Annotated in this window: 232 protein-coding genes, 1 other RNA gene and 2 riboswitches (2 of these 235 only partly in view); of the genes, 134 read left to right on the top strand and 99 right to left on the bottom strand. The window is 59.1% G+C overall.

Annotation, left to right across the window (positions count from 1 at the left end; translation table 11 throughout):
• Together FE702_RS07825 and FE702_RS07820 are read right to left on the bottom strand one after the other, a co-directional pair.
• A protein-coding gene (locus FE702_RS07825) for a lysylphosphatidylglycerol synthase transmembrane domain-containing protein (RefSeq protein ID WP_255449626.1) crosses the window boundary here: on the bottom strand, window positions 1-485 show its beginning. Its footprint begins 490 nt before the window's first position; only the first 485 of its 975 coding nucleotides appear in the window; it begins with the start codon at window positions 483-485; the stop codon falls past the left edge of the window.
• Between the two features lie 87 nt (window positions 486-572).
• The gene (locus FE702_RS07820; RefSeq protein ID WP_147125684.1) at window positions 573-851 is read right to left on the bottom strand and encodes a GNAT family N-acetyltransferase; all 279 of its coding nucleotides are present in this window, start codon (window positions 849-851) and stop codon (window positions 573-575) included.
• Window positions 852-964: 113 nt separating this feature from the next.
• Between FE702_RS07820 and FE702_RS18590 the strand changes: the two genes are divergently transcribed.
• Window positions 965-1138, top strand: a complete 174-nt coding sequence (locus FE702_RS18590) for a hypothetical protein (protein ID WP_186827023.1) — start codon at window positions 965-967, stop codon at window positions 1136-1138.
• Here the strand turns inward: FE702_RS18590 and FE702_RS07815 are convergent.
• The 6 genes from FE702_RS07815 to tldD all read right to left on the bottom strand — a co-directional run bounded on the left by FE702_RS07815 (window position 1135) and on the right by tldD (window position 9172).
• A complete protein-coding gene (locus FE702_RS07815) occupies window positions 1135-1761 on the bottom strand; it encodes a 3-oxoacid CoA-transferase subunit B (RefSeq protein WP_147125683.1) in 627 nt (208 codons plus the stop codon). The two genes, FE702_RS18590 and FE702_RS07815, sit on opposite strands and share 4 nt — an antisense overlap.
• Entirely contained in the window at window positions 1761-2807 is a 1047-nt protein-coding gene (locus FE702_RS07810) for a PAS domain-containing protein (protein WP_186827022.1), read from the bottom strand. Before FE702_RS07810 ends, FE702_RS07815 begins: the two co-directional genes overlap by 1 nt.
• An 18-nt stretch (window positions 2808-2825) precedes the next feature.
• Window positions 2826-3539: a CoA transferase subunit A gene (locus FE702_RS07805; RefSeq protein WP_147125681.1), complete on the bottom strand. Its 714-nt coding sequence runs from the start codon at window positions 3537-3539 to the stop codon at window positions 2826-2828.
• Between the two features lie 98 nt (window positions 3540-3637).
• Window positions 3638-6334: a type I DNA topoisomerase gene (gene topA / locus FE702_RS07800; RefSeq protein WP_147125680.1), complete on the bottom strand. Its 2697-nt coding sequence runs from the start codon at window positions 6332-6334 to the stop codon at window positions 3638-3640.
• A gap of 101 nt (window positions 6335-6435) precedes the next feature.
• Window positions 6436-7623: a DNA-processing protein DprA gene (gene dprA / locus FE702_RS07795; RefSeq protein WP_147125679.1), complete on the bottom strand. Its 1188-nt coding sequence runs from the start codon at window positions 7621-7623 to the stop codon at window positions 6436-6438.
• 127 nt (window positions 7624-7750) lie between these two features.
• On the bottom strand, window positions 7751-9172 hold the full coding sequence (gene tldD / locus FE702_RS07790; RefSeq protein WP_147125678.1) for a metalloprotease TldD: 1422 nt from the start codon (window positions 9170-9172) through the stop codon (window positions 7751-7753).
• Window positions 9173-9370: 198 nt separating this feature from the next.
• Between tldD and coxB the strand changes: the two genes are divergently transcribed.
• The 11 genes from coxB to FE702_RS07735 all read left to right on the top strand — a co-directional run bounded on the left by coxB (window position 9371) and on the right by FE702_RS07735 (window position 19268).
• Window positions 9371-10234: a cytochrome c oxidase subunit II gene (coxB, locus tag FE702_RS07785; protein ID WP_147125677.1), complete on the top strand. Its 864-nt coding sequence runs from the start codon at window positions 9371-9373 to the stop codon at window positions 10232-10234.
• Window positions 10235-11185 (top strand): heme o synthase, encoded by a 951-nt coding sequence (gene cyoE, locus FE702_RS07780; RefSeq protein ID WP_147125676.1) that lies wholly within the window; start codon window positions 10235-10237, stop codon window positions 11183-11185.
• Between the two features lie 11 nt (window positions 11186-11196).
• On the top strand, window positions 11197-11403 hold the full coding sequence (locus tag FE702_RS07775) for a hypothetical protein (RefSeq protein ID WP_147125675.1): 207 nt from the start codon (window positions 11197-11199) through the stop codon (window positions 11401-11403).
• A 4-nt stretch (window positions 11404-11407) separates the two neighbouring features.
• Window positions 11408-11983: a cytochrome c oxidase assembly protein gene (locus FE702_RS07770; RefSeq protein ID WP_147125674.1), complete on the top strand. Its 576-nt coding sequence runs from the start codon at window positions 11408-11410 to the stop codon at window positions 11981-11983.
• 28 nt (window positions 11984-12011) lie between these two features.
• A complete protein-coding gene (locus FE702_RS07765; protein WP_147125673.1) occupies window positions 12012-12833 on the top strand; it encodes a cytochrome c oxidase subunit 3 in 822 nt (273 codons plus the stop codon).
• Window positions 12834-13017: 184 nt separating this feature from the next.
• The gene (locus FE702_RS07760) at window positions 13018-13683 is read left to right on the top strand and encodes an SURF1 family protein (RefSeq protein WP_147125672.1); all 666 of its coding nucleotides are present in this window, start codon (window positions 13018-13020) and stop codon (window positions 13681-13683) included.
• Window positions 13684-13703: 20 nt separating this feature from the next.
• Complete coding sequence (thrC, locus tag FE702_RS07755) at window positions 13704-15089, top strand: threonine synthase (protein ID WP_147125671.1); 1386 nt, start codon at window positions 13704-13706, stop codon at window positions 15087-15089.
• Window positions 15086-16348 (top strand): M16 family metallopeptidase, encoded by a 1263-nt coding sequence (locus FE702_RS07750; protein WP_147125670.1) that lies wholly within the window; start codon window positions 15086-15088, stop codon window positions 16346-16348. The genes thrC and FE702_RS07750 overlap by 4 nt, the downstream gene beginning before the upstream one ends.
• Window positions 16348-16932, top strand: a complete 585-nt coding sequence (locus FE702_RS07745) for a GNAT family N-acetyltransferase (RefSeq protein ID WP_147125669.1) — start codon at window positions 16348-16350, stop codon at window positions 16930-16932. Before FE702_RS07750 ends, FE702_RS07745 begins: the two co-directional genes overlap by 1 nt.
• A gap of 54 nt (window positions 16933-16986) precedes the next feature.
• Complete coding sequence (locus FE702_RS07740; protein ID WP_147125668.1) at window positions 16987-17814, top strand: MBL fold metallo-hydrolase; 828 nt, start codon at window positions 16987-16989, stop codon at window positions 17812-17814.
• A gap of 32 nt (window positions 17815-17846) precedes the next feature.
• Window positions 17847-19268, top strand: coding sequence for an FAD-binding oxidoreductase (locus tag FE702_RS07735; protein WP_147125667.1), 1422 nt, complete (start codon window positions 17847-17849; stop codon window positions 19266-19268).
• 73 nt (window positions 19269-19341) lie between these two features.
• Here FE702_RS07735 and FE702_RS07730 read toward each other — a convergent pair whose 3' ends face one another.
• The 3 genes from FE702_RS07730 to FE702_RS07720 are packed head-to-tail and all read right to left on the bottom strand — an operon-like array spanning window position 19342 to window position 21446.
• Window positions 19342-19881, bottom strand: a complete 540-nt coding sequence (locus FE702_RS07730) for an adenine phosphoribosyltransferase (protein WP_147125666.1) — start codon at window positions 19879-19881, stop codon at window positions 19342-19344.
• Window positions 19882-19903: 22 nt separating this feature from the next.
• Window positions 19904-20536 (bottom strand): LysE family translocator, encoded by a 633-nt coding sequence (locus FE702_RS07725; RefSeq protein ID WP_147125665.1) that lies wholly within the window; start codon window positions 20534-20536, stop codon window positions 19904-19906.
• 37 nt (window positions 20537-20573) lie between these two features.
• Window positions 20574-21446, bottom strand: a complete 873-nt coding sequence (locus FE702_RS07720; RefSeq protein ID WP_147125664.1) for an S-methyl-5'-thioadenosine phosphorylase — start codon at window positions 21444-21446, stop codon at window positions 20574-20576.
• A gap of 365 nt (window positions 21447-21811) precedes the next feature.
• Between FE702_RS07720 and FE702_RS07715 the strand changes: the two genes are divergently transcribed.
• Entirely contained in the window at window positions 21812-23368 is a 1557-nt protein-coding gene (locus FE702_RS07715) for a SulP family inorganic anion transporter (protein ID WP_430303174.1), read from the top strand.
• Between the two features lie 32 nt (window positions 23369-23400).
• On the opposite strand, the gene FE702_RS07710 is transcribed toward FE702_RS07715, so the two are convergent.
• Window positions 23401-24006: a flavin reductase family protein gene (locus FE702_RS07710; protein ID WP_186827021.1), complete on the bottom strand. Its 606-nt coding sequence runs from the start codon at window positions 24004-24006 to the stop codon at window positions 23401-23403.
• A 94-nt stretch (window positions 24007-24100) separates the two neighbouring features.
• Here FE702_RS07710 and FE702_RS07705 point away from each other — a divergent pair, with 94 nt between their 5' ends.
• Window positions 24101-24595 (top strand): GNAT family N-acetyltransferase, encoded by a 495-nt coding sequence (locus FE702_RS07705; protein WP_147125661.1) that lies wholly within the window; start codon window positions 24101-24103, stop codon window positions 24593-24595.
• An 82-nt stretch (window positions 24596-24677) separates the two neighbouring features.
• Window positions 24678-25304 carry a YdeI/OmpD-associated family protein gene (locus FE702_RS07700; protein ID WP_222611793.1) on the top strand — a complete coding sequence of 209 codons (627 nt, stop codon included), beginning with the start codon at window positions 24678-24680 and terminating at the stop codon, window positions 25302-25304.
• Here FE702_RS07700 and ptsP read toward each other — a convergent pair.
• From ptsP to FE702_RS07680, 4 genes are all read right to left on the bottom strand, one after another.
• Window positions 25301-27541 (bottom strand): phosphoenolpyruvate--protein phosphotransferase, encoded by a 2241-nt coding sequence (gene ptsP / locus FE702_RS07695; protein WP_147125660.1) that lies wholly within the window; start codon window positions 27539-27541, stop codon window positions 25301-25303. The two genes, FE702_RS07700 and ptsP, sit on opposite strands and share 4 nt — an antisense overlap.
• 121 nt (window positions 27542-27662) lie before the next feature.
• Window positions 27663-28901, bottom strand: coding sequence for an aspartate kinase (locus FE702_RS07690; protein WP_147125659.1), 1239 nt, complete (start codon window positions 28899-28901; stop codon window positions 27663-27665).
• A 152-nt stretch (window positions 28902-29053) separates the two neighbouring features.
• Window positions 29054-29485, bottom strand: a complete 432-nt coding sequence (locus FE702_RS07685) for a DUF1178 family protein (RefSeq protein ID WP_147125658.1) — start codon at window positions 29483-29485, stop codon at window positions 29054-29056.
• Window positions 29486-29533: 48 nt separating this feature from the next.
• Window positions 29534-30019, bottom strand: coding sequence for an NUDIX hydrolase (locus tag FE702_RS07680; RefSeq protein WP_147125657.1), 486 nt, complete (start codon window positions 30017-30019; stop codon window positions 29534-29536).
• A 131-nt stretch (window positions 30020-30150) separates the two neighbouring features.
• Here FE702_RS07680 and FE702_RS07675 point away from each other — a divergent pair, with 131 nt between their 5' ends.
• From FE702_RS07675 to modC, 5 genes are read left to right on the top strand one after another with little or no spacing between them, the layout of a single operon-like run.
• Window positions 30151-30675, top strand: a complete 525-nt coding sequence (locus tag FE702_RS07675) for a glutathione peroxidase (protein WP_255449624.1) — start codon at window positions 30151-30153, stop codon at window positions 30673-30675.
• Entirely contained in the window at window positions 30672-31796 is a 1125-nt protein-coding gene (locus FE702_RS07670) for an acetoin utilization protein AcuC (protein ID WP_147125656.1), read from the top strand. The genes FE702_RS07675 and FE702_RS07670 overlap by 4 nt, the downstream gene beginning before the upstream one ends.
• 39 nt (window positions 31797-31835) lie before the next feature.
• Complete coding sequence (modA, locus tag FE702_RS07665) at window positions 31836-32540, top strand: molybdate ABC transporter substrate-binding protein (RefSeq protein WP_147125655.1); 705 nt, start codon at window positions 31836-31838, stop codon at window positions 32538-32540.
• The gene (gene modB / locus FE702_RS07660) at window positions 32530-33222 is read left to right on the top strand and encodes a molybdate ABC transporter permease subunit (RefSeq protein WP_147125654.1); all 693 of its coding nucleotides are present in this window, start codon (window positions 32530-32532) and stop codon (window positions 33220-33222) included. Before modA ends, modB begins: the two co-directional genes overlap by 11 nt.
• Window positions 33215-34273, top strand: a complete 1059-nt coding sequence (gene modC, locus FE702_RS07655) for a molybdenum ABC transporter ATP-binding protein (RefSeq protein ID WP_147125653.1) — start codon at window positions 33215-33217, stop codon at window positions 34271-34273. Before modB ends, modC begins: the two co-directional genes overlap by 8 nt.
• Here the strand turns inward: modC and FE702_RS07650 are convergent.
• From FE702_RS07650 to FE702_RS07610, 9 genes are all read right to left on the bottom strand, one after another.
• Window positions 34270-35376 (bottom strand): TFIIB-type zinc ribbon-containing protein, encoded by a 1107-nt coding sequence (locus tag FE702_RS07650; RefSeq protein ID WP_147125652.1) that lies wholly within the window; start codon window positions 35374-35376, stop codon window positions 34270-34272. The genes modC and FE702_RS07650 overlap by 4 nt on opposite strands.
• Complete coding sequence (locus tag FE702_RS07645; protein ID WP_255449621.1) at window positions 35373-35951, bottom strand: cytochrome b; 579 nt, start codon at window positions 35949-35951, stop codon at window positions 35373-35375. The genes FE702_RS07650 and FE702_RS07645 overlap by 4 nt, the downstream gene beginning before the upstream one ends.
• A gap of 138 nt (window positions 35952-36089) precedes the next feature.
• Window positions 36090-36578, bottom strand: a complete 489-nt coding sequence (locus FE702_RS07640; RefSeq protein WP_147125651.1) for a protein tyrosine phosphatase family protein — start codon at window positions 36576-36578, stop codon at window positions 36090-36092.
• A 1-nt stretch (window position 36579) separates the two neighbouring features.
• On the bottom strand, window positions 36580-37701 hold the full coding sequence (locus tag FE702_RS07635; protein ID WP_147125650.1) for an SPFH domain-containing protein: 1122 nt from the start codon (window positions 37699-37701) through the stop codon (window positions 36580-36582).
• 32 nt (window positions 37702-37733) lie between these two features.
• A complete protein-coding gene (locus FE702_RS07630; RefSeq protein ID WP_186827020.1) occupies window positions 37734-38678 on the bottom strand; it encodes a DUF2927 domain-containing protein in 945 nt (314 codons plus the stop codon).
• 42 nt (window positions 38679-38720) lie between these two features.
• Window positions 38721-39914: a toxic anion resistance protein gene (locus tag FE702_RS07625; protein WP_147125648.1), complete on the bottom strand. Its 1194-nt coding sequence runs from the start codon at window positions 39912-39914 to the stop codon at window positions 38721-38723.
• A gap of 18 nt (window positions 39915-39932) precedes the next feature.
• Complete coding sequence (locus tag FE702_RS07620) at window positions 39933-40829, bottom strand: 5-bromo-4-chloroindolyl phosphate hydrolysis family protein (RefSeq protein ID WP_147125647.1); 897 nt, start codon at window positions 40827-40829, stop codon at window positions 39933-39935.
• Between the two features lie 146 nt (window positions 40830-40975).
• Window positions 40976-41836, bottom strand: a complete 861-nt coding sequence (locus FE702_RS07615) for a TerC family protein (RefSeq protein WP_147125646.1) — start codon at window positions 41834-41836, stop codon at window positions 40976-40978.
• A gap of 170 nt (window positions 41837-42006) precedes the next feature.
• A complete protein-coding gene (locus FE702_RS07610) occupies window positions 42007-42885 on the bottom strand; it encodes a pseudouridine synthase (RefSeq protein WP_147125645.1) in 879 nt (292 codons plus the stop codon).
• A 41-nt stretch (window positions 42886-42926) separates the two neighbouring features.
• Here FE702_RS07610 and FE702_RS07605 point away from each other — a divergent pair, with 41 nt between their 5' ends.
• Window positions 42927-43376, top strand: coding sequence for a nucleoside deaminase (locus tag FE702_RS07605; protein WP_147125644.1), 450 nt, complete (start codon window positions 42927-42929; stop codon window positions 43374-43376).
• Window positions 43377-43403: 27 nt separating this feature from the next.
• Here the strand turns inward: FE702_RS07605 and FE702_RS07600 are convergent, their stop codons facing one another.
• A complete protein-coding gene (locus FE702_RS07600; protein WP_147125643.1) occupies window positions 43404-44096 on the bottom strand; it encodes a metal-dependent hydrolase in 693 nt (230 codons plus the stop codon).
• A 47-nt stretch (window positions 44097-44143) separates the two neighbouring features.
• Between FE702_RS07600 and FE702_RS07595 the strand changes: the two genes are divergently transcribed.
• From FE702_RS07595 to FE702_RS07550, 10 genes are all read left to right on the top strand, one after another.
• Complete coding sequence (locus tag FE702_RS07595) at window positions 44144-44800, top strand: ceramidase domain-containing protein (protein ID WP_147125642.1); 657 nt, start codon at window positions 44144-44146, stop codon at window positions 44798-44800.
• A 32-nt stretch (window positions 44801-44832) separates the two neighbouring features.
• The gene (gene gatC, locus FE702_RS07590) at window positions 44833-45120 is read left to right on the top strand and encodes an Asp-tRNA(Asn)/Glu-tRNA(Gln) amidotransferase subunit GatC (RefSeq protein WP_147125641.1); all 288 of its coding nucleotides are present in this window, start codon (window positions 44833-44835) and stop codon (window positions 45118-45120) included.
• A gap of 2 nt (window positions 45121-45122) precedes the next feature.
• Complete coding sequence (gene gatA, locus FE702_RS07585; protein WP_147125640.1) at window positions 45123-46604, top strand: Asp-tRNA(Asn)/Glu-tRNA(Gln) amidotransferase subunit GatA; 1482 nt, start codon at window positions 45123-45125, stop codon at window positions 46602-46604.
• Window positions 46605-46730: 126 nt separating this feature from the next.
• Entirely contained in the window at window positions 46731-47450 is a 720-nt protein-coding gene (locus FE702_RS07580; RefSeq protein ID WP_147125639.1) for a hypothetical protein, read from the top strand.
• An 82-nt stretch (window positions 47451-47532) separates the two neighbouring features.
• Complete coding sequence (locus FE702_RS07575; protein ID WP_430303156.1) at window positions 47533-48123, top strand: N-acetylmuramoyl-L-alanine amidase; 591 nt, start codon at window positions 47533-47535, stop codon at window positions 48121-48123.
• Between the two features lie 11 nt (window positions 48124-48134).
• An RNA gene (gene rnpB, locus FE702_RS07570) (RNase P RNA component class A) lies at window positions 48135-48503 on the top strand.
• 140 nt (window positions 48504-48643) lie between these two features.
• Window positions 48644-48811, top strand: a complete 168-nt coding sequence (rpmG, locus tag FE702_RS07565; protein WP_011454349.1) for a 50S ribosomal protein L33 — start codon at window positions 48644-48646, stop codon at window positions 48809-48811.
• Between the two features lie 73 nt (window positions 48812-48884).
• Window positions 48885-49310 (top strand): HIT family protein, encoded by a 426-nt coding sequence (locus FE702_RS07560; RefSeq protein ID WP_186827019.1) that lies wholly within the window; start codon window positions 48885-48887, stop codon window positions 49308-49310.
• Window positions 49303-49788 carry a GNAT family N-acetyltransferase gene (locus tag FE702_RS07555; protein ID WP_147125636.1) on the top strand — a complete coding sequence of 162 codons (486 nt, stop codon included), beginning with the start codon at window positions 49303-49305 and terminating at the stop codon, window positions 49786-49788. The genes FE702_RS07560 and FE702_RS07555 overlap by 8 nt, the downstream gene beginning before the upstream one ends.
• Window positions 49785-50330, top strand: a complete 546-nt coding sequence (locus tag FE702_RS07550; RefSeq protein WP_147125635.1) for a P-loop NTPase family protein — start codon at window positions 49785-49787, stop codon at window positions 50328-50330. Before FE702_RS07555 ends, FE702_RS07550 begins: the two co-directional genes overlap by 4 nt.
• Here FE702_RS07550 and FE702_RS07545 read toward each other — a convergent pair.
• The 3 genes from FE702_RS07545 to FE702_RS07535 form a co-directional block, all read right to left on the bottom strand.
• Complete coding sequence (locus tag FE702_RS07545) at window positions 50301-50684, bottom strand: MAPEG family protein (protein WP_147125634.1); 384 nt, start codon at window positions 50682-50684, stop codon at window positions 50301-50303. The genes FE702_RS07550 and FE702_RS07545 overlap by 30 nt on opposite strands.
• Before the next feature lie 69 nt (window positions 50685-50753).
• Window positions 50754-51572, bottom strand: coding sequence for a Bax inhibitor-1/YccA family protein (locus FE702_RS07540; protein WP_147125633.1), 819 nt, complete (start codon window positions 51570-51572; stop codon window positions 50754-50756).
• A 140-nt stretch (window positions 51573-51712) separates the two neighbouring features.
• The gene (locus tag FE702_RS07535) at window positions 51713-51925 is read right to left on the bottom strand and encodes a DUF1127 domain-containing protein (RefSeq protein ID WP_147125632.1); all 213 of its coding nucleotides are present in this window, start codon (window positions 51923-51925) and stop codon (window positions 51713-51715) included.
• A 121-nt stretch (window positions 51926-52046) separates the two neighbouring features.
• Between FE702_RS07535 and FE702_RS07530 the strand changes: the two genes are divergently transcribed.
• Window positions 52047-52901 (top strand): LysR family transcriptional regulator, encoded by an 855-nt coding sequence (locus tag FE702_RS07530; protein WP_147125631.1) that lies wholly within the window; start codon window positions 52047-52049, stop codon window positions 52899-52901.
• Here FE702_RS07530 and FE702_RS07525 read toward each other — a convergent pair.
• A complete protein-coding gene (locus tag FE702_RS07525) occupies window positions 52898-53872 on the bottom strand; it encodes an NADPH:quinone oxidoreductase family protein (RefSeq protein WP_147125630.1) in 975 nt (324 codons plus the stop codon). The two genes, FE702_RS07530 and FE702_RS07525, sit on opposite strands and share 4 nt — an antisense overlap.
• Window positions 53873-54124: 252 nt before the next feature.
• Between FE702_RS07525 and FE702_RS07520 the strand changes: the two genes are divergently transcribed.
• The 3 genes from FE702_RS07520 (at window position 54125) to FE702_RS07510 (ending at window position 56707) form a co-directional block, all read left to right on the top strand.
• The gene (locus FE702_RS07520) at window positions 54125-54499 is read left to right on the top strand and encodes a helix-turn-helix domain-containing protein (RefSeq protein ID WP_147125629.1); all 375 of its coding nucleotides are present in this window, start codon (window positions 54125-54127) and stop codon (window positions 54497-54499) included.
• A gap of 65 nt (window positions 54500-54564) precedes the next feature.
• Window positions 54565-55383 (top strand): inositol monophosphatase family protein, encoded by an 819-nt coding sequence (locus FE702_RS07515; RefSeq protein ID WP_147125628.1) that lies wholly within the window; start codon window positions 54565-54567, stop codon window positions 55381-55383.
• Window positions 55376-56707 carry an 8-oxoguanine deaminase gene (locus FE702_RS07510; protein WP_147125627.1) on the top strand — a complete coding sequence of 444 codons (1332 nt, stop codon included), beginning with the start codon at window positions 55376-55378 and terminating at the stop codon, window positions 56705-56707. Before FE702_RS07515 ends, FE702_RS07510 begins: the two co-directional genes overlap by 8 nt.
• Here the strand turns inward: FE702_RS07510 and guaD are convergent.
• A complete protein-coding gene (guaD, locus tag FE702_RS07505; protein WP_147125626.1) occupies window positions 56704-57993 on the bottom strand; it encodes a guanine deaminase in 1290 nt (429 codons plus the stop codon). The two genes, FE702_RS07510 and guaD, sit on opposite strands and share 4 nt — an antisense overlap.
• Before the next feature lie 93 nt (window positions 57994-58086).
• On the opposite strand from guaD, the gene mgtE reads away from it, so the two are divergent.
• From mgtE to FE702_RS07480, 5 genes are all read left to right on the top strand, one after another.
• Window positions 58087-59463: a magnesium transporter gene (gene mgtE, locus FE702_RS07500; RefSeq protein ID WP_147125625.1), complete on the top strand. Its 1377-nt coding sequence runs from the start codon at window positions 58087-58089 to the stop codon at window positions 59461-59463.
• Window positions 59460-60017, top strand: coding sequence for a 5-formyltetrahydrofolate cyclo-ligase (locus tag FE702_RS07495; RefSeq protein ID WP_147125624.1), 558 nt, complete (start codon window positions 59460-59462; stop codon window positions 60015-60017). Before mgtE ends, FE702_RS07495 begins: the two co-directional genes overlap by 4 nt.
• Window positions 60018-60108: 91 nt before the next feature.
• Window positions 60109-60924 (top strand): TIGR00282 family metallophosphoesterase, encoded by an 816-nt coding sequence (locus FE702_RS07490; RefSeq protein ID WP_147125623.1) that lies wholly within the window; start codon window positions 60109-60111, stop codon window positions 60922-60924.
• Window positions 60925-61029: 105 nt separating this feature from the next.
• Entirely contained in the window at window positions 61030-61968 is a 939-nt protein-coding gene (locus FE702_RS07485) for a DMT family transporter (RefSeq protein WP_147125622.1), read from the top strand.
• A gap of 35 nt (window positions 61969-62003) precedes the next feature.
• Window positions 62004-63794: an SLC13 family permease gene (locus FE702_RS07480; RefSeq protein WP_147125621.1), complete on the top strand. Its 1791-nt coding sequence runs from the start codon at window positions 62004-62006 to the stop codon at window positions 63792-63794.
• Here FE702_RS07480 and FE702_RS07475 read toward each other — a convergent pair.
• Window positions 63756-65678, bottom strand: coding sequence for a cation:proton antiporter domain-containing protein (locus FE702_RS07475; protein WP_147125620.1), 1923 nt, complete (start codon window positions 65676-65678; stop codon window positions 63756-63758). The two genes, FE702_RS07480 and FE702_RS07475, sit on opposite strands and share 39 nt — an antisense overlap.
• Before the next feature lie 181 nt (window positions 65679-65859).
• Here FE702_RS07475 and FE702_RS07470 point away from each other — a divergent pair, with 181 nt between their 5' ends.
• Both FE702_RS07470 and FE702_RS07465 read left to right on the top strand, forming a co-directional pair.
• Window positions 65860-66600 (top strand): YebC/PmpR family DNA-binding transcriptional regulator, encoded by a 741-nt coding sequence (locus FE702_RS07470; protein ID WP_147125619.1) that lies wholly within the window; start codon window positions 65860-65862, stop codon window positions 66598-66600.
• A gap of 273 nt (window positions 66601-66873) precedes the next feature.
• Window positions 66874-67767, top strand: coding sequence for a DMT family transporter (locus FE702_RS07465; protein WP_147125618.1), 894 nt, complete (start codon window positions 66874-66876; stop codon window positions 67765-67767).
• Window positions 67768-67876: 109 nt separating this feature from the next.
• Here FE702_RS07465 and FE702_RS07460 read toward each other — a convergent pair whose 3' ends face one another.
• Both FE702_RS07460 and FE702_RS07455 read right to left on the bottom strand, forming a co-directional pair.
• The gene (locus tag FE702_RS07460; protein ID WP_147125617.1) at window positions 67877-69268 is read right to left on the bottom strand and encodes a helix-turn-helix domain-containing protein; all 1392 of its coding nucleotides are present in this window, start codon (window positions 69266-69268) and stop codon (window positions 67877-67879) included.
• A 55-nt stretch (window positions 69269-69323) separates the two neighbouring features.
• Entirely contained in the window at window positions 69324-70538 is a 1215-nt protein-coding gene (locus tag FE702_RS07455; protein ID WP_147125616.1) for a multidrug effflux MFS transporter, read from the bottom strand.
• Between the two features lie 162 nt (window positions 70539-70700).
• On the opposite strand from FE702_RS07455, the gene FE702_RS07450 reads away from it, so the two are divergent.
• From FE702_RS07450 to FE702_RS07415, 8 genes are all read left to right on the top strand, one after another.
• Window positions 70701-72233: an acyl-CoA carboxylase subunit beta gene (locus FE702_RS07450; RefSeq protein ID WP_147125615.1), complete on the top strand. Its 1533-nt coding sequence runs from the start codon at window positions 70701-70703 to the stop codon at window positions 72231-72233.
• A 67-nt stretch (window positions 72234-72300) separates the two neighbouring features.
• Complete coding sequence (locus FE702_RS07445) at window positions 72301-72696, top strand: RidA family protein (protein ID WP_222611792.1); 396 nt, start codon at window positions 72301-72303, stop codon at window positions 72694-72696.
• 472 nt (window positions 72697-73168) lie between these two features.
• Window positions 73169-73516 carry a DUF6497 family protein gene (locus FE702_RS07435; protein ID WP_147126162.1) on the top strand — a complete coding sequence of 116 codons (348 nt, stop codon included), beginning with the start codon at window positions 73169-73171 and terminating at the stop codon, window positions 73514-73516.
• Between the two features lie 214 nt (window positions 73517-73730).
• Complete coding sequence (locus tag FE702_RS18585; RefSeq protein ID WP_186827018.1) at window positions 73731-73886, top strand: hypothetical protein; 156 nt, start codon at window positions 73731-73733, stop codon at window positions 73884-73886.
• Window positions 73887-73955: 69 nt separating this feature from the next.
• Window positions 73956-74312, top strand: coding sequence for a hypothetical protein (locus tag FE702_RS07430; RefSeq protein WP_147125613.1), 357 nt, complete (start codon window positions 73956-73958; stop codon window positions 74310-74312).
• Between the two features lie 124 nt (window positions 74313-74436).
• Complete coding sequence (locus tag FE702_RS07425) at window positions 74437-74637, top strand: hypothetical protein (RefSeq protein WP_147125612.1); 201 nt, start codon at window positions 74437-74439, stop codon at window positions 74635-74637.
• 110 nt (window positions 74638-74747) lie between these two features.
• On the top strand, window positions 74748-76793 hold the full coding sequence (locus tag FE702_RS07420) for an acetyl-CoA carboxylase biotin carboxylase subunit (RefSeq protein ID WP_147125611.1): 2046 nt from the start codon (window positions 74748-74750) through the stop codon (window positions 76791-76793).
• Window positions 76794-76802: 9 nt separating this feature from the next.
• Window positions 76803-77642, top strand: coding sequence for a hypothetical protein (locus tag FE702_RS07415; RefSeq protein WP_147125610.1), 840 nt, complete (start codon window positions 76803-76805; stop codon window positions 77640-77642).
• A 13-nt stretch (window positions 77643-77655) separates the two neighbouring features.
• Here FE702_RS07415 and FE702_RS07410 read toward each other — a convergent pair whose 3' ends face one another.
• On the bottom strand, window positions 77656-78174 hold the full coding sequence (locus FE702_RS07410) for a DUF4174 domain-containing protein (RefSeq protein WP_255449619.1): 519 nt from the start codon (window positions 78172-78174) through the stop codon (window positions 77656-77658).
• A 141-nt stretch (window positions 78175-78315) separates the two neighbouring features.
• Between FE702_RS07410 and scpA the strand changes: the two genes are divergently transcribed.
• From scpA to FE702_RS07380, 6 genes are all read left to right on the top strand, one after another.
• On the top strand, window positions 78316-80439 hold the full coding sequence (gene scpA, locus FE702_RS07405; RefSeq protein ID WP_147125609.1) for a methylmalonyl-CoA mutase: 2124 nt from the start codon (window positions 78316-78318) through the stop codon (window positions 80437-80439).
• Window positions 80440-80573: 134 nt separating this feature from the next.
• Complete coding sequence (locus tag FE702_RS07400; protein WP_147125608.1) at window positions 80574-81173, top strand: VOC family protein; 600 nt, start codon at window positions 80574-80576, stop codon at window positions 81171-81173.
• Window positions 81170-81637, top strand: coding sequence for a GNAT family N-acetyltransferase (locus tag FE702_RS07395; protein ID WP_147125607.1), 468 nt, complete (start codon window positions 81170-81172; stop codon window positions 81635-81637). Before FE702_RS07400 ends, FE702_RS07395 begins: the two co-directional genes overlap by 4 nt.
• 32 nt (window positions 81638-81669) lie before the next feature.
• On the top strand, window positions 81670-82350 hold the full coding sequence (locus tag FE702_RS07390; protein ID WP_147125606.1) for a molecular chaperone DjiA: 681 nt from the start codon (window positions 81670-81672) through the stop codon (window positions 82348-82350).
• Between the two features lie 7 nt (window positions 82351-82357).
• Window positions 82358-83374: an endonuclease/exonuclease/phosphatase family protein gene (locus tag FE702_RS07385; RefSeq protein WP_186827017.1), complete on the top strand. Its 1017-nt coding sequence runs from the start codon at window positions 82358-82360 to the stop codon at window positions 83372-83374.
• Window positions 83375-83388: 14 nt separating this feature from the next.
• Entirely contained in the window at window positions 83389-83727 is a 339-nt protein-coding gene (locus FE702_RS07380; RefSeq protein ID WP_147125605.1) for a hypothetical protein, read from the top strand.
• Here FE702_RS07380 and FE702_RS07375 read toward each other — a convergent pair.
• Genes FE702_RS07375 through FE702_RS07360 form a run of 4 tightly spaced genes read right to left on the bottom strand, consistent with a single transcriptional unit; the run spans window position 83724 to window position 89343 of the window.
• The gene (locus FE702_RS07375) at window positions 83724-85259 is read right to left on the bottom strand and encodes a Ppx/GppA family phosphatase (protein ID WP_147125604.1); all 1536 of its coding nucleotides are present in this window, start codon (window positions 85257-85259) and stop codon (window positions 83724-83726) included. The two genes, FE702_RS07380 and FE702_RS07375, sit on opposite strands and share 4 nt — an antisense overlap.
• 44 nt (window positions 85260-85303) lie before the next feature.
• Window positions 85304-87472, bottom strand: a complete 2169-nt coding sequence (locus FE702_RS07370) for an RNA degradosome polyphosphate kinase (protein WP_147125603.1) — start codon at window positions 87470-87472, stop codon at window positions 85304-85306.
• A 58-nt stretch (window positions 87473-87530) separates the two neighbouring features.
• Window positions 87531-88217, bottom strand: coding sequence for a P-loop NTPase family protein (locus FE702_RS07365; RefSeq protein ID WP_147125602.1), 687 nt, complete (start codon window positions 88215-88217; stop codon window positions 87531-87533).
• A gap of 7 nt (window positions 88218-88224) precedes the next feature.
• Complete coding sequence (locus FE702_RS07360) at window positions 88225-89343, bottom strand: AI-2E family transporter (protein WP_147125601.1); 1119 nt, start codon at window positions 89341-89343, stop codon at window positions 88225-88227.
• A gap of 229 nt (window positions 89344-89572) precedes the next feature.
• On the opposite strand from FE702_RS07360, the gene FE702_RS07355 reads away from it, so the two are divergent.
• Window positions 89573-90898 carry an MmgE/PrpD family protein gene (locus FE702_RS07355; protein WP_147125600.1) on the top strand — a complete coding sequence of 442 codons (1326 nt, stop codon included), beginning with the start codon at window positions 89573-89575 and terminating at the stop codon, window positions 90896-90898.
• Window positions 90899-90950: 52 nt separating this feature from the next.
• Here FE702_RS07355 and FE702_RS07350 read toward each other — a convergent pair whose 3' ends face one another.
• On the bottom strand, window positions 90951-91466 hold the full coding sequence (locus FE702_RS07350) for a fasciclin domain-containing protein (protein WP_147125599.1): 516 nt from the start codon (window positions 91464-91466) through the stop codon (window positions 90951-90953).
• A 266-nt stretch (window positions 91467-91732) separates the two neighbouring features.
• Between FE702_RS07350 and proS the strand changes: the two genes are divergently transcribed.
• The 7 genes from proS (at window position 91733) to FE702_RS07315 (ending at window position 99311) form a co-directional block, all read left to right on the top strand.
• Window positions 91733-93070 carry a proline--tRNA ligase gene (gene proS / locus FE702_RS07345; RefSeq protein WP_147125598.1) on the top strand — a complete coding sequence of 446 codons (1338 nt, stop codon included), beginning with the start codon at window positions 91733-91735 and terminating at the stop codon, window positions 93068-93070.
• An 82-nt stretch (window positions 93071-93152) separates the two neighbouring features.
• On the top strand, window positions 93153-94298 hold the full coding sequence (locus FE702_RS07340; RefSeq protein ID WP_147125597.1) for a DUF2937 family protein: 1146 nt from the start codon (window positions 93153-93155) through the stop codon (window positions 94296-94298).
• Window positions 94298-95593: a lipoprotein-releasing ABC transporter permease subunit gene (locus FE702_RS07335; RefSeq protein ID WP_147125596.1), complete on the top strand. Its 1296-nt coding sequence runs from the start codon at window positions 94298-94300 to the stop codon at window positions 95591-95593. The genes FE702_RS07340 and FE702_RS07335 overlap by 1 nt, the downstream gene beginning before the upstream one ends.
• A complete protein-coding gene (locus FE702_RS07330) occupies window positions 95586-96269 on the top strand; it encodes an ABC transporter ATP-binding protein (protein WP_147125595.1) in 684 nt (227 codons plus the stop codon). Before FE702_RS07335 ends, FE702_RS07330 begins: the two co-directional genes overlap by 8 nt.
• Before the next feature lie 78 nt (window positions 96270-96347).
• The gene (locus FE702_RS07325) at window positions 96348-97274 is read left to right on the top strand and encodes a calcium-binding protein (RefSeq protein ID WP_147125594.1); all 927 of its coding nucleotides are present in this window, start codon (window positions 96348-96350) and stop codon (window positions 97272-97274) included.
• A 69-nt stretch (window positions 97275-97343) separates the two neighbouring features.
• Window positions 97344-98342, top strand: a complete 999-nt coding sequence (locus FE702_RS07320; RefSeq protein ID WP_255449618.1) for an Ldh family oxidoreductase — start codon at window positions 97344-97346, stop codon at window positions 98340-98342.
• A gap of 27 nt (window positions 98343-98369) precedes the next feature.
• Complete coding sequence (locus FE702_RS07315; protein ID WP_147125593.1) at window positions 98370-99311, top strand: hypothetical protein; 942 nt, start codon at window positions 98370-98372, stop codon at window positions 99309-99311.
• On the opposite strand, the gene FE702_RS07310 is transcribed toward FE702_RS07315, so the two are convergent.
• A complete protein-coding gene (locus tag FE702_RS07310; protein WP_147125592.1) occupies window positions 99308-99742 on the bottom strand; it encodes a DMT family transporter in 435 nt (144 codons plus the stop codon). The genes FE702_RS07315 and FE702_RS07310 overlap by 4 nt on opposite strands.
• 172 nt (window positions 99743-99914) lie before the next feature.
• Here FE702_RS07310 and FE702_RS07305 point away from each other — a divergent pair, with 172 nt between their 5' ends.
• Window positions 99915-100307 carry a c-type cytochrome gene (locus tag FE702_RS07305; protein WP_255449617.1) on the top strand — a complete coding sequence of 131 codons (393 nt, stop codon included), beginning with the start codon at window positions 99915-99917 and terminating at the stop codon, window positions 100305-100307.
• A 10-nt stretch (window positions 100308-100317) separates the two neighbouring features.
• The gene (locus FE702_RS07300; RefSeq protein WP_147125591.1) at window positions 100318-100710 is read left to right on the top strand and encodes a c-type cytochrome; all 393 of its coding nucleotides are present in this window, start codon (window positions 100318-100320) and stop codon (window positions 100708-100710) included.
• Between the two features lie 117 nt (window positions 100711-100827).
• Here FE702_RS07300 and FE702_RS07295 read toward each other — a convergent pair whose 3' ends face one another.
• Complete coding sequence (locus FE702_RS07295; protein ID WP_147125590.1) at window positions 100828-101229, bottom strand: hypothetical protein; 402 nt, start codon at window positions 101227-101229, stop codon at window positions 100828-100830.
• 940 nt (window positions 101230-102169) lie between these two features.
• Here FE702_RS07295 and FE702_RS07290 point away from each other — a divergent pair.
• Window positions 102170-103057: an LAPAL motif-containing putative phage structural protein gene (locus FE702_RS07290; RefSeq protein WP_186827016.1), complete on the top strand. Its 888-nt coding sequence runs from the start codon at window positions 102170-102172 to the stop codon at window positions 103055-103057.
• Here the strand turns inward: FE702_RS07290 and parE are convergent.
• A complete protein-coding gene (gene parE / locus FE702_RS07285; RefSeq protein ID WP_147125588.1) occupies window positions 103054-105009 on the bottom strand; it encodes a DNA topoisomerase IV subunit B in 1956 nt (651 codons plus the stop codon). The two genes, FE702_RS07290 and parE, sit on opposite strands and share 4 nt — an antisense overlap.
• A 78-nt stretch (window positions 105010-105087) precedes the next feature.
• On the opposite strand from parE, the gene FE702_RS07280 reads away from it, so the two are divergent.
• Window positions 105088-106020, top strand: coding sequence for an isopenicillin N synthase family dioxygenase (locus FE702_RS07280; RefSeq protein ID WP_147125587.1), 933 nt, complete (start codon window positions 105088-105090; stop codon window positions 106018-106020).
• Between the two features lie 121 nt (window positions 106021-106141).
• Here the strand turns inward: FE702_RS07280 and FE702_RS07275 are convergent, their stop codons facing one another.
• A complete protein-coding gene (locus tag FE702_RS07275; protein ID WP_186827015.1) occupies window positions 106142-106774 on the bottom strand; it encodes a DUF2461 domain-containing protein in 633 nt (210 codons plus the stop codon).
• 137 nt (window positions 106775-106911) lie between these two features.
• Here FE702_RS07275 and FE702_RS07270 point away from each other — a divergent pair, with 137 nt between their 5' ends.
• Window positions 106912-108288, top strand: coding sequence for an MATE family efflux transporter (locus FE702_RS07270; RefSeq protein ID WP_147125585.1), 1377 nt, complete (start codon window positions 106912-106914; stop codon window positions 108286-108288).
• Between the two features lie 15 nt (window positions 108289-108303).
• Here FE702_RS07270 and FE702_RS07265 read toward each other — a convergent pair whose 3' ends face one another.
• Complete coding sequence (locus FE702_RS07265) at window positions 108304-108720, bottom strand: hypothetical protein (RefSeq protein ID WP_147125584.1); 417 nt, start codon at window positions 108718-108720, stop codon at window positions 108304-108306.
• Between the two features lie 25 nt (window positions 108721-108745).
• A complete protein-coding gene (locus tag FE702_RS07260) occupies window positions 108746-109948 on the bottom strand; it encodes a pyridoxal phosphate-dependent aminotransferase (protein ID WP_147125583.1) in 1203 nt (400 codons plus the stop codon).
• A gap of 84 nt (window positions 109949-110032) precedes the next feature.
• Between FE702_RS07260 and FE702_RS07255 the strand changes: the two genes are divergently transcribed.
• The 3 genes from FE702_RS07255 to FE702_RS07245 all read left to right on the top strand — a co-directional run bounded on the left by FE702_RS07255 (window position 110033) and on the right by FE702_RS07245 (window position 111239).
• A complete protein-coding gene (locus tag FE702_RS07255; RefSeq protein ID WP_147125582.1) occupies window positions 110033-110404 on the top strand; it encodes a helix-turn-helix domain-containing protein in 372 nt (123 codons plus the stop codon).
• A gap of 2 nt (window positions 110405-110406) precedes the next feature.
• Window positions 110407-110664 carry a succinate dehydrogenase assembly factor 2 gene (locus FE702_RS07250; RefSeq protein WP_147126157.1) on the top strand — a complete coding sequence of 86 codons (258 nt, stop codon included), beginning with the start codon at window positions 110407-110409 and terminating at the stop codon, window positions 110662-110664.
• Between the two features lie 77 nt (window positions 110665-110741).
• Window positions 110742-111239, top strand: a complete 498-nt coding sequence (locus FE702_RS07245) for a MarR family winged helix-turn-helix transcriptional regulator (protein WP_147125581.1) — start codon at window positions 110742-110744, stop codon at window positions 111237-111239.
• Window positions 111240-111279: 40 nt separating this feature from the next.
• Here FE702_RS07245 and FE702_RS07240 read toward each other — a convergent pair whose 3' ends face one another.
• Genes FE702_RS07240 through FE702_RS07225 form a run of 4 tightly spaced genes read right to left on the bottom strand, consistent with a single transcriptional unit; the run spans window position 111280 to window position 114973 of the window.
• Window positions 111280-112065, bottom strand: coding sequence for a DUF1194 domain-containing protein (locus tag FE702_RS07240; RefSeq protein ID WP_147125580.1), 786 nt, complete (start codon window positions 112063-112065; stop codon window positions 111280-111282).
• Window positions 112066-112121: 56 nt separating this feature from the next.
• Window positions 112122-112550, bottom strand: coding sequence for a VOC family protein (locus tag FE702_RS07235; protein WP_147125579.1), 429 nt, complete (start codon window positions 112548-112550; stop codon window positions 112122-112124).
• Window positions 112551-112572: 22 nt separating this feature from the next.
• Window positions 112573-113937 (bottom strand): hypothetical protein, encoded by a 1365-nt coding sequence (locus FE702_RS07230; protein ID WP_147125578.1) that lies wholly within the window; start codon window positions 113935-113937, stop codon window positions 112573-112575.
• 1 nt (window position 113938) lies between these two features.
• Window positions 113939-114973 (bottom strand): hypothetical protein, encoded by a 1035-nt coding sequence (locus FE702_RS07225; RefSeq protein WP_147125577.1) that lies wholly within the window; start codon window positions 114971-114973, stop codon window positions 113939-113941.
• 168 nt (window positions 114974-115141) lie between these two features.
• Here FE702_RS07225 and thyX point away from each other — a divergent pair, with 168 nt between their 5' ends.
• The gene (gene thyX, locus FE702_RS07220) at window positions 115142-116047 is read left to right on the top strand and encodes an FAD-dependent thymidylate synthase (protein WP_147125576.1); all 906 of its coding nucleotides are present in this window, start codon (window positions 115142-115144) and stop codon (window positions 116045-116047) included.
• Between the two features lie 143 nt (window positions 116048-116190).
• Here thyX and FE702_RS07215 read toward each other — a convergent pair whose 3' ends face one another.
• Complete coding sequence (locus FE702_RS07215; protein ID WP_147125575.1) at window positions 116191-116397, bottom strand: cold-shock protein; 207 nt, start codon at window positions 116395-116397, stop codon at window positions 116191-116193.
• Between the two features lie 115 nt (window positions 116398-116512).
• On the opposite strand from FE702_RS07215, the gene FE702_RS07210 reads away from it, so the two are divergent.
• On the top strand, window positions 116513-116824 hold the full coding sequence (locus FE702_RS07210; RefSeq protein WP_147125574.1) for an arsenate reductase family protein: 312 nt from the start codon (window positions 116513-116515) through the stop codon (window positions 116822-116824).
• The gene (locus tag FE702_RS07205; RefSeq protein WP_147125573.1) at window positions 116821-117189 is read left to right on the top strand and encodes a hypothetical protein; all 369 of its coding nucleotides are present in this window, start codon (window positions 116821-116823) and stop codon (window positions 117187-117189) included. The genes FE702_RS07210 and FE702_RS07205 overlap by 4 nt, the downstream gene beginning before the upstream one ends.
• On the opposite strand, the gene FE702_RS07200 is transcribed toward FE702_RS07205, so the two are convergent.
• The 6 genes from FE702_RS07200 to thrS form a co-directional block, all read right to left on the bottom strand.
• Window positions 117186-117743, bottom strand: coding sequence for a DoxX family membrane protein (locus tag FE702_RS07200; RefSeq protein ID WP_147125572.1), 558 nt, complete (start codon window positions 117741-117743; stop codon window positions 117186-117188). The genes FE702_RS07205 and FE702_RS07200 overlap by 4 nt on opposite strands.
• Window positions 117744-117792: 49 nt before the next feature.
• Entirely contained in the window at window positions 117793-118548 is a 756-nt protein-coding gene (locus FE702_RS07195; RefSeq protein WP_147125571.1) for an HvfC/BufC N-terminal domain-containing protein, read from the bottom strand.
• On the bottom strand, window positions 118545-119396 hold the full coding sequence (gene bufB, locus FE702_RS07190) for an MNIO family bufferin maturase (protein WP_147125570.1): 852 nt from the start codon (window positions 119394-119396) through the stop codon (window positions 118545-118547). The genes FE702_RS07195 and bufB overlap by 4 nt, the downstream gene beginning before the upstream one ends.
• A 133-nt stretch (window positions 119397-119529) precedes the next feature.
• Entirely contained in the window at window positions 119530-119835 is a 306-nt protein-coding gene (locus FE702_RS07185) for a BufA1 family periplasmic bufferin-type metallophore (protein ID WP_147125569.1), read from the bottom strand.
• 257 nt (window positions 119836-120092) lie between these two features.
• Entirely contained in the window at window positions 120093-120812 is a 720-nt protein-coding gene (locus tag FE702_RS07180; RefSeq protein WP_147125568.1) for a type 1 glutamine amidotransferase domain-containing protein, read from the bottom strand.
• Between the two features lie 115 nt (window positions 120813-120927).
• Window positions 120928-122877, bottom strand: coding sequence for a threonine--tRNA ligase (gene thrS, locus FE702_RS07175; RefSeq protein WP_147125567.1), 1950 nt, complete (start codon window positions 122875-122877; stop codon window positions 120928-120930).
• 108 nt (window positions 122878-122985) lie between these two features.
• Between thrS and FE702_RS07170 the strand changes: the two genes are divergently transcribed.
• Window positions 122986-123447, top strand: coding sequence for a PaaI family thioesterase (locus FE702_RS07170; RefSeq protein WP_147125566.1), 462 nt, complete (start codon window positions 122986-122988; stop codon window positions 123445-123447).
• Here the strand turns inward: FE702_RS07170 and FE702_RS07165 are convergent.
• The gene (locus FE702_RS07165; RefSeq protein WP_147125565.1) at window positions 123437-124621 is read right to left on the bottom strand and encodes an MFS transporter; all 1185 of its coding nucleotides are present in this window, start codon (window positions 124619-124621) and stop codon (window positions 123437-123439) included. The genes FE702_RS07170 and FE702_RS07165 overlap by 11 nt on opposite strands.
• Window positions 124622-124807: 186 nt before the next feature.
• Between FE702_RS07165 and FE702_RS07160 the strand changes: the two genes are divergently transcribed.
• Entirely contained in the window at window positions 124808-125047 is a 240-nt protein-coding gene (locus FE702_RS07160) for a hypothetical protein (protein WP_147125564.1), read from the top strand.
• 68 nt (window positions 125048-125115) lie between these two features.
• Here the strand turns inward: FE702_RS07160 and FE702_RS07155 are convergent, their stop codons facing one another.
• Window positions 125116-125520, bottom strand: coding sequence for an MAPEG family protein (locus FE702_RS07155; protein WP_147125563.1), 405 nt, complete (start codon window positions 125518-125520; stop codon window positions 125116-125118).
• Window positions 125521-125523: 3 nt separating this feature from the next.
• Entirely contained in the window at window positions 125524-126375 is an 852-nt protein-coding gene (locus tag FE702_RS07150; RefSeq protein WP_147125562.1) for an ArsR/SmtB family transcription factor, read from the bottom strand.
• Between the two features lie 103 nt (window positions 126376-126478).
• Between FE702_RS07150 and FE702_RS07145 the strand changes: the two genes are divergently transcribed.
• The 14 genes from FE702_RS07145 (at window position 126479) to FE702_RS07080 (ending at window position 140298) form a co-directional block, all read left to right on the top strand.
• On the top strand, window positions 126479-127231 hold the full coding sequence (locus tag FE702_RS07145; RefSeq protein WP_147125561.1) for an alpha/beta fold hydrolase: 753 nt from the start codon (window positions 126479-126481) through the stop codon (window positions 127229-127231).
• 223 nt (window positions 127232-127454) lie between these two features.
• Window positions 127455-128798: an MFS transporter gene (locus FE702_RS07140; protein ID WP_147125560.1), complete on the top strand. Its 1344-nt coding sequence runs from the start codon at window positions 127455-127457 to the stop codon at window positions 128796-128798.
• Window positions 128785-129672: an alpha/beta hydrolase gene (locus FE702_RS07135; protein WP_186827014.1), complete on the top strand. Its 888-nt coding sequence runs from the start codon at window positions 128785-128787 to the stop codon at window positions 129670-129672. Before FE702_RS07140 ends, FE702_RS07135 begins: the two co-directional genes overlap by 14 nt.
• Window positions 129673-129746: 74 nt before the next feature.
• Window positions 129747-131072 (top strand): histidinol dehydrogenase, encoded by a 1326-nt coding sequence (hisD, locus tag FE702_RS07130; protein ID WP_147125558.1) that lies wholly within the window; start codon window positions 129747-129749, stop codon window positions 131070-131072.
• 126 nt (window positions 131073-131198) lie between these two features.
• On the top strand, window positions 131199-132185 hold the full coding sequence (locus FE702_RS07125; protein ID WP_430303151.1) for an ester cyclase: 987 nt from the start codon (window positions 131199-131201) through the stop codon (window positions 132183-132185).
• Window positions 132185-132631 carry a VOC family protein gene (locus FE702_RS07120; RefSeq protein ID WP_147125556.1) on the top strand — a complete coding sequence of 149 codons (447 nt, stop codon included), beginning with the start codon at window positions 132185-132187 and terminating at the stop codon, window positions 132629-132631. The genes FE702_RS07125 and FE702_RS07120 overlap by 1 nt, the downstream gene beginning before the upstream one ends.
• Before the next feature lie 65 nt (window positions 132632-132696).
• On the top strand, window positions 132697-133281 hold the full coding sequence (locus FE702_RS07115) for a hypothetical protein (RefSeq protein ID WP_147125555.1): 585 nt from the start codon (window positions 132697-132699) through the stop codon (window positions 133279-133281).
• Window positions 133281-134036 (top strand): SDR family NAD(P)-dependent oxidoreductase, encoded by a 756-nt coding sequence (locus FE702_RS07110; RefSeq protein WP_147125554.1) that lies wholly within the window; start codon window positions 133281-133283, stop codon window positions 134034-134036. The genes FE702_RS07115 and FE702_RS07110 overlap by 1 nt, the downstream gene beginning before the upstream one ends.
• Complete coding sequence (locus FE702_RS07105; RefSeq protein WP_255449613.1) at window positions 134036-135031, top strand: LacI family DNA-binding transcriptional regulator; 996 nt, start codon at window positions 134036-134038, stop codon at window positions 135029-135031. The genes FE702_RS07110 and FE702_RS07105 overlap by 1 nt, the downstream gene beginning before the upstream one ends.
• Window positions 135028-135978 (top strand): ester cyclase, encoded by a 951-nt coding sequence (locus FE702_RS07100; protein WP_147125552.1) that lies wholly within the window; start codon window positions 135028-135030, stop codon window positions 135976-135978. Before FE702_RS07105 ends, FE702_RS07100 begins: the two co-directional genes overlap by 4 nt.
• Before the next feature lie 191 nt (window positions 135979-136169).
• A complete protein-coding gene (locus FE702_RS07095) occupies window positions 136170-137252 on the top strand; it encodes a transporter substrate-binding domain-containing protein (protein WP_147125551.1) in 1083 nt (360 codons plus the stop codon).
• Between the two features lie 21 nt (window positions 137253-137273).
• Entirely contained in the window at window positions 137274-138314 is a 1041-nt protein-coding gene (locus tag FE702_RS07090; protein WP_147125550.1) for a transporter substrate-binding domain-containing protein, read from the top strand.
• Window positions 138315-138460: 146 nt separating this feature from the next.
• The gene (locus FE702_RS07085) at window positions 138461-139588 is read left to right on the top strand and encodes a cobalamin-independent methionine synthase II family protein (RefSeq protein ID WP_147125549.1); all 1128 of its coding nucleotides are present in this window, start codon (window positions 138461-138463) and stop codon (window positions 139586-139588) included.
• A complete protein-coding gene (locus tag FE702_RS07080) occupies window positions 139585-140298 on the top strand; it encodes an alpha/beta fold hydrolase (protein WP_255449612.1) in 714 nt (237 codons plus the stop codon). Before FE702_RS07085 ends, FE702_RS07080 begins: the two co-directional genes overlap by 4 nt.
• Window positions 140299-140354: 56 nt before the next feature.
• Here FE702_RS07080 and phaZ read toward each other — a convergent pair whose 3' ends face one another.
• Window positions 140355-141629 carry a polyhydroxyalkanoate depolymerase gene (gene phaZ, locus FE702_RS07075; protein WP_147125548.1) on the bottom strand — a complete coding sequence of 425 codons (1275 nt, stop codon included), beginning with the start codon at window positions 141627-141629 and terminating at the stop codon, window positions 140355-140357.
• 135 nt (window positions 141630-141764) lie between these two features.
• Here phaZ and phaC point away from each other — a divergent pair, with 135 nt between their 5' ends.
• The 6 genes from phaC (at window position 141765) to FE702_RS07045 (ending at window position 147850) form a co-directional block, all read left to right on the top strand.
• The gene (phaC, locus tag FE702_RS07070; RefSeq protein WP_147125547.1) at window positions 141765-143579 is read left to right on the top strand and encodes a class I poly(R)-hydroxyalkanoic acid synthase; all 1815 of its coding nucleotides are present in this window, start codon (window positions 141765-141767) and stop codon (window positions 143577-143579) included.
• A gap of 133 nt (window positions 143580-143712) precedes the next feature.
• Complete coding sequence (locus tag FE702_RS07065; RefSeq protein ID WP_147126155.1) at window positions 143713-144159, top strand: phasin family protein; 447 nt, start codon at window positions 143713-143715, stop codon at window positions 144157-144159.
• Between the two features lie 157 nt (window positions 144160-144316).
• Window positions 144317-144535: riboswitch (cobalamin riboswitch) on the top strand.
• 135 nt (window positions 144536-144670) lie between these two features.
• Window positions 144671-145072, top strand: coding sequence for a DUF1636 family protein (locus FE702_RS07060; protein ID WP_147125546.1), 402 nt, complete (start codon window positions 144671-144673; stop codon window positions 145070-145072).
• On the top strand, window positions 145069-145848 hold the full coding sequence (locus FE702_RS07055; RefSeq protein WP_147125545.1) for an ABC transporter ATP-binding protein: 780 nt from the start codon (window positions 145069-145071) through the stop codon (window positions 145846-145848). Before FE702_RS07060 ends, FE702_RS07055 begins: the two co-directional genes overlap by 4 nt.
• 12 nt (window positions 145849-145860) lie before the next feature.
• Window positions 145861-146793: an ABC transporter substrate-binding protein gene (locus FE702_RS07050; RefSeq protein ID WP_147125544.1), complete on the top strand. Its 933-nt coding sequence runs from the start codon at window positions 145861-145863 to the stop codon at window positions 146791-146793.
• Window positions 146794-146809: 16 nt separating this feature from the next.
• Window positions 146810-147850 (top strand): FecCD family ABC transporter permease, encoded by a 1041-nt coding sequence (locus FE702_RS07045; RefSeq protein ID WP_147125543.1) that lies wholly within the window; start codon window positions 146810-146812, stop codon window positions 147848-147850.
• A 12-nt stretch (window positions 147851-147862) separates the two neighbouring features.
• Here FE702_RS07045 and FE702_RS07040 read toward each other — a convergent pair whose 3' ends face one another.
• Window positions 147863-148333, bottom strand: a complete 471-nt coding sequence (locus tag FE702_RS07040; protein ID WP_147125542.1) for a DUF1203 domain-containing protein — start codon at window positions 148331-148333, stop codon at window positions 147863-147865.
• Window positions 148334-148532: 199 nt separating this feature from the next.
• On the opposite strand from FE702_RS07040, the gene phaR reads away from it, so the two are divergent.
• Window positions 148533-149093 carry a polyhydroxyalkanoate synthesis repressor PhaR gene (phaR, locus tag FE702_RS07035; protein WP_147125541.1) on the top strand — a complete coding sequence of 187 codons (561 nt, stop codon included), beginning with the start codon at window positions 148533-148535 and terminating at the stop codon, window positions 149091-149093.
• Between the two features lie 40 nt (window positions 149094-149133).
• Here phaR and FE702_RS07030 read toward each other — a convergent pair whose 3' ends face one another.
• From FE702_RS07030 to FE702_RS06950, 17 genes are all read right to left on the bottom strand, one after another.
• Window positions 149134-150450, bottom strand: a complete 1317-nt coding sequence (locus tag FE702_RS07030) for a DEAD/DEAH box helicase (RefSeq protein ID WP_147125540.1) — start codon at window positions 150448-150450, stop codon at window positions 149134-149136.
• A 335-nt stretch (window positions 150451-150785) separates the two neighbouring features.
• The gene (locus FE702_RS07025; RefSeq protein ID WP_147125539.1) at window positions 150786-152156 is read right to left on the bottom strand and encodes an aminotransferase; all 1371 of its coding nucleotides are present in this window, start codon (window positions 152154-152156) and stop codon (window positions 150786-150788) included.
• Between the two features lie 159 nt (window positions 152157-152315).
• Window positions 152316-153611, bottom strand: coding sequence for an NAD(P)/FAD-dependent oxidoreductase (locus FE702_RS07020; protein ID WP_147125538.1), 1296 nt, complete (start codon window positions 153609-153611; stop codon window positions 152316-152318).
• A gap of 16 nt (window positions 153612-153627) precedes the next feature.
• Window positions 153628-154980: a glutamine synthetase family protein gene (locus FE702_RS07015; protein WP_147125537.1), complete on the bottom strand. Its 1353-nt coding sequence runs from the start codon at window positions 154978-154980 to the stop codon at window positions 153628-153630.
• Window positions 154977-155666, bottom strand: coding sequence for a type 1 glutamine amidotransferase (locus FE702_RS07010; protein ID WP_147125536.1), 690 nt, complete (start codon window positions 155664-155666; stop codon window positions 154977-154979). The genes FE702_RS07015 and FE702_RS07010 overlap by 4 nt, the downstream gene beginning before the upstream one ends.
• A gap of 62 nt (window positions 155667-155728) precedes the next feature.
• Window positions 155729-157027, bottom strand: a complete 1299-nt coding sequence (locus tag FE702_RS07005) for a glutamine synthetase family protein (RefSeq protein ID WP_147125535.1) — start codon at window positions 157025-157027, stop codon at window positions 155729-155731.
• A gap of 11 nt (window positions 157028-157038) precedes the next feature.
• Window positions 157039-157836 carry an ABC transporter permease gene (locus FE702_RS07000; RefSeq protein WP_147125534.1) on the bottom strand — a complete coding sequence of 266 codons (798 nt, stop codon included), beginning with the start codon at window positions 157834-157836 and terminating at the stop codon, window positions 157039-157041.
• Window positions 157833-158696: an ABC transporter permease gene (locus FE702_RS06995; protein WP_147126154.1), complete on the bottom strand. Its 864-nt coding sequence runs from the start codon at window positions 158694-158696 to the stop codon at window positions 157833-157835. The genes FE702_RS07000 and FE702_RS06995 overlap by 4 nt, the downstream gene beginning before the upstream one ends.
• Before the next feature lie 76 nt (window positions 158697-158772).
• The gene (locus tag FE702_RS06990) at window positions 158773-159498 is read right to left on the bottom strand and encodes a transporter substrate-binding domain-containing protein (RefSeq protein WP_147125533.1); all 726 of its coding nucleotides are present in this window, start codon (window positions 159496-159498) and stop codon (window positions 158773-158775) included.
• A gap of 26 nt (window positions 159499-159524) precedes the next feature.
• Entirely contained in the window at window positions 159525-160298 is a 774-nt protein-coding gene (locus tag FE702_RS06985) for an ABC transporter ATP-binding protein (protein WP_147125532.1), read from the bottom strand.
• A 93-nt stretch (window positions 160299-160391) separates the two neighbouring features.
• Window positions 160392-161102 carry a phosphate/phosphite/phosphonate ABC transporter substrate-binding protein gene (locus tag FE702_RS06980; RefSeq protein ID WP_147125531.1) on the bottom strand — a complete coding sequence of 237 codons (711 nt, stop codon included), beginning with the start codon at window positions 161100-161102 and terminating at the stop codon, window positions 160392-160394.
• A 6-nt stretch (window positions 161103-161108) separates the two neighbouring features.
• The gene (locus tag FE702_RS06975) at window positions 161109-161543 is read right to left on the bottom strand and encodes a tellurite resistance TerB family protein (protein WP_147125530.1); all 435 of its coding nucleotides are present in this window, start codon (window positions 161541-161543) and stop codon (window positions 161109-161111) included.
• 32 nt (window positions 161544-161575) lie between these two features.
• Complete coding sequence (locus tag FE702_RS06970; protein WP_147125529.1) at window positions 161576-161869, bottom strand: DUF1330 domain-containing protein; 294 nt, start codon at window positions 161867-161869, stop codon at window positions 161576-161578.
• Window positions 161870-161872: 3 nt separating this feature from the next.
• Window positions 161873-162334, bottom strand: coding sequence for a tellurite resistance TerB family protein (locus FE702_RS06965; RefSeq protein ID WP_147125528.1), 462 nt, complete (start codon window positions 162332-162334; stop codon window positions 161873-161875).
• A 3-nt stretch (window positions 162335-162337) separates the two neighbouring features.
• Window positions 162338-163981, bottom strand: a complete 1644-nt coding sequence (pyrG, locus tag FE702_RS06960; protein WP_147125527.1) for a CTP synthase — start codon at window positions 163979-163981, stop codon at window positions 162338-162340.
• Between the two features lie 154 nt (window positions 163982-164135).
• Window positions 164136-164480, bottom strand: coding sequence for a preprotein translocase subunit SecG (gene secG, locus FE702_RS06955; RefSeq protein ID WP_147125526.1), 345 nt, complete (start codon window positions 164478-164480; stop codon window positions 164136-164138).
• Window positions 164481-164582: 102 nt separating this feature from the next.
• Window positions 164583-164981 carry a DUF6524 family protein gene (locus tag FE702_RS06950; protein ID WP_147125525.1) on the bottom strand — a complete coding sequence of 133 codons (399 nt, stop codon included), beginning with the start codon at window positions 164979-164981 and terminating at the stop codon, window positions 164583-164585.
• Window positions 164982-165099: 118 nt separating this feature from the next.
• Between FE702_RS06950 and FE702_RS06945 the strand changes: the two genes are divergently transcribed.
• Together FE702_RS06945 and FE702_RS06940 are read left to right on the top strand one after the other, a co-directional pair.
• Window positions 165100-166392: an adenylosuccinate synthase gene (locus FE702_RS06945; protein ID WP_147125524.1), complete on the top strand. Its 1293-nt coding sequence runs from the start codon at window positions 165100-165102 to the stop codon at window positions 166390-166392.
• Window positions 166393-166423: 31 nt separating this feature from the next.
• A complete protein-coding gene (locus FE702_RS06940) occupies window positions 166424-166672 on the top strand; it encodes a DUF2842 domain-containing protein (protein WP_147125523.1) in 249 nt (82 codons plus the stop codon).
• A 71-nt stretch (window positions 166673-166743) separates the two neighbouring features.
• Here FE702_RS06940 and FE702_RS06935 read toward each other — a convergent pair whose 3' ends face one another.
• On the bottom strand, window positions 166744-168804 hold the full coding sequence (locus FE702_RS06935; RefSeq protein WP_147125522.1) for a hypothetical protein: 2061 nt from the start codon (window positions 168802-168804) through the stop codon (window positions 166744-166746).
• A gap of 157 nt (window positions 168805-168961) precedes the next feature.
• On the opposite strand from FE702_RS06935, the gene FE702_RS06930 reads away from it, so the two are divergent.
• Entirely contained in the window at window positions 168962-169636 is a 675-nt protein-coding gene (locus tag FE702_RS06930) for a thiamine diphosphokinase (RefSeq protein ID WP_147125521.1), read from the top strand.
• On the opposite strand, the gene FE702_RS06925 is transcribed toward FE702_RS06930, so the two are convergent.
• Window positions 169566-170492 (bottom strand): DMT family transporter, encoded by a 927-nt coding sequence (locus tag FE702_RS06925; protein ID WP_147125520.1) that lies wholly within the window; start codon window positions 170490-170492, stop codon window positions 169566-169568. The two genes, FE702_RS06930 and FE702_RS06925, sit on opposite strands and share 71 nt — an antisense overlap.
• 42 nt (window positions 170493-170534) lie before the next feature.
• Window positions 170535-171908, bottom strand: coding sequence for an L-serine ammonia-lyase (locus FE702_RS06920; RefSeq protein ID WP_147125519.1), 1374 nt, complete (start codon window positions 171906-171908; stop codon window positions 170535-170537).
• 193 nt (window positions 171909-172101) lie between these two features.
• Between FE702_RS06920 and rpiA the strand changes: the two genes are divergently transcribed.
• The 6 genes from rpiA (at window position 172102) to FE702_RS06890 (ending at window position 178552) form a co-directional block, all read left to right on the top strand.
• Window positions 172102-172890, top strand: a complete 789-nt coding sequence (gene rpiA / locus FE702_RS06915; RefSeq protein WP_147126153.1) for a ribose-5-phosphate isomerase RpiA — start codon at window positions 172102-172104, stop codon at window positions 172888-172890.
• Between the two features lie 29 nt (window positions 172891-172919).
• Window positions 172920-174380, top strand: coding sequence for an FAD-dependent oxidoreductase (locus FE702_RS06910; RefSeq protein ID WP_147125518.1), 1461 nt, complete (start codon window positions 172920-172922; stop codon window positions 174378-174380).
• Between the two features lie 62 nt (window positions 174381-174442).
• Window positions 174443-175591: an FtsH protease activity modulator HflK gene (gene hflK, locus FE702_RS06905; protein WP_147125517.1), complete on the top strand. Its 1149-nt coding sequence runs from the start codon at window positions 174443-174445 to the stop codon at window positions 175589-175591.
• Window positions 175591-176610: a protease modulator HflC gene (gene hflC, locus FE702_RS06900; RefSeq protein ID WP_147125516.1), complete on the top strand. Its 1020-nt coding sequence runs from the start codon at window positions 175591-175593 to the stop codon at window positions 176608-176610. Before hflK ends, hflC begins: the two co-directional genes overlap by 1 nt.
• Entirely contained in the window at window positions 176607-176801 is a 195-nt protein-coding gene (locus FE702_RS06895) for a DUF2065 family protein (RefSeq protein WP_147125515.1), read from the top strand. The genes hflC and FE702_RS06895 overlap by 4 nt, the downstream gene beginning before the upstream one ends.
• A gap of 263 nt (window positions 176802-177064) precedes the next feature.
• A complete protein-coding gene (locus FE702_RS06890) occupies window positions 177065-178552 on the top strand; it encodes a Do family serine endopeptidase (protein ID WP_255449611.1) in 1488 nt (495 codons plus the stop codon).
• A gap of 50 nt (window positions 178553-178602) precedes the next feature.
• Here the strand turns inward: FE702_RS06890 and FE702_RS06885 are convergent, their stop codons facing one another.
• Both FE702_RS06885 and FE702_RS06880 read right to left on the bottom strand, forming a co-directional pair.
• Window positions 178603-179034: a peptidoglycan-binding domain-containing protein gene (locus FE702_RS06885; RefSeq protein ID WP_255449610.1), complete on the bottom strand. Its 432-nt coding sequence runs from the start codon at window positions 179032-179034 to the stop codon at window positions 178603-178605.
• A gap of 187 nt (window positions 179035-179221) precedes the next feature.
• Window positions 179222-179596 (bottom strand): OB-fold nucleic acid binding domain-containing protein, encoded by a 375-nt coding sequence (locus FE702_RS06880; protein WP_147125513.1) that lies wholly within the window; start codon window positions 179594-179596, stop codon window positions 179222-179224.
• A gap of 125 nt (window positions 179597-179721) precedes the next feature.
• Here FE702_RS06880 and FE702_RS06875 point away from each other — a divergent pair, with 125 nt between their 5' ends.
• Entirely contained in the window at window positions 179722-180045 is a 324-nt protein-coding gene (locus FE702_RS06875) for a 2Fe-2S iron-sulfur cluster-binding protein (protein WP_147125512.1), read from the top strand.
• Window positions 180045-180812, top strand: a complete 768-nt coding sequence (locus tag FE702_RS06870; protein ID WP_255449608.1) for an FG-GAP repeat domain-containing protein — start codon at window positions 180045-180047, stop codon at window positions 180810-180812. Before FE702_RS06875 ends, FE702_RS06870 begins: the two co-directional genes overlap by 1 nt.
• Before the next feature lie 68 nt (window positions 180813-180880).
• Here the strand turns inward: FE702_RS06870 and purD are convergent, their stop codons facing one another.
• Window positions 180881-182143 carry a phosphoribosylamine--glycine ligase gene (gene purD, locus FE702_RS06865; protein ID WP_147125511.1) on the bottom strand — a complete coding sequence of 421 codons (1263 nt, stop codon included), beginning with the start codon at window positions 182141-182143 and terminating at the stop codon, window positions 180881-180883.
• A gap of 66 nt (window positions 182144-182209) precedes the next feature.
• On the opposite strand from purD, the gene xseA reads away from it, so the two are divergent.
• Entirely contained in the window at window positions 182210-183742 is a 1533-nt protein-coding gene (gene xseA / locus FE702_RS06860; protein WP_147125510.1) for an exodeoxyribonuclease VII large subunit, read from the top strand.
• 31 nt (window positions 183743-183773) lie between these two features.
• On the opposite strand, the gene FE702_RS06855 is transcribed toward xseA, so the two are convergent.
• Together FE702_RS06855 and FE702_RS06850 are read right to left on the bottom strand one after the other, a co-directional pair.
• Window positions 183774-184196 carry a hypothetical protein gene (locus FE702_RS06855; RefSeq protein ID WP_147125509.1) on the bottom strand — a complete coding sequence of 141 codons (423 nt, stop codon included), beginning with the start codon at window positions 184194-184196 and terminating at the stop codon, window positions 183774-183776.
• A 57-nt stretch (window positions 184197-184253) separates the two neighbouring features.
• Window positions 184254-185324: an alkane 1-monooxygenase gene (locus FE702_RS06850; RefSeq protein WP_147125508.1), complete on the bottom strand. Its 1071-nt coding sequence runs from the start codon at window positions 185322-185324 to the stop codon at window positions 184254-184256.
• A gap of 238 nt (window positions 185325-185562) precedes the next feature.
• Here FE702_RS06850 and FE702_RS06845 point away from each other — a divergent pair, with 238 nt between their 5' ends.
• The gene (locus FE702_RS06845) at window positions 185563-187248 is read left to right on the top strand and encodes an NAD(P)H-dependent oxidoreductase subunit E (protein ID WP_147125507.1); all 1686 of its coding nucleotides are present in this window, start codon (window positions 185563-185565) and stop codon (window positions 187246-187248) included.
• Between the two features lie 17 nt (window positions 187249-187265).
• The gene (locus FE702_RS06840; protein WP_186827012.1) at window positions 187266-187907 is read left to right on the top strand and encodes a lysoplasmalogenase family protein; all 642 of its coding nucleotides are present in this window, start codon (window positions 187266-187268) and stop codon (window positions 187905-187907) included.
• Here the strand turns inward: FE702_RS06840 and FE702_RS06835 are convergent.
• Both FE702_RS06835 and FE702_RS06830 read right to left on the bottom strand, forming a co-directional pair.
• Entirely contained in the window at window positions 187904-188401 is a 498-nt protein-coding gene (locus FE702_RS06835) for a ClbS/DfsB family four-helix bundle protein (protein ID WP_147125505.1), read from the bottom strand. The genes FE702_RS06840 and FE702_RS06835 overlap by 4 nt on opposite strands.
• Before the next feature lie 74 nt (window positions 188402-188475).
• Window positions 188476-189375 carry a lytic transglycosylase domain-containing protein gene (locus FE702_RS06830; RefSeq protein WP_147125504.1) on the bottom strand — a complete coding sequence of 300 codons (900 nt, stop codon included), beginning with the start codon at window positions 189373-189375 and terminating at the stop codon, window positions 188476-188478.
• A 95-nt stretch (window positions 189376-189470) separates the two neighbouring features.
• Here FE702_RS06830 and ftsY point away from each other — a divergent pair, with 95 nt between their 5' ends.
• The 9 genes from ftsY (at window position 189471) to FE702_RS06785 (ending at window position 198992) form a co-directional block, all read left to right on the top strand.
• Entirely contained in the window at window positions 189471-190709 is a 1239-nt protein-coding gene (gene ftsY, locus FE702_RS06825; protein WP_147125503.1) for a signal recognition particle-docking protein FtsY, read from the top strand.
• 48 nt (window positions 190710-190757) lie between these two features.
• Complete coding sequence (locus tag FE702_RS06820; RefSeq protein ID WP_147125502.1) at window positions 190758-191660, top strand: DMT family transporter; 903 nt, start codon at window positions 190758-190760, stop codon at window positions 191658-191660.
• Between the two features lie 18 nt (window positions 191661-191678).
• Window positions 191679-192287 (top strand): inner membrane-spanning protein YciB, encoded by a 609-nt coding sequence (locus FE702_RS06815; RefSeq protein WP_147125501.1) that lies wholly within the window; start codon window positions 191679-191681, stop codon window positions 192285-192287.
• A gap of 98 nt (window positions 192288-192385) precedes the next feature.
• Window positions 192386-192462, top strand: a riboswitch (SAM riboswitch).
• A gap of 55 nt (window positions 192463-192517) precedes the next feature.
• Window positions 192518-193687, top strand: coding sequence for an O-succinylhomoserine sulfhydrylase (gene metZ / locus FE702_RS06810; protein WP_186827011.1), 1170 nt, complete (start codon window positions 192518-192520; stop codon window positions 193685-193687).
• Window positions 193688-193689: 2 nt separating this feature from the next.
• Window positions 193690-194157 (top strand): GNAT family N-acetyltransferase, encoded by a 468-nt coding sequence (locus tag FE702_RS06805; protein ID WP_147125499.1) that lies wholly within the window; start codon window positions 193690-193692, stop codon window positions 194155-194157.
• A gap of 126 nt (window positions 194158-194283) precedes the next feature.
• Entirely contained in the window at window positions 194284-195387 is a 1104-nt protein-coding gene (gene folE2 / locus FE702_RS06800) for a GTP cyclohydrolase FolE2 (protein WP_147125498.1), read from the top strand.
• Between the two features lie 38 nt (window positions 195388-195425).
• The gene (locus tag FE702_RS06795) at window positions 195426-195926 is read left to right on the top strand and encodes a YdeI/OmpD-associated family protein (protein ID WP_147125497.1); all 501 of its coding nucleotides are present in this window, start codon (window positions 195426-195428) and stop codon (window positions 195924-195926) included.
• 42 nt (window positions 195927-195968) lie between these two features.
• Window positions 195969-197417, top strand: coding sequence for a TrkH family potassium uptake protein (locus FE702_RS06790; RefSeq protein WP_147125496.1), 1449 nt, complete (start codon window positions 195969-195971; stop codon window positions 197415-197417).
• Between the two features lie 3 nt (window positions 197418-197420).
• The gene (locus tag FE702_RS06785; RefSeq protein WP_147125495.1) at window positions 197421-198992 is read left to right on the top strand and encodes a thiamine pyrophosphate-binding protein; all 1572 of its coding nucleotides are present in this window, start codon (window positions 197421-197423) and stop codon (window positions 198990-198992) included.
• A 7-nt stretch (window positions 198993-198999) separates the two neighbouring features.
• On the opposite strand, the gene FE702_RS06780 is transcribed toward FE702_RS06785, so the two are convergent.
• Window positions 199000-200760, bottom strand: a complete 1761-nt coding sequence (locus FE702_RS06780) for a serine protease (RefSeq protein WP_147125494.1) — start codon at window positions 200758-200760, stop codon at window positions 199000-199002.
• Between the two features lie 215 nt (window positions 200761-200975).
• On the opposite strand from FE702_RS06780, the gene FE702_RS06775 reads away from it, so the two are divergent.
• From FE702_RS06775 to folP, 7 genes are all read left to right on the top strand, one after another.
• Complete coding sequence (locus FE702_RS06775) at window positions 200976-201911, top strand: glycine--tRNA ligase subunit alpha (protein ID WP_147125493.1); 936 nt, start codon at window positions 200976-200978, stop codon at window positions 201909-201911.
• Window positions 201908-202423: a DUF6446 family protein gene (locus FE702_RS06770; RefSeq protein WP_186827010.1), complete on the top strand. Its 516-nt coding sequence runs from the start codon at window positions 201908-201910 to the stop codon at window positions 202421-202423. Before FE702_RS06775 ends, FE702_RS06770 begins: the two co-directional genes overlap by 4 nt.
• 4 nt (window positions 202424-202427) lie before the next feature.
• On the top strand, window positions 202428-204692 hold the full coding sequence (gene glyS / locus FE702_RS06765) for a glycine--tRNA ligase subunit beta (protein WP_147125491.1): 2265 nt from the start codon (window positions 202428-202430) through the stop codon (window positions 204690-204692).
• Window positions 204693-204803: 111 nt separating this feature from the next.
• Window positions 204804-207341 carry a putative PEP-binding protein gene (locus FE702_RS06760; protein WP_147125490.1) on the top strand — a complete coding sequence of 846 codons (2538 nt, stop codon included), beginning with the start codon at window positions 204804-204806 and terminating at the stop codon, window positions 207339-207341.
• Between the two features lie 120 nt (window positions 207342-207461).
• Window positions 207462-208097, top strand: a complete 636-nt coding sequence (locus FE702_RS06755; RefSeq protein ID WP_147125489.1) for a cell wall hydrolase — start codon at window positions 207462-207464, stop codon at window positions 208095-208097.
• A gap of 128 nt (window positions 208098-208225) precedes the next feature.
• Window positions 208226-209143, top strand: a complete 918-nt coding sequence (locus tag FE702_RS06750) for a dihydroneopterin aldolase (protein WP_147126150.1) — start codon at window positions 208226-208228, stop codon at window positions 209141-209143.
• Window positions 209140-210123, top strand: coding sequence for a dihydropteroate synthase (folP, locus tag FE702_RS06745; protein WP_147125488.1), 984 nt, complete (start codon window positions 209140-209142; stop codon window positions 210121-210123). The genes FE702_RS06750 and folP overlap by 4 nt, the downstream gene beginning before the upstream one ends.
• Here folP and FE702_RS06740 read toward each other — a convergent pair.
• Window positions 210120-211061 carry a DMT family transporter gene (locus FE702_RS06740; protein WP_346722152.1) on the bottom strand — a complete coding sequence of 314 codons (942 nt, stop codon included), beginning with the start codon at window positions 211059-211061 and terminating at the stop codon, window positions 210120-210122. The genes folP and FE702_RS06740 overlap by 4 nt on opposite strands.
• Window positions 211062-211109: 48 nt before the next feature.
• On the opposite strand from FE702_RS06740, the gene FE702_RS18580 reads away from it, so the two are divergent.
• Window positions 211110-211274: a hypothetical protein gene (locus FE702_RS18580; protein ID WP_186827009.1), complete on the top strand. Its 165-nt coding sequence runs from the start codon at window positions 211110-211112 to the stop codon at window positions 211272-211274.
• 71 nt (window positions 211275-211345) lie between these two features.
• Here the strand turns inward: FE702_RS18580 and ilvC are convergent, their stop codons facing one another.
• A complete protein-coding gene (gene ilvC, locus FE702_RS06735) occupies window positions 211346-212368 on the bottom strand; it encodes a ketol-acid reductoisomerase (protein WP_147125487.1) in 1023 nt (340 codons plus the stop codon).
• Between the two features lie 130 nt (window positions 212369-212498).
• Here ilvC and FE702_RS06730 point away from each other — a divergent pair, with 130 nt between their 5' ends.
• The 3 genes from FE702_RS06730 (at window position 212499) to FE702_RS06720 (ending at window position 214661) form a co-directional block, all read left to right on the top strand.
• Window positions 212499-212954, top strand: coding sequence for an Lrp/AsnC family transcriptional regulator (locus FE702_RS06730; RefSeq protein WP_147125486.1), 456 nt, complete (start codon window positions 212499-212501; stop codon window positions 212952-212954).
• On the top strand, window positions 212951-213412 hold the full coding sequence (locus FE702_RS06725) for an Lrp/AsnC family transcriptional regulator (protein WP_255449606.1): 462 nt from the start codon (window positions 212951-212953) through the stop codon (window positions 213410-213412). Before FE702_RS06730 ends, FE702_RS06725 begins: the two co-directional genes overlap by 4 nt.
• 121 nt (window positions 213413-213533) lie before the next feature.
• Complete coding sequence (locus FE702_RS06720; RefSeq protein WP_186827008.1) at window positions 213534-214661, top strand: aminotransferase class V-fold PLP-dependent enzyme; 1128 nt, start codon at window positions 213534-213536, stop codon at window positions 214659-214661.
• A gap of 40 nt (window positions 214662-214701) precedes the next feature.
• Here FE702_RS06720 and FE702_RS06715 read toward each other — a convergent pair whose 3' ends face one another.
• Both FE702_RS06715 and FE702_RS06710 read right to left on the bottom strand, forming a co-directional pair.
• Window positions 214702-215886, bottom strand: a complete 1185-nt coding sequence (locus tag FE702_RS06715; protein ID WP_147125484.1) for a UbiH/UbiF family hydroxylase — start codon at window positions 215884-215886, stop codon at window positions 214702-214704.
• A 40-nt stretch (window positions 215887-215926) separates the two neighbouring features.
• Window positions 215927-216577, bottom strand: a complete 651-nt coding sequence (locus FE702_RS06710) for a pyrimidine 5'-nucleotidase (protein ID WP_147125483.1) — start codon at window positions 216575-216577, stop codon at window positions 215927-215929.
• 103 nt (window positions 216578-216680) lie between these two features.
• On the opposite strand from FE702_RS06710, the gene FE702_RS06705 reads away from it, so the two are divergent.
• Window positions 216681-217319, top strand: a complete 639-nt coding sequence (locus FE702_RS06705; protein ID WP_147125482.1) for a GntR family transcriptional regulator — start codon at window positions 216681-216683, stop codon at window positions 217317-217319.
• Here FE702_RS06705 and FE702_RS06700 read toward each other — a convergent pair.
• Both FE702_RS06700 and carA read right to left on the bottom strand, forming a co-directional pair.
• Window positions 217282-219213, bottom strand: a complete 1932-nt coding sequence (locus FE702_RS06700) for a glycosyltransferase (protein ID WP_147125481.1) — start codon at window positions 219211-219213, stop codon at window positions 217282-217284. The genes FE702_RS06705 and FE702_RS06700 overlap by 38 nt on opposite strands.
• Before the next feature lie 73 nt (window positions 219214-219286).
• Window positions 219287-220435: a glutamine-hydrolyzing carbamoyl-phosphate synthase small subunit gene (gene carA, locus FE702_RS06695; protein WP_186827007.1), complete on the bottom strand. Its 1149-nt coding sequence runs from the start codon at window positions 220433-220435 to the stop codon at window positions 219287-219289.
• 174 nt (window positions 220436-220609) lie between these two features.
• Between carA and FE702_RS06690 the strand changes: the two genes are divergently transcribed.
• A complete protein-coding gene (locus FE702_RS06690; RefSeq protein ID WP_147125479.1) occupies window positions 220610-221068 on the top strand; it encodes a GatB/YqeY domain-containing protein in 459 nt (152 codons plus the stop codon).
• A gap of 20 nt (window positions 221069-221088) precedes the next feature.
• Here the strand turns inward: FE702_RS06690 and FE702_RS06685 are convergent, their stop codons facing one another.
• The 3 genes from FE702_RS06685 to ctaD all read right to left on the bottom strand — a co-directional run.
• Window positions 221089-222009: a hypothetical protein gene (locus FE702_RS06685; RefSeq protein ID WP_147125478.1), complete on the bottom strand. Its 921-nt coding sequence runs from the start codon at window positions 222007-222009 to the stop codon at window positions 221089-221091.
• Window positions 222006-222500 carry a DUF2244 domain-containing protein gene (locus FE702_RS06680; RefSeq protein WP_147125477.1) on the bottom strand — a complete coding sequence of 165 codons (495 nt, stop codon included), beginning with the start codon at window positions 222498-222500 and terminating at the stop codon, window positions 222006-222008. Before FE702_RS06680 ends, FE702_RS06685 begins: the two co-directional genes overlap by 4 nt.
• 243 nt (window positions 222501-222743) lie before the next feature.
• Window positions 222744-224220 carry the 3' portion of a cytochrome c oxidase subunit I gene (ctaD, locus tag FE702_RS06675; RefSeq protein WP_147125476.1) on the bottom strand. 197 nt of this gene lie beyond the right edge of the window, so the window shows 1477 of its 1674 coding nt (coding positions 198-1674); the start codon falls outside the window, past its right edge; it ends in the stop codon at window positions 222744-222746.

The raw sequence follows: 224220 nt of genomic DNA, 5'->3' as shown, positions 1-224220 counted from the left end.
AATGGGAGTGCAAAGGCCATGCCACCGGCAGACAGCAGCAGAGCGAGCCCAAGGATCAGCGCCATCGCAGCCAGATCAGCGGCACGATCAACCAGCGCAAGCGGCGCGGTTCGCTCAACGCCCCAATCCGTTTCTCGCAAGAGCCAACGAATACGGATCAATTCGCCGACACGACCCGGCGTGACCGACATCGCAAACCCGCCCAGATAGTGACGCATGTTCGCGGCAAGGCTTGTGGGCAGACCCAGACGCCGCGTGAACAGATGCCAACGCACTGCCCGCATCCCGTAATTGGCAATCGATAGCAAAAGCAGGATCGCGACCGATGTTGACGACAGCTTTTGAATTTGCGCCCAGATTTCTGTCCAGCTCGTGGTATGGGCGAGCGCGACCAGCCCCACGATGACAACGGCCACAAGGCCGCCGACTAACGCGGTGTCCATCCACGCGCGATTTTCACGCCGTGACGGGTTTATGCTGCTCATCACCATTCCTTCGCCGGTTTGGCGACAAAATGGGGCATTTCTATGAAGTTGTCCCGTAACACGGAACAATTCTCGGTGAGGGCTACGCTAGACTTTGAAGACGTCGGCCCATTCGGGGTGCTTTGCCCGCTGAGCGTTCACAAAGGGGCATAGTGGCACAACTTTAAATCCCTCGTCCCGCGCGCGTTCGACAAGGTATTCGACCAGCTTTTTGCCAACCCCCGTTCCGCGCAAGCTGTCCGGCACGCCGGTATGATCCACGATGCGCGTCACTGGGGACAGGATGGAAAACGTCATCTCGGCCTCATGCCCATCCTGCGTCAGGACATATCGCCCTTTGGTGCCAGAGATTTCCTCTTTGATCATGCGGCTGTCCTTTGGGGTTTCAAAGACATTTGGAACTTAAAGGCCGGGCCAGCGTTGTACCGCAGCGTGCAACTCAGCACGTGGACCGACCCAAGACTACGAAGGAACACATTATGTCAGCCCCCGACACCAACACCGACCGCCAAATTCGCCGCCACCGTGGCCCGATCTACGGCATCGCTGTGGGTTTGGGCGCCGTGGCCATCATGTGGTACGTGTTCGCAGGCATGTCGGGCGACACCGTCGATGTCGCCCCCGATGTTACACAAGAAGTTGCAGACGGTTAAACAATTGTCGCTTCGGTGGCGTTGCGGAGATCATCCTCTGTGACGCCATCTGCGGTTTCAACGATCTGCAAGCCGCCCTCGACGACATCAAGAACACCCATGTTGGTGATGATGCGGTCAACCACACCTGTCCCTGTCAGGGGCAGGGTGCATTCCTTAAGAACTTTGGAATCGCCGTGCTTGTTGGTGTGATCCATCACGACCACGACGCGTCCGACACCGGCGACAAGGTCCATCGCGCCGCCCATACCTTTCACCAGCTTTCCTGGGATCATCCAATTCGCGAGATCGCCGTTTTCGGCCACTTCCATTGCGCCGAGGATCGCCATCGCGATCTTGCCGCCACGGATCATGCCGAACGACGTCGCGCTGTCGAAATAGGCTGTTTGGGGTAGCTCTGTGATCGTCTGCTTACCCGCGTTGATCAGGTCCGGGTCAATGTTGTCTTCGGTCGGAAACGGGCCCATGCCCAGCATTCCGTTTTCAGACTGAAGCGTCACCTCGACGCCGTCGGGGATGTAGTTGGACACCAGCGTTGGAATGCCGATTCCAAGGTTCACATAGGTGCCATCTTCGAGCTCTTGTGCCGCGCGCGCGGCCATCTGGTTGCGATCCCAAGCCATCAGTTTTCCTTCGCGTTTATTTCTTCGGTCAGGGGTATTTCGATTGTCAAAACTCCGCCTGCGATACCTGTTGCATGGTTGACGGTGCCTGCTACGCCATCAACCAAACGTTCGATCAATTTGCCGCGCGGCGATCCGGCGGGCCAAATCTTGGACGCACCGCCAGAGCCCCCGGTGCCCTGTTCTGCGTCGCCGTCGTCGCCAATTGTCATCCGGAACCCGCCCGCTGCCAGCCGGAGCAAACGCACATCTAAAAGGCCTTGTGCCAGTCCATTGAAGGATGTGGTCAGCTTGGCGTGCACCACCTCGGCAAAGATGATTGCAATCCGCGTGGCCAGATCAATCCCGACCTCAACGCTTTCGACTGATACTTGTGTTTTTACACCGGGTGGGCCCACGTCATGGGCAATCGCATGAAACAGACGCGTCAGAAGGGGACCCACATTCACGCCGCTTTGGGCCGGATCAGAATCTGACAACCGCAGTTCTTCATAAACAAGTTGCAAAGCATCCAGCCGCCGTTGGATCGCGCTGTAGGGTTCATCGTCTGACCCAAGGTCGGCGTCTTCGCTGATATCTAACAAAATGGATTGAACGTCAGCCGTGGCGCGTTCGCACAGCGTAGCCAGCGCCATGTCGATATTGCCGCGCGAGACCGAGCTTTCATCAGCGTCCAGATTTTTCTGTACGCCGAGGAAATACCGGGTATCTCCCACGCCATTCTTGATCGGAGCGACCAGTAGTCGGTTTTTGAAAGGCTGCCCGTCTGCGCGGTAGTTCAGGATATCTACCGACACGTCGCGCCGTGCCTCGATCCGGCTACGAAGAAGATCGACGGCGCTTTTCTTTGTGTCTGCGCCCTGAAGGAACCGACAGTTTCGTCCAATCACGGCTGATCGGGCATAGCCTGTGGTGCGAACGAAGGCTTCATTCACATAGACGATCGGATTGTCGTCGCGCGTGGCGTCCGTCAGGACAAACGCGATCTGAGCCTTGTCAAAGCTCGCTGCTGCATCCGCATCGTTCAGGACAGCAGAAAGTTTCACGGGAGAAACGGCCACAGATTAGGCGGCCTTGATTGTGCGTTGTTCGATGCGTTTTTCGTGCTCGCCTTGGATCAGGCGGTGTACGTAGATTCCCGGCAAATGGATCGCGTCGGGATCGAGGCTACCCACAGGCACAATTTCCTCGACCTCCATCACGCAGACCTTGCCACACATGGCGGCGGGCGGGTTAAAGTTGCGGGCGGTCTTGCGGAAGATCGCGTTCCCGGTCTCGTCCGCTTTCCAAGCCTTCACGATGGAAAGATCAGCGAACATGCCGTTTTCCATGATGTAGGTTTCATCAGCGCCATCTGGCCCGGTTGGGAAGGTTTTGTGTTCCTTGCCCTCGGCAATCACGGTGCCGACGCCGGTTTTGGTGTAGAAGCCCGGAATGCCGTGGCCGCCCGCGCGCATGCGTTCGGCCAGCGTGCCTTGTGGGTTGAATTCAAGTTCCAGCTCACCCGACAGGTACTGACGCATGAATTCTGCGTTTTCGCCCACGTAAGAACTGATCATCTTTTTCACCTGCCGCGTTTGCAACAGGATGCCGATCCCGAAATCGTCGACACCTGCATTGTTCGAGGCAAATGTCAGGTCCTTGGTCCCGGCCTCTTTGATCGCGTCGAGCAGCAGTTCAGGAATGCCGCACAGGCCAAAGCCGCCGGATGCGATGAACATGCCGTCAAACAAAAGACCATCCAGCGCTTCGGCGGCTGATCCGTAAATCTTCTTCATGGAATATCTCCCCATACGTCAACAAAGTTGTGACGCAGGGGGAGGGGGGTGTCAATTCGCTGCACCTGCAAATTGGCAGCGCAGCGCAAGGCCTAGCGCTAGGCCTTTTTCGCAGCTGTCTTTTTGGCGGTCGTCTTTTTCTTGGCCGGCGCTTTTTTCTTGGTCACTTTCTTGCCTTTGCGGGCGGCGGCTTCTGCGATCAGATCCACAGACTGGGCGAGCGTGAGGTTATCGACCTCTACGGTGTCCGGGATCGTCGCGTTGATCTTGTCCCATTTCACGTAAGGACCGTAGCGGCCTTTGAAGACCTGTACTGGCCCGCCTGCTTCTGGGTGTTCGCCCAATTCGCGCAGTGGTTCGACCTTGGTCCTTTGTCCACGTTTGGGTTTCGAGGCGATGACCTCGACCGCGCGGTTCATGCCGATTTCCCAGACATCCTCAATGCTTTCGAGGTTGGCGTTCACGCCGCCCCGGTCGCTGATCGACTCGGCGTATTTTAGATAGGGACCGTAGCGCCCGATGTTGGCCCAGATCGGCACGCCGTCATCGGGGTGCGGCCCAATCAGGCGTGGCAAGCTGAGCAGTTTGAGCGCCTCTTCCAGCGTCAGGCCCTCCGGGCTCCAACCCTTGGGTACGCCTTGGCGCGGTGGTTTTGGTTGCTCGTCCGTGACGGCCCCGCGCTGGACGTAGGGGCCAAAGCGCCCTTTGAACACGCGGATTTCGTCACCGCCGTCGGTGCCCAGCAGCTTGCCCTCTGGTGGGATGACCGATTTCGCTTCTTCTTCGCTCAGTGGTGGTCCGAACGGGCGAGTGTAGCGGCATTCAGGATAGTTCGAGCATCCAATGAAGGCCCCGCCAGAGCGCGCGGTGCGCATCGACAAGCGGCCCTTTTCGCAGTTTGGACACAGGCGGGGGTCACCACCACCGGGCAGCGGCGGGAACAGGTGAGGCTCCAACTCTTCGTTGATCTTCTCAAGGACCTCAGTGATGGATTTATCCATCGCGTCGTCGATGGCCTTGTGGAAATCGGCCCAGAACCGCCCCAGCACATCCTTGTATTCACGGTCGCCTGCGCTGACGTCATCAAGCTCTTCTTCAAGGTTCGCCGTGAATTCGTAGCCGACGTATTTGCGGAAGAAATTCGACAGGAAGGCCGTGACCAACCGCCCCTTATCTTCGGGGAAAAGCCGTCCCTTCTCTTTGCGGACGTATTCACGATCCTGAATCGTCGTGACGATAGACGCATAAGTGGAAGGACGCCCGATCCCGAGCTCTTCCATCCGTTTGACCAGCGTCGCTTCGGTGTAGCGCGGCGGCGGTTGGGTGAAAGATTGCAGGGCGAGAACGGCATCCTTGGCGTCCAACACCGCAGATTTGGCAAGCTTCATGTCGCCTCCGGTTTCCTCAACGAGGGCGTCGTCGTCTTTTTCAGCTTTTGCAAAGGCTTCGGCAAAGCCAGAGACCAATGGGGCTGCGTCACCTTGCGCAATTTGCGGCAGACGCTTGTCATCATCGCCCGCGTCGTCATCGCGGCCTTCTTCATAGATCTTAAGGAACCCGTCGAAGAGCACGACCTGACCGGTAGCACGCAGTTCGATCTGTGCGTCGCCGCTAGCAATGGTAACAGTCGTCCGTTCCAGACGCGCGCCTGCCATTTGGCTGGCGATGGTGCGTTTCCAGATCAGACCGTAAAGCTTGCGCTGATCCTCATCCGTGACTTTGATGTCATCGGGCGCGCGGTTCATCTCGGTCGGGCGAATACACTCGTGTGCTTCCTGCGCGTTCTTCGCCTTGTTCTTATAGATCCGCGGCTTCTCTGGGACGTAAGCGTCTCCAAAGCGGTCGGCGATGGTCGTCCGGGCATCGGTCACGGCCTCGGGTGCCATGTCGATGCCGTCTGTCCGCATGTAGGTGATGTAGCCCGCTTCATACAGGCGCTGGGCCAGTTGCATCGTCACCCGCGCGCCAAAGCCGAACTTGCGGCTCGCTTCCTGCTGAAGCGTTGATGTCATGAAGGGTGGTGACGGGTTGCGTGTTGATGGTTTGGCCTCGACCGTCTTCACACTCAGGTCGCGCGCGGCGATGGCCTGCACGGCCAGTTCAGCCGACGGGCGGTCCGGGATATCAAAGCGCTCAAGCTTCTTGCCGCCCAGCACCGTCAGGCGTGCCTCGTAGGATTGGCCGTTCGGCGTGCCCAGCATGGCGCGCACGGTCCAGTATTCTTGCGGCTTGAACGCTTCGATCTCCATCTCGCGTTCGACGATGATGCGCAGGCTGACCGATTGCACGCGGCCGGCAGATTTTGCGCCCGGCAGGCGACGCCACAGGACTGGCGACAGTTTGAAGCCCACGAGGTAATCCAGCGCGCGGCGTGCCAGATAGGCCTCGACCAGTTCCATATCGACCTGGCGGGGGTTCTTCATCGCCTCGGTTACTGCGGTTTTGGTGATGGCGTTGAACACCACGCGGCTGACAGGGGTGTCTTTCTTGATCGCACGGCGTTTGCGCAGTGCTTCTTCAAGGTGCCAGCTGATCGCTTCGCCTTCGCGGTCGGGGTCGGTGGCAAGGATCAGTTCGCCATCTTCGGCCAACGCATCGGCGATCGCTTTGATGTGCTTTTTGCTGTCGCTGGCAACTTCCCAGGTCATGGCGAAATCGCCATCTGGATCGACCGAACCATCCTTGGGCGGCAAATCACGCACGTGGCCGTAAGAGGCAAGGACCGTGAAGTCTTTGCCCAGATAACTGTTGATTGTCTTGGCTTTAGCCGGGGACTCGACCACTACAACGGCCATGTGTTCACTAATTCCTTGCCGGGATGAATGTCGGCTCAAAATGGGCAGAAGCCGGGGAATGTCAATTCAACGTCGGGCAAAAGCCTTGTATTTATGCAGCGTCACGCATTGGTTTGACGGCGCTTTGTGCCTTGCTCAACCTGTGGGGCAAGCGACAGAAGGCCCCCGGCCTGACGTTCGATCTGCCCGTCGAGTTCAAGTTCAATCAAGACCGGCGTGACGTCTGCCGCCTGAGCTTTCAAATCGCGGATCAGCTGATCCTCTGCCATCGGTGATGGGCCGAGCCGGTCAAGGATTTGGCGGTGCAGAACGGCGGTGTCGCGGAGCGATCGGGCAGGGGGCGAAGGTGGCTGGGACGTGCCCACGATTTTGGCGTTTTGCGATGCTCGTGCAGGCGGCGAAGCGATGGCTTCGATCACATCCTCAGCCGATCGGACCAAGACGGCGCCGTCACGGATCAACATATTGCAACCGCCCGCGCGTGCATCAAATGGGTGACCCGGCACAGCCAGGACATCCCGACCCTGATCAAGTGCGTTGCGCGCGGTGATCAGACTGCCCGATTTTGCGGCGGCCTCGACAACCACCACGGCCTGTGCCAGCCCCGAAATCAGGCGATTGCGCGTTGGGAAATGCCGCGCCTGTGGCTGCAGACCCATGGGTTGTTCGCTGATCATCAATCCGCGTGCGGCGATGGTATCGGCAAGCGCGCTGTTCTCTAACGGATAGATAACGTCGACGCCGCCAGCCATGACCGCCACGGTCCCGGTGTCGATGGCGTGATGATGGGCGGCAGTGTCCACGCCGCGCGCCAAACCGGACACCACGACATAACCGGCTTCGCCCAAATCAGCGGCCAGTTTTCGGGTCATGCGGGTGCCAAGGGATGAAGCGTTGCGCGCGCCAACAAGAGCAATCATCGGGCGTTTGAGAATGTCCAAGTCCCCGCGCGCCCAAAGAAAGGGCGGTGCATCGTGCAGATCATGCATTGCGGTCGGGTAAGCCGCGTCGTCCCGTGCCACAAGAGCTGCTCCTGCCTGCGCTCCACGTCGCATTTCGGCGGCGATGACGCCTTCTGGGCAGACCTCATAGTTGGTTTCACCCGCCGCAGCCGCGATTTCGGGCAGGGCGGCCAATGCAGCAGCCGGATTGCCATGTTCCGCAATAAGGCGGTCGTAGGTTGCGATGCCGACGCGACGGGATCGTAAGAGGCGGAGCGACTGAAAACGATATTCTTCCGCGGTGGGTGGTTTTGGGGGGTGAGAGGAAGAAATTTTGTGACCCGTCATCCAACGCTCCGCCGACTTACGGGAATCAACTTAGGCGAAACTCGGTTAACGATGCGTAAATCGGCATGAGCAGCGGTCCCCTAGAGGACCACCGCAGCGACGTCATTTCACTTTGCGATCAAACGCGTCAGGCTGCGGACCCGCCGACTGTCAAACCACCGATCATTAGCGTTGGTTGCCCGACACCAACCGGAACCCATTGCCCGGCCTTGCCGCAATTGCCGATGCCCGGATCAAGCGCCATGTCATTGCCAATTGCGCGGATGTGTTTGAGCGCCGTCGCGCCATCCCCTATCAGCGTCGCGCCTTTGACCGGTGCGCCGACCTTGCCGTCCTGCACGCGATACGCTTCTGTGCAGGAGAAGACGAATTTACCGTTTGTGATATCGACCTGCCCGCCGCCAAAGCCAACCGCGTAGATGCCGTCCTTGAGATCAGCGACGATGTCTTTGGGATCGGCATCACCAGACAACATATACGTGTTGGTCATGCGCGGCATCGGGATATGCGCATAGCTTTCGCGCCGTCCATTGCCTGTGGGTGCAACGCCCATCAGGCGCGCGTTCTGCCGGTCCTGCATGTACCCGACCAAAACGCCGTCTTCGATCAGAGTGTTCTTGGCGCTGGGCGTCCCTTCGTCGTCAAAGGTGATCGACCCGCGACGATCAGGAATCGTACCGTCGTCTAGGACCGTGACGCCTTTGGCTGCAACCTGCTGTCCCATCAGCCCGGCAAAAGCCGAGGTTCCCTTGCGATTGAAATCACCTTCCAGCCCATGACCCACGGCCTCGTGTAGAAGGATACCGGGCCAGCCCGCGCCCAATACAACATCCATCACACCCGCAGGCGCCGGAACCGCAGAGAGATTGACCACTGCAATCCGCAGGGCCTCTTGCACGGCACCTTTCCAATGATCCGAGGCCAGCAGGCCTGACAGGCCATAACGTCCACCTGCACCGGCAGTGCCGCCTTCGCGACGGCCGTTTTCTTCGACGATGACCGATACGTTCAGCCGCGCCATTGGCCGCATATCGGCAAAGCGCTGTCCATCGGGGCGCAAAATCTCGATCTCTTGCAATGATGCAGCAAGCGAAGCCGACACCTGAACCACCCGGGCATCCAGATCGCGCGCATACGCATCAATTTCGCGCAGCGTCTCGACTTTGACCGAAAACTCGGCCTCGGACATGGGGTCGATATCGGCGTAGAGTTTGGTGTTCGTGCGGGCAGGGGCGTCGGCCATGCTGCCACCGCCTGCGCCCACGGCGAGCCGGGCGGTTTCCGCGGCGCGTCGCATGGCCTGTTCACTGACTTCGGTGGAATGCGCGTAGCCGGCCGTTTGGCCGCGCACCGCGCGCAGACCGAAACCCTCAGCGGCGTCGTAATTCGAGGCTCTGAGGCGCCCATCGTCAAAGGACAGGACCTCTGACCGGCGGCGTTCAAGGAACAGTTCGCCATCATCCGCACCCTCGGTGGCCTGCCGCAACACGGCCAGCGCGGCGGATTCGTCCACGAGTGTTTCAAAGGGGCGAAAAGGATCGTGCGACATGGTGTCCTCGGTTGATTTGGGTCAATGTTAGCGCGCTTTTGACGCGCCCCTGTGACGTTTGGGTCCGTTGCCCGGAATTTCAACATATGGTTTGAAGCGCCCGATAGACAACGCAGTATACCCATGTCGACAGGACGCCGTTTTCCGCACGCTGCAAACGGACCATGGACAGGGTGACATGATACGGGGACGACTCACATGCGATTGAAAACGCTCCTGACCGCAGCAGGTGCCGTGCTCGCAGCACCTATGGCCTATGCGCAGGCCGCATTGGATGGGCTGGACAGCATCGGTAAACCAGTAGACGCCGGTATGGGCTTTCAGCCTGCGGCAACCGAACTGGCGCGCGACCTACAATGGCTTGACGGCCTGATTTTGGTGATCATCACCGCAATCTCGCTGTTTGTGACGGTTCTGCTGGCGCTGGTGATCGTGCGCTACAACAGCAAGGCAAACAAAACGCCTGCAACCTTCACGCACAACTCGCCGCTGGAAGTCGCTTGGACCGTGATCCCGATCCTGATCCTAGTCTTCATCGGTGCGTTCTCGCTGCCGGTGCTGTTCAAGCAGCAGGAAATCCCGGAAGCCGATGTGACCATCAAGGTGACGGGCAACCAGTGGTACTGGAGCTACGAATATGTCGATCACGACTTTGGCTTCGACAGCTTCATGCTCGCCAAAGAAGACCTGGCTGACTACGGCTACGCAGAAGACGAATATCTGTTGGCCACCGACACCGCCGTCGTTGTGCCCGTTGGCGCGACCGTCGTGATGCAGGTGACCGGCTCGGACGTGATCCATTCGTGGACCATTCCGTCCTTTGGCGTGAAGCAGGATGCCGTTCCTGGTCGTCTGGCCGAACTGTGGTTTGCCGTCGATGAGGGCATGGAAGGCGTCTATTTCGGTCAGTGCTCGGAGCTTTGCGGCAAGGATCACGCCTATATGCCGATCACCGTGAAAGCGGTGTCGCCTGAGGCCTACCAAGAGTGGCTCGCCGGTGCGATCGACGAATATGCCGGTGATCCAACCTCCCTTCCAGCTGTGAAAGTGGCATCGAAGTAAATGACCGACGCGTCCCTCAACACCGCAGCGCAACCTGCTGCCAACCAAGGCCCGTATGATGCGGGCTTTGGCGACTATTTCGCGCTGCTGAAGCCGCGCGTGATGTCGCTTGTGGTCTTTACGGCTGCGGTTGGCCTGCTGGCGGCTCCTGGATCTCTTCACTGGGTCGAAGCTGTCTGCGCAATTCTGTTCATCGCAATCGGGGCGGGTGCTTCGGGTGCGCTGAACATGTGGTGGGACGCGGATATCGACGCGGTGATGAAACGGACGGCCAAACGGCCGATCCCATCGGGCCGTGTTGAGCCACAAGATGCGCTTGTCGTGGGCTGTGCCCTGTCGGGCCTGTCCGTGATGTTCATGGCGCTGGCGACAAACTGGCTGGCGGCTGGGCTGCTGGCATTCACGATCTTCTTTTACGCCGTCGTGTATTCGATGTGGCTCAAGCGTTCGACACCGCAGAACATCGTGATCGGTGGCGCGGCGGGTGCGTTCCCTCCGATGATCGGATGGGTGGCTGTGACCGGTTCGATCTCGATCGAAGCCTGCCTGATGTTCGCTCTGATCTTCATGTGGACTCCTCCGCATTTCTGGGCGCTGGCCCTGTTCATGCGCTCTGATTACGATGATGCGGGTGTCCCGATGCTGACCGTCACGCATGGCCGCAAAGCCACACGCGCGCATATCCTTGCCTACACGGTTCTACTGGCCGTTTTGGCTGTCGCAGCCGGATTTACGCAAATCGGTGGCCCTCTTTATCTGGCCGTCGCAGTGATCTGTAACGTGATCTTCCTGCGGGATGCCGTTCGGATCTGGCGCCGCACCGAAGAAGACGCCGAAGCTGACAACTACAAGGTCGAGAAATCGTTCTTCAAGTTTTCGCTTCTGTACCTGTTCGTTCATTTTGGCGCGATCCTGTTTGAGGCCGTGCTGCCAGTTGCAAACTGGATGTAAAAGGAGTGGCAATGAGCTTTTCACCTGACAGCGATATGCACAAACGCCGGAAGGGCCGGAACATGGGCGTTGGCCTGTGTCTGGCGGCCTTTATCGGTTTGCTGTTTGTGCTGACGACGGTGAAAATCCGCCAGACAGGGCCTGTCGAAGGCTTTGACCACGTGCCGCGCGCAACAGCGCTGCCCGCTACCGAAACGCAATCTGCAACGGGGGAGTGACGACATGACCCTGGACGGAAAAACAAGAACCCTTGCCAAGACGCTGGCCGTTGTCGCAACGATGTTTGGCCTCGCCTACGCGTCGGTGCCATTCTACGATTGGTTTTGCCGCGTCACCGGATTTGGCGGCGCAACAGATGTAGCCGAAGCCGGCTCGGATACGGTGCTTGATGACACCATTACGATCCGCTTTGACGGGTCGCTTGAAAAAGACATGCCGTGGACCTTCAAACCAGAAGTCCGCACCATGGAGCTTAAGATCGGGGAGACGGGGCTTGCCTTCTACGAGGCGCACAACCCGACAGACAAACCTGTGGCCGGCAGCGCATCCTACAATGTGACGCCCTACCAAGCGGGCGGCTTCTTCAGCAAGATCGACTGCTTCTGCTTTGAAGAGCAGGTGTTAATGCCGGGTGAAACCGTCATGATGCCAGTGACCTTCTTTGTGGAGCCCGACATCGTCGATGATCGTGAGGGCAAATACATCCACACGATCACGCTGAGCTACACGTTTTATGAAATTGACCTTCCAGAGCAGCAGGCTGCTTTGGAGGCTGAAACCGAAACAAGTCTAAACTAAGAAACCCCAAAACGCGGGGGAGGGAACAATGGCCCACGAAAAGAACCACGACTATCACATTCTGAACCCCTCTATCTGGCCGTTCGCCGGATCGGTGGCAGCATTTGCTATGCTCTTCGGCGCGGTCCTTTGGATGCACGATAGCGGCCCATGGCTGTTCCTGATGGGCTTTGTCGGTGTCCTCTACGTGATGTATGCGTGGTGGGCCGAGACGGTCGCCGAGAACCAGGTGGGTGACCACACGCCCGTCGTTCTGATCGGCCTGCGCTATGGCTTCATCATGTTCATCATGTCGGAAGTCATGTTCTTTGCCGCATGGTTCTGGTCGTTCTTCAAACACGCGCTTTATCCGATGCAGGACTACGAAGGCTCGACCTACGTGGCGCCTGAATTCTACCACGTGAACGCGTTCGAACTGCCGCTGATCAACACGCTGATCCTGCTGTTGTCGGGCTGTGCCGTGACCTGGGCGCACCACGCGCTTGTCCATGGCGGTCAGCGCAAGGACGTTGAGCATGGTCTGCTGATCGCAGTTCTTCTGGGTGTGCTGTTCACGGCGTTCCAAGCCTACGAGTACAACTATCTTCTGACGGTCAAGGACTGGACCTTCGGTGGCGACAAGTTCTTCTCGAACTTCTTCATGGCGACCGGTTTCCACGGTCTGCACGTCATCATTGGGACGATCTTCCTCGCGATCTGCTACTTCCGGGTGCGCAAGGGTCACTTTACGGCTGAGAGCCACATGGGTTTTGAGGCGGCAGCATGGTACTGGCACTTTGTCGATGTGGTTTGGCTGTTCCTGTTCGCCGCGGTCTACATCTGGGGTGTCGGCGCGTCGCTGCCAGGCTGATCTGACAAATGACGGGAGCGCGCTTTCAAAGCGCTCCCCAACCGCCCCACCCTCGCGCTTTGAATGCGCGCGACGCCTCCCCTTACGGTGGCAAAGCCACCTAACGGGCAGTGGGCGGGAGCATTTGAAAAACATAGAAGGGCAGGGGCGGTCTCTGCCCTTTTGCTTTGGAGAGATCGGACACGTGCGCATCTTTGTCTTGTTGATCGGCGTTCTGGGAACCGGGGTTCTGCTGTGGCTTGGGATATGGCAGATGCAACGGCTGGAGTGGAAAGAAGGCGTCTTGGCCGAGATCGAGGCGCGGATCACAGCCGCACCTGTCGCGGTGCCGCAAACCCCCGATCCAGAAGCGGATCGATATTTGCCGGTTGCTGCCGATGGCACACTCGTTGGCCCTGAGGTGCATGTACTGGTGTCGACCAAGTTGCGCGGGGCGGGCTATCGGATCATTCAGGCATTCGAAACGGATGGTCGCCGGATGCTGGTGGATCGCGGCTATGTCGATGTTGAGGACAAAACCAAAGCGCGCACGGCTGGACCGGTGTCGGTGGTGGGCAACCTGCACTGGCCTGATGAGATCGACAGTTTCACGCCGGATAACGATATCGCGGCCAACACCTGGTTCGCCCGCGATGTGCCATCTCTGGCCGCCCACCTGAATACAGAGCCTGTCATGATCATTGCGCGCGATGTGTCGCCAAATGACCCGTCTCTGACGCCTTTGCCCGTGGACACCAGCGGCATTCCGAACGATCACTTGGGCTATGCGGTGACGTGGTTCGGGCTTGCGGCGGTCTGGGTTGGAATGACCCTGCTTTTCCTATACCGCGGGCGGCGCAAACCGGCCTGACAAGAAAGAAGAACGGTTCAATGGACTATATCTCAACCCGTGGCGCAGCCCCAGTGCTGAGTTTCGAAGAGGCCATGTTGACGGGGTTGGCCCGTGATGGCGGGCTTTATGTTCCGGCGACCGTGCCAAGCCTGTCCGAGGCTGACATCGCGGCGCTGGCCGGGTTGCCCTATGAAGAGGTTGCCTTTCGCGTGATGCGCCCCTTTGTGGGCGACACCTTCACTGACAGCGAGTTTGGCGAGATCATCGAAAAGGCCTATGCCAGCTTTGGCCACGATGCGCGTGCGCCGCTGGTTCAGCTTGGACCGAACCACCACCTTCTCGAACTGTTTCACGGTCCAACTTTGGCGTTCAAGGATTTTGCCATGCAGTTGATTGGTCAGCTGTTTCAGGTCGCTCTGGAGCGTCGCGGCGAAAAGGTCACGATTGTGGGCGCCACCTCTGGTGATACCGGATCAGCCGCGATCGAAGCCTTCCGCGGGCTGGACGCCGTCGATGTGTTTATCCTCTATCCGCACGGGCGCGTGTCCGAGGTCCAAAGGCGGCAAATGACGACGCCGGTGGAGAGCAACGTCCATGCGCTGGCGGTCGATGGCACCTTTGATGACTGCCAAGCCAAGCTGAAAGACATGTTCAACCACTTTGACTTTCGCGACGAAGTCCGCCTGGCCGGGGTCAATTCGATCAATTGGGCGCGGGTTCTGGCGCAGGTCGTCTATTACTTCTCGTCTGCCACCGCCCTTGGCGCGCCTTATCGCGAGGTGTCCTTTACGGTGCCGACCGGAAACTTCGGTGACATCTTTGCAGGCTATATCGCCAAAAAGATGGGACTGCCGATCAAGCGCTTGATCGTTGCGACGAACCGCAACGATATCCTGCACCGCGCGCTGTCGACCGGCGACTACACCACCGGAGAAGTGCATCCGACGATCACGCCGTCGATGGATATTCAGGTGTCGTCCAACTTTGAGCGCGCCTTGTTCGATGCCTATGACCGCGATGGCGGCGCTGTGGCCCAACTGATGACCGAGCTGAAAGAGGGCGGGTTCCACATCAGCCAAGGCGCGCTGCAAGGTCTGCGTGAGCATTTCGGATCTGGCCGCTCGGACGAGCATGAAACAAGCCAGACCATCACGGACATGTTCACCCGCACAGGCGAAATCCTGTGTCCGCATTCCGCTGTGGGTGTAAAGGTCGCCAATGACGTCTTGGGCCCGGAGCCCATGATCACGCTGGCCACGGCGCATCCCGCCAAGTTCCCCGACGCAGTCGAAGCCGCCATGGGCTCACGCCCCCCCTTGCCCCCGCGCATGGCAGACTTGTATGAGCGATCAGAACGGGTGACGCGGGTCGAAAACGATCTTGACGCGCTCGAGACCCTGATCCGCAGCCGGAGAACCGCGTGACCGTCAAGACCCATACCCTTCCGAACGGATTTCGCATTGTCACCGAACGGATGGAGGGGATGAAAAGCGCCTCGATCGGCGTCTGGATCAATGCGGGCGGACGGCACGAACGTGTCGAGCAAAACGGCATCGCGCATTTCCTTGAACATATGGCGTTCAAAGGCACCGAACGCCGCACTGCGCTGCAGATCGCCGAAGCGATTGAGGACGTCGGTGGCTATATCAACGCCTATACCAGCCGCGAGATGACCGCCTATTACGCCCGCGTGCTGGAAGACGACGTGCCGCTGGCGCTGGACGTGATCAGCGACATCGTCCTGAACCCCATCTTTGATCCGCGTGAGATTGAGGTCGAACGCGGCGTGATCTTGCAGGAAATCGGCCAGTCTCTCGATACACCTGACGACATCGTCTTTGACTGGTTGCAAGAGGTGGCCTATCCCGATCAACCCATCGGGCGCACAATCTTGGGGCCAACCGAACGGGTCAAGTCTTTCAGCCGCGATGATCTGTCGTCCTTTGTGCGTGAGCATTATGGACCCGGCCAGATGATCTTGGCAGCGGCCGGTGGTGTCGATCATGACGCCTTGGTCAAAGCTGCTGAGGCGATCTTTGGGGGACTTGAATCAAAGCCGATCCACATGGTCGAAGCGGCGAGTTTCGCGGGCGGAGAGCGCCGGGAGGACAAGGTCCTTGAGCAGGTTCACTTTACCTTGGCGTTCGAGGGACCGAATTACCGCGATCCTTTGATTTACACGTCGCAGATATTCTCGACGGCCTTTGGTGGCGGGATGTCATCGCGTCTCTTCCAGGAAGTCCGCGAAAAGCAGGGCCTCTGCTACACGATTTTCAGCCAAGCTGGCGCTTATGCCGATACGGGCATGACCACAATTTATGCAGGCACCAGTGCCGATCAGGTCGCGACGCTTGCCAACATCACCATGGACGAGCTGAAACGCGCGGCCGATGATATGAGCCCAGCCGAGGTCGCACGCGCCCGTGCGCAGATGAAAGCCGGGATGCTGATGGGGCTGGAAAGCCCGTCGCACCGTGCTGAACGTCTGGCGCGTATGACGGCGATCTGGGGGCGTGTCCCGTCTCTGGACGAGATCATCGAGTCGATCGACAGCGTCACGACCGGGGATATTCGCGACTTTGCAGGGCAAATGGTCGACAACCCGCGCATGGCCATGGCGCTTTATGGTCAGGTCGATGCCGCACCGACCATTCAGGATTTGCAGGAGAGGCTGGCCGCCTGATGCTGCGCCGTGCGCGGAACGTGAAGATCGAGACGGAACGCCTGACGCTCCGCCCGCCTGTCCATTCCGATTTTCGGCAATGGGCAGCCTTGCGTCTGACCAGCCGCGATTTTCTTCAGCCGTGGGAGCCGACCTGGGCTGTGGACCATCTCACCCGCAAGAGTTTCACGAACCGGGTCTATTGGGCGCAGCGGTCGATCCGCAGCGGTACGGCGGTACCTGTTTTTCTAATCCGCAAAGAAGATCAGAGCCTTGTCGGCGCAATCACGCTTGATCACATCCGTCGTGGTCCCGCGCAGGCCGGCACGACCGGGTATTGGATCGGCGAACCCTTTGCGCGCCACGGCTATATGCGCGAGGCCATCGAAGGTTTGGTCCACTATGCCTTTACCGAACTTGATCTGAGCCGGATCGAGGCGGCCTGCCTGCCCGAAAACAAAGCGTCTCGCGCGCTGTTGGAAAAGTCTGGCTATAAATACGAAGGTGTCGCGCAAAGCTATCTGCAAATCGCAGGCAGATGGCGCACACATGTGCTTTATGCCAATCTGCGCAGCGACCGACGCGGCAAAACCGAAGTCGGATAGCTCCGCTCGGTCAAACCGCTATTGATCACGTCTGGCGCGCGCTACCCTTAGGGCATGCGACATCTACTCTTTGCCCTGAGCCTGTCTTGCCTTGGAACCGCTGCTGCCGCGCAGGACCGCAACAGCCATTGCATTGCACTGGCTGACACGACGCCGGGCGTCACCTACCTGCACAAGGCCGCGTGGCACGAAGAGGTGCCCGAGTTCAGCGTCCGCATCAACTACATCGACCACGCCATGTTCTTCATTCAGGCGGCGACCGGTGAAACCGTGGCAACGGACTACACCGGCTTTTTGGGAATGGCCGATGTGGTTCCGGACGTGGTCACCATGAACAACAGCCACGAGACGCATTGGACCTCTTTGCCGGACCCGCGCATCCCACATGTGTTGCAAGGCTGGCCCGATAGCGATGGCAACAAGGCCGACTACAGTCTGCAAGTTGGCAATATGCTGGTGCGGAACGTGACAACCGATACGAGGTCGCGTTTCGGACCCGAGATCGTCGAGGATGGTAATTCGATTTTTGTGTTCGAGATTGAGGGTTTGTGCATTGGCCATATGGGCCATTTGCACCACGAACCTGACCCGGCTCAGTACGCCGCGCTTGGTCGGCTCGACGTGGTGATGGTTCCCGTCGATGGCGGTTTTACGATCGATAGGCCATCGCTGATTTCGATGCTTCAGCGTCTCCGGTCCTCTTTGGTGATCCCGATGCACTGGTTCGGGCCGTCCAATCTCGAGCGTTTCCTAGAAGACATGGCCGAAGATTTTGTCATCAAACGCACCCTTTCATCAGAGGTCGTGGTCAGCTTGCGCACCCTGCCTCCAGAGCCGACCATCCTTGTGCTGGGCACAAACTATCTGCGTGCGCCCCAGTGACCTTTGACGCGACTTTCCGCTAGACCCACCCTATGACAGACCTATCCCCCGTCACGCCCGATTTTGAGGCCAGCCTGCGTGCCGCGCTGCCGGACGCGGCCTTCAAGTCACCGGAGCCGAAATATTTCGAAGAGCCGCGCGGTCGCTTTCAAGGAGCCGCTGGTGTGGTGCTCGCGCCTGCCTCGACGACCGAAGTCGCAGCTGCCGTCCGTCTGGCCCATGAGGCTGGCGTGCCAGTGGTGCCGTATGGTGGCGGCACTGGCCTTGTCGGGGGGCAGATCGCGGGCGAAGGACCTGCCGCATTGGTGCTTAGCCTCGAACGGATGACCCGGATCCGCAACACGTGGCCGCGCGAAAATCTGATCGAGGTCGAGGCTGGCGCAATTCTTGCTGATGTACAGGCTAAGGCGAAAGAGGTGGATCGCCTATTCCCGCTGTCACTGGCGTCCGAAGGCTCGGCCCGGATCGGAGGGCTCTTGGCCACCAACGCGGGCGGCGTGAATGTCTTGCGCTACGGGAATATGCGCGACCTTTGCCTTGGGCTCGAGGTCGTCTTGCCGAACGGCGACATCTGGAATGGGCTGACGCGCCTGCGCAAAGACAACCTCGGTTATGACCTGCGCAATCTCATGATCGGCTCAGAGGGCACATTGGGTGTGATAACCGCCGCGACCCTCAAGCTCTCTCCGATCCCCGCAACGCGCGGCACGGCGATGATCGCGGTTCCGTCGCCTGATGCCGCGCTCGATCTTTTGGCATTGGCGCGGAATCATGTGGGCGACGGGGTGGTGGCCTTTGAGCTTATCCACGAACAAGGCTATCACTTTCTCTCCGAGACCTTGCCAGACGTGCGTCATCCGTTCGAGACACCGCCAGAATGGTCTGTCTTGATCGAACTTGGCCTGCCAAGCGGGCTCGATCCTGCTCAGGTCCTGATGGAGATATTCGAGGCGGCGGCAGAGGCCCACATCGCCACTGACGGCACGATCGCCCAATCCGAAACGCAGCGTGCCGAGTTTTGGGCCGTCAGAGAAAAGATTCCAGAGGCCAACCGACGGATTGGCTCGGTCTCATCGCATGACATCTCGGTTCCGATGGAAGCTATCCCCGAGTTCATTGAACGTGGTCCCGGTGTTCTGACCGAGATTGGCAACTTTAGGATCAACTGTTTCGGCCACGTCGGCGACGGAAACCTGCACTACAATGTCTTTCCGCAACCCGGACGCAGCCGTGCGGACCATGACAATGAACGCCCCGCGATCAAGCGCGCGATCCATGATCTGACGCACGAGCTTGGTGGGTCAGTCGCTGCCGAGCACGGGGTGGGGCGGCTCAAGGTCGAAGATGTTCAGGCCTATGCCGATCCCACTCATTTGGCCCTGATGCGCCAGATCAAGGATGCGCTGGACCCAAAGGGCATCATGAATCCGGGCGTCATTTTGCCTGCATCCTGACTATTCTTCTTGCTGCAATAACTTCGGGGAGTGTGAGGGGCTGGCCCCTCACTCCGGCGTTTGTCATCGCGGATTACAGTCCTTCGAAGTCACACAGCCAATGCACGTCCATCCCCATGTCGTGCAGGCGTTTGCGACCCCCGAGTTCAGGCAGATCAATCACGAAGGCACAGCCGACGATTTCACCGCCCAGCCGTTCAACAAGCTTGATCCCGGCCTCTGCCGTTCCGCCCGTGGCCAACAGGTCGTCGACCAGCAGGATTTTTTCACCGGCTTGGATGGCGTCGTCATGCACTTCGACAATGGCTTCGCCGTATTCCAATTTGTAGTCTTGGCTGATCGTGGTTCCGGGCAATTTGCCCTTTTTGCGAATTGGAACAAATCCGACCGACAGTTGATGCGCAATCGCCCCGCCCAGGATGAACCCGCGCGCTTCAAGCCCGACGACTTTGTCGATTTGTGTGCCCACATAAGGGTCCAGCAACTGATCCACCGCCAGACGCAAACCGCGCGGATCAGCAAAAAGCGTTGTCACATCGCGAAACATGATCCCTTCATGGGGGAAATCGACGATGGTGCGGATGTAGTCCTTGATGTCCTTCTTGGGGGGCATGATCTGGCTCCTTGGAATTGGGTCAGGCTGGCGTTCGGCGCAAGGTGGCGGTCAAAGCCCCCATGCAAATCAGTGTCAGGCCGCCCGCCTGTGTGAGGCGACGCATGACCCATGGCTTGCGGATTTGCTGACGCATCCGATCAGCCAAGAGCGCATAGGCCAGTGCATTGGCGGCGGCGAAGGCCACGAAAGTTGCGATCAGAATGCCCGCCTGTGGTGCATAGCTGGACGACGGGCTGATAAACTGCGGCACAAAAGCGATGAAGAAGCCGATGCTCTTGGGATTGAGGGCAGTCACGACTGTAGCGTGCCAGAAAACCGCCTGCGGGCTGGCATGTGCGTCCGTTTCGATGAGGTTGGCGCCTTCGCGCGGAGCAGAACGCAGCATCTTCACGCCCAGGAACACAAGATACGCCGCGCCCGCCCATTTTAGGATGGTGAAGGCTGCCGCTGACGCCGCAACAATCGCGCCCAGCCCGATCAATGACGCGGTCATCGCGATCAGATCACCGAGCGCCACCCCCGCCGCTGTGGCAACGGCCACCTTGCGCCCTTGCGTCAGCGCGTAGCTCAGCACAAGCAGAACCGTGGGACCGGGGATCATGAGAACGGCAAAGGTCGCGGCGACGAATGTCAGCCAAAGGTCAAACGGCATGTCCTATTCATCCCTTCCTTGGATGGAATTGTCGAAATCAAAGAACCCGCCCTGCGACGGCATCCAGTTTGGCCAGCAAGGCCGGGTCGCGTTTGTCAGGCGCAGTCAGGACCGCAAACTCCAAGGCCCGGTCGCAGCCGTGTTCACATGGCGCGCGCTCAGACCCGAGCAGGGCTGGCAAGCCTGCGACCAGTGTTTTTGCGTTCGCTGAGTTGCCCTGAAGGACTTTGATGATCTCGGTGACGTCAACCTCACCATGTTGCGGGTGCCAGCTGTCGTAATCGGTGATCATCGCGACCGAGGCGTAACAAAGCTCCGCTTCGCGGGCGAGTTTGGCCTCCGGCATATTGGTCATGCCGATGACGTCACAGCCCCAGCTTTCCCGGTACATCTTGGATTCGGCGAGCGATGAGAATTGCGGACCTTCCATGGCAAGGTAAGTGCCGCCGCGATGGACGGTGATCCCGGCATTGCGCGCAGCGGTTTCGCAAGCATCGCCGAGACGCGGACAGGTTGGGTGCGCAACAGACACGTGCGCCACGCAGCCCGTGCCAAAGAACGACTTTTCGCGGTTCACGGTCCGGTCGATGAATTGATCGACAATCACAAAGTGACCCGGTGCCATCTCTTCGCGAAATGACCCGCAAGCGCTGACGCTGATGACATCGGTCACGCCCAGTCGTTTCAGGGCGTCGATATTGGCGCGGTAAGGCACGGTCGTGGGTGAATGCACATGTCCGCGCCCATGGCGCGGCAGGAACGCCATGGCGACCCCGTTCAGCGTTCCGGTCAGGATCTGGTCAGACGGCGCGCCCCACGGGCTTTCGACATCTTGCCATTTGGCATCCTGCAAACCGTCGATGTCGTACACGCCTGATCCGCCGATCACGCCAATCATTGTTTGTGTCATGGAAAGTGGCCCCGTTTTCGTTCTGACCCAGTAAAACCAAGAATGTACCGGATGGAAACGCCGAACTCGCCTGCTCTGTAGTACTCACGCGCATTTGCACCAGGCGGGTAGCGGCCATGCGCCCCATGCATGGGACATTTCACCCGTTTCCTGTTACACGCCGCGCCGGAAGGCACTCTGACGTGGTCTGCGACCAATAGACGTGTGCCGAAGAATACCGTGCCTTAAGCCGCCGCGTGCTTTAGAGGCCGGGCAATCAAGCTGAAAGACAGACGAAAAGAGGCCGAGGGATCGATATGAGTAAAGTTATGGCAGCATTCGCCAATGGTCTTTCCCTAGACACGCTGAACTCCGGCGGCCCCAAGATGGACCTCTCACGCGTGCGGATCGAGTTGCTGTCCGGTTTGACCGTGGCGCTTGCACTGGTACCAGAAGCGGTGGCCTTTGCATTTGTGGCTGGGGTTCACCCCTTGGTGGGCCTCTATGCTGCTTTCATCGTTGGTCTGATCACGGCTGTGTTGGGTGGCCGCCCTGGTATGATTTCGGGTGCAACGGGCGCTTTGGCTGTCGTAATGGTGTCGCTCGTTGCTCAGCACGGTGTTGAATATCTCTTTGCAACCATCGTGCTGATGGGGGCGATCCAGATCGCGGTGGGCATCCTTCGATGGGGCAAGTTTATCCGTCTCGTGCCGCATCCCGTCATGTTGGGCTTTGTGAACGGTCTGGCCATCGTGATCTTCCTCGCACAGCTGACTCAGTTCAAAGTGCCCGGTTCGATGGTATCTGACGGCCACGGCATGACAGGCGGACAATGGCTGTCAGGAAATGAGCTTGCGCTTATGCTGGTGCTTGTGGTGCTGACCATGGGGATTATCTGGCTGATGCCAAAGGTGACCAAGGCCATCCCTGCGCCACTGGCCGGGATCGGCATCGTCGCAGCCATCGTGATCATCTTTGGGCTCGACGTGCCGCGCGTGGGCGACATGGCCTCCATCGAAGGTGGTCTGCCGTCGTTCCACATTCCGATGGTCCCCCTGAATTATGAGACCTTCGAGATCATTCTGCCTTACGCCATCATCCTGTCTGCAATCGGCCTGATTGAGAGCCTCCTGACGCTTAACCTCGTGGGTGAGATGACCAACCAGCGCGGCGGTGCGAGCCGCGAGTGCATCGCACAAGGGCTCGCCAACACTGTCACCGGTTTCTTCGGCGGCATGGGGGGCTGTGCAATGATCGGTCAGTCGATGATCAACGTGAAATCGGGCGGACGGACGCGTCTGGCCGGGATCGCGGCGGCTTTGTTTCTGCTCGCGTTCATCGTCATTGCTGCGCCCCTGATCGAACAGATCCCTCTGGCGGCGCTTGTCGGTGTGATGTTCATGGTCGTGATCGGCACCTTTGCGTGGAACTCGCTGCGCATCCTGATGAAAGTGCCGCGCACCGATGCCTTTGTGATTGTTCTTGTGACGGTCGTAACCGTGATGACCGACCTTGCCATCGCGGTTGTGGTGGGCGTGATCGTCTCTGCGCTTGCCTATGCATGGAATAACGCGACGCGCATCCGGGCCAAGTCCTACACCACGCCTGAAGGCGCGCGGGTCTATCAGGTCAACGGCCCGCTGTTCTTTGGCTCAAGCGATGGCTTCGTCGAACTGTTCAACCCGATGGACGACCCCAAGGAAGTCATCATTGACTTTGCCGATAGCCGGGTCGTGGATCAATCGGCACTTCAGGCGATCGAAGCTGTCGCGTCCAAATACGAAGCTGCCGGCAAGCGCGTGCAACTGCGCCACCTCAGCCCCGATTGCCACCAGCTTTTGACCAAGGCTGGGCATCTGATGGTCGATAGCGATGACGACCCTGATTACGCGCTTGCGGTGGATTACGGCGTGCGCACCGGCATCCTCGCAGGCGATCACTAGGAAATTGTGCGCCGCCCACTCTGAGCGGCGACTTATTCCCCCGGACGTGCCAGCGTGAATGTCTCGGTTACAGTGGCATAGTCGCGGTAGCCAAGCCGTGACAGCGGTTGAAAAAGTTCGACGTCAAAGCGTCCGTCCTTGAGGCAGTCGTCGCGCATATGCACGCCGACGACCTCACCAAAGACGCTGTAGTTCGCCTCGCCGGGAAGCCGCACGATTTGCGTCAACCGGCATTCCAGAGTGGCTGGAGCATCGCCGACACGCGGGCAATTGATGGTCTCGCATTCTGCTTTCATAGCCCCTGACAAGCCGAACTCGTCCTCATCGCGCCCATAGGCGCCAGAGCTTTTGTTCATGATGTCACGGTGCGCCTGCGACACGATGCTGATCGAAAAGACGCCGGTGTCGCGGATGTTGCCGACACTGTCCTTGGTGTCAACGCGATCCTCCTTGGCCGATGTGGAGGCAAACATCACCTGCGGCGGCACGTAGGCCACTGCGTTAAAGAATGAATACGGAGCAAGGTTATTGCGGCCGTCTTTTCCGCGCGTCGCGACCCAGGCAATCGGGCGTGGGGCCACGATGGCATTGAACGGATTATGCGGCAGCCCGTGGCCATCCTTTGGTTCGTAAAACATCGCCAGCTCCGATTTGGTGATTTACGCCTGAGCTAAGGGCATGATAGCCGGACGGCCAGCAAAAAATGGGACAGTGGGGCCAGCAAAGACGCCCATGTACAACCTGACCGAAGAAACCGCCGATGACTGGTGGGAAGTCGAGGCGCTCTATGACACCTGCTTTGCGCCGGGGCGCGAGGCATTGTCGTCTTATCGCCTGCGCGAAGGCGTCCCTCGGGTTGGACCACTCAGCCTTGTTGCGCGCGATGCAGACGGCATTGTCTCTGGGGCGGTGCGCTACTGGCCGGTGCGGGTCGGAGAGCATCACGCGCTTTTGCTTGGTCCGATTGCGGTTCACCCCACACGTCAAGGCGAGGGGCTTGGTGGTCAATTGATCCAGCAAAGCCTTGGCGCGGCGCGCGCGTTAGGCTGGACGCGCGTGCTTCTTGTCGGGGACGCCCCATACTATCAGCGCTTTGGCTTCCATCCGATCACGACGGTCCAGATGCCACCACCTACCAATCCTGACCGCATTCTGGCACAGGCATTGAAGCCCGGTGCATGGGACGGACTGGAAGGGCCCGTGACCCGCGCTGCGCCCAACCCATAGGTCAGTTTGAGGCCAAGTTCCGGCCAACCGTCAACTTTACCTGTGACTTGACCGGAGCGCGGCTTGCCGATTTGCTGCTGGCATGGCCATGATCTCGGACATTGAGACGTATTTCCGAAGCGGCTGCGGCCGCTGCAGCCGCTTTGATAGCCCGGACTGCTCGGCTCGCATCTGGAAGGATGGTTTGGCGGCTTTGCGGGGCCTGTGTCGTTCGACGGACATGGACGAGGTCGTGAAATGGGGGCACCCGTGTTATGTCCATGCTGGCCGCAATATCGCGGTCCTTGGGGCGTTCCGGGCGGATTTTCGGCTTAGCTTCTTTGAGGCAGGGCTGATGCAAGATCCAAAGGGTCTCTTGGTGCGCCAAGGCGCGAACACCGCGTACCCCGATGCGCTCAAGTTTTCCTCGCGCGCAGATGTGGACGCGGCTTCGGACACGATTGTCAGCTACCTCCGCGAGGCCATGGGATACGCCGAAGAAGGACGCCGTGCCGCCAAACCTGACATGGCAATGGAATGGCCAGCAGAATTGACTGAGGCGTTGGATTGCGATGTCGCATTGGCCGAGGCGTTCCATGCCCTCACGCCTGGTCGCCAACGCAGCTACGTGATCAATCTTAACGGCGCTAAGAGGGCGGAAACTCGGACGGCCCGGATCACAAAGTTCCGGGACAAGATACTGGCCGGGAAGGGTGCGCTTGAGCGCTAGTCCTTGTTGCGCAGAAAATCCATGACAGGTTGACGGACCGACTGCAGGCCATCTGCGCGGGCATTGTCGATCACCTCTTTCAGCTCGTCCAAATTGATCCGGCGCAGCAGATGCTTGACCGGACCGATTGAGGCAGGACGCATGGACAGGCTGCGCATGCCCATCGCCGCAAGACAGGCCGCCTCAATCGGGCGACCGGCATCCTCTCCGCAAAAACTCAACGGGGTTTCTGTAGACTGACAGCGCAGAACGATCTGCTCGATAAAGCTCAGAAAGCTGACATTGAGGGTGTCATAGCGTTTCCGCACCAGCTCGTTTTCGCGGTCAGCGGCAAAAAAGAACTGCTTCAGATCATTGCCGCCAATCGACAGAAATTCGACCTCTTCAAAGAACTTGCGCGGGGCGAACGCCAGCGAAGGCGTTTCCAGCATTGCACCGACCTTTATGCGCGACGGCAGGACATGGCCCAACTTGCGTTCGCGTTCGATCACCTTGTCCAGTTCGTTACATCCGCTGCGGTATTCCTCAAACTGGGCAACAAACGGGAACATGACATGCAGGGGCCGCCCCTCGCTTGCGCGGATCAACGCCTGCAACTGCATGCGCAGCACGCCGGGTTTGTCCAAACCCACGCGGATCGCCCGCCAGCCAAGGGCAGGGTTGGGCTCATCCTGCGGCTTCATGTAGGGCAGCACTTTGTCGGACCCGATATCGAGGGTTCGGAAGACGACCGGTTTTTCACCGGCCGCGTCAATGACGCGCTTATAAAGCGCGACCAATTCTGCCCGGCGCGGCATCTGGTTGCGCACCAAAAACTGAAGTTCTGTTCGGAACAGGCCGACACCTTCGGCTCCCGAGGTGGGCAACGACGGAAGGTCCGCCATCAGCCCCGCATTCATGTGTAGGCTGACCGTCGAGCCGCATTTTGCCGTCGCGGGCAAATCTCGAATGGTGGCGTAGCGGCTTTGCGCTTCGTTCTGCATCGCGATCTTGTCGCGGAAGGCCGTGGACACGCTGTCATCCGGGCGCAGGTGGACAATGCCCTGTTCCCCATCAACCATGATGTGATCGCCAGACAGGGCCTCGGTCGTGATGCCTTTGACATTGATGATCAGCGGAATAGCCCATGCGCGCGCGACAATCGCCGCATGCGATCCAACAGAGCCTTCCTCAAGAACGATGCCTTTCAGCTTTCGTCCGTATTCCAACAACTCGCCCGGTCCAACATTGCGCGCAACGAGAATAGCGTCCTTTGGCATTTCGGACGCAGTCGAGCTTTGGCCCGTCAGGATCCGCAACAAGCGGTTCGATACGTCATCCAGATCATGCAGGCGCTCTCGAAGGTAGGCATCTGCAACCTGTCCCATGCGTGTCCGAGCCGCGGATTGCTCTTTTTCAACGGCGGCTTCTGCTGACAGTCCGCGGTCGATGTCCTCTTCCATCCGCCTGCGCCACCCGCGTGAGTTTGCAAACATCCGGTAGGTCTCAAGCACCTCGACCTGATCGCGGTCCACGGACCGCGCGTCGGCGAGCAACTGATCAACGGACACGCGCAAGGTGTCGAGCGCAGCACCCAAACGATCCAATTCAGCCTGAGGATCGTCGGCAATCGGGTTGGTGACGACGACACGCGGCTCATGAAGGTGAACATGCCCTTCGCTCACGCCTTCCTGTGCAACGCCGCCGCGCATCAGAACCGGTTGCTGGTGACGCGCGCTGGAATAATCATCGCCTCCGGTCAAAACGCCCAATTCGGTCATTTCGGCCAGAACCATGGCAACGACTTCAAGCGCATACACTTCGTCGTCGGAATACCTGCGCGCCTCTTTCGCTTGCACGACGAGGACGCCCAGCGTTTCGCCCAGCCGCTGAATAGGCACACCGCAAAACGCCGGAAACACCTCTTCGCCGGTTTCGGGCATATAGCGGAAGCCGCGCGTTGTCGGGGCGTCCGCTGTATTCACGACCTTGCGCGTGCGCGCAACGCGGCCAACCAACCCTTCGCTCAGACGCATCAGCGTTTTGTGAACGGCCTCGGGATTGAGCCCCTCGGTCGCGCAAAGCTCAAGCGTATCGGCATCACGAAACAGGTAGATCGAGCAGACATGCGTGGCCATCGACGACGCGATCAGGTGAACGATCTTGTCCAGACGCTGCTGTCCGGGGCTGTCTTCGGCCAACGCATCGCGCAAGCGGCCCAGAAGCTTGCGGCTTTCGCTTTCGGTATTCGTCTTCATGTCGCGTTATGCCTGCACCTGTTCGCGGCATACATTAACCGCCCCTCTCCCAATTGAGAAAGAGGGCGTTTCGAAATCTGTCCAAAAAGATTTACAGGTCGCCGCTGGCTGCCGAAAAAACCTACGCTGCTTTCTCAAGCTCAAAGGCGTCGTGCAGGGCCTGCACAGCGAGTTCGAGGTACTTGCGGTCCACCAGAACACTGAGCTTGATCTCAGAGGTTGTGATCACCTTGATGTTGATGCCTTCGTCGCGGAGCGTTGCAAACATCTTGGACGCCACACCTGCGTGGCTGCGCATCCCGATACCGACGATAGACACTTTTGCGACGCTGTCATCGACATCAAGCGTGGCAAAGTTGACGTCGCCGCTGTCTTTCAGGGCTTCAATGGCCTTTTCGGCGCGGGCGACCTGATCGGTCGGGCACGAGAAGGTCATGTCTGTGCGCCCGTCTTCTGAGATGTTCTGGATGATCATGTCGACATTGACGCCAGCCTCCGCGAGCGGGCCAAAGATGGCCGCAGCAATTCCAGGGCGGTCGGCCACCGAGAACAGGGTCATCTTGGCTTCATCACGGCTGTAGGCCACGCCTGAGACTACATTGGATTCCATGATTTCCTCCTCATCGCAGACCAGCGTGCCGGCCTCGTCAGACTGTTCCTCGAATGAACTGAGAACGCGCAGTTTCACTTTATAGCGCATGGCCAATTCAACGGAACGGGTTTGTAGGACCTTTGCCCCGAGAGATGCGAGTTCCAGCATCTCTTCAAATGCGATTTTCTCCAGCTTGCGCGCCTTGGGCGCGATGCGGGGGTCTGTCGTGTAGATGCCGTCCACATCGGTGTAGATGTCACAGCGCTCGGCACCGAAGGCGGCGGCAAATGCCACGGCGGTGGTGTCCGACCCGCCGCGACCCAGCGTGGTGATACGGCCCTCTGGGCTGACCCCTTGGAAACCGGCGACCACAGCAACCTTCATGCCTTCGTCAAACTTGGCAAGGATGTTTGCGGGCGGGATATCTTCGATCCGGGCCGACGCATGGGCCGACGTTGTCTGAACCGGAACCTGCCAGCCCTGCCAACTGCGTGCTGGCACGTCCATTTCTTGCAGCGTCAACGCCATTAGCCCGGCGGTCACGTTCTCGCCCGAGCTGACGACCGCGTCGTATTCGCGGGCATCAAACAGTGGGGAGGTTTCGCTGACATAGCCGACCAGCTTGTTGGTTTCGCCAGCCATGGCAGAGACAATGACAATGACGTCGTATCCCTTGGCAACCTCGACACCCACACGCTTGGCCGCGCGCTTGATGCGGTCGAGCGTGGCGACGGAAGTTCCGCCGAATTTCATCACGAGAATAGGCATGGTGACCCCCGTACATGCGGTGGTTTTGATAAACTCGCGCGGATGTACGGGTTAAAATGCTGCTGCGCAACCTGACATATGGTAGGTCATGCGCGGCAGGTTGCGCGCGCGGCAAAAGGGCCGCGTATCAGCATTCCGACCGAGCAACTGTGTCAGTTTTGTTGCTGCTTGGGCGTAAAGGGCAGGGGCAGCACCGGAACGCCATCATCAACAAGGGATTTGGCATCTGCCAAAGACGCCTCGCCATGGATGGGCCGGTCGGGCACGTCGCCGTCGTGCATTGCGCGCGCCTCATGGGCAAAGTTCTTACCCACGTAGTCGGAGTTCTTTTCGATATGATCGCGCATCTTGGCGAAGGCCGCCTCTTGCGGTGTCTCCTCGCTGCGGAGCGTCGGCGCGGGCTGGCTTGTCGCCTTTCGGGCGGGTGTCACCTTGGGAGCCATCAACGCCTTTTTCACGTCTGTATCCCCGCATGTGGGACAGCCGACATGCCCGGCCGCCTGCAAGGTGTCGAACCCTTCAGCGGATTGAAACCAGCTCTCGAACGAGTGGTCGTTTGAGCATTTGAGCGCGTAGCGGATCATGCAGTGTAAATATTACCGCGGCGGTGGCTTGGCAATGGGACCAAGTGTTCAAGATTTCCGGCGCACCACCCAGTAGGGGTCAAAGGATTTGATGATTTTCTTCAGTTCCGGCTCATCTACAAGCGACGCAGCCTTCTTGGCCGAAAACCATTTCCGCTTGCGTTCTTCTTTCTCAGGATACTTTGTCAGAACCGTTTTGACCCGGATGGGAAAAACCATCCCAAGACAGGGGATGAGCAAGCCGTCATCAAGCAATTTTGCGTAGGAATAGACACCAAGGCACAGGTCGTAGGCCTTACCTTTGACGCCACCTTCTTCGAAAGCTTCCTTTTCGGCGCATTGCGCTGGTGTCAGGCCGGGTTCCGGCCAGCCCTTGGGCAAAATCCAACGCTTTCGCGTGCGGCTGGTGACAAGCATGACCTGAAACCCGTCGTCCGTCATACGAAAGGGTAACGCAGCAAATTGGCTCCGTACTTGTCTTTTCTTGGCAGCCTCCATCGCCAGCGGCAGCTGTGATGGACGAAACATTGACATGGGTCGCGCTCGCGTTTTTTTCATTGTCTTTTTCAAGAACATAGCGCGTACACTGCAATATGTGAAGGGTTAGGCTGGCGAGAGCATGTCCTAAGCCTATTTATTGGGCTGTAATCCAAGGGGGTAACACAGTGTTTCGCTTGTTTCGTGTGCAATTGCTTTCGGTGTTATTGGTCTGGATGGCGTCTGCCGTTTTGGCCGAGGAATTCACCTTTGATCTTATGACGGGCGAAAAGCTAACCACCCAAGGGCAGCCAACACTGATCGTCAATACGGCGTCGAAATGTGCATTCACCCGCCAGTACGACGAATTGCAGGTCCTCTATGACCGGTTCCGTGACCGCGGGTTTCAAGTTGTGGCTGTTCCCTCGGATTCCTTCCGTCAGGAATTGGCGACCGATGATCAGGTAGCCGATTTCTGTGCGATCAATTTCGACCTTGACGTTCCAATGACAAGCATCGCGTCGGTCACTGGCCCAGACGCGCATCCGTTTTACCGCTGGATGGAACAGACCGAAGGGTTCGTTCCACGTTGGAACTTCAACAAGGTTTTGCTGGATGCCAACGGAGATGTCGTGGGCACGTGGGATGCACCGGTGCGCCCAACGTCGCGCCGCATCGTCCGGGCCGTCGAGGGCACTCTAGCCACCGGATGACGCCGCTTTTCTTCGGGTCCGAAATCTATCGTGGATCGTCCTATGGGCACTGGCATCCCTTGCGGGTGCCGCGTGTGTCTACGACCATGGACCTGTGCCGGGCAATGGGCTGGTTGCCCAGGTCGCAGTTTCAGACCTCGCCTCGCGCGAAACCTTCTGCGCTTTCTGCATGGCATGATCCGGATTACCTGTCTGCCTTGGTAGAGGCCGAAGAGACCCAGTCGCTGTCCGAAGCCGCGCGCAAAAGGTTTCATATCGGCACGCCTTCTAACCCTATCTTTCCAGAGGTGTATCGACGCCCAGCCACTGGCGCAGGCGCATCCCTGGCGGCTGGGGAGTTGCTGCGAAATCCGGGCATCATCTACCATCCGGGCGGCGGCACCCACCACGGGATGCCCGCGCGCGCGAACGGGTTCTGCTATCTGAACGACTGCGTTCTGGCGATCCAGTCGCTGCGCCGCTCCGGCCTGACCCGCATCGCCTATATCGACATTGATGCCCACCATCCTGATGGCGTGGTCCATGCCTATGGAAATGATCCCGACACCTTGCTGATTTCCGTCCACGAAGCCGGGCGGTGGCCACGCACCGGCGCATTGACCGATCACGGGATGGGGACGCAGGTAAATCTTCCGGTCCCTGCCGGATTGAATGACACCGAATTCGAGGCGCTGCGGGATGCGGTCATCCTGCCCTGGGTTCAGGCGTTTCGCCCCGAAGCGATTGTTCTGCAATGTGGGGCAGATGCCGTGACCGAAGATCCCCAGTCGCGGCTTGCGCTGTCGAACAATGCGCATTGGTCGATGGTGCGCGCCGTGATGGCTTTGACGGATCGCCTTCTGGTTCTTGGCGGGGGCGGGTACAATCCGTGGTCCGTCGGGCGTCTTTGGTCCGGGGTTTGGGCGACACTGAACGGATATGAGATTCCAGAGACCCTCCCCGAGGCTGGTCAATGCGTTTTGCGTGATCTGACATGGGAGCGTGGACCCAGCTTGCGGCCCTTTGATCCCCCGCCGGATTGGACCAACACCCTGCGTGATCCCGCCAGACCGGGGCCGATGCGTGATGCCACGCGCGCCGTCATGGCTCATCATGCGGCGCGACGACTAGCCCTGACGTAAGCGCTTGCGCGGACGGGGCTAAGAGGCCACACATTTCCCATGCGCGCCTTGATCCTCATCTTGATCTGTCTGGTCTGTCCGCAGATGTCTGCGGCGGATGTGCTACGCGTCTCTGCGGCTGCGTCTTTGAAAGGTCCGCTGGATCAGGCAGTTACAGAGTTTGAGGCTCAGACCGGCCATTCTGTGCGGGTCTCGTACGCGGCTTCGTCCCTTTTGGCACGCCAGATCGTGCAAGGCGCGCAAGCAGATGTGTTTTGGTCGGCCAACCAGGTCTGGATAGAGTACCTGTCAGATCAGGGCGTCATCATCGAAACGGCGGCACCGCTTCGAAATGGTATCGCGCTGGCGAGCAACCAAACCCTTGGGTCGGATATAGCCGCGCTTTGCGAAACCGGGCGGATCGTGACAGCGCGCACCGATGCGGTACCTTTGGGGCAATACGTGAAATCTGCGCTGTCGGCCTCAGGTGATTGGCCGTTGCCATCGGGATGCCTTGTTGAAACAGATAATGCACGTGCCGCGCTGATCGCCGTTTTGCGCGGAGAGGTGGCGGCAGGATTTCTCTATTCTTCTGACATTGCACAGAACGGGCTGACGACCGTTTCCGTTTTGGATCCACCGGAGCCAGTGCTTTATCCGATCGCGAGCCTGTCGCCAGCAGGCGCTGAGATTTCAGCGTTTCTACAGTCTGATGCGGGTTTGCGCCCCTTCCTGACTGTCGGATTTCAGGCCAATGACCGCTGATGTTTTGACGCCAGAAGTCTGGGGCGCGATCCGGCTGTCTCTTTGGGTGGCATTCTGGTCGACCCTCATCGGTTTGCCGCTGGCGCTAGGCGTGGCGCATCTTTTGGTGCGCAAGCGGTTTTGGGGCCGACCTATTCTGGATGCCCTCGTGCATGTGCCTTTGGTCCTGCCGCCTGTGGTGACCGGATACCTTCTTTTGGTCCTGTTTGGGCGGCGCGGGGTGTTCGGGGACATGCTGGCTTGGCTCGACATCACGCTTGCGTTCCGGCCTGCAGGCGCGGTGCTGGCTGCGGGCATTATGGCATTCCCTCTCATGGTCCGCGCATTGCGCATCGCGCTTGAGGCCGTCGATACCGGCCTTGAGGAAGCCGCGCGCACGTTGGGTGCCGGGCGTTGGGCCATCTGGCGGACCATCACTCTGCCGATGATGGTTCCCGGCATCCTTGCTGCCGCGATGTTGGGATTTGCCAAGGCAATGGGCGAATTCGGCGCGACGATCACCTTTGTCGGCAACACGCCGCTGGAAACCCAAACCCTGCCATCAGCTATCTACGCCTTGTTGCAAGTGCCGGGGCAGGAGGGCGCTGTGGTCGTGCTTGTTGTGATCTCGATCATTCTATCCGTGGGGGCGCTGGCGGCGTCCGAACTGCTCGCCAGCTGGTGGAGACGCCGCAATGCTTGAGGTGTCCGTTGCACAACACCTTGGCAGTTTGGACCTGAACGTTTCGTTTCAGTCACTAGGCGGGGTGACGGTTTTGTTCGGTGCGTCGGGGGCCGGAAAGACAAGTGTCCTGCGCGCGGTTTCTGGCCTGTTGCCAAGCCCGGACATGACGTTGCGCGTGCGCGGGCAGGACCTGTCACGATTGCCACCAGAGCAACGGCGGATTGGATATGTCTTTCAGGATGCGCGGCTCTTTCCACATATGAGCGTCGCGCAAAACCTTGACTACGGAGCACGCTTTGGACGGGCCGGGGCGGCGGCGACGCGGACGCACATCATTGATTTGCTCAACATTGGGCCCTTGCTGGGCCGGGCTCCGCGCAATCTGTCTGGCGGTGAGAAACAGCGTGTCGCAATCGGGCGCGCGCTTTTGTCGGACCCGAATTTGCTGTGCATGGATGAGCCGCTTGCAAGCCTCGATGCCCCGCGGCGCGCTCAGATCCTGCCCTATCTTGAGCGATTGCGTGACGAGACCGACATCCCCATCCTTTATGTCAGCCATGACGCGACCGAGGTTGCACGGCTGGCGACCACACTTGTGGTGATCAAGGACGGGCGCGTCGTACAGTCGGGCGCTGTGGAAGAGGTCCTGAGCGACCCGGTGGCCTTGCCCGATCTGGGTGTCAGGGCGGCAGGTGCGGTTTTGAACGCGCGCGTGACGGCTCATGAAGGCGACCTGAGCGAACTGGCCTTTCCGGGCGGGCTGCTGCGGTTGCCGCGTGTCGCGGTCGCTGTGAACGAGTCAATCCGACTGCGGATCGCCGCGCAGGACGTGATCATCGCTACCGAAGAACCCAAAGGGATCAGCGCACTCAATGTGCTCAAAGGGCAGATAGAGGCATTGCATTTCGGGCAAGGCCCGGGCGTTGCCGTCCGGCTGCGCGTTGGTGAGACGCCGATCCTGGCGCGCATCACCAAATCCTCGGCGCAGGCGTTGGGGTTGGAGACCGGTATGACCGCTTATGCGATCCTCAAGGCCACGGCCTTTGATCCCGCAGGTGTCGGGACCTAGGCCTGAGACGACGCGTAGGCAAAGCCAATCGCGCCCGCGATAATTGCTGCGATGATGATTGCGATCGCGATTTTCCAGGCAGAGTAGGGGCGTTCGCCCTGCACAAGGCCCGTCCGGCCATTGACGACAAAACGGTATGTCTTGCCGCGATACTTATAGGCCGCCATCCAGACTGGCAGCAGGATATGCTTGAACGTCACATCATTGACCTGCGTGCGCAACGCATCAATCCGCTGGCGATCACCACCAATATCAAAGCGCACATCCCGTTCGATCACGCGGTTCATGATGATTTTGGCCTCTTCGAAGCCTTCTTCGAGTTGCACGGTATAGGCCTCGGCGCGGAATCCGGCGAGGTATTCCGGCAGGTAAGGGCGCAGTTCTGAAAGGTCCCAAGGCTCAAGCCGGTCGGTGTATTTCTTGGGCAACGAACGGGAGGCAAGCACAAGCACATCGTCAAAGAAGCGCGCCACGCGGCCAGATACCCTGCTCCAGCGCGTCTTGCGCACGCGCACCTGTTCGCGCTTGCCGTCCCGCGTTACGGTGCGGGTTTCATAGTAATCGGTGCCGCGCTGGCCCTGATATTCAGACTTCGTGTCGGCATCGAAGGTCCAGTAAGGGACGTAGATGCCGTTCATCTTGCGGCCCTTGCGGGCGTATTCACTGACCCCATTTGGCGCAAACCAGAGCGAACCCAACCAGTCCCCAAGTGCGTCGCGTGCGGCGTTTTCGTCCAAGGCAAAGGGCAAGAGGCCCTTGGGTTTAATATGCCGGTTGGTGCCTGTGTCGGTGACGACCGGTGTTGCGCAGAACGGGCATTCAGCGGCGTGGGTCGCCGCGTCAAATTCGACCTGCGCCCCGCAATTCGGGCAGCCAACGACGCGGGTCTCCTCGATCTCGGCTTCTGGCAGTTTATTGGCCAGCGCGGTTTGAAAGTCGATCTCGACCATCGCGTGCGCTTGCCCTGCATCTTCGACCCCCGATGTGTTGCCGCAATGGTCACACACCAATTGGTTCGCGTCCGGGTCAAATCGGAAATCCGCTCCGCAATTATCACAGGGAAAGCGGTGTTCTTCGATCGTTTGTGTCTGTGTGTCGGTCAAAGGAATCTGTGCAAGCGTTTAGGGGCCATGATGCGTAAAGCATTATCCCTAAGATGCAGGTGACGCCAGATATGGAAGACCGCATGGACCGCCACGAGTCCGATCATGGAGTAGAATTGATAGACATGGGCCACGCCAACAAGATCGTGGGTCCGCGGCATGTCTAGCGGTGGTGCAAATGGCAGGACGCCGCCCGCCTTCATCTGAAAAGATGCGGTGAGGCCAAGAAGAAACCCACCAAATGCCACGAGAAAAAGGCTCGCAACAAGCCCGAGATGCATCAGACGATGCACCCGCTTTGCCCAAGTTGGCAGCTTTGGCCCAGGCCGACTAAGAAGCCCATTGCGCAATGAAAATGCCGTCCAAGCCAGCGCGATCACCGAAAATCCAAGACCCATCGTGGAATGGAACTGAAACCAACCCGGACCCCACCGGCGGATGACTTCAGGGTCAGCGAAAATGAACCAGACAAAGAACGGGATGATCCCCCAGTGCAGCCACTTAAGGACCGTCCGCTTCTGCGGCAGCAAGCTTTTGAGGGCCGTGAACTGCATGGCGCTTTGAAGTGTTCTCATGCCGAAGTCACGTGCCAAGTGGTGAAAAAGTTTCACACCATGCGTGGCTCGGGATTCTGGACCGTCAGATAACGAGAGGCAGAATTGGCGAAAGAAGGTGACTTGCAGGGCATGCCCTGTCACGTTCCGGGCGCTTCGCTAGGAGGCGGCATATTCATAGCCCGCGTATTCATTATGTTTGTCGATCCGGCTGGTATCACCAATGAACTGTGCCCATGCGCCGCCGGGTCGCCAGATGCCATCCATGCGGCCAAGTGCGTCCTTCACATCTCCGCCCAGGCCGTCTTGTGCGTAGCGTAACATGAAGGCCGTGACGCGCGCGTTGTAGATGCAATGGATGTGCGTCCGAAGCCCCTGCGCTTCGTCCATCGCCGCGCAAAAAGCGGCATAGTCATCTTCGGTCGGGTTTTCGAAATCGACCGGGATGTAGCGGTAGCCGACGCCAAGTTCGGCGAAGACGTCCCCTTCATCCTTAAGCGCGCCCTTGTTTTCCTGCGGCGCGAGGTTGATGACAAACGCCACGCCCGACGCGGCCAAACCAGAGCATTGCGCCTTGGTCGGTTGTCCGGACAGGGACAACCGGTCATCAACCTGTCGCCAATTCAGGATGTCTTCAGGCGCATCCACGTCAGATGCCGGGGGGGGGGGGCGGAGGCATAACGGTAAAGAGTTGGGCGAGCTCCATCACGTCTTCGGCTTTCTTCCAACCGTCCTGACCTTGGGTCCAGACATAGGTTTCGCGCGTCAGCGTGCCGTTGCCTGCCATCTCTGCCAGCCGCGCCTTTGAGAATGGTCCTTTGGTCGCGCCGTTTTCGGCGATGTGCCAGACATGCTCGACCGGAGGAGGCGGTGGCGCCATTGGCGCGGCGGCAGCGGGTGCTGCGCCCCATGGGCCGGATTGCTGTGCCTGTGGCTGCATCATGTTGCCCATCTGCATGCCCATGGCCGCACCCAGACCCATGCCCATCGCGTCGCCTGCGGCGCCGCCCTTGGTCATGGCCTCGGCCGCTTTCCATTTCATGTGGTCGTCCAGATTACCCGCAATCCCGCGCGAGGTGCGCTCATCCAGCGCCTTTTCGACGGCTGGGGGCAGCGAGATGTTTTCGATGTAGAGTTCTGGGATCGACAGGCCGTATTGGCTGATCGTTGGGTCAATCGCCTGTGCGATCAGCTTGCCAACCTCTCCGGTGTTGGCTGCCATATCCAGCACCGGGATGCCGGACTTTGCGATGGCCTGCGAAAACTCCTGCACGATGATGTTGCGGACCTGGAAGCTGATCTCGTCCATCGTGAATTCGCCGTCTGTGCCGACGATCTCGGTCATGAAGCGAGCCGGGTCCGTGACGCGGACGCTATAAGTGCCAAAGGCACGCAAACGCACCGGGCCGAATTCGGGGTCCCGGCACATGATCGGGTTCTTGGTTCCCCATTTGAGGTCGTTGAACCGGGTCGTGTTGACGAAATAGATCTCGGACTTGAACGGCGATTTGAACCCGTGATCCCAATGCTGAAGCGTGGTCATGATCGGCATGTTGTTCGTTTCCAGCATGTAAAGGCCGGGGGTGAACACATCCGCCAATTGCCCTTCATGCACGAACACAGCCGCCTGACCTTCGCGGACCGTCAGCTTGGCACCATACTTGATCTCATGGCCTTCGCGCTCAAAGCGCCAGACCATCGTGTCACGGGTGTCATCCGTCCAGTGAATGACGTCGATGAATTGACCAGAGAGAAAATCGAAAATCCCCATGGGATCCTCCCTTTGTTTGGTTGGCCTGCCAGTCAGATAGACCCGGGCAAGGCAGAAATATCGGTCACGTTGTTCAGTTTTTCAGCCGCGATGCGCGCCACGATGGGCCGTGCTTCATCGGCCATGATGCCGGGACGCAAGCGCGGATCATAGAGAATTTGAAGAAGCACTTCGTCATGCGAGGTCAGCAAGGCGAATTCCTCATCCTCGTTAAAGATGGACGGTCTGGCGAAGTCGCTATCATTCGGCAGGCCAAGGCCTTGTGCCACCTCTTCGTGCAGGCAGGACCGCCAGCTTTCGCGCGGATGTTCCGAGCGCAGAACCGCAAAGGCGGCTGTGTAGTCATCAGCACCGGGCTCAAAGAAGGCCACAACCAGACACTGAACATTGCGCGGCATCGTTTCGATCCGCGTCACGGTCTCGGTGTCGATGCGGGGCAAAAGCTCTCGCATCAATGGGCCGGCTTGCCTGCGTTCGTCGTCATCCAGAACCAGCACGTGAAAATTGGCATTGCGGTCGGCATAGGTGATGGGATGGTTGGTAACCCTGCCTAGACGGGCCGCATACCGACGGGCCTGTGACTTTTGCCAAGCCGCGTCTTGCGGTGATACGCTGTCACCTTGGATCAGACCGATCCGCACAGGGCCGCCCCAGCGGCGCAACCCAATCGGCTCCGGACTGGCCTGGCTGAGGCTTGTACCAGCAGGATGTTCGTCAAAGAGCGCGATTTCCAGAAAGTTATCCGTGACCATCCGGTCGGTATAGGGCGTGTCGATCCCACCCCCATCGGTGCGCATCAGACCACGGATTTGAAGGTCATTTTCCATGCGCGTGTAAAAGCGGCGCAAAGTCTGACTTCTGTCAGAAGGGACATAGACCGCAGGCTGTGGCGCAGGAATGTCCGGGCGCACGACCGGGCGAGGGGATTGGGTCACCCCATCCACAGGCCCCAGACAGGCCGACGTAGCCAAAGCCACGCCCAACGCTGTCAAAGTACGAAGCGTGCGCCCGATCACAGGTTATTCGACCCCGGCAGCTGTACCGACAGAATGGCCAAGTCCGGTACCCGACGCCTTGGCCGCAGCCAGTTTGTCGCGGAGTTCGCGTTCCATGGTTTGCAACTCTGTCTCGGCTTCGGCGCGCTTGCGCTTGCCCTCATCGGCAATTTGCAGGCTTTCCTCGATCGTCGCGATCAGGTCGGCATTGGCGTTTTTGACCGCTTCGATGTCGAACACGCCACGCTCCATTTCCTCACGCACGACCTTGTTGGTTTCGCGCAGGTTCTTGGCGTTGGCCTGAAGCAACTCGTTGGTCAGATCATTGGCATCCCGCACCGCCTCGGCGGCTTCGCGCGAGCGCTGGATCGTGACGGCCTGAGCCAGTTGCGTTTCCCAAAGCGGCACGGTGTTCACGAGCGTCGAGTTGATCTTGGTGACCAGCGACTTGTCATTTTCCTGAACCAGCCGGATCGACGGCAGCGACTGCATGGTCACCTGACGTGTCAGTTTCAGGTCGTGCACACGACGTTCAAGATCGTCCCGTGCCGCGCGCAGATCGCGCAGTTCCTGCGCCTTCATAACCTGATCATCTTCGGGTGCCGCGGCAACTTCAGCTTCTTTGGCGGGAATGTCGTTTTCATCCACGCTTTTGATCTTTTCTTCGCCCGCCGCGATGTAAAGCGCGAGTTCATCGTAAAAGCCTAGCGTCTTTTCGTAGAGCACATCGAGGCTTTCGATGTCTTTCAGAAGCGTGTGCTCATGGGTCAGAAGGTTGTCGGTGATCTTGTCGATCTGCGTCTGCACGTTTTCAAACCGCGCCACGAACTGCGCCATGGGGGCGGCTTTGCCCGTCAGCTTTTCCCAGAAGCTGCGCTTGCGCCGCACGTCCAGTTCCGACACCGAAAACCCACGGATGGTCGACACGATTTCGCGCAGGCTGTCACCAGCCGGGCCGACGTCCTTGTTGCGCACACCCGCCAGCATCGACTGAGAGATTTCCTGCAATTCGGCCTGTGCAGAAGACCCGAAAGACACGATGGATTGCGTATCGCTCATGTCGATTTCGCGCATGCGCTTTTCGACCTCGGGCTTCGCGGCATCATCCATGTCGGCGACAGGCACCAAAGCGGTGGACGGTTCTGGCAGGATCACAGACGTGACCTTTTCAACATCGGCCAGAGTAGCCTCGGCTCGCTTGCGAATATCTTCTGACATAGTTGGTGGTTCCCCTTGTTATTCGGTACGCACGCCTTCGCGCTTCAAACGGTCCCGGAGGACCTTGATTTCAACATCCATGTCCGAGTGATTGTCGGTCAGGAGTTTCTCGGTCTTGGCGGCAAAATTTGCGTCCAGGTCATCCAGAAGAGCGACGAATTTGGCTTTGGCTTCCTGGTCTCTCGTTTTGGAATACAAATCGGCAAACTTGATCGCTGCGTCCTTGGCCCCCATCAGGTAGACACCCAGAAACTTGCGCGCCCCCGCCAGATCGCGTGGGTCTTCTTCGACCGTGCGAAACATTTGGCGTGCGGTGGCCTGAAAGCGTTCAACGCGGCCTTCAAGCTGTCGGTCGCCCACGCGGGCTACGGCTGACGACATCGCGGTCAGGTGCTTCTCGGCTTCATCCACGACCCGCGCCACGCGGTCCTGCTGAAACTGGTCAATGCCTTCGGCGCCTTTGGATTTCATCGGATCAAGGCCAAAAGCAAACCCGTGCAGCCCCGCACCGATCACGCCAATCAATACCGCGCTCACAATGCCCGAGGCCGCGTAAGAGGCCAGAGCCAGCCCAAGACCCATCAGCACAGAGGCGATCATCTTGCGGGGCAAGGCGGGCGGTTTTGCGATGGTCCGGGCGTTGTAGGCCTCTTCGGCTTTGAGCCCCTCGCGGGTCATCCACGCCGAAAGAAGCATCAGCGCCATTGCGCAAAGGTTCATGGCAAGCGCAACAGCCCCGCTGCCAAACAGACTAAAGACCAGCACCAGGGGCGCTACAAACAGGATATTCGTCCGCGCACCGGCCGACTGAGGACGCGCCCCGGCATAGGTCTGGGGGCTCGGCATCTTGGGGGCGTCCGGCGCATTGTTGGGTGACCCGTCAGGGCTGAATTTACCACCGTAGCGTTGCGCCATATTACACGCCTCCCGTCCAACCGACGTAAAGGATCAAGATGATCAGCAGCACATAGCTGAGCTTTTGCAGCGCTTGTCCCGACATGCACCCCCCTTTTGCAGATGCAGCACACATATGACGCCCGGATGCGTCCTACCAGTCAACCTTAATGGTTTTGCGATGCCATCCGTTCAGCTTCCAGTTTGCGCTTGTAGCCGGACTGGATGATTTCCACGGCAAACAGAACGATGACCGAGAAGTAGAACGTCGTCTTGGACATCGGCACCAAGGCATAGCCAAAGATCTTGAGCGCGAGGTCGTTGTCGTGTGCGGTGTGGCTGGCGACATCTTCGGCGGCCGTTGCCGTTTCCATGGCATGTGCCGCGGCAACGCCCGCTTCGCCGATCAGAACAACGCCGACGATCAAAAGGATGAACAGGCCAAGCACCTCGTACATCCGGTTCTTTTGCAGGAACGCAGTCACGCCATCCGCCAAGAGCAGCATGGCAGCACCGGACAGCAAGATCGCGATCGCAAGGACCGGGAAGACATCTGTGATGGCAATGGCCGACAAAACCGAATCAAACGAGAAGATCAGGTTCATGAACACGATCAGGAAGATGACCTGAGCCGCTGATTTCCCGGATTTCCCTTCAACATCAGTATGTAAGTGGTCGACGGAAAGCAGGTGACTGATTTCTTTCACGGCGGTGTAGATGATGAAAATCCCGCCAAAAAGGAACACAACCGTCGCAAAGTTCACCCCGCCGGTCAGAACACCTTCCCAGTCGAAGACATAAAACGGTTCGCTCAGCGCATCGATCAATTGCACCATCGCAAACAAGAGGACGACGCGAAGCGCCACGGCAATGATGATGCCCCAGTAGCGAACCGCGCGTTGCTGCGCCAAAGGCGCGCGCTGGCTCTCGATGGAAATATACAGAAGGTTGTCAAAGCCCAGCACCGCTTGCAGGAAGCAAAGCATCAGCAGATTGCCGAGGTTCTCCAAGGTAAATAGGTCAATCATGACGGTCCCCAATTGTCGTCTTTTTTGAACGATTAACCTGTCTCGAAGGGCTTGTAACGCGGACTCTTGCCGATCAGGGGATTTGTGCACTCAGATCGCGGGGGAAAATAACCAAATCATTCCCCAAGACGCTGTGCGCTCGGCGAATCGCAGGATCTAACGCCGCAAATTCAGGGCTTTTTCGGGCCGCGCTGTGGGCGCGTGACATGCCTTTTGGCTTTGCCTTTTGATCGTGACGCTGTCGGCGTCTGTCCCTTTGGTGCGGGTTTGCCACGCCGTCCCGGCTTTGTCTTGGGTTGCAGTTTTGGCTTTGTGGTCCAGCCCATTTGATCGGCCAGCACACGCGATTTGACCTCTTCTACTTCGCCCGCTTTGAGTTCCCGCAATTGAAACGGACCATAGGAAATCCGGATCAGACGGTTCACGGTCAATCCGAGTGCATCGGCAGCGCGGCGGATCTCTCGGTTCTTGCCTTCCCGCAAGCCAATCGTCAGCCACGCATTCGCGCCCTGTTGCCGGTCCAGCGACACGATCATCGGCTGGAATCGCTCCCCCTCGATGGTGATGCCATCGCGCAGGGGCTGCAGGTCTTCGTCCTTGGGTGTGCCTTTGACCCGCACGCGGTAGCGCCGCAGCCAGCCGGTTGAAGGCAATTCAAGCTGGCGTTTGACCCCGCCATCATTGGTCAGAAGCAATAAGCCCTCGGAATTCATGTCGAGCCGCCCGACGCTCATGACGCGGGGCAGGTCCTCGGGCAGGTTGTTAAAGACCGTGTCGCGCCCTTTTTCATCGCGTTCCGTCGTCACGAGGCCCGTGGGTTTGTGATAGAGCCACAGCCGCGCGCGTTCGGCTTCGCCCAGCGGATTGCCATCTACGGTGATGGCGTCGGTAGTCGTCACATTCAGGGCAGGGGACGCAATGACCTCGCCATTCACGGTCACCCGTCCTTCGGTGATCATGGTTTCGGCCACGCGTCGGCTTGCCACCCCTGCGCGGGCAAGGCGCTTGGCGATCCGTTCGGGTTTGTCGTCTGAGGGCAAATCGGTCATGCCTCTGGCCCTATCGCGCCTGCTGCTCTACGCCAAGGGGCATGGTGTTCAGATCACATATGTCCCGTGCCTTGGAATTGGCAGCGGATGCCGCCAGGCAGGGCGAAGTTCCTGTAGGGGCGGTTATTGTCGGCCCGGACGGTGATGTTATTGCCGAAGCGCGCAATGCGATGCGGGCAACGCACGATCCGACGGCCCATGCCGAGATCGCGGCCATCCGCGCCGCTTGCGCCGCATTGGGGACCGAACGGCTGATCGGATGCGACCTTTACGTGACGCTCGAACCCTGTCCCATGTGCGCCGCAGCCATCAGTGCCGCGCGGATCGCGCGGTTATACTATGCGGCAAGTGACCCGAAATCTGGCGGCGTCGCTCAGGGCCCGCGCATTTTTCAGCACGCGCAATGCCACCACAAACCAGAGGTCTATGACGGCATCCACGCGCAAGAGGCCGAAGCCCAGCTTAAAGCGTTCTTTGCCGAGCGCCGCTAAAAGCGGCACACGGCGATGCATTATCGTTCAAAGCTTAATCGGCTGCATGACCACCGGTTCGATCACGTTGACGTCAGGCAACCCGGCGATGAGCGGTTCGGCGTCCTGCGCCAAGGCCGGAAAGGTCTTGTAATGGCAGGGGATCACGGTCTCGAAATCAAAGTACCGTTTGGCTGCATAGGCCGCACCGGCCATGTCCATGGTGTAATGACCACCCGCTGACAGAATTCCGACCTGCGGCTTATAATAGTCAGCCATCCAATCCATGTCGGCCATGATATCTGTGTCGCCCGAGACATAGATTGTCTTGCCCTCGGCCTTGATCATGAACCCGCATTCGGCACCCATGTATCGACCGGTGCCGTCCACCTTCATGGACGAGGAGTGTGAGGCAGGCACAAGGCTAACTTTCACGTCGCCCACATCGACCGTGCCGCCCTTGTTAAAGGCATATCCCTCCACGGCGCCCTGATCGTGTAACGTACCGGCCAATTCAACGATGCCCGAGACCGGGGCTCCGGTCTTTTGGGACACTTCAACCACGTCTGTCGCGTGATCAAAGTGGCCATGGGTGACCAGAATATGGGTCGCACCGTCCAGCGCTTGTTCCACTTGATCTGCTGTGAGCATTGGGTTTCCGTTGATCCAGGGGTCGATCAGGATAATTTGTCCTGCGGCCTCCAGACGAAATGAGGCGTGCCCCATCCAGACGAGTTTCATAAATTCTCCATTCGTCAGAGTGTTTGCCCGAAAAAAAGGCTAAGACCATGTTTGAACAGATCGATATCTATTGTGAAAGAACTGATTTCACCTATTGGTCCGAGCCGCTTAATGCGGTGACAAATGCCGCTTTTTTGATCGCTGCTCTTGTGATGTGGCATCGGACGCGCGGGCATGGTTTGCCCATTGCGACAGCCTTGATCGTGATCCTCGCCTGTATCGGTGTCGGGTCCTTCCTGTTCCACACTCACGCGACAGGTTGGGCATCACTGGCAGACATCACACCCATCGGGTTGTTTATCCTGCTCTATCTCTACGCAGTTGGCCATGATTTCTTGGGCTGGACATGGTGGCAGGCCGGGCTTTTGGTTGTGGCCTTTGTGCCCTTTGCTGCGGTCGTCACGCCTTTGATGGATCGGTTGCCGTTCTTTCAAATCTCGAACTTCTATTGGAACGTGCCGATCCTGCTGATCCTTTTTGCCCCGCTGGTCGCACAGAAAAACCGTCAAACGGCGCTGGGCATGGTGATCGGCGCGTCGATCCTCACAATCTCGATCACGCTGCGGTCCTATGACATGCCCGTCTGTGACGATCTTCCGGCGGGGTCACACTTCTGGTGGCATATTCTGAATGGTGTGATGCTGGGTTGGATGATTGAGGTTTATCGCAGGCACATGGTTGGCAATGCCGCCAACCCGGTTTAGACCGCGCCAGATACCGTTTTCCGGAGGATTTCATGTCCATCGATACCGCAACGGCGGCCAAGGTCGCCAAGCTCGCCCGTATTCAGGTCGACGAAGACCAATTGCCTGCCTTGGCAGAGGAATTCAGCGCCATCCTCGGGTTCATCGAGCAGCTGAATGAGGTTGATGTCGACGGTGTCGAACCCATGGTGTCCGTCACCCCGATGCGTCTGAAACGCCGCGAAGATGTCGTGACCGATGGCAATCAGGCCGAGGCTGTTCTGGCCAACGCGCCCGACGCGCGCGAAGGCTTCTTTGCCGTACCGAAGGTGGTGGAATAACAATGTCTGAACTGAACAAACTGACAATCGCCGCCGCTCGCGACGCGCTGCGCGCCGGTGACACGACCTCTGCCGAACTGACCGAGGCATGCCTGAGCGAAATCGACGCCGCAGGCGCGCTGGGCGCGTTCGTTCACCACACACCCGATCTTGCCCGCGAACAGGCAGCGGCCGCAGATGCGCGCATCAAGGCAGGCGACGCGCCCGCGATGTGCGGTATTCCTCTGGGCATCAAGGATTTGTTCTGTACCAAGGGCGTACCATCGCAGGCGGCGTCCAAAATTCTTGAAGGGTTCAAGCCGGAATACGAATCCACCGTCAGCCAAAACCTGTTTGACGCCGGTGCTGTCATGCTGGGCAAATTGAACATGGACGAATTCGCCATGGGCTCGTCCAACGAGACCTCGGTCTACGGCAACGCCGTGAACCCTTGGAAAGCGGGCAATTCAGACGCTGATCTCACGCCGGGCGGCTCGTCCGGTGGTTCAGCAGCCGCTGTTGCCGCGGACCTGTGTCTTGCTGCCACCGGCACGGATACAGGCGGTTCGATCCGTCAACCTGCGGCCTTTACCGGGATTGTCGGGATCAAACCTACCTATGGCCGCTGCTCGCGCTGGGGTATCGTTGCGTTCGCGTCCTCGCTGGATCAAGCAGGGCCGATGACCAAAGACGTCCGCGACGCAGCCATCATGCTCGAGACGATGTGCGGCCATGATCCAAAAGACAGCACATCTGCCGAACTGGCAGTGCCAAATTTCGAGGCGGCGCTGACCGGTGACATCAAGGGCAAAACCATCGGTATTCCCAAAGAGTACCGGATGGAGGGCATGCCCGACGCGATCGAAAAGCTTTGGTCCGAAGGCACCGAAATGCTGCGCGATGCAGGGGCCGTGATCAAAGATATCTCACTGCCCCACACGCAATATGCCCTCCCGGCCTATTACGTGATCGCTCCCGCCGAGGCATCCTCGAACCTCGCCCGTTATGACGGCGTGCGCTTTGGCCACCGGGCCAAGCTGGGGCAAGGCGACGGCATTACTGAGATGTACGAAAAGACCCGCGCCGAAGGCTTTGGTCCAGAGGTGCAGCGCCGCGTCATGGTCGGCACCTACGTGCTGTCCGCCGGGTTCTATGACGCCTACTATAACCGCGCCCGCCGTGTTCGCACCTTGATCAAGAAAGACTTCGAAGACGTGTTCGCGGATGGCATCGACGCCATCCTGACACCGGCAACACCGTCCTCGGCTTTTGAACTCGGCGCTGATTTCAGCCCGATCGAAATGTATCTGAATGACGTCTTCACCGTCACGGTCAACCTGGCTGGTTTGCCAGGGATCAGTGTTCCGACTGGGATCGATTCCAAGGGCTTGCCGCTGGGTCTGCAACTTATCGGCCGCCCCTGGGAAGAAGGCGATCTGTTGAACACGGCCTATGCTTTGGAGCAGGCCGCCGGTTTTGCAGGCAAACCGACGCGCTGGTGGTAAAACAGACTCCGGCAACGCAAATGAAGAGCATCGGCAAACCGCTGCCGATGCTCAATATGCGCCGCGCTGGCGTCGAAAGGCCGATCAGGCTATCCATAACGCACTACGGGCAAGGGTAACTCAGTGATGAAACGGGTTTTTGGGGCGATTTCGCTATTGGCCTTGGCGGCGTGTGATCCGGCTGTGCCGGATTCGGGCTCTGGTGTCGGCTTTGGCAACTACGACCAATATGAAGCCGAGCGCGCCCGTCGCGACGCGGCTCTTGAAGGGCGGCCTTTGCCAGCGGCTCCGCGCGTGGAAAGCGTGACGATTATCAATGATGAAACCACCGCAGCCGCCGCGGCGGCAGGTGGTGTTGCCCCACAAACAGCTTCGACGGATCAGCCGTTGGACGTCATCGCTACAGCTGAACAGGCCTTGGCCGATCCCGCAACGCCAGCCGGGCCACCGCGCAGCACAGCCGGGATTTCGGACGAACAGAACTTTGATGCCGTTGCGGGACGAGAGTCGATTGAAAGCGATGCAGCCCGCATCGCCCGCGCGCGCGAACAGTATCAGGTGATCCAGCCAACAGCCTTGCCGTCGCGATCAGGAAACGGGCCGAACATCGTGGAATACGCGCTCAGCACCACGAACTCGGTTGGCCAGCCGGTCTATCGGCGCTCGGCTTTCTCGACCGATGCCAAGTTCCTGCGCAATTGTGCGCAATACGCAAGCGCCGATCAGGCTCAGCAGGATTTCCTCGCGCGAGGCGGTCCACAGCGTGACCGCCAGGGGCTTGACCCGGATGGCGATGGATTTGCCTGCGCATGGGACCCGGCGCCTTATCGCCTTGTCCGGCAATAAGCCCCACTGGCATCCAAGCCCCAACTTTGGTGACAGACGAAACGGTCTGACGCCGGCCCTTATCGTGATCCATTACACGGCGATGAAAACCAGTGCTGCGGCGCTGGAACGTCTGTGTGATCCGGCCCATGAAGTGTCGGCGCATTATTTGATCAGCCGTCAGGGACAGGTTTGGCAGATGGTCGAAGAAGCAGACCGAGCATGGCATGCAGGCGCGGGCAATTGGGCGGGAATGGATGACATCAACTCCCGCTCGATCGGGATCGAATTGACCAATACCGGTGTCGAACCGTTTCCCGAACCGCAGATGCAGGCGTTGACCGCACTGGTGGCTGGTATTCAAAAGCGGTGGTCTATCACACCGCATAACGTGATCGGGCATCAGGATATGGCACCCACACGCAAGGCTGATCCTGGTCGCCGGTTTGATTGGGCGCGTCTTGCGCGTCTGGGGTTGGCAAGCGCAGCGGCGTCGCAGGGCCCGGACGCACCACTGTCAGACAGCCTTGATCAGATCGGCTATCCCAAGGATGTGAGTCTTGAGGCACGGCTTGAGGCCTTTCGCGCGCGGTTTCGTCCCGGCGCAGAAGGGCCAGAGACGGAATCGGACCGGCGCGCCGCATCCGCCGTTGCACAGCGCATCACCATTGACCGCCAGAAGGCACAGGCGTAAGCGACCCCGGCGCGGAGGGCCGGATGGCCGCGGTGCGATTTGCGCAGCAAGTCACGTCGAGGAAAGTCCGGACTCCACAAGGCAACGGTGCCGGGTAACGCCCGGCGGGGGTAACCCCAGGGACAGCGCCACAGAGAACAGACAGCCCGGCATGCCCGGGTAATGGTGAAACGGTGGGGTAAGGCCCACCGCGGGACGGGCAACCGGACCGGCACGGCAAGCCCCACCGGGAGCAATGCCAAATAGGATCCCGCAGGGCCGCCTTGGCTGGAGGATCGGGTTGGCAGCTAGAGGCGTGTGGTAACACCCGCCGCAGATGAATGGTCATCGAACCGGAGCAATCCGGGGAACAGAATCCGGCTTACAGGCCCTCCGCGCGTTTATTTGCCCAAAAAATCCGTGAAGGTTTTTGTGCGGGAAAGGATCATGCCTTTCGCTGTTGACTCGCCTTGGGCGATGCGTAAAAGGCGGGGTTCAAGATTTGACCGGGCCTTATTGCGCCTGACGACGGAGTTGACCCATGGCGAAGCCAACCACAATCAAAATCCGCCTGAACTCAAGCGCAGGCACAGGCCACTTCTACGTGACCAAGAAAAACGCACGCACGATGACCGAGAAGATGGTGGTACGCAAGTATGACCCCGTCGCGCGCAAGCACGTTGAGTACAAGGAAGGCAAGATCAAGTAAGCGATCTTCCAGACCAGTTTTCACGAAAAGGCCGCGCTTCAAGCGCGGCCTTTTTCGTTTTCAGGAGGGCCTCATGCAAACATGCCCATTTTGTGCCATCGCCGCCGACCTCGATCACTGTGGCCGGGCATGGGAAACCGAAACCCTAATCGTCTTTGCCGATCATCGCCCCATCCGTTCCGGCCACATGCAGATTGTGACCAAGGATCATTACGAGGTCTTCGATGATCTGCCCACCGACCTGGCCAGTGAGATGATCGTTCTCGGTCAGCGCATTGCCCGCGCTCAAAAGGTGCTCTTTGGTGTGGAGCGCGTCGGTTTTGTGCTGACAGGCAATGAAGTGGCGCATGTCCATGCCCATGTCCTTCCGCTTTTTCAGGCGGACGATATCACGTCTGCGCGTTTCTTTGACGGTAACGCCACTTTTGTAAGCCCATCGACTCAATTCCAAAGTGCGCAGGCCCTGAGCAAGATGCTGGAGGATCAAACATATGGGTGACTTCATCATCCGCGCTGCAACACCGGCTGACACAGGTCACGTCGACGCCTTGTTGCAGCGCACTTATCCGCGTCTTCTCAAGGCGGATTACCCGCCCTCTGTTCTGGTCGCCGCAATCCCTGCAATGACCCGTGCAAGGCCTCAGCTGATGTCTTGCGGGACCTATTACCTTGCCATTGAAAACGGGCAGGTGCTTGGGGCAGGCGGCTGGACGCCAGATCGCAAAAGGGCAGGGTGGGGCGACATCCGCCATGTTGTCACCGATGATCGCCACCTGCGCCGCGGGATCGGACGTGCGATCATGGAGCATAGCTTTGCAACCGCCCGTGGCGCGGGTTTGCAACACCTTGAATGCTGGGCGACGCTGACGGCTGAACCTTTCTATGCTTCGGTTGCGTTCCAGCGGATCGGGCCGATGACCGTGCAACTTCAGGGCGCGATCGACTTCCCAGCGATCCGGATGCAGCGGGCGCTGTGAAGCGCGTCATGGTCATCGGGGCACCCGGATCCGGGAAAAGCACGCTCGCGCGCAAGCTGGGTGCCGTCACAGGGCTGCCTGTGATCCATATCGACCATATCCACTGGATGTCGGGATGGAAGGAAAGGCCGCTGCCGGAAAAGATCGCCATGATCCGCCCAATTGAAGAGGGTCAGGAGTGGATCATCGAAGGGGGCTTGTCGGCAACTTTTCCAACGCGACTCGAACGCGCTGATACTCTGATCTGGCTTGATGTGCCGATCGGGTTGCGATTCTGGCGCGTCGTAAAGCGCACGGTGGTCGGATACGGCCGCAACCGCCCAGATCTTCCAGACGGCTGTCCCGAGATCATCGGTTGGCACACTTGGGAATTCTGGCTCTATATCTGGCGGACCCGCCGTCGGAACCGAGCTCGTATGCAGGCACATTTTGCGACCGCGCGCGCAGAAGGAAAAACGGCGATCCGCCTGACCTCTCGGCGCGCCACAGACGCTTATGTGCGAGGCCTGTGCCTAGAGCACCAGAGCAACAGCGAGGCTTAGCAGTGCTCCGAGCGTGCCCAACAGGCTGAGCGCGAATCCATAAAGGCGCATTGGGCTGAATGTCATCCACCCGAAGGCGATGCCGTGCATCAACCGCCCCACGCAAAAGACGAAGGCTGATAGAGCAACAAGCCACACTGGCGCGCCGGCCAGTTCTGCTGCGAAAAGCGGGATCAGCGTAATGGGCATCTGCTCGGCGGCATTCCCTTGGCCGCGAATGCGCCGCTCAAGCATTGGGTCGCCGCCGTCACCGAGCGAGACTTTGCTGCTCCTGCGTCCCATGATTACGCGCACTGTCAGCGCAAAAAACAAAGCGCCGCAGAAAAGCGCGGCCCAAGCGGTGATGATCGGCATGATGTCGTCCTCCTCACAAAAAAAGGCCGGGGCGAACCCCGGCCTTTCGTCACTGCCATGCAGCGATGATTACTCTTGCTGACCCATGAACATCAGCAGGAACTGGAACATGTTCAGGAAGTTCAAGTACAGCGACAGCGCACCAAACACGCCCGATTTTTCCAGCCAATCCGCGTCGCCGTGGTGCGCGTGCGCCACGTATTCGGATTTGATGTTCTGCGTGTCATAGGCGGTCAGACCGGCAAAGATCAGAACACCGATGGCCGAGATGGCAAACATCAGCGCAGGCGATGCGATGCCAAAGAACGCGCCCAAGACAAGGTTCACGATCATCGCGACGATCAGGCCAATCAGACCCATCATCAGGAACGTGCCCCAGCCGCTGAGATCTTTCTTAGTGGTGTAACCCCACAACGAAAGGCCTGCGAAGGCAATCGCGGTGATCAGGAAGGTCTGCGTGATCGAGAACGCCGTGTAGACGAGAAAGATCGACGACAGCGACAGACCGATCAGGGTCGCAAAGCCATAGAAAAACACGCGTGCGCCAGCAGCGGACGAATTCCGCATCACCGGGCCCATGCCCAGGAACAGAACGGCCAGCGGTGCCAGCATGATCACCCAACGCAGCGGCGATGCGTAGATCGCATAGCCAAGTCCGGTCAAATACTGACCTTCACGGAATGCGGCGATGCCGCCTTCAGCGGTCGTGTATGCAGCCGAAGGATCGGTTGTTGTTGCAAGTCCTGCGATGGCCCACGCGGCGGCTGCTGTGATCAGCATGCCCGTGGACATGGTCGCATAGACCTTGCTCATATGGGCGCGTAGCCCCGCGTCGATTTCGGCCGCGCGGGCGCCAATACGCGAGCCCACCGTTTGATAGTCTGCCATTGGTGCCTCCAATTTGGGGTGCATCGAGGGCCCCATGCCCTCGAACCTATTCGCCAGCAAATATTGGACTGAAACAGTCGATTTTCAAGCGTTTCCGGCACCGATGCCGCTCGAAAAGCGCGGCATTTTTGTCAGTATGCTCAGGATTTCACCCAACGGCTTGGCGCATCCCACAACGGGCGGGCGGCTTCGACCTGTGCCTGTTTGGCAGACATGCCGATATCTTCCAATGCAGCGGCGTCCAAACGGGCCAGATCGCGGCGCGACCGGGCAACCGCCAGCCAATGAAACACAATGCCAAGACCTTGGCTGCGTGCGGAAGCAGCGGGGCGGTGCAAGCTGATATCGGACATGATCTTTTCCTCTCAAATTCTGATCTTTTGGCGTCAACTCATCATCATGCTTGATCATATGGAGGAGAGTGATGCATATTGAAAATGAATGATTATGAAATGAAACATCACAGGATGTGATATGCCCAGAAATCTTGACCTGACGGCCCTACGCTCCTTTGTGACTGTGTCTGACCTCGGCGGTGTCACCCGCGCGGCAGGGGCGCTCAATCTCACACAATCTGCCGTCTCGATGCAGCTCAAGCGGCTTGAGGAGTCTTTGGGCATTGATCTGCTGGACCGCTCAAATCGAACGATTGCCCTGACGGCCACGGGAGAACAACTCGTTGGCTACGCGCGTCAGATGCTGGCCCTGAATGATGAGGTTCTCGCGCGTCTGACCGATAGCCAGTTTGAGGGCGAAATCACGCTTGGCGTGCCGCATGACATCGTGTTTCCCTATATTCCGTCAGTGCTGCAAACGTTCAGCGCGAATTATCCCCGCATGAAAGTTCAGTTGATGTCGTCCTATACCGGTCGGCTTAAGCAGCAGTTCATCAATGGCGAATGTGACATCATCCTGACGACCGAAACCGAATTGCCAGAGGGCGCGCGTCATTTGTCGGATGTACCGCTGGTCTGGGTCGGTGCAAAAGGCGGCTCCGCCTGGAAACAGCGCCCGTTGCGCCTGGCCTACGAGTATAACTGCAGCTTTCGCCGCCCGGTTCAGCGCGCGCTGGATCGGGCAGGTATCCCATGGGAAATGGCAGTGGAAAGCCATTCCACTCGCTCTGTGGAAGCCTCGGTCAGCGCCGACCTTGCGGTGCACACCATGCTGGCAGGAAGTCATCCATCGTATTTCGAGATGATCCCACACAACGGCGCGCTGCCTGAGCTGGGTAGTCAGATGATCAATCAATATGTCCGCGAGAATCACGGCAGCGAGCCGATCGGCGCCTTGGCTGATCTTGTCGCTGCCGCCTACGCGCGCCCCTAGGGGGCCGCATGATCCATGGTGACAACGACCTTGCCGGTCGTTTCACGCCGCCGCAGCTTGTCCAAGGCTGTTACCGCGTCGGCAAGTTCCGTTTGAAAGCCGATATGGGGATGCAGCGTACCGTTGGTGTACATCGCGAACAGATCCTGCATTGAGCGCTGTAGTGCGCCGGGATCAAACATGAGGTAGCCGCCCCAATAGAACCCGTGGACGGCAATATTCTTGACCAGCAAATGATTCAGTTTGACGTCTTGCACGTCGCCGGATGCAAACCCGATCACCAGGAACCGACCACCGCGTTTCAACCCGCGCATGGCCGCGTCGCCCAAGTCGCCGCCAACTGGGTCATAGACAACGTCTGCGCCGCCTGCTTTGCGGATCGCGTCTTTGAGGTCCGTTGTTTCGCTGTTCAGTGCGATATCGGCACCGGCCTGTTCCGCGACGGCGCATTTCTCGGCGCCTCTGGCGACTGCAATGACCTTGGCGCCCATGGCTTTGCCAATCTCAACCGCAGTCAGGCCCACACCGCCTGCTGCACCCAACACGACCAGTGTTTCACCTGACTGAAGGTTTGCGCGATGGGTCAGCGCGAGGTGCGACGTGCCGTAGGCGACCTGAAATGCCGCCGCTGACGCAAAATCCATGCTGTCAGGAAGCTTCACGCAAAGCGGGGCCGGAAAGCAGCCATATTCGGCCAGCCCGCCAGACCCGCCAAAGACAGCGACACGGTCCCCGATCTCAAACCCCGACGCGTGTGGTCCGATCTCGTCGACGACGCCTGCAACCTCGAGCCCAAGCGTGAACGGAGGTTCCGGCGTTTCCTGATACGTGCCCTTCATCATGAGAAGGTCTGCAAAATTCAGACCGCAGGCTTCGATCCGAATGCGCAATTGACCCCTTCCAGCTTTAGGAATTTCAAGTTGTCGTAGCTCGGGTGACGCGTCGAAATTGACGACTTGCAGGGCGCGCATGTATGACCTCTTAGACTTGTGTTGCTCGGCGCGACGCTACCTTAGGTGGGTGGTGATCACAACGCGGCGGTGTCACAGGAATCGGCCCTGGGCAGGCCGCGAAAATCGCCCAAAAAATAGGCTAAAACTAGAAAAAGTGTATCATGCTACCTCTTTTTGACGCTGTTAACCATCATTTGGCTGACAAAACGTCAGGTTGTGTGGGGGGTGGCTGCTCGTGTTAGACGGGTGAAGGGCCAATAGGAGAAGAAGATGAAGCATCCCGTGGATGTCCATGTCGGGAAACGTGTTCGCCAGCGCCGGTGGATGATCGGCATGACACAACAACAACTGGCAGAGCAAGTTGGTATCAAGTTTCAACAGATTCAGAAGTATGAAACTGGTATGAATCGCGTAAGCGCGTCTCGCCTTTGGGACATTGCAGATGCGCTGGGCGTACAGGTCAGCTTCTTCTTCGAGGGTCTGGACCAAGCCAAGCAAAGCCAACCGTCCGACGAGTCCGGCCTGCCGAGCGATATCCTTGCCGATAAAGAGGCGCTGGAACTTGTGCGATCCTACTACTCGATCCCGGAAAATCAGCGTCGCCGCTTGTTCGAGCTTGCACGCGTCTTGTCTGACGTCGCCTGATTGTACCGAATGACTTGACCGACCGGTCCGACACTCCTAGCCGGGGTGTAACCGGAGGTTCAGAAATGCATGATCTTGCTGTGAGCTCAGAGCTTCAGGCCGCCGTCCGTTCGGCGGCCTTTTTATGTGCCGACGCCGCCGCCGAAGCGACGCTGCCGCATTTCCGAACCGCAGGATTGGTTGCGGACAACAAGCTTGACGGTGATTACGATCCGGTCACCGTGGCCGACCGCAACGCGGAAATCGCAATCCGTCAGGTTCTTGCTGAACACAGGCCCGACGATGCGATCATCGGCGAGGAACTTGATGATCAGACCGGGACAAGCGGTGTTGTTTGGGTCATCGACCCAATTGACGGCACCCGTGGATTTGTCAGCGGCACACCCACATGGGGAACGCTGATTGCCGCAGGCACCAAAGACGGCCCTCAATTTGGCATCATTGATCAGCCCTATATCAAGGACCGCTTTGTCGGTGGGTTCGGTGAGGCATGGTGCGACGGTCCAATGGGACGTGTCCCACTGAGAACACGGGCCCCGCGCGACCTGTCACAGGCCACGGTGTTCACGACCTTTCCCGAAGTTGGCACGACCAAAGAACAGGCCGCTTTCCACACCGTTGCAGATCAGGCGCAATTGGTGCGCTACGGCATGGACTGCTATGCCTATGCGCTGCTGGCGGGCGGGCATATTGATCTGGTCATCGAAGCGGGCCTGAATTCGTATGATATCCAAGCGCCGATTGCTGTCGTGCAGGCGGCAGGCGGAATCGTTACCGATTGGTCCGGTGAGGCGGCGCATCATGGCGGGCGCGCCATTGCAGCCGCCAATGCGGAAATCCATGCGCAGGCGCTCGCAATCCTGAAGGACTGCATGAATGGCTGAATTCGTTTTGAAGAACGCGCAAACCATCGTGACGATGGACGACGCGCGCCGGGAACTTGTGGATCAGGACATCCGCGTAACGGATGGCGTGATCTCGGAGATAGGTCACGGGCTTAGCGGGGATCACACGGTCTCTGTTGCCGGATGTGTCGTGACTCCGGGCCTCGTGAACACGCACCATCATCTTTATCAAACGTTGACCCGTGCCGTACCCGAAGCACAGAACGCTCTGCTCTTTGGCTGGTTGCAAACGCTCTACCCCATTTGGGAAAAGTTCGGACCCGAAGAGATGTTCATCTCTGCGCAGGTCGGCTTGGCAGAACTGGCCCTGTCGGGTTGCACCACGACCAGCGATCACCTCTATCTCTATCCAAATGGGTCGCGTCTGGATGACACGATTGCCGCCGCTCAAGAGGTTGGGCTTAGGTTTCACGCCACGCGCGGGTCGATGAGCATCGGAGAAAGCGACGGCGGCCTGCCGCCCGACAGCGTGGTCGAAGACGAAGATGCGATCCTAAAGGACAGCATCCGTGTGATCGATGCCTTCCACGATCCGGCCCCCGGCGCGATGGTGCGTGTTGGGGTCGCGCCATGTTCCCCGTTTTCCGTCAGCCGGGATCTGATGAGGAACGCTGCACTGCTCGCGCGCGACAAGGGTGTGATGATGCACACCCACCTCGCTGAAAACAGCGAAGATATTGCCTATTCTCTCGAAAACTTCGGCTGCCGACCGGGCCAATATGCCCAAGACCTTGGCTGGGTTGGCTCGGATGTCTGGCACGCCCATTGCGTGCAATTGGACGCGGATGAAATCGACTTGTTTGCGCGCACCCAGACAGGCGTGGCGCATTGCCCGTGTTCGAACTGTCGGCTGGCCTCGGGCATCGCCCCTGTGCGCGAGATGCGTGACGCGCTTGTGCCTGTTGGCTTGGGTGTCGACGGCTCGGCGTCAAACGACACCGGCAACCTGATCCTTGAGGCGCGGCAAGCCATGTTGCTTCAACGTTTGGCAAAGGGCGCAGATGCGATGTCTCCACGCGAGGCGCTTGAAATTGCGACGCGGGGCGGCGCACAGGTCTTGGGCCGCGATGACATCGGGCAGCTTGCTATAGGCAAACGCGCCGACATTGCCGTTTGGGACATTGGCGGCGTGGAAACCGCTGGCTCATGGGACCCCGCCGCGCTCTTGCTGGCTGGTCCAACGCGGGTGCGTGATCTCTTCGTTGACGGTCGTGCCGTCGTGCAGGAGGGTCACATCACCAGCTTCGACGTTAGCAAGGCCGTCGCACGTCAGAACATTTTGGCCCGGAAATTGATGGCCTAGGCGGCCTGCCGCACACCGCCAATCCAGACGTCCCGCACGGCCCGGTCGTCGCCCATCATGATCGTCGGAAAGATCGCCTCCCACGGGCCATCCGCATGAGCGTGGCGCTGCGCGATGGCAGAGGTGGAGGCCAGATCCAGCACACAGATGTCGGCTTCGTGCCCGGCTTTCAGCGCTCCGATCTGGTCGCCGGCATGCAAGGCTTGCGCAGAGCCCTGGGTCGCAAGCCAAAGCAACTGTGATGGATGCATCGCCGTCCCGCGCAATTGCCCGATCTCATAGGCCGCGGCCATGGTCCGCAGCATCGAGAATGACGAACCGCCGCCGGTGTCGGTTGCAAGCCCAACCACCAGACCGCGCCGTGCCAGGCTCATGTCGAAAAGGCCCGATCCGATAAACGTGTTCGACGTCGGACAATGCACCAGGGCGGCCCCAACCTCTTTGATGCGGTCGATTTCACGTGGCTCCAGGTGGATGGCATGGCCATAGACAGCGCGCGATCCGATCAGGCCAAACGCCTCGTATGTGTCCAGATAATCCCGCGCCTCAGGAAACAGATCCTTGGCCCAAGCCACTTCTTCAACCTGCTCAGAGATATGCGTTTGCATCAGGCAATCGGAACGCTCGCCCCATAGACTGCCCAACGCATCCAGTTGTTCGATCGTCGAGGTCGGCGAAAAGCGGGGCGTGATGACGTATCCCAACCGATCGTGTCCGTGCCACCGGTCGCACAGCGTCTTGGTTTCGTCATAGGCGCGTTTGGCGGTGTCACGAAGTCCGTCGGGCGCGTTTCGATCCATGCAGGTCTTGCCCCCGTACACCCGCATGCCGCGCGCCTGCGCGGCCCGGAAATACGCATCAACCGAGGTCGGCGCAGATGTGCAGTAACTGCAGGTCGTTGTTGTTCCCGCCGCTGTCACAAGGTCAAAATAGCGATCTGCGATCTCTTCTGCATATTCCGGGTCGGCCAGCCTCATTTCCTCGGGAAACGTATAGGTGTTGAGCCAGTCGATAAGCCGTTTGCCCCAACTCGCGATGATCGCCGTCTGCGGATAATGCGCATGGGCGTCCACAAAGCCCGGACAAATCAGGTCGGTCCCGTAATCGGTAACCTCGGCATCTGGATGGGCTGCTCTCAGGGCGTCGCGCTCGCCCACGTCGATGATCTTGCCTTGCGCGACCAAAACCGCACCATTGGTGTCGATGGTCACGCTGTCTTGCCAGTCGCCGGCAAACGGATTGCCAGTAAACAATAGCGTCTGGCCAAGAAGAAGGTGTCGCGTCATACCCGGACCTAATCAGCCCCGTGGCTTGTGGTCAAACGGATGCGCCGCGCCCGTTGCCCATGCGCCCGATGCCCATTCAAAGGAGCCGTCCCGATGTCTGAGAACGATCTGATAGACGACCAAGACGGATACGATTTGGATCAAAGCCTCGCGCCTGCCGTGCGGCTTGCGCTGGCCGCAGGAAGCTCTGATCGGCTAAACGATCTGTTCGAACCGCTCCACGCAGCGGACATTGCCGACCTTCTGGAACAGTTGGATCATGGCCAGCGGCGTGAATTGATTGTGCTGACGCCGCGCGTCGTGGATGGCGATGTACTGTCCGAACTGGATGAGTCCATCCGCGAAGACATCATCGATTTCCTGCCCGAAAACATCCTGACCGAAGCCGTCCGCGATCTGGACAGTGACGATGTTGTCGACCTGCTGGAGGATCTGAACGAGCCGCAACAAGAGGCTATTCTCGACGTTCTCGAAGACGCCGATCGAGTCGCTGTGGAACAGTCGCTTTCCTATCCGGAGGAATCCGCCGGCCGACTGATGCAACGCGAAGTCGTGATGGGCCCCGAGCATTGGACGGTGGGGCAAGCCATTGATTTCCTGCGCTCGTCCGAAGGATTGCCAGAACAGTTCTATCACATGATCCTCGTTGACCCACGGATGAAGCCTACCGGTTATGTCACGTTGGGCCGCTTGCTTGGTGCGCGCCGCGAGGTCCCGCTCAAGGACATCACAGAGGACAGTTTCCGCGTCATCCCTGCCGACCAGGACGAAGGCGAGGTGGCCTATGCCTTTAACCAGTACCACTTGATCAGCGCCCCGGTCGTTGACGAGAATGATCGCCTTGTCGGGGTGATCACCATCGATGACGCCATGATCGTGCTCGACGAAGAGCACGAAGAAGACATCCTGCGTCTCGCGGGCGTGGGCGAGGGCGGCTCACTGACGGACCGCGTCATTAGGACAACGCGAAATCGTCTGCCTTGGCTGGCCATCAACCTCGTGACTGCGATCCTTGCCTCGCTGGTGATCGCGATGTTCGAAGACGCGATTGCACAGGTCGTGGCGCTCGCGGTTCTCATGCCGATCGTGGCGTCGATGGGCGGCAACGCAGCGACACAGTCCATGACGGTCGCCGTGCGCTCAATCGCAACCAAGGACCTGACCGCCTCGAACGTGTGGCGGGTGATCCGGCGGGAATGCGCTGTGGGGCTGATCAATGGGCTGATTTTCGCCATCGTGATGGCGGTTGTCGGCGTGATCTGGTTCGGCTCGCCCCTGCTTGGTGCGGTCATTGCCGCGGCCATGGTGATCAACCTTGTCGTTGCGGGCCTCGCTGGGACGGTGATCCCCGTTATCCTGGATCGGCTGGGCATTGACCCCGCGCTAGCCTCTGGCGCCTTCGTGACCACGGTGACCGACGTCGTGGGCTTCTTCGCCTTTCTCGGTCTCGCGGCGGCTGTCCTGCTATGACCCTCACCGACATCAAAACAGCTGCGCGCAAAGCGGCCTTCGCCCGTCGCAAGACCGCCCATGGCGCGGCTCAGGCAGATCAGGCTGCATATCTGTCCAGCTTTCTGGCAGGACATCGCGGCGTGCCTGTTGCAGGTTTCATGCCGATCCAGACTGAAATCGACCCCCGCCCGGCAATGGAGGAAGCGGCCGCCCATGGCCCGGTCGGAATCCCGGTCATTCAGGCCGCAGGTCAGCCACTTAAATTCGCGCTTTGGGAACCCGACATGCCGCTCGTCCCAGGCCCTTTCAAAGCCATGATCCCGGAGCATCCGGAATGGATGACGCCCGAAATCGTCATTGTGCCACTCGTCGCCTTTGACCGACAGGGCGGGCGGCTGGGCTATGGCGGCGGGTTTTATGACCGAACCCTTGAGGGTTTGCGTGCCAACGGCGCCTGCCTCGCTGCGGGTTTCGCCTTCGCCGCGCAAGAGGCCGATGATCTTCCGCTGGAACCCACCGATCAACCGCTTGATATGATCATCACCGAAGCGGGCATCCTGACGCCCAACTAGGGTCACGGCACAGCCTGATCCCTTCTATGTTTCAAAAATACTCATTTCCGACGCTGGTCCTGAGTGCGGCAATCGCGTAGCACCCTGCGCTATGAAACTGCTTTTTCTTGGTGATGTGATGGGCCGTGCCGGGCGCGCGGCCATCGTCGAAATGGTGCCGAAGCTGCGCGAGGCGTGGAAACTGGATTTCGTTGTGGTGAACGGCGAAAACGCCACCTCTGGCGTGGGGCTTTCCGGTGCGCATGCCAAGACGCTCCTCGACGCTGGTGTCGATTGCCTGACCCTCGGGGATCACGCCTTCGATCAAAAGGACATGCTGTCTTACATCGAAACCGAACCGCGCATTATCCGCCCTCTTAACTTTTCTAAGGCGGCCCCGGGGCGCGGTGTGGCGCTGTTTGAGGCGACGCGCGGGCGCAAGGTGCTGGTCGCTCAGGTGCTGGGTCAGGTCTTTATGAAGCGGCCCTTTGACGATCCGTTCAGCGAATTGGACACTGTCCTGCGTCGTCACCCGCTGGGCGGCACTGCGCAGGCCAGCATCATCGACATCCATTGCGAGGCGACATCCGAGAAAATGGGCGTCGGGCATTTCTGCGACGGTAAGGCTTCACTGGTTGTCGGAACCCACACTCACGTCCCAACGGGCGATGCGCAGATCCTGCCCAAAGGCACCGGGTATCTGACCGACGCCGGGATGTGCGGTGACTACAACTCCGTGATCGGGATGGAGCCCGCCGAACCTCTGCGCCGCTTTGTGACCGGCATGCCCAAGGGCCGCTTTACCCCGGCGACGGGTGACGCGACGCTTAGCGGCGTTTACGTGGAAACCGATGATCGCACTGGCAAGGCCACCCGGATCGAGATGGTGCGCCAAGGCGGGCGCCTGGCCGCCGCAGGTCCGGCTTGACCTAACAGGCGTTTGGCGCAATTTCTGAAGCGTCGCACATCACTTGCGTGATGCCGTCGGGACCTCCCTTCGAAAAATGCGGCGCGCCGTTCTGGAGGTCCTGTCATGCATTCATCCCGCTGGTTTTTTGTTGGTGTCCTGATCCTTGCCGGTGCGGCCTGGGGGATTACACAGCCACTTGCCAAGATCGCCGTCAGCACGGGCTATCAGCATTTTGGGCTGATCTTCTGGCAGCTTGCACTGGGTGCGGTTGTGCTAGGCCTGATTGTCCGTATTCAGGGCAAGAGCCTGCCGTTCAACGCACGCGTCCTGCCCATCTATGTGATGATCGCCATGATTGGCACGATCATTCCGAATTCCGCGTCCTATCAGGCGGTTGTGCATTTGCCGTCCGGACTGATGTCCGTGTTGCTCTCAACCGTGCCGATGCTGGCTTTTCCTATCTCGATGGCGCTGGGGCTCGACCGGTTCAGTTGGCTGCGCGCAGCAGGCCTGACCATCGGTCTGATGGGCGTTCTTTTGATTGTGGCCCCTGACGCAAGCCTTCCTGACCGTTCCATGGTCGCTTGGGTACCTGTCGCACTCGTGGCACCGCTCTGTTACGCGTTCGAAGGGAATCTGGTGGCGCGGATTGGATTGCGCGGCCTCGATCCCGTGCAGGCATTGGCTGGGGCGTCGATCATCGGCTGCATCCTGTCTGCACCTTTGGCGCTGGGCACTGGACAGTTCATCGTGCCGACCTTGCCGCTTGGCGCACCTGATTATGCCCATGCCGCCTCTGCTTTGATCCACGCGGCCGTCTATACAACCTATGTCTGGTTGGTCGGGCGCACCGGTCCGACCTTTGCGGCCCAGGTCAGCTATTGGGTGACGGGCTTTGGCGTTTTCTGGGCCATCCTCTTGTTGGGAGAAAGCTATTCCAACTGGGTCTGGGCCTCTGTCGGGTTGATGTTCGTTGGCCTGTTCCTTGTGCAGCCGCGCAGACCTAGCACGTCGTCCGAGCCGCATGATGCGCAGCACGGCTTGCGTGACACTGCGCCATAGGCGAAACAGGTTCGGCTGTTACAGGGAACCGGACCATGGTCGAGTATCTGAACCTATCGCCAACCGGCGAAGCCGCGGTGGCCCTTTCTGTCGTTGTCCTCATGTTCGTGCTCTTCGTGCGCGAGGTCTATCCGACCGAGGTCGTTGCCATCGGCGGCGCGGCTTTGATGCTGGCCATGGGGGTTTTGCCCTATGACGCTGCGCTATCGATCCTGTCTAACCCGGCGCCTTGGACCATTGCGGCGATGTTTGTGCTAATGGGGGCGTTGGTGCGGACCGGGGCTCTCGATGCGTTCACTGTTGTTGCCGAGGCGCAGGCCAAGCGACAGAAATTTGTCGCCATTGCCTTTCTTCTTGGATTTGTCGTCATCGCTTCGGCGTTCGTGTCGAACACGCCCGTTGTGGTCGTCATGATCCCTGTCTTTGTGCAACTGGCCGCCAGCATGAACATGAGCGCATCCAAGGTCCTGATCCCGCTCAGCTATGCCGCGATCCTCGGCGGGACGCTGACATTGATCGGCACCTCTACAAACTTGTTGGTCGATGGCGTCGCCCGCGATCAGGGGCTTGAGCCTTTCTCGATGTTCGAGGTCACGCCTCTTGGCATCATTCTGGTGATCTGGGGCGTCATCTATCTGCGCTACTTTGCGCCGATGCTGCTGCCCAAGAGGGACACGATGGCGACGCTGCTCAGTGGCTCCAAGTCCAAGATGAAATTCTTTACCGAAGTGGCGGTGCCAGAGGGGTCCGCCCTGATCGGGCGTGATGTCGGCGAAATTGATCTCTTCAAACGCGAAGGCGTGCGGCTTGTCGACGTGCTGCGCGGCGATGCCTCGCTGCGGCGGAACCTGACAGGCGTCATCCTTCAGGCGGGTGACCGGGTGGTTCTGAGAACCGAGATGACCGAGCTGTTGGGGCTGCAGGCGTCGAAAGACGTGAAAATGGTTGATCAGCTGTCGTCGGTGCAGACCAAAACGGTCGAAGTGCTGATCACCCCCGGCGCGCGCATGGTTGGGCGGTCGCTGGGCAATCTGCGTCTGCGCCGCCGCTATGGTGTCTATCCGCTGGCCGTGCATCGCAGGTCGCAAAACATCGGGCGACAGTTGGACGATCTTGTCGTGCAGGTCGGCGATACGCTTCTGCTCGAAGGCGCGCCCGAAGACATTCAGCGTCTGGCCAATGACATGGGGCTTGTGGATGTCACCACACCTTCGGAACGGGCCTATCGCCGAAGCCATGCGCCCATCGTTCTCGGCGCGCTGGCCCTTTTGGTGGCGTTCGCTGGGCTTGGTATTGCGCCGATCCTGATGATGTCGGTCATCGCCGTGGCCATCGTTCTTTTGACCCGCTGTATCGACGCGGACGAGGCGTTTTCGTTTATCGACGGGCGTCTGCTGGCGCTGATCTTTTCGATGCTGGCCATTGGCGCGGCCTTGGATGCGTCAGGCGCTGTGCAACTGATCGTCAACGCGCTGGCCCCTGCACTGTCCGGATTGCCGCCATTCCTGATCATCTGGGCGATCTATCTGCTGACATCGGTGCTAACCGAAACGGTATCAAACAACGCCGTCGCCGTGGTCGTCACACCGATCGCCATCGGGCTGGCCGCTGCCGTTGGCATGGACCCACGTCCCTTGGTCGTGGCCGTCATGGTCGCGGCGTCCTGCTCATTCGCCACGCCAATTGGCTACCAGACAAACATGCTGGTCTACGGTCCCGGTGGCTACAAGTTCTCGGACTTTCTCAAGGTCGGCATCCCGCTGAACCTGTCTATCGGGATCTTGGCCTCAGCCGCCATTCCCTTCATCTGGCCCCTCTACCCGTAGAGGCGGGAATTCATCCGGTGCGCTGCCGTCCCGGATGCTGTTCAGTTCTTGACCGACCTGATCATTGATCGGGCCGAGGACCTGCCGAACGCGGGTCATGTAGGCATCGTTCTCGACCGCTGGGATGTTCACGTCATAAGCGTCTGCAACTGAAATCATGGACTGTCGGTCGCGCATGTCGAAATGGTCTGCCATGGCCTGTGCGGTGTCGCGCGGAATGCCTAATGCCTCGAACGCCGAGCGGCCCATGCGGATTGAACTGTCATAGGTTTCGCGGATGATATCGCGGCACCCTACGGCGTAAAGTTCGTAGACATGGTGGCGGTTCACCGCGCGCGCCATGACATGCACATCCGGATAGGTTGTCACGACATAACGCACCAGTTCGGTGATCTGCTCTTTCCCATCAATCGCAATGACGAATAGCTTGGCGTCCTTGATCCCCGCAGCGTTAAGAAGATCGGGCCGTGTGGCATCGCCGAAATAGGCCTGCACCCCGAATTTTCGCAGGTTCTCCAACTGCTGCGAGCTGTAGTCGATCACCGTTGTTTTGTAGCCCGCTACCGACAGCATTCGGTCCACCATACCGCCAACGCGGCCCCGCCCGGCGATGATGATGTGATTGGTTTCCTCAATCGTATCCGCATCACGGTCTTCGCCCCCGACATAGCGTGGCGCGATCACCCGATCATACAGAATGAACAGCGCTGGTGTGGCCAACATCGACAGCGCAATCACCAGCAAAAGCTGGTCAGACAGGCCTTGTGGCAAGACTGCGTTCGCAACGGCAAATGAAAGCAAGACAAAGCCGAATTCCCCTGTCTGGGCCATGCCGAGTGTCAGCAGCCATTTATCACCACCCTGCATCCGTGCGCCGACCGCGATGAGGTAAAGGATTGCGCCTTTGATGAAGATTACACCGACGGTGAGTGCAAGAATGCTGAGCAGATTGTCGAACAGCAGAACGAAATTGATTGCCGCACCGACCGTCATGAAGAACAGCCCGAGCAAGAGGCCCCGGAAGGGGTCGATATCGCTCTCTAACTCGTGGCGGTATTCGCTGTTGGCCAAGACGACACCGGCCAGGAACGTGCCAAGCGCCGGAGACAGCCCCACGAGCGACATCAAGAGCGCGATGCCAACCACCATCATCAGGGCCGTGGCGACGAACAACTCACGCAAATTGGCCAGCGCGATAAAGCGAAAGATCGGGCGTGTCAGGTAGCTTCCTAATACAATGACAAACCCGACGGCCCCAAGGTTCACAAGCGCGGTTTGCCACCCGTTCAGCCCGGCAACTAGGCTCATGGGTGCGCCGCCGTGATCACCTCCGTCGCCGCCTGCATGCCCACCGCCAAGTGCCACGAGATCCGGCATGGCAAGGAGCGGCAGCAGCGCGAGCATTGGGATGACGGCGATATCCTCGAACAGCAGAACCGCAAAGCTGGCGCGTCCGCCGTCGCTCGACATCAGGCCCTTTTCATTCAGCGTCTGAAGCACAATAGCCGTCGAGGACAGGGACAGGATGAGGCCAATCGCCAGCGCAACGGTCCAGGGTTGTCCAAGCGCCATCGCTGCGCCCATGAAGGCCAGTGTCGTCAGTCCGACCTGTCCGCCGCCCAGCCCCATGAGCCTGCTGCGCATCGCCCAAAGCTCTTTCGGGTTCAGCTCCAACCCGACCAGAAACAGCATCATGACAACGCCAAATTCCGCGAAATGCTGGATCGAGATCACATCGACATTCAGCGCCGCCAGAACCGGGCTGATGACGATGCCCGCGATCAGGTATCCAAGAACAGACCCAAGCCCTAGCCGTGACGCGATGGGCACAGACACCACCCCAGCGATCAGAAAGACAAAGGCGAGGAGGAGAAAGTCGGTCATCTGCAAGGGTCCTTGATGCGTTGGCTCACCCTAAGCAGGCCAAACTGCCCTCGCCAAGCCCAAGAAATTGTCAGCGGACAACCCGCCAATGGGCCTCAGAGGCGGGGATTGCCCGTCTTTTCCCAAAGGCCTATAGAACAGCGAACTCAATCTACATCGCATACCGGACCGGGAGAGACCCATGGCAGGCCACTCAAAATGGGCAAATATCCAACACCGTAAAGGCCGTCAGGATAAGCTGCGCTCAAAGCTGTTTTCCAAACTGTCGAAGGAAATCACTGTCGCGGCAAAGATGGGTGATCCCGACCCGGACAAGAACCCGCGCCTGCGCTTGGCCGTGAAAGAAGCCAAGAGCCAATCGGTACCAAAGGACGTGATCGAACGCGCGATCAAGAAATCGCAAGGCGGCGACGCGGAAAGCTATGACGAAATCCGGTATGAAGGATATGGCCCCGGTGGCATTGCGGTGATCGTTGAGGCGATGACCGACAACCGCAACCGGACGGCATCCACCGTGCGCTCAACCTTCTCAAAACACGGCGGCAACCTGGGCGAAACCGGGTCGGTCAGCTTCATGTTCGACCGCAAAGGCGAGGTGCTCTATCCCGCAGACGCAGGCGACGAAGACACCATCATGATGGCGGCCCTGGAGGCCGGAGCAGAAGACGTCGAAAGCAGCGACGACGGCCACGCGATCTATTGCGCGGACACCGATCTGGCGGCTGTGTCTGATGCGTTGGAAAGCGAGTTGGGCGAGGCGGAGTCAACCAAGCTGGTCTGGAAACCGCAGACCACCACAGAGCTCGATCTGGACGGCGCACAAAAGGTCATGCGCCTGATCGAAGTGCTGGAAGACGACGACGACATTCAACGCGTGACCGCGAATTTCGAGGTCTCGGACGAGGTCATGGCGCAGCTCTAGCGCGCCTCGGGCATGACCGGGGTCTCGATGGCCTGGGTCTGTTCTTTTGACGTCGAGGTCCCGGGTCAGGCCCGGGACGGGTAGCACCCCCACGCAGCCCCGGACTTGATCCGGGGCCTTTTTTTGCCTCCCATAAGAAGAGGTCCCGGATCAGGTCCGGGACTGCGATACTTTCATTTTTTGAGTGCAGCGCGTTATTTTGGGTTCCGCGTCAGGTCCTCTGGATTGTGCCAAGGGGGTTGTGCGTTACCCCGACGCCTGCGACCAAGACCTATGCGCAATCGACCGCTTCATGGGGTGTTTTGGATGGTGCTGACGGGGCTGTGCTTTGTCGGTGTGGCGGCTGTTGTCAAACATTTGGGCGGGCGGGTGCCGGCGGCGCAGGCGGCGTTTTTGCGGTATGTGCTGGGGCTTGTGTTCCTGATCCCGATGATCAAGCCCATGCTGGATGAGGGGCTGGATGCCCGGGGCTGGAAGATGTTTGGCCTGCGTGGTGTTGTGCATTCGCTGGGCGTGACGACGTGGTTTTTCGCCATGGGCATTTTGCCGGTCGCGGAGGTGACGGCGATGAATTACCTCGCGCCTGTGCTGGTCACGATCGGGGCGGCGATTTTCCTCGGAGAGAAGCTGGCGGCGCGGCGGATTGCGGCGGTGGTTGTGGCGATGGTGGGCGTGCTGGTGATCCTGCGACCCGGCTTCCGTGAGGTGGGGCTGGCGCATCTGGCGATGCTGTTTACGGCTACGATGTTCGCGGCGGGGTATCTGATTGCCAAGGTGATGGCGGATCGGGTCAGCCCGACGATGGTTGTTGGCATGTTGTCGATCACGGTGACGATTGGTCTGGCCCCTATGGCTCTGGCGGTGTGGGAAACGCCGACGATGGCCGATCTGGGTTGGCTTTTTGTTGTCGCAGCGCTGGCGACGGCGGGGCATTACACGATGACATTTGCGTTCAGAGAGGCCCCTGTGACGGTGACACAACCGGTGACGTTCTTGCAGTTGGTGTGGGCGACGCTGGTGGGGCTGCTGATCTTTAATGAGCCGCTGGATGGGTTTGTGATTTTGGGCGGCGGGCTAATTTTGGGCGCTGTGGTGTATATCGCGTGGCGCGAGGCGCAGCGGGCGCGGGCGGTAACGCCGCCTGCTCCGGCGACGAAGACGCCGTAATTGGCGTGAGTAGCACGGGTGCACCGCGCAACGGGAACCGTTGCGCCGCGCCGATCCGCCCCCACGGGGCGGCGCGATTGCGCCACCCCTCGGACCGGCGCTATCTGAACTAACGTGCAACTCTGTAGGGCAGGACCTCGCGGATGTTGGGGTCAACGTCGAGTTGGCGTTCGAGTGGTGGGACAGAGCGTTGATGACAATTCACCCGCTCACAAATCCGGCAGGAGATTCCGATAGGCTCAAATGCTTGCGGGTTCGTGATGTCCATGTTGTCGGCATAAACCAGCGCGCCTGCGTGGTTGACCTCACACCCCAACCCGATGGCGTAGCGCCGGGTAGGCGCGCCCCAGTGGCCGCCTTGTTTGCTGACCGCGCGGGCGAGGCAGAAATAGCGCCGACCATCTGGGGTTTCCGCGAGTTGGCGCAGGAAGCGGCCCGGGGTTTCGAACGCCATGTGAACATTCCAGAGCGGGCAGGCGCCGCCGAAGCGGGCGAATTGCAGGGTGGTGGCCGAGTGGCGCTTGGTGATCGTGCCAGCTTGGTCCACGCGGACAAAGAAGAAAGGAATTCCGCTGAGGCCCGGGCGTTGCAAGGTCGAGAGGCGATGGGCGACTTGCTCGATGGAGGCCCCGAACATGTCCGATAGCCGTTGCAGGTCATGGCGGACGTCCTGAGCGGCCCGGTGAAACTCTTGATAGGGCATCAGGGCTGCGCCTGCGAAATAGTTGGCAAGGCCGATCTTGGCGATGTCGCGGGCGGCGTCCGACTGGAAACGGGCGAGGTCGAGCGTCGCCTCAATCAGGTCGCCGCGCGTGATCAGGGCCACCTGCAGAAGGAGTTGAAACCGCAGCGTCCCAAGGGGAACGTGGTTCGAGATGGTGAGCGTTTCACCGTCGAAGCGGCGTATGACGTCGGTATCCTCGAACGTGACCTTGATCCCGTGGCGATGCAGGGCCTCAACCGCGCTGAGGCGGATGTCGCGGTGTCCGGACTGCGTGGCAAATGACTCGGCGGCGTGGTCCACAGCGTCGATATAATTGTTGCAGTAGTGAAAGAAGTCGCGGACCTCTTCCCACGGGCTGGGAACGGGGCGGGCGTCGTCGCGGCCAAGGGCTTCGTCGAGCGACGCGAGGCGTTCATTGGATTGGCGGTAGGCGCGATGCAGTTCGAGGAAGGCTCGGGCCAGCGCAGGGGCGTTTGAGGCGGCAAGGCGGATGTCGGAAAGGGACGGCGCGTCGGGAAAGACCGGGTCTGCCAAGGCCTCTTGCATGTCGGCCACCAGTCGCGCGCTGTCGCCGGTGCTGAGTTCGGTGACGTCGAACCCGAATTCCTGCGCGAGGCCCAAAACCACCGAGGCCGAGACCGGGCGGTTATTGTTCTCCATCTGGTTCAGATAGGGCAGCGACACACCGAGTTTGGCGGCGAAGTCCTTTTGCGTCAGCTTCAGTCGGCCACGCAATTCGCGGAGTTTCGCACCGGCATAGAGTTTTTCGCGTGCCATTGCAGCGTCCTGAGTTTGCAAACCTTGGCCGCTTTCCTACAGCGGGTTTGCAAATCTATCCAGTGACCTGTGCCTCACGCCGGATGACGTAGACGATCATCAAGAGCGAAAGGATCGCGCTCGCGACCATAAGTGCGAGCAGGGGGAAAGCACCGGTGCCGGGGCCGAGCAGCGCGCCAGCGAGGGCAGAGAGTGCCGCGCCGCCCACGGTCATGAAGGCACCTGCAACACCAGATGCGCTGCCCGCGAGATGGGGTTTCACGGACAAAAGTCCTGCCATGGCATTAGGCAGGACCATGCCATTGCCGAGGCCCACAAAACACATGAACCCAAAGAAGCTGAGCGGCGTGGGTGTGCCGGTCACGAAGAGGATGAGCGACGCAGAGAGGCCCGTAGCCATCACTGCCGCGCCGATCAGGATCATCGTGTTCACGCCGACGCGTTCGGAAAAGCGACCAGAGATATAGTTGCCGACAAAATACCCAACGGCGGGTGCGCCGAAATAATAGCCGAAGACGTCAGGGGTGAGGCCGAAGACCTCGCTTCCGACAAAAGGTCCGCCGCCGAGGAAGGCAAAGAAGGTGCCTGCGCCAAACATCATAGCAAATGTGTAGCCCCAGAACCGGCGCGAGGTGAACAATTCGGGGTATTGCTTGAACTGGGCGGCGAAGCTTGCCGATTGGGTGGTGGAGGTTTCTCCGAAATCGAACCACGTGATGATGCCGACGATGGTGGCCAATCCGGCCATGACCCAGAACGTCGCCTGCCAATTGAAGGCTGTGTCCAGTTCGCCCCCGATGGCAGGCGCAATCATGGGAATCACTGACATGGCCATGGTCACGTAGCCAATCATGGAGGCAGCTTGCAGTTGACCCACCATGTCGCGAATGGCTGCGCGACCCAGGACAAGCCCGACCGAGATCACCGATTGCAGCATCCGGAAGGCCAAGAAGACTTCGATGGATCTTGCCAGCGCGCAGCCGACAGATGCGATGGCAAAGATGATGACGCCGCCCAAGATGACCGGGCGACGGCCAAACCGATCCGAGAGTGGGCCAACGACGATTTGCAAAAGCCCGTTCATCATCAGAAACAGGCCAACGGACAATTGCATGACGCCATAGTCCGTTTGGAAAAAGGTCGTCATATTCGGCAGTGACGGCAGAAACATGTTCAGAGCCAGCGACGACACAGCCGCCAACGCAATCAGCGTGGAAATATGCGGATGGCTGTTGCGGTTGAGGTAAACGGGGCGGCTGGCGGTTGTCATGATCCGGACCTAGGCCTGTGGCGCGCAAGTGTCGATGGCATCGGTACAATTCGCAGATTTGCAAATATTCCAACTCGCTCGGCAAATAGTTTGCAAATTCGCTGGATATTTCTTTTCCGCAGTGCAGCACTCCTTTAGGGTGCGCGGTCAAGAGAGGTGCCCATGAAAGATATCCTGAACGAACTTGAAGACCGTCGCAACGCTGCCCGCATGGGTGGCGGAGAGCGCCGGATTGCATCGCAGCACGCCAAGGGCAAGTTGACCGCACGCGAACGCATTGAGCTCTTGCTGGACGAAGGCAGCTTTGAAGAGTTCGACATGTTTGTGGCGCACCGCAGCACGGATTTCGGGATGGAAAAGAACCGTCCGGCGGGCGACGGTGTCGTGACCGGTTGGGGCACGATCAATGGGCGTATGGTTTATGTATTCAGCCAGGACTTCACCGTTCTGGGTGGGTCGGTGTCGGCCACCCATGCGCAAAAAATCTGCAAAATCATGGATATGGCCGTACAGAACGGCGCGCCTGTGATTGGCCTGAACGATTCAGGTGGTGCCCGGATTCAGGAGGGCGTCGACAGCCTTGCTGGCTATGGCGAGGTTTTCCAACGCAACATCGTCGCCTCTGGTGTCGTGCCGCAGATCAGCGTGATCATGGGGCCATGTGCGGGCGGCGCTGTGTATTCGCCTGCGATGACCGACTTCATCTTCATGGTCAAAGACAGCTCTTACATGTTTGTCACCGGCCCCGACGTGGTGAAAACGGTGACGAATGAGGTCGTGACGGCCGAAGAACTGGGCGGGGCGTCGACCCATACCAAGAAATCCTCGGTCGCTGATGGCGCGTTTGAAAACGATGTCGAAGCGCTGGCAGAGGTGCGGCGTCTGGTGGACTTCCTGCCGTCGAACAACCAGCAGAAGGCGCCGACGCGTCCGTTCTTTGATGATCCGGCCCGCGTGGACAGCAGCCTTGATACGCTGGTGCCTGCGAACCCGAACACGCCCTACGACATGAAGGAACTGATCCTGAAGGTCGCGGATGAGGGGGATTTCTACGAGATCCAAGAGGATTTCGCCAAGAACATGATTACCGGTTTCATTCGTATGGAAGGGTCCACTGTGGGTGTGGTCGCCAACCAGCCGATGGTTCTGGCGGGTTGTCTGGACATCGACTCGGCCCGCAAGGCCGCGCGCTTTGTGCGCTTCTGCGATGCGTTTGATATTCCGATCCTGACGCTGGTCGACGTGCCTGGCTTCCTGCCCGGGAAGAGCCAGGAATATGACGGGATCATCAAACACGGTGCGAAGCTGCTCTATGCCTATGGCGAAGCGACGGTGCCGAAGGTGACCGTGATCACGCGCAAGGCCTATGGCGGAGCCTATGTGGTGATGTCATCGAAGCACCTGCGCGGTGACTTCAACTACGCATGGCCGACCTCAGAGATTGCCGTCATGGGTGCGAAGGGGGCTACTGAGATCATCCACCGTGCCGACCTTGGTGACGAAGAAAAAATCGCGCAGCACACGGCGGACTACGAAGACCGGTTCGCAAACCCGTTCGTGGCCGCAGAGCGTGGCTTCATCGACGAGGTGATCATGCCGCAATCGACACGCCGCCGGGTGTGCCGGGCCTTTGCGTCGCTTCGGACGAAGCAGGCGAAAATGCCGTGGAAGAAGCACGATAACATTCCGCTCTGATCTCTGATGGGGGCTTTGCCCCCGTCCTTCGGACTCCCCCAGAGTTTTTTGGGAAAGATGAAGACCTATGGCTGATCCACAGTTTCACATGATTTCCGGCGGCCCACGCCCGGTGGCCCCGTTCTCGCACGCCGTTGAAACCGATGGCTGGGTGATCTTGACCGGCCAAATGCCGACCGACCCTGAGGCCCCGGATGCGGCGTTGCCGGAGGGGATCGAGGCGCAGACGCGGCAGGTGATGGAGAATTTGGAGATCGTGCTCCAGGGCGTCGGGCTGGATCTGTCCCATGTGCTGCAGTGTCGGTGTTATCTGACCGAGTTCGAACGCGATTATGCGGCATTCAATGAGACCTATCAGAGTTTCTTTCCGGCCGACCGGCGGCCAGCACGGACGACAATTGGGGTGACGGCTCTGGCCGTTGGTGCGCTGGTTGAGATTGACTGCGTGGCGAAGCGTCCGTGAAGTTGAAGCGGTGGCATATCACGCGGGACGCAGGCAGCGTCACGATCAGCCGGGGACCGAACCCGCGCTTTGATGTGAGCGCGGAGGCGCAGTTTCCGGAATGCGACCCTCTACGCCTGGCTTTACAGATTCGGCAGGACCTGTGGCGCAGGCTGCAAGGGCTGCGCGGATTTCGTCCAGTGGTATGTACTATGACATGTCCATCAGGGCTGACGGTCCGCGCGGGCGGAGAATTTTCAAAAAACCGCCCAAGCCTGCGACATGTTAGCGATAATATCGTTGATCTTTTGGGCAATACGGATAATCGTCGCCGCTGGGTCAACTGGGCATCCAAAGGCAGCAGCCGGGGGATGCAGACATGAGGACCCACCGGATTACCCGCACATTGACCGCGGGTCTTGCAGCCCTGACCGGGAGGACCCGAGAGATCGGGGGTCGGGGCTGCACACTTACCCTGACATCGCTGATGGTTATGGCTGCACCTGCGACGGCGTTTGATGTGCCGTCGGGGCAAGAGCTGACGTTCCAAGAGAGCTTCTACGAAGAACAGGCGGATGGAGCGCTTTGGGCCCGATATCGCTTTGTCATGCCCGCCATCGCGCGCGGTGGTGACGTTGGCTATGCCGAGGTCGCCGACGACTTTGTGCATCTGTGCGAAGTCTACGTATTGCCGGGACTGGATGCAGAGGACTTACCCGTCCAGATTGTAATCAGCCTGTCGGACCGTGAATCGGAGTTTGGCGTGCCAACGCCTGACGCGACCCAGTTTTTCGAAGCATTTCGTATTGAAAACGGCGCCTGCATCTGGGAGGGTTTTTAATGACTCCACAATATGTTGCGGCTGACTTCTCATGTGGACAACTTTTTGCGGCTTTCCCGTCACAGGCCCCGAAAGCGCCCTGCAACGGATACAATTTTGCCTCAATTTGCCCTATTCTGGCCACAGGTTACCCCCAAGTGACCGTTACCTCGTATGAACGGCCAGAAAGGCGCTTAGACGCCTGCGGTCGTGTGGACAGAAGCAGGAGACATCCATGTCTAAGAGCATCAAAGTTACCGTCATGCTGGGCCTCGTTGCCCTCGCAGCGGCATGCGCGCGTCAAACCAACGACGCAGCTGTCGAAGAATTTGTCGTCGTCGATCCAGCGCCGATCAGCGTTGAGCCGACCTTCACCGGCAAATACAAGTAAGACATCCCCGGGGCAGGCGGTCACGCCTGTCCCGACCCCTAATCACCGCCCCAACCGGAGGGTCGTGTGATGGAGAAACATCGCGGTTTCCCAGGCCGCCTTCCGGGCACCGATTATCAGTTCCTGATCCGCCGTCCCGCCAAGGGTACGCCGACCAAGATCATTCAGCGCGAGCGCTACGCGGATCGTCGTCCAGCGGACCGCCGGGCGGATGAAGGGTTTATGGCCGCGCTTTGGGCGCAGTTTGGCGACGAGCCGTTTGTACGGGGCAATCTGGATGCCGGGCGTCTGAGCTGGCTCTTTGGGCGCGAGGTGATCGCCGCTGAGGATCCGTTTGATCCCGAGAGCTATGACGCACTGATGAAGATCGACGAGGCGCGGGCGCGGGCCAGTTTCCCAAAAGTCTTTGAAGAGGCGGATTGGTGATGGGCTCGGCAAACTATCGCCCAACGCTCTGGATAGAGGCCGGGAACTTTGCGCTTAACCCGGCGTTGGTCAAAGGTTACACTGTCTGTGGCGTGATTTTGACGCCTAATGAAGGAGATAATCTATGCAGGCCCTTAAATTCATTGCTGCCTTTGCTGCTGTCGTCACCCTTGCGGGCTGCCTCGACAACGATCTGGAACGCGGCGTCGCTGGTGCGGCGGCTGGTGCGGTCGTTGCGGACGCGACAGGCAATGACGGCACGACCGGCGCCATCCTTGGTGGTGTGGCCGGCGTGTTCTGCGACGACGCAGGCATCTGTAACTAAATCTGACACAGGTTCGGTTGATCAGACCGGACAATCTACACTTCTTCAGAACCCCTGCAGGCTGAACGCCTGTGGGGGTTTTGTCGTTCGACGGAAAGGACCGCATCCAAATGTTTGACAAGATCCTGATCGCCAACCGTGGCGAGATTGCCTGCCGCGTTATCAAGACCGCGCGTAAGATGGGCATCAAGACGGTGGCCGTCTATTCGGATGCCGATGCGCAGGCGCTGCATGTGCAGATGGCGGATGAGGCGATCCATATCGGGCCGCCGCCTGCCAACCAGTCCTACATCGTGATCGACAAGATCATGGATGCGATCAAGCAATCGGGCGCGCAGGCCGTGCATCCAGGCTATGGGTTCCTGTCGGAAAACAAGCTTTTTGCCGAGGCTTTGGAGGCCGCTGACGTGGCCTTTATCGGGCCACCAGCGGGCGCGATTGAGAGCATGGGTGACAAGATCACCTCGAAGAAGATCGCGCAGGAGGCCGGGGTGTCGACGGTACCAGGCTACATGGGCCTGATCGAGGATGCCGAGGAAGCGGTCAAGATTTCGAACGAGATCGGCTATCCGGTGATGATCAAGGCCTCTGCCGGGGGCGGCGGTAAAGGCATGCGGATCGCCTGGAACGATGACGAAGCGCGCGAGGGCTTCCAGTCGTCCAAGAACGAGGCTGCCAACAGCTTTGGCGATGATCGGATTTTCATCGAGAAATTCGTCACTCAGCCGCGCCACATCGAAATTCAGGTGCTGGCGGACCAACACGGCAACTGCATCTACCTTGGCGAACGCGAATGTTCGATCCAGCGACGGAACCAAAAGGTTGTTGAAGAGGCACCGTCTCCGTTTCTGGATGAAGCCACCCGCAAGGCGATGGGCGAGCAATCCGTCGCACTGGCCAAGGCGGTGGGCTATGCCTCTGCCGGGACAGTGGAATTCATCGTGGACGGTGAGCGGAATTTCTATTTCCTTGAGATGAACACCCGTCTGCAGGTGGAACACCCTGTGACCGAACTGATCACCGGTGTTGATCTGGTCGAACAGATGATCCGTGTTGCCAACGGTGAGCCGCTGACAATGACGCAAGATGACGTGACGCTGACGGGCTGGGCGATTGAAAACCGCCTCTATGCCGAAGATCCTTATCGTGGTTTCCTGCCGTCGATTGGCCGTCTGACCCAGTATCGGCCCCCGATCGAAGTGGCTGCTGGACCGATGGCGGAGGCCGGGACTTGGCACGGCGACGCGCCTGAGGGCGAAACCGCGGTGCGCAACGATACCGGCGTCTATGAGGGCGGCGAGATCAGCATGTATTATGACCCGATGATCGCGAAACTCTGCACATGGGGTGCGGACCGTCCGGCAGCGATTGAGGCGATGCGCAATGCTCTGGACGGGTTCGAGGTCGAAGGCATCGGTCATAACTTGCCGTTTGTGGCGGCGGTGATGGATCATGAGAAATTCACCAGCGGCAACATGACCACGGCCTTCATCGAGGAAGAGTATCCAGATGGCTTTGAAGGTGTGACGCTGGATGATGGTCAGCTGCGCCAGATCGCGGCGGCCTGTGTGGCAATGCATCGCGTGGCTGAAATTCGCCGCACGCGTGTGACGGGTCGCATGGACAACCACACGCGTCGCGTTGGGAATAACTGGGTTGCGACCCTGCAAGGTGAGGAGTTCGCCGTCGCGGTCGCGGCCGATCAAAGCGGTGCGGATGTAAGCTTTGATGATGGGTCTGTGATGCGTGTCGAGAGCGACTGGACCCCGGGGCAAACGCTGGCACGTGTCAGCGTGGACGGTGCGGAGATCGCGCTTAAGGTTCGCAAAATCACAGGTGGGTTCAACATTCGGTTCCGCGGAGCGGATCTGAAGGTCCATGTGCGTAGCCCACGGCAGGCGGAATTGGCCAAGCTGATGCCTGAGAAACTGCCGCCGGATACGTCGAAGATGCTGCTGTGTCCGATGCCGGGCCTGATTGTAAAGGTCGATGTCGAAGTCGGCGACGAGGTGCAGGAAGGGCAAGCGCTTTGCACGGTGGAAGCCATGAAGATGGAAAACATCCTGCGCGCCGAAAAGAAGGCCACGGTTACCAAGATCAACGCAGGTGCTGGCGACAGCTTGGCCGTTGATGATGTGATCATGGAATTCGAATAAGGCCACGCCTTGCGGTTTGTCCTGCATATCGGCGCACATCGCACAGGCTCGACCCTGATCCAGGGCGCGCTTTGGACGGCGGCACACAAAAACGCCGCCGCCAAATGCGCGTATTGGGGGCCGCACCGCCTGCGTCAGATGCAGGAGTTTCCGCGCGTCACAGAGCAATGCAACGAAGCCGGACAGGCCACGACCGTAAAGGCGGTGAACCGCCATACGAAGGTCCGCCGCAACATCACCCGTTGGTTTGAAGAGCAAGAGGGCAAGGGCACTAAGACGATCATCGTGTCGGAGGAAAACATGATCGGCACGATGGAGCGCAATATGCGCGAAGGCGTGATCTATCCCACCATAGAGGCGCGGCTGGCGGCCTATGCACAGGTCTTTCCGCAGCGTCCTTCGATGATTGGTCTTGGGCTGCGCAGCTATGCGTCGTGGTGGACGTCGAGCTATAACTACATTCACGGTGGCGGGCGCGAGGTTCCTGATCCGGCCAAGCTGCGCGAAGATGCGCTCAGGATGGTTCACGGCTGGCCCGCCGTGGTGGCCAGCGTGCGGCGCAGTTTCCCGGACAGCAATCTGGTCCTATGGCAGCAGGAATGCCTGAACGACGTGAGCGAACGGATTGTTGCGACGCTGTCCGGCGCCCCGCGCAAGGGACTTGAGGTCAACAAAAAGCAGGTCAACACCGCCGCGTCGCGTGGCTCGGATGTGACCTTGTTCACGCCCGAAGACATCGAAGCTCTCGACGCGGCTTATGCCCGCGATATTGAGGTCTTGCAGCGACCAGAAGATGGTGTCCGGTGGTTGGCCCCGGCGGAGACACCGGCACAGGCAGGTGCCGTATGAGGCGTGCGACCTATCAGCGTGCGCCGCGGCGCTCCTGTATCTCGCGCTGGCGGATGGGCATCTTGTCGATGGTGCGGCCGATTTCGCGCATGTCCCAAGGGAAAGGCTTGCGAAGTTTGACGCCGCCATCCTTTCCGATCAGCACCATCATGAAGCCGCGTGGGCGCAATGCGCGCCGCAGGTCTGACAACGCGTCTGGGTCAGTGTCCGTGATCAATACGATGTCACGATCTGTGACCTCGTCCATCTCTTCGCCAAAGTATTCCATTTGTGTCTGGAAGGCCGGGTCAAGCGGGCTGTCGGCAAAGATGATGATGGGACGCGCACGCCATTTGAAGTCGTCGAGATCAACGTCCGGCGCGGCGAGTATGACAGTACGGTCAGCCTCCCATGCGGCGACGGGATCAAGCGGCACCTCAGGCGTGTCGGCGGTACCAACCACCGGGCTGACGACGGCCTCTTGCGCCGAAACGAGACTTGGGGCTGCGGTGGCCAATACGGCGGCCAATGCTGCAATCAGATGTGTTTTCACGGACCACTTCCTTTCGCCACACCATATAAGCGCGAATTCGCACGGGGCGAAGGATTGGGACCGTCTTCTTTTTGAATTGTCACGGGTTTGTGCCCGGATGAGCGCTGTTCCGTTGGGGCAGCCAGCCGAAAGGACCGCAATATGACAGAGAAATATGACAGCTGGAAAGCGATTGCCGAGAAGGAGCTTCGTGGACGCCCGTTGGACGATCTGACGTGGGACACGCTGGAAGGCATCAAGGTCAAACCTCTTTACACCGAGGACGACGTGGCGGGGCTTGATCGCGGTATCCCAGGCGAGGGGCCCTTCACGCGTGGTGTGAAGGCAACGATGTATGCGGGCCGTCCGTGGACGATCCGGCAATATGCAGGGTTTTCAACGGCCGAAGAGTCCAACGCGTTTTACCGCAAGGCTCTGGCTGCTGGTCAGCAGGGTGTTTCCGTTGCCTTCGATCTGGCGACGCACCGAGGCTATGACAGTGATCACCCGCGCGTTGTCGGCGATGTGGGCAAAGCGGGCGTGGCGATTGACAGCGTCGAAGACATGAAGACGCTGTTTGACGGCATTCCGCTGGAAAAAATCAGTGTTTCCATGACGATGAACGGCGCAGTTATTCCTGTGCTTGCATCCTTTATCGTGGCTGGTGAGGAACAGGGAGTGGATCGTGCGGCCCTTTCTGGAACGATCCAAAACGACATTCTCAAAGAATTCATGGTGCGGAACACGTATATCTATCCGCCAGAGCCATCGATGCGGATCATCGCGGATATTATTGAGTACACGTCGAACGAGATGCCAAAGTTCAACAGCATCTCGATCAGCGGCTACCACATGCAGGAAGCTGGCGCGAACCTTGTGCAAGAGCTTGCTTACACCTTGGCCGACGGGCGCGAGTACGTTCGCACGGCATTGGCTGCAGGCATGGACGTGGATAAGTTCGCCGGGCGTCTGAGTTTCTTCTTCGCCATTGGCATGAACTTTTTCATGGAGGCCGCCAAGCTGCGCGCGGCGCGGATGCTGTGGCACCGGATCATGTCAGAGTTTGAGCCGAAGAACCCCAAGTCGCTGATGCTGCGCACCCACTGCCAGACGTCAGGCGTGAGCCTGCAGGAGCAGGACCCCTATAACAACATTGTGCGCACGGCGTTCGAGGCGATGAGCGCGGTTCTGGGTGGCACGCAGTCGCTGCACACCAACTCGTTTGACGAGGCGATTGCGCTGCCGACCGAGTTCTCGGCGCGGATTGCGCGGAACACGCAATTGATCCTGCAAGAAGAGACGGGCGTGACCAACGTCGTCGATCCGCTTGCGGGCTCGTACTATGTCGAGGCCCTGACCGAGGAACTCGCCAACGAGGCGTGGAAGCTGATCGAAGAGGTCGAAGAGATGGGCGGCATGACCAAGGCCGTGGCCTCTGGCCTGCCCAAGCTGAAGATCGAAGAAAGCGCGGCGCGCCGCCAGGCCATGGTCGACCGGGGCGACGAAGTTGTCGTCGGTGTGAACAAGTACCGGCTGGAGAAGGAAGACGAGATCGACATTCTGGATGTCGACAACGTCGCCGTTCGTGAACAGCAGGTCGCCAAGCTTGAGAAGATCAAGGCGACCCGCGATCAGGCGGCCTGTGACGCCGCATTATTGGAACTGGGCCGCGTGGCCGAAGAGGGCGGCAATTTGCTTGCCGCTGCAGTCGAGGCTGCGCGCGCACGCGCGACCGTTGGGGAGATTTCGCTCGCTATGGAAGGAACATTTGGACGCCACCGGGCGGAAGTGAAGACGCTCGCGGGTGTCTATGGCGCGGCTTATGAGGGCGACGAAGGGTTCGCGGCCATTCAAAAGGCTGTGGATGTGTTTGCCCAGGAAGAGGGGCGTCGTCCCCGGATGCTGGTCGTGAAGATGGGGCAGGACGGGCATGACCGGGGGGCCAAGGTCATCGCGACAGCCTTTGCGGATATTGGCTTTGACGTCGATGTAGGCCCGCTGTTCCAGACGCCGGAAGAGGCGGCGCAGGATGCGATTGACAACGACGTGCATGTCGTGGGCATTTCCTCGCAGGCGGCAGGTCATAAGACGCTTGCGCCGAAGCTGATCGAGGCGCTGAAGGCGGCGGATGCTGAGGACATCATCGTGATCTGCGGCGGTGTCATTCCTCAGCAGGATTATGAGTTCCTGAAAAACGCGGGCGTGAAGGCGATCTTTGGCCCCGGGACCAATATTCCAGAGGCCGCCCAAGACATTCTGCGGATTATTCGCGAAACGCGGGGGTAGGTGCCAGGGCGACCCCGCCATCTGACGATGCCATTTGATGATCGCTGGGCCCGCCCACCTGTCCCAATGATACGTTGCCGGGCCTTGTGGCTCTGCGGTGTTTGTCCTTTGATGCGCAAAACGCGGAGGGGCGGATGCAGTTTGAGTTGGACCACATCGTGTTGGCTACGACAGACTTGGCGCAGGGCGTGGCGGATATTGATCTGCCGTGGCTGCCCGGCGGGGTGCATGTGGATTTCGGCACGCATAACCGGCTGCTGTCTCTAGGCCCCAAAGACTATCTGGAACTGATTGCCGTTAATCCGGACGCGCCGCCGCTGGGAAAGACCCGCTGGTATGACATGGACCGTTTCGCGGGCCCGACGCGGATGCAGAACTGGGTGCTGCGGACCGATGATCTGGAGGCGGCTGTTACCCAATTGGGCGCGAGCTTTGGTGTGATCCATGAGCTTTCTCGCGGCGCGTTGCGGTGGCGAATGGCGGTGCCGGAAAGCGGTGTCTTGCCGTTCGACAACTGCGCGCCCGCGTTGATCCAGTGGGATACGCCGCCGCCGATGCCGGCCTTGCAGGATCAGGGCCATCGGTTGACGGAATTGGTGGTGTCGCACCCGCAGGCAGATGCGCTGGCCAGCCTCTTCAATGATTTTGAAGATGAGCGGGTTCGGTTTTCGACCGGCGACGCGGGTTTGCGGGTGACTTTGGCTGGGCCGGACGGTGCGGTGGTATTGCCATGATTGTCCGGCTGGCTGGCGAGGCAGACCTCACTTCTGTTGCGGACATCTGGAACGATGTCATTCGCAACACGCTTCAGACCTTTACGACCGCTGAAAAGACGGTCGCGGGCCTGCGCGACATTGATCCGATCTACGTGACCGAAGTGGATGGCGCGGTTGTGGGGTTTGCCTGCTATTTCCCGTTTAGGAGTGGTCCGGGATATGCACGCACGATTGAGCATTCGATTTATCTGGCACCCGAGGCGCAGGGACGCGGTGCGGGGCGCGCGCTGATGCATGCGATTGAGGATCACGCCCGCGCGGAGGGCCATCATGTGCTGATCTCAGGGATGAGCGCGGCCAATCCGGGGGGGATCGCGTTCCATGAAAAAATGGGGTTTGAGGTGATGGGGCGCCTGTCTGAGGTCGGCTACAAGAATGGACAATACATTGACCTTGTGCTTGCGCAGAAAATCCTGTCCTGACACCCGCAGCTGTTCCCGCTAACGTATCGCCCATGTCGATTTGGTCCCGCATCGCTGACGCCTTGTCTGCCCTTACCCAAGGGGAAGGGTTAGGTGCCGTTTTTGACAAGCTGCGCACGCCGCCTGAGCGGACCGTGGGTTTTGCAATCGCGGTGATTGCGCTCGGCGCGAAGATGGCCAAGGCGGACGGGCATGTGACCAAGGATGAGGTCACAGCGTTTCGCGAAGTGTTCCACATTCCGCGCGCGGAAGAGGCGGGCGCGGCCAAGGTGTTCAACCTCGCGCGGCAGGATGTGGCGGGCTTTGACACCTACGCCACCCGCATCAAGGTGATGTTCGGCGATGAGATGCAGGCACTCTACGACCTCATGGAGGGGTTGTTTCACATCGCGATGGCCGATGGTGAATACCACCCGAAAGAAGATGACTTTCTGCATCAGGTCGCTGACATCTTTGGCCTGAATGAACGTGAGTTTCGGGGAATGCGCGCGCGATTTGTGCCCGATGCCGTGCCGGACCCGCATGATGTTTTGGGGATCGCTCCGGATGCCAGCTATGACGAAGCCCGCGCAGCATGGCGGGCGCTGGTGCGCGAGACGCACCCAGATCGCCTGATCGCGCGGGGCGTGCCGGAGGAGGCGGTCAAGATCGCCGAAAAACGGATGATTGCCATCAATCAGGCATGGGACGAGATTTCCATGAAGCCGCATTAGAGGTCACATGATCCGGATTGCCACCTACAACGTCGAATGGTTTGACGCCTTGTTTGATGATGATGGCAATCTGCTGTTGGACGACGAACGGTCGGGTCGCCATGGCGTGACACGCGCGGCGCAGGCAGATGCTGTGGCGCGGGTGTTTCAAGCCATGGATGCCGATGCAGTGATGGTTATCGAAGCTCCGGATCATGGCCGCAAGCGAAAGACGGTTCCCGCGTTGGAGCGGTTTGCAGAGACCTATGGGTTGCGCACCAGCGAGGCGATGATCGGGTTTTCGAATGACACGCAGCAAGAAATCGCGCTGCTTTATGACCCGGCCAAGATGACGCCGCGCCATGACCCGCAGGCCAGCACCAACGCACCACGCTTTGATCAGCAACTGTCGCTGGATGTGGATGTTGACGCCGTGGGGGATCCGATTGTTTGGTCGAAACCGCCGCTCGAATTGTCTGTAAAGGTCGGCGAGCGAACGCTGCGCATGATCGGCGTGCATGCGAAGTCCAAGGCTCCGCATGGCGCGCGGACACGCGAAGAGGTGATGCGCATCTCGATTGCAAACCGGCGCAAGCAATTGGCGCAGTGTATCTGGTTGCGTCGCAGGGTGGATGACTTGTTGGCGGATGGTGAGGACGTCATCGTTCTTGGCGATTTCAACGATGGTCCGGGTCTGGACGAATACGAAAAGCTATTTGGTCGGTCAGGGGTTGAGATCGTGCTCGGGGAAGACCCCGTTGCGCTGTTTGATCCGCATGCAGCCAAGGCGCTGACGGCACGGTTTTCGATGCCGACAACGGCGCGATTTTGGTTGTCGAATGAAGAGCGGTATTTGCAGGCGCTTCTGGATTATGTGATGGTCTCAGACCGGCTGCGAGCGGGGGCGAAGTGGACGATATGGCATCCGTTCGATCACCCAGCCTGCTTTCGCAATGCAGAGGTGCGAGAGGCCCTGTTGACTGCTTCGGATCATTTCCCGGTCTCGGTTGATTTGCCGATCGAGGTGAAATCCGCAGCGGATTGACCTATATTTTACGCATGAAACGGTTTGTTCTGATTGCTGCGCTTGTGCTGCCAACGGCGGGGATGTCCGAAGAAGACTCTGGTCTCTCACTTATGGAGCGGGGGGCGCAGATGTTTTTTGAAGGGCTTCTTGATGAAATGGAGCCTGCGCTGGACGAGATGCAAAATCTGGCAGAAAGCATGGGGCCGGGGCTTGCACAGATGATGGACCAGATGGGTCCAGCCTTTGCCGATCTGATGGAGCGGATTGACGATCTGTCGAATTATGAGCCGCCGGTGATGTTGCCGAACGGAGATATCATCATTCGCCGCAAGCCGGACGCGCCAGAGATTGAAGGCCCGGTCGAAATCTAGGCAACAGTAATGTCAGTTTCTGCGTTGAGAGCCCCTGCCAGTGACGCAAAACGTGCCTGCGCGACCTCGCCATAGAGCGGTTGGGATTGTTTGGTCAGCGTCAGGCCCAATGTCGTGGTCGCCGCGTCCCAAGACAGCGTCGCTGCCTCGGTCTCACCATCGTTCCACAGCATCGCGCCGAAACGCATCGCTTTGCCGAGCACCTCTGCCGCGTGCAGGTCATCGTCGCTTAGAAGGCTCAGCATGGGTTCAATGCGGCTGCCCTCCCGCTTGTTGCGGTAGCGGTGCATCAGAGCCAGAGCGAGGAACACGCGGTCCGCGTGGCCAAGACCACCTAAATTGGCGCGCGTTGCGTTGTCGAAACACACCTCGGCCCGGTAGTCGGGATGCGCGCGCCACGTCACGTCATGCAGTAAGCAGGCTGCTTTTATAATGCGACGCCGGTCGGCATCGGCGTGCGGAAACAGTGGCATCACGAACTCATAGAGGCGCTTGCCAAATCCGGGGAGGCGAGCATCTTTTTTCTCGGCAAAACGGCAGGCTTCGACCAACGGATCGCGGTCGCGCAGGCGCTGGGGCATTTGCTCGTACAGGAGCCCTTCGCGGATGCCATAAGCTGAGACGGCGATGTCGTAAGGCTTGATGTGTTTCATCAGCCGCGCGAGCACTTCGGAAGCCAGTGGCACAAGGGACATCCGCGCCGACGAGATCCCGCAGGTTTGGCGAAGCGCCTCAATATCTGCGTTAGCGATGTACTCGGCAACGGCCTGAACATCGTCATCCGTCATGCGGTATTCGTGCAAGACATGGAGCGGATACCCGCGTCGTTCCATGTCGATGCGTGCGATGGCGCGCCATGACCCGCCGACAAGGAAAAGCCGGTCCTTTTGCGGCCCGAGTTCCTCCATCATCCGTGCGAGGTGAAGGTCGATTTCATCCTTGCGATCCTCGCGGGATTCAAACGATGCGAGCTTGAGCGGACCAAGAGGCGAGGTCGACCGCTTGCCGACGCGGCCGCCATTGATTTCAGCCAGTTCAAGGGACGAGCCGCCGATATCGCAGACCAACCCGTAGGCCCCTGGCCAGCCAAGCAACACGCCTTGCGCTGAAAGCCGGGCCTCTTCGCGACCGTCGATGACCCAGATGTCGAGGCCGGTGACCTCTTTGATTTCATCCCTAAATGCAGCACCGTCGGATGCGTCCCTGACGGCGGCGGTGGCCACGATACTCAGGTCCTGAATTTTGGCTGTCTTGGCGATTGCTGCAAACCGGGCCAGCGCGGCAACGGCGCGCACGCGTCCTTCTGGGTGCAGGTGGCCGGTTTCGCCCAAGCCGGTCCCCAGCCCACACATGACTTTTTCGTTGAAGAAATAGGCGGGGCTTCGGGCTGCGCCGTCAAAGATCACAAAGCGGACCGAGTTGGAGCCGACGTCAATCACGCCAACGCGGTGCAATGCCCGCGTTGAGACATCATCAAAAAGCGGACGCCCGAAAGGGTCCCAATCATTATTTGCAGGCAAGTCCCCGTCCATGTTTCGAGTTGTGCGCGCCCGAAAGGATTCGGTCAATCGGGCACTTAGTCCTCTGTGTGGGTCAGGATCGGCACATCAGAGGCCCCGGCTGATCCACGGCCCGACAGGGATGGGTTTTCCATGAAAAAGCGGTGGCAATTGAAGTTGAAACCTTCGCCCACCTTGGCACGTTCGAAAGAGCCATCCGGAGCCATGATCCAGGATTGAGCAACATCGGCAAGGTTTGCGGCCATGATTTGGCTCACGATCTGCGCCTTGACCGTTCCGTTGGTGATTTCCACGAGGGTCTCGACACGACGGTTCAGGTTGCGGCCCATCCAGTCCGCAGAGGACATGTAAACCTTGGCCTTTTTTGACGGCAGCCCGTGACCGTTTCCGAAACAGACGATGCGTGAATGTTCGAGGAAGCGACCCACAACCGATTTGACGCGAATGTTTTCCGACAGCCCCTTGATGCCCGGCCGCAAACCACAAATGCCGCGCACGACAAGGTCGATTTTCACGCCTGCTTGGCTGGCTTCGTACAGGGCGTCGATGACCTGTGGCTCGATGAGCGAATTCATCTTGGCCCAAATCTGCGCTGGTTTGCCGGCCTTGGCGAATTCGATTTCGGCGGCGATGTTTTCCAGCAAACGTGGTTTCAGAGTCGTCGGCGAAAGGGCGAGGTTTTCCAACGCGGCCGGTTCGGCGTAGCCCGAGAGGTAGTTAAACACTTTGGCCGCGTCGCGCCCCAATTTGGCGTCACATGTGAACAGGCTTAGGTCCGTGTAAATGCGTGCCGTGTTCGGGTGGTAATTGCCGGTGCCGTAGTGGGTGTAGGTTACGAGGTCGGATCCCTCGCGCCGTACGACCGTGCTGATTTTCGCGTGGGTTTTCAGTTGCATAAAGCCGTAGACAACCGTCGCGCCCGCACGTTCCAGACGGCGGGATTGGCGGATGTTGGCGGCTTCGTCAAAGCGGGCCTTGAGTTCGACCAATGCGGTGACGGACTTGCCGTCCTCTGCTGCCTCGCAAAGCGCTGCGACGATGGGGCTGTCGGTAGATGTCCGGTAAAGCGTCTGCTTGATCGCCACGACATTGGGATCGCGCGCCGCCTGCTGAAGAAAGCGAACCACCATGTCAAAGGTTTCATACGGATGGTGCAGCAGCATGTCCTTGGTGCGCATGGCGGCGAACATATCGCCATCGTGATCCAGCACCCGTTCAGGCACACGCGGTGTAAAGCTGGGCCAGAGCAGGTCAGGGCGGTAATCGCCCACAAGCTCGCCCAAATTTGCCATACCGATCAGGCCGTCCATGTCGACGACCTCTTCTTCCGTGACCTTGAGTTCCTCCATGATCATCGTGCGCAGTGTCTTTGATGCACCGGCAGAGATTTTCATGCGCACGACTTCGCCGCGGCGTCGGCGTTTTAGGGCGGTCTCGAACTCACGCACGAGATCTTCGGATTCCTCTTCGACCTCAAGATCGCTGTCGCGCAGGATGCGGAAGGTGCAGTCTGATTTCAGAGAGTACCCGGGAAAAAGGCTGTCGATCTGAAGGATCACCGCTTCTTCCAGTGGCAGGGCGCGCAATTCGGATTTTTCAGATGGCAGGCGCAAAAAGCGCGGAAGCTGCGCCGGGATCGGCAAGAGCGCCGTCAAAGGCGTCTTGTCGGATTTGCGTTCAAGCTTCAGGGCCAGCGCGAGCCCTTCGTTTGGCAGGAAGGGGAATGGGTGGGCCGGGTCGATTGCCAAGGGGGATAGAACCGGAAAGACTTGCCGCAGGAAGGTGTCGCGCAGCCATGCGAGATCGTCCTTTTGCACACCTTTCCGATCGAGGATGTGCAGCCCTTCCTTCTCCATCTCGGCGCGCAGGGCCGAGAGCGCTTCGTTTTGGCGTGCCATCAGACGCCGCGCGTTTTCGTCGATCAGGACAAGTTGCTCTGCAGGGCTGAGGCCGTCAGCGGCGGGTGTCGTGTTGCCCGCGCGAGCCAGTTCGCGCAGCCCTGCGACGCGGACCGTATAGAATTCATCAAGGTTGCCTGCCGAGATCGACAAGAAGCGGAGCCGTTCGAGGAGCGGCACGCGGGGATTTTCCGCCTCTTCCAGAACCCTCCAATTGAAGCCCAGCCATGAAAGCTCGCGGTTAAAGAACCGGTTGGGTCCGGTCAGGTCTGCGTCGATCGCAACGGGATCGGGAATATCGGCGGTCAGAAAATCTGCTGGGTTCATCGTTTTAGGTCGTTCCGGAAATGGGCAGGGCGCAGAAAGACAGCACCATGCCACAGAATTATGACTGCGTATCGCTGTCCTGCGTCTCTTCCGCCACGGCAGCGAGCGCACGCTTGGCCAGTGTCAGGTTTGCAGGCACCTTTTCCGCGCGCGAGATCGCCTCCATCCGGGCTACGATCGTTGCCGCAGCGGCAAAGGAGCGGTCCATGTGTTTAGTAAGATAGGCTGTCACCCCCGGCTTGGGAATGACCTGACGGTCAGAGAAGTGCTTGAGCAGCAGAGCCTCTAACAATGGTTCGTCCGGGGCTGCGATCTGGGCAATGTGGGTGGCCTGCATCCGGCTTGCCAGATCGGGCAGGTGGATGCCCCAACGCGAAGGCGCAGATTCCGCCGTCATCAACAGGTGCCCGCCAGAGCCAAGCGTGTTGTTGTGCAGGTGAAACAGCCATTCCTCTGCTTCGGCGTTTCCAGCCACTCGGTCGGCATCATCAACGATGGCCATGCTGTGGCCAGAGGTGGGACTGCTACAGGGAGTCAGAAGGTCGACATCATGTGCTTCGGCATGCATGTGGCTGAGATGGGTTTTACCGCTGGATGCCGGGCCTGAGATGACCAGCTTGGACTGCGGCCATGATGCGGGTGCGGCCAACATACCCAGCACTGCTGCATGGCTCGCAGTGGGCAAGAACTGGCTGCGATCATAGGACGTCGCGCTGTCCAGCGGCAGAGGGATTTGGTTGGTCATGTATCGATTAATCGGCGTCGGAGTTCGACTGTCCGTGAGACAGGCCCTTGTAGAGCCGGCCTTTTTGATACTCGTTCACGAAGAAGCGGGCAAGCACACCTAGGGCGGCCGCCACTGGAACCGCAACCAGAAGGCCGACAAACCCGAACAACGCCCCGAACACGGATAGCGCCAAGAGCAGCCACACAGGGTGCAGGCCGACCGAGTTGCCGACAAGTTTGGGCGTCAGGATGTTGCCTTCGACCATCTGGCCGATCACGAAGATCGCGGCGACAATGCCAATGCGGACCCAGTCTGTGCCCTGACGGATCATCTCACCGTCGACCTCAAGCGGCCCCCAGAATTGAAACAGCGCGAGCCCAATGGCCAGCAATCCGCCAATGATCGCACCGAGGTAGGGAATAAAGGTCACAAGACCGGCAATAAACCCGACAACAAGCCCGAACTGCAGGCCCACCACCATCAAAGCGACGGCGTAGTATGTTCCGAGGATCAGGCAAACGGTGCCCATGCCACGGACAAACCCGGCTAGCACACTGTCGACATCGCGCGCGATGTTGCGCACCGTATCAAGGTGATCACGCGGAACAAGCCTGTCGATTTCGGCGACCATCCGGTCCCAGTCGAGCAATAGATAGAACGCGACCACGGGAACGATCACAAAAAGCAGGACGATGTTCAGGACGCCGGCTGCCGAACTAAGCAGAGTATTGACCAATTCGCCGCCCCGGTTCTGGATGGTGGTGCCAACGGTTGCCAATGATTGCCGGATCACGCTGTCTTCCACCATCAGCTCTGGATAGCGGTCGATCAGAAAGTCGCGCAGGTTTGTGAAAATCTGGGGCGCGGCGTCAAAAAGGCTGAGAGCCTGTTGGACAAGTGACGGGATCACAAGCAACGCCGCGAGGATGAAGATAAAGACCGCGACGACCGAGATGATAACCGTGGCCATTACGCGTGACGCGCCGAGCGCTTCAAGCCTGTCTGCAACGGGATCAAGGAAATAGGCAATCGCCGCGCCGACGATGAACGGCATAATGACCGCCCCAAGATACCAAAGGGCAAGCGCCAAGATCAGGCCAGCGATGCCCCAGTATGTTGCCTGCGTGCGGGTAGGAAGGCCCATGACTGCTCCGATTTCAGTTGCCGTGTAAGGTCGGGCTTTCAGGGCAAAGGTTCAAGGTCAAAACACTTTAATACGTGGCTTGGTTCCCTTGGATCTCAGGCACGGTGGTTGTCTGGTCGGGATGCGGGCGGGCTATGGCAGTGTCGTTGACGGTCGCCGGGCATGTCGCGCGCGGCGCAGCAATTCCGGATCGCAATCGTCGAAGATAAACGCATCACAGGGGAAATTGATGCCTGATCCAATTCACTTCATCCTGAACACGCAGATCGGCGACCTGCCCGAAAAAGCTGTTGCCGATGCGCGCCGCGGGTTGCTGGATACCTTGGGTGTTGCAGTGGCCGCCTCAGAAACCGAGTTGTCGCGGATCATTCGTGGACATGCGGTGGCGCAATTTGGTGCCGGGACGGCGGACGCTGCCGTGCTTTGGCAAGATGGTCGGCGCGTGTCGCCTGCTGGCGCGGCCTTGGCGAATGCCATGACGACGGATGCGCTTGATGCTCATGACGGGTCCAAGCCCACCAAAGGGCATGTGGGCTGCGGAGTTGTCGCGGCAACGCTGGCGGTGTCCAAGGGATGTGCCGCCGACGAGGTTTTGACGCGGATAGCGATCGGGTACGAGATTGGCACGCGCGCAGGCATTGCACTGCATGGCTCGGTCTCCGACTACCACACATCTGGCGCGTGGATCGCATTGGCCTGCGCGGCGATTGCGGCCCGTGCCTTGGGGCTGAATGCCAAGCAGACGCGCGAGGCGCTGGGCATCGCAGAATATCACGGCCCCCGATCCCAAATGATGCGCTGCATCGCGCACCCGACGATGGTCAAAGACGGGTCAGGTTGGGGCGCGATGGCCGGAGTATCTGCCGCCTATTTGGCGCGTGACGGGTTCACCGGCGCACCCGCCCTGACGATAGAACAGGCTGATTTGGCCGAGGTTTGGAGTGACTTGGGCACTCGGTGGTACATCTCGGAGCAGTACATCAAGCTTTACCCAGTCTGCCGTTGGGCGCAGCCAGCGGTCGAAGCCGCGTTGGGGTTGGTTGCACGCCACACCCTAAACCCGGATGACGTGGCGGCTGCGCATGTCGAAACCTTTCACGAGGCCGCGTGCCTCACGGCCATCCCGAATACAACGGAAGAGGCTCAGTATTCGCTGCCGTTTTCAGTTGCAGCGGCGGTTCGACGGGGGACAATTGGTGTCGCCGAGATTGGGCCAGAGGGGTTTGGTGATCCCAGCATTATTCGTTTCGCGCGCCACGTGACAGCCGAGGCAAAGCCCGAGTTTGATGCAGCTTTCCCGGCAAGGCGGTTTGCTGTCGTTCATTTGAATTTGTCGTCAGGTGCGGTTGTGACGTCTGAGGTGACAGAAGCCAAAGGTGATCCGGAGGCTCCGCTGACGATGGGCGAGGTTGAAGAAAAATTCCTGCGCCTCGCAAGTCCTATTTTGGGCGAAGTAGACGCCGAGCGGCTGAGACGGGCTGTGATGACAATGGACGGGCAAACGCCCCCGAGTTCGGTCTTTGACGTGATGGCGCGGCCTGCGTGCCGGACATAAAAAAGGGGCCAGGCAACACTGCCTGACCCGCAATCAACGATATGGCTACGCCTTAGTGGCAGGCAGGGCGGGTACCGGGCAGCAGCACTTTATCGATGACGTGAATGACGCCGTTGTCAGCCTCGATATTGGCGATGATGACGTTGGCTTCTTCACCAGTACCGTCCGCGATGGACACGCCAGCAGAGGTCGCGTCGATGCACAGGCGTTCGGCTGTGTTGACTGGCTTGTAGTAGTTCGCGCCTTCGGCAAACTGGTTGGCCAGCAGTTTGCGGTCATCAACATGGTAGGTCAGGACCGCGACAAGCTGATCTTGGTTTTCTGGCTGAAGCAGAGTGTCCACGGTGCCTTCTGGCAGGGCTGCAAAGGCGTCATTGACCGGAGCGTAGACAGTGAAGGGGCCGGGACCCGAGAGCGTTTCTGCCAGACCTGCGGCGCTGACGGCGGCGACAAGCGTCGAGAAGCGTTCATCGGCTGCTGCGATGTCGACGATGGTATTCGCGCTTGCCGTGGTGGCGGCGATGGCAAGGGTGGCTGCGGCTACAGCAGTTTTCAGTGCAGTCTTCATGGGTGTCTCCCGCTTTTATCCAATGCCCGAAGGGTGCGTCCTGTCGGATCATGTGCACGGATTACGCCGCGGGGTCCGGCCTGGTTCACTGGCATCACACTGCCGTGAAAAGGCGTGACCTCAGGTCAGAGCGATGAAATATTTGATCCAATTCTCAATACGACGGCGCGCAATGGCGATCCGCCTTAATCGGGCCAAGCGCAACTCGGGCTTGAGGCTGCCGCGCCCATCGCCTAAGCGAACAGAGCAGCAAGTCGGAGCCTGATATGCGCCTGTCCCGTTATTTCCTTCCTGTTCTGAAAGAGACGCCCGCCGAGGCGCAGATCGTGTCGCACCGCCTGATGTTGCGGGCGGGTATGATCAAGCAAGCGAGCGCGGGGATTTATTCGTGGTTGCCGCTGGGCTTTAAGGTGCTGAAGCGGATCGAGCAGATCGTGCACGAAGAGCAAGAGCGCGCCGGGCACATTCCGATGCTGATGCCGACGCTACAAAGCGCGGATTTGTGGCGCGAGAGCGGGCGCTATGACGACTACGGCGAAGAGATGCTGCGCATCAAAGATCGCCACGACCGCGATATGCTCTATGGTCCAACCAACGAAGAGCTGATCACGGATATCTTCCGGTCCTATGTGCGGTCCTACAAGGACCTGCCACTGACGCTCTATCACATCCAGTGGAAGTTCCGGGATGAGCGCCGTCCACGCTTTGGCGTGATGCGCGGGCGCGAATTCTACATGAAGGACGGTTATAACTTTGACCTGAGCAAGGACGACGCGCTGCATGCCTATAACCGGCATCTGGTCAGCTACCTGCGCAGCTATGAACGCATGGGCCTGCAGGCCATTCCGATGCGTGCTGATGGCGGGCCGATTGGCGGCGACTACACGCACGAGTTCCTTGTTCTGGCCGAAACCGGTGAATCCGAAGTGTTCTATGACAGCGCCGTTACGGACCTGACCTTTGGCGATCGCGACATTGATTACGATAATGTCGAGCAATGCGCCGGGGTGCTGGAAGAGTTCACGTCAAAATACGCACGCACGGACGAAACTCATGATGAGACCGTTTGGGCAGACGTCCCCGAGGACCGCCAGCGCGTGGCGCGCGGGATTGAGGTTGGCCAGATTTTCTATTTCGGCACCAAGTATTCCGAAGCCATGGGCGCAACCGTGCAGGACGCCGATGGCAATCAGGTGCCGGTCCATATGGGGTCGCACGGGATTGGCGTGAGCCGCCTGTTGGGGGCTATCATCGAAGCCAACCATGATGACAACGGCATCATCTGGCCGGAAGGCGTGACGCCGTTCCACTGCGGGATCGTGAACCTGAAGCAGGGCGATGAGGCGGCGGATGCAGCCTGTGAAGGCCTCTATGATCAACTGACCAAAGCCGGGCTTGAGCCGCTCTATGATGACCGCAACGAACGCGCGGGCGGCAAATTCGCGACGATGGACCTGATCGGTCTGCCGTGGCGGATCACAGTCGGGCCGCGCGGGCTGAAAAACGGTGTCGTGGAGCTGACCAATCGTCGGACTGGCGAGAGCGAGGAGTTGGCGCCAGAGGCAGCCGTTGCGAAGGTTGTCGCGATCTACGCTGGCGTCTGAGAAAATTGAAACCGAGCCACAGGTGCGATAGCGTTGCCGCCCAAGGACAGTCAATGTCCCGGGCGGTGCTGAGGGCTTCATAGTGTTGCGCATTCTGGCGATGGTTTCTGGCCTTGTGGGCGCGGCGGGGTTGTCTCAGTTCCCCGAGTTTTCCCAGCAATATTTGCAGCGTTTGGCCGGTAAGGTAGATCAGCTCGGTGAGCAGGTATCATCCGTGGAAGCCAGCGCGCTGGCGCTGGATATGACGCGAGAGGAATACCTTGCCGACCTCGCGCTGAGCCGTTCTGGCGCGCAAGCCAGCGAGAAAGCCGAGGGCGAGATTGCCTTGTTTGACCGGTTGTCGCCTGCGCTAGAGCGCCTGCGCGAGTCCAATGCCTATGAACGCCTCATCCGGGCTCATCAGGCCATTGATTTGGATTTGGCGGGACGCACGCTTGAGGATTACAAGCCTGCGTTGCCCCTGACCGCCGAAGGCGCGGTGTTTTCGGCTGTGGGCTTTTTTGCAGGTTGGGGCCTCTGGTCGATGATCTGGAGCGTCCTTTCGTGGCCTATGCGGCGGAGACGACGCCAAAGATTGGTTGCGCTAGAGACGCATCATGCGGCTGAGCATGACGACGTCGAACACGACCACGATGCAGATGACCTTAAACCTACGCCGCCGGCTGGCGCAGAAATGACGTTTCCTTCCCCAGAGATCGAGTATTTTGGGGATGCGAAGGCCGCCGTTGACCAGCCTGTCCCGGATCTGAGCCTACCTGCGAGCGATGGGCGCAACATCGAACTGAGAGCCTTTTCGCGACCAATAATTCTGGTGACCTTTCCCATCGCGTTGCAGCCCGGCGAGGCCTACCCCGATGGTTGGGAGCAGGTTGAAGGCGGGCTGGGTGGTCCGCCATTGATCTGTTCTTTGCGCGACACAATGGAAGACCTCAGATCGGTCGGCATTGCCGGGGTGTTTGGCGTATCGACGGATGCAACCGATGATCAGCGGGATTTGGCGCATTTGCTTGCGCTGCCCTATCCGTTGCTGAGCGATCCGTCGCTTGAGCTTGCACAGGCGTTGAATTTGCCGTCATTCCAGTTCGATGGCGATTACTATTACGAACCAGCGGTATATCTGTTCGGGCAAGGACGCGTGGCGGCTATGATGCATCCGTTACGGGACCCAAGCCGCGCGGGCCTGCGGCTGGTTGATCAATTACGTGGGCGCAGAAGCGGAGCAGCTTGATGTCGACACACCCGAAATCAGCGCGCCCGTTTGCGGCGCATGAGTGGATGATTGCGTGGCGATATGCCCGCGCGCGCCGCGCTGAGGGTGGCGTCAGTGTTATGACATGGATCAGCGTGATCGGGATCATGCTGGCGGTGGCTGCATTGATCATCGTGCTGGCGGTTCGGTCCGGGTTCCGAACCGACTTTGTCGACACGATCCTAGGCGCGAACGCCCATGCGACGATCTACAACGCCGTTGAGCTGAATGCGGCAGGGCAGCCTGAGCGGGTGATCCCGGACTATGAGGCGCTGGCGGCTCGATTGGCTTCTGTTGAAGGCGTGACCCGTGCTGCGCCATTGGTGCGCGGACAGGTGATGGCCAACTTGCGCGACAGGAATACCGGCGTTGAGGTCTATGGGATCACTCTGAGCGACCTACAGGGGGTGCCCCGAATTGCACAGCCGGAAGAGGCGATTGGGTCGCTCTCCGATTTTGAGCAGGGCGTTGCGATTGGATCTGGTGTAGCCCGTGAGTTGGGTATTGGGTTGGGCGACAGGATCAAGCTGATATCCCCGAACGGCGCGCGCACGGCCTTTGGCGTCAGTCCGCGGGTCAAGTCCTATGATGTGGTGTATATCTTCACCGCCGGGCGTTTCGATATCGACCGGACACGCGTCTACATGCCCTTTGCCGAGGCACAGAGTTATTTCAATCGCGACGGAGTGGCCGACGAGATTGAGGTCATGGTCGCTGACCCCGAAATGATAGACGCCAAGGCCATTGATCTGCTGCAGGCAGGCGGGGACAGGGCGCTGGTATTCACATGGAAACAGGCAGCGGGAAGCTTCCTGCGGGCTCTGACGATTGAAGACAACATCATGTTCATCATTCTTGCGGTTTTGGTCCTGTTGGCGGCCATGAACATCGTGTCGGGCATCATCATGCTGGTGAAAAACAAGGGGCGCGACATCGGGGTGTTGCGCACGATCGGGTTATCTCAGGGGGCTGTGATGCGGGTTTTCTTCCTGACTGGCGCGGGGATCGGTCTGGTTGGCACGACGCTGGGCGTGATCCTGGGCGTGACCTTTGTGCTCAACATTCAGTCGATCTTTTCGGCAGTCAATTACATAGCCGGTGGCGGCGTGTGGGACCCGTCGATCCGGGGGCTTTATGAGTTGCCCGCCGAGCTTCGGGGTTGGGATGTGTTCCGGTCCATCGCGCTTTCCCTGTTTCTGTCGTTCACGGTCACGATCTTTCCTGCACGGAGTGCCGCGCGGCTGAACCCTGTCGAGGCGCTGCGTTATGAGTGATGCCGTGCTGGCCCTGAAGGGCATCGTGAAGACCTATAACAAGGGACAAGCGAACCAGATCACAGTGCTGGATGAGTTGGACCTTGAATTGAAGGCCGGGCAGCTTGTTGCGTTGGAGGCACCGTCAGGGTCGGGGAAATCGACACTTTTGCACATCGCAGGGCTGCTCGATACGGCGGATGCGGGGACTGTGCATGTCGGAGGTGCGCTGGCAGATGGCAGCGACAGGTTGCGCACGGGATTGCGGCGTGCGTCGCTGGGATTTGTCTATCAGTTTCACCATCTGCTGCCCGAGTTCTCGGCATTGGAAAACGTGATGCTCCCGCAACTTGCTGCGGGCGTTGGACGCACAGTGGCAGATGAGTGGTCGCGCCATTTGCTGGGCGAGGTTGGCTTGTCTGAGCGCGTCAGCCATCGGCCTGCCGAATTGTCCGGTGGCGAACAGCAGCGGGTGGCATTTTGTCGGGCGGTCGCGAACCGACCCAAGGTTTTGCTGGCGGATGAGCCGACCGGCAATCTGGACCCCGGCACCTCTGATACGGTGTTTCAGGCGCTGCTTGGTTTGGTGCGGTCCCAGAATATGGCGGCGCTGGTAGCCACACATAATCCGGAACTCGCAGCCCGGATGGATCGCCGCGCGCGTCTTGAAATGGGGCGGATTAGCTGGCTGTCCTGAACAATCCGTTTCGGAATGAGCCACTGAAATTTCAGCTAAATTTTGGTAAATACCCCCAACCTATGTGAGAGATTTGCCATGTTAGCTTCCGCTTTTCCCGCCCTCGCGGCCCTCTTGTTCATGTTCGCGCCGGATTTGTTTCCAACGAATGACGACGACGAAGATGTCTCAGGGGATGAGATGGACGACATGATGGATGACGGTGGTGACGGCACCGAAGGCGAGGGGGACAACGGGGATCCTGGCGGCGAAGACGGCGACGGTGAAGACGGCGACGAGACACCTGATGCCGGAGACGGTACGGATGACGACACCGATACGCCTGACGATGACACCGACGACGAAGGTGACGACCCGGACGATACAACCGATGAAGACGACGAAGAACCTCTGGCTCTGAACGGGGATGACGAAGACAACACGATCACTGGCACGGATGCCGATGAGATCATCGATGGGCTGGATGGCGACGATGATCTGTCTGGTGCTGGCGGCTCGGATCGTATTTTCGGCGACGCGGGTGATGACAGTATCAGTGGCGGCGATGGCAACGACTTTGTCGACGGTGGGTCCGGAAATGACACCGTGACAGGTGGCGCAGGCAATGATGGCGTAAATGGCGGTTCGGGCGACGATATCCTGACCGGTGGTGGTCTGCCGGGGGCACCGGGAATTGCGCAGGACGGTCAGGCCGATGACCTTTTGGGTGGGACAGGGAATGATACCTTGTTCCTTGGTGCCTTGGATGTGGGCACCGGCGGAGAAGGCGAAGACCGGTTCACGATCCTTGACGACACGCCAGAGGGCGCAACAGTCACGATCCGTGATTTCAACCCAATGGACGATCTGATTGTGGTGAACTCAACCACCGATGCGCCGGTGACGGTCACAGGCCAGACTGCAACCGCGACCGGGGTAGATGTGGAGCTGTCGAACGGCGTCATCATCACGGTTGATGGGCTCGATGAGATTCCCGCAGACAATATCGCGATCATCGAACTCTGATCCCGGCATGAAAAGGCGGGCGTGACCTTGCGCTGCCTTGCGGCGCGGGTCAGTGTCGCCTCTGCACACATGAGCAGGGGGACAATCGTGCCAAGGATTGATATCGCCGAGATCGAAACAACCGCGCGGGTCGCAATGGTCAAGGCCGGCGCGAGCGAAGCCGTGGCCAAGAGCGTCGCCAGGGCCGTCGCTGAAGCCGAGGCGCATGGCAACGTGATCTGCGGGCTTTATTACCTGGAAAGCTATTGCACCCAGTTGGGCACCGGGCGCGTCGATGGAACGGTGTTGCCAGAGGTCACGCAACCGCGCTCTGCTGCCGTATTTGTGGATGCGAAACACGGGTTCGCGCAGCCCGCATTTGATGCTGGATTTGATCAGGCTGTGGCCGCTGCGCGCGCATCAGGCACGGCCGTATTTTCCATTGGCGGCTCGCATACGTGCACATCGCTTGGATACTTTACGGAACGGCTCGCACGGGCGGGCATGGTGACCTTGGGCACGACGAATGCCTCTGCCATTGTGGCCCCACCGGGCGGTAAGGATCGCGTGCTTGGCACAAACCCGGTCGCTTTTTCCGTGCCGGACGGTGCCGGTGGTGTCGCGATCCATTTCGACACCGCGACATCCGCCGTGGCGCTGGGCAAGATCACCATGGCCAAAGAGGCTGGAGAGGCCATTCCAACCGGTTGGGCCACCGATGCCGAAGGTAACGACACGACCGATCCGGCAGCGGCCGTGGGCGGCGCGCTGAAATCCGCAGCGGGATACAAGGGATGGGGTATTGGCCTGATGGTTGAAGTTCTGGCCGCGGCATTGACCGGATCGGTTCTGTCGACCGAGGTGCAAGGGCTGAAACTACCCGACGGGCCACCCCATCGGTTGGGGCAAACCTATATCCTGATCGACCCCACCGTGTTTTCGGATCGCTTCGACGGGACAGTTGCGCAGCTTATTGCCAGCGTCACGGCCCAAGAAGGCGCTCGCGTGCCGGGGCAAGGCCGCGTGCCCGCGACGGCAGCGGATGTGCCGGAGGCGCTTTGGACCAAGGTGCAGGGGCTCGCGGCTTAAACCCGGGTTAACCCATCGCGTGTCACCATGCAGACGGCTTTAGACGTGGCCATGCATGGGGGCTTGATGCGGTTTTCAAAGCTTTTTGGTCTGACGGTTGCTCTGGGTTTGTCGGTGTGGGCAGGATGCGTCGCATTTGCCTCTGAGCTTGAGACATCTGACGTCAATCTGGCCGAGATCGACCTGTTGGATCGGTACTGGATCATCCGCGAGGAATACGCGCCGCCTATCCTGCCGTGCCAGCCGGACGCGCCCTGTGGTGAAACCGCCAAATTGAATGTCTTGCCGCTGCAGGGGGGCAACCCCGCACGCATTCGACGGATTTACGGGCAGATGGCCGCGCTGAGTGCGGCGTCGAATGTCCCCGACCCGCATCCCGACCAGCCAGCCATTTGCGCAGTCAGCGCAGCACAGTCCGCAGGGGTGGCCGGTGTCTATGTCCCGGATGGATGGAACCCTAAACGATTGACAAAGTCGGCCAAGAATGAGGGTCTGCGCGGTCTGACAGCAGTTCAGGTGGACCTTTCGGGCTTGCCCGGGCCGCGCGGATGGGAAGGCGATTTTGGCGCAGACCTGCAGGAGCGCGTTATCACCCGGTTCGAAGAAGAGGGGCTGCGTGTTCTGACCAAGGACGAAGTCGAAACCCATCCCGGCAAACCTCAAATGGCGGTGTACCTTTCACATACCAACTATGACACGGGCTGTTGGTGGTCGATCTTTAGCTCGGTCACGGAAACGGCGGTTTTGACGCGGGATCTGAATGTGAAACTGCGCTCTGGGATCTGGTCTCAATCCGTAGGCTATAGTGCCGATGATCCAGACCGGAGTGAATTTGATGCGGTGACCGTGATCATCGAGACGTTTCTTGCCGATTGGCGCGCGGCGAATGCCCTCGACTTCGAAGTGACAAATGTGCCGCCCTACCGCTGGGACGAGGCCGGTAATCTGATCCCGAACGAAGACGGCTAAGCGCGCTGTGTCAGGGCGACGCCGGCGACCATAAGCGCGATCCCGGCCGCGCGTGTGGTATTCAGAGGGGACGGTGTCGCCCCGAAGAGGCCAAAGTGATCGATGGCGGCCGCTGAGATCAACTGACCCAGCAGCACGAAAAAGACTGCGTTGCCGACGCCAAAGCGCGGAGCGATGGCCGTGATAGACAAGACATAGAATGCAATCAGAACTCCGGCGAGCAACAGATGCTTTGGGGCCGTCGCCACACGCGCAATCGCGCCGGGGCCTGTGATCACCGCAACAACGCTGGCCGTCACCAGCGCGACTGCAAACAGGATCAACCCCGCCACCATCGGCGCGCCAAGGTGTTTTCCAAGCGCGGCATTCAATGCAGCAAGGATCGGAATGCCGATCCCGGCGGCAAGCATGGTGAGGGCGGATAGCGGCATGGCGCGGACCTTTGGCGTTTGAGCAAAGCCAACCGCGTTGGGCCATGTGCGTCAAGCGAAAGACTGCGCAGTCCCTCTGCTAGGGCCGTTGCCAGAACCGATGTTGATCTGCATCAAGGTGACATGCGGCCGAGAGCGGCTAGGCTGACCAAAACGGGGAGCCAGAGCAGACATGACAAAACAATTCTACGCCTCGATGTGTTTCACCGCCCTAGTCGCGGCGTGCAGCATGACCACAGAGACCGGGTTGGATGCCGACCGCGGCGCGCAGCTCTATGCGCAGGAATGTGCCGCTTGCCACGGGGCAGATGCCAAAGGCGGCGAAATCGGTCCGGACCTGACGGGCCTGAGCGCGCGCAATGGCGGGGTGTTTCCACGGGATTTCGTGATGTCCACGATTGACGGCTACGCCCGTGGCAGCGGCCACGCAAACCCGATGCCGATCTTTGGCGATGGCGGCATGGGACCGACCGTGGTGGTCGAAACCGAGGATGGGCAAGGCACGCCGGTGCCAGCCGAATTGCTGGCGCTGACAACCTTCCTGGAGACTGTCCAAGAGATGTAGGGAGACGGCGATGAGATGGCTTTTGACAGCAGCGGCTGTGGCATGGTCCGGGGCGGCAATGGCGCAGGATGCAAAGGTCGGTGCGGCTTTGTTTGAAGAACACTGTGCCGTGTGTCACGGGCGCGACGCCGATGGGCGCGGGCCGATGGCTGGAGCTCTGGTCATCCAGCCGCCGGACCTGACCCAGCTATCGGCGCGAAACGACGGCACCTTTCCCACCGAGCGTACCGTGTTCCGCATCGACGGACGCGAAGCCATCGTCAGCCACGGTTCGCCCATGTGGATTTTTGGGGATTTATTCGATGGCGAGGATGCCATCATAAAGGCCGAGACCGGGCAACCGATCCTCACGTCACGGGCCATTGTCGATTTGGTGGCCTATCTGGAAGGGGTGCAAAGGTAGCGTGTGGCCCTGAGTGAAATATGCCGAGCCTTAGCCCGGCATAGCTGCTTTAAAAGCGCACGCACTGGCGAGATTGCCGACCTAACCGTTTACCGATCCGGTCGGAGCCATCAGGCCTCAGGTCTTGAGGTAAAAGGCGAAGCCGCCCAGCGTTTGTGTCGAAACCTGCGCTTTTTCAGAGCCGGTTGCTGCAATCACCGAGGCCTGACTGCCATAGGCAATGATCGTGTCGTCAGACATGTAGAAGCCGGTCCAGTCTTCGTAGACCGAGCGGTCCCAACCATCGGGACGGTCCGACCCGTGGAAGCGGATGGTGAAGGGCGCCGTGCCTGCGGTTCCGTTGTTTTTCACCCATGAAAATCCGCCCGCCATCGTGACCTCATGGGGGGCTTCATATTGGCCAAAGGTCGATGTGTACGTGCCAGCGATGGTTCCATTCGCGGCATTCGAGCTCGATATCGTGATTTGGTAGATACCGTCGTCGGAAACATACGTACCGCTTTTGGGATAGTTGGACATGACCCTCTCCGTTCTTTCTTGGTGTTGAGGCCTCTGTCTTAGCGAGGTCGGGTCAGATCGGATGTGCGTTGGGGCATGTTCGCTGTTTTTGCGAGGTGCTGACCCGAGCGCGGGGGCGGCGGGGCAAGCCGCGCGTGGCCGTTTTGCGGAGAAATGAGATAGTTCGCTATCCGTCGGGGTAGGCGGCGTCGCCTTCTGCACGAATATCTGCGCTTCCGGTCAGGCGAAATCGCGGTCGAGGTCCCGTAAATCTCTTTCAACAGCAACGAAGGAGACACTTCAATGATCGAACTAATCCTCTGCGCCGCCCTCGTGATCCTGGCAGTCTGCCCCGAGCCGCGCAACCGCAAGTAACTGTAAAATAATTGTTTTCAATGGTGTGTTTGTCCGGAGGTTCCTCCCTGCTTCCGGATTGTTTCCTCCTCCCACCTCTTTTGAGCGTCGCAGTCCCTGCCCAATTCCTCCCCCTCGTGTGTCGGGGACTGCGCGCTCAGATGGTTTCGTAACGAGTGATTAGGTTTTGTCTGTTTGGGTCACGAGTGCGCCAAGTTTCGGCAAAGTGAAGAGTTAAACGAAGCTGCTGCCGGGCACATGTGCTGTTGCCCATGCTTCGTTGTTTGCCCGTCGAGCTTCAAAGCTCGGCGGGTTTTTTTGTGGTCGTATAACAAGGGCGGGCAAGGGCTTTGTCCTAAGCACCCGGGTGCGGAACAGCAGCGCAAGCTGCCCGCGCCCTCATCGGGTCGCCCCCACGACCCGATGATTGGTTGGGTCTGGGAGGTTGGATGGGGCGGAGGCGAAGTGGCGGCCATAAAGTGTGGCGAACCAGCATGGATCATCGGCTCGCGACCCGATGAGGGTGTTTTTCCCAAACTATTAATCTGAAATTTCTAATTTGAGAAAATGTGTTTCGGCGTAGTCTTCCATCTGCTAAATGAGCCAAATGGCGCTAATTGACCTCAGGCAAATTTCGGAGCCAGAAGAGTTCTTTTTAACTCTTGGGGGCGATGCGAATTCATTAGCTGCCTCAGAAGTGCCTCGTATAATCGGTAATTTTGCTGACGCATACGTTGCACTTTCCCGTCAGTTGGGAACTGATGATTTTGAACTGCATGTCGTCGCATTTCATGATGGTAGTTTCAGGACTGTCTTCAAATGGATTAGCTCTTCGACCCGAGGACTTCTTTCCGAGCTACCAAAGAGTTTGGTTGTATCTGCGCTGACGGCATTGATAATGTCATATCTGCATAGTGAGGGTTTTGAGAAGACCGTCTATGAGGACTACACGGTGTTTTCACGAGGTGATGACAGCTACCTAATACCCAACGAAGTCTTGGATGCTGTTGATGCTATTCCGCAGCCGGACCGAGTTGGCAGACCGTTAGCACGTCTATTTGACCGTCTAGAACAGCTACCGGAGATTGTTTCTTTGTCTCTGGAAAGGAAGAACGGCGACGAGGAAGACCCTTTGGTTTATATCCCCCGAGTTGACTTTGCCCGTTTGCGGGAAAGGGCGGAAAAAGAGGAGGATCGCAGAACAGAACGGCAGCGGCTGGATGAAAGAATTGTAGTTGAGTTGGTGAAAGCAGTCTTCACCGACGCAAAGAGAAAGTGGGATTTTTTGATTTTCGGTAAGTCGCGCTCGGTGCAGATAACCGACAAGGATTTTTATGATGATACGCTGGCTCGAAAACACATCTTCGGCAATGGTGATCAGCTAGTTGTGGACTTATTGACTACACAACGCCTAGATGACGAGAAAGGTGTTTGGATTGACGTGGAATACGAAGTTGTACGGGTACACGACTTGATTCCTGGCGGAGCGAATTAAACGTCCAACTCCTCAACAAACCGCGCATTTTCCTGAATATACTCAAACCGCTTCTCGGGCTTCTTGCCCATCAGCCGCTCAACCAAATCCCCCGTTTCCCCCGGCGCATCCTCATCAATGGTCACCCTGATCAACTTCCGCGTCGCCGGGTTCATGGTGGTGTCTTTGAGGTCTTTGGCGTCCATCTCCCCCAGACCCTTAAATCGACTGGACTCGATTTTGCCTTTGCCGCCCAAGCCCTTTTCCATCCACTGCGCGCGTTCGGCCTCGTCGATGCAGTAGACGCGTTTGGCGCCTTGGGTCAGGCGGAAGAGGGGCGGGCAGGCGAGGTAGAGGTGGCCTGCGTCGATGAGCGGGCGCATTTGGGTGAAGAAGAACGTCATCAAAAGTGACGCGATATGTGCGCCGTCGACATCGGCGTCGGTCATGATGATGACCTTGTCATAGCGCAGGTCGTCGATGTTGAATTTCGTGCCAAGGCCCACGCCAAGCGCCTGAGACAGGTCGTTGATTTCGGCGTTCTGGCCGAGTTTCGAGGACGCAGCCCCCAGCACGTTCAGAATCTTACCGCGCAGCGGCAGCAGGGCTTGGGTCTTGCGGTCGCGGGCCATTTTGGCGGAGCCGCCCGCCGAGTCGCCCTCGACCAGGAAAATCTCGGTCCCGTCGCGGCTGGTGGCCGAGCAGTCGACCAGTTTGCCGGGCAGGCGCAGTTTCTTGGTCGCTGATTTGCGGGCGGTTTCCTTTTCCTGTTTGCGGCGCAGGCGTTCCTCTGCGCGCAGGACAAGAAAATCGAGGATCGCGCCCGCGGATTTTGTGTCGGCAGCGAGCCAGTTGTCAAAGCGGTCGCGGACGGCGGATTCCACCAGTTTCTGTGCCTCAACCGTGGCCAGGCGGTCCTTGGTCTGACCGACGAATTCCGGTTCGCGGATAAAGCAAGAGACAAGCGCGCAGCCGCCTGTAATCAGGTCGTCGCGGGTGATCTGCCCTGCCTTGCGGTTGTTCACCAACTCACCATAGGCGCGGATGCCTTTGAGGATCGCAGCCCAAAAGCCCGCCTCATGTGTGCCGCCTTCTGGTGTGGGGACGGTGTTACAGTAGGATTGAATGAAGCCGTCGCGGGACGGGGTCCAGTTGATGGCCCACTCGACCTTGCCCGGTTGGCCGAAGCGTTCCTGAAAATCGACCGTGCCAGAGAATGGCGCGTCTGCGTAAGTTGAGGCGCTGCCTAGCGTTTCGCGCAGGTAGTCCGAGAGGCCGCCGGGGAAGTGGAACGCGGCCTCGGTCGGGGTTTCGCCGTCGTCGATGGCCGATTTCCAGCGGATTTCGACGCCTGAAAACAGGTAGGCCTTGGACCGGATGGATTTGAACAGCCGCGCCGGTTTGAAGCGGTGTTTGCCGAAAATTTCTTCGTCCGCGTGGAAGGTGACGGTTGTGCCTCGGCGGTTGGGCGCTGCGCCGACTTCCGCGACCGGGCCAAGCGGGAGGCCGCGTGAGAAGCGTTGTTCAAAGACTTTGCGGTCGCGGGCGACCTGCACGACCATGGAGTCCGACAGCGCGTTGACGACTGACGCGCCGACGCCGTGCAGACCGCCTGAGGTCTGATAGGCTTTGCCACTGAATTTGCCGCCTGCGTGCAGCGTGCAGAGGATCACCTCTAGCGCGGATTTATCGGGGAATTTCGGATGCGGGTCGATCGGGATGCCACGCCCGTTATCGCGGATCGTGATCGCGTAGTCATCGTGGAGTTCGACCTCGATCCGGTTGGCAAAACCGGCGACGGCTTCGTCCATGGAGTTGTCGAGAACTTCGGCCACCATGTGATGCAGCGCGCGTTCGTCGGTGCCGCCGATATACATGCCGGGGCGTTTGCGCACGGGCTCCAGCCCCTCGAGAACCTCGATGGAGGAGGCGTCATAGGTTTGGTCATTACCGGCAAGAAGGTCGTCGGACATGGGCGCTGCTGCTTTTGTTGATTTGTTGGGGTGCAGTAGACCATGTTTGGGGGGCGGTTGGAAGAAGGGCACAAGATTATGGTGATTGAGACAGTGGATTTGGCGGCGTTTGAAGCGGCTGAAGGTGGGCAGAGGGCGGCGATTGCTGCCGATGTGGATCGAATTTGCCGCGAAAGCGGGTTTCTTGTGCTGTCGGGCCATGGGGTGCCACAGCCGGTGATTCAGGGCGTCTGGGACGCATGCCGGGCGTTCTTTGACCAGCCGATGGAGGTGAAGCGGACATTAACGCCGGTGGTAGGGGATCCTTACGGATATCTTGGGCCGAAGGCCGAGGCGTTGGCGGCCTCAAAAGGTGTCGAGACGCCGCCCGATTTGAAGGAAAGCTTCAATGGCGGGCCGCTCTCGGTGCCGGGCGGTGCAAGCGCCGAGGCGATGGCGTTTTGCTACGCACCAACCCCGTTCCCAGAGATGGCCGGATTTCGCGAGGCGTGGGTCGCCTATTACACCGCGATGGAGGATTTGGCTGAGCGGGTGATGCGGCTGTTCGCGGCGGCACTTGAGTTGGATGAGGGGTTCTTTGCGCCCTATATCGACGCGCCGATATCGGCGCTTCGGGCGCTCAACTATCCCGCCACAGAGGATGCACCGGAGGCGGGTCAACAGCGCGCCGGGGCCCATACGGATTACGGGTCGCTGACGATCCTGCTGACGCAGCCGGGATCGCGGGGGCTGCAAATTGCGCGGGGCGAAGACTGGGTCGATGTTCCAACGCCTGAGGGTGCCTTTGTGATCAATATCGGGGATTTGATGGAGCGCTGGACGGCCAACCGCTGGGTATCGACCCTGCACCGGGTGGCGGCGGTGCCGGGGCAGCCACGACGGCAGTCGCTGGCGTTCTTTCATCAGCCGAATTGGGAGGCGGAGATCCGTCCGCTGGATGGCTCAGATAGATACCCATCGGTCAAATCGGGTCCTTACTTGATGGGTAAGTTCCAGGCGACGTCCGCCTGATCATGTAGGCGTGAAAACCATAAAATGGTTTTTGCTTACCGGGCGCCGCCTGCGGCGGCGAAAGGGGCTCTGCCCCTTGGAACCCGGAGTATTTGGAAAACATAGAAGGAGGGGAAAGCGCCTAAAGAGAGCGTAGGGCCTGCGTCAGGGGCGTCAGGTCTGAGAAGGCGGCCTTGGTCGCCTCTGTCAGGTCATCTGTGTCCCATGCAATGTCTGACCAGTAAGAGCACGCCTTTTGGCGCAAAAGATCGGCTCTTGGGTGGTCTTTATCGAAGGGTGAAGGGACACGTTTCAGCGCGGGTTCATGCGGCGTGTAACCTTTGTTTTCTGCATCATCAATTGCGTCAAGGAGCGGGCCGCCTTCGTCGATGGCCGCGCGGTAGCGGAGCAGCGTGTCTTTTTCAAAGCCCATCCGACCGGCTCCGATCCGCAGGTATGTGTGTGACAGGCCCAGGAAGTAGCCGGGCGCATCGTCACCCATGCTCCAGAGCATGTGGAGATGCGTGTGATAAGGGGTCTTGTCCTTGGAAAAGCGAACGTCGCGATGGGGCCGGAAGAGCTTGGTCTGGATCGACGTGTCGGTGACTTGGCGCAGATGGTCTGCGATGACGTCGAGAAAGAGCAGGGCGGGGCGTTTCAGGCGGCTTTCATATTCAGTTTTGTGAGCCGTCCACCAATCCTTGGAGTTATTGGCGGCAAGGCGCGTGTAGAAGTCGCGGGCGTCCGGGATCAATTGCGCAAAGTCGTCTGCCACGGTTGGGACCTCCTGCTTGGCTCTGCCTATCCTGCACGGGATGGGGCGATGTGGCTACCGCCCTTGGGGTCTGGCCATTGTATTAATCCCGCTCAGGAGTGTTGCGGGACGCAGCACGCCAGATTAAGCGCTGAGGGATGGGACAGTGGGCCACATACCGACCAGAGTTGAAGGCCGTACTGGCGTTGGGGCTGCCCTTGGCCGGCAGTCATGTTGCGCAGGTCGCGATCGGAGCCGTCGATACCTTGATGGTCGGGTGGTACGGCGTGACCGAGTTGGCGGCGTTGACGATTGCTGGGTCTGTCTGGTTTGTCTTCTTCCTCACGATCTCGGGCTTTGGCTGGGCGGCGACGCCAATGGTGGCCGAAGCCTCTGAAACCGGGGATGAGCAGCGCATCCGCCGAGTCACGCGGATGGCGTTCTGGCTCGTGACGTTGTTTGGTGTTCTCGCCTTGATCCCGCTGTGGTTTTCCGAGGCCCTGATGCTCGTCCTTGGACAAGAGCCAAAGGTCGCCCGTCTGGCACAGGATTACCTGCGCATCACGGGTTTTGCGCTGATCCCCGCGCTTTGGATCATGGTCCTCAAAAGCTACCTTTCAGCGCTGGAGCATACCGGCATCGCGTTTTGGGTGACGGCGGGTGCGGTGCTTCCGAATGCTGCGTTGAACTATGTTCTGATCTTCGGGCATTTCGGCGCGCCTGAAATGGGCGTGCGCGGGGCCGCGACGGCCACGTTGACGGTGCAATTGGCCAGCCTTGCCGTGGTGGTTTGGTACGCGCTGCGTCACTTTCCACAGCACACGCTTTTTGCGCGCATCTGGCGGTCGGATTGGCCGGTCTTTGGGCAGGTGTTCCGCTTGGGCTGGCCGATTGCCGTGACGTCTGTATCCGAGGTTGGACTGTTCACGGGGGCCGCTCTTTTGATGGGGTTGATCGGGACGGTCGAACTGGCGGCGCATGGGATTGCCATTCAGATCGCGTCACTGACATTTGTCATGCATCTGGGCATTTCACAGGCCGCAACCGTGCGTGCAGGACGGGCCTTTGGACGGCGGTCCTTGCCGGATCTGCACAGGGCGGGTCATGTGTCGGTATCGCTTTCGGTGACGATGGCGCTGGCAACAATGGTCGTCTTCCTCAGCCTGCCGGAGCCTTTGATCTCGGCGTTTCTGGATCGCGATGAACCGGCGCGTGAGGCCATCATCACAATCGGTGTGACGCTTCTTGCGATGGCGGCGCTCTTTCAATTGATGGATGGCGCGCAGGTGACGGCGCTGGGTCTGTTGCGCGGCATTCAGGACACGCAAGTGCCGATGATCATCGCGGCGTTCAGCTATTGGGGGATCGGTATGCCGGTTGCCTATGTGCTTGGCATCACACTGGGCTGGGGCGGCGTTGGTGTTTGGGCCGGGCTGGTGGTCGGGCTTGGCATCGCGGGCGTTGCGCTCATGTTGCGATTTTGGCGGCATGTGGGGCGGAAGTTTCCGGTCTCTGCCGTTCCGGACGCAGAGTAGGCGCGAAAAAGCCCGCTACTCAGACGCTGCGCGCGCTTTCATAAGCCGGTCGGCCTTTTTGCGAACCAGCACAGAGCGCAAGTCATGCATCGCAAGCAGAAGGGTATCGGTGACCTCTTCCAACTCGTCGTCTTCGGCCTGGGATTGAACCCACTGGGCAGTGTGGTTCAGGTGATCAACCGCGCGGTGAATGTCGTCGATGGTCCGTGCCTTAAGCATGGCCGTACGTTCGGCCATCCAATCCTGGATCACGGCCACGTCTTCGTTCGACAGCTCGCGTTGGCCGTGGGGTTTGATCTGACCGTTGACGATGTTGACCACGGCGATCTGGTCCATGTCGATGCGCCGCTGGCGGTTTTGGGTGTCGATGCGAAACACAACCGCACCCTTATCGCGGATACGGAAATAGTATTCTGGCAGGTCGGTCGACATCGCGTCCCCGTCTACATGCTCGTCTTCAGTGCAGGCCCTCGCAGAACGTCTTGATGCGCGCGCAGGCCTCGGCCAATGCCTCGTTCGATGTAGCGTAGCTGACACGGAAGGCTGGGGAAACCCCGAAGGCAGAACCCGATACAACCGCAACGAGTTGTTCATCAAGGAGCGCTTCGCAGAAATCCGAGTCCGTTTCGATGCGGCGGCCCCCAGCAGATGTCTTTCCAATCAATGCGTTGATCGACGGATAGACATAAAACGCGCCTTCGGGACGGGGACAGGTGATGCCGGGGCAGGCATTCAACCCGTCCACCACAAGGTTACGGCGGGTTTCGAACAGGGCGCGGTTCGGCGCGAGAAAATCCTGTGGCCCGTTCAACGCCTCTACAGCGGCCCATTGCGAGACGGAGCATGGGTTTGACGTTGATTGCGACTGAACCTTGCGCATGGCCTTGATCAGGTCGACCGGGCCGCCGGCATAGCCGATGCGCCAACCTGTCATGGCATAGGCTTTGGATACCCCATTGGCCGTGAGCGTGCGCTCGTAAAGCCCGGGTTCAACCTGTGCAGGGGTGCAGAACTCAAAATCGTCGAAGAACAGGTGCTCGTACATGTCGTCCGACAAAACCCAGACCTGCGGATGGCGCATCAGCACATCTGTCAGGGCCTTGAGGTCGTCCCACGCGTAGCCGGCCCCGGTTGGGTTCGAGGGCGAGTTGAAGATCAACCATTTGGTGTTCGGCGTGATGGCCGCTTCGAGGTCTTCTGCGCGCAGTTTGTAATTGGTGTTGGGGCCGGTGGTGACGATAACCGGATTGCCGCCCGCAAGGGACACCATATCGGGATAAGAGGTCCAGAACGGTGCCGGGATGATGACTTCGTCTCCGGGATTCAGGGTGGCCATCAACGCGTTGAAGAGAATCTGTTTGCCGCCGGTGCCGACGGTGATCTGGTCACGCGTGTAGGTCAGGTTGTTGTCGCGTGCGAATTTGGCGACGGCGGCGTCTTTCAATTCTGGGATGCCGTCGACGGCCGTATATTTTGTCTTGTCCGCGTTGATAGCGGCGATGGCGGCGGCCTTGATGTTGTCAGGCGTGCCAAAGTCGGGTTCGCCTGCGCCAAGGCCGATGACGTTCTTGCCCTGCGCGCGCAATTCTGCGGCGCGTTGGGTCACGGCGATGGTTTGTGAGGGTTTCACGCGATCAAGTGTCGCTGAGAGAAAAGACATCCGGTGCCCCCTGTGGTGTTTCGCACCAGAGCGTCATACGAATGGCGCCGGAACGGTACAAGCCCGATGGTCCGGAGGGGTACAATGAACGACGAGACGAACGATTGGTACAGCGCCGAACAGGCAACATTCGGGGATCGGGTGGCTGGAGCACGAAACGCAGCCGGGATGGATCAAAAGCAGCTTGCCCGCCGACTGGGCGTTAAACTTCAGACCGTGCGCGACTGGGAAGATGACGTGTCAGAGCCGCGCTCCAACAAACTTCAAATGCTGTCTGGCGTTTTGAATGTGTCGATGAGCTGGCTGTTGACCGGTGAAGGTGAAGGCGTCAGTGGACCGGATGAAGATCCCGTGGCTGGTGTCACGCTTGAGGATCTCGTTGCGCTGCGCGCCGACCTTCTGGCGGCGCTGAAGCGGCTGGACCGGCTTGAGACGCGTTTGAAGGATGCCGCCTGATGATGACTGAGACGCCCGAAGCGCGGGTCAAGCGGCTTTACATGCGCTCCATCCGGCGCGGCATCAAGGAAATGGACGTCATCCTGACCAAGTTCGCCGATGCGCACCTTCGGTCATTGGACGCAGCAGAGCTGGATGCCTATGAGGCGATGTTGGCCGAAAACGATCAGGACCTATATCAATGGGTCAGCGGGCAAAAGCCCGCGCCAGCAGAACATGCAGCCATGATTGACAGGATTATGTCAGAATTTAACGACTAATCTTTGCACTTGAATCGCGCTTAACCCATTTTTCGTCTTTCCGCGTCAGAACAGGTTCATCGAACGCGGAGACTTTGATGACCATTCATAGCAGCTTTGGCGCGCCACAGGCGCAGGGTTTCATCACCGGCTATCTGGATTCACTTGCTCTGGTCGAGCGCTTGCACCGGCTGCTGCTGGATGTGATCAAGGACGAATTCGAGCGCGTTGGCATGCTAGAGATCAACGCCGTGCAGGCGTTGTTGCTGTTCAATATCGGCGACAATGAGGTCACGGCGGGCGAGCTGAAGTCGCGTGGGTATTATCAGGGCTCTAACGTCAGCTATAACCTGAAGAAGCTGGTCGAGATGGGCTATATGCACCACCAGCGATGCGAGGTTGACCGCCGGTCTGTGCGGGTACGCCTGACAACCAAGGGACAGCAGGTTCGCAAAATCGTTGGTGACCTGTTCGCGCGACATGCTGATGGGTTGGAAAACACCGGCGTTCTTGGACCAAACGGAATTGAAGACATCAACGTCGCCCTGCGTCGGGTCGAGCGGTATTGGACAGATCAAATCCGCTACATTTATTGAGTGCGCTATTCGGCGGTTTGGCCGATGGCTTGGGTGACCCTCAACGCCTGAAATAAGCCACTGGATGCGCGGCTTGGTCAGGCGGGCGTATTGATTGCGGGGCAGGGGCCTGCCCGAGCACAGGCACAGAAATCTCGCGGATCAGCTTGGTGACCATCGCACGCTCGAAATCCTGAAATCCCAGAGCTGTTATGACAAAGCCTGTCGGGCGCGTGATCACGAACGCATTGTAATAGCTGGATAACTCTCCGATGTCAGCGGAGCGTGTGTCGCCGAAGGCGGGGTTGTCGGCACCGATCACCAGACCATTCACGATGATCCCTTCGGCTTCCATGCGATCACGCAGGATTTGCGGATCAGGGCCGGTGTTGTGTTTGCCATCTCCTGAAATATCGACCGTGCGCTGCCAGCAGTGGCGCTGCGAGGCCAGGCGGCTTTGGGCAAAGCGCATCGCGCTGCCAAGCGCTGTGGCTTGGTTGCCTGCGGTGGCATCCGCGTTCTGAGTTTGACGTGTCTGGGCTGCGATACGCGCCACGGCACGGTCAATCGCAGTGTTCGTATCCAGACTCGTCCACGGCAAGACTTCGTATTGTGCACGGGGACCGCTCCATTCGAAGACGGCCAATCGGATCGGCGCGGCAGGCATAGCCAAGATGCGTTCGCGTACCTTCGCGTTGGACAGGGCGGCGGCGAGCCCGTCGATTTGCAGGCGATATTCCTGTTCATCGACTGACCCCGACACATCAAGCCCGAGGATCAGCGCCTGACGGCACGGCTGATCCGAAAAAGCCGGGAGGCTAGACCCAACGACCATGGCGGCGGCCATTATCAACCGCCACAGTCTCCGCGCGTTTTCTCGGGTGCCGTGCCTTTGCCGCCAGTTTACCAATGGCCGGTGTTTTCCATGCTCGCCCACGGCTCTGCTGGGGCCAGGCTATCGCCCATTTGCAGCAGTTCGACCGAGATATTGTCCGGCGACCGCACAAAGGCCATGTGCCCGTCACGTGGCGGACGGTTGATGGTGACGCCATTGTCCATCAGGTGCTGGCAGGTTTCGTAGATATTCTCGACCGAGTAGGCGAGGTGACCAAAATGGCGGCTGTCCGACGGCAGTTCGTCATCGCCGTCCCAGTTATAGGTCAGCTCGACAGGGCACTCCGGTTGACCGGGAGGCGCCATGAAGATCAGCGAAAATCGTCCTTGTTCATTGTCGTAGCGCCGGGTCTCTTCGAGACCGAGCAGCTTGTAGAATGCCATTGAGGCCTCGAGGTCTTTGACGCGGACCATCGTGTGAAGAAATTTGAGTTTCACCAGTCTTCCCTTTCGCCGCCTGTCAAAAGGCGGATTTGATACCGAGGACGATTGACGTGTCGTCGAATGTGTAAAGCGTCACGTTTGAGGTGGTGCTTGTGTGGCTGATCTCAAGACTTGGGGAAAAGCCGTACAGGTCGAGATCGGAAAAAACGGCCCCGAACGTGGCGTGGATACGTTCGTCGCGTCGCGGATCAGAGGCCCCGAAAAAGCCGCTGTCATAAGTAGTGACGCCAAACTCCAATCCCGCACTTAGCATCGCGCCAAAGGCGACAGGATCAGTCCGCGCCCAGCGGGTCTCAAAAGACCATCCATCGCGGGCGACGTTGTTGCTGTCGGATTGAACATCAAAGAGCATGGCGTCGGCTGTCCAGATACTCTTGCCAACCTGTTTAAGCGGCCCGGTCGAGATTTCAGTCCGCCAAGAGGACGATATATGTCTGTCCTCCCGCAGCGTGCGACCTAGTGCGGCCTGGGTGCGCCAAGCCAGGCCACGGTCCAAGGCGCGGCTATGGGTATAGCCCAGCCGGAAGCCCGTGCTCAGGTGGTCGCCGCCATAATCGACGCGGCTGAGTTCAGATTGAATGTCATGTTTGGTGGGGCCGCTTACCCGCGAGCTTGAAAGCCCAAGGGTGTATTGGCGCAGGTCGTAGTCGCTTGATCTGGCCAGTGGTGCCTGTTCGCGGGCCTCGGCACTCAGCGAGATGTCTTTCGCAAGATAGCTTGCCGACAGCTCTGTGCGCCAAGGACCGGGCCGCACCAGCCGCCGGGTGACACTGACGCCATAGACGTATTCTGTCCCCGACAACGCCTGTTGCTCGCCAAGGATCGGAAGCTCAAAGGGGATGCCGCCGCTGTCTTCTGATCCGAGGAAATATGCGCTCCATGTTTCTTCGCTCGAACCCGTGTTGACGTTGTCAGACCTGTTGACCGAAAAAGTCAGTTGCACCTGCCAAGGATTGATCCTGCGAACCTTTTTGAATTCGGCGACAGTTGCTGCGCGGACCTCTGGGGTCGGCGCGTTCTGAATTGCGCGGCGCAGCCACAGTTGGGCGGGCGTAAAGTTTCCCTGCTCGAATAGGGTCAGAGCCACCATGCGCGCGGCTTCATGCCGTTGGCGCGCGTTTTCTGCCGCCCCCCATGCGCGCTTGGCGGCGGCTTCGGCTAGATCGGGCTTGTTCTGTATCCGTGCCACGCGTGCTCTCAGAGCGAGCGCGATGTAATCGTCAGGATTTTCGGCAAGCACGCGGTCACTCGCCTGCAGGGCTGCGTCATAGTCCTGCGCCTGCCACGCGGCCTGCATGTCGATGCGAGGGTCGGCTACGGCATCCGTGCTGACGAAACCACAGGCAAAGACCAGCCCCGCAAGGGCATGACCCAGCCGCATCTTAGTCGCCCGCACCGCGTTCAAGGATAAAGCCACCGGTTTCGCGGACCGTCACGCCCTCCGCGCGGGGATCGGTATGGGTCGACACGATGACGCCCACCACATTCTCGGCGTCGTCACCCTGAAGGATCGCGTAGTAGCTACCGCTTTCAAAGGCTTCGAAAGAGCCGTCTTCCTGCAAGATGTTCGAGCTGACATCGCCGACGATCTCACCTGCATCCGTGCCGACACCGGGCCCGACCGAGAAGACAAGGCTTGGAATATCGCTTTCCAAGGCGGCGACCACATCCGCGGTGATGTCATTGCCGTCGATGTCAAAAATACGGCGGTTCGTCACGCGTCCCTGAACGCCATCGCCGTCGTTGAAGTCTTCGAAATCGATGGCCATGGTCATGTCACCGGTGGCGTATTCCAAGCCGCCGGCACCTTCGAAATCGCGGACCGCCTGATAGCTGCCGGAATATCCGGCCTGCCCATTCGTCGGCAACCGCACCCGCCCACGGCGTTCATAGGTAAAACCGCCAAAGCCATATTGAATATACTGTCCCGTGCGCACGATTGCGTATTGGACATTGCCGTCCTCGGACCTGCGGAAGATCAAGCGGTGTTCGAATTGGTCGATATCCTGATCCGTATCTCCAAAGGTATCGGTGAAGGTTCCGTCGCTCTTGTAGGCTTGAAAGTCATCGGGAATGTCGGAAGCTGCATCAAAGGCGATCCGCCGATACGTATTCGCCCCGTCAAAGGCCAAATTGTCGACCGTGAATTCGTCGTCGGTGTCGTTGCGTTCAAAGTCGGTTGCAAAGCCATCGCCGCGAATGCCGCCATCAGCCTCTGTCGGCTCAAAGCGTTCAATGGATGCCCCTGCGCGCGGATTGGCTGTGCCGGGCGGCAGATCGGGATCGGCAACCGTGTCTTCGTCGTCGGGTGTCGTCGTGTCGTCACCTGTCTGAGTCTCGATGAACGGGCTGGAACCGCCGCATCCCATCAGGAAAAGGAGGCCGAAAACCGCAAGGGATTTACCCAGAAATGACATACGCTCGATCCGATTGTTATGGACCGCAGATTCCCTTTTATGGTGTCCCAAGTCAACGCCGCAGCAGGCATGCCCGAGCTTTTTGCATTATCAGTATATGGTTGTGGTGCAGTGCGCGCGGTCAAGATATAGTATGCCCGAGTCACAACCGCCAAATGGAGCCAGCGCATGCCCCTTTCGCCCGAGCAACAGGCCGAAATTTCCGCCCAACGGGACACAAGCCAGTCGACCTTGCGGGCGACAAGCGCGGGCATGGAAGCGCGGCTTTATACGGCGCATCCCGTGCTGGACCACGGTTTTGTTCGGGTCATCGACTATATGGGCGACGACAGTGCCATCGTGCAGGCCGCGCGCGTGTCCTACGGCGAAGGCACGAAACATGTCAGCAATGACGAGGGGCTTATCCGGTATCTGATGCGGCACTGGCACTCGACCCCGTTCGAGATGTGCGAAATCAAGTTGCACGTAAAGCTACCGGTTTTTGTTGCCCGTCAGTGGATCCGACATCGGACCGCAAACGTGAATGAATACTCGGCTCGGTATTCGATCCTTGATCGTGAATTCTACATTCCCGCGCCTGACAAGATCGCTGCACAGTCGAAGGTGAACAACCAAGGCCGGGGTGACACTTTGCAGGGAGAAGAGGCCGCCCGCGTCCTCGAAATCCTTAAAGCTGACAGCGCACGGAGTTACGACAATTACGAGGCGATGATCAGTCAGGACGGCCAAGAAGGGCTCGCGCGGGAACTGGCGCGCATGAACCTACCGACCAACATCTACACGCAGTGGTACTGGAAGATAGATTTGCACAATCTCTTCCACTTTTTGCGTCTGCGGGCCGATGCCCACGCACAATATGAAATTCGGGTCTATGCCGATGCAATTTGCGAGATGGTCGCTGACTGGGTGCCGCTGGCCTATCGCGCGTTCGAGGATTACCGCCTTGGCGGCGCAACGCTAAGCGCACGAGCTATGGACTGCGTCAAACGCATGATTGCGGGGGAAGAGGTCACGCAAGAAACCTCTGGGATGTCGAAAGGCGAATGGCGTGAATTCGAAGCGCTGATCCGTTGACTCGCGTGGCGAGCGCTCCGCCGCTTAAATTGTTCTTCCTATCAGCGCAGGAAGACCGTCAATCGCTTTCCAGCTAGCACGGATCACGCCTGAGGGGCGAGCCAAGTGCCCGCCCTACAAATGTCCGTCGCAGAATGTCCGCCTTAGCCTGAGCGCAGCTCGCCGGCCATCGGGCGACCATCACGGCCCTGAATGATCTCAAACTCAACTTGCTGGTTGTCCGCCAGACCAGTCATGCCAGCCTGTTCCACCGCAGAAATATGGACAAAGATGTCTTTGCCGCCTTCTGCGGGCTCGATGAAACCGTAACCTTTTGTGGTGTTGAACCACTTGACCGTGCCACTTGGCATCGCTTCTCCTCCAAATACCCGCCGGCGGACCTCAGGGCGGCGCTGAGAGTGGCACGGTTGTGTGCCTCCGGGAAACCACCTAGGTGAAATGCACAAAAGGCAAGGAGTGTTGCGCGTGGACCTGTACGGTTTGAAGACTTGTGATAGCTGCCGAAAGGCGTTGAAGGCTTTGCCTGACGCAAATTTCATCGATGTGCGCAAAGATGGCGTGCCGGAAGACCTTCTGACGCGGGCCGCAGACGCGTTTGGTCCCGTGATCGTAAACAAGAGTTCGGCCACCTGGCGCGGTCTGGACGCGGCGGAACGCGCGCGCAATCCGCTGGAGCTGGTTAAAGAGAACCCAACGCTTATGAAACGCCCGTTGATTGTCGACGGCGACAAGATGACGATTGGCTGGAAAGCTGACGCACAGGAGGTTTGGCTGTGAGAAATGCGGCTTTGACGTTGGGGTTGATCGGTTCTCTTCTGGGGCTGGTCGTCGGCTTTTTCAGCTATGGCTACACCGAAGTGGCATCGAACCACGCCGAATTGACCGAGGTCTTTGGCAATTTCGACAATGTCGCGCTGGTGCGCACCGCGTCGATCTTGGGTCCCATCTTGGGGATTGTCGGCGCGGCCATGGCGCGGGCGCGCGCGTTATGGGGTGGTATCCTGTTGATCGTATCGACCGGTCTGATGTTCTTTGCCTTTGGGATGGGCATCTTCACGACCTTCCCAATTGCCATGACCGGGATCGCCGGGCTGTTGGCTGTCGCAGCCGGTCGCCCGGACGAAGAAAAGGCGCATTTTTAGGCCGCAGTCGGTGCGGCCCGGAACACGAGCCGGTCAAGGCTGATTGGACCCGCCCCGCGCAATACGAGGATCAATAGTGCCAACACCCAAAAGGCGCGCTGATCAAGAATAAGCGCAGATGCGTTCCCATCGAACCATGCGCCAATGTCATCTGCGCCCAGCCCGTGGCCGTGGATGTCGACCCAGCTTTGGACAAAGACAAATCCGATCATACCGAGAGCCGCCAGCCGGGTGAGAAGCCCCAAGAGGATCAAGAGCGGCAGGACATATTCGGCGACCGTACCAGCAACGACGACCGCCCAGTGAAACAGCCCAAGCTCCGACACGTCATAGCTGATCGCTTCCATGGTCTCGGGGAAGATCTGCGCATAGGCCCCGAAGGAGGGCGAGAACACGCCGAACACCCCGTCACCCAGCTTGGTTCCGGCAGAATTCCAGTAATAGACCAGCAAGATGCCAACAAAGCTGAGTCGCGCAAGCGTTGGAAGGATGGCCGGAGCCAGATCGTCGAGACGGGTTGCAAGTCGCTGGAGCGGGGCGGGAAGACGGATCATGGCTGGGGTCTTTCTAGTGTCTGTCTGTGGTCGTTCAGTGGTGCGTCGTTCAGTTGGCAGGTGGACGCGTCAGATCGGTCAAGGCACCGCGTGTCAGCGCAAGGCCAAGCAGCCCGCCGAGATCAAAATCAGGAACATGCCCGGTGGCCGTTTCCATGGCCGCTCCCAGTGTCTGACCTATGCCGATTTGTTCAAAAAAGATCGCACCTCCAGGCGGTAAGAGGTCAACGACAGGGTCAAATTCCGGGCGTGTAATTAACACGTCTTGCGCAGCTGCGGACGGTTTTGACCCGCCCTTTGTCATCTGCCAGATGTCGTGGATGGGGTAAGGCGACGAGACGATTTGCACAGCAGGGGCAAGAGAAAATGCCACGGCCCCTAATGCCTCTGGCGCTATGGCTCCAAACGCTGAAGGGTCCACCGCAGTAGCATCGGCGGCGTGATAGGCGCGGCGAAGAGCCAAATCGATACGTGCGACATCGGCCAAGTAGGGCAGGTGCGCGACGGGTGCGAAATCTGCCAGAAACGCGGGCATCTCGGCACCATAATACATCATCACTGGCGAGGATGGCGGATGCTGACGCAAGAACACGCCAGCCATTGCGCGAAAGAAGTCATCGCCAACAAGCGAATGGATGCTGGGAAAGGCGGTGACCAAAGCCTCGGTCAGGCTGACGGCGACGTTGTTCCGATAGACATCAAAGCGTTTCCGCGCTGGGGTGCCGTGGCCATCGGTCAGCCCGGCAGGCGCGGGGTGCTCGGCATCCAATAGAGCGGCGCGAAAGCTGGTTTGGGACACGGTCATGCGGGCACTCGGGTCAGTGCCTGCGCGGCGCGGTCTGCCTCTGCACGCAGAACAGGCCAATCCGGCACGTCTGTGTCCCATTCGATCAACGTGGGCTTGGGCCCCGCGTGGTCCAGCGTGTAATCATACAGCGCCCAGACCGGGTCGACGACCTCGGCTCCGTGGCTATCGATCAAGAGCGGCGCGCCATGCTCGTCCTCATCCTCATCATGTCCACCAAGGTGGATTTCGCCAACAAGCTCCATCGGGAAGGCATCGATATAGGCGCGCGGGTCCATTTTCAGATTTGTGGCGCTCACAAAAACGTTGTTCACATCCAGCAGAAGGCCGCAGCCAGTACGCTTGGCCACCTCTGCCAAAAAGTCAGTCTCGGACAGGGTGCTCTCCTCAAACCACAGGTAGGATGACGGGTTCTCCAAGAGCATCCGCCGTCCAATATGATCCTGAACCTGGCTGACATGGTCGGCGACCCTTGCGACCGTCGCCTCGGTGTAAGGCAGCGGTAGAAGATCATTCAGAAAATGCGCATCATGCGTGGACCATGCCAGATGCTCGGAAAAGCTGGCTGGTTTGGCCCAATCGCAAAGCTTGCGCAGGCGGTCCAGATGGGCGCGATCAAGATCGCCTTCGCCACCAATGGACAGTCCTACGCCGTGAATGGAGAGAGGAAACTGTTGCGACAAGTATTGCAGCTGCGCAAGCGGCCGTCCGCCGTCGCCCATATAGTTTTCGGCATGCACTTCGAGCCATGCAACCGATCCCGGCTCGGATAGGATTTCTCTGTAGTGTTGGGGTTTGTACCCCACACCGGGCAATGGCGGTAAAGTGTCGAAACAGGCATCCAGCATGGCGCAGCCCCTAGTCTATCTTCTTGCTGCAAAAACTTCCGCCGGAGGCAAAAATCCTTATTCCAAGGATTTTGGCACCAAGCGGAATGGGCGAACTGGGGCAGGCAGATACCCGCCCCAGAGGCGTGACAGCTTATGCTGGCAGGTCGCGGTCCAGAGCTTCGAGCGAGCCCATGCGTGCCATGCCGTCAGTTGCTGCTGGAACTTCGATGTCGGCGCAGGTGCCTGCAGGGACCAGCGTCCATGCGTTACCTTGGTAGTCAACAGTCGAAGTGCCGGCGCATGTGGTGCCTGGGCCAGCGGCGCAGTCGTTTTCACCCGCCAGCGACACGCCGTAGCATTTTTCCTGCGCTTGTGCGTGGGCTGGGGCGCTCAGGCTGGCGGCCATGGCTGCTGCGACTGCGGATGCAACGACGAGTGTGTTTTTGGTGTTGGACATGGGATCTCTTCCTTTTGGTCGGTGTGTTTCGGTGCACTGTGGTGTGCACGAAAGAGATGGCCCAACGGTGTGCTGACATACCACTCACAGGCGCGTGCAACACAGCCGCGTGATGATGCGCGAGTGGTTTCGTTACCGATTTCGGGAATTGTTGCAAACATTCGCACACGGACCAGCGAGACGCGTGAAATAATTGCAAAGAAGGGTGCCGTCACCGAGGTCGGGGTCCCGGTGACGGCGCGAGTCACTTGGCAGATTTAGGCGACCTTCTGCGCCTGCGCGTGGTCGATTTCTGCCAGGAATGCCATCGCGAGCGGTTTCGCAGATGCCGGGTTTTGACCCGTGATCAACGTCCCAGTGCCAGAGGTGTCGACCGCAACATGCGCATCGAACTGGCCCGAGTGCTCATAATCGGCTCCTTGTTTGCGCAATTCCGTCTCAAGCAGGAACGGGACTACATCATCAAGGCCAACCGCGCGTTCCTCTGCGTCGGTGAAGGCATTGACCTTCAGCCCTTCGACCAATGGACGACCGTCAGGCTTTTTCGCGCCGAGCAAGGCGGCCGGGCCATGACACACCGATGCGACAACGCCGCCTGCTGCATAAACGGCGGATATGATCCGTGCGACATCCTCGGACTGGGCAAAGTCCCACATGGTGCCATGGCCGCCGGGCAGATAAATCGCGTCGTAATGCGACGGATCGATATCGTCGGCATTGCGCGTGGTTTTCAATGCCTCCATCGCGACCGGGTCATTCATGAAGCGGTCTGTGCTGTCTGGTCGTTCGTCTGGATCGGCAGAGCTTGGGTCTGCCGGGGGATGACCGCCTCGCACGCTTGCCAGCGTGATCGCGTGTCCCGCGTCGCGCAGGATCCAGTAGGGGGTCGACAACTCTTCCCAGTGAAAACCGGTTTCCTTGCCGGTGTCGCCCATCATGTCGGCCGAGGTCAGCAGGATCAGAATGTTCTTACGCATGGGATGCCCTTTCAACTCAGTGTCGAATGGACAACTGCGATCCTGAAGAGTGGTTCCCTGTAAGTCGGAAGCAGTGCAGCCCCAGAGGTGAACCGGGACTGCGTTTATACGGGGGTTATCCCCTCAGATCAGGCGGCGTGGAGTCGTCTGCCAGTTGTGGGACGACATCATCCAAGGTCAGCGTCTCCGATTGCTTCTGACCCAGACGACGCATCGAGACCGTGCGCTCTTCGACCTCGCGCATACCGCAAGCAAGGATCACTGGCACCTTGGCGACCGAGTGTTCGCGAACCTTGTAGTTGATCTTTTCATTGCGCACGTCGGCCTCGGCGCGGACGCCTGCGGCCTTAAGGGCTGCGACGACCTCATGCACATAATCGTCTGCGTCCGAGACGATCGCTGCGACCACGACCTGACGCGGAGCAAGCCAGAACGGCAGCTTGCCGGAATGCTCTTCGATCAGGATACCGATAAAGCGTTCAAACGAGCCCAGCGTTGCGCGGTGCAGCATGACGGGGCGATGTTTGTTGCCATCTTCGCCAATGTAGTTGGCATCGAGGCGTTCAGGCAGAACGAAGTCCACCTGATGGGTGCCACATTGCCAGTCACGCCCGATGGCGTCGGTCAGAACGAATTCGAGCTTTGGACCGTAGAAGGCCCCTTCACCGGGGTTCAGCGTCGGTTCGATCCCGGCGGCACGGGTGGCCGACAATAGCGCGGCCTCGGCCTTGTCCCAAACCTCATCCGAGCCTGCACGGGTTTCGGGGCGGTCCGAGAATTTGACCGAGAACTCGGTGAAGCCGAGATCTTTGTAGACCGAGGACAGAAAGTCGATGAACACAGCCGTTTCGGACTCAATCTGGTCTTCACGGCAGAAGATGTGACCGTCGTCTTGGGTAAAGCCACGCACGCGCATGATCCCGTGGAGCGCGCCTGACGGTTCATACCGGGCGCAAGAGCCAAACTCGGCCATGCGCAAAGGCAGGTCGCGGTAGGATTTCAGACCCTGATTATAGACCTGCACATGGCACGGGCAGTTCATCGGCTTAAGCGCGTTGATCGCCTTTTGCGACGCATGTTCTTCGTCCACTTCGACGATGAACATGTTCTCTTGATACTTTTCCCAGTGCCCGGATTCTTCCCACAATTTGCGGTCCACGACCTGCGGTGTGTTCACCTCGACATAGCCGCCAGCGCGTTGTTTGCGGCGCATGTAGTCTTGCAACTGGGTGTAGATGGTCCAACCGTTCGGGTGCCAGAACACCTGACCGGGGGCCTCTGGCTGCATGTGATAGAGGTCCATCTCGCGGCCCAGACGGCGGTGGTCGCGTTTTTCGGCTTCTTCAAGAAAGGTCAAATGCGCCTTGAGCTGATCGCGGTTCAGGAAGCCGACGCCATAAATCCGCTGCAGCTGTTCTCGGTCACTGTCGCCGCGCCAATAGGCCCCCGACACGCGCATCAGTTTGAACGCATCCGCCGGGATTTGGCCGGTGTGCTGTAGGTGAGGGCCACGGCAAAGGTCCTGCCAGTCGCCGTGCCAATACATGCGCAGGTCTTCGTTGCCGGGGATCGACTCGATCAACTCGACTTTGAAGGGCTCGCCACGATCCTTGTAGTATTGGATCGCGCGCTCACGCTCCCAAACCTCGGTGCGAACGGGATCGCGCAGGTTGATGATCTCTTTCATCTTCTTTTCGATGGTGGCGAGATCGGCATCGGTGAACGGCTCTTCGCGGTCGAAGTCATAGTACCAGCCATTTTCGATGACGGGGCCGATGGTGACCTTAACGTCTGGCCAGATTTCCTGCACTGCGCGGGCCATGACGTGGGCCAGGTCGTGGCGGACAAGCTCGAACGCCTGCACATCATCTTTCATGCTGTGGATGGCGATGTCGGCATCCGCCTCAATCGGCCAAGCCAAATCATAGTGCGCGCCATTGACGGTCGCACTGATCGCCTTTTTCGCCAGTGATTTGGAAATGTCGGCGGCGACTTCGCCCGCGGTAATGCCCGCATCGTAGTGTCGTTGATTGCCGTCAGGAAGGGTGAGTGCGATCTGGGCCATGTGGCTGGCTCTCCTCATCGGTTTGGCGCCTACGGAACGCCCGGTTGCGGGTTATGTGTCGTGACTTGGCGTTTGACCTAGCCGGGGGCGACTGTCAACGATGCAGGCATGAGCCAGACCGTTTTCCAGCCCGCTGATCCCAATTACGACAGCCGCGTCCGCAACAGTTTCCACGATCAGGTGATCATGCAGAGCATGGGCATCACGTTAGAGGCCGTTGATCCGGGGCAAGTTACTTTGGGAATGCTGTTCAACCCCAGCTTCGTCCAGCAGCACGGGTTTCACCATGCGGGTGCCACAACGACTGCTTTGGACAGCGCATGTGGTTACGCGGCGATGAGCCTGATGCCTGCCGACGCCGAGGTTTTGACGGTAGAATTCAAAGTGTCCCTGATGGCCCCTGCGGCGGGCGAACGGTTCAGCTTTGTCGGGCGCGTGATCAAGCCGGGGCGCACGTTGATATTCACCGAAGGTGAGGCCGTGGCGCATGGACCGAACGGTGGCAAGGTCATCGCCACCATGACCGCCACCATGATGGTTGTTCAGGGGCGTGCGGGGATCAACCGCTGAGCTTGTAGGACGTGATGATATGGATCACCGAGATCAGGCATCCGATGCCCGCAACAAAACCCAAGGCGTTGACCCCATAGCCTGCAACGACTGCGCCGCCAATGGCTGAGCCCACCGCCGCGCCGACATAGATCGCGGCGGCGTTCAACGACAATGCAACTTGCGCCTGAGTTCCGCCGAGTTGAACGAGCCGAAGCTGTTGCCCGGCTGCAAAACTCCACCCGGCGATCGACCATATCAAGGTGAAACTATAAAGCAGCCAAGCTGGCACCGGCAGGTAGGAATAGAACGGCAGCATGAGTGTTTGCAGAACGGCAAGCACAATCAGCGTTTGCGCCGCGCCGAACCTGTCGGCCAAGCGCCCACCCAGAAGGTTTCCAAGAACAGCGCCAAGGCCGAAGACGAGTAGAACCGCAGTGATACCGTTGCGACCAAAGCCCATGGAACTGCTCAGTAGGGGTGCCATGAAGGTATAAAGAACGTAAATTGACCCCAGGAAGGTGGCGGTAAAAAGGATGGCCAGCATCATCGGACCATCCTTCAGGACACTCCCCAGATTGCGCAGTGCCACGGGTTGAAACGACAGGCCCGCTGGCACGGTCCGCCACACCGCGATAACGCAGGGCAAGGCAAGGAGGAACACTGACCAGAATGCCCATTGCCACCCGAATGTATAGGCCACGAACGATCCGGCGGGAATGCCCAGCACTTGCGCCAATGTCAGGCCGAAGAATACTGCGGCGAGCGTGCGCGCGCGACGTTCTGGCGGAGACAACCCCGCAGCCACAGCAGCAGCCACCGGTGTGACGACGCCCGCGCCTGCCGCGGCGAGGATGCGGGTCAGATTCAGCGTCAGAAAGTCAGGCGCCAGCGCGGCCAAAGCCGACGCGATGCCGAAGATCGCCAATCCGCCTGCCAAGACGCGCCTGCGCCCGAGTTGTCCGGTCAACGCCACGAGGACCGGTGACAAAACCGCATAAGCCAAGGCGTAGGTCGTCAAAAGACCACCGGCGGCGGTGGGTGTGACCGAGAGGTCATCTGCAATGGGTTCGATCACGCCAACAACAAGGAACGCACCCATACCGATGACAAAGTTGCCAGCAGAGAGAACGGTGATCACGGCGGAAGAGGCGGACGCAGACGCGGACGCGTCGGTGCGGGTGTCGGATGTCATGGGACGAAAGTGACGGTTAAATCCGCCGGGTCAACAGGCCTGATCGCGACGTATACCAAAGTACACGTTCAATTCGCAGTTAAGCGCATGAAAATCATGATGATTTTTTGTGTTCAGAGGTGTTTCTTTTTGGAAGTGTTTACGATAGGAAACTCATCAAGCGACAAATCTAGGAACAAGAGCGACATGGCCAGCTATAACCGCAAGTTTGATCTGACGATTGATGACCTCGCGCTGATCGAAGGCGCGCTGCACCGCAAAAAGACTGAACTGTCGATGAAACGGCTGGATGCGATCTCTGGCTCGGTTGATGTGGAGCCGCAAGAGATTGACGAAGAACTGCGTGACATCACCGGATTGCTGGGCCGTCTGCACAATCAAAAGGTGTTTTACCGTCCGAAGTCTGGGGTTTACGTCGGCGGCTAAGGCCCAACCGCGAACCGAATGGAAGAACGCCCGCGACTTGGTCGTCGGGCGTTTTTGTTTGTGGGCAATCAGACCAGTCGCAGAATTTCGATGCCCACCGCCATCGGGCACAGCCATGCGAGCGTGAAGATGATCGGTCGGATCGGGATTTGATTGGCTGACGTGATCATGAAAACAGCATGTGCAAGCCGCAACCAGAAGAACGCTATGGCGGCCCCAACTGTGACACCCGATGTCACATCCAGCACATGCGCCAACAGCACCAGCGCCGCAAAGGGCATGGCCTGTTCAACCAGGTTCAGATGGGCGCGGTTGGCGCGCTGCACCCATGGCACCATTTCCGGGATGTTGGCGCGGCCATCCTTGGTGACCTGTTGGCCGCTTTCTGTCGTGTTGACCCCGATGATGAACGGCAGCCACATCGTGGCGGCGAGCAACATGGTGAGCGTGAGCCAGAAGAGTTCAGGTGTCATGGCTCAAACCCCTGTTGCGGTTTCGCTGAAGCGGACCGTTTCGCCTGTTTCCAGATAGGTCTTTAGTCCGGCCAATAGGCGGGCCCAGCCATCGGCGACCCCTTCACCATAGGCGACCGGGAAGGTGAGGTCATAGTGTTCGAGCGTAAGTGAGCAGACGTCGCCTTCTTCCTTCAAATGATAAACGTAGCGAGATGGTTCTCCTGCGCCTTCCCAAAGTCCTTCGAATGTTTGTTCGATACGGCTCTTGGGATCGAGACGGATGTCGCGGGCGCGCATCATCGGTTGCCCGGCTTCAAATTCGAAATGGGTTGTGTCGCCTTCTTTGCGGATGGCCTGCGCGAGAAAGTGGTAATTGGCCATCTCATCGGGATCGGTCAGAGCATCCCATAAGGCGTCCAGAGAGCAGCGGATAAAGGTCTGCATGACAAAATCTGGCTTGGGATCGGTCATCGGTGTTCCTTCCGGAACTGGGGTCATGTCGGTCACTTGGGGATGTCCTTTAGGTTGGGACCCGTCGGTTGCAGCCTGACGGGGTGGGGTGGTTTCGGATTCAAGGCGCGATTTGAGGTCGAGCATGCCGCGTGCGGCCGGTTTGACACGCAAAGGGTCGAGCCAGCGGTCGATCGCCTCCTGCAGGGGCAGGGCGTTGATGTAGTGGTATTTGAAGCGGCCCTGCTTGCGGGTGGTGATCAGGCCTGCATCTTCGAGCACGCCCAGATGCTTCATCACGCCGAAGCGGGTCATCGTGAAATTCGTCTCAAGGTCGCTGAGCGACTGTCCATCCTTGATGCGCAGAGCATCAAGGATATCGCGGCGGGCCGGGTCGGCGAGAGCTTTGAAGATCAGGTCCATGTCTTATAGGTGGCTCATTTGTCACGTGAGTCAATAGTCACATATACGCGGCTTCCCGAATCTCCTAAAAACCTAGGCAAGCAAGCACGTTGCGAGGATCACCATGACGGCACCTTCTAATCTGACGACCGAAGCGGGACGTCGAATCGCCTATCATCACAGCCCCGGAACCGGGCCGACCATCGTGTTTCTGGGTGGGTTCAAATCGGACATGGGCGGTACAAAGGCCGTACATCTTGAGGCTTGGTGTCAGGCCCGCGAGCGGGCTTTTCTGCGGTTTGATTATTCCGGCCATGGGGAGAGTGACGGTGCGTTCGAGGACGGGTGTATCGGGGAATGGGCCGCAGATGCGCGAGCGGTTCTGGAACAAGTTGCTCAGGGACCACTTTTGTTGATCGGATCGTCCATGGGGGGCTGGATTTCGCTTTTGATGGCGAAGGCGTTGCCCGAGCGGATCGCCGGGATGATCACGATCGCCGCTGCGCCGGATTTCACTGAAGATGGTTATTGGGCGGGGTTTTCGGAAGATCAGCGTCAGACCGTGATGTCTGATGGGCGGATTGCGATCCCGTCGGACTATGGTGAGCCGTACATCATCACGCGCAAACTGATTGAGGACGGACGCAAGAACCTTGTGCTGCGCGATCCGTTGCACCTGCCGTTTCCGGTGCGGTTTCTACAAGGCACGGCGGATGAAGATGTGCCGATGGAATGGGCGACGAAGCTTTTGGCCCATGCAACCGGGCCGGACATGCGTCTGGTCTGCCTGAAAGATGCTGATCACCGGTTTTCTGACCCAGTGTCGCTGAAGCTGGTCGAAGATGCGGTTGAAAACGTCCTGAGCGTGATCGACTGAGTGCTTGGGGCGGTGCCGCCCGCCTCCCTCTTCGCCAGCTTGCGCTGGCTGTGACCCCAAAAGGGCGCCGCCTGCGGCGGCGAAAGGGGCTCTGCCCCTTGGACCCCGGAGTATTTGTCAAACATAGAAGGACAAGGCCGGGCACCTGTGACGCGGTGTTTTGTTTGGCGGAATTGGCGCTAGGGCTGTACGCGTTGTGCAATGGCATGCGCGGGGAGGGCACATGACGCTGACAATGGGACAAAAGGCGGGCTGGGGCCTTGCCGATATGGGCATCGTGGTCTTTGTGATCATCAAGCAGCTTTTGGTGCTGGCCTTTCTGACAAGTTACTTGGGCATCGATGCGGCGACGGCAGGCGCAATTGCGACCGGTGTGCTGCTCTTTGACATGATTACTGATCCGGCTATCGGGTATCTGAGTGACAAAACGAACTCGCGCTGGGGACGGCGGGTGCCGTGGATGGTGATCGGGGCGGTTGTTCTGGCCGCGGGTACTTATCTGATGTTTGCCGTGCCGCCGGGGCGCGACCCGGGCTTCAACGCGCTTTGGTTTACGGGGTTCTTTGTGATGGCGACCATTGGGTTCACCATGGTGTCGATTCCCTATGGCGCGACAGCGGGTGAGATGACGCAAGACGCTAAAGAGCGATCCGCGATGGTGGCGTGGCGCATGGGGTTTGCCTCGGTCGGAATCTTGATCGGTGGGGCCTTGCTGCCTGCGCTGGCGGGCAATTCGCTCGAAGGTCATGCGCGGGCGGCTTTGATCGTTGCGCCGGTTGTCATTGCCGCGATCTGGCTGAGCGTCTTCATTACGCGCAAGGCGCCGCGGATCATGCTGCCGTCCAGCGTGTCGCCACTGAAAATGATGCGGCTTGTGCTGTCGAACCGGGCCTTTGTCACTCTGGCGGTGCTCTATGGCGTGATGACATTTGCCGTGGCCTTGATCACGGCGGGGTTGGCGTTTGCCGTAATTTACCTGATCGAGGATCAGGGCGGGACGCCTTTGTCCGGATTGGCCGGAGCGCTGGGGCCTTTGTCTCTTTTGTTGGGGATGTTCGTCTTGGGCTCGATCCTGAGCCAGATTGTCTGGGTGATCCTGTCGAACCGCATCGGCAAAACAGGCGCGCTCTGTGTCGGGCTCGCGGCCTATATCGGGTTGCTCTTCGCGCTTTATCTTGCGCTGCCGTCGACAAATGTCACGGTTGTTGCCGGGCTGTTCCTGATCGCCGGGTTCACCAATGGGAGCTATCAACAGATCCCATGGGCGATGTATCCGGACCTTATGGATGTCACGCGCGCCGAGACCGGAGAGGCCATTGAAGGGGCGTTTTCTGCCATCTGGCTATTTGGTCAGAAGCTTGCCAACGCGCTGGCACCCGGTGCGATGGGGCTGATCCTTGCGGTGTTTGGTTGGCGGTCAACGACGGAAGGGCGGGTCGAGCAACTTCCAGAGGCGGTCAATGCGTTGCATTACGCGATGACGCTGGTGCCTGCCGGCATATTTGCACTGTCGATCTTTTGCCTGCTGGCGATCTATGCACCGAAGGCGCGGCGTGTCCTGGCCTGATCTTGGCGGGCTGGAGGCATGGCTCGCAGAGCGCGAGGCCATGGTTCCGCATCTGCGGGCCGGGTGTGAAAAGCAGGTGCATTGGGCGGGTGAGATTGGTGTTCAGACAGATCTGTCGATTGTTGTGATCCACGGGTTTTCAGCGTCAGCGATTGAGATGCAACCAGTGCCCGAGCGCTTGGCCGCTGCGCTGGGTGCGAACCTGTTTTTCACGCGGCTGGATGGGCATGGTGCGGATGGCGCCGCCATGGGCCGTGCCACGTTCGCGGCATGGATGGACACGGCGCATGAAACGCTGCGCATCGGTCGCATGTTGGGGCAGAAGGTGTTGGTGATGTCGTGCTCCACCGGATGCCCTTTGGCCGTTCTGGCCGCGCAGGACGAACCAGAACAGATCGCCGGGCATGTGCTTGTGTCGCCGAATTTCAGGCTGAAGAGCGGCTTGGCCAGGGCTGTGTTCCGCCTGCCGTGGTTCGAGGTCTTGGGAAAACTGATCATCGGGCGCGAACGCTGGTTTCGACCGCGCAATGAGGCGCATGCGCGGGGGTGGACCTTTCGGTATCCGTTCGAGGCGCTGATCGCACTGCGTGACACCTTGGTGGCGTTTGATCGCCGCCGTCCGCGCAAGCTCACTGCGCCCGCACTGATCATGGTCTCGGATCGGGATCAAACGATTGACCCCGCCTATGCGCGGGAGGTGGGGCAGGGGTGGAGTGCGCGGATCGTGGCGCTTGAAATGGGGCCGGGCGATGATCCAGGACACCATGTCATTCTGGGTGACGCAATGAGCCCGGGCCAGACCGAGCCCGGCGTCGCAACCATTGCGGACTGGGTTCGCGCAGAGATTTTGCAAACGTATGCAAAAATGACTTGAGGCCGCGCGGCAACCCCGGCAAAGTATGGGCGATGACTGGATTCTGACCCGATCTGTGATGGGAGATGCGACGCATGGCCGAATATCTGAAACGAGGAAAACCTGCCGAGGAACGCGCCGAAGACGATGCCAAGGTGCGCGGCATTGTCGAAGGTATTTTGGGCGATATCGAAGCGCGCGGCGATGCGGCTGTGCGAGAGCTGTCGGTCAAATTCGACAAGTACGAGCCGCAGGCCTTTAAACTGACCGCGTCCGAGATCGAAGCCGCGATGCAAAAGGTCACCACGCGCGAGATGGATGATATCCGATTTGCCCAGGCGCAAATCCGCAACTTCGCCGAGGCGCAAAAGGCGTCGATGCATGACATCGAGGTCGAGACGATGCCGGGCGTCATTCTTGGACACAAGAATATCCCGGTCAATTCTGTCGGATGTTACGTGCCAGGTGGTAAGTTCCCCATGGTTGCCTCCGCGCATATGTCGGTGCTGACGGCCAAGGTGGCTGGCGTGAAGCGGGTCGTCGCCTCGGCTCCGCCCGTGAACGGAGAGCCGCACCCCGCGATTGTGGCTGCGATGCATGAAGGCGGCGCGGATGAGATTTTGGTTCTGGGCGGTGTGCAGGCCGTTGGTGCCATGGCAATCGGGACCGAGAGCATCGCGCCGGTGGATATGCTCGTGGGGCCGGGAAATGCCTTTGTGGCAGAGGCAAAGCGGCAGCTCTTTGGCCGTGTGGGCATCGACCTTTTTGCAGGACCGACCGAGACCTGTGTGATTGCGGATGACACGGTGGATGGCGAGATGTGCGCCACGGACCTGCTGGGTCAGGCGGAGCACGGCTATAACTCCCCGGCTGTGCTAATCACGAACAGCAGGAAGCTGGCAGAAGATTCGATGGCAGAAATCGACCGGATCTTGGGTATCTTGCCAACCGCCGAAACCGCGCGCGTCTCTTGGGACGAATATGGCGAGGTTATCCTATGCGACAGCTATGATGAGATGCTGGCCGTGTCCGAGGATATTGCCTCGGAGCATATTCAGGTGATGACGGATCGCGACGATTGGTTCCTTGAGAACATGACCAATTACGGCGCGCTCTTCCTTGGGCCGCGCACCAACGTGGCCAATGGCGACAAGGTCATCGGGACGAACCACACGCTGCCCACCAAGAAAGCGGGACGCTATACAGGTGGTCTTTGGGTCGGCAAGTTCATCAAGACGCATTCCTATCAGAAGGTCGTGACGGATGAAGCGGCGACGCTGGTGGGCGAGTATGGATCGCGCCTTTGCATGCTTGAGGGCTTTGTCGGACATGCAGAGCAGTGCAACGTCCGTGTGCGCCGCTACGGCGGGGTGAACGTACCTTATGGCGAAGGCGCGCCTTATCGCGAAGCCGCTGAATGATGTGAGTTGGGCGGGCGGTGCCCGCCCTCCCACCCTTTTGGGGTGTGGTGTATTTCCAGGCCATTGGTTTGAGAACAATGGATGACGCCCCGTCCTTTGGACTCCCCCGGAGGCATTTAAGGAAAGATGAAGATGGAACGTGCCGCTGCAAAGGCCACCGTCGCGCCATTTGGGCAGGCATTGTATGATTTCGAGGCAGGAAGCCTTGATGTCATAGAGCGCGTGCTGGCGCAGGCGGTGTGTCGGATGCCGGAGCCGTTTGGCACTATGGATGCGGCTGGGGCGCGTGCTGTCTTTGCAGAGCTAGGCGAAGCATGGCCTGACCTTGAGCGGCGGCGCTACATCAGTATCTCGGGGACGGATGATGACGGAGCCGTCTGGGTCGGCGACGCTGGATATTACACGGCGACCTTTTCTCAGCCTTGGCTCGATATCCCGCCGACCGGCCGTACAGTCCATATGCGGTTTCACGAGTTTTTTCGCATTGAGGGCAACAGGGTCGTCGAGACCCAGTTCGGCTGGGATATCCCGGAGGTCATGGTCCAGGCCGATGCATGGCCCTTAGCGCCGTCTCTTGGGCGGGATTGGTGTGTGCCGGGGCCTGCAACCTGCGACGGGTTGGGACCCCATGGCGGAGGCGCCGACGCAGCTAAGGCGCTGATCCTTGATATGTTGATCCACATGTCGAAGCACCCGGCAGAAGGCGGTCCAGAGGTCATGGAGATGGACCGGTTCTGGCACCCGAAGATGCATTGGTATGGTCCAACAGGGATCGGCACAGCGCGTGGGATCGAGGGGTTCCGCAGGCATCACCAGATCCCGTTTCTTGCGGCGATGCCGGATCGCGGATCCTACCGGGACACCATGGGTTACCACTTCTTCGCCGAAGGGGACTATGTCGGCGTAACCGGCTGGCCCAATATGAAGCAGACGCATTCCGACCCGGGCTGGCTTGGGTTGCCGCCGACGGGCAAGCTCATCACCTTGAAATCGCTGGATTTCTGGCGCGTCGAAAACGGGATGATCCGCGAAAACTGGGTATTGGTGGACCTGATCGATGTCTATCAGCAGCTTGGGATCGATGTTTTTGAACGGATGCGGGAGCTTGCTTGATGGACCAACGGGTCTCGCTGATCACGCTCGCAGTCTCGGACATCGTGGCGTCTGCCGCTTTTTATGAAGCGCTTGGGTGGCGTCGGGTGGAGAGCCCCGACGGGGTCGTGGCCTTTGATCTGATTGGATCGGTTCTTGGGCTTTATCCTCGTGAGGGGCTGGCAAAAGAACTTGGCATGAAGGCGGAACAGATAGGCGGGTTTTCCGGTATCGTTTTGTCGTACAACGTGCGGGAAAAATCCGACGTTCAACCGGTTCTGGAGGCTGCTCGCGCCGCAGGAGGGCGGGTGATCAAGGCAGCTCAGGACGTGTTTTGGGGTGGCCATCACGGCCATTTCGCGGACATCGACGGGCATGTGTGGGAGGTTGCCCATAACCCGTTTTCACCGTTGGGACCCAGGGGTGAATTTCAATGGAACGGCGTCCAAGGTGAGGACACACCTTGAGGGCACCGAGGTCATATCTCGCCCTGGAAGAGTTCGGGCGGCAGCGACTGTCACGACATTTCGAGATGCGAAATTTTCTGACCTCGGAAATCAGCAATTTTTATGGCCGGCCGAACCTGCCGGAGGCCCCTGACCTGGCATTGGCGGCGGGGCGGCAGCTAGCGCTGATGTGCCTTGACCCACTGGTCGAGACCTTCGGGCCGATTGATATCCGGTCCGGGTATCGCAGCCCAAATCTGAACCACTTTGGGGCGACTGAGGTGACACCGCAGAAATGCGCGCGGAACGAAGCCAATTATGCCCATCACATCTGGGATGTTCGTGACGGCGAGGGGCGCATGGGGGCTTGTGTGAGCGTCGGCATCCCGTGGTTCGCCGCGCAGTACAACCGGGGTCGCGATTGGCGCGATCTGGCGTGGTGGCTGTTTGACCATATCCCGTTTCAAGAGGTGTATTTCTTTCCCAAGAATGCCGCCTTTAACCTTCATTGGCGTGAGGGACATATGGCGCACCGGATGCTGAGTTATGCCGCTCCAAAAGGCACGCTCTTTAAACCGGGCATGACGCCTGACCCGGACCGAGCGTCGCGATACGCGGACTTTCCTTCGTTTCGCGGAATCACCTATCCGACAATCCCTGGAGACGACTGATGAGATTGCCCAAGACCCCTTCATTCCGGTTGGATGGAAAACGTGCCTTTGTCCCCGGCGGATCGCGCGGGATCGGGTTGGGATGCGCCGTCGCATTGGCCGAGGCAGGCGCGCATGTGGTGATTGCAGCGCGGACAAGAGCGCAAGTTGACGAAGCCGCAGGTGCCATTTGTAACGCGGGTATGAGCGCGCAAGGCATTGTTCTGGATGTTGGTGATCTGGACGCGGTCGAAGCGGCGATGGCCGAGCCGTTCGATGTGCTGTGCAACTCGGCCGGGATCGCCCGGCATGCCAATACGCTGGAGACGACGCGCGACGATTTCGATGCCGTCATGGGCATCAATGTGCGCAGCGCGTATTTTCTGGCGCAGGCAGCCGCAAAGGGCATGGCGGCCAATGGGGGCGGCTCGATCATCCAGATCAGCAGCCAGATGGGTCACGTGGGCGGTGTGGATCGCAGCGTCTATGCCGCTACGAAACATGCCGTGGAAGGCATGACAAAAGGCATGGCGATTGATCTGGGGCCAAAGGGCATCCGCGTGAACACGATTTGCCCGACGTTCATCCGGACGCCCCTGACCGAGCAGACTTTTTCAAACCCAGATCGCGTGAAATGGATCGAGGAAAAGATCAAGCTGGGACGTGTGGGCGAGATTGAGGACATCATGGGCGCAGTGGCGTTTCTGGCTTCGGACGCCTCCGCTTTGATCACTGGCACCGCGATCCTTGTGGACGGTGGATGGACGGCAGGCTGATGAAGCGGGTTACCTCGTCCGAAGTTGCCAAACTTGCAGGCGTCAGCCAGTCGGCGGTCAGCAGGGTGTTCTCTGGCGCATCGGCGTCCAAGGCCACGGCTGAAAAGGTGCGAAGGGCGGCTGAGGAGTTGGGTTACCGACCCAATGTTCTGGCGCGCAGTCTGGTGAGCGGGCGTTCGCGGATAATTGGACTGGTGGTCGCGTATCTTGAAAACCCGTTTTACCCCGATGCGCTGGAACGCATGTCGGCGGCCTTGCAGGCCGAAGGGTATCACACGCTGATCTTCATGGCGTCTTGGTCGTCTGACGTGGATCGGGTGGTTCAGGAACTGGCCGACTATCAGGTGGACGGCATCATCGCGGCCTCGGTCGGGTTGAGTGACACTTTGTTGGACCGGTGCAAGGCAGCCGGGATTCCGATTGTGCTCTTCAACCGGGGGTTGGAAGGATCTGGACTGAGCCAGGTGACGTCCGACAACGTCGCCGGGGCGCGTGCCGTGGCGGATCATCTGCTTGCCGGGGGCCACAAAAGGATTGGCCATGTATCGGGGTGGGAAGGGTCCATGACAGGGCGCGATCGCGCCTCTGCTTTTGTCGATCGTTGCCAAGAGGCGGGGGTCGATCCGGTGGTGTTGCCGGGAGACTATGATCGATCCAAGGCGGCTGATGCAGCAGTGACCTTGGTGGAGGATCACGGCGTCGACGCGATCTTTGTCGGCAATGACCATATGGCGTTTGGGGTGATCGACGCATTGCGCCACGGGCGCGGGATGCGGTTGCCTGATGATGTGGCGGTCGTGGGCTATGACGATGTGCCGATGGCCGGGTGGCCGTCCTATGACCTGACGACGATCCGTCAGCATTCCGGGCGGATGGTGGCAGCTGCCGTTGAGCGCATCATATCCCTGATCGAAGAGGGCGACGGCCCTGCAGAGAAAATCGAAATCGAAGGCACGTTGATTCAGCGTGGTTCATCAAGAAAGACGACGACATGAGAGGCTTCAGCAACGAGTTCGCAGACTTTCCGGATTACATCCTGAAGATCACTGAACAGATTTGGGAAAATCGTGGCCTTGGGGCGCGGATGCGGGATTACTACCATCAGGACGTAATCGTGCGGATGCCCGGCGGGATTTCGACGGGCGAGCCTGCGTCGACCTATGCCACGATGGGAACGCTGACCGAGTTTCCTGATCGCGTGCTGCTGGGCGAAGACGTGATCTGGTCTGGCGACCCGGAGGCCGGCATGTTGTCATCGCATAGGATCATGACCACGGCGACGCACAGGGGTGGCCACTTCGGTCCGGCAACTGGCAAGCCGGTGACCTATCGCGCGATTGCCGATTGCTATGCCAAGGACAATCAGATCAGCGATGAATGGCTGATCCGCGACAACGGAGCGATCGTGCGCCAGTTGGGCCTGAGCCCGCAGGACTGGGTCGCGCGCGAAAGGTCAGAAGGCCGGTCGGTGGGCGTGTTTACTCCGGCGGATGATTTCGACGGTCCGTATCTTGGACGTGGAAATGACAACCCTTGGGGTGCCAAATACGAAGGTATTCTCAAGCGCATCATGTCCGCGGAATTCTCGGCCATTCCGGAAGAGTATGATCGGGCCTGCCATCTGGAATATCCCGGCGGTGTAACCGCTCATGGTCACAAAGCGGCGGATGCGTTCTGGCTTGGCCTGCGCGCGGCGCTGCCATCAGCCAAGTTCGAAACCCATCATGTCATCGGGCGTGAAGACTCGATGATGCCACCACGCGCTGCGGTACGATGGTCGTTGACCGGGACACATGACGGTTGGGGCGCACTGGGCCGTCCCACAGGCAAGTCGGTTCATGTCATGGGCATCAGCCATGCCGAGTTTGGCCCTTGGGGCCTGCGCCGAGAATGGGTGCTGTACGACGAGTTGGCTCTCTGGGCACAGGTGATGGCGGAGTAAGGCGCTTTGTCGTCCCAGACGGGTCATTCATGCTGAGGTCGGGAGGCTGCGGTGTATTTCTGCAGACTTCTGGCAGCTATAGGTTGCTTAGCTGTTGACCCAACCCACCATATAAAGGCATTTTACGCACATCTGCTGAAATGTGGGTGGCGGGCCACTAATCCCGCCTGAGGGTATCCTTGGGGGACAACATGCGACGTCGCATTGCCAGCCTTTTGGCTGCATTTGGAATCTGTGTAGGCGGGGCTGCTGCTGCGCAAAGTTGTGGTGGTGTATACGAGGTGCGTCCAGGCGACTCGCTCTCGGCGATTGCGGACGCGCTGTACAAGGATGTCGGCAAATGGTCGGCCATCCACCAAACCAACATCGGAACCATTGGCGCTGATCCAGCGCGTATCTTTGTTGGCATGAAGCTAAACCTCACCTGCATCGACGGGCTGCCCACTGGGCTTGAAGGCGGTGTCGACGTAACTGAGGTGACCCGTGCTGCAGCGTCGCCTTTGGTTGTGCCGCTCGGCAATGCGGCGAATGCGAGCAAAATTAATCTGCTGACGGCGGATGATTATAAACCGTTCACCGACCGCAGTCTGCCAAACGGTGGGCTCTATACGGATATCGTGACCCAGACGATGGAGGCGGCAAATCCATCGGAAGGCTATGCTATCCATTGGGTCAACGACTGGTCAGCGCATCACGAGCCGCTTTTGTCCAATGCGCTTCTGGACCTAGGGTTCCCTTGGTTCAAACCGGATTGCGAGGCTGATCCCACGACGTATCGCTGCGCGAACCTTGTGTTCTCGGAACCTGTGTTCGAGCTTCTCAGCGTGATGCTGGTCCGCAAAGGTTCAGGGTTCGCCTATTTCAGCGATGCTGACATGCAGGGCCGGACGTTGTGCCGCCCGAAGGGCTATTCGACGTTTCTCTTCGATCAGGACGGTCGTAACTGGCTAAAGGATGGCAAGATCACCTTGGAAGTGCCGGGAACAATCGACGACTGCATGCGGATGCTTGTGGATGAAAAGGTCGACGGCGTAGTCCTGAACGAATTCACTGGCCGCTCGAAGATTCAAGAACTGGCGCTGAGCGAACAGGTCGAGGTGGCATCCGGTTTGCCGCTGGCGATTGAAGGGCTTTATATCATCGCTCACAAGTCGCACCCGCAGGCCAATGACCTCATGGCGATGGTGAACGAGGGGCTTCAGACCATCAAGGATAACGGCGAATACCAGCGTGTCATCGACGAACATATGACGCGTATCTGGGCCGAGTTTTGATTGAGGCGTGAGGAGCAACCCATGGCACGCCCACTGACACACGCTTTGATTGGACTGACGGGGCTTTTGGTGCCGTCTTTGATTGCCACCAGTGCCGAGGCCTGCGAGCCAGCGCAGTATTCGGTGAATAGCGGTGACACTGTCTTTACCATTGCCGAGCAATTCTATGGCGACATCGAGCGCTGGTCGTTGATCTTTTACTCTAATCAGTCCGCGCTTTCGAACCCTCTGCAAATTCCGGCGGGTACGGTTCTGACTGTGCCATGTCCTCTGGACGGTTCGGACTTTGTGGCTGAAGCGACACCGCTTCAGGTCGAAGACGCTGAGATGATGCTGATCACCGGCAGCAACTATGCCCCCTTCACCGACCGTGCATGGCCGGGGCAGGGGATGATCACCGAATTGGTGAACGCGGCGATGGAGGAAACGCCAAGCCCGGTGACCTATTCGATCACTTGGGAAGACGACTGGTCCAAGCACCTGTTCCCGATGCTGGATTCTAAAGAATTCGACATGGGCTTCCCTTGGTTTCGTCCGGATTGCGAAAACACGCCCGGCAACGAGCGTTGTGTGAATTTCCATTTCTCGGATCCGATTGTCGAACTGCTGCAGCTCTTGTTTGTCGCCAACGGGTCGGACCTGACATTCGATCAGGACAGCGACTTGTTTGGCAAAACGCTCTGCCGTCCTGCCGGTTACTTTACCTTCGATCTTGATAGCGCCGAGCGGCAATGGCTGACGCGTAACCTGGTTGCACTTGAGCAACCGGCAACGCCTGCCGACTGTTTCCGTCTTTTGCTGAGCGGGCAGGTCGACGCAGTTGCCCTGAATGAGTTCACGGGTTGGACCACGCTGTCGGATATGGGGCTTCGTGATCAGGTATCGCCGCTGGCGAACCCTCTTGGGGTTCAGGGGCTTCATGTGATCATCTCCAAGAAACACTGGCGGGGAACCACCCATCTTTATCGTTTCAATGCCGGGCTGAAAAAACTGAAGGAATCAGAGCGGTATGACCAGATCGTCTCGCGTCACTTGGGGGTGTTTTGGGATCGCGTAAACTAGCGCGGATCGAGGCATCAAAATGCGAGGCTCGCGCCGTCCCGATGCAGCCCGGGGCGGCGCGCTTTTGTTTTGAATAGGTGTGCAAAGCGGCTTGCGGCAAGGGGGCGGCAGGGTATGTTGGCCCAACAAACCAAGGGGACGAGGCCATGATCAAGACAACCCATGTGGGCAGCCTGCCACGCACGCAAAAGGTCGTTGATTTCATCTTTGCACGCGAGAATGGAGAAGACTTTGATCAGGCCGCATTCGATGCCGCCATGACCGAGGCCGCCGATGCGACGGTGGCGCGGCAAGTTGAGGCAGGGATTGGTATCGTCAGTGACGGGGAGACGTCCAAGATCAGCTATGCGACCTATGTGAAGGATCGCTACACGGGCTTTGATGGCGATAGCCCCCGGAACGCGCCCGCCGATCTCAAGATGTTTCCGGGGTTCCTGAAACGGTTGGCCGATGATGGCGGCACGCCCACCTATGCCCGTCCGATGTGCGTCGGTGAGGTGAAATCCAAAGGTCAGGACGAGTTGTTGGCCGACATCGCCAACCTCAAGGCTGGCATGGCCGCACACGGGGCGAGCGAAGGGTTTATGAATGCTGCGTCACCTGGGGTGATTTCGCTATTTTTGCAGAACGATTTCTACGCATCTCGCGAAGAGTATTTGGCCGCGCTCGCGGATGCCATGCGCGCCGAATACCGCACAATTGTGGATAGCGGGCTCTACCTGCAACTGGACTGCCCAGACCTTGCCTTGTCGCGGCATATGCTCTTCAACGACCTGTCGGATGACGAGTTCCTCAAAGTTGCGGGCATGCATGTCGAAGCGCTGAACCACGCGCTGGAGGAGATCGATCCCTCGCGCGTCCGGGTCCATATCTGCTGGGGAAACTACGAAGGCCCCCATTGCTGCGACATCGAGATGGACAAGGTGTTCTCGACCTTCATGTCGGTCGGGGCCTCGCAACTCTTGTTTGAGACATCCAACCCACGCCACGCACATGAATGGACCGTGTTCCGCGACCGTGCGGCAGAGATCCCGGAAGACAAGGTGCTTGTTCCGGGTGTCGTCGATTCAACGACCAACTTTGTCGAACATCCCGAACTGGTCGCAGAGCGGATCACAAAGTTTGCGGGTATCGTTGGCGCCGATCGTGTGATCGCAGGAAGCGATTGTGGATTTGGCACATTTGCCGGGTTTGGTGCCGTTGACCCTGACATCGCCTATGCAAAACTGGGTGCGCTGAGTGAAGGTGCAAAGATTGCGAGTGGGCGTCTGTGACACCAGAACCCATCGTTTTCCTGCCGGGCATGATGTGTGATGCCCGGCTTTTTGCGCCGCAGATTGATGCGCTGTCTCATGATCGTGCGGTTATGGTGGCACCGATCCACATTGGGGAACGCATCGAAGAGATCGCCTCGAACATCCTGACCGCCGCACCGTCAAAGTTCGCCTTGGCGGGTCTGTCGATGGGTGGGATCGTGGCGCTTGAGATCATGCGCAAGGCACCTGATCGCGTGACACGCTTGGCGCTGATGGACACCAATGCGATGGCCGAGACACCGGAACGGGCCGCGGAGCGCGAACCGCAGATCGTTAAAGTACGGGCAGGCAAGCTGCGCAACGTGATGCGTGATGAGATGAAGCCGCATTACTTGGCTGAAACGAAATACAAGGCGCAGATTCTGGACCTGTGCATGGCCATGGCCGAGTCTCTCGGGCCAGACGTCTTTGTACGCCAGTCCCGTGCTTTGCAGAGGCGACGCGACCATCAGGCAACTTTGCGCAAGATCAAGTGCCCGACCCTTGTGATGTGTGGAGAGTTTGACGCTCTATGCCCGCCGCAGCGCCATAAGTTCATGGCCGAGATGATCCCGCATGCGACGCTGCAAATACTTGGCGATGCCGGACATTTGCCCACTCTGGAACAGCCGGACCTAACAAACGATGTCCTGCGCGAGTGGATGCTAATGCCGTGGGTGCTTCAATAGAAGCGGATCAATCAAATCGGCCTCCATCCATGCAGGATGAAGGCCGGTTGAACTGATTACTTGGCCGCCGCGTTCTTGTTCGCGACTTTGACCTTTTTCGACCGTGAATTGCTGTCGATGAACTCCAGCACCAGCGGGCGAATGTTGTTGCGCCAGCTTTTGCCAGCGAAAATACCGTAGTGACCGGCGCCGGGCTCAAGATGCGCGGCTTTCTTCGACTCAGGCAGGCCCGTCAGCAGGTCCAGCGCGGCCAGACACTGACCGGGTGCTGAAATGTCGTCCTCTTCGCCTTCGACGATCTTGACCGCGACGTCCGTGATCTTCGAAATGTCGACCTTGCGGCCAGCGACGACAAAGTCATTGCGGGCGATGTCGCGCGATTTGAAGATGCGTTCGACGGTCGACAGGTAGAACTCTGCCGGCATGTCCATGACAGCGAGGTATTCATCGTAGAAGCTGTTATGTTTGTCGTGCTCTGCGGCTTCGCCACGCGCAACGCGCATGATCTGGTCCGAGAAGCTCTTTGAATGCTTTTCCGCGTTCATCGACATGAATGACGACAGTTGCAGTAGGCCTGGATAGACCAGCCGACCCACGCCGGAATACTTGAAGCCGACGCGCTGGATCATGGTTTCTTCAAGCTGGCCCATGGTTACGCGCGCGCCAAAGTCCGTGACGTCCGTAGCGGCTGCGTCGGGGTCAATAGGGCCGCCGATCAGTGTGAGGGATGCTGGCTGCGCCTTAGGGTCCTCTTCCGCCAGATAGGCAGTGGCAGCCAGCGTCAGGGGAGCGGGTTGGCACACAGCGATAACATGGGTCTCAGGACCCAGTTCGCGCATGAATTCAGTCAGGTAGAGCGTGTAGTCTTCGACATCGAACTTGCCTTCGCTGACAGGAATGTCGCGGGCGTTGTGCCAGTCAGTGATATAGACTTCGCAATCGGGCAGGAGGCTATGAACCGTTTTGCGCAGCAGGGTGGCGTAGTGGCCGGACATTGGCGCGACCAACAGCACCTTGCGCGGTTTGGTTTTGCGACCCTGCACATTGAAGTGGATCAGGTCTCCAAAGGGGCGCGCCAGAACGGTTTCGATTTCGATCAGGTGATCTTTGCCATCATCGGTGGTCAGGCTGTCGAGGTTCCAATCCGGCTTGGCGACCATGCGGCTGAATGTGCGCTCGGTTACTTCGCCCCAAGCTGCCAGCCACTGCATGGCGGGATTGGGCATCATGGCAACGGCGGGGTAGGACGCCATGGCTTTGGCGGTGGCGCCTAGCCATTGGTTTGTGTTCCGGGCTGTTTCCATGAGATCATATGTTAACATGTACCGCATCGACGGCTCCTTCCGATCACTTGTCCCTTGGGGTGCCCCCCGGATCTGTCGTCGGGTTGAGGCCTTTGGTCGCTTTGTCCTAGCGGACCTGCGACCTTATTGCTGCAGGTGCGAAGGTAGAAGGCAATCGTTAATATGACAACCGATAATCACGAAATTTCTCCTCCGTCTAAAAAATTGAAAGAAAATTTGCAGCGCGTTGACGCGCTTACGAAACGGCTTATCGCTGCGGTTGCACAAAAGCAGGAACCGACACCGCAATCGTTGCAAGGTCCTTCGCATGAGTTGTTCATGCGTGCGGCATCGGCCTATGTGACCGAAATGATGGCCAACCCGGCAAAGATCATCGAACACCAAGTCAGTTACTGGTCGAAATCGGTGCAGCATTACGTCGAAGCCCAGCAAGCCTTGGCACAAGGCAAGCTGCAGGCGCCTCAAGATGACATGCCGTTTGACCGCCGGTTCGCAAACCCGATGTGGGACACGCACCCGTATTTCAACTTTCTCAAACAGCAATACATGCTGAACGCCGAGGCCGTTGGTCAGGCGATCCAGGATATCGAACACCTTGAGCCGCGCGAAAAGAAGCGCGTTGAGTATTTTAGCCGCCAGATCGTCGACATGTTCAGCCCGTCGAACTTTCTTGGCACGAACCCTGAGGCGCTGGAACGCGCTGTTGAGACCGATGGCGAGAGTCTGGTGCGCGGTCTTGAAAATCTGGTTGCAGACATCGAAGCCAACCATGGCGACCTGCTGGTGACGCTGGCTGATCGCGATGCATTTCGCGTGGGCGAGAATCTGGCAACCACGCCGGGACGGGTCGTTTTCCAGAATAGGCTGTTCGAGCTGATCCAGTATGATCCGACGACCGAAGAGGTCGAGAAACCACCAATTCTGGTGTTCCCGCCATGGATCAACAAGTTCTATATTCTGGATCTCAAAGACCGGAATTCGATGATCAAATGGCTGGTCGATCAGGGCCACACGGTGTTTGTCGTCAGTTGGGTCAACCCAGACCCCAGCTATGCCGACGTTGGAATGCTCGATTATGTCGAAGACGGCTATGAGACCGCCATTGCCGAGGCCAAGAAGGCAGCCAAGGTCAAAAAGCTGAACGTCGTGGGCTATTGCATTGCCGGAACGACGCTTGCCCTGACGCTGGCGCGCAGGGCCAAGCGCGGCAATACGGACGACATCAATTCGGCCACGTTCTTCACGACACTCACGGACTTTTCCGATCAGGGTGAAGTGGGTGTGTTCCTGAATAACGATTTCATCAACGGCATCGTCGATGAGTGTAAGGACAAGGGCGTACTTGAATCGATCTACATGGCGCGGACGTTCAGCTATCTACGCTCGAATGACCTGATCTACGGCCCGGCGATCAAAAGCTACATGATGGGCGAGGCTCCACCAGCCTTCGATCTGCTATACTGGAACGGCGACAGCACAAACCTTCCGGGCAAGATGGCAATCGAGTACCTGCGCGGTCTGTGTCAGGACGACCTGTTTGCCAATGGTGGCTTTACGCTGGGCGAAGACACGCTCTACCTCCAAGAGGTCGATGTTCCTGTCTGCGCGATTGCGTGTGAGACGGATCATATCGCAGCGTGGCGGTCATCTTATTACGGCGTGCAAAAGATGTCGTCGGTCGACAAAACCTTTATTCTGTCAGAGTCCGGGCACATCGCAGGCATTGTGAACCCGCCGTCCAAAAAGAAATACGGTCACTACATAAACCCGGATCTGAAGCGAGCGGCAGAGCCGTGGAAGGAAAAAGCGGATTTCCACGATGGAAGCTGGTGGCCGCGTTGGGACGCGTGGCTGCAAGACCGCAATGAAGACGGTAAGGTCAAAGCGCGCAAGCCCGGTGGCAGCAAACACGACAGCCTGCCACAGGCGCCTGGGACCTATGTTGTTGCCGAGCCTGACATGGGCAGCGACGACTAGGGGCGCTCACCTTGTGGCAGAATTTTTTGCTGCAACGCAGAAAAAGCCTTGAAATGCTGCGATGCAGCAAGTATCTAGTTTGCAGACGCAGAGAACGGGGGTCGGCCCCGGACGCGCAGCAAGGATTAGATCAATGGCTAAATCGCAAGACTTTACCGCAATGTTCCAAGACATGATGGGGGCATTCCCTGTCGACACCAAAGCCATGGAAGACGCGTTCAAAACGTCTGCCGGCATGTCGGAAAAAATGAGCAAAGTTGCTCTGGAAGCAGCCGAAAAATCGACTGAGATCTCGTCGAAGTGGACGAAATCCACCATCGCGAAAGTTGGCGAACTGTCGAAAGCCAAGCCTGAAGTTGGCGATTACAGCAAAGCAATGACCGACTTCGCGTCGTTCTCGGCTGAATCTGCTGCAGAGCACATGGCTGCCTTCGCCGAAGTTGCGAAGAAAGTTCAAATGGACACCGTCGAGCTGATGCTGGCCGCTGGCAAAGACTTCTCGGAAGAAGCGACTGCCGCTGTCAAGAAAGCAACCGACGAAGTGACGACTGCTGCTAAGAAAGCAACTGCTGCCAAGTAAGGCGCACGTCACATATCAGTTTGCGCCACACTTCCTCCCTAGTGGCGCGATTGACTGGGCAGACCTTCGGGTCTGCCCTTTTTCGTTTGCGGCTACGAAACGAGGTCCTTTGGTCCCATGCCGCAATGATACGTATTGACCGCGCGTAGCCGTTCCGCATACCAACTTCGTTGATGGTTCTCGGACGCCCAAGGCTGATGAGATGAAAAGGGAACACGGTGAGGTGTAGCCAACAGGCGCTAAATCCGTGACTGCCCCCGCAACTGTGAGCGGTGAGCGACCCCGGTGATACCACTGAACCCTAACGAGGGTTCGGGAAGGTTCGGGAAAGCCAAGACCCGCGAGTCAGGAGACCTGCCATCAGCGGCGCGATGTTTCGTGTCGTCCATTTAACACCAACAGGCGGGGCGCCTGGCGAGGGTTACGAAGATGGCTGAACGGCTAGGTCCGTCACGAAACTTGTATTTCCGGTCCGGTTCCCGTTGGGGCGGCGGGCTCCGAAGGGAATACAATGACACAATCCCACAGAATCACGGTTTGCACCTCTTGCAGGCACAAGGGTAGCACCTGTCGACCGGGGTATGAGCTGATCGATAAGCTCCGCCGCGCGATTGAGGCGGCGGCAGATGGCGTCACCGAGGCATTTGAGGTTTCGGGCGTGGCCTGCATGGCTGGGTGCGACCGTCCCTGCACAGTGGCCTATCACGGCACGCGCAAGGCGACGTACCTTTTCGGTGACATCGATCCCGATGCAGATATCGACGACCTCGTCGCCTTTGCCCGGCAATATGCCTACCTGCATGACGGTTGGTGTTCCTCGGTGGATCGCCCGGGAAAGCTGCGGAAATCCACGTTGGCACGCGTGCCTGCTGCCATGATGGTGATGGAAGAAACCGAGGCCCGCGCGTCATGAGTGCGAGCCTGTCCGTTCAGGGTGTCACCTGGGCGCCGTCGCGTAAGGCGCCGCAGGTGCTGCATGAGACCAGCTTTGATCTGGCTGCGGGGCGTGTGCTTGGGATTGTCGGCCCAAATGGCGCGGGCAAGACGACGCTTCTGCGGCTGCTGTATCGGTTTCACAAACCGGCGTCGGGCACGGTGTCTGTCGGCGGCGACGATATCTGGACTCTGAGTGCCAAAGCCACAGCGCAGCGGGTGGCGGCCGTTTTGCAGGAACAGCCGAGCGACTTTGCCTTGACCGTCGGCGAGATCGTGGCGCTGGGCCGGACACCGCACAAACGCGGGTTTGGCGGCACGACCGGGGCCAATGATCTTGAGATCATCAATACCGCTCTGGATCAGTTGGATTTGCATGGACTGGCACATCGCCATCTGGGGACGCTCTCGGGCGGCGAAAGACAACGGGTCATGGTCGCCCGGGCGCTGGCGCAGGAGCCACAGCTGCTGATCCTCGACGAGCCGACCAACCACCTTGATATCCGACATCAGCTTGAGGTGCTGGAGCTGATCCGCACCCTGCCGCTGACCATCGTCACGTCGCTGCATGATCTGAACCTCGCAGCCGGGGTCTGTGATGACATCCTGCTGCTGCAGGACGGTCATCCCTTGGGCTTCGGCTCTCCGGATGAGGTTCTGTCGGAAGCGGTTGTTTCGAACACCTTCCAAGTCACAGCCCGGCGCGAACGTCTCGCGCCGAGCAACTCTGATCACCTCACATTTCATCTTCACTAAAGGACCCGCGCAATGAAGACGATCCTTATGGGCACCGCTGCCCTCTTTGCCACCACCACCATCGCTGCCGCGACGACAGTCGAAAGCTGCAACCGCACCGTGACGTTTGATGCTGTTCCAGAGCGCGCCGTGTCGAATGACGTGAACCTGACCGAGATGATGCTGGTTCTGGGTCTGGCTGATCGCATGGTGGGCTACACGGGCATTTCCGGCTGGAAGACGCTGGATGAAGAAATGCGCGCCGGTGTTGAGCAGCTGCCAGAGCTGTCCGCAAAGTATCCGTCCAAAGAGGTGATCATCGGCGCAGACGCCGATTTCTTCTTTGCCGGCTGGAACTATGGCATGAAAGTCGGCGGTGAAGTCACGCCAGAGACGCTGGAGCCTTTTGGCGTTCAGGTCTACGAACTCACAGAGTCCTGCACCCACATCATGGACAAGGACAAAGCGTCCTTGGACGACATGTACAACGATCTGCTGAACCTCGGCGCGATCTTTGACGTGAGCGCGACGGCTGAAGAATTGGTCGAAGGCTACAAGGCTGATCTGGCCGACTTCACCGGAAGCTTGGAAACCGGCGATCCGCTGCGCGTGTTTGTCTATGACAGCGGCGAAGACACACCGTTCACGGCTGGCCGCTACGCGATGCCAACCGCGCTGATCGAAGCGGCTGGTGGTCAAAACATCATGGATGATTTCGAGAAAAGCTGGGCGACCGTGACTTGGGAAGAAGTTGTGGAGCGCAATCCCGAAGTCGTGGTGATCGTGAACTATGGCTCGGTGACCGCTGAGGAAAAGCGCGCATTCATGATGAACAACCCTGCCTTTGCCGATCTGGATGCCGTCAAGAACGACCGTTTCGTGACGCTTGAATATGTTGAGGCCACACCGGGGCCGCGCAACATCAAGGCGGTGAAGACACTCGCCGAAGCGTTCTGGAGTGAGTGATTAGGTGAGCGAGACCATGAGCCAACCAAGGTCTACCGGACTGACACAGCGCGCCGCCTTTGTGGGCGGTGGGTTGGCTGTGCTCTTGGTCTCGCTGTCATTTGCGATTTCTGTGGGCGCGGTGCCGATCCCGCAGAGTACGGTCTGGGGCGTTTTCGCGAATAAGGTTGTTCCTGATTGGGTCGAAGTGACGTGGTCCAAAGGCCGCGAAGCCATCATTTGGGAAATCCGATTTCCGCGCGCAATCCTAGCCATGATGGTGGGAGCGGGATTGGCGGTCGTGGGTGCAAGCTTGCAAGCCGTGACCCGGAACCCGCTGGCCGATCCGCATCTGTTGGGCATTTCGTCCGGGGGGGCGTTTGGGGCCATTTTGGCACTGCTTCATACAGGGTTTTTCCTTGGCATGATGACGGTGCCGATCATGGCCTTTCTCGGCGCGCTTGGGGCGACGGCGATTGTACTGGGTGTGTCGCGGTTTGCAGATGCCACGAGTGCGGACCGATTGGTCCTTGCCGGAGTGGCGGTGTCGTTCATCGTGATGGCCGGGGCAAACATCCTGATCTTTCTTGGCGAACCGCAGGCATCGCATACGGTCGTCTTTTGGATGCTTGGCAGCCTAGGGCGCGCGCAGTGGAGCGAGCTGGTCTATCCGTTGATGATCCTGCTGGGTGCAGGAGCGTGGTTGATATCCCGTGCGGGGGCCTTGAATGCGATGACCGTCGGAGATGAGACCGCGGCGACACTTGGCATTGCTGTGGCGCGGTTTCGGATGATCGTCTTTGTCGTCGGAGCCTTGATCACCGGTGTCATGGTCGCGTTTTCAGGCATCATTGGATTTGTGGGGCTAATGGTTCCCCATGTGGTGCGGTTGCTTGTGGGCGGCGACTACCGGCGGGTGTTGCCAGCCTCTGCGCTGGGCGGCGCGATTTTTTTGCTTTGGGCCGATATCGCGGCGCGGACGGTGATGCGCCCCGAGGACATGCCAATCGGGATCGTCACGGGGCTGGTTGGCGGGGTCTTCTTTGTCTGGCTTCTTGGAAGAAAACGGAAAATCTGACCGAAACCTGTGTCACCTGACAGGATACGCCGCCGCAGCAAAACAGCCCGGCTTGGCAAAATGGATATGTGCATAGGCGATTGCGGGGTCCTCGAATGCGTTTGAGATTGCCTGAGCCACATCATTGCCGTCCATGACATCCGCGAGGATGATCATGTGGTTGCTGTCAAAAAAACGTAAAGAAATCAGTCGGGACCGGATCACGTTAGGCACCTCGTTTATGGCGGGTGCAGCCTGCGGCGCGTTCTTGCGGACAAAGATTGCATGGGATGACTGGTACGGGCTCTTTGCAGGCTGGTGCTTGTAATTGCAAAGGATCACCGTTTCACCGATCTGAGCGTCATCAAGGCTGACACGACAGGGTGTGCCGGGGTATGCGGTGACAACTTCGCGGACGGCGCCGCTCTCTTTGAGTGCGGTATCGGACAATTCAAACAAATGAGAAAAGGCGTCGGCCGGAAGCGGCTTGATCTGAAAGTGCATGGGGCTTTCCTGAATTTTGCTACGCTGACGAATTACGGTCGCGCGCAGGGCGTGCCGACCCGATCCTTGCGGAAAACCCTGTTCTGTTGGACAGAGCGCTTCGCCCAATGCTGCGCAGCGAAATGTTTTTGTTTGCCAAGTGCTGCGCCCGCGAGGTAGCGTCTCTGCACTGCCGCAGCGCATTGGGGGAGGACATCCTATGGCGCCATCCAACGCAAAGAGCGGAGAGCCTTTGCTGATCAAACGCTACGCAAGTCGCCGTTTGTATAACACCGAAACCAGCGATTATGTGACGCTTGATGATATCGCGGCATTCATCCGCGAAGGGCGAGAAGTTCAGATCGTTGATCTGAAATCTGGTGATGACCTGACCCGTCAATATTTGCTGCAGATCATCGCGGATCACGAAAGCAAGGGCGAAAACGTTTTGCCGGTGACCGTGCTGAACGATCTTGTGCGCTCTTACACGACTCAGGCGTCTTCGGTCGTGCCTCAGTTTCTTGCCGCCAGCTTTGAAATGCTGCGCGACGGTCAGTCCAAGATGATGGATCAGATGGGCGCTATGAACCCAATGTCATCCATGCCCGGTTTTGACGCCATGAAGGCGCAGCAAGAAGCCTTCATGAAGGCGATGACCGGCGGTATGTCAGGCTGGCCGAGTGGCCCGGCGCAGGCCAAACCTGTCGAGGAGAGCGGCGAGGATCTTGAGTCGATCAAGAAACAGCTGTCTGAGCTTCAGGACAAACTCTCAAAACTGTAACGGCACGACCAGCCGAAGGGCTGGTCGCGTTTGTCGGGATTTAGGCGGCTCTGCGCGAACGGCCTGACCGCTTGCGACCCTGCCCCTTGGGCTTGCCTGGTTTTCCAGCCGGGCCGCGCGTGTTTTTGTGTGCCTGCGCCTTTTGCTTAGGCTTGCCGCCTGCGTTGCGTGATCCGCCACGGCGCGTTGGTTTGCGGCGATTGTGCTGCGGCTCTTCTTCGGTGTCGGCGTCCCACGGGTCGCCGCCGATCACGGGGATTGTCTTGCCCATCACCTTTTGGATCGCGCGCAGATAGGCCATTTCATCCGGCGCACAAAAGGCCGTCGCGGTGCCATCGCGGCCCGCGCGGGCCGTCCGTCCGATGCGATGAACATAGTTGTCCGGCACATTGGGCAGGTCGTAATTATAGACGACGCGGACATCAGGAATGTCCAGCCCGCGCGCCGCGACATCTGTCGCAACAAGGACCATGACATCGCCTTCGCGCAGCGCTTTGATTGCGCGTTCACGCTGGCCCTGACTTTTGTTGCCGTGGACCGAGTCTGCTTTGAAACCCTCTTCGCGAAGGCTCTTCATCAACCGCTCGGAGCCGTGTTTGGTCCGCGCGAACACGATGGAACGTTCGTCCATATGCGTGCGCAAATGCTCCATCAGGATATCGATCTTGCGCGGTTGGCGGACGAAAACGACGCCTTGCGTGACCTTGTCCGCCGGTTTGCCCGGAGGCGCGGTTTCGACACGCACGGGATCGGTCAGGTAGGCCTTGGACAACTCTTCCATGTGTTTTGGCATGGTGGCCGAGAACAGCATCGTTTGGCGGTCGCTGTTCAGGAGCGGTGCGATCCGGCGCAATGCGTGGATAAAGCCGAGGTCGAGCATCTGATCGGCCTCGTCCAGAACAAGGTAACGCGTCTCGGACAGATCAACCGCCTTGCGATCGATCAGGTCCAACAGGCGGCCGGGCGTTGCGACCAACAAGTCGGTGCCGCGTTCAAGGCGTTTGATTTGGGCGTTTATGGAGACGCCGCCAACGACCAGACCGACCTTGATGTGAGAGCCTTTGGTGTAGCCCCAGAGGTTATCTTTGATCTGGTTCGCCAACTCCCGCGTCGGTGCGAGGATCAGACCGCGCACAGTCTTGGGGGCCGGTTTGCTGCCGACTTTCCACAAGGCGTGGATCATGGGCAGGCCAAACGCGGCGGTCTTGCCCGTGCCCGTTTGGGCAAGACCCATGACATCACGGCCTTCGATGGCCAGAGGGATGGCTTTGGACTGAATCGGGGTAGGTTCAGTGATGCCTTGTTCGGTCAAGGCAGAGATCAGGCGTGGGTTCAGGCCCAGCGTGTTGAAATCCATTCAGGATCGTCCTTTCGGTGGCCGCGCGCGAAAGGATGCCCACGACCTATGACCGGCTCGCGGCACGTTCGGTGCGCGAGGGAACGGTTGGGTTGCGCGAGATACCAAGCGATCCGGGCCGACTGCCCGTCCGCCAATCAGGCGCTGGCCCCCCGCGTGAGGTAGGTACCGGGAAATCAGGATCGAGGCAGTCTGTCTGCCGGGCCGTTCACGCGACGGCGCGATCCGTTGAGTGGCACATGGCGATTGCGCGTTGAAATGTCAAACGAATGTTTGCAGCTGCAGCATTTCGAAAAGGAGGGGTCCCGGATCAAGTCCGGGACACTGTGGGTGGCTTAGCCGACCTCTTTGAACACCTGAGTGAGCGCGGCGTCGAGCTTTTCAAACATCTCCGCCATGTGCGCTTCGGTCATGATGAATGGCGGACACAGCACAATGGATTGACCTAGCGGGCGGCAAATCAGACCGTGATCCGTGCAGGTGTTGGCGATGCTTTCTGACACGCTCAGATGACCCTCAAACGGAGTTTTTGTCTCGGCATCGCGCACGGCCTCAAGCGCGCCCATCAAACCCTTGCCCCGGTTCTCGCCAATATTGGCGTGGTTTGCGGCAACCTCGGCCATGCCCTTTTCAAAGATTGGGATCAGCGATTTACACTGCTCGAACAGGCCGTCATTCAAAATGAGGTCGATGGCCTTTAGCGCGATGGCGCTGCCAACCGGGTGGCCTGATGCCGTGAAGCCGTGTGGGAACTCCTCGACCTTTTCAGAGGCTTCCTGCAACTGCGCGGTCAAGTCTGGGCCAAGGATGACGGCGCCCATTGGGAAGAAGCCGGCCGTCAGGCATTTGGAGCTGATGATCGCGTCAGGCATGAAATCATAGGCTTGACACCCCCAGACCTCGCCGGTGCGTCCAAAACCACAGATGACCTCATCGGCAATCAGTGGAATGCCGTGTTTCTTGAGGATCGGCTGAATGGCTTGGAAATAACCCTCGGACGGGGGGATCACGCCGCCTGCGCCCTGGACAGGCTCGGCGAAGAAACCGGCGATGGTGTCGGCCCCTTCGGTGGCGATCAGGTCTTCGAGTTCTTGCGCGAGGCGTTGCGTGAACTCTGCTTCGGTTTCGCCATCGCGTCCTTCTCGCCAGTAGTGCGGACAGGTTATGTGCAGGAACCCGTCAAGCGGCAGACCGAAGAGTCCATTATAGGGTTTCGCGGTCATGGAGGCCGAAACCGCCGTCACACCGTGATAGGCATTGCCGCGCGTGATGATCTTGCGGCGCTGTGGTTTGTCCTGACTGATGCCGAGGAACCAGAGCATCTTGACCATGGTGTCATTCGCCTCGGACCCTGAGTTTGTATAAAACACCTTGCCGTCAGAGAATGGGCTGACCTCGACCAATTTTTCACTGAGCATCACGGTTTGATCGGCCATGCGCCCAAAGAAAGCATGATAGCCGGGGAAGCGCGCATAAGCGTCTTGTGCGGCCTTGGTCAGGCCCGGATGATCGAAGCCTGCAACCATATTCCAGAGGCCGGAATTGCCGTCCAGATACTGACGACCATGGACGTCGTATACGTAAGGACCCTTGCCGTGCGTCAGGACAACCGTGCCGCGGTCATGGATAGATGGAAGGTCTGTGAAGCCGTAAAAGCTATGGGCGTCGGCCCGGGCTTCCCAGGAGTTCGGGGATTGATCTTGCATTGCATGTGACTTTCGCTGCCCCGCTGGGAAACAGATTTTTTTCAAAAATCTTCGCCTCCGGCGGGAGTATTTTGGAAACATAGAAGGAGCAGGGCTGTGCCTAAAGTGGCGGAGCCTTGAACCATGCCCAGAGGCCGGTCGCGGTGCGAAAGGGGTTAATCATAGGCCAAGCTTATCACGGGTGGCGTACCAGGTCATCGCCAGTGTGAGGATCGGTGCGCGAAAGAGTGATCCGCCGGGGAAGGGTGGGGTCGGCAGTTGGGAGAGCAGGTCAAACCGTTCCGCCTGTCCGGCGATGGCTTCTGCCATGCAGCGCCCGGCAATCGAAGTAAGCGCGACGCCGTGGCCGGAGAAGCCACCTGCGGCAAGTGTGGTGGGACCCAGCCGCGCGACGTATGGAACGCGCGTCATGGTGATCCCCAGAGTGCCGCCCCAGACATGGGTAAAGGGCACACCGCGCAGCTGTGGAAACAGGTGCGTCATCCGGCTGTGAAGACGAGTTTGGATGTCTTTGGGAAATCCGATCCCGTAATTCTCGCGCCCGCCGAACAGAAGGCGATTGTCCTCGGACAGGCGGAAGTAGTTGACCACGAATTTGCTGTCTGCCACCGCGATGTCGCGGGCAAGGATGTCGTGCGCCTTTTCACCAAGCGGTTCGGTAGCCCCGATGAAGCTGTTGATCGGGCTGACGCGCGCCGCATAACGCCGGTTCAGGTTTGGCAAATAGCCGTTACCAGCCAGGATTATGTGCTTGGCTACAACGCGGCCCTGACCGGTCTGCACCAAGCCATCGGCGATGTGATGAACGTCGCTTCGTTCGTGGATGGTGACGCCAGCGGCTTCGGCAGCGCGGGCCAGACCCAAGCAGTAGCGCAGCGGATGGATATGGCCTGCATCCATATCCAGTGCGCCACCCTTGTAGACAGGCGACTTCACGATCTCACGAAAATCATCGCCGTCCAGCCATGTGAGCGCATCATACTCATAAGTTGCGCAGAGCTTTTCGTAATAGGCCTTGTTCTCTGCAGCCTCTTTCTTGGTCCAGACGCCGTCTGCAACACCGGGTGTCCACCGCGCCTCTGGAGCATGTTTGGCGACGAGGTCCCGGACCTGCGCCTTGGCTTCCATACTGAGGTTCCAGAGGTGGCGCGTCGTGTCCTCGCCCAAAGTGGCCTCGAGTTCGTCGAGATCCATGTTGAAACCTGACCCGCATTGGCCACCGTTGCGCCCCGAGGCACCAAAGCCCACACGGTGCGCATCCAGCACGATGACATCAAAGCCTTTCTCGGCCAGCACGAGCGCGGCCGTGAGCCCGGTAAAACCCGCGCCGACAATGGCAACATCGGCTTTGCGCTCGCCTCGCAGTGCGGGTCGTTCTGCGGGGATGTCAGACGTATCGACATACCAGGAGGCAGGGTAGGTGCCGGGGCGGTCGTTGCGGTAAAGCGGGTTCATAGCCAAGCTGCCGCAATCACACGTTCAGCAACAGATGTTCACGTTCCCATGGGCTGATGACCTCAAGGAACTCGTCATATTCGGCGCGTTTCACAATCGAATAGACGCGGGCAAATTCCGGGCCGAGGATGTCATGCAGATCGGTGGCCGCGTCAAAGAGATCGACGGCTTTGCCGAACTCACGGGGTATGTCCTCTTCTCCGTCGTAGGCGTCGCCCCGATATTCGGCGGACGGGTGCAGTTTTTGCCGCATGCCAAGTAGGCCTGCCGCAAGCGACGCAGCGATGCCGAGGTAGGGATTGCAATCCATGCCGGCCAAACGGTTTTCCACACGCCGGGCGTCGGGATCCGAGATCGGGACCCGGATGCCGGTTGTGCGGTTGTCATGGCCCCATTCGAGATTGATCGGTGCAGCGTGATCTTTCACGTAGCGGCGATAGCTGTTCACGTAAGGCGCGAGGAGTGCAATCGTGCTGGGCAGATGGGTCTGAAGTCCACCGATGAAGTGATAGAACACCTCGGTCGCTCCGCCATGTTCGTCTGAGAAGATGTTGTTGCCATCCTGATCAAGGAACGAATGGTGGATGTGCATGGCGCTGCCGGGTTCACCGGCGATGGGCTTGGCCATGAACGTGGCAAAACAGTCGTGTTTCAGGGCGGCTTCCCGAATGAGACGTTTGAAATAGAACACCTCATCGGCGAGCTTCACGGGGTTACCGTGACGCAGATTGATTTCAAGCTGCCCAGCGCCGCCTTCCTGGGTGATGCCGTCGATTTCGAAACCCTGTGCTTCGGCAAAGTCGTAGATGTCGTCGATCACCGGGCCGTATTCATCAACGGCACTCATCGAATAAGCCTGCCGGGCGGCAGCGGGGCGGCCTGAGCGGCCCATCATCGGCTCAATGGCCTGTGCCGGATCCAGGTTTCGCGCGACGAGGAAGAACTCCATCTCCGGTGCAACGATCGGTTCAAGGCCAATGTCGTGGTAAAGTCCGACAACGCGTTTCAGGACATTGCGCGGTGAAAACGGGATCGGATCACCCTGACGCGTATAAGCATCGTGGATGACCTGCAGGGTCCAGTCACCTGTCCATGGTGCGGCCGAAGCGGTGCTCATGTCCGGTTTCAGGATCATGTCGGGTTCGGTAAAGCCCTCGGGCCCCGCTGCTTCTCCCCAATCGCCTGTGATGGTTTGAAAGTAGATCGAGTTCGGCAGGAAGAACTGGCTTTGACGCGCGAATTTCGATGCAGGCACGGCTTTGCCGCGTGCAATGCCGGGAAGGTCTGAGATGATGCACTCAACTTCATCAAGGCGGTGTCCCTCCAGATAGTCCTGTGCGGCCTGCGGGCAGTCGGTGATCCAGGTCATAGTGTTGCCTCCCCACGGAAGAACGCAGCCATCTGATCGGCAATCGCGCCCTCGGTGTTGGGACGTCCGTGATCTGACTGGGCTTGTGAGATCATGTCTTGGGGGAACCGATCGGGATCGGTGCCGACCTTGTGCAGATAGTCGTGCATGATGTCGCCCCGGATTTCCGGGTGCGGCTGAAAGGTCAGGATTGTGTCGCCGTAGACTAGCCCGGCATGGGTGCAAAAATCGTTTGATGCGATGGTGCGCGCACCTTCGGGGGCTTTGATCACCTGATCCTGATGCCATGCATTGAGCGCGATTGGACCATTGGCGGTGTTGTATTCGCGGCGTCCTATGGACCAGCCGCCAGCGAATTTCTCGACCGTGCCCCCCAGCGCCTGTGCGATGATCTGGTGACCGAAACAGATGCCAATCATGGGGCGGCCCGAGGATTTCACCGCGCGGATGAAATCTTCCAGCGGCGGGATGAACTCGTGATCTTCGTATGCGCCATGGCGTGACCCCGTGATCAGCCAGCCGTCGGCGGCATCCGGTCCGTCAGGAAAGTCCATATCGACAACATCCCAGGTGGTGAACGTCAGGTCATGGCCATCAAGGAGCGATTGGAAGTAATCCGTATAGTCGCCGTGGCTGGCGGCGACGGGGGCTGGCGCGTGTCCGGCTTGCAAAATGCCGATATGCATGGGTCACCATCTGTGTTGATTGCGCCTGACGCTAAGCAAGGCGCAGGCGAATGAAAAGAGGTTCAGAGCAGGTCTACCAGAAGCGCCGTCAGCTCGGTCTCTGAGATCCGGGCCATTCGATCCATTTCCTGCCGCTTGGTGCGGCGCAGATTGTCGATCAACTGAGTGGGCAGAATGCGGTGCAGGTCCGGGTCATCGAGTGCATCGACGGCTTGCGCAAGATCAGGCGCAAGCGCTTGGGGCGCGTCGGCCGTATATGCATTGCCGTTGGTTTCAGGTGGCGGTGTGCGGGCGTCTTCGATCCCGATCAGCATGCCACCCAGCACCGCTGCAAAAAGCAGATAAGGGTTCACATCCCCCCCAGCGACGCGATGTTCGATACGGGTGGCCTCGGGTGGCCCTGCCGGGATGCGCAGCGCGACGGTTCGGTTGTCATGTCCCCACGTCGCCGCCGTTGGTGCATGTGCATTGTCGACAAAGCGCGCATAGCTGGGCGCGAATGGCGCAAGGATTGCCGTGGACGCGTTCATGGTATCAAGACACCCGGCGATGGCCTGCTCCAGCAATGCGGGTTGATCACGGAAGACGTTGGCGCCGTCTTGATCGACGATCGAGGCATGCATGTGCAGCCCGGTTCCGCTTTCGTGGGCAAAAGGTTTGGGAAGGAATGTCGCCGTCATCCCGTGCTGAAACGCGACGCCCTTGATCAATTCACGCATCAGCAAGGTGTCGTCCGCCGCCCGCAGGGCGGGGCCGTGGCCTAGAGTGACTTCGAACTGACCCAAGGCAGCTTCGGACGTCACCACCTGATCCGGTAGGCCCATGGCCCGCGCGCCGCGTTCGACGTCATCAAAGAAAGCGGCGAATTGGTCGATCTCGCGTAGCGACAGGATTTCGGGGTGTTTCACCCGGCGGCCAGTCGTCGGGTTTAAGGGCGCTGCGAGCGCGCCGTCGGTTTCCACGAGAAAAAACTCAAGCTCTACCGCGCACATCGGAGTCCAGCCGCGCGCGGCGTAGCGATCAAGCACCCGCATGAGGGCCTGGCGTGGATCACCGGCAAAAGGCGTGCCGTCTGGGCGTGCGAGCGTGGCAAGCACCAAAGACGGCGTACCAGGCACCCATGGCATAGGCACGGGACCACGGTCGGTCGGCACCAGAACGCCATCGGCATCCCCGCTTTGAAACACAAGCGGCGAACCCTCAATGTCGGCCCCAAAGATGTCCACGTTCAAGGCCGATAGCGGCAGTTGCATGGTCGCGGTGGTCTTGGCGGCAGGGATGCGTTTGCCGCGCAACTGGCCGTTCAAATCCACGGCTGCAATGCGGGCGGAAGCATTTGGGGTTTGGGGCGTATCCGTCATGCCGTGCCTGATCAGCGCAGGATTTGCGGGCGATAGCGGATCTTGGGCACCACGGGCAAGTGCCTGTTCAGCCGGCGGTTGGCCAATCCGAACAAACCGATCACGACCAAGGTCAGCAAGATGAAATAGAAGGCGAGGATCGGGTAGGGGACAAAGGGATTGAAGGTCTTGTCCGCGAAGTAATTGGCGTAATAGAGCGCATCACCTTGCTGGCGCGATGCTGGAAATCCGCTGAAGAACACCAGTGCCGTGGCATGGAACAGAAAGATCGCCTCGTTTGTGTAGGCAGGCCATGCGAGACGCATCTGGGTTGGCCATATAATCCGACGAAAGCGTTTCCACCCGGTCATGCCGTAGGCGTCTGCGGCCTCGATCTCTCCTCTTGGGACAGATTGATAGGCCCCATAGAAAATTTCGGCAGAGTAGGCAGCGGTATTCAGGAAAAGCACAATCAATGCGCCCGCCCATGCCGATGTCAGCCAAGGCAGATAGCCCGCCTGTTTCAATTCGAGGAAGAGGAAGTATGCGAGGAAGAACTGGATGAAGAGCGGCGACCCCCGGAAGATCAGGATGAACCAATCCGCTGGTTTCGACACCCATGCATGGCGCGACGCCTTGGCCAGCGCGACCGCATTCGCAAGGAAGAAACCAGCGAGCAGCGCCAAAACACCGAAGTAGACGTTCCAGATCATGCCAGAACCAATCAGCGTGAAGTGCTGGCACAGCGTAAAGTCTTCGCGCGGCAGCAATCGCTCACCATAACCGATTGAACGAAACGCATAGGCCTGAACGGTTTCCCAGCACGTCATGTGCCACCTATGGTCGCTTGTCCGCGCGTCAGACGGGCGTTGATGCGGCGCAGAACAGCCTCTGAGACGCGCGTGAAGGCGAGGTAAAAAATCAGCAGCGCGAGGAAATACCACAGCCGCCAATCGGGATGCGGATAGTCGGAGAAACGCTCCAAAGCCGTGCCGCCCAGCTCACGCGCCCAATAGACGATATCTTCGACGCCCAGAAGAAACAGCAGTGGCGTGGCCTTGATCAGAACCATCCACAGGTTTGAAAGCCCCGGCAGCGCATAGACCCACATCTGCGGGACAATGATACGCCAGAATGTTTGGCGCGGGGTCATGCCGTAGCTTTCGGCAGCTTCAAGCTGGCCACGTGGGATTGCTCGCATGGCGCCAAACAGGACATTCGCAGCGAAGGCACCAAAGACAATCGCAAAGGTCAGAACGGCAAGGAAAAACCCGTAAACCTCATGAATCCATTGCGGCGCGTTTGACAAAGGGAGTTTGGCCGACGGGCAAACCAGAAAGTCGTTGCCCTGTCGGATCGGTTCCGACCAGTCCGGGCAGAGCATCTGATGGCGCAGCCATTCGAACCCCTGATCGAGAGCAATGACAAAAAACAGAAAAAACGCGATGTCCGGCACACCGCGCACGATGGCGATGTATCCTTTACCAAACCATGCCACGGGTGGGATATTGGAGCGTGCGGCAATCGCACCGCCAAAGCCAAACGCCAAAGCCGTTGGTGCGGTGATGGCAAGAAGCGCCAGAACCGTCAAAAATGACCAATAGAATAGCTGGTGTTTGCCCGTGGTCAGATAGCACGCAAACCATTGCGCGGTCTCTAACGTGGATGGGTCTGTGCAAAACGAAAACATGCGTTGCGGCCAGTTCCGGGGCATCACCTGGTCTTAGGTGGTGGCTGCGCCCGTCAGGCGGGCGCAGCCTGTAGACTTACCAAGTCGAGGAGACTTCCCACTTGGTGATCAGTTCGTTCAGGGTGCCGTCGTCCTTCATGGACTGGATCGCCGCGTCCATCTTGGCTTTCAGTTCGCCGTCGCTTTCGCGAACGCCCATGCCAACACCGCCGCCAAGCGAGACAAGCTCTTCGAGCATGACGAGGTCCGCATTTTCAGCGGCAAACGGAGCAAGGAAGGATTGGTCGGCCAGAACCGCGTCAGCTTCGCCGTTGCGAACAGCCGCGATGGTGTCTTCTGGCGTCGCGAATTCAAGGACGGTCACGCCTTGCTCAGCCAGATAGCCGGCCTGAATGGTGCCGGTTTGCGCAGCAACGACGCCGCCCGTGATGTCAGCATCCATCGAGGTGGCAAGGTATGCCGATGGATCTGGTGGCGTATAGGCTTGGGTGAAGTCGATCACTTCGTCACGCTCGTCCGTGATCGACATGCCCGCGATGATCGTGTCGTAGTTGCCGGACACAAGGTTTGGGATGATCGAATCCCACTCGTTCGTGACCCATTCGCAGGTCAGCTCGGCGCGCGCGCAGAGCTCGTCACCCAGTTCGCGCTCAAACCCGGCAACTTCGCCGTTGTCATCGAGGAAGTTCCAAGGCGCATAGGCACCTTCTGTCCCCATGCGCACGACCTCGGCATGGCTTCCGGCCAAGGCCGCACCTGCCGTCAGTGCCAGAATGGCAGTGGATTGAATCAGCAGCTTCATATGGTTTCTCCCCTTGTGAGTGCTGGTTAAGCCGCGACCGCGCTCAGGAACTGGCGCAGTCGTTCGGATTTCGGATTGTTGAATAATTCGGCGGGTGGGCCCGCTTCTTCGATCTTGCCTTGATGCAGAAAGATGACCTGATCTGACACATCCCGCGCCATCGCCATGTCATGCGTGACAAGCAGCATGGTGCGTCCTTCGGCGGCCAAGTCCTTGATCACCTTGACGACCTCTTGCTCCAATTCAGGATCAAGCGCTGATGTCGGTTCATCAAACAGCAATGCCTGTGGTTCCATCGCCAAGGCTCGTGCAATCGCCGCGCGCTGTTGTTGGCCACCCGACATCTGGGCCGGATAGACATCGCATTTGTCGCCGATCCCCACCTTTGCCAGCAGCTTGCGCGCCCGGTCTTCGACCTCGGCCTTGTCATGACCAAGGACGGTCACGGGTGCCTCCATCACGTTTTGCAGGATGGTCAGATGCGCCCAGAGATTGAATTGCTGGAACACCATCGCAAGGTTTGTGCGCATGGCCATTATCTGTTTGCGGTCGGCGGGTTTGCGGGCCAGCCCGGTTCCGCGCCATTTGACGGGATCACCGCAGAAAATGATGTCGCCGTCCTGGCTATCTTCAAGCAGGTTGCAACAGCGCAAGAGCGTGGATTTGCCGGACCCCGATGATCCGATCAGGCTGATGACGTCGCCTTTGTGTGCGGACACGTCTACGCCCTTGAGAACCTCAAGACTGCCATAGGATTTGTGCAGGTCTTTAATTTCAATGACCGGAGTGGGTGCGGACAAAGGCCACCTGTTTGCAAGCTTCAAGCGAAGACTAGGCCAGAAAACCTGCACATGCGCAATAGTGAAGCGATAGCTGTCCTAAGGTAAGGCGCGTCAAAACTGCGGTGGCGCTGGAATGGGCAATTCGAGGTAATCCGCCGCTTGAATCTGTTTGAGCCCATACATGCCCAGCGTGTCCGCATCCTCTGGTGACAACGCAGAAAAGGCCTTGGTCAAAGCTTCCACAAGGTCCGACACGTGGTCTGCCATGTTGGTGATAAAGGGCAGGGTAGGAGAGACCTCGGTGCGTGCGATCTCGACCAAATCTGCCAGTGTCGGGTCACTTGCGCGCAAAAACCGCCAGGTTGATGCATCTATCGCTGCAATATCAGCCACGCCGTCTCTGACCGCGGCTGCCGAAGCGGCATGTGAACCGGTGCACAATGATGGGTTTGTGTTCATTTCCGCCACAAATGCCCAACCTGATTGGCTTCGTCCTTCGTTGTAGGCAAGCGTCGCGTTTTCGATGGATTGGTCCGGGTTTCGCGCGATTATGACCGAATAGTAATTTCCAGCCGATGCATGTGGCAGTCGTTGGTCGGGCACACCCAGCAGATTTGTGCGGTCATAAAGCGACATGCGGTAGGGAAGCCCGCAGGTCTGCGACAGCAGCAGGTCATCCGAAGTCCACATGTCCCATAAATCGGCTCCGCGTGTCAGACTTTCCGGAGCCTCAAACGGCAAAGCATCCCGGATCAAAGTCCAAAGGCGATCGTTCGCCGCCTGTTGACCCGGAGCGTCATACATGGGCAGCGAGGCGATCATTCGAGTTTAGCCCTGGGCGCGGCGGCGCGCGATGGCGCTGTCTTGGTCCGTGACGCCTAACAGGTTGGCGACCAGTCTCAGTAATGCGTCTTCATCATGGTCGCGGACGCCGTCGGCCAGAACGACTTTCCAAAGCGCCTCAATGACGCTGGCGCGATCCTCGTAGGGCACGGCATCCTTGATCGCGCGCGTGAATCGAACCGTGTCGGGGGCTTCCGCCTCAAGCGTCTCTGCATCCGTGCGCAGTTTCTGTGCCTCAAACGGGCTCAGACCGTACCGTTCGGTGGCGATCTTGACGATCAGGTCCCGCTCATCATCGGCATAGTCTCCGTCAGAGCGGGCAACGCGCACCAAGAGCGCAGTGAGGGCAAGCCGTGCATCACCATCATCGAGAGGGTCGGGTTCAGGAGCGCTTAGGCGCGAGAGAAGGTTTGCAAACATATCAGGGATATAAGGCGTCGATTGGCGGGCTTCTACCCGTCATAGCCTGCGACAATCACAAGATCGCTGTCGGCAACACCGCTGCGCAAAGCCATCGCCGCCTGATAGCCGGCGCTTTCGTAACATGCGACGGCCGCCTCATAGGTTGGGAACTCGATCACGACGGTGCGTGGCCGTGCGTCTCCCTCTTTGAGCTGTTGTTCGCCACCGCGCACCAAAAAGCGCCCGCCGAACTCGGCCAATGGGGCCGCGTTTGCGGCCCGATAGGCATCATATGCTTCTGGGTCATGCACGGTGCCGTGGGCAATCCAGTATCCTTTGGCCATGGTTTACGTCCCATCCTTGTTAGGCATGCCGGGCAGAACGCTTGCCGCCAAGGCTGTTGCTCGGTTTGCACCGATCCCAAGGATCGCGGCGACCTGATCTATGACCTTTTCCTCGCTGCGGTGTTTCAGGCCATCGGCCAACAACACCTGCCACAAGGCTATGAACATCGATTCTCGCCCTTCTTCGGGCACTTCGCGAGCGAGGATTTCGGACAATGCCTTTGTATCCGGCATTGCTTCTTCCAGCTTTTCGCAACCGGCCCTGAACTTTGCGGCATCCACCGCCGACAGGTTGTTACGCTTGGCGAGGATGTAATCGATGCGTTCGAGCTCTTGGTATAGATACGCGTGGTCGGCCTTGGCGACCCTGACCATCAACGCACCGAACGCGTGCTCTGCGTCCGCCTCTGGCAGAGGTGTTTCATACGGTTCAGGGTCAAACAGGTGAAACAGGCGTTCGAACATGGGCTAGACCAATCGGCTGACATCTTTTGCTGCGCGGACAAAGTCGCGGAAGAGCGGATGCGGGTCAAAGGGTTTTGACTTCAGTTCCGGGTGAAACTGAACCCCGATGAACCAAGGATGATCCTTGTGCTCGACGATTTCTGGCAAACGTCCGTCTGGCGACATGCCTGAGAAAATCAAACCGCAGTCTTCAAGCTGTTCGCGGTACTTGATGTCCACTTCGTAGCGGTGGCGGTGGCGCTCTTCGATGGCGGTCTGGCCATAGACTTCGGCAACCTTCGACCCTTCGGTCAGGACAGCGTTGTAGGCGCCAAGGCGCATGGTGCCGCCCTTGTTGTCATCAACTTTGCGGCGGACCTTATGGTTGCCCTGCACCCATTCCTTGAGGTGATACACCACCGGAGTGAACCGTTTTGCACCGGCCTCATGGTCAAATTCTTCGGACCCAGCGTCGCCAAGATTGGCCAGATTGCGCGCGGCTTCGATCACGGCCATTTGCATGCCAAGGCAAATGCCCAGATAGGGCACCTTACGCTCGCGGGCGAATTGCGCCGCCTTGATCTTGCCCTCGGTTCCGCGTTCGCCAAACCCGCCGGGCACAAGGATTGCATGGAAGCCTTCGAGATGCGGCGCAGCGTCCTCTTTTTCGAACAGTTCGGCATCGACCCACTCGACCTTGACTTTCACACGGTTGGCCATGCCACCATGGGTCAGCGCCTCGGCGATGGATTTATAAGCGTCTTCCAATTGCGTGTATTTGCCAACGATGGCGACTTTGACCTCGCCTTCTGGGTTGAAGACGCGATCCGATACATCATCCCAGCGTTCAAGTTTGGGCTTCGGTGCCGGAGAAATCCCAAAGGCATCAAGAACGGCCTGATCCAGTCCCTCTTTGTGATAGGCCAGTGGGGCTTCATAGATCGACTTAAGATCTTGTGCCGCAATCACGCTATCTGGGCGCACGTTGCAGAACAGAGCCAGCTTTTCACGTTCTTTCAGAGGAATAGGACCTTCGGAGCGGCAGACGAGAACATCTGGCGCGATCCCGATTGAACGCAGTTCTTTCACGCTGTGCTGGGTCGGCTTGGTCTTAAGCTCACCAGAGGCCGCGATGTAAGGCAGCAGCGTCAGATGCATGAATATGCACTGCCCGCGGGGCTTGTCCTGGCTGAACTGGCGGATCGCCTCAAAGAATGGCAGCCCTTCGATATCACCGACGGTGCCGCCGATTTCGCAGAGCATGAAATCGACCTCGTCCTCTCCGATCGAGAGGAAGTCTTTAATCTCATTCGTCACATGCGGGATCACCTGGATTGTTTTGCCCAGATAATCGCCACGGCGTTCCTTTTCGAGAACCGTAGAATAGATCCGGCCCGAGCTGACGCTGTCCGTGTGACGGGCCGCGACGCCTGTGAAGCGTTCATAGTGACCGAGGTCCAGATCGGTTTCAGCCCCGTCATCGGTAACGAACACTTCGCCATGCTCAAACGGGCTCATCGTGCCGGGATCAACGTTGAGGTACGGGTCGAGTTTGCGCAGTCGAACCGAGTAGCCGCGCGCCTGCAACAATGCGCCCAGCGCGGCCGAAGCGAGGCCTTTGCCCAAGGACGAAACAACGCCGCCGGTGATGAAAATGAAACGCGCCATTCAGGCTCTCCCGCAGTCTGCACGCCGAAACCTCGGCGGATATATGGCAAGCACCACGGGATTTGAGCCATACAGGATTCGGCCCTGTTTGGCAATCGTGACGCAAGATAAAGCAGGGTGGCGTTGGCCACCCGCTAGGTTTTGTAGGTATTGGTTACTCTGCCGTCGGCAGAAGCGGTTCGTTCGTTGTCGGAGGCAACAAGCTGTCACCCAGATCGGGCAGCGTTGCGTCCTCTTCAACTTCGACACCCAAAACATCGACAACCGACGATGTTGATGCCTGCTGCGCAGAATAGACGGTCAGCGCAAGGGCAGCGGCCATAAAGGCGCTTCCCAGAATCCATGTGAGCCGTGTCATCGCGTTGCCTTGGCCACGTGCCTGCACGCCGCCGCCACCGCCGCCCATGCCAAGCCCGCCCCCTTCGGAGCGCTGCAAGAGGACAACACCAATCAGCGCAACGGCCAATAGCAGAAGGATGATCAGGATCACGTTTTCCATAGGCGGCATTCCAGTCGGCGGCGGGCGCTGCCATCAGCACCCTTGGATAGACTGGGGGTATCTAGAAGGTTGGGAACTGGCCCGCAACCCCCAACTCGGGCTTCATTCGTCGACATCGTCCACGTCGGCCTGCCCGGATATTGCGCGTCGGATGATGCTCCACGACATCCCGACGCCAAGCACAAAGCTGAGCGCGATGTTTCCAATCCAAAGATTCAGGTTGGCGTTTTCAAGGCTGAGCCACCCAAGGTCGTACAAAACCCACAGCAGCGCACCGATCAATGCAACCACCAGCAATACGCCAAACGCGCCGATCGAACGAAGCGTGGCGCGCAGATAGATGATGTATCCGATCAGCAGGATCAGGCCCGCAAGGACCACAAAGGACGTCTGGGTGGCATAAGAGTCGGTTGCCCAACGGACAAAATTCCACTCGGTCGGGTTGTAGGTTGTGGCGGTCAGCAGGAACGCGAATGCCCAGCGCATCAGAAACTTGGTCATAGGGACCCATTGCCGCGAGATGGGCGGTGGGTCAAGAATCAGGTTTCCCAAGCGGCGCAGGGCAGCTAAGACGCCGCGGGATTTGCGACCCGGAAGATGACCGTGAAGGAGACGGACCATGGCCAATGTTGTCGTTGTCGGCACCCAATGGGGTGACGAAGGAAAAGGCAAGATCGTCGATTGGCTGAGCGAGCGTGCAGACGTCATTGCGCGGTTCCAGGGCGGTCATAACGCGGGACATACGCTCGTGATCGACGGTGCGGTCTACAAATTGCATGCGCTGCCATCTGGCGTTGTCCGTGGCGGCAAGCTTTCGGTTATCGGCAACGGTGTGGTCCTGGACCCTTGGCATCTGGTCAAGGAAATCGAAACGGTTCGTGAGCAAGGGATCGAAATCACGCCCGAGACCCTGATGATCGCGGAAAACACGCCGTTGATCCTGCCATATCACGGTGAATTGGACCGCGCGCGCGAGAGCCAGAATTCCGTCGCCAAAATCGGCACAACCGGGCGTGGCATCGGGCCTGCCTACGAGGACAAAGTCGGTCGCCGTGTGATCCGTGTTGCAGACCTTGCCGATGATGCCACACTGGAATTGCGTGTTGATCGCGCTTTGATCCACCACAACGCTTTGCGCTCGGGTCTTGGCCTTGAGCCGGTCGACCGTGATGCTCTCATCGCCAAGCTGCGCGAGGTTGCACCAGAAATCCTGAAATACGCTGCGCCTGTCTGGAAGGTGCTGAATGAAAAGCGCCGCGCCGGTAAGCGTATCTTGTTCGAAGGGGCGCAGGGCGCGCTGCTGGATATCGATTTCGGCACCTACCCGTTCGTGACATCGTCCAACGTCATCGCCGGTCAGGCCGCAACAGGGACCGGAATTGGTCCTGGCTCAATCGACTACGTGTTGGGTATCACCAAGGCGTACACGACCCGCGTGGGCGAAGGTCCGTTTCCAACCGAGCTTGACGATGATGATGGTCAGCGACTGGGCGAACGCGGGCATGAGTTCGGTACAACGACGGGCCGCAAACGTCGCTGTGGCTGGTTTGATGCCTGTCTTGTGCGCCAAACCTGCGTGACCTCTGGCGTTTCGGGCATCTCGCTGACCAAGCTTGATGTGCTGGACGGGTTTGACGAGATCAAAATCTGTACAGGCTATGAGCTTGACGGTGAGACGCTGGATTATCTGCCCACAGCGGCTGATCTGCAGGCGCGTGTGACGCCGGTCTATGAGACGGTCAAAGGCTGGTCTGAATCGACGGCTGGCGCGCGGAGCTGGGCGGATTTGCCGGCTGAGGCGATCAAATATGTCCGCCGGATCGAGGAATTGATCCAGTGCCCTGTTGCCCTAGTTTCCACTTCACCTGAGCGGGAGGACACGATCCTTGTGACTGACCCGTTCGCGGACTGATCCGCATATTGGTTTGACAACAAGGTGGTGCATGGCCCTGAGTTATAAAGCGCGCAAGCGTTTGTCCCTTTTCGTTCTGATCGTCGCGTTGCCAGCCTACATCGTCGCGGCTGTGACGATCATGAACTGGCTGTTTCCGGACCCGCTGAATGCTCCGCCGATCTTGGTCGAATTGGGCATCTATATTGGTTTGGGCGTGCTCTGGGCCTTTCCATTGAAAGCGGTTTTCAAAGGTGTGGGACAAGCAGACCCCGATGCACCGCCTGAGGATGCCTCTTGACCCCTGCAAGGTAGGTAAACAGAAAAACGGCCCGTCGAAGCGGGCCGTTTTCTTATTGCTGGTGTCTCGATTTAACCGGCTGCGCGTGCGCCGCCATGGTCCTGCGCGGCTTCGACAAAACGGGTGTGTTCGGTGACCTCGAACTGACCGCCGCGGATCTTGTTCATACGACCTTGCCGCAAGAGCGTGCCAAAGGCCCGCAGACCGTCTTCGCGAGAAAATGACCCGTCCGGCAATGCCGATTGCACAAGCCGCATGACCTGTGGACGCGAAAAGACCTCGTTGCCTTCCACAAAAGTGGTGAAAGACGCTGCCGCTTCAAGCATGTCAGGAATTTCATCTGCGCCGACGGATGCGGCAAATTTGGCAAATTCCGGCGATGCAGCTTCAGTTGCGGCTTTGGCCTCAACACGGCGTGGACGCACAGGCTGCGCGGGGGCGGCAGGCTCTTTGGGTTGCGTTGCGTCAACGCGCTGCGATGCGACCAATTTCAGCGGAGCCGGTTTGGGGCGGTCGCCTTGTTGGCGTGCTTCTGCCTCAACAGGCTCGGCGCGTTTGGCTGGGCGCTTTGGGCGCACGACGCGGGCCAAATCCTCACGATAGGGTTGATCTACCTTGTCCGCGGCTTCAGGTCGTGGCGTGCCAGCCTTGCGTTCCGCAACGGTTGCGGCGACGGCGGCTTTCAAATGGCTGATCGCGTTTCGCCGCGTTTTGCTTGCGGGTTCGTCCATGGCCTCTTCGGTTTTTTCCAAAAGGCGGTTTACGGCTGTTTCGGCCGTATCTGCCTGCTGTTCCAAAACTGCGCGGCCAACGGTCTGGCCACGATTTGCGGGGGCTGGAGCATCCTCGTCGAAGGCGCCATCGTCCTCGGAGGCGATTGCCGGTTCTGGCTGATCATCGGCCTCTTCTTCGAGGGCTGCCAATTCACGTGCCAGCTCATCTTCTTCTTCGCGGGACAGGGTGCTCTCGACCTCTGCGTCGTCGACTTTCTCCGCCAGTTCATCAAGACCATCAAGATCGGAGAAGATCGACTCTGCGTCTTGCTCGTCGGTGATTTCTTCGACGGCTCCGTCTTCAATGACGGCCTCGAAATCTTTCTTTTTCATCTTGAGAACGCGCACCGGTGCGGGCCCATCTGCTTGCGGTTCCTCCGCGTCCGCCGTGTCTTCGGACGCGGTTTCAGAAAAATCCTCGGCGTGTTCATCCTCGGAATATTCGTCGTCTGATTTTGCTGCGCTGGTCGCGGCGACTGCGCCACCTGCAACGGCTGCGGTCCCGACAACGGCCTGAATGCGGCGCAGTTTTGCGGTCAGGCTGTCACCTTCATCCGGCTCTGGTTCCTGCACAGGCTCCGCTTGCTCGGCGTTTGAAAGAGCCACCTGCAAGTCATCCTCATCGGATGTTTCCTGAGCAGCGTCGTCTGCCTCAAGCTCGGCCGGTGGAATTTCGGCCTGTTGCTCTTCAGCCTCTGCGGCCTCGGCAGCTGCTTCTGCCTCAGCGGCGCGTGCCGCGCGGCGAGCCTGACGACGGGCGCGGGCTTCGCGTTTGGCTTCGCGTTTCGCCTCAACCGCAGCGGCTTCGCTGTCGGCGTCATCTTCGTCGGCAACATCTTCGGACTGAGCGTCGCCTGCGTCATTTACTTCAGTTGCAGCGCGGGCTTGAACGGCAGCGTCCTGTTCGGGGGCCTCTACCTGATCAGCGGCCTCGGGCACGGTATCTTGATCCGCTTCCTGCTCTGGCGCGGACAATTCCGAGACAGGCTGGGTGGTCATGTCCTCGTTTGGTTGTTCGTGCACCGATGGGGCAGCGTCTGCGGCGGCAGTGTCTTTCGATGGGGAAGGCGCGGTTTCAGTTTCAGGAGCGGGTGCTGCGGTCGCTGGAGCCGTTTGCAAAAGGACACGCCCGCCTTCGGTGCGCGCCTGAACATTGCGGGCCACTTCGCGCTCTGCGATCCGAGCCATCACTTCTGCGTCGGGTTGGGGTGGTTCAGCGCCGAAATAGCGGTCTTCTGCGGCGAGATCGCGAAAATACTCGGCGATCGCCTTCATGGTGTCGAAGCTGTCTTCGAAACCTTCCAATGTGCAGGAAAAGGTCCCGTATGAGACGGTGAGAACCTTGTTATTGCCAACCATAGCGACGACTCACTTGTATATTTGACCACTCGTTGTCGAAGTGTTTACCAAGCCGGGACGGACCGGAATGGACCGGAACCGGGAAAATTGTCGTGTATTTTCGTGGCGGGACTGTGGTCATCTGCTGATGAATACTCGATTCGCTGCGTGTTTGCCCATGTCTCGCCCCATTTCACCACAATCCGGCCCTGTCACACTGATCGGCGGGGGCGAGGCTACGCCACAAATGCTTTCCAAGGCGTTGCAGTTTGCGCCGACATGCATCGCTGCCGATGGAGGTGCCCGAGTGGCGCTTGATGCCGGGGTCATACCCGATGCTGTCATTGGCGATTTCGATAGCCTCGACGCCGAGACGCGCGCGTCCCTGCCGCCCGATCGTGTGCATCACGTTCCCGATCAAGATAGCACCGACTTTGAAAAATGTCTGGCGTCGACCAACGCGCGCTTGATCCTCGGAGTTGGGTTCTTGGGCAAACGGATGGATCACACCCTCGCGGCCTATTCAGCGCTTTTGAATGACGCGCGCCCAATCATCCTGTTGTCAGAAACTGAGCTTTGCTTCATCGCGCCGAGCAGGGTGTCGCTCGATTTGGCAGACGGCGTTCCTGTTGCGCTTTACCCGCTCTTGCCGTGCACTGTAACAAGCGAGGGCTTGCGCTATCCACTGGATCGCGCGGATGTGGCCCCCGATGGGCTGATCAGCACGTCAAATCATGCAACCGGGACAGTCAGCATCGCAACAGACCGTCATGGGCTTTTGGTCATTCTGCCGGAGAATTGCCTTGAGACCGTGATCCAATCGCTGACGACTGACGCTGCTCACGCCAAATAATGAACAGACCCGCCGCGATCGTGATGCAAATCCCGAGGAGCGCGAGGCCATTTGGGAAATCCCCGAAAATGGCAAATCCCACGGCGGCGGCAAAGGGGATCTCAAGATATTGCATAGGTGCAAGCGTGGCCGCAGGCGCAAATCGCAGCGATAGCGTCATCAACAGATGCGCCAGCGTTCCAACCACACCCGTGGTCGCAAGCAAGGTCCATTCCCACGCCGTTGGCATTTCAAAACCAAGCTGGGGGATGCCAAGGACCGTTCCGACCACCAGCAAAGGCACGAGGACCGCCGTCGCAATCGCACCTGAGGCGGCTTGAAGTTCAATCGCGCTGATGTCTTGGGCAAGCCGGCGTGTCTGCAGCACGAACAAGGCATAAACGATTGCCACGCCGATCGGCATCACGGCCGGCCACCCCACCTCGGCAAAGCTGGGCTGCACAACCATAAGCGTGCCCGCAAAGCCCACCGCACATGCCGTGAGGCGCGCTTTGCCAACAACCTCGTCCAGAAACCACCATCCCAGCAACAGCAGGATAAACGGCATGACAAATGCGATTGCGATGGCGTCTGCCAGTGGCAGGTAGAGCAACGAAAAGAACATCAGACAGATGCCAATGATCTGAAGCGCCGCGCGAATGGCGATTGCTCCGATCTGGTCCTTGCGGATGGTCGGCGATTTTCCCAACACGAGGGGAGACAGCAGGACGGTCTGAGACAGAAAACGTGCGACCACGATCATGACCACAGGCAAGGTCGCGCCCAGAATTTTCGAAATGGCGTCCGCAAAGGGGATCAGCAGGCAAAAGCCAAGCATCAAGACGATGCCTAGCGCTGGGCGGTCAGAGTCAGTCATGCGCCGATGCTATGCATGCGCGTGTCAATGGGAAAGCCCGCGCTAGCAGTTTGGTACATTGACCGCGAGACCTCCGAGCGAGGTCTCTTTGTATTTCTCGCTCATGTCCATGCCGGTTTGCCGCATCGTTTCGATACAGGCATCCAGGGGAACAAGGTGCGTACCATCCCCGCGCAGCGATAGCGAAGCTGCAGACACGGCCTTGATCGCGCCAAGCCCGTTGCGTTCGATACAAGGCACCTGCACCAGGCCTTTGACCGGGTCGCAGGTCATGCCGAGATGATGCTCAAGCGCGATTTCGGCGGCATTTTCGATGTGTTCCGCCGTCCCACCCATCACCGCACAAAGCCCAGCGGCCGCCATGGCCGAAGCGCTGCCGACCTCAGCCTGACACCCACATTCCGCGCCCGAAATTGAGGCATTGTGTTTTACCAATCCACCAATCGCCGCAGCGGTCAAAAGGAAATCAGGCACCTTTGACGGTGCAGCACCAGGCACATGATCCAACCAGTAGCGGATGGTCGCCGGAACGACGCCTGCGGCTCCGTTGGTGGGGGCCGTGACGACCTGACCGCCAGCGGCATTCTCTTCGTTCACCGCCATGGCGTAAACGCTCATCCAGTCGTTGATGGTGTGCGGCGCGGTCAGGTTCATGCCACGCTCGGCTTGCAAGGCATCATGGATTCCCTTGGCACGTCGCTTCACGCCCAAACCACCGGGCAGTGTGCCATCTATGTGTAGCCCCCGGTCGATGCAGGCGTTCATCACCTCCCAAATCCGGGCGATGCCCTCATCAAGCCGGTTGGGTGACATGCGTGCCAATTCATTAGCGCGTTTGAGGCCAGCAATGGATTTACCGGTCAGCGCGCACATCTCAAGCATTTCGGCAGCGGTGGTGAAAGGATAGGGGACTGGCGCGCCGTCATCAGGCGCGTCACCTGCGTTCAACTCACCTTCAGTCATCACGAAACCGCCGCCTACGGAATAGTAGGTCTCCTGCAGGATCACGTCGCCTTGGGCGTCTGTCGCCTGAAGGATCATTCCATTTGCATGGCCGGGCAGGGCCGGGCCAAAATCAAAGGCAAGATCGTCTTGTGGTGCAAATGTCAGTTCCGGAAGTCCGGGTGGCGTCACGCGACCCGTGGCTTTGATCTGGGCAAGAGCGGTCTCGGCGGCGTTGGCGTCGTAGGTTGAAGGTTCAAACCCTGCCAAGCCCAGTATGGTCGCCCGATCCGTTGCGTGTCCGACGCCCGTGAAGGCCAGTGATCCATGCAGCGACGCCTTTAGCCCCGCAAACTGAAACGGGCTGTTGCGCATCAAGTCCAGAAACCGCGCCGCTGCCACCATGGGCCCCATGGTGTGTGATGAAGACGGGCCGATGCCGACCTTGAACATATCAAAGACAGACAGAAACATGAGTTGGATGTAGGCTGGCAGGCGCAGCAGGGCAGGTGAAAATGCGACCTTGGGAGCGTCGTTTGCGCAACCTTTGTGCGGAGATGGCCCGAGGGCGACCTGCGGTGCGACTGAATTTGCGGTTTCTCTGGCTCACCCCTTACCCCCCGGCCTTCCTTGGCCTATAGATGAGCCGCATCAACAAGGAATGGGTATGTCTGGCGAGCTTTCCCCAATCGACCGCGCCAAGTTTGCGGCCGCAAAACGGGCTGCGGAGTTTGTCGAAGACGGCATGAAAGTGGGGCTGGGGACCGGCTCCACGGCGGCTTGGTTGGTGCGTTGCCTCGGCGAAATGGTGCGCGATGACGGTTTGGACATCACCGGTGTCCCGACGTCGACCCGCACAGCCACACTCGCGCGGGATGTCGGGATCAAGGTCGTCGGATTAGACGAGGCGCGCTGGCTTGATCTGACGATAGATGGTGCTGATGAATTCGACGCTGACCTGAACCTGATCAAGGGGGGCGGCGGTGCGCTGCTGCAGGAAAAGATTGTCGCGACGTCCAGTGACCAGATGATCGTGATCGCAGACGTGTCCAAACAGGTCGACACGCTTGGCGCTTTCCCTTTGCCAGTCGAAGTGATCCCGTTCGGATGGCAGACCAGTAAGGCCTTGGTCGAAGAAATGCTGAGCGCGATGGACGTGCTGGGCACATCGTCCAGCCTACGCATGAACGGTGATGCGCCCTTTGTGACGGACGAGGGAAACTACATTATCGACCTGCACCTAACGCGCATTGGAAGCCCACGACAGCTTGCCCTCGCGCTGAACCAGATCCCGGGGATCGTCGAAAACGGGCTGTTCATGGATATCTGTGACGTCGCTGTGATCGGCCATGGGGATGGGCGCGTTGAGGTCAAAGACATAAATGACGGCACAGTCCACGAAGAAAAAATCAACTTCGTGGAAACCGATAACCTGTTCACCGACTTAGCGGACTGACAGGAACAAACGAAAAGACGGACGATCCAATGAGCAAATTTGACTACGACCTCTTCGTCATCGGCGGCGGCTCTGGCGGTGTCCGGGCGGCCCGCGTTGCCGGTGCAACAGGTGCCAAAGTCGCGCTGGCCGAAGAGGACCGCTATGGCGGGACCTGCGTCATCCGGGGCTGTGTTCCCAAAAAGCTCATGGTGTTCGCCTCGACCTATTCCGAAGCATTCCAAGAGGCGGCTGCTTATGGCTGGGAAATATCGACTGGTGCCTTCAACTGGGGCGCGTTTCATGAGCGGTTGAACAGCGAGCTTGATCGCCTAGAGGGGATCTACCGCAACCTGCTGAAGAACTCCGGCGTCGAGACCTTTGATCAACGTGCGAAAGTGGCTGATGCACATACCGTCGAATTGGCGGACGGCACGACCAAGACAGCCAAACACATCCTGATTGCCGTCGGCGGCCATCCATCCGTGCCGGACATGCCGGGCGCGGAATACGGCATCACCTCCGACGACATTTTTCATCTAGAGAAACTGCCCGAAACGATGCTGATCGTCGGCGGCGGCTATATCGCCTGCGAATTTGCGGGCATCATGACCGGCCTGGGCGTCAAGGTTTGCCAATATTATCGCGGCGCGCAGGTTTTGCGCGGTTTTGACGATGAGGCGCGCGGTCTGATTGCTGATGGCATGCGCGACCGGGGTGTCGATCTGCATACAGGCACGAACATCATCGAGATGAAGCTGGCCAAGGACCATGACCCAGAGATGGAAGGCGGCACCGCGAGCGATGCCGCAGCTGGTGCCGAACCACCGGATGGGAAAGGCAAATGGGACGGCAAACGCGGCACCGCCGGGCCAATCTGGGTGAAGTCGACAAATGGCGGCGAGATGGTCTTTGATCAGGTGCTCTTTGCCACGGGCCGGACACCGAACACCAAGGACCTTGGGCTGGAAGATGTGGGTGTGAAGATCGGGCGACGCGGCGAAATCATCGTGGATGAGTACAGCCAGACCGATGTGCCTTCGATCTATGCGATCGGAGATGTCACCAACCGGGTCAACCTGACGCCGGTAGCGATCCGCGAAGGCATGGCTTTTGTCGAGACCGTGTTCAACGGCAACCCGACTCCGGTTGACCACGACTTGATCCCGTCTGCGGTGTTCACTCAGCCGGAATTCGGGACCGTCGGTCTGTCGGAAGAAGAGGCTCGGGAGCAGGAAGAGATCGAGGTTTACGCGACTTCTTTCCGCCCGATGCAACAGGCCTTTATCGACGAAAAGGGCCGCGTCCTGATGAAACTGATCGTCAGCAAGGAAACCCGCAAAGTCTTGGGCTGTCACATCGTCGCAGATCATGCGGGCGAGATGATCCAACTTGCCGGGATCGCCGTAAAAATGGGCGCAACCAAAGAGGATTTCGACCGTGTCTGCGCGGTTCACCCAACAATGTCCGAGGAACTTGTAACGATGAAGGTTCCTGTAAGGACGGCTTGAAAAATCCCTGTTGACACACAGGTATTCAACCAATCGGAAGACCAGAAAGGATTTTCACCTAGATGGCTGGAAACAATGGCGGCCCATGGGGCGGCGGCGGTAACTCGGGCGGCGGTGGTCGCGGCCCTTCAGGCGGTGGCAACGGCAACCGACCCGGTGGCGGTGGGCGAGGTCCCGACGGCCCACAAATCCCTGAAATCGACGAAATCGTCAAAAAAGGGCAAGAGCAATTGCGCGTCCTGATGGGCGGCAAAGGCGGCTCGAACAATGGCGGTTCCGGCGACGGCGGTGGCGGTGGTATTAACCGCAACACCATCATCCTCGGTTTGATCGCAGCATTTGCGCTTTGGCTCTTTTCGTCGTTCTACACCGTGCGCCCAGAAGAACAGTCTGTTGAGCTGTTTCTGGGTGAGTACTCTTCAACCGGCCAGCCCGGTCTGAACTTTGCGCCTTGGCCGTTTGTGACCGCCGAAGTCATTCCGGTGACCCGCGAACAATCGGTCGAGATCGGTACGGGCCGCACGCAATCGGATGCAGGTCTGATGCTGACCGGTGACGAGAACGTGGTCGACATCGACTTTTCTGTCGTTTGGAACATCTCGGATCCCGCGCTGTTCCTCTTTAACCTTGCTGATCCGCTCCTAACGATTGAAGCAACGGCTGAATCGGCCATGCGTGAAATTATCGCCCAGTCTGACCTGGCGCCGATCCTCAACCGGGACCGTGCCGTCATTGCACAACGTCTGGAAGAGATCACGCAAGCGACGCTGGATAGCTACGAATCCGGCGTGAACATCATCCGTGTGAACTTTGACAAAGCCGACCCGCCAGCAACCGTGATCGACGCCTTCCGCGACGTTCAGGCTGCTGAACAGGAACGTGACCGTCTGCGCAACGAAGCCGATGCCTATGCCAACCGCGTCCTCGCGGAAGCGCGTGGTGAGGCGGCACAGGTACTGGAAGTTGCGGAAGCCTATCGTGCGCGCGTTGTGAACGAGGCCGAAGGTGAAGCGTCCCGCTTTAGCGCGGTTTTGGAAGAATACCTGAAGGCACCAGAAGTGACCCGCAAGCGTCTCTATCTGGAAACCATGGAAGAGGTCCTTGGCCGCGTGGACAAGATCATTCTGGATGAAACCGGTGGTGCAGAAGGCGGACAAGGCGTTGTCCCGTATCTGCCGCTGAATGAACTTCGCCGTGGAGGGTCTAACTGATGCGTGCTGCAACATTCCTTTTGCCCGGCGTTGTCGTCGTAATCGCACTGGCGCTGTCGTCTCTCTTCATTGTCGACGAACGTGAGAAAGCGCTGGTTCTGCAATTTGGTCGCGTCGTGCAGGTCAAAGAAGAGCCGGGTCTTGGCTTTAAGATCCCGCTCATCCAAGAGGTCGTTCGCTACGACGACCGTATCCTGTCGATCGACGTTGACCCGCTTGAGGTCACGCCACTTGATGACCGTCGTCTGGTCGTTGACGCCTTCGCGCGTTACCGGATCACCGACGTCGAACGTTTCCGTCAAGCCGTTGGCGTTGGCGGTGAACTTCAGGCCGCCAACCGTGTGGATGACATTCTGCGCGCTGCTCTGCGGGAAACTCTGGGTTCTGTGACGTCGAATGACATTCTGTCATCTGACCGTGCTGCCCTGATGCTGCGCATCCGGAACGCGTCGGCTGACGAAGCACTGGCGCTTGGCCTGACTGTGGTCGACGTACGTTTGAAGCGAACAGACCTGCCGTCTGAAAACCTTGACGCAACCTTTGATCGGATGCGTGCAGAACGTGTGCGCGAAGCGACCGACGAACGCGCACGGGGCCGCGAAGCCGCACAGCGTATTCAGGCACAGGCAGATCGTACCGTTGTCGAGCTGGTCTCCGACGCAAACCGCGAAGCCGAGATCATTCGCGGTGAAGCGGACGCGCGCCGGAACAACATCTTTGCAGGTGCCTTCGGACAAGAGCCGGAATTCTTTGAATTCTATCGCTCTCTGACGGCGTACCAGCGGTCGCTGCAAGAAGGTAACTCGACGATGGTTCTGTCGCCTGACAGCGACTTCTTCAACTACCTGCGCAACGATAACCCGCGCGGGATTGACCTGACCCCTGCGGCAATCGCCCAGGCCGTCGAAGCGGCGACCGAGGAGCTGCAGGAAGGTGCCCAAAACACCCTGCCACCAGCTCCGACTGTTGAAGCGGAGCCGGAGGCAGAAACAGACCCAGAGACGACGCCGACGCAATGAGTTGGCTACTCTTAGGGTTGGGGCTTGTCCTCATGATCGAGGGGCTGGTGTACGCACTGGCCCCTTCTGTCGTTGAAGACCTGCTCGAAGCTTTGCGCCAACTCCCCATTGATCAACGCCGGGTCGTTGGCTTTCTGGCATTGGCGCTGGGCGTGGTGCTGGTGCTTGGCGCAGTGTCACTCGGTCTCTGACGTAAGGGCAGGTGTCACGCCGCCGTGACCCTCGATTTTCCCTGCTCGCGCAAAAAAACCATCAGCGCAGCGTTTGCGCTGCGCGCCCCCGTTTTATTCAATGTTTTCAAGGATGCGCACTGTTCACGCGCGCTCGCGGACAAGTCACGTGTAGGTGAAACCCTTTTTCTGACATTTGCGTTGCATCCGTGTCACCATACATCTCATCATCATCAAGACCCGCCGGACGCTCTGGCGCGTCCGGAATTACCGAGGAGTAGTCAATGACAAGACGTCATGCACTTGCCCTGACCCAATCAGACACAACGCCGAGTTACGCACAGCGCGGTCTGATTGCCGTGGTCATGGCGATGGCTTTGCTGATGGCGCAGGCCATTGCGGCCAAAGCCCAATCACTTCCAAACAGTTTTGCTGATCTGGCCGAACAGATCAGCCCATCGGTCGTGAACATCACGACCGCAACCGTCGTCGCGGGACGCACAAACGAAGGTCCGCGCGGCATTGTCCCAGAAGGCTCACCCTTTGAGGATTTCTTCCGCGAATTCGAAGATCGCCGTGGAGATAATGGTCAGCGCCCGCGCCGCTCCAGCGCGCTGGGTTCGGGCTTTGTGATCTCTGAGGACGGCTACATCGTGACGAACAATCACGTCATCGAAGGCGCCGATGAAATCATGATCGAGTTCTTCTCGGGCGAAGAACTGCAGGCCGAGCTGGTTGGCACCGATCCCAACACCGATATCGCCCTGCTGAAAGTCGAAGCAGACGAGGCGCTGCCATTCGTTCCATTTGGCGACAGTGACACAGCGCGCGTTGGCGACTGGGTCGTCGCAATGGGCAATCCGCTGGGGCAGGGCTTCTCCGTCTCGGCAGGTATCGTGTCCGCCCGCAACCGTGCGCTGAGCGGCACCTATGACGACTACATTCAGACCGACGCAGCGATTAACCGCGGTAACTCTGGTGGCCCGCTGTTCAACATGGATGGCGAGGTGATTGGCGTGAATACCGCGATCCTGTCACCCAATGGCGGCTCGATCGGGATCGGGTTTTCGATGGCGTCAAACGTCGTGACGCGCGTTGTCGATCAGCTGCAAGAGTTTGGCGAGACACGCCGTGGCTGGCTGGGTGTTCGTATCCAGGATGTCAGCCCTGACATGGCAGAAGCCATGGGCCTTGAGAGCACAGAAGGTGCAGCGGTCACCGACGTGCCAGAGGGTCCGGCGCGCGAAGCCGGTATGCAGACCAACGACATCATCATCCGCTTTGACGGTCGCGATGTCGAAGACACCCGTGGTCTTGTGCGCATCGTCGGCAACTCGCCCGTTGGCGCGACTGTGGACGTCGTCGTTCTGCGTGACGGGCGGACCGAGACCCTGCAGGTGACGCTTGGCCGTCGTGAAACCGCCGTAGCTGTTCCGGCTGCCGCACCACAGCCAGAAGCCGAAGCCGAACCTGAGGAACTGACCCTTTCGGGCATCGAACTGCGCGTTCTCACCGATGACATGCGTGATGAAATGGGCCTGAGCGATGTCGAAGGTCTGGTTATCGTGACGGTCGACGAGGAGTCGGAAGCCTTTGAAAAAGGTCTGCGCGCCGGTGACGTGATCACCGAAGCAGGTCAGCAAAAGGTCACAACACTCAGCGACTTTGAAGAGCGGGTCAGCGCCGCAAAAGAGGCAGGCCGCAAATCCTTGCTGCTTCTGGTGCGGCGTGGCGACGATCCGCGATTTGTCGCCTTGGGTCTGGAAGACTGATTTCTGCCAACAGAATTTGAAAAGGGGGCCTTAGGGCCCCTTTTTGCTGTCTAGCCCTGATTGATCAGCCGATCGCGCCCATAGGCCAACAGGCCCAATTGGCGCGCGGCGGCGCGGGTCAGGATCGCGCTGTCGACACCTTGGGGTTTTTGATAGGCACGAATGGCACGGCGCGTACGCGGGTCGAGGTCCCCGTTGATGCGGCCGGAATAGATGTCACGCGCTTTCAGGGCGCGCTGCAATGACATGACAAACTCAACCGTCAGTTCTTCTTCGCAAAGCGTTTCAAACCATAGATCTTCGCGTTCGCGAATGATCGCTTGCCGCGTCTCGGTTTTATAGACCGCCTGACGGCGCACAGTCCCGTCAGAGCCGATTTCGGCGGGTTGCAGCAGGATTTGATCCGTGACGGTCTCGACAATGGCGGGCGTCGTCAGCCGCCCCCAGCATTCGTCCTCTTTCGCGTTGGGAGGCCCCTCCATGCGCGTGCGCAAGGGTTCCGGGTCCGCCCGAGTGACGGGCGACATCGGTTCGCAGCCCACCAAGATGGACAGGCTGACCCCTAATAGGGCTACGGGTTTCCACGCGATCACTGCTCTTGATCCGCCTATGTTGCGGGGGCCATTTTTGACCTCTGATCGCTACGCTAGCTCAAAATTGGCGTTCTCGCTAGGGCTGATCCCCTGCACGGGCGATGTCTGGCTGCAAAAGGTCATCGAGCATGTACGAGATATCTTCGATATGCTCGGAAATGATATGGCTGACCTCGCCTTCGCGCTGCATTTGCCCGGTCACGCGCAGCATTCGCCCGGCGATCACTGCGCGCCTGAATTTCTCATAAATCTTGCGCCAGACGATCACGTTGCAGACGCCTGTTTCGTCCTCAAGCGTAATGAAAATCACCCCCTTGGCAGTCCCGGGCCGCTGCCGCACCAACACAAGCCCCGCAACCACACACCGTGCCCCGGACGGCACCATGTGAAGGCAATCATTCGGCACCGCCGCCGGAGGGCGCGGCCAGTCTGTCAAAGGATAGCGAGGCATGAGAACAAAAATAGAACATTGATTTTTTCTGTCTAGCCCAATTCGCAGAATGCAAATCCTGCTGGGCAAGTCAGTGGCGCTGGATTATCTCACTGGATCGACAGGTATTGGGAAGGAGCGCCAGCATGGCCAAAATCACGTATATCGAGCATGGCGGCAAAGAGCATGTCGTCGAAGTTGCCACTGGTCTGACCGTCATGGAAGGCGCACGTGACAACAACATTCCCGGAATCGAAGCCGATTGCGGCGGAGCCTGCGCGTGCTCCACATGCCACGTTTATGTGGCCCAAGATTGGGTTGAAAAGCTGCCAGCCAAAGACCCGATGGAAGAAGACATGCTGGACTTCGCCTACGAGCCAGACCCAAGCCGGTCACGCCTAACCTGTCAGATCAAGGTAACCGATGACCTGGATGGTCTGGTGGTTCAGATGCCTGAAAAGCAGATCTGATGTTAGGTGAAGCGCCGCGTCTGCTGTATCGCCTCTGGCGCGGTCTTGCGCGCGGCGCGGCGCTCACACTGGTCTGTGTGGCTGGTGGCGCTGTCGCGTCTCCCATTGAAAGCGCGCGCTATATGGACCCAACGGATCGGTATCCCCACGCTGTTCTTGGGGACGCGATCGAATACGAGACGCTTGAGGTCACCTTTGCGAATGGTGACCGCGCACGCCTGAAATGGCCGGACCAGATTGTCTTCGAAGACACCGAACCGCGCCTTGCCGATATTGATGACGATGGCAGCCCCGAGGTGATCGTGACCGAGTCGCATGAACGCCAAGGTGCCCGCGTGGCGATTTACGCGGGCGATGGCGATGACCTGATCCAGATTGCCGCGACCCCGTTCATCGGAACGCGCTTTAGATGGCTGGGCATCGTCGGGGCCGCCGATCTAGATGGGGACGAGGCCGTCGAGATCGCCTATGTGGATCGGCCTCATCTTGCCAAGACTCTGCGCGTGTGGCGTGTGTCTCGCTCCGACGCTGAAACCGTAAGCCTCAAGGAAATCGCATCTTTGCCCGGTGTCACGAACCACCGCATCGGCGAAGACTACATCTCTGGCGGCATCCGCGTGTGCGACGGCCGCCCCGAGATGCTGGTGGCGAACGCGAACTGGACACGCGTCCTTGCGGTCGAGTTGACTGCCTCTGGTCTGACATCGCGGGACATCGGGCCTTTTACAGGCCGGGCATCCCTGGACCCAAAGCAAGCCACCTGCTGAGCATCTTCTTGCTTCAAAAACTTCGGGGGGCCCGAAGGGCGGGGGCAGCGCCCCCTCAACGGCTGAGTTCAGAGCGCGCGCCAGCCGATATCCCGGCGGCAGAAACCTTCAGGCCAATCAATTTGATCGACCATCGCATAGGCACGGTCGCGCGCCTCTTGCAGTGTTGCGCCGCGTGCCGTGATGTTCAGGACGCGACCGCCACTGGCGACGATGGCGCCGTCCTTGTTGGCGGTGCCAGCATGAAACACCATGTCCCGGCTCGACGCCGAAAGTCCGTCGAGTCCGCTGATCATAGAGCCTTTCTCATAGGCGCCGGGATAGCCGTCCGCTGCCATGACAACTGTCATCGCGTGGTCGTCGGCCCAATGCACTTTGGCCTCGGACAAACGCCCTTCAGCGCAGGCCTGCAGCAGGTCCAGAGCCTGCGCGCCCAGACGCATCATCAGAACCTGACACTCCGGGTCGCCAAAGCGGACGTTGTATTCCACTAGGCGCGGTGCGCCGTCCTTGATCATCAGGCCCACATAAAGCACGCCTTGGTAAGGCGTTCCCCGGCGCGACATCTCCTTCAGTGTCGGGCGCACAATCTGTTCCATCGTGGCGCGGGCCACCGCGTCCGTCAGAACCGGTGCCGGGGAATAGGCCCCCATACCGCCGGTATTGGGGCCAGTGTCGCCCTCTCCGACACGTTTGTGATCCTGCGCCGTCCCGATTGGCAGGGCATCCACGCCGTCACACAGGACAAAGAACGACGCTTCTTCGCCTTCCATGAACTCTTCGATGACAACCTCGGCCCCGGCCGCTCCAAAGGCCCCGCCAAACATGTCGTCCAACGCATCAAGGGCTTCAGATTCGGTCATGGCCACAACGACGCCTTTACCGGCGGCAAGCCCATCCGCCTTGATCACAATGGGTGCGCCTTGCTCGGTCACGTAGGCGCGGGCCGCTTCAAGTTCCGTGAAATGCGCGTAGGCCGCCGTAGGCGCGCCAGCAGCATCACAGACGGATTTGGTAAAGTGTTTCGAGGCCTCCAGCTGAGCCGCCGCCTTGGACGGCCCAAAACACAGCACATTCGCCGCGCGCAACGCGTCGGCCACGCCTGCGGCCAAAGGCGCCTCCGGCCCGATGATCACGAAATCAATCGCGTTCAGATGCACAAAGGCCAAAACTGCGTCGCCGTCCTCGATATTCAGACTGATGCATTCCGCGATATTGGCCATGCCTGCATTCCCCGGCGCAGCAAACAGCCGGTCGCATTTGGGGTTCTGCTTAGCGGCCCAGGCCAGCGCATGTTCGCGGCCACCGCCGCCCAGGATAAGGATGTTCATCGCGTCTTCCCCTTTGGTCGCGCGCGTTCTAGGCTTGGGGCCACCTCATGACAAGAGACGCCAGATATGGACCTGCTTGATGACCCAACACCCGGCAGCAATACCCCCGAGTTTTCGGTGGGTGAAATCGCCGGTGCCGTCAAACGCCTGATCGAAGGTGAACTGGGCTGGGTCCGGGTCCGGGGTGAGGTTGGGCGCGTGGTTCAGGCCCGGTCGGGGCATCTGTATTTCGATCTTAAGGACGAGCGCAACGTCCTGAGCTGCATGACTTGGAAGGGGCAAATCCCGGGTATTGGCGTCATGCCAGAAGAGGGGATGGAGGTGGTCGCCGAAGGGCGCATGACGGCATCCGGGTTTCAATCCAAATTCGCTCTGAATGCACAGACCATCGCCGTGGCAGGTGAAGGCGCGCTGATGGCGCTCTTGGAAAAACGCAAGAAAGCGCTGGCGGCTGAAGGCCTTTTTGATGACGCCCGCAAATCGCCGCTGCCCTATTTGCCGGAGATCATCGGCGTTGTGACCTCGCTTCAGGGCGTGGTGATCCGCGATATCCTGCACCGCTTGCGCGACCGTTTCCCGCGCAAGGTTCTGGTGTGGCCCGTTGCCGTCCAGGGCGCGGCTTGCGCGCCAGAAGTTGCGCGCGCCATAGAAGGCTTTAACGCGCTGACGTCCGGAGGGGCGTTGCCGCGTCCGGATCTTTTGATCGTGGCACGTGGCGGCGGCTCAATCGAAGACCTTTGGGGGTTTAACGAAGAAGTTGTCGCCCGTGCAGCAGCGGCGTCAGACATTCCGTTGATTTCGGCTGTTGGGCATGAAACGGACACGACGCTGATCGACTTTGTCAGCGACAGGCGTGCGCCGACGCCCACCGCGGCAGCCGAAATCGCTGTTCCGGTGCGGCTGGACCTGCTTGCTTGGGTGTCCGAGCAAGAGGCGCGCCTGCGCCGTGCACAAGAGCAGGGCGGCACACGTCGCGCCGATCACCTGCGCAATCTGGCCCGTGCCTTACCACGCCCAGAGGCATTGCTGGCCGCTCCCCGCCAGCGCTTGGACTTATGGGATGCTCGTCTGCCAGCGGCTCTTACGTTCGCCGTTCAGGCCCGTCGCGTCCGGCTCGCACAACGCGGGGCTTTGAACCCGTCGCTTTTGCGGCGCGCCGTCTCCGAGGATCGGCGCAAGATCGAGGGGCTTGGTACGCGACTTGCCCCGGCTTTGGAGCGTGCCGCGCGTGCCAAGCGGGACAAGCTGGATGCGCGTGGGCTGAACGCCACCGTTCTCAACCGCCGTCTTGAGCAGGCACAAGAGCGCTTCGGAAATCTATCTCGACGGCTGGCAAGTGTTGCCCGTCAGGGGGTGTCAGACCAACGCGCCCGGCTTGATGCCTTGGATCGCTTGCGTGAAACCCTGAGCTACAAGGCCACGCTTGACCGTGGCTATGCCGTGATCCACGCGGATGGAAAGGTGGCGACGCGCAAAACCGATGCCGACGGTGCCAAGGCGATAGAGATCGAGTTCGCCGATGGCAAACTGTCCATCGGGAGCGCACCTTCAAAGCGTGCTGCAAAGCCCAAGCCGCCAGAGCAGGGTAGCCTTTTCTAAGAGCCCAACTTTCTGCCCTGAGTTTCGGAAATCAAACGCCGACTTGGGGTCCGGGGCAGAACAGCGGCTCGTCACTTTGCGCGATCTCATAGAGCGGTGCGGACGCCGCATCGTTTTCGAATTGGGCGACCAGTCCGCCATCGCGGAGAAAGAAACTCCAGCATTGCGGAGCCGGGTTGTCTTCGTAAACAAAGCAAATCTGCCCGGCCTCTTCGTACCATTGCCCCATCTTGCAACTGTCGCCTTCAAAGGCCCACTGCACCCGACGACCGGGAAGATATTCCTCTGCGCCATAGGGTTCGCTGCCCAGACGTGAATAGGTCAGCGTTTTCCCGGTGGTGTAGGCTTCGAATTGGGAAGCAGTCAGAGGCGTTTGCGTTGCGTTATCTGCATGCACAAACGCCGTACTGAACAGAGCAAGACAAACCCCAAGGGCAAAGGACATCAAACGCATGCCTACACAGTGCCAAAGCGCACGGCGGACTGCCACCCACGATTTGGTGTGTTGAGCTTACTCGGCTGCCATGGCCGTCACAGCACCGTCGCGTGACCATTCAGCCGCGCGGTCGTCCATGGCGCGGCGCCAGAACGGGGGAAACAGGGCAATCGTCGACATTGCCGGAAGACTATAGGGAAGCATTGGGGCTTCGTCTTCTTCCGGCAGGTCCAGTGCCTCAAAAGGCTTTGACGGGTGTGCGTGATGATCCGAATGCCGAGGGGCATTCAACATGAGCGCCGCTGAAACCGGGTGCGGCGCGTTCCACGAGTGTTCGACGCCGATCGGTTCCAATTTGCCATTGGGCAGGGATGCGCGTTTCAGGCCGTAGTGCTGTACGTAATCCGCCAGCAGGATTTGCGCCGTGGCATAGATGGACAGCAACAGAAACGAGATCAGCCCGGCAACTCCAAACGCCCAGGTCACGCCGACCATCATGGTCAGGCCGATCCCCGCGTAGACGGCGTACATGTGTCGCAGCGGCTTGATCCGGCCATACCGTGCGCGCTGGCTTCGGTTCTCCACCTTCAGCCCCAATCGCGCGGAACTGGTCCATGCGCGGGCTGCAAATCCGTAAAATGATTCGCCAAGACGCGCGGTATTCGGGTCATCATCAGACCCGACATATCGGTGGTGAATATGGCGATGTGCGGTGACGTGGTGACCATAAAGGGTGCTGGAATACACCAGTGTTCCAAGCCAGAACGGAAGCCGCCGCGCGCTGTGAATCAACTCATGCGCGTTGGAATAGGACACCTGTCCGAAATACAGCCCAAAGGCGAATAATGCTGCAACCTGTTCAATCGGACCTGCACCGAACGCACCAGATATCGTGGCCGCAGCGAACAAAAGTACGGGAATATGTAACATCCCAAGCAAGATCGACAGCCATCGGGCGGCGGGGAACTCAACCCCCGGTTGGCTGTCTTCCGCAGCGAAAACGATCAACTCGTCCAAGAGGAACGTGAGGGTGCTCAGGTAGACGCAGGCAAACGCCATGACCCATCCGCCCCAAATCCCGGCTGCAATCAGCACAGGGATTGGCAACAAGGTCGCAAGCGCGAACGCTCCTACTTTCCGGTTCATCCGGTGCACTCCATCTCCACAAGCTGATATTATACATTTTTCACGGCCAAGGATCACGCGATCCTGTGAACAGGGTGTTTCGAAGTCCCTTGAAAGACCGCCACAGATGTTTCGAATGCGAAACATCTGGCGTTGGAAAAGCGTCGGTGAACGCCAATGCGGTCAAAGATGTCGTTTTTGGTGGGCGTGGCGTGTCAGGCGGAACGTTAAGGTACGTCCATCGGCAGGAGGGCATGACATGGCATTGGATGGCGACAAGGGGATCTGGAAATCCGCGACCGGAAAGGGACGCCGGACACCCAAGGGTCGTCAGTACGAAGATGGCGCGCTGGCCGACGTCCGGGCGCTTTTCGGGGACCGGCCACGGCAACCTGATCTGTTGATCGAATTCCTGCACCTCATTCAGGATCGCTACGGTCACCTGAGTGCTGCGCATCTGCGCGCCTTGGCCGAAGAACTGCGCCTGAGCATGGCCGAGGTGTACGAGGTCGCGACGTTCTATGCCCATTTCGACGTCGTCAAAGAAGGTGAAACCCCGCCACCTGCGCTGACGATTCGGGTTTGTGACTCGCTGGCCTGCGAATTGGCGGGGGCACAGCAGTTGAAAGCCGCATTGGAAGACGGGCTGGACCCGACCGAAGTGCGTGTTCTGCGCGCGCCCTGCATGGGGCGCTGCGATACCGCGCCGGTGCTGGAACTGGGTCACCACCATATCGACCATGCGACACCCGAAAAGGTGCAACAGGCCATCAGCGCAGGGCATACCCACCCTGACATTCCGGCATACGAAGACCTCGCGGCCTATTTGGACGCGGGCGGCTATGCCTCACTCAAAGACTTGCGGGCCAATGGTGACTGGGAGGCCGTGCAAGAAGATGTGTTGGCTTCTGGTCTGCGCGGGCTTGGCGGGGCAGGCTTCCCCTCCGGCAAAAAGTGGGGCTTCGTGCGCGCCAATGCCGGACCGCGGTATCTCGCTGTGAACGGAGACGAAGGAGAACCCGGCACTTTCAAGGACCGCTACTACCTAGAGCGGACGCCGCACCTGTTTCTTGAAGGGATGCTGATCGCCGCTTGGGCCGTCGAGGCAGACAAAGCGTTTATCTACATGCGCGACGAATACCCCGCCGTGTTGCATATCCTGGCAAAAGAGATTGCCGCTCTGGAAGCTGCCGGCATTGTTGAGCCCGGCTACATCGATCTGAGACGCGGGGCCGGAGCCTATATCTGCGGCGAAGAAAGCGCGATGATCGAAAGCATCGAGGGCAAGCGTGGCATCCCGCGCCACCGCCCACCCTTTGTGGCTCAGGTCGGCATCTTTGGTAAGCCAACGCTCGTCCATAACGTCGAGACGCTCTATTGGGTGGCCAAGGTGTGCCGTGAAGGCCCTCAGGTTCTCAACAGCACTGAAAAGAACGGTCGCACAGGCCTGCGCAGCTATTCGATCTCTGGTCGTGTGCGCGCACCCGGCGTTTACCTTCTGCCAGCCGGGTCAACGATCCTTGATCTGATCGAGGCCGCAGGCGGCATGCTAGAGGGCCATACCTTCAAGGCCTATCAGCCTGGCGGTCCATCGGCCGGTCTATTGCCTGCGTCGATTAACGATGTGCCGATGGATTTTGACACCTTGCAGGCGCAGGGCACCTTTATCGGGTCTGCGGCCATCGTGATCCTTTCTGATCAGGACAGCGCCCGCGCCGCTGCATTGAATATGTTGCGGTTCTTCGAAGACGAGAGCTGTGGTCAGTGCACACCTTGCCGGGTGGGCTGCGAAAAGGCTGTGAAACTCATGCAGGCTGACCGCTGGGATCAGCCGCTGCTGGAAGAGCTGAGCCAAGCGATGGTCGACGCTTCGATTTGCGGGCTGGGGCAAGCCGCGCCAAATCCGATCAAATTGACCATGAAGCATTTCCCGGACGAGATTTGAGCTTCTCGTTGTTCCTGATGGCATCGGCCTTGGGGCCGGTGACGTCGCTGATCTATTGGCTTGGGTTTTCCTGGCGGCCCGCATCGCGGGCCAAGACGTTGGCCAAGGCCCTTCCGATGGGCATCCTGTTTGGTTGGTTGTGGGTTTTTGCCGACGATGTCGGCGACAGCCCGATCCCATTCGCGGTCATGTTTGCTTGGCTCGGGGATATTGCACTGTCGAAAGACGGGGACCGCTGGTTCCTGCTGGGCATTGGCGCATTCGCCTTGGCGCATGTCTTTCTGATAGCAGTGTTTTTTGACCTTGGCGTCGAAATCGGGGCTGCGCGGATCGGGGGAATGATCGCACTTGTCGGGCTGCTCGGTGTGATGGTGCCGCTTTTGTGGCGATATGCGGGCGACTTGCGAGGTCCGGTAATGGGCTATGTCGCCATCATTTTTGCCATGGGGATCGCTGGGCTGATGATTGCCTCTGGCGATACGCGTGTTGACCAAACCGTACTCTTGGGACTCGCGCTCTTTGTACTCTCGGACACGCTGCTGGCTCTTCAGGCCTTTGTTGCAACGCCGTCGCCGCGTTTGCAGATCCCGCTCAGCCTTGCGGTTTGGCCGACCTATTACCTTGCTATGATCTGTTTCGCGGCCGCTGCGCCGGGCTAGCCCGCCGAACGCAGGGCACTGCGCACGTATTTCGCAGCCGAGCGGAAATGGCTTGGACCGGCAGCCTCGGCCCAGCGGCCAACGGTCCACTTGTTGTTCGAGCCCAGCATTTTGGCATCGTAGAGCTCGGCTTCGGTACGTTGGTGCATGAAATCAAGCAAAAGGTCGTAGCGCGACCGCAGAAGCTGCCGCGCCTCGGACCATCCCATATCGGACTGTGCTTCGCGCAGATCTGCGTTGTATCGTTTCAAATCATTCCATTTGTAGCCCTTGGCTGGAAAGCACACTTCACGGCCCAATTGACCGTCGCTGTACCAGCCCAGAAACAGGTCAATCCAATGGGCTCGATGGGCAATCACATCCTTGATTGAAGTGTCGCTGTCGTCTTTGCGCAGAGCAGTCGTTTCCGCGATGTCATCGATCACCTTCATCAGCTTCGAAAACTCTTTCTTTGTCACGGCCAAGAGATCGGCTTTGGTCGTCGCAGCGGGCATTGGTGTGTCCTCTCCTTTGCCCAAAGCTACCAAGGTCGGCGATGCGCCGCTTTGCGCAGGATCAATTCACAGCGTCAGTTGCGATAGACACGGCAAAGGCACCCCGCGCGCGCGATGTTGCGGCAGAGCGTGTCGGCTGCTTCGCGCGAATTGCGTCCAATGCGGGCCATGTAATAGCCGGGCCGGCCCTGAACGCGGTTCTCGACGCGAATGAGGTCGACCTTTTCGCCGCGCAGGACCGAAGGGCACTGCGCGACCCTTCGCTTAAAGGCGCGGTTCGCAGCATCCTTGGATGCCCCAAAGGCCAGTTGAACGCCCCATGGTTTCACCGCTGATGGTTTCGGCGCTGGTGGTTTGAAGGCTGTCAGCCGTCGATCACGGGCCAGCGCATGACAGGCCGGTTGAAAGGTCAGCTTAGGATCAAGTCGGAAGTCATGGGCGGCAGGCGGCGTATCACGCCATGTTTCGGCGGTCAGGCCGGTAATGATCTGGACGTAATTGATGGTTTCGCGCGCAAGCCCGCCGGTTTTGGCGATCAGTCCCTCGGCTCGCCGTTCGCCGCCATTATAGCCAACGGCTGCCAAGCCGGGGTTGCCGTAGCGGCGTTGCATCTCACCGAGGTATTGCGCGGAATGCTCCAGCGCCTCCGCCGGGTTATAGGGATCTTCCAACCCTCGAAGTTTCGCGGTTGAGGCAATGAATTGCGCGATGCCCATCGCGTTGGCCGGTGACAGGGCATTCGGATCAAACCGGCTTTCCTGCCAGATCAGGCGTGCAAAAAAGCCGGGATCAAGCCCATGCCTCTGCGCTTGGCTTTCCAGCATCTGGCAAGTGTCAAACACGAAATGCGCGGCGCGAATGCATTCCTGATGGCCCCACTCGGCGCTTGAGCACTGTTTGCCCGGCCCATCCGGGGCCGCAAAAGCGGCGAACGGTGCCAAACCAAGAAGCAAAAGAACAACCAAACGCGCCATGGTTGCATGACGCGCAGTTCAGGCATTTGTGTCAACGCCCTTTTCCCCACGCGCCGGGAGGGTTAGGTGAGATCAAGACCTACAAGGAAGACCTCATGTCATTTTTCGGCAAGCTCAAGGACCGGCTTTTCAAATCAAGTTCCAAGCTTGAAGAGGGCCTTGATGCGATCATCGAAGAGGGGGGCGAAGTCAGCGACCCCGATCCTGCGCCAGAGGCGAGCCCGGTCGATGTGCCAGCGCCTGAACCTGTGCCAACACCTGCTCCAGCTCCTGCCCCGGAACTGCCGCCGCAACCAGAGCCGCAACCCGATCCTCAACCGGTCGCACCCGAGCCGGTGGAATTGCCCGAGCCCACGCCACCGGCAGAACCTGTCCGCGCACCTCAACCGACGCCTCAACCTAAACCCGAGCCAGAGCCGCAGCCTGAACCGGCCTCAAAGGCAGAGGGCGGTCCAGGCTTGCTTGGTCGCTTAATGGGGCGGACGGCTGTTGCCGAACCGCGCCGCGCGCTTGATGACGACATGCTGGAACAGCTGGAGGAATTGCTCATCGCCTCGGACATGGGCGTGGACACGGCGCTGCGCGTCACGGCGAACATGGCCGAAGGACGCTTTGGACGGAAGGTGTCGGCCACCGAAGTCAAAGAGCTCTTGGCGGGCGAGGTCGCCCGCATCATGGATGGCGTTGCCCGCCCGATGCCGCTTTATCCCAAAAAACCGCAGGTGGTTTTGGTCGTGGGCGTAAATGGCTCTGGCAAGACCACCACAATCGGCAAACTGGCCAGCCAGTTCCGCTCAGCCGGGAAATCGGTTGTGATCGCAGCGGGCGACACCTTTCGCGCAGCAGCGGTCGAACAACTTCAGGTTTGGGGGGATCGTGCAGGTGTACCGGTCCTGACCGCGCCAGAGGGATCGGACCCCGCAAGCCTTGCCTTTGACGCGATGACCAAAGCCGAGGCTGATGGCGCAGACCTTTTGATGATCGACACTGCCGGGCGACTGCAAAATCGCACCGACCTGATGGAAGAACTGGCCAAGATCGTACGTGTCATTCGCAAAAAGGATCCCGACGCGCCGCATAACACTTTGTTGGTGCTGGACGCGACCACCGGTCAGAACGCGCTCAGCCAAGTCGAAACATTCCAAAAGATGGCGGATGTTTCCGGGCTGGTCATGACCAAGCTGGACGGCACGGCCAAAGGCGGTGTGTTGGTGGCCTTGGCGGACAAGTTCGGTCTGCCCATCCACGCGATTGGTGTAGGAGAGCAGATCGACGATCTTGACGCCTTCGACCCAGAGGAATTTGCCGCCGCCTTGACCGGTTTGGCCAAATGAGCGCCGCCAGCCGGACGCTGGCATCGCTGCAGGTCCGCACCTGACCCCATGACAGAGTACATCCTGTCGATCGAAGGGACCGAGGCCGGAACGCGCATCGCGATGTTCTTGGCATTGATGTCGGCCATCCTGCACGCAGCTTTTGGTGCGCTGCAAAAAGGGCGCCATGATCCCTGGCTGACGCGAGCCTCTATCGACACGTCGATCTTTGTGCTGTCGGCGCCGGTCGCTCTGTTCCTCGTGCCTTGGCCCGAGGGGGCGCAGTGGGGCGTTCTGGCCGGCGCGCTTTGCATCCACTTTTTTTATAAGCTCGGCATGGCCTTGGCCTATGAACGCGGGGCCTATACCGTTGTCTATCCGGTCGTCCGAGGCACAGGGCCGCTTTTCACAGTGATCGGCGCATATCTGCTTTTTGGCGAAGTCTTCACGCTGGTTCAGTGGCTGGGCGTCTTGATCTTGCTTGCCGGGATTTTCGGTCTGGCGCTCTATAATTTGGCCAAGATCGACGTGGATCGGGACACTCTTGTGCCTGCGCTCTGGTTGGCGGTCGGAACGGGCTTGCTTGTTGCGCTTTATACCACTTGGGATGCGTTGGGTGTCCGCATGACACCTGATCCGTTTACATTCCTCGCGTGGTTTTTCTTTGTCACGGCTATCGACTTTCCCCTGATCGGTTATCTGAGATGGCGGCGCGATCCGGATCGACCTGCACCGGGGCCTTTGCTGGCACGGGGGCTCGTGGGCGCGCTGATCGCTTTTGGGTCTTTTGGCTGCGTGATCCTTGCCACACGCCTCGACAAGGTCGGTGAGGCCGCCATCCTGCGCGAAACCTCGACCGTCTTTGCGGCCATTATTGGCTGGGTCATATTGAAGGAAGCGGTTGGACCACGCCGCATGGCATTGATGGCGTTGATCGCGCTGGGCGCAGTGGTTGTGGAATTCGGCGGATAAAACAGTAGATACAGGCGCATGAGCGAAGAAAAGACACTGAACCCCACCTTGAAATTCATCCTCGAACTGGGCCCGCCCATCGCGTTTTTCGTGATCTATCTGCGGATTAGGAATGAGGTGTTCACGATCGCAGGCACCGACTATTCCGGGTTCATCATCGCCACGCTGGTCTTCGTTCCGATCCTTCTGGTGTCGATGGGTATCCTGTGGGCCCTGACGGGCAAACTCTCACGGATGCAACTGTTCACAGCCTTCATGGTCATCTTCTTTGGCGGGCTGACCGCGTGGTTCAATGACGAACGCTTCTTCAAAATGAAAACGACGCTGGTTTACGGATTCTTTTCTGTGATCCTCGGCATCGGGCTTGCACAGGGGAAAAGCTATCTGGCCTATGTCATGGACGAGATGATGCCGATGCGACCAGAGGGATGGATGATCCTGACCAAGCGGCTTGCGCTGGGCTTTCTGGTGCTCGCGGTGGCCAATGAAATCGTTTGGCGCACCATGAGCACGGACACCTGGGTCAAGATCGAGACCTTCGGTTTTCCAATTGCCCTGTTCTTACTGCTCTGGTGGCAGATCATGACGCTCCAGCCGTATTTGATTGAGGATGAAAACCAAGGCTGAGCGGGGAGGCCGTCGGCAAAAAAGCCCGACCTTTTGACTAATGCGGCAATGCAGCATTTCATGCCGCCGTTGCTTGACGTCCTCAAAAGGCGGGCGTATCCATCTTTTGTGGCGATTTGTTACCGGATTGCGGGCCACGTTAAATATGCCGCTAAAAGGTCGGGACGATGTTTGTCACCCCTGCCTGTTCCGGTGGGGGTTTTTTGTTGTCCAAAAAAGGGGGCATCACAATGGATAAGCGCACCAAGGCCATCCACCACGGCGTTCGCCGCAGCCAATATGGCGAAGTCAGCGAAGCGATCTTTCTGACCCAAGGCTTTGTTTATGACACGGCAGAACAGGCCGAGGCCCGGTTCCTGCAAGCAGGCGACGATGAGTTCATATATGCGCGCTATGGCAATCCGACCGTGCGCATGTTCGAAGACCGCATGGCCGCGCTTGAGGGGACCGAGGATGCCTTTGCCACGGCGTCCGGTATGGCCGCAGTCAACGGGGCGCTGACGTCGATGCTGAAGGCAGGTGATCATGTGGTCTCGGCCCGCGCGCTCTTTGGTTCATGCCTTTACATCCTTGAAGAGGTGCTGACTCGCTACGGGGTCGAGGTAACCTTTGTAGACGGCACTGATCTGGACCAATGGCGTTCCGCTATCCGCCCAGACACCAAGGCGGTCTTCTTTGAGACAATCTCGAACCCCGCGCTCGAGGTTGTAGACCTGAAATCGGTCGCGGAACTGGCTCACGCAGTGGGTGCGCTAGTTGTTGTCGACAATGTGTTCGCGACGCCCGTCTTTTCACAGGCGGTCGAAATGGGCGCAGATGTCATTGTTTATTCGACGACGAAACACGTCGATGGTCAGGGCCGTGCGCTGGGCGGTGTGATCCTTGGCACGCAAGAGTTCATTCGCAAAACCGTCGAACCCTACATGAAGCACACCGGTGGCTCGATGTCGCCGTTCACGGCGTGGATGATGCTCAAGGGCTTGGAGACGATTGACCTACGTGTGCGCGCACAGGCCGCCTCTGCGCAGGCAATTGCGACGGCATTGACGGCGCGCGATGATCTGGAGCGTGTGCTGTATCCGGGGCTGGCCACGCATCCGCAAAATCGGATCGTGGCAGAGCAAATGCACGGGTCAGGCGGTACTGTGTTGTCGATCGATTGCGGCAGCAAAGAACGGACATTTGCCGTGCTAAATGCGCTCAATTATTTCACGATTTCGAACAATCTTGGCGATGCAAAGTCTATTGTTACGCATCCGGCGACAACGACCCATCAAAGGCTGCCCGATGATCAAAAGGCGGCTCTTGGCATCACTCAAGGTCTGATCCGTATCTCGGTGGGGCTTGAGGCTACCGATGATCTCATCAGCGATTTGACGGCGGCCTTGGACGCGCACTGACAATGCAGGTCCGGCCGTTTCAGCCCGATGATGCGGCGGCCTGCGCGCAAGTCTATTTCCGTGCGGTCCGCGACGGTGCGGTCCGGTACTATTCCGATGCGCAAAGGCGTGCGTGGGCCCCAGAAACACCTGACTCTACGGCACTTGGCGAAAAGCTTTTGAATGCAGAAACCTTTGTCGCGGTTCGGGATGGCGAGGTTGTTGGCTTCATGTCGATGACGCGGGCGGGGCACATCGACCTTGCCTTTGTCCTGCCCGATGAAATGGGAAGAGGCACGGCAGATGCTCTTTATGCGGCGCTTTTGAACCGGGCAGTCAGCCTTGGCATCGCGGAACTCACCGTGGATGCAAGCCATCTCGCGCGGTCGTTTTTTCTGCGGCATGGCTGGATCGCTGGTCCAGCAGAGACGATCATACGCAACGAGGTGTCGCTGTCGCGCACGTTCATGTCATTGAACCTTCGTAAATAATTCCCAGTCTTCTTTTGATCCATACGGGCCAACCCGGCGTATTGATTAAGCAAAGGTTGAAACAGACGTGCGTGATCTCCTATGTAAGGAGACGTTGGCCCGCACCCAGCGAAGGGGGAAATTGCCATGAACATCCATTCACCAGATATGGCCCATGAACCAAGCCGCGAAGAGGCTGAAGCCGCTTTGGCGGTCCTGCGACGCTGGGCTGGTGCGGCAACGGCTGTCGAGGTTGAAGACCTCGACCCTCAGATTTCGACGCTGGTGCCGGGGCACGAACAAGGTGACTACCCGCTCTTGTCGCGCGTTTATCCTGACGCCTTCCGCGTAGATGATGTTTACAAGACAACCCTGCCTGACCTTCAAAACGGTCCGTCCAGCCTGATCCGCGGCGCACGCCAGCAGATTCAGCACGTCGGTATTTCGAATTTCCGCCTGCCCATCGGCTTTCGCACGCGTGACAATGGCAACCTTACGCTTGAGACATCAGTCACTGGCACAGTGAGCCTTGAGGCTGAGAAGAAGGGTATCAACATGTCCCGCATCATGCGGACCTTCTATCGCCACGCGGAAGAGACGTTCAGTTTCGACGTGACCGAGCGCGCGCTCGATGACTACAAAACCGACCTTGAAAGCTTTGATGCCCGCATTCAGATGCGGTTTTCCTTCCCCGTAAAGGTCGACAGTCTCCGTTCAGGCCTGTCAGGCTACCAGTATTACGATATCGCGCTTGAGCTGGTGGAAACGGCTGGCATCCGCAAACGGATCGTGCATCTGGATTATGTCTATAGCTCGACTTGCCCATGCTCTTTGGAACTGTCCGAACATGCGCGTGCGACGCGCGGTCAGTTGGCCACGCCACATTCGCAGCGTTCGGTGGCGCGTGTATCGGTAGTTGTCGATCCTAAGGCTCCGTGCCTGTGGTTCGAAGACTTGATCGACCTGTGCCGCAAGGCTGTTCCGACGGAAACGCAGGTCATGGTCAAACGCGAAGACGAACAGGCCTTTGCCGAATTGAACGCGGCCAATCCGATCTTTGTCGAGGATGCAGCGCGCTCCTTCTGCGAACAACTCCTTGTCGATAATCGCATCGGAGATTTCCGCGTGGTTGCCAGCCATCAGGAAAGCTTGCACAGCCACGACGCGGTCAGCGTTCTGACCGAGGGCGAGACATTCGCGCAGGAAAGCCTTGATCCGCGCATGTTCCAAACGCTCTTTCACGTCGGCTAAGGTCACTGGCCCGGATTTTTCCGGGCCATCCCTCTCCGATGGAGTTCTTCTTCCCCTTCGAATTTGTGGGCGTTTTGGATCGCTACGCGCCGATGGGCTATACCGTCGTGTTCCTTCCACCCGATGTGATATCCGCCTTGCCCGTCGCCCCATCCAAGCGTCCGCGTGTGATCGGCGAGCTTTGCGGTCGCCCGTTCAAAGGCGGTCTGCACCCAACCTCGGACGGTCGGGCCTATTTCATCGTGAACAAGACACGCCAAAAAACGGCAGATATCAGTCTAGGCGATCCGGTGACTGTTGCCTTCAGGTTGGATGACCCGGATTCCGTGGACGTTCCACCCGCGCTGCAAAATGCATTGATGGATGACGAAAATGCACGCGAGGTCTGGGAGGGGTTGACGCCCGGCACGCGGCGCGGATTTGCGCACCGCGTCGCAAGCGCCAAGACCGCGCCCACAATCAAGAAACGTGTGACCGAGGTGCTGACCGCGCTCGAAGATCCGAAACCGAGCCCATATCCCAAGCGCGGCTCACGCTAAGGCGCGCTTGACAGCGCGCAACCTGACCGCCAAGCCTGCCGCATGATTGACCTGCGCCCTGTGATCTATGTCATTGGCCTGCTCGTGGCGGCGCTGGGCGTTGCGATGCTTGTGCCGTTTGGCTTGGACCTTTGGTACGGCACAGGCCATGCCTTTGTGTTCTTTCAGTCTGCGGCTATCACGATCCTTGCAGGCGGATTTTTGGCATTGGCGACGCAGAACGGCATCGGGCAGGGGATGTCGCTGCAACAGACCTTTTTGCTGACGACAAGCGTTTGGGTCGCTCTTCCGCTCTTTGGGGCACTTCCCTTCATGCTCGGCGCAACAGAAGCCAACTTTACCGATGCTTTCTTTGAGGCCATGTCGGGCATCACGACGACCGGGTCGACTGTGTTCACAGGACTGGATCGGCTTCCCGAAGGACTGCTGGCATGGCGGGCCATTCTGCAGTGGTTAGGTGGTGTCGGTATCATCGTCGTTGCAATGGTGTTCCTGCCGGAACTGCGCGTGGGCGGGATGCAGATCTTCCGCTCCGAGGGCTTTGATACGCTGGGCAAAATCCTGCCGCGCGCAACAGAAATCGCGCAACGCATTTCGGTGATCTATGTTGTTCTGACCGGGATGTGTGCGTTGGGCTTTGTGGCTGTCGGTATGCCCACATTTGATGCCGTCATGCATGCGCTGACGACCGTTGCGACGGGTGGGTTCTCGACGCATGATGCGTCCTTCGGCGCATTTAACGCCGGTGCCGAATATGTGGCCGTGGTTTTCATGATCCTCGCCGCATTGCCATTTGTCCGTTACGTGCAACTTCTCAATGGTTCGGCGCGCCCGATTTTGGTCGATAGTCAGATCAGAGGGATGCTCACCGCCCTGGCCGCGATCGCTGTGCTTCTGACACTTTGGCTGTGGCTCCGGTCAGAGGCGATGACCGAACAGGCGTTTCGCAAAGCGCTGTTCAACGTAACGTCCATTTTGACCGGCACAGGTTTTGCCAGCGCAAATTACATGGAATGGGGGTCTTTTGCGGTTGTTTTGATGTTCTTTGTCGGACTGATCGGCGGCTGCGCGGGATCGACATCCTGTTCGATCAAGGTCTTCCGCTACCAATTGCTCTTTGCTTCTATCGCCGCCCAACTGCGCCAAATCTATTCTCCGTCGGGTCTATTCACGCCGCGCTACGAAGGTCGCCCTGTCAGCGAAGACGTCATCAACTCGGTCATGTCCTTTTTCGTGATCTTCATGGTGTCGCTTGGCCTTTTCTCGGTCCTGCTGGCGATGACCGGGCTTGATGTCATCACCTCGGTCAGCGGCGCCGCGGCTGCGTTGGCCAATATCGGTCCCGGCCTTGGCGATCAGATCGGACCTGCTGGGAATTTTGGCGGCTTGAACGACACGGCCAAGTGGCTTCTCGCCGGGGCGATGGTCTTGGGGCGTCTCGAATTGATGGCAGTTTTTGTCATCTTCAGCCGCACGTTCTGGAGGGGGTAAGTCATGCAACGGCCACTGGGTGCCCAAATTTCGCATATGCTCAAGGATCGCGGGGTCGAGGTGATCTTTGGTATCCCCGGCGTCCATAACCAAGAACTGTATCGCGGGATCGAAGAGGCCGGGATCAAACATGTTCTGGCGCGCCACGAACAGGGGGCGGGTTTTATGGCGGATGGCTATGCCCGTGCAACGGATCAGCCGGGCATCTGCTATCTGATCAGCGGACCGGGTTTGACCAATGCCATGACTGCGTTGGGACAGGCCTATTCCGACAGTGTGCCTGTGCTTGCGATTGCGTCCTGCCTTGATGAAGTCGCCGCAACCAAAGGCCAGTTGCATCAAATGCTGGATCAGGCAGGCGCGGCGCGTACAGTGTGCGATTGGTCCGAGACGGCAATGGATGCTGCCTCGGCCTATGGCTTGATCGACCGCGCCTTGTCAGAGTTCCAGACCTCGCGGCCTCGGGCCAAGGCGGTTCATGTGCCGATTGCGAAATTGGAAGGGCGTTCAGACCCCGCACCTGCCGGCGCCACACCCATGACCTCAGATGCAGCGCGCATTGATCCGACCGTGCTGGAGCTAAGCCAAACCGCAGCGAGACCGCTGATCATTGCCGGAGGCGGTGCGCGTCACGCGGATGTGTTGATGTTGGCCAAACGCCTCGGCGGAGCAGCCTTTTCCAGTTACGCAGGTCGCGGTCTGTTTGCCGACTACGATCTGGATTTTGGCGGCTATCTTGGGCGACCGAGTTCAGCGGATGTCATTGCCTCTGCTGACTTGCTCTTGGTTCTGGGCTCCGAATTGGCCGAGGTCGATCTATGGCGGCGTGATCTGGGCCATGATGCGCCAATGATCAGGGTGGATTGTGATCCCGTTGTTCTGAACGACCACCATCGTGCAAGCCACCCGGTGCGCGCCGATGCTTCGGCCTTTGTGAAGGCGTTGCTGGCCAAGCTGCCGGATGCCGATGCCGAAGCGGGCTGGACCCCGAAAGAGGTGCAAGAGGCACGCGCCAAATGGCGTGCCGAGGTCGAGGCCGAGCGTCCAGGCATTGTCGCGATCTGCGACGCATTGCGCGCAGCCTTGCCCGAGGATGCGATGATCTATTCGGACATGACCCAATTCGCCTATGTCGCGAAAGAGGTCTGGGACATGCCGCGACCCGGCCATTGGCATCATCCCACGGGCTTTGGAACTCTGGGCTATGCGCTACCTGCTGCCATCGGAGGTGCCGTGGCCCGCAAAGGCCTGCCGACACTGGCCATCGCAGGCGACTACGGTTTTCAATACACGGGCCAGGAATTGGGCGCAGCTGTCGAACTTTGCTTGCCGCTTCCCATCATTGTTTGGGACAATGGAAAGCTGAAAGAGATCGAAGAAAGCATGCAGGGCGCGCAAATCCCGCCCAATGCCGTTATCGCGCGCAACCCCGACTTTTGCGCGCTGGCGCGGGCATACGGCGCGGATGCTTGTGCGCCGCAGTCCCTGTCGGACATGCAAGCGGCTGTTAAGAGCGCGCTTTCGGCTGACGGCCCAACGGTGATCCATCTCACACCGGAAATACTGGCAGGCTAAGGCCTGCCTATTGCCAACATTCGACCAAAACGGTCATGTCTGCGGCCATTGTCTCAAGCTCGATCGGGCTGATCGCGGCTGTGCCCGTGCCTTCTGTCAGGACAATTCCAGCATCTTGCAGGCGGGCGCGGATGGTGTCTGTATCAACCGCAAACCCCACGCCGTTCGGCAATTTGCGCGCTCCGTCTTGCATGGGTTGGAGAAGGCCCAAAACTTTGCCGCCTCCGTCAAAAACGGGACCGCCCGCATCACCGGGCTGCGTCTCAATCGCAAGCCGTTTTACGGTGTCCTCTCCGCCCAGACCGCGCAAATCCTCAAGGCTGCCGGTTGTCAGCGTCGGCGCGCCAAGAAGCCCACCAAAGGAATAGCCGGCCACAAGCACTTCGGACTTCAACCGTGGAACGCTGCCTTGGAATGTCGCGTAGGAGATAGGGGCTGTGGGCGATTGCGGGCGCAGGGCCGCAAGGCCAAGCGCGCTGTCGGCAAACACGACATCCATATCGGTTTCCCCAAAGATCGACACGCGACCGCAGTTGTCGATCGCGGCTGCATGGGTCAGGACCGTTCCGGCGCCATCCACAAAGAACCCGGTTGCCGTTTGGGCGGGTTGGCGCACCTCAAGACCAGCCAAAAGATCAACGGATTGATCCTCGGTCGGTTCAACAAGGTCTGGGTTCAACACACCTGGGATGGGTGTGAAGCTGGCGCGCACAGCGTCCAACACACGGGTGCGGCGCTGATCGTCGCCTGCGGGCCAGACGAACATGAAGCCCTTCATTTCTCCGCGCTCGAACCGGACCTCAACGGTCGTGTGGTAACGATCATCCTGACCCTCGATTTGGAATGAGGAACGGTTCAGTTTGCGTGGGCCGTCCGTTGGCACCATGTCGAGCGTTTGCAGCACGTTGTACAAACCTCTGAAGCGCGCATCGCTGCCCGGTTGAGAAATCAGCGAAACATGCGCCGTGACGTCGCCTGTCGGGCGATAATGCGCAAACGGTGGCTCGTACTGTTCAAAGGCCATGACGCCCAAGGGCAGGTCGATCTGGATCCCGGCCTGGGCATCGGTCACGGTTGCGATGTCCATGCCTTCGAGCACAGCGTTGTAATCCCGCAAAAGGGTCGCGCGCTGGCGTGTCGTCAGAACACCTGTGGGTTCCAGCCCTTTGAATTCCTGCCACTCACGCATAGCGGCGCGAGTGCCGCGCCCGTATGATCCATCAATCGCAGCGCGGTAAAACCCGGCCCATTGGAGCGCGACCTGCAGCTCTTTTTTCTCGTCGCGGGTCAAGCGGGACTCCGACGCCCGCGCCTCGCGCAGGGTTTCGTCGGGCACCGCGACGGGCGCGTCCGGCTCCGGAGCGGCTGCGGTGGTCTCGTTTGATTCCACCTGAGGCGTAGGCGCAGGAGCCGCTGGTGTGACAGGGGCGGTTGCGGCGAGTGCATTTTGCCCGATGGGCCAAAACTGGCTCCGATATGCAGAGGATCGGGCGATAAAGCTGTCGCGCGGGATTTCGCCAAGTACGCGCAGGGTGCGAAGTTGTCCCTCTGCCGTATCCCGATCATAGGGACCCAGAGCGATCACATACCAATTCGAGGATTGCTGAAATCCGGCCACATCCGGAAGGCGCGTTGCATAGCTACGCACGCGATCTTCGGCTGCACGCAAATTTGGCTGCGCTTCGACCTGAATCCACACAAGTTCCTGTGCAAACACACAAATTGCGGTCCCCAGCCAAATCAATGCAGCTGCAATCACCTGTTTCATAATACCCTCTGGTTTATTCTTGCCGTCCCCGCGCATTTGATAGCGGGAAATCGGGGCGATGCACACGCAAAATCTATGTGATCAGGCCGGGAATGACCCCATAGGCGGTGTTTTGTGCGGCTGCGCAGCATGGTGGCCAATCAGGCTGTCCGCGTCGCATTGACCGGACCGGGGCAGGGCGGTAGGCAGGCCGCCAAATCGCGGAGCTTCAGCCCATGTCGACAGATACACCTCGGTCCTTCCAAGAGATCATTTTACGCCTGCAAACCTATTGGGCGTCCAAGGGCTGTGCCGTGCTGCAACCTTACGACATGGAGGTCGGTGCAGGCACCTTTCACCCGGCCACGACATTGCGCGCATTGGGTTCAAAACCATGGGCTGCGGCCTATGTGCAGCCGTCGCGCCGCCCGACCGACGGGCGCTATGGTGAAAACCCGAACCGGTTGCAGCACTACTACCAGTATCAGGTGCTGATCAAACCGTCGCCGCCCGACCTGCAAGAGCTTTATCTTGGGTCGTTGCAAGCCATCGGCATTGACATGGACCTGCACGATATCCGGTTTGTCGAAGATGATTGGGAAAGCCCGACACTGGGCGCATGGGGCCTTGGCTGGGAAGTCTGGTGTGACGGTATGGAAGTGTCGCAGTTCACCTATTTCCAGCAAGTCGGCGGGCATGATTGTCACCCCGTGTCCGGCGAGCTGACCTACGGGCTGGAGCGTCTTGCGATGTATATCCTGGGCGTCGATCACGTCATGGACATGCCGTTCAACGATCCCGATGCGCCGATTGCTTTGTCTTATGGCGATGTGTTCAAGCAGACCGAAGAGGAATACGCGCGTTGGAACTTTGACGTCGCAGACACCGACACGCTGCTGCAGCACTTCAAGGATGCCGAGGCTGAATGCGCGCGCATTCTTGACACGGACTACGACGACCCCAAGACCGGAAAACGCATCGTGATGGCACACCCGGCCTATGACCAATGCATCAAGGCAAGCCATATCTTTAACCTGCTGGACGCGCGCGGCGTGATTTCTGTCACCGAACGCCAGGCCTATATCGGCCGTGTCCGGGCATTGGCCAAACGCTGCGCGGATGCCTTCGTGCAGACCAAGGCCGCCGGATGGGTGCCGGAGGCAGCAGAGTGAGCGGTAAGATCGTGGGCATCCTCATCCTCATTGCGGCGATCGCCATGGGCGGCGGCGCGTATTACGCGACGGTTTATGGATACTATGACGATGTCGAGGCGGGCAGCGTCGAACTGACATCGCTTGTCTCGGGTGAGCCTGAAGAGATCATCTTTGAGGGGTTCGAAGGCATCGATGCCAATTCGTCGCCCATCCGCTATCGCGCGTGTTTCACGACACCGATGAGCACGGCGATGCTGACGGAAACCTACGAGACGTTTGAAGAAGCCGAACCTTTGAACGCGCCGGGATGGTTCGACTGTTTCGACGCCCCTGCGATTGCCGAGGCCCTTGCCGATGGCAGCGCCACGGCCTTTACCGGTCAGCGCAACATTCAATACGGCATCGACCGCGTCGTCGCCATCTTTGACGATGGGCGCGGCTATGCGTGGCAGCAGATCAACGACTGCGGCGACAAACTCTATGACGGATCGCCTAAAGGCGACGAATGCCCCGAACGGGAATTGGACTGAACTCATGCCTGATCTCTTGATCGAACTCTTTTCCGAGGAAATCCCGGCGGGCATGCAAAAGCGTGCGTCCGAAGACCTGCAAAAGCTGGTGACGAATGGTCTGGTCGAGGCGGGCCTGACCTATGCCGGTGCGATGGCGTTTGCGACGCCGCGCCGTCTTACCCTGACGGTGAATGGCCTCTTGGCCGAGAGCCCGACCGTGATCGAGGAACGCAAAGGTCCAAAGGTCGGTGCGCCAGAGAAAGCCATCGAAGGCTTCCTGCGTGGTGTTGGCCTGACGTTGGATGATCTTGAAATCCGCGATGACAAGAAAGGTCAGGTCTATTTTGCCAAGATGACCAAACCCGGCCGCCCGGCAGCCGAGATCATCGCAGAGGTTCTGACCGCCACCATCCGCAACTTCCCATGGCCCAAATCCATGCGCTGGGGGTCCGGCAGCCTGCGCTGGGTGCGTCCCTTGCAGTCGATCCTGTGCATCCTGGCGGATGAAGAGGGCGCGGAGGTCGTGCCGTTGGAGGTGGATGGTTTTGCATCGGGCAACACCACTGGCGGACATCGGTTCCTGTCGCCTGATCGGTTCGCTGTGTCGTCATTCGATGACTACGAAGCCAAGCTCAAACGCGCCAAGGTCGTTCTTCGCCCGGATGAACGGGCCGAGATGATCTGGCACGACGCGACCAACGCCGCCTTTGCCAATGGGCTGGAGGTTGTCGAAGATCGCGGGTTGCTGGCCGAAGTTGCCGGGCTGGTGGAATGGCCCGTTGTCCTGATGGGCAACATTGATGAAGAGTTCCTCGAATTGCCGCCAGAGGTTTTGCAGACCTCGATGAAAGAGCATCAGAAATTCTTCTCGGTGAAAAACCCAAAGACAGGCCGGATCGAAAAGTTCGTAACGGTCGCCAACCGCGAAACCGCCGACAACGGCGCGACGATCCTTGCGGGTAATCAAAAGGTTCTGGCGGCGCGTTTGGCGGATGCCAAATTTTTCTGGGAAAACGACCTGCGCGTGGCCAAGGCAGGCATGGGCGACTGGCAGGACGCGCTGAAAAACGTGACCTTCCACAACAAGCTGGGCACGCTGGCCGAACGGATCGACCGGATCGCAACTCTTGCGCGGGAACTGGCTCCAGTCGTCGGTGCGGATGCCGATCTGGCAGAGAAGGCCGCGCGGGTGGCCAAGGCCGATCTGTCGTCTGAGATGGTCTATGAGTTCCCTGAACTCCAGGGGCTGATGGGCCGTTACTACGCCGAAGCCGCAGGAATGGAACCTGAGGTGGCTGCGGCCTGCGAAGAGCATTACGCGCCGCTGGGGCCATCTGATGATGTGCCGACCGCAGCGGTGTCTGTCGCAGTTTCGCTGGCTGAAAAGCTGGACGTGCTGACCGGCTTCTGGGCGATTGATGAAAAGCCGACCGGGTCGAAGGACCCATTTGCGCTGCGCCGTGCTGCATTGGGTGTTATTCGGATCCTTCAAGAAACCGAGAGTCGGGTTTCTTTGGGCGCATTTATCGAGAGACAATTAGTTCAAGTCGCCCGGCGGATGGGTGCTTCTTGGAAGTTGTATGAATTCCAAGACGCCGGAGAAGATTCGACAAGATGGCATCCGGCTATGATCGTGTTGGCTGAAGATCAGGTCATTGAGGAAGAGCTATCCTTTGAAACAATGCGTCAGATTTTCGTCGAGGGTAACTTGTCACTGACCGAAGGCGAAGATGGGCGTTTGCCAAGTTTGGCTGACTTGGGTGCAGATCTGTTGTCGTTCTTCCACGACCGCCTGAAGGTCTACCTCCGCGACCGCGGCATTTCGCATGACGTCATCGATGCGTCTCTCGCAATGCCGGGCAACGATGACCTCGTTCTCCTCGTCAAACGCGCCGAAGCGCTGCAGGCCTTCCTGAAAACCGACGATGGCGAAAACCTCGTCCAAGGTTTCAAACGCGCGAACAACATCCTGACGCAGGCCGAGGAAAAGGACGGTGTGGAGTATTCTTACGGGGCAGACGTGAAATTCGCAGAAGCGGACGAGGAACGCGCGCTGTTTGCGGCACTAGATGCGGCGGATGCTGCAATCAAGCCAGCGATGGAAGCCGAGGATTTTGCGTCGGCCATGTCGGCCATGGCGGCACTTCGCGCGCCGATTGATGCGTTCTTTGAGGCCGTTCAGGTCAATGCAGATAGCGCGATCATCCGTCGAAACCGCCTGAATCTGCTCAGCCGCATCCGCCAGACGGTTGGTCAGGTCGCCGATCTCAGCAAGATCGAAGGATAGTCAGCCGCAGGCGCGTCAACTGTCGTGCCTGCGTTACAAAGACCCCTACGCACCGTCGCACTTGCGCCGAATCGTTAAATGCCTAGCCTTGCGCGCAGAAGGAATGCCGCAATGCAGCAACACCATGAGATCAAGGACATAGTCCCCATCACACCGACCGCCGCGATGAAAGCAGCGTGGCACGGTGGGCGTGCGAAATGCCTGCAGCGGTTGATCCGGCTGGACATGCCGGTCCCCACAACGGTGGCACTGTGCTTTGAGACTGTGCGCGCCATCGCGGACGGGCAGCATCGCGACGTGACCGCATTTCTTGAGCCTTTTGACAAGGATGCCCTTTTGTCTGTGCGTCCGTCGTCGGAGCACGCGGATTGGGGTGGGCCGGGTGCCATTTTGAACATCGGCATGAACAATGCTCGTCACGCCGAATTGTCACGCACCGTTGGAGAAACGGCAGCGACCACGCTCTATCTGCGTTTTATTCAGGCCTACGCCGTACATGTCGCGCGTTTGGACCCTGACGCGTTTTATCTACCGGATGAGCCTGACGCCGTCGCCTTGGCAGGGGCGCTGGCGGCCTATGAGGACGAGGCCGAAGAGCCTTTTCCTCAAGACATTGCAGAACAATTAAGCGGTGTTCTGCGCTCGATGGCGCGCGCTTGGAACGGCACGTCGGCGCGGCTATTGCGTCAGGCCAAAGGAGCACCTGCGGACGCAGGTCTGGGCTTGGTGATTCAAGCGATGGCTTTGGGTGTTGGCCCCGGAGAAAGTGGCGCTGGCGTGATCCAGTTTGTCGATGATCAAACCGGTGCGCCGCAGGTCACCGGACGCTACCTGTCGCAATCCCAAGGGCGGGACGCGTTGAACGCCGATAGTGCTGCAATATATCTCGCGCGGGACAGTCGGGGCCAGTCGCTGCAAGAGCGCGCGCCAGAGGCCTTTGACGATTTGGTGCGGATGGGTGATCTGTCGCGACAACGTCTGCGCGAAGAAATGCAGATCGAGTTCGTGCTCGAAGACGGAAGAATTGCGATTCTGGATGCAATCCGTCTTCCGAGGGCATCGCGTGCGACGGTGACCGTCGCCGTTGCCTTGGCTCAGGATGGCATCATCTCAAAGGCCGAGGCGCTGATGCGCATCGAACCAGCCACGCTCTCGGAACTCTTGCACCGCCAAATCGCGCCAAATGCGCCGCGGAATGTTGTGGCACGCGGGATCGGAGCCAGCCCCGGTGCCGCATCTGGCAAGGTGGTCTTTAGCGCCGCTGCCGCGCAAGCCGCTCAGGCGCGTGGGGAAAAGTGTGTGCTCGTGCGCCGCGAAACGGGGCCAGAGGACATTCGAGGCATGCATGCAGCCGATGCCGTCGTGACCGAGCGGGGCGGTATCACCAGCCACGCGGCGGTGATCGGCCGGGGTCTTGGGCTGCCCTGTGTTGTGGGCGCGTCGGATTTGACGGTTCAGGAGGGTGAGCGTCGCATTCTGTGCGCAGGCTCGATCCTGAAAGAAGGCGACGTAATCGCAGTCGATGGCAGCACCGGCGATATCATTGTCGGCGATGTGCCCATGATAGAAGCCGGGTTGGACGATAGTGTGACGACCCTTTTGACTTGGGCCGATGAGATGCGCGACATCGACATTCGCGCCAACGCCGACACGGCAGAAGAGGCCTTGCGCTCTGCCGGGTTCTCTGCCGACGGCATTGGGCTGTGCCGGACGGAGCACATGTTCTTTGAAGCCGAGCGTCTTGTTGTCATGCGCGAGATGATCTTTGCCGACAGTGCAGAAGACCGCCGCGCGGTTTTGGACCGGCTCTTGCCGATGCAACGTGCCGATTTTGAGCAGTTGTTCACGATCATGAAGGGGCTGCCCGTTTGTGTGCGGTTGCTTGATCCGCCCTTGCACGAGTTCCTGCCACAGGACCGCCGCGGGCTTCGCGAACTGGCCAGTGCGCTCGACCTGCCGGTCAAAGAAGTCGAGAGCCGTATTGAGGCACTCAGCGAATACAACCCCATGCTAGGCATGCGCGGGGTACGTCTGGGCATCACAGTTCCCGAAATCTATGACATGCAAGCCCGCGCTATCTTGGAGGCGGCAATCGCGGTTGGAAACATCTCTCCAGAGATCATGATCCCGCTCATCTCAGCCAAGCGCGAGGTCGAGCTTGTCAAGAAACGGGTGGATGCCGTGGCGGCCGAGGTCCGGACCGAGACGGGTGTTGATGTCGACTATTCGCTGGGCGTCATGGTCGAGACGCCACGCGCAGCCCTACGCTCGGGCGAAATTGTGCAGAATGCGGAATTTCTCAGTTTTGGGACGAACGATCTAACACAAATGACCTATGGGCTGTCGCGCGACGATGCCGGACGCTTCATGTCGGCCTATGTGCAAAAGGGTGTGTACCCTGAGGACCCGTTTCACAGACTTGATAGCGACGGTGTGGGCGAGTTGTTGCAATTGGGCGCGGAGCGCGGGCGCGCCGCGCGTCCGGACGTCAAACTTTCGATTTGTGGTGAACATGGTGCCGACCCCGAGGCGATTCGCATGTGCCGTGCCGCAGGGTTCGACTATGTCTCTTGCTCGCCGTTTCGCGTGCCGGGTGCGCGCCTTGCCGCAGCGCAAATTGCCATTGAAGATCAATTGACTACCAGATGATGTTGAATCTCTGAATCACGCCCTACATGATCCGCGTCACGTGGCCGCGCAGGGGCCAAACTGGACTCTGCGCATGAATTTGCTTAATGCCACGCGATTAAGCAATCGTGGATGTCCTAGATGAAGTCTGCCGACAAAGTCATTCTAGCTGCTCTATTTCTTCTGCTATCGCCTGTTATCGGATGGGCTCAGGGCAGCAGTGCATTGGATCGTGCCATGTCTCTTGAGGTGCGCACACTTGCCACCCTGGACCCAACCAGCACTGCCAACCTGATGCGTCCGCCGGTCGAAAAACCAGCTGCTTTGGACGGTCCGGCGATCACCTTCACCAAGGCTTGGCTGCGCTCTCAGCCTGTGGCGAAGGGCGGCAAGCAGTGGGAGTGCTTGGCAGAGGCATTGTACTTTGAAGCGCGCGGTGAAACGGTGCGCGGCCAGTTTGCCGTTGCTGAGGTTATCCTAAACCGTGTCAGAAGCACCGCGTTTCCGAACTCCATCTGCAAGGTGATCAATCAAGGGACAGGCCGTAAGTTCGCCTGCCAATTCACCTACACCTGCGACGGCAAAGCCGAAACCATCCACGAACCGCGCGCCTATGAAATGGTGGGCAAAGTCGCGCGCCTCGCGATGGATGGTGGTGCAGGCGACCTGACGGACGGCGCGCTATACTATCACACGACTGCCGTGCGCCCACGCTGGAGCCGCGTGTTCGAGCACACCGCGACGATCGGTGTCCACAAGTTTTACCGTAAAGGCTAACGAGCCGTGTCTCGCATCTAAGCGGACACATCTTGTGCCGGTTCACGCGCGTCGGTGTCGGTCTCGGACTGTTCGCCGCAATGCGATTGGGTTAGGTCCGGGCAAAGAAACAAATGAAAGCGCGCGCCGTGACGGATGATGTGACTTTGGCCTTTGCCCACCCTGCGGAGCGCGCAGCCGCCACCGCCCCAGACTTGCGTGATCGGATCTCGGTCCGGGATCATGTTGTTGAGGTTGAAATCGGTGCGTTTCAAGCCGAGCGCGGGGTCACTCAGCGCATTCGTTTCAATGTTGTGGTCGAAGTTGCGCCACTTCCCGCAAATCTGGCGGATGATGTGGACCTGATCCTGTCTTATGACCGCATCACCGAGGCAATCGAAGGCGAGTTGTCGGAAGAGCGATTGAACCTTCTCGAAACCCTGGCCGAGCGTGTGGCGGACCGAATTCTATTGGAACCGCAGGCTTTGCGCGCATTCGTTCGCATTGAAAAGCTGGACCGTGGCCCCGGTACATTGGGCGTCGAAATTGCCAGAACCAAACCCGCGGATCAGGGTGTTCGCGCGCTGGCTGATACGCCTGAACCCATCATCCTTTGCCTGTCGAATGCCGCCATTGCGTCGGACCGACTGACTGACTGGATCGATGTGGCGGAACGTCATGAACGACCCGTCATCCTCTGCGTCGGGTTCAACGACGCGCCAGCGGTGCGTGTGCCGAACCATAAAATGGTGCAACGGCGCATTGATCTTCTCGCGATCGAACAAAATGCGTGGGTCCTGGCAAGCCATGATGACCGCTGCGTGGTTGTGGAAACGCGGACCGAACTCGATTGGGGTCTGCGGAATGATCAGATCAGTGTCTGGGCTCCGTCTAAGCTTGTACTCGATTCCGTGGAGGGGCCGGGAGTAAGTGTGACGGATATTCCCGCTTTGGTGGCTTGGTTCGCAGGTGAAATGAACGCAGCCGAAATCGTGTTTGTCGGCATGGAACCCCAACAAAACGCAATTGAGGCGCGTTTCGCGGCGATTTCAGAGGTCGCGCTGTGAGCCAATCGCCGATCTATCGCGCGCTTCCGACGCTTGCAGGGCAGGCGTGCCTTGCAGGGGGATGGTGCCGCTTCGACACTGTCGAGCGGTTGCCGGGCGGTGTTTGTGCGGTTGGCGATCTTGATCCAGAGGTTTTGCGCAAACTGACGTCACCGCGCGCGGCGATCTGCGGTCTGCCGATGGACCGCCCCCAGATCATGGGCATTTTGAACGTCACGCCAGATAGCTTTTCCGATGGTGGACGGCTCACCGATGTTGGCGGCGCCGTCGACGCTGCGATACAGATGGTGTCGCAAGGCGCAACGATATTGGACATTGGCGGCGAAAGCACACGCCCCGGCGCGGCATATGTCGAAGTCGGAGAAGAGATTGATCGCACGGTTCCGGTGATTGCCGAACTGAGCCGCGTGTTGTCGGTCCCAATCTCGATCGACACGCGCAAGTCCGAAGTCGCGAAAGCCGCTGTGAAAGCCGGCGCGTCTCTGATCAATGACGTCTCGGCGATGGAGTTTGATCCGGACATGGCCAGCGTGGCCGCAGAGGCAGGTGTGCCAATCTGTCTGATGCATGCGCAAGGCACCCCGGAGACGATGCAACGCAATCCCACCTACGAAGATGTCGTGGGAGAGGTTTTGACACATCTGGCGGGGCGCGTGGATGCCGCATTGGCCGCTGGCATCCCGGCAGAGCGGATCATCGTCGATCCGGGTATCGGCTTTGGCAAAACACTAGAGCACAACCTCGCGCTTCTGTCGCATCTCAGTGTTCTGCATTCGCTTGGTGTTCCGGTGCTTGTCGGGGCGTCCCGAAAGCGATTCATCGGAACCCTGACAAATGTCGAAGCAGCCGATGAGCGGGTGCATGGCTCAGTTGCCGTTGCATTGGCCGCCGTCGCTCAGGGCGCGCAAATCCTGCGGGTGCATGATGTCGAGGCCACAGCCCAAGCGCTCAAGATCTGGCAAGCGATACACGCGCCTTAGGCGTTGCGGCGGAGCAGTGCCGCAAAAGCGCGCGACTGGCTAAGGCCCACGCCAAACAGGATCAACACGGCCGATAGGCCCAACGAAGCGGGCACAGGTTCGGCCAAAATCCATGCACCGACCAGCACAGACCAGATCGGGACGATGTAGTTCGTGATGCTCATGAACACCGGACCTGCCGTCCGGATCACGAAGACCCGCAGGAAATTGGCCGCCGCTGTCGGAATTAGGCCGAGACCCACAAGGGCAATCAACGCGTCGTTTGGCGGTAGGTTGTCCTGCAAGGGCGGTGGGCCTTCGAAAGCCCAGGCAACCGGGATCGACACAGCGGCGCCGACGAAGATCAACAGCGTCGCCATGGCAATAGGATGGATGGGTGGGCATTTGCGCAGAAGGATCGATGACACCGCATAACACGTCGCCGCGCCAAAGCAGGCCAAGCGGCCATAAGGTTCCAAGGCAGCGCCAGAGCTGTCGAATGCGCGCGCGCCGATCAAGACACAAACGCCAATGAACCCGATGACAAATCCGATGATCCTGCGGGGGCCAGCCCTTTCGCCTGGAACAAAGAAATGCGCCAGCGGCAGAACAATGAGCGCGACTGCCGCCATCGAAACGCCGGCAAAGCCCGATGTCACGTATTGCTGACCCCACGCCAACAGCGCAAAAGGCAGCGCTGACGAGGTCACACCGGCAATCATTAGATACGGCCATCGCGGGCGTTGATCATTACCCAGACGCACCGGAGAGCGTAGCAGCATCCACACGACACCCATCACGCAGGCACCGATCACCTGTCGCCCAGCGGCAAGCCAAAACGGGCTGATCCCTTCCAGCGCAAGCTCCGTGACAAGGAATGTCGAGCCCCACGTCACGCCGAGAATGCAGACCATCAGCCAGCTTTGCAGAGTGGGGTTGGAACTATTTCCGGTGTTCACGGTTGTGCTTTCAATCGGTCCGCGCCAAACGAATTAAGGAGATGAAAAATGGAAAGCTTTCCACTGGTGATCATCCTTCCAATCGCCACCTTCGCACTCATCGTGCTGGGCGCAATGTGGTCGCGCCGCAAGACCAAAGAGCGTCAGTATGACGACTCGATCCCAAAATCATCGCTGGCGGTGGATGCGCCCAGCGACCGCCGCGCGCCGTAGAGCGTCACAAGATTTCGTGGAGTGACCACGGAGAGGCGGGTGCCCCAATACGGGGGCACCCGCCTTTTTCATTAGTTCTTTGTCTTGTCGACCATTTTGCCTGCCGAAATCCATGGCATCATTGCGCGCAGTTTCTCGCCGGTGGCTTCGATCATGTGCTCGTCGTTGGCGCGACGTGCCGCTTTGATCGTTGGCTGACCCACAGCGTTTTCCAGCATAAAGTCACGGACGAATTTGCCCTGCTGAATGTCGGTCAGAACGTCTTTCATCCGGGCTTTGGTTTCGTCGTAGTTCAGGATGCGTGGACCGGTCACGTATTGGCCGTATTCGGCTGTGTTCGAGATCGAGTAATCCATGTTGGCGATGCCGCCTTCGTAGATCAGGTCCACGATCAGCTTCACTTCGTGCAGACACTCGAAATAGGCCATCTCAGGCGCGTAACCTGCTTCGACCAGTGTTTCGAAACCGCAGCGGATCAGCTCAACCAGACCACCGCACAGAACGGCCTGTTCACCGAAGAGGTCGGTTTCACATTCTTCGCGGAAGTTGGTTTCGATGATGCCCGAACGGCCACCGCCGATGGCGGAGCAGTAGGACAGACCGATTTCGAGCGCTTTGCCCGAGGCGTCGTTGTTGACGGCAACAAGGCAAGGCACACCGCCGCCTTTGACGTATTCGCCGCGCACCGTGTGGCCGGGGCCCTTTGGTGCCATCATGATGACGTCGACGCCTTCTTTTGGCTCGATCAGGCCAAAGTGCACGTTCAGGCCGTGGGCGAATGCGATTGCGGAACCCGGCTTGATGTTGTCGTGGACGTATTTCTTGTAGGTTTCTGCCTGAAGTTCGTCGGGCATGGTGAACATGATCACGTCGCACCAGGCAGCGGCTTCTGCGATACCCATAACTTTCAGGCCTTCGCCTTCGGCTTTTTTCGCCGATGCCGAGCCTTCGCGCAGGGCGACGACAAGGTTCTTCGCGCCGGAGTCACGCAAGTTCAGGGCGTGGGCGTGACCTTGGGAACCGTAGCCAAGGATAGCTACTTTCTTGTCCTTGATCAGATTGATGTCGCAATCGCGGTCGTAGTAAACGCGCATGGTTTGGTCTCCTGTTTGGCTATGGGGACGGTGTAGCGGGATGCCGTCAGGCGTTCACGCGCTAAATGACCCATTAATTGCCCGACACGCGTGATTTTCATTCTTCAAACTCTCATGCTATGAAGAATTCATGCTTGATGACATAGACCGTCGCATTCTTCGCCATTTGCAGGGCGATCCCAGTCAGCCCATTTCCGCGCTGGCGGATGCTGCGCGGGTACCGCAAGCCACCGTCACCAGACGCTTGGACAAGCTGCGTCAGACCGGTGTTCTGCTTGGGACAGAGGCCATCATAAATTGGAAAGCGCTGGGATATGCGGTTGAGGTCAGCCTGCGCATCACTTTGGACAAAACCCAGACCCGCGCTTTTGACGATTTCCTCGTTGCGGCCCGCAAGGTGCCGGAAGTGATCGAGATCCAGACATTTCTAGGACGTGTCGATGTTCGCCTGTCTGTGATTGCCCGCGACATGACGCATTATCAGACGCTTTATCGCGACAGCATCCTGACGCTGCCGCATATCGCCGACATTGAGGCTTTGATGCAGGTGGCTTCGGTTCTCGACCGGCGGGAGTTGCCGCTGTGACGAGCATATCACTTGATCCCGCCGACCGCGCCTTGCTGCGACTGTTGCAGCAGGACGCCACCCGAAATGCAGGCGATCTGGGGCGTGAACTTGGGATGAGCCAGCCGGCCACGTGGCGGCGGATCAAGCGATTGCAGGAGGGAGGTGTTGTCACGGGCCGGTCGCTCCGCTTTGACCTCGAAAAACTGGGCTTTGGCGTCAGCGTGTTCCTGGGTGTGAAACTGGCGACAAAGGGACGCGTCAGCCTTGAGGATTTCGAACGCGCGGTGTCTGCCATTCCAGAGGTGCAAACGGTTGAGCATGTTCTGGGTCTTTATGACTATCGTCTGCGCGTGGTTGCCCGGGACCTAAGCGATTTTGAGCGCGTCTTGCGCAGAAGGATCATGACATTGCCCGGTGTTGGAGATGTTGAGGCCAACGTACTTTTGTCAGAAGAGCGTCGTCCCGGACCGATTTAAGACCACAGATTTCCGATAAGCTTCAGGCGCGGCCCAAACCATTGGCCTGTATACATAAGTAGACTTTGCATTTCGAAACGCGCGCCTCTAGCCATCGAAAGCAACAAAATGCTGGGAGGCTTTGATGGCATTGCTGGATACAATTGACCCAACAGGTCTCGATGAGTTTTCGGTCGTTTTCACAGATCGTTCCCTGAACCATATGAGCGCCGCATTCGGCGATGTGATGCGCGATCTCTCAACCAACCTGAAAGAGGTCTACAAGGCCGATGCGGTTGCATTGATCCCGGGTGGCGGAACATTTGCGATGGAGGCTGTGGCCCGACAATTTGGTCAGGACGCCCACGCCTTGGTCGTTCGCAACGGTTGGTTCTCGTATCGTTGGAGCCAGATTTTCGAAACGGGCACCTTCACATCGGAAACGACGGTGATGAAGGCGCGCCGCCAAGGCAATGCCAGCCAAACCCCATTTCAACCCGCTCCGATTGAAGAGGTGGTTGACCGCATCCGTGCGGACAAACCCGACATCGTGTTTGCGCCCCATGTCGAAACCTCTGCCGGAGTGATCCTGCCGGATGACTACATCACTGCTTTGGCTGATGCCGCCCATGAGGTGGGTGCGCTGATGGTGCTGGATTGTATCGCGTCCGGTTGTGCATGGGTCGATATGAAGGCGACCGGCGTCGACGTTTTGATCTCGGCCCCGCAAAAAGGTTGGTCATCCACCCCTTCGGCGGGGATGGTCATGCTTTCCGAGCGCGCCGTGGAGCGTGTGAAGGCAACTCAATCCAACAGCTTTGCCATCGATCTGGGTAAGTGGCTCGCGATCATGGAAACCTACGAGGCGGGGAAACATGCCTATCACGCAACCATGCCAACAGATGCGCTGCGCGCGTTCCGCGACACGGTTCTGGAAACACGCGAGTATGGCTTTGATCGCTTGAAAGAAGCGCAGTGGGAACTGGGAACCAAAGTGCGTGACATGATGGCGGCCAAAGGCATTACATCGGTCGCCGCCGACGGATACGGCGCACCCGGCGTTGTCGTCTGCTATACGTCAGACGCCGACATTCACAACGGCTCCAAATTCGCGGCCGAGGGCATGCAGATCGCCGCCGGCGTGCCGCTGCAATGTGATGAGCCAGAGGATTTCCGCACCTTCCGGATCGGGCTCTTTGGGCTGGACAAGCTCTATGATGTTGACGCCACGGTGGCGCGGCTGAAATCTGTGGCTGATAAGGTCCTTTAAGGGCGTCGCGCCCCGGACCTGATCCGGGGCCGCGATGGACCTAAACTCCCAAACCCAGCCGCATAAGGGCCGTGCGCACGGGCTTCACGTCATGGATGAGACGCAAACCTGCTGCGCGGGCGTCTCGCAGCGGTTGGGGGGCTGCGATAGAGGCCTTGTTGAGCACACTTACACCCAGCGTTCGACCGGCCACATCGGCAAAGCGGGCACGGTGATATTTGCGCAGCATGGTTTCGTCGCCGATGCTTTCCGGCGCGTCGCGGCACAGGTCAAGCAAGGCTTGCAGGTCTTTCAGGCTCGTGTTCAGGCCCTGCGCGCCAATGGGCGGCATGACATGCGCGGCCTCTGCCACAAGGGCGGTGCGCGGGCCGTAGAACTGATGCGCCACTTGGCTGATAATGGGCCAGGTGGTGCGGCGACTGATCAATGTCAGAGATCCGAGCACGCCAGCGCTGCGTTCGGTGGCCGCTGCGTTGAATGCGTCTTCGTCGAGGGCGAGCAATGCCTTGGCGTTTTCCTCGGTCTCCATCCAGACCACGGCCGATGACGGCTTGCCCTGATAATCCGGCAAAGGCACCAACGTGAAGGGACCGCCCGTGCGGTGAACCTCGGTCGATACGTTGTCATGCGGCCCTTCGTGGGCGACGGCAAAGGTCAAAGCCATTTGCCTAAAGTCATGGGTCGTCACACCAATGCCCAAAGCCTCGCGGCAGGGTGAGTTTCGACCATCAGCGGCAATCACAAGGCGCGCGGTCACGGTGTCTCCGTCACAGAGCGCGACCTTGGCTTCGGATGTGCGGGCGGTCAGTCGTGAAACGCCGACGCCGGTGCGGAAGGTGACATTTGGCAATTCTTCCAGTCGATCCAGCAACGCTTTGCGGATCAGCCAATTGGGAAGGTTGTAACCAAATGGTGCGTCGGAAATATCGGCAGCGTCAAAGTCCCGCGTGGCACGGGCTGTGGGCGCGGTGCCGCCCGCATCTACGATCCGCATGACCTGAAGCCCCGCCGAATGCGGCGCGAGGTGCGCCCAGACGCCTGCCTCCTCCAAGAAACGCTGCGCAGGTTGCAGGAATGCCGTCGTGCGCAGATCGGCGCCATCGGCATCGCGGTCTGTCACGGGCGGTGCGGGATCAACGCAGAGCACATCGAACCCGGCGGTGCCGAACGCGGCGGCTGCTGTCAGACCAGCAACGCCGCCGCCGGAAATGAGGATATCAGTCATGAGCCAAACTTAAGCACTGTTTTTGCCGCGACCAATCGGATCACACGATCTGCGACAAGAAACCCGTCAGGTCATCAGTTTCGTGATGGATATGCGGCGCATCCGATGTGCCGTGGACAAGGATTGTGCGCATTCCCAAGGCGTGTGGCACCTCGAGGTTCCTGTCCACGTCTTCGAACATGGCGGCTGAAGGACCGCTGACGCCTGCCATGGCAAAGACCTGATCAAAGGCTGGCTTTTGCGGTTTGGGCGCAAAATTCGCGTGTTCAATTCCAAAAACGGCCTCGAATTCCTGTTCTAGGGCTAGCCCGTCAAGCACCCGCCGTGCATAGGCTTCGTCGCCATTTGTGTAGATGATCTTGCGGCCCGGTAGGGACCTAATGCTCTTGGCCAGATTCGGGTTCGGCACAAGGTCGGCAAACGATATGTCATGCACGTCGTATAGAAATTCCATCGGGTCGATCTGGTGATCTGCCATCAACCCGGCAAGCGTGGTTCCATAGCGTTGCCAATAGCTTGCACGCAAATGGTCTGCTTCGGACTCGGTAACTTTCAGTCGGTTGACGATGTACTGGCGCATCCTCTCTTCGATCTGATCAAAGAGCCGGACGGAAGGATGATACAGGGTGTTGTCCAGATCAAAGACCCAAGTCCTAACGTGGGAAAACCCGTCTGAAATCGCGTGTGTCATGCCGCTCAGCTAGCCCGAGTTTGCATGTGGGTCCAGAGTCCATGCTTGCTTGACACTTTAGAGATGGGCATAAGTTGACACTAGGTCAGACGGAAGATGCAAGATGGACGTTAAAACACCAATTCGGGACGCATATGCCCTGATCCTCGAAGCAATTGATATTGGCATTTACAAGCCGGGTGATCGTCTTGTCGAAAGCGAATTGGCTGAACGCTTTGGTGTGTCGCGGACACCCATCCGCGAGGCGTTGCAACGATTGGAAACGCAGGCCCTGCTGTCACGCGATGGCCGTTCTTTGATTGTTTCGTCGCTCGATCACAACCAACTGTCCGAGCTTTATATCGTCCGAGCCGAGCTTGAAGGGCTCGCTGCGCGTCTGGCGGCCCAGCATGCCACACCAGAGGAACTGGCAGTGCTACAGCAAATGATCCATTCAGACCAGGCGTTGCTCGATGATCCGATGAAGTTGTCGCAATCCAACCGCAAGTTCCACAAACAGGTGCATCTTGCGTCCCATAACCGGTTCCTTGTGCAGCAACTGGACATGGTTCATCGCTCTATGGCGCTGCTTGCCAACACTTCGCTGGCTGTTGAAGGGCGCGGCGCCGACGCATTGCAAGAGCATCAGGACCTTGTCGATGCGATGCGTGAAGGTGATGGCGAAGCCGCCAGCGCAGCGATCAAGAACCACCTGTCTCAGGCGTTCATGACCCGGCTGCGTCTGGATGCGGCGGCGGAATAGCCTGTTTCACAGTCCTGGATTTGCCGTGGCTGGTCTTGTCCCAGTAAAACGGGCTGCCAAAGAACTCTGAAAAGCCTTTGTAGATTGCGACGGTGGCCAGTGGGAAATAGGCCATCAGGGTTGGAATCCACGGCATCATTCGCCTATGTCGGGTCCTCGCCACGCCAAGCCCGACACACGCAATGTTGATAAGCTCGCTCAGAATGAAGAGGCCGGTCAACATGATCGCACCATTTGCCGAGATCAAGTCAGCCGTCGGATGTGGGAGCCCAAAGATCAGCAGCCAATAGGTCCATAAAACGGGTGCCAAAAGGAATTGGGTGATCGTTCCGAGGAAAAGAACCTGGAACCCGAGAAAGCGCCATGCGCCTAAATCGACCCAAAGGCCCTTTGGGTTTCGCATATGGACGGCATAGGTGATCCCATACCCCTTCAGCCAGCGAGAGCGCTGTTTGATCCACGCCCAAGGTCGGTTGTTCGCCTCTTCGAAGGTCGTCGACGGCAAAAGAGCGGTTCGATAGCCCATGCGGGCAAGTCGGATGCCCAAGTCAGCATCCTCGGTGACGTTATGGGCGTCCCAGCCACGCATCCGGATCAACGCATCGCGCCGAAAGAACAGCGTCGTTCCACCTAACGGAATGGCCAGCGCCATCGTTGCAAGACCGGGCAGGATCACGCGGAACCACGCAGCATATTCCATGGCAAAGCAGCGTGAGAGCCAGTTTTCGGTCGGATTGTAGAAGTCCAACGCCCCTTGCAGGCAAACCACCTCTGGCGGCGCTTTGGCGAATTGTGCGGCCACCTTTAGAAGTTGATCATGTTCAGGTGCATCTTCGGCATCATAGACGCCGATGATCGTCCCCTGACAATGGTCGAGCGCGTAATTCATCGCGCGCGGCTTCGTCTTGACCGTACCGTCCGGCACCGTGACGACGCGCATCCAGCTGGGCAGCTGTGTGCGATTGAGTGTGTCGCGCGTTGTCTGGTCGTCGCTCTCGGTCACGAGGATAACTTCCAGGCGTTCACGGGGATAATTCAGCGACCGCAACCGCTCCACAAGATGTCCGGCGATTTCGCGTTCCTTATAAAGCGGCACCATAACCGAAATTTGGGGCAGGCGCGCCAATGGAACGTCCGTAATGGCGGGCGGACGCGCTGTCGGATGGCGCAACTCGGACAGCACCGCCGCCGCCTTGAGCAGCATGCTTGCCACGAGAGTTGTCAAAGCGATGCCGGTCAAAATCGCAAAGGCGACTCCCGGTGCAATCAGGCACAGCGACAGTGTCACAGCGGCAAAAACGATGGTGACCGCCTGCCAATTAGGGAGTGATAAGCTACGGCAGGATTGCAGTGCAGGCACGAGTGTTTCAGCCTTTCGCGTCAGGCGCATTTTTCGGACCTGTGCAATGCTTGTGACGATCTGGCTCCGTGGCGCGATCACCAACAGGACCTGACCAAATCGCCGCCGCAATTCTGGGAGGGCCCGCTGAAACGCGCGCCGTGTCGGCGCGGCCACCAAGACCGCCTTTCCTGCCCGCTGCCATGGCACGATGCCCAACTGAATGGCCCTTTGCGCTCCGAGGATGTCGATCAAACGTGGATCTGGCGGTGTCTGAACAAGATCGGCCAAAGATACATTTTCAACATCGGCCTGTGCAGCAGCGACAAGGGCTTCCGTGGCGACGTTTCGCTGGATAAGCACATGGTCCAAATCCGCACCGACGCGCCGCGCGCGCAGTCGTGCGTCCAAGGCATCGTCCGCCGTGACGCGCCCCCATGAAATCAAGACATCCAGCGCATCGCGCGACGCATGCGCCGGCTCAATTGGCGGTGTCGAAAGCGCGCCACCGATTGTCGGCTCACCCGCCACAAGTCTTAGGCCGGTTGCGCCCACGATCCTTCTCTCCGCCTAGCGTGTTGTCTGGGCGGTAGGGTGGACGAAAAGCGGTTAATGCAGAGTTAAGCGCTTAGGCTTTCTGCGCTGCCATCGCCTCGGCGAAACGCTCGAAGAGGTAATAGCTGTCCTGAGGTCCCGGGCTTGCCTCGGGGTGGTATTGCACCGAATAGACGGGGCGATCGGACATGCGGATGCCGCAGTTTGACCCGTCAAACAGGCTGACATGGGTTTCCACCACGCCTTCGGGCAGGGTTTGGCTGTCCACCGTGAACCCATGGTTCATCGAAGTGATCTCAACCTTACCGGTTTCCAGGTCCTTGACCGGGTGGTTTGCGCCGTGGTGCCCGTGGTTCATTTTGACGGTTGTCGCGCCCAGAGCCAAAGCAAGCATCTGGTGGCCCAGACAAATTCCGAAAACTGGAACATCGGTTTGGTCCAGAACACCCTTGATCATTGGGACCGCATATTCGCCTGTGGCTGCGGGATCGCCGGGGCCATTCGACAAGAACACGCCGTCGGGGTTCAAGGCCAGCACGTCTTCTGTTGTCGCTGTCGCGGGCAAAACAGTAACGTCACAGCCGACGGTCGCGAGGCACCGCAGAATGTTGCGTTTTGCGCCATAGTCGATCGCCACGACCTTGTGTGGTGGGTTTTCGACCTTGGTATAGCCCTCTGGCCAAGCCCAGCGTTTCTCATCCCAGCGATAGCTTTGGGCGCATGTGACCGTCTTGGCGAGGTCGAGCCCTTCCAGTCCGGCAAAGGCGCGGGCTTTGGTCACCAGCGCCTCAATATCAAAGTTGCCCTCTGGATCATGCGCCAATGCCACGTGCGGTGCGCCTTGCTGGCGAATGGCGCGGGTCAGCCGTCGCGTATCGACACCACCAATGCCTATCCGGCCCCGCCGTGCCAACCAAGGTCCCAGCTCGTCCTGAGCGCGCCAATTCGACGGTTCTGTTGGGTCCCATTTGACGACCATGCCATCGGCTACTGGATCGGCGGTTTCATCGTCGTCGGCGTTCACACCGACATTGCCAATATGCGGAAACGTAAAGGTCACGATCTGGCCTGCATAAGACGGGTCTGTCATGATTTCCTGATAGCCGGTCATGGCCGTGTTGAAACACAGTTCAGCCTGCGTTTCTCCGGTGGCCCCAAAGCCCTTCCCGTAAAAGACCGTCCCATCGGCCAGAACAAGGCATGCAGTGGGTGCATCAGTCATCGGTCTCTCCATGGCGGGCAGCGTTTGGTCAAATTCGCGGTGTGGTAAGGGCGTGCCCCCGCCCGGTCAAGGGGGCAAGCCCGCGCAAACGGCCTCAGGTTGTCATTTCCTTCGAACGGCCCTATATCGCCCCGCTTACCGGGGACCAAACAGCAGCTTGGGGAAGACGCGACCATGGACCTTCGCACACGGATCATGAATGGCCTGAAACAGGCGATGAAAGACAAGGAAGCAGACCGTCTTGCGACTCTGCGCCTGATTAATGCCGCGATCAAGGATCGCGACATCGCCGCGCGCGCCGACGGCGAAGATGACGGCGTGCCCGACGCAGAAGTGCTCGCGATCCTCGGCAAGATGGTCAAGCAACGTCAAGAAAGCGCGCGCATCTACGAAGAGGGCGGGCGTCTGGAACTGGCGGAAAAGGAACTCGGCGAAGTCGCGATCATCAACGACTATCTGCCAAAGCAGCTTAGCGACGAAGAGGTCCAGGCCGCCGTCAACGCTGCAATCTCCGACACAGGCGCCGAGAGCATTCGCGATATGGGCAAAGTCATGGGCGCGCTCAAATCGAAATACACGGGCCAAGTCGACTTCGCCAAGGTCGGCGGCATCGTAAAACGCCACCTGAGCTAGGCCTTGGGCCTGACCGGTACCTAGAGCTGAAGCGCGAATTCCTCTGCGATCCGCGCGCGTTCGTCCGGGTCGGTGATTGCGCGGCGTTCGATAAAGCGGCGCTTGAACCCACCACGACCGCGCCGAAGAAGCGCGTTTTGCCCATGTCCCAACATGTAGACTGCCAGCGGCCGCTTCGCCGGTGGCAGGGACAGCCCGTAAAGGCGCGCATACCATGCAAAGTGTCTGTGCGAGAGCCACATGATTGCGCGCAGGACTTCGATGTCGGCGCTGCCCGGTTGATAGGGCAGGGCGATGCAGGTTCCGCAGTTCTTGTACAGGGGCCGATTGCGCAAATCGCCAAGGCCCGGCCTGTCGGTCAAAGCAACCTGCCGCGTCTCTGCGTCATACATGTAGCCCTTTTCAAACAACGCGCCCGATGGCGGGAGAGCGCGCATATCGGCCACCAGATGTTTTGAAATCAGGTCGTCGCCATCCAGTGGGACAAGGATGCCTTCGGGTATGTTCAATTCTGGAAACTGATCGACAAGATCGACCATCTTAGGGCTTTGGTCATGTCCTTCCATGGATTTGTTCCAAGGGACCCAGAAGACGCGCGGATCATCCGGAAGATCGGGCATGTCCTGCCCTGTGACCAACCAGATCCAGTGCGGATCGGTCTGGTTCAAGACCGACACAGCCGTTGCCGCCAGCAAAGAATTGACGCGTTTCCAGTCGCGCGCCTTGGCCTTACCGATTACGGCGGTGGCGAAAATCACCTTGGGCGATGTTGTCCAACCTGTCTTGCGCGTGCGGTTGCGCAAGGCGATACGCTCTGGTTCGGACAGGTTGCCAAAGCGTTCAGCCAGCCCGAGAGGCCGAGTGATACGCACACGCATCTTGTGCCAGAAACTTGGCCTGAGAGCGCGGCTATAGGGCGTCAGGTTGACGGTATCTGTCATCCAATCCTTGTCCGAAACGAGGTCAGTCGATCCTGAAGCTCTTCATAAAGCTCCAGGCGCTCTTCCTCGCTCAGAAAGGCCCCTAATTCAACCTCGCGACCGTTACCGCGCAAGGTCAGGTAATTCGGCACAGGCCCCTTGGACGGATGCAAATGCAATGACGCCCAGTGCGTATTGCAGTCCCAGCTTTGCTTGGCCGCACGCGGATTGTCCCGCACCAGTTCGACCCGGTCGGGATCGATATGCAGCGTTTCCAGAATGGAGCGATCCTTGTCGTTTCTTTCCAACGCAAACCACATCAGGCCAATGGTCAGAGCGAAAAACGGCAAGAGACCCCACAGAACGACAGTTCCCATGACCGAGACAAGCGGAACACAAATGAGCAGAAGCGTAGAGCCCATGAACCATTTGAAGCCCGATTTGCTCAGCGATCGGTGTGGCCACAGTTGCAGGTCTGTTTCGTTTTGTGTGTCGTCCCAGCGATAGGGCATAGGTCCCTCGTCTTTGATGCCACAAACTTAGCGCGTCGGGCATCCGGGTCTATGCGTCGAAATGCACAAAGCCGCTGGAGCGGGGCTGTGGATTACAGAGGGGAAGCGACGCGTTTGGCTTGGAGAGCCGCCCCGCGCCTTTGCATCAGAAAGGCTTCGGCGAAGCCCAATCCTTCCTGTGACGCAAAACGAAAAAGCCCCGCCAAACTGGCGGGGCTTTCTTTTTTCAATGGCATGGCACGTTTAGTGCGCTGTACCTTTGTCCCAGTCAGACTGCTTTGGCAGCTGCTCGAACGTGTGCTCTGGTGGAGGCGATGGCAGCGTCCACTCCAGCGTGTCGGCCCATTCGTTCCATGGGTTTGCTGCGTTGATCTTGCGACCGGCGAACACGGTGTAAGCCATGATACCGATGAAGAGCAGGAACGAAGCAAAGCTCAGGAATGCACCGATCGACGACCAGTAGTTCCAGTAGGCAAATGCCTCTGGGTAGTCGATGAAGCGGCGTGGCATGCCCTGACGACCCAGGAAGTGCTGTGGGAAGAAGGTGATGTTCGTGGCGATGAAGAACGCCCAGAAGTGAACCTTACCCAAGAACTCTGGATACATGCGGCCAGTCATTTTCGGGATGTAGAAGTAGCAACCCGCAAAAATACCAAATGCTGCCGCAATCGCCATCACGTAGTGGAAGTGCGCCACAACGTAGTAGGTGTCGTGGTATGCACGGTCCACGGCTGCTTGCGAAAGGACGATGCCGGTCACGCCACCAACGGTGAACATGAACACGAAACCGATTGCAAAGAGCATTGGCGTTTTGAATTCGATCGAACCGCCCCACATCGTTGCGATCCACGAGAAGATCTTAACGCCTGTCGGCACAGCGATGACCATGGTCGCCAACATGAAGTAGGACTGCTGCGTCAGCGACATGCCCACGGTGTACATGTGGTGCGCCCAGACGACGAAGCCCAGAACACCAATTGCCACCAGCGCCCAAACCATCGGCAGGTAGCCAAAGATCGGCTTCTTCGAGAAGGTCGCGATCACGTGGCTGATGATACCGAAGGCAGGCAGGATGACGATGTACACTTCCGGGTGGCCGAAGAACCACAGGATGTGCTGGTACAGGACCGGGTCACCGCCACCGGCAGGATCAAAGAACGTCGTGCCAAAGTTACGGTCTGTCAGCAGCATTGTGATCGCGCCGGCCAGAACTGGCAGAGCCAGCAGGATGAGCCATGCGGTCACAAAGATCGACCATGAGAAGAGCGGCACCTTGAAGAGCGTCATGCCAGGGGCACGCATGTTCAGGAAGGTGGTGATCATGTTGATCGCGCCAAGGATCGACGAGGCACCCGACAGGTGAACCGCAAAGATCGCGAGGTCCATCGACATGCCTGCTTCGTTCGTCGAAAGCGGCGGATAAAGAACCCAACCTACGCCGGAACCCAGCTGGCCGTTGCCGCCAGGTGAGAACACCGACATGACAGCCAGCGAAGTGCCTGCAAAATAAAGCCAGAACGACAGGTTGTTCAGGCGTGGGAACGCCATGTCCGGCGCGCCGATTTGCAGTGGCATAAAGTAGTTACCGAACCCGCCGAAGAGGGCAGGGATAACCACAAAGAACATCATCAGAATACCGTGCCCGGTGATCAAGACATTCCAGAGGTGACCGTTCGGTGTACATTCGCCTGCCGCAGCAGCGGTCATGCGCGCGCCTTCA

It is taken from the genome of Shimia ponticola, from assembly GCF_007995215.1.
GTDB classification, from domain to species: Bacteria; Pseudomonadota; Alphaproteobacteria; order Rhodobacterales; family Rhodobacteraceae; genus Shimia_B; species Shimia_B ponticola.
This window is presented reverse-complemented; position numbering and strand designations above follow the sequence as displayed.

What these genes read in the sequence shown, in the direction of transcription:
- FE702_RS07820 (WP_147125684.1), bottom strand. Translation starts at nt 851, where the DNA reads ATGATCAAAGAGGAAATCTCTGGCACCAAAGGGCGATATGTCCTGACG.
- FE702_RS18590 (WP_186827023.1), top strand. Translation starts at nt 965, where the DNA reads ATGTCAGCCCCCGACACCAACACCGACCGCCAAATTCGCCGCCACCGT.
- FE702_RS07815 (WP_147125683.1), bottom strand. Translation starts at nt 1,761, where the DNA reads ATGGCTTGGGATCGCAACCAGATGGCCGCGCGCGCGGCACAAGAGCTC.
- FE702_RS07805 (WP_147125681.1), bottom strand. Translation starts at nt 3,539, where the DNA reads ATGAAGAAGATTTACGGATCAGCCGCCGAAGCGCTGGATGGTCTTTTG.
- topA (WP_147125680.1), bottom strand. Translation starts at nt 6,334, where the DNA reads ATGGCCGTTGTAGTGGTCGAGTCCCCGGCTAAAGCCAAGACAATCAAC.
- dprA (WP_147125679.1), bottom strand. Translation starts at nt 7,623, where the DNA reads ATGACGGGTCACAAAATTTCTTCCTCTCACCCCCCAAAACCACCCACC.
- tldD (WP_147125678.1), bottom strand. Translation starts at nt 9,172, where the DNA reads ATGTCGCACGATCCTTTTCGCCCCTTTGAAACACTCGTGGACGAATCC.
- coxB (WP_147125677.1), top strand. Translation starts at nt 9,371, where the DNA reads ATGCGATTGAAAACGCTCCTGACCGCAGCAGGTGCCGTGCTCGCAGCA.
- cyoE (WP_147125676.1), top strand. Translation starts at nt 10,235, where the DNA reads ATGACCGACGCGTCCCTCAACACCGCAGCGCAACCTGCTGCCAACCAA.
- FE702_RS07775 (WP_147125675.1), top strand. Translation starts at nt 11,197, where the DNA reads ATGAGCTTTTCACCTGACAGCGATATGCACAAACGCCGGAAGGGCCGG.
- FE702_RS07770 (WP_147125674.1), top strand. Translation starts at nt 11,408, where the DNA reads ATGACCCTGGACGGAAAAACAAGAACCCTTGCCAAGACGCTGGCCGTT.
- FE702_RS07765 (WP_147125673.1), top strand. Translation starts at nt 12,012, where the DNA reads ATGGCCCACGAAAAGAACCACGACTATCACATTCTGAACCCCTCTATC.
- thrC (WP_147125671.1), top strand. Translation starts at nt 13,704, where the DNA reads ATGGACTATATCTCAACCCGTGGCGCAGCCCCAGTGCTGAGTTTCGAA.
- FE702_RS07745 (WP_147125669.1), top strand. Translation starts at nt 16,348, where the DNA reads ATGCTGCGCCGTGCGCGGAACGTGAAGATCGAGACGGAACGCCTGACG.
- FE702_RS07740 (WP_147125668.1), top strand. Translation starts at nt 16,987, where the DNA reads ATGCGACATCTACTCTTTGCCCTGAGCCTGTCTTGCCTTGGAACCGCT.
- FE702_RS07735 (WP_147125667.1), top strand. Translation starts at nt 17,847, where the DNA reads ATGACAGACCTATCCCCCGTCACGCCCGATTTTGAGGCCAGCCTGCGT.
- FE702_RS07730 (WP_147125666.1), bottom strand. Translation starts at nt 19,881, where the DNA reads ATGCCCCCCAAGAAGGACATCAAGGACTACATCCGCACCATCGTCGAT.
- FE702_RS07725 (WP_147125665.1), bottom strand. Translation starts at nt 20,536, where the DNA reads ATGCCGTTTGACCTTTGGCTGACATTCGTCGCCGCGACCTTTGCCGTT.
- FE702_RS07720 (WP_147125664.1), bottom strand. Translation starts at nt 21,446, where the DNA reads ATGACACAAACAATGATTGGCGTGATCGGCGGATCAGGCGTGTACGAC.
- FE702_RS07715 (WP_430303174.1), top strand. Translation starts at nt 21,812, where the DNA reads ATGGACCTCTCACGCGTGCGGATCGAGTTGCTGTCCGGTTTGACCGTG.
- FE702_RS07710 (WP_186827021.1), bottom strand. Translation starts at nt 24,006, where the DNA reads ATGTTTTACGAACCAAAGGATGGCCACGGGCTGCCGCATAATCCGTTC.
- FE702_RS07705 (WP_147125661.1), top strand. Translation starts at nt 24,101, where the DNA reads ATGTACAACCTGACCGAAGAAACCGCCGATGACTGGTGGGAAGTCGAG.
- FE702_RS07700 (WP_222611793.1), top strand. Translation starts at nt 24,678, where the DNA reads ATGGCCATGATCTCGGACATTGAGACGTATTTCCGAAGCGGCTGCGGC.
- ptsP (WP_147125660.1), bottom strand. Translation starts at nt 27,541, where the DNA reads ATGAAGACGAATACCGAAAGCGAAAGCCGCAAGCTTCTGGGCCGCTTG.
- FE702_RS07690 (WP_147125659.1), bottom strand. Translation starts at nt 28,901, where the DNA reads ATGCCTATTCTCGTGATGAAATTCGGCGGAACTTCCGTCGCCACGCTC.
- FE702_RS07685 (WP_147125658.1), bottom strand. Translation starts at nt 29,485, where the DNA reads ATGATCCGCTACGCGCTCAAATGCTCAAACGACCACTCGTTCGAGAGC.
- FE702_RS07680 (WP_147125657.1), bottom strand. Translation starts at nt 30,019, where the DNA reads ATGTCAATGTTTCGTCCATCACAGCTGCCGCTGGCGATGGAGGCTGCC.
- FE702_RS07670 (WP_147125656.1), top strand. Translation starts at nt 30,672, where the DNA reads ATGACGCCGCTTTTCTTCGGGTCCGAAATCTATCGTGGATCGTCCTAT.
- modA (WP_147125655.1), top strand. Translation starts at nt 31,836, where the DNA reads ATGCGCGCCTTGATCCTCATCTTGATCTGTCTGGTCTGTCCGCAGATG.
- modB (WP_147125654.1), top strand. Translation starts at nt 32,530, where the DNA reads ATGACCGCTGATGTTTTGACGCCAGAAGTCTGGGGCGCGATCCGGCTG.
- modC (WP_147125653.1), top strand. Translation starts at nt 33,215, where the DNA reads ATGCTTGAGGTGTCCGTTGCACAACACCTTGGCAGTTTGGACCTGAAC.
- FE702_RS07645 (WP_255449621.1), bottom strand. Translation starts at nt 35,951, where the DNA reads ATGAGAACACTTCAAAGCGCCATGCAGTTCACGGCCCTCAAAAGCTTG.
- FE702_RS07635 (WP_147125650.1), bottom strand. Translation starts at nt 37,701, where the DNA reads ATGGGGATTTTCGATTTTCTCTCTGGTCAATTCATCGACGTCATTCAC.
- FE702_RS07625 (WP_147125648.1), bottom strand. Translation starts at nt 39,914, where the DNA reads ATGTCAGAAGATATTCGCAAGCGAGCCGAGGCTACTCTGGCCGATGTT.
- FE702_RS07620 (WP_147125647.1), bottom strand. Translation starts at nt 40,829, where the DNA reads ATGGCGCAACGCTACGGTGGTAAATTCAGCCCTGACGGGTCACCCAAC.
- FE702_RS07615 (WP_147125646.1), bottom strand. Translation starts at nt 41,836, where the DNA reads ATGATTGACCTATTTACCTTGGAGAACCTCGGCAATCTGCTGATGCTT.
- FE702_RS07610 (WP_147125645.1), bottom strand. Translation starts at nt 42,885, where the DNA reads ATGACCGATTTGCCCTCAGACGACAAACCCGAACGGATCGCCAAGCGC.
- FE702_RS07605 (WP_147125644.1), top strand. Translation starts at nt 42,927, where the DNA reads ATGGTGTTCAGATCACATATGTCCCGTGCCTTGGAATTGGCAGCGGAT.
- FE702_RS07600 (WP_147125643.1), bottom strand. Translation starts at nt 44,096, where the DNA reads ATGAAACTCGTCTGGATGGGGCACGCCTCATTTCGTCTGGAGGCCGCA.
- FE702_RS07595 (WP_147125642.1), top strand. Translation starts at nt 44,144, where the DNA reads ATGTTTGAACAGATCGATATCTATTGTGAAAGAACTGATTTCACCTAT.
- gatC (WP_147125641.1), top strand. Translation starts at nt 44,833, where the DNA reads ATGTCCATCGATACCGCAACGGCGGCCAAGGTCGCCAAGCTCGCCCGT.
- gatA (WP_147125640.1), top strand. Translation starts at nt 45,123, where the DNA reads ATGTCTGAACTGAACAAACTGACAATCGCCGCCGCTCGCGACGCGCTG.
- FE702_RS07580 (WP_147125639.1), top strand. Translation starts at nt 46,731, where the DNA reads ATGAAACGGGTTTTTGGGGCGATTTCGCTATTGGCCTTGGCGGCGTGT.
- FE702_RS07575 (WP_430303156.1), top strand. Translation starts at nt 47,533, where the DNA reads ATGAAAACCAGTGCTGCGGCGCTGGAACGTCTGTGTGATCCGGCCCAT.
- rpmG (WP_011454349.1), top strand. Translation starts at nt 48,644, where the DNA reads ATGGCGAAGCCAACCACAATCAAAATCCGCCTGAACTCAAGCGCAGGC.
- FE702_RS07560 (WP_186827019.1), top strand. Translation starts at nt 48,885, where the DNA reads ATGCAAACATGCCCATTTTGTGCCATCGCCGCCGACCTCGATCACTGT.
- FE702_RS07555 (WP_147125636.1), top strand. Translation starts at nt 49,303, where the DNA reads ATGGGTGACTTCATCATCCGCGCTGCAACACCGGCTGACACAGGTCAC.
- FE702_RS07545 (WP_147125634.1), bottom strand. Translation starts at nt 50,684, where the DNA reads ATGCCGATCATCACCGCTTGGGCCGCGCTTTTCTGCGGCGCTTTGTTT.
- FE702_RS07540 (WP_147125633.1), bottom strand. Translation starts at nt 51,572, where the DNA reads ATGGCAGACTATCAAACGGTGGGCTCGCGTATTGGCGCCCGCGCGGCC.
- FE702_RS07535 (WP_147125632.1), bottom strand. Translation starts at nt 51,925, where the DNA reads ATGTCCGATATCAGCTTGCACCGCCCCGCTGCTTCCGCACGCAGCCAA.
- FE702_RS07530 (WP_147125631.1), top strand. Translation starts at nt 52,047, where the DNA reads ATGCCCAGAAATCTTGACCTGACGGCCCTACGCTCCTTTGTGACTGTG.
- FE702_RS07525 (WP_147125630.1), bottom strand. Translation starts at nt 53,872, where the DNA reads ATGCGCGCCCTGCAAGTCGTCAATTTCGACGCGTCACCCGAGCTACGA.
- FE702_RS07520 (WP_147125629.1), top strand. Translation starts at nt 54,125, where the DNA reads ATGAAGCATCCCGTGGATGTCCATGTCGGGAAACGTGTTCGCCAGCGC.
- FE702_RS07515 (WP_147125628.1), top strand. Translation starts at nt 54,565, where the DNA reads ATGCATGATCTTGCTGTGAGCTCAGAGCTTCAGGCCGCCGTCCGTTCG.
- FE702_RS07510 (WP_147125627.1), top strand. Translation starts at nt 55,376, where the DNA reads ATGGCTGAATTCGTTTTGAAGAACGCGCAAACCATCGTGACGATGGAC.
- guaD (WP_147125626.1), bottom strand. Translation starts at nt 57,993, where the DNA reads ATGACGCGACACCTTCTTCTTGGCCAGACGCTATTGTTTACTGGCAAT.
- mgtE (WP_147125625.1), top strand. Translation starts at nt 58,087, where the DNA reads ATGTCTGAGAACGATCTGATAGACGACCAAGACGGATACGATTTGGAT.
- FE702_RS07495 (WP_147125624.1), top strand. Translation starts at nt 59,460, where the DNA reads ATGACCCTCACCGACATCAAAACAGCTGCGCGCAAAGCGGCCTTCGCC.
- FE702_RS07490 (WP_147125623.1), top strand. Translation starts at nt 60,109, where the DNA reads ATGAAACTGCTTTTTCTTGGTGATGTGATGGGCCGTGCCGGGCGCGCG.
- FE702_RS07485 (WP_147125622.1), top strand. Translation starts at nt 61,030, where the DNA reads ATGCATTCATCCCGCTGGTTTTTTGTTGGTGTCCTGATCCTTGCCGGT.
- FE702_RS07480 (WP_147125621.1), top strand. Translation starts at nt 62,004, where the DNA reads ATGGTCGAGTATCTGAACCTATCGCCAACCGGCGAAGCCGCGGTGGCC.
- FE702_RS07475 (WP_147125620.1), bottom strand. Translation starts at nt 65,678, where the DNA reads ATGACCGACTTTCTCCTCCTCGCCTTTGTCTTTCTGATCGCTGGGGTG.
- FE702_RS07470 (WP_147125619.1), top strand. Translation starts at nt 65,860, where the DNA reads ATGGCAGGCCACTCAAAATGGGCAAATATCCAACACCGTAAAGGCCGT.
- FE702_RS07465 (WP_147125618.1), top strand. Translation starts at nt 66,874, where the DNA reads ATGCGCAATCGACCGCTTCATGGGGTGTTTTGGATGGTGCTGACGGGG.
- FE702_RS07460 (WP_147125617.1), bottom strand. Translation starts at nt 69,268, where the DNA reads ATGGCACGCGAAAAACTCTATGCCGGTGCGAAACTCCGCGAATTGCGT.
- FE702_RS07455 (WP_147125616.1), bottom strand. Translation starts at nt 70,538, where the DNA reads ATGACAACCGCCAGCCGCCCCGTTTACCTCAACCGCAACAGCCATCCG.
- FE702_RS07450 (WP_147125615.1), top strand. Translation starts at nt 70,701, where the DNA reads ATGAAAGATATCCTGAACGAACTTGAAGACCGTCGCAACGCTGCCCGC.
- FE702_RS07445 (WP_222611792.1), top strand. Translation starts at nt 72,301, where the DNA reads ATGGCTGATCCACAGTTTCACATGATTTCCGGCGGCCCACGCCCGGTG.
- FE702_RS07435 (WP_147126162.1), top strand. Translation starts at nt 73,169, where the DNA reads ATGGCTGCACCTGCGACGGCGTTTGATGTGCCGTCGGGGCAAGAGCTG.
- FE702_RS18585 (WP_186827018.1), top strand. Translation starts at nt 73,731, where the DNA reads ATGTCTAAGAGCATCAAAGTTACCGTCATGCTGGGCCTCGTTGCCCTC.
- FE702_RS07430 (WP_147125613.1), top strand. Translation starts at nt 73,956, where the DNA reads ATGGAGAAACATCGCGGTTTCCCAGGCCGCCTTCCGGGCACCGATTAT.
- FE702_RS07425 (WP_147125612.1), top strand. Translation starts at nt 74,437, where the DNA reads ATGCAGGCCCTTAAATTCATTGCTGCCTTTGCTGCTGTCGTCACCCTT.
- FE702_RS07420 (WP_147125611.1), top strand. Translation starts at nt 74,748, where the DNA reads ATGTTTGACAAGATCCTGATCGCCAACCGTGGCGAGATTGCCTGCCGC.
- scpA (WP_147125609.1), top strand. Translation starts at nt 78,316, where the DNA reads ATGACAGAGAAATATGACAGCTGGAAAGCGATTGCCGAGAAGGAGCTT.
- FE702_RS07400 (WP_147125608.1), top strand. Translation starts at nt 80,574, where the DNA reads ATGCAGTTTGAGTTGGACCACATCGTGTTGGCTACGACAGACTTGGCG.
- FE702_RS07395 (WP_147125607.1), top strand. Translation starts at nt 81,170, where the DNA reads ATGATTGTCCGGCTGGCTGGCGAGGCAGACCTCACTTCTGTTGCGGAC.
- FE702_RS07390 (WP_147125606.1), top strand. Translation starts at nt 81,670, where the DNA reads ATGTCGATTTGGTCCCGCATCGCTGACGCCTTGTCTGCCCTTACCCAA.
- FE702_RS07385 (WP_186827017.1), top strand. Translation starts at nt 82,358, where the DNA reads ATGATCCGGATTGCCACCTACAACGTCGAATGGTTTGACGCCTTGTTT.
- FE702_RS07380 (WP_147125605.1), top strand. Translation starts at nt 83,389, where the DNA reads ATGAAACGGTTTGTTCTGATTGCTGCGCTTGTGCTGCCAACGGCGGGG.
- FE702_RS07375 (WP_147125604.1), bottom strand. Translation starts at nt 85,259, where the DNA reads ATGGACGGGGACTTGCCTGCAAATAATGATTGGGACCCTTTCGGGCGT.
- FE702_RS07370 (WP_147125603.1), bottom strand. Translation starts at nt 87,472, where the DNA reads ATGAACCCAGCAGATTTTCTGACCGCCGATATTCCCGATCCCGTTGCG.
- FE702_RS07365 (WP_147125602.1), bottom strand. Translation starts at nt 88,217, where the DNA reads ATGACCAACCAAATCCCTCTGCCGCTGGACAGCGCGACGTCCTATGAT.
- FE702_RS07360 (WP_147125601.1), bottom strand. Translation starts at nt 89,343, where the DNA reads ATGGGCCTTCCTACCCGCACGCAGGCAACATACTGGGGCATCGCTGGC.
- FE702_RS07355 (WP_147125600.1), top strand. Translation starts at nt 89,573, where the DNA reads ATGCCTGATCCAATTCACTTCATCCTGAACACGCAGATCGGCGACCTG.
- FE702_RS07350 (WP_147125599.1), bottom strand. Translation starts at nt 91,466, where the DNA reads ATGAAGACTGCACTGAAAACTGCTGTAGCCGCAGCCACCCTTGCCATC.
- proS (WP_147125598.1), top strand. Translation starts at nt 91,733, where the DNA reads ATGCGCCTGTCCCGTTATTTCCTTCCTGTTCTGAAAGAGACGCCCGCC.
- FE702_RS07335 (WP_147125596.1), top strand. Translation starts at nt 94,298, where the DNA reads ATGTCGACACACCCGAAATCAGCGCGCCCGTTTGCGGCGCATGAGTGG.
- FE702_RS07330 (WP_147125595.1), top strand. Translation starts at nt 95,586, where the DNA reads ATGAGTGATGCCGTGCTGGCCCTGAAGGGCATCGTGAAGACCTATAAC.
- FE702_RS07325 (WP_147125594.1), top strand. Translation starts at nt 96,348, where the DNA reads ATGTTAGCTTCCGCTTTTCCCGCCCTCGCGGCCCTCTTGTTCATGTTC.
- FE702_RS07320 (WP_255449618.1), top strand. Translation starts at nt 97,344, where the DNA reads ATGAGCAGGGGGACAATCGTGCCAAGGATTGATATCGCCGAGATCGAA.
- FE702_RS07315 (WP_147125593.1), top strand. Translation starts at nt 98,370, where the DNA reads ATGCAGACGGCTTTAGACGTGGCCATGCATGGGGGCTTGATGCGGTTT.
- FE702_RS07310 (WP_147125592.1), bottom strand. Translation starts at nt 99,742, where the DNA reads ATGCCGCTATCCGCCCTCACCATGCTTGCCGCCGGGATCGGCATTCCG.
- FE702_RS07305 (WP_255449617.1), top strand. Translation starts at nt 99,915, where the DNA reads ATGACAAAACAATTCTACGCCTCGATGTGTTTCACCGCCCTAGTCGCG.
- FE702_RS07300 (WP_147125591.1), top strand. Translation starts at nt 100,318, where the DNA reads ATGAGATGGCTTTTGACAGCAGCGGCTGTGGCATGGTCCGGGGCGGCA.
- FE702_RS07295 (WP_147125590.1), bottom strand. Translation starts at nt 101,229, where the DNA reads ATGTCCAACTATCCCAAAAGCGGTACGTATGTTTCCGACGACGGTATC.
- FE702_RS07290 (WP_186827016.1), top strand. Translation starts at nt 102,170, where the DNA reads ATGGCGCTAATTGACCTCAGGCAAATTTCGGAGCCAGAAGAGTTCTTT.
- parE (WP_147125588.1), bottom strand. Translation starts at nt 105,009, where the DNA reads ATGTCCGACGACCTTCTTGCCGGTAATGACCAAACCTATGACGCCTCC.
- FE702_RS07280 (WP_147125587.1), top strand. Translation starts at nt 105,088, where the DNA reads ATGGTGATTGAGACAGTGGATTTGGCGGCGTTTGAAGCGGCTGAAGGT.
- FE702_RS07270 (WP_147125585.1), top strand. Translation starts at nt 106,912, where the DNA reads ATGGGACAGTGGGCCACATACCGACCAGAGTTGAAGGCCGTACTGGCG.
- FE702_RS07265 (WP_147125584.1), bottom strand. Translation starts at nt 108,720, where the DNA reads ATGTCGACCGACCTGCCAGAATACTATTTCCGTATCCGCGATAAGGGT.
- FE702_RS07260 (WP_147125583.1), bottom strand. Translation starts at nt 109,948, where the DNA reads ATGTCTTTTCTCTCAGCGACACTTGATCGCGTGAAACCCTCACAAACC.
- FE702_RS07255 (WP_147125582.1), top strand. Translation starts at nt 110,033, where the DNA reads ATGAACGACGAGACGAACGATTGGTACAGCGCCGAACAGGCAACATTC.
- FE702_RS07250 (WP_147126157.1), top strand. Translation starts at nt 110,407, where the DNA reads ATGACTGAGACGCCCGAAGCGCGGGTCAAGCGGCTTTACATGCGCTCC.
- FE702_RS07245 (WP_147125581.1), top strand. Translation starts at nt 110,742, where the DNA reads ATGACCATTCATAGCAGCTTTGGCGCGCCACAGGCGCAGGGTTTCATC.
- FE702_RS07240 (WP_147125580.1), bottom strand. Translation starts at nt 112,065, where the DNA reads ATGGCCGCCGCCATGGTCGTTGGGTCTAGCCTCCCGGCTTTTTCGGAT.
- FE702_RS07230 (WP_147125578.1), bottom strand. Translation starts at nt 113,937, where the DNA reads ATGCGGCTGGGTCATGCCCTTGCGGGGCTGGTCTTTGCCTGTGGTTTC.
- FE702_RS07225 (WP_147125577.1), bottom strand. Translation starts at nt 114,973, where the DNA reads ATGTCATTTCTGGGTAAATCCCTTGCGGTTTTCGGCCTCCTTTTCCTG.
- thyX (WP_147125576.1), top strand. Translation starts at nt 115,142, where the DNA reads ATGCCCCTTTCGCCCGAGCAACAGGCCGAAATTTCCGCCCAACGGGAC.
- FE702_RS07215 (WP_147125575.1), bottom strand. Translation starts at nt 116,397, where the DNA reads ATGCCAAGTGGCACGGTCAAGTGGTTCAACACCACAAAAGGTTACGGT.
- FE702_RS07200 (WP_147125572.1), bottom strand. Translation starts at nt 117,743, where the DNA reads ATGATCCGTCTTCCCGCCCCGCTCCAGCGACTTGCAACCCGTCTCGAC.
- FE702_RS07195 (WP_147125571.1), bottom strand. Translation starts at nt 118,548, where the DNA reads ATGACCGTGTCCCAAACCAGCTTTCGCGCCGCTCTATTGGATGCCGAG.
- bufB (WP_147125570.1), bottom strand. Translation starts at nt 119,396, where the DNA reads ATGCTGGATGCCTGTTTCGACACTTTACCGCCATTGCCCGGTGTGGGG.
- FE702_RS07185 (WP_147125569.1), bottom strand. Translation starts at nt 119,835, where the DNA reads ATGTCCAACACCAAAAACACACTCGTCGTTGCATCCGCAGTCGCAGCA.
- FE702_RS07180 (WP_147125568.1), bottom strand. Translation starts at nt 120,812, where the DNA reads ATGCGTAAGAACATTCTGATCCTGCTGACCTCGGCCGACATGATGGGC.
- thrS (WP_147125567.1), bottom strand. Translation starts at nt 122,877, where the DNA reads ATGGCCCAGATCGCACTCACCCTTCCTGACGGCAATCAACGACACTAC.
- FE702_RS07170 (WP_147125566.1), top strand. Translation starts at nt 122,986, where the DNA reads ATGAGCCAGACCGTTTTCCAGCCCGCTGATCCCAATTACGACAGCCGC.
- FE702_RS07165 (WP_147125565.1), bottom strand. Translation starts at nt 124,621, where the DNA reads ATGACATCCGACACCCGCACCGACGCGTCCGCGTCTGCGTCCGCCTCT.
- FE702_RS07160 (WP_147125564.1), top strand. Translation starts at nt 124,808, where the DNA reads ATGGCCAGCTATAACCGCAAGTTTGATCTGACGATTGATGACCTCGCG.
- FE702_RS07155 (WP_147125563.1), bottom strand. Translation starts at nt 125,520, where the DNA reads ATGACACCTGAACTCTTCTGGCTCACGCTCACCATGTTGCTCGCCGCC.
- FE702_RS07150 (WP_147125562.1), bottom strand. Translation starts at nt 126,375, where the DNA reads ATGGACCTGATCTTCAAAGCTCTCGCCGACCCGGCCCGCCGCGATATC.
- FE702_RS07145 (WP_147125561.1), top strand. Translation starts at nt 126,479, where the DNA reads ATGACGGCACCTTCTAATCTGACGACCGAAGCGGGACGTCGAATCGCC.
- FE702_RS07140 (WP_147125560.1), top strand. Translation starts at nt 127,455, where the DNA reads ATGACGCTGACAATGGGACAAAAGGCGGGCTGGGGCCTTGCCGATATG.
- hisD (WP_147125558.1), top strand. Translation starts at nt 129,747, where the DNA reads ATGGCCGAATATCTGAAACGAGGAAAACCTGCCGAGGAACGCGCCGAA.
- FE702_RS07125 (WP_430303151.1), top strand. Translation starts at nt 131,199, where the DNA reads ATGAAGATGGAACGTGCCGCTGCAAAGGCCACCGTCGCGCCATTTGGG.
- FE702_RS07120 (WP_147125556.1), top strand. Translation starts at nt 132,185, where the DNA reads ATGGACCAACGGGTCTCGCTGATCACGCTCGCAGTCTCGGACATCGTG.
- FE702_RS07115 (WP_147125555.1), top strand. Translation starts at nt 132,697, where the DNA reads ATGCGAAATTTTCTGACCTCGGAAATCAGCAATTTTTATGGCCGGCCG.
- FE702_RS07110 (WP_147125554.1), top strand. Translation starts at nt 133,281, where the DNA reads ATGAGATTGCCCAAGACCCCTTCATTCCGGTTGGATGGAAAACGTGCC.
- FE702_RS07105 (WP_255449613.1), top strand. Translation starts at nt 134,036, where the DNA reads ATGAAGCGGGTTACCTCGTCCGAAGTTGCCAAACTTGCAGGCGTCAGC.
- FE702_RS07100 (WP_147125552.1), top strand. Translation starts at nt 135,028, where the DNA reads ATGAGAGGCTTCAGCAACGAGTTCGCAGACTTTCCGGATTACATCCTG.
- FE702_RS07095 (WP_147125551.1), top strand. Translation starts at nt 136,170, where the DNA reads ATGCGACGTCGCATTGCCAGCCTTTTGGCTGCATTTGGAATCTGTGTA.
- FE702_RS07090 (WP_147125550.1), top strand. Translation starts at nt 137,274, where the DNA reads ATGGCACGCCCACTGACACACGCTTTGATTGGACTGACGGGGCTTTTG.
- FE702_RS07085 (WP_147125549.1), top strand. Translation starts at nt 138,461, where the DNA reads ATGATCAAGACAACCCATGTGGGCAGCCTGCCACGCACGCAAAAGGTC.
- phaZ (WP_147125548.1), bottom strand. Translation starts at nt 141,629, where the DNA reads ATGCGGTACATGTTAACATATGATCTCATGGAAACAGCCCGGAACACA.
- phaC (WP_147125547.1), top strand. Translation starts at nt 141,765, where the DNA reads ATGACAACCGATAATCACGAAATTTCTCCTCCGTCTAAAAAATTGAAA.
- FE702_RS07065 (WP_147126155.1), top strand. Translation starts at nt 143,713, where the DNA reads ATGGCTAAATCGCAAGACTTTACCGCAATGTTCCAAGACATGATGGGG.
- FE702_RS07060 (WP_147125546.1), top strand. Translation starts at nt 144,671, where the DNA reads ATGACACAATCCCACAGAATCACGGTTTGCACCTCTTGCAGGCACAAG.
- FE702_RS07055 (WP_147125545.1), top strand. Translation starts at nt 145,069, where the DNA reads ATGAGTGCGAGCCTGTCCGTTCAGGGTGTCACCTGGGCGCCGTCGCGT.
- FE702_RS07050 (WP_147125544.1), top strand. Translation starts at nt 145,861, where the DNA reads ATGAAGACGATCCTTATGGGCACCGCTGCCCTCTTTGCCACCACCACC.
- FE702_RS07045 (WP_147125543.1), top strand. Translation starts at nt 146,810, where the DNA reads ATGAGCCAACCAAGGTCTACCGGACTGACACAGCGCGCCGCCTTTGTG.
- FE702_RS07040 (WP_147125542.1), bottom strand. Translation starts at nt 148,333, where the DNA reads ATGCACTTTCAGATCAAGCCGCTTCCGGCCGACGCCTTTTCTCATTTG.
- phaR (WP_147125541.1), top strand. Translation starts at nt 148,533, where the DNA reads ATGGCGCCATCCAACGCAAAGAGCGGAGAGCCTTTGCTGATCAAACGC.
- FE702_RS07030 (WP_147125540.1), bottom strand. Translation starts at nt 150,450, where the DNA reads ATGGATTTCAACACGCTGGGCCTGAACCCACGCCTGATCTCTGCCTTG.
- FE702_RS07025 (WP_147125539.1), bottom strand. Translation starts at nt 152,156, where the DNA reads ATGCAAGATCAATCCCCGAACTCCTGGGAAGCCCGGGCCGACGCCCAT.
- FE702_RS07020 (WP_147125538.1), bottom strand. Translation starts at nt 153,611, where the DNA reads ATGAACCCGCTTTACCGCAACGACCGCCCCGGCACCTACCCTGCCTCC.
- FE702_RS07015 (WP_147125537.1), bottom strand. Translation starts at nt 154,980, where the DNA reads ATGACCTGGATCACCGACTGCCCGCAGGCCGCACAGGACTATCTGGAG.
- FE702_RS07010 (WP_147125536.1), bottom strand. Translation starts at nt 155,666, where the DNA reads ATGCATATCGGCATTTTGCAAGCCGGACACGCGCCAGCCCCCGTCGCC.
- FE702_RS07005 (WP_147125535.1), bottom strand. Translation starts at nt 157,027, where the DNA reads ATGACGGATACGCCCCAAACCCCAAATGCTTCCGCCCGCATTGCAGCC.
- FE702_RS07000 (WP_147125534.1), bottom strand. Translation starts at nt 157,836, where the DNA reads ATGACGTGCTGGGAAACCGTTCAGGCCTATGCGTTTCGTTCAATCGGT.
- FE702_RS06995 (WP_147126154.1), bottom strand. Translation starts at nt 158,696, where the DNA reads ATGTTTTCGTTTTGCACAGACCCATCCACGTTAGAGACCGCGCAATGG.
- FE702_RS06990 (WP_147125533.1), bottom strand. Translation starts at nt 159,498, where the DNA reads ATGAAGCTGCTGATTCAATCCACTGCCATTCTGGCACTGACGGCAGGT.
- FE702_RS06980 (WP_147125531.1), bottom strand. Translation starts at nt 161,102, where the DNA reads ATGATCGCCTCGCTGCCCATGTATGACGCTCCGGGTCAACAGGCGGCG.
- FE702_RS06975 (WP_147125530.1), bottom strand. Translation starts at nt 161,543, where the DNA reads ATGTTTGCAAACCTTCTCTCGCGCCTAAGCGCTCCTGAACCCGACCCT.
- FE702_RS06970 (WP_147125529.1), bottom strand. Translation starts at nt 161,869, where the DNA reads ATGGCCAAAGGATACTGGATTGCCCACGGCACCGTGCATGACCCAGAA.
- FE702_RS06965 (WP_147125528.1), bottom strand. Translation starts at nt 162,334, where the DNA reads ATGTTCGAACGCCTGTTTCACCTGTTTGACCCTGAACCGTATGAAACA.
- pyrG (WP_147125527.1), bottom strand. Translation starts at nt 163,981, where the DNA reads ATGGCGCGTTTCATTTTCATCACCGGCGGCGTTGTTTCGTCCTTGGGC.
- secG (WP_147125526.1), bottom strand. Translation starts at nt 164,480, where the DNA reads ATGGAAAACGTGATCCTGATCATCCTTCTGCTATTGGCCGTTGCGCTG.
- FE702_RS06950 (WP_147125525.1), bottom strand. Translation starts at nt 164,981, where the DNA reads ATGACCAAGTTTCTGATGCGCTGGGCATTCGCGTTCCTGCTGACCGCC.
- FE702_RS06945 (WP_147125524.1), top strand. Translation starts at nt 165,100, where the DNA reads ATGGCCAATGTTGTCGTTGTCGGCACCCAATGGGGTGACGAAGGAAAA.
- FE702_RS06940 (WP_147125523.1), top strand. Translation starts at nt 166,424, where the DNA reads ATGGCCCTGAGTTATAAAGCGCGCAAGCGTTTGTCCCTTTTCGTTCTG.
- FE702_RS06935 (WP_147125522.1), bottom strand. Translation starts at nt 168,804, where the DNA reads ATGGTTGGCAATAACAAGGTTCTCACCGTCTCATACGGGACCTTTTCC.
- FE702_RS06930 (WP_147125521.1), top strand. Translation starts at nt 168,962, where the DNA reads ATGTCTCGCCCCATTTCACCACAATCCGGCCCTGTCACACTGATCGGC.
- FE702_RS06925 (WP_147125520.1), bottom strand. Translation starts at nt 170,492, where the DNA reads ATGACTGACTCTGACCGCCCAGCGCTAGGCATCGTCTTGATGCTTGGC.
- FE702_RS06920 (WP_147125519.1), bottom strand. Translation starts at nt 171,908, where the DNA reads ATGTTTCTGTCTGTCTTTGATATGTTCAAGGTCGGCATCGGCCCGTCT.
- rpiA (WP_147126153.1), top strand. Translation starts at nt 172,102, where the DNA reads ATGTCTGGCGAGCTTTCCCCAATCGACCGCGCCAAGTTTGCGGCCGCA.
- FE702_RS06910 (WP_147125518.1), top strand. Translation starts at nt 172,920, where the DNA reads ATGAGCAAATTTGACTACGACCTCTTCGTCATCGGCGGCGGCTCTGGC.
- hflK (WP_147125517.1), top strand. Translation starts at nt 174,443, where the DNA reads ATGGCTGGAAACAATGGCGGCCCATGGGGCGGCGGCGGTAACTCGGGC.
- hflC (WP_147125516.1), top strand. Translation starts at nt 175,591, where the DNA reads ATGCGTGCTGCAACATTCCTTTTGCCCGGCGTTGTCGTCGTAATCGCA.
- FE702_RS06895 (WP_147125515.1), top strand. Translation starts at nt 176,607, where the DNA reads ATGAGTTGGCTACTCTTAGGGTTGGGGCTTGTCCTCATGATCGAGGGG.
- FE702_RS06890 (WP_255449611.1), top strand. Translation starts at nt 177,065, where the DNA reads ATGACAAGACGTCATGCACTTGCCCTGACCCAATCAGACACAACGCCG.
- FE702_RS06885 (WP_255449610.1), bottom strand. Translation starts at nt 179,034, where the DNA reads ATGGAGGGGCCTCCCAACGCGAAAGAGGACGAATGCTGGGGGCGGCTG.
- FE702_RS06880 (WP_147125513.1), bottom strand. Translation starts at nt 179,596, where the DNA reads ATGCCTCGCTATCCTTTGACAGACTGGCCGCGCCCTCCGGCGGCGGTG.
- FE702_RS06875 (WP_147125512.1), top strand. Translation starts at nt 179,722, where the DNA reads ATGGCCAAAATCACGTATATCGAGCATGGCGGCAAAGAGCATGTCGTC.
- FE702_RS06870 (WP_255449608.1), top strand. Translation starts at nt 180,045, where the DNA reads ATGTTAGGTGAAGCGCCGCGTCTGCTGTATCGCCTCTGGCGCGGTCTT.
- purD (WP_147125511.1), bottom strand. Translation starts at nt 182,143, where the DNA reads ATGAACATCCTTATCCTGGGCGGCGGTGGCCGCGAACATGCGCTGGCC.
- xseA (WP_147125510.1), top strand. Translation starts at nt 182,210, where the DNA reads ATGGACCTGCTTGATGACCCAACACCCGGCAGCAATACCCCCGAGTTT.
- FE702_RS06855 (WP_147125509.1), bottom strand. Translation starts at nt 184,196, where the DNA reads ATGCGTTTGATGTCCTTTGCCCTTGGGGTTTGTCTTGCTCTGTTCAGT.
- FE702_RS06850 (WP_147125508.1), bottom strand. Translation starts at nt 185,324, where the DNA reads ATGAACCGGAAAGTAGGAGCGTTCGCGCTTGCGACCTTGTTGCCAATC.
- FE702_RS06845 (WP_147125507.1), top strand. Translation starts at nt 185,563, where the DNA reads ATGGCATTGGATGGCGACAAGGGGATCTGGAAATCCGCGACCGGAAAG.
- FE702_RS06840 (WP_186827012.1), top strand. Translation starts at nt 187,266, where the DNA reads ATGGCATCGGCCTTGGGGCCGGTGACGTCGCTGATCTATTGGCTTGGG.
- FE702_RS06835 (WP_147125505.1), bottom strand. Translation starts at nt 188,401, where the DNA reads ATGCCCGCTGCGACGACCAAAGCCGATCTCTTGGCCGTGACAAAGAAA.
- FE702_RS06830 (WP_147125504.1), bottom strand. Translation starts at nt 189,375, where the DNA reads ATGGCGCGTTTGGTTGTTCTTTTGCTTCTTGGTTTGGCACCGTTCGCC.
- ftsY (WP_147125503.1), top strand. Translation starts at nt 189,471, where the DNA reads ATGTCATTTTTCGGCAAGCTCAAGGACCGGCTTTTCAAATCAAGTTCC.
- FE702_RS06820 (WP_147125502.1), top strand. Translation starts at nt 190,758, where the DNA reads ATGACAGAGTACATCCTGTCGATCGAAGGGACCGAGGCCGGAACGCGC.
- FE702_RS06815 (WP_147125501.1), top strand. Translation starts at nt 191,679, where the DNA reads ATGAGCGAAGAAAAGACACTGAACCCCACCTTGAAATTCATCCTCGAA.
- metZ (WP_186827011.1), top strand. Translation starts at nt 192,518, where the DNA reads ATGGATAAGCGCACCAAGGCCATCCACCACGGCGTTCGCCGCAGCCAA.
- FE702_RS06805 (WP_147125499.1), top strand. Translation starts at nt 193,690, where the DNA reads ATGCAGGTCCGGCCGTTTCAGCCCGATGATGCGGCGGCCTGCGCGCAA.
- folE2 (WP_147125498.1), top strand. Translation starts at nt 194,284, where the DNA reads ATGAACATCCATTCACCAGATATGGCCCATGAACCAAGCCGCGAAGAG.
- FE702_RS06795 (WP_147125497.1), top strand. Translation starts at nt 195,426, where the DNA reads ATGGAGTTCTTCTTCCCCTTCGAATTTGTGGGCGTTTTGGATCGCTAC.
- FE702_RS06790 (WP_147125496.1), top strand. Translation starts at nt 195,969, where the DNA reads ATGATTGACCTGCGCCCTGTGATCTATGTCATTGGCCTGCTCGTGGCG.
- FE702_RS06785 (WP_147125495.1), top strand. Translation starts at nt 197,421, where the DNA reads ATGCAACGGCCACTGGGTGCCCAAATTTCGCATATGCTCAAGGATCGC.
- FE702_RS06780 (WP_147125494.1), bottom strand. Translation starts at nt 200,760, where the DNA reads ATGAAACAGGTGATTGCAGCTGCATTGATTTGGCTGGGGACCGCAATT.
- FE702_RS06775 (WP_147125493.1), top strand. Translation starts at nt 200,976, where the DNA reads ATGTCGACAGATACACCTCGGTCCTTCCAAGAGATCATTTTACGCCTG.
- glyS (WP_147125491.1), top strand. Translation starts at nt 202,428, where the DNA reads ATGCCTGATCTCTTGATCGAACTCTTTTCCGAGGAAATCCCGGCGGGC.
- FE702_RS06760 (WP_147125490.1), top strand. Translation starts at nt 204,804, where the DNA reads ATGCAGCAACACCATGAGATCAAGGACATAGTCCCCATCACACCGACC.
- FE702_RS06755 (WP_147125489.1), top strand. Translation starts at nt 207,462, where the DNA reads ATGAAGTCTGCCGACAAAGTCATTCTAGCTGCTCTATTTCTTCTGCTA.
- FE702_RS18580 (WP_186827009.1), top strand. Translation starts at nt 211,110, where the DNA reads ATGGAAAGCTTTCCACTGGTGATCATCCTTCCAATCGCCACCTTCGCA.
- ilvC (WP_147125487.1), bottom strand. Translation starts at nt 212,368, where the DNA reads ATGCGCGTTTACTACGACCGCGATTGCGACATCAATCTGATCAAGGAC.
- FE702_RS06730 (WP_147125486.1), top strand. Translation starts at nt 212,499, where the DNA reads ATGCTTGATGACATAGACCGTCGCATTCTTCGCCATTTGCAGGGCGAT.
- FE702_RS06715 (WP_147125484.1), bottom strand. Translation starts at nt 215,886, where the DNA reads ATGACTGATATCCTCATTTCCGGCGGCGGCGTTGCTGGTCTGACAGCA.
- FE702_RS06710 (WP_147125483.1), bottom strand. Translation starts at nt 216,577, where the DNA reads ATGACACACGCGATTTCAGACGGGTTTTCCCACGTTAGGACTTGGGTC.
- FE702_RS06705 (WP_147125482.1), top strand. Translation starts at nt 216,681, where the DNA reads ATGGACGTTAAAACACCAATTCGGGACGCATATGCCCTGATCCTCGAA.
- carA (WP_186827007.1), bottom strand. Translation starts at nt 220,435, where the DNA reads ATGACTGATGCACCCACTGCATGCCTTGTTCTGGCCGATGGGACGGTC.
- FE702_RS06690 (WP_147125479.1), top strand. Translation starts at nt 220,610, where the DNA reads ATGGACCTTCGCACACGGATCATGAATGGCCTGAAACAGGCGATGAAA.
- FE702_RS06685 (WP_147125478.1), bottom strand. Translation starts at nt 222,009, where the DNA reads ATGACAGATACCGTCAACCTGACGCCCTATAGCCGCGCTCTCAGGCCA.
- FE702_RS06680 (WP_147125477.1), bottom strand. Translation starts at nt 222,500, where the DNA reads ATGCCCTATCGCTGGGACGACACACAAAACGAAACAGACCTGCAACTG.